209 protein-coding genes and 2 tRNA genes (1 of these 211 cut by a window edge) are annotated in these 230,686 nt (G+C 52.6%); 125 read left to right on the top strand and 86 right to left on the bottom strand.

Annotation, left to right across the window (positions count from 1 at the left end):
- A protein-coding gene (locus J2I46_RS18410) for a helix-turn-helix domain-containing protein (RefSeq protein ID WP_207330512.1) crosses the window boundary here: on the top strand, positions 1-157 show its 3' portion. Its footprint begins 113 nt before the window's first position; 157 of the gene's 270 nt are visible here — the last part of the coding sequence; its start codon lies beyond the left edge, outside the window; the stop codon is at positions 155-157.
- A gap of 2 nt (positions 158-159) precedes the next feature.
- Entirely contained in the window at positions 160-432 is a 273-nt protein-coding gene (locus tag J2I46_RS18405; protein WP_207330511.1) for a hypothetical protein, read from the top strand.
- A gap of 10 nt (positions 433-442) precedes the next feature.
- On the opposite strand, the gene J2I46_RS18400 is transcribed toward J2I46_RS18405, so the two are convergent.
- Positions 443-1,063: a hypothetical protein gene (locus J2I46_RS18400; protein WP_207330510.1), complete on the bottom strand. Its 621-nt coding sequence runs from the start codon at positions 1,061-1,063 to the stop codon at positions 443-445.
- A gap of 84 nt (positions 1,064-1,147) precedes the next feature.
- On the opposite strand from J2I46_RS18400, the gene J2I46_RS18395 reads away from it, so the two are divergent.
- Entirely contained in the window at positions 1,148-1,777 is a 630-nt protein-coding gene (locus J2I46_RS18395) for a hypothetical protein (RefSeq protein ID WP_207330509.1), read from the top strand.
- 345 nt (positions 1,778-2,122) lie between these two features.
- Here J2I46_RS18395 and J2I46_RS18390 read toward each other — a convergent pair.
- A tRNA-Phe gene (locus tag J2I46_RS18390) sits at positions 2,123-2,195 on the bottom strand.
- Positions 2,196-2,334: 139 nt separating this feature from the next.
- Here J2I46_RS18390 and J2I46_RS18385 point away from each other — a divergent pair.
- The 5 genes from J2I46_RS18385 to J2I46_RS18365 all read left to right on the top strand — a co-directional run bounded on the left by J2I46_RS18385 (position 2,335) and on the right by J2I46_RS18365 (position 6,407).
- The gene (locus tag J2I46_RS18385; RefSeq protein WP_207330508.1) at positions 2,335-3,723 is read left to right on the top strand and encodes a 4Fe-4S dicluster domain-containing protein; all 1,389 of its coding nucleotides are present in this window, start codon (positions 2,335-2,337) and stop codon (positions 3,721-3,723) included.
- A 130-nt stretch (positions 3,724-3,853) separates the two neighbouring features.
- The gene (locus J2I46_RS18380) at positions 3,854-4,621 is read left to right on the top strand and encodes a (Fe-S)-binding protein (RefSeq protein WP_207330580.1); all 768 of its coding nucleotides are present in this window, start codon (positions 3,854-3,856) and stop codon (positions 4,619-4,621) included.
- A gap of 115 nt (positions 4,622-4,736) precedes the next feature.
- Positions 4,737-5,234 (top strand): hypothetical protein, encoded by a 498-nt coding sequence (locus tag J2I46_RS18375; protein WP_207330507.1) that lies wholly within the window; start codon positions 4,737-4,739, stop codon positions 5,232-5,234.
- Positions 5,235-5,241: 7 nt separating this feature from the next.
- Positions 5,242-5,643, top strand: a complete 402-nt coding sequence (locus J2I46_RS18370; RefSeq protein WP_207330506.1) for a hypothetical protein — start codon at positions 5,242-5,244, stop codon at positions 5,641-5,643.
- On the top strand, positions 5,640-6,407 hold the full coding sequence (locus J2I46_RS18365; protein ID WP_207330505.1) for an SDR family oxidoreductase: 768 nt from the start codon (positions 5,640-5,642) through the stop codon (positions 6,405-6,407). The genes J2I46_RS18370 and J2I46_RS18365 overlap by 4 nt, the downstream gene beginning before the upstream one ends.
- A gap of 93 nt (positions 6,408-6,500) precedes the next feature.
- Here J2I46_RS18365 and J2I46_RS18360 read toward each other — a convergent pair whose 3' ends face one another.
- Together J2I46_RS18360 and J2I46_RS18355 are read right to left on the bottom strand one after the other, a co-directional pair.
- Complete coding sequence (locus J2I46_RS18360; RefSeq protein WP_085411265.1) at positions 6,501-6,893, bottom strand: ExbD/TolR family protein; 393 nt, start codon at positions 6,891-6,893, stop codon at positions 6,501-6,503.
- 114 nt (positions 6,894-7,007) lie between these two features.
- Entirely contained in the window at positions 7,008-7,730 is a 723-nt protein-coding gene (locus tag J2I46_RS18355; protein ID WP_207330579.1) for a MotA/TolQ/ExbB proton channel family protein, read from the bottom strand.
- Between the two features lie 179 nt (positions 7,731-7,909).
- On the opposite strand from J2I46_RS18355, the gene J2I46_RS18350 reads away from it, so the two are divergent.
- From J2I46_RS18350 to typA, 4 genes are all read left to right on the top strand, one after another.
- A complete protein-coding gene (locus tag J2I46_RS18350; protein ID WP_207330504.1) occupies positions 7,910-8,554 on the top strand; it encodes a phosphatase PAP2 family protein in 645 nt (214 codons plus the stop codon).
- 140 nt (positions 8,555-8,694) lie between these two features.
- The gene (locus tag J2I46_RS18345) at positions 8,695-9,492 is read left to right on the top strand and encodes a hypothetical protein (RefSeq protein WP_207330503.1); all 798 of its coding nucleotides are present in this window, start codon (positions 8,695-8,697) and stop codon (positions 9,490-9,492) included.
- Between the two features lie 87 nt (positions 9,493-9,579).
- Complete coding sequence (locus tag J2I46_RS18340; protein WP_207330502.1) at positions 9,580-12,078, top strand: TonB-dependent receptor; 2,499 nt, start codon at positions 9,580-9,582, stop codon at positions 12,076-12,078.
- Between the two features lie 328 nt (positions 12,079-12,406).
- A complete protein-coding gene (gene typA / locus J2I46_RS18335; protein ID WP_207330501.1) occupies positions 12,407-14,221 on the top strand; it encodes a translational GTPase TypA in 1,815 nt (604 codons plus the stop codon).
- A 116-nt stretch (positions 14,222-14,337) separates the two neighbouring features.
- On the opposite strand, the gene J2I46_RS18330 is transcribed toward typA, so the two are convergent.
- The 5 genes from J2I46_RS18330 to J2I46_RS18310 form a co-directional block, all read right to left on the bottom strand.
- Positions 14,338-14,952, bottom strand: coding sequence for a hypothetical protein (locus J2I46_RS18330; RefSeq protein WP_207330500.1), 615 nt, complete (start codon positions 14,950-14,952; stop codon positions 14,338-14,340).
- An 81-nt stretch (positions 14,953-15,033) separates the two neighbouring features.
- Complete coding sequence (locus tag J2I46_RS18325) at positions 15,034-16,341, bottom strand: LVIVD repeat-containing protein (protein WP_207330499.1); 1,308 nt, start codon at positions 16,339-16,341, stop codon at positions 15,034-15,036.
- Positions 16,342-16,482: 141 nt separating this feature from the next.
- Complete coding sequence (locus tag J2I46_RS18320; protein WP_207330498.1) at positions 16,483-16,965, bottom strand: META domain-containing protein; 483 nt, start codon at positions 16,963-16,965, stop codon at positions 16,483-16,485.
- A gap of 8 nt (positions 16,966-16,973) precedes the next feature.
- On the bottom strand, positions 16,974-18,869 hold the full coding sequence (locus J2I46_RS18315; protein ID WP_207330588.1) for a hypothetical protein: 1,896 nt from the start codon (positions 18,867-18,869) through the stop codon (positions 16,974-16,976).
- On the bottom strand, positions 18,856-19,407 hold the full coding sequence (locus J2I46_RS18310) for an RNA polymerase sigma factor (RefSeq protein WP_207330497.1): 552 nt from the start codon (positions 19,405-19,407) through the stop codon (positions 18,856-18,858). The genes J2I46_RS18315 and J2I46_RS18310 overlap by 14 nt, the downstream gene beginning before the upstream one ends.
- Before the next feature lie 89 nt (positions 19,408-19,496).
- Here J2I46_RS18310 and J2I46_RS18305 point away from each other — a divergent pair, with 89 nt between their 5' ends.
- The 8 genes from J2I46_RS18305 (at position 19,497) to J2I46_RS18270 (ending at position 25,507) form a co-directional block, all read left to right on the top strand.
- The gene (locus J2I46_RS18305) at positions 19,497-20,309 is read left to right on the top strand and encodes a hypothetical protein (protein ID WP_207330496.1); all 813 of its coding nucleotides are present in this window, start codon (positions 19,497-19,499) and stop codon (positions 20,307-20,309) included.
- A gap of 115 nt (positions 20,310-20,424) precedes the next feature.
- Positions 20,425-21,009: a DUF4230 domain-containing protein gene (locus J2I46_RS18300; RefSeq protein WP_207330495.1), complete on the top strand. Its 585-nt coding sequence runs from the start codon at positions 20,425-20,427 to the stop codon at positions 21,007-21,009.
- Positions 21,010-21,283: 274 nt separating this feature from the next.
- Positions 21,284-21,841: a YqgE/AlgH family protein gene (locus J2I46_RS18295; RefSeq protein WP_207330494.1), complete on the top strand. Its 558-nt coding sequence runs from the start codon at positions 21,284-21,286 to the stop codon at positions 21,839-21,841.
- A 170-nt stretch (positions 21,842-22,011) separates the two neighbouring features.
- A complete protein-coding gene (locus J2I46_RS18290; RefSeq protein WP_207330493.1) occupies positions 22,012-22,737 on the top strand; it encodes a porin family protein in 726 nt (241 codons plus the stop codon).
- 125 nt (positions 22,738-22,862) lie between these two features.
- Positions 22,863-23,342 carry an NADH-quinone oxidoreductase subunit A gene (locus J2I46_RS18285; protein ID WP_207330492.1) on the top strand — a complete coding sequence of 160 codons (480 nt, stop codon included), beginning with the start codon at positions 22,863-22,865 and terminating at the stop codon, positions 23,340-23,342.
- Positions 23,311-23,916 (top strand): hypothetical protein, encoded by a 606-nt coding sequence (locus tag J2I46_RS18280; protein ID WP_207330491.1) that lies wholly within the window; start codon positions 23,311-23,313, stop codon positions 23,914-23,916. The genes J2I46_RS18285 and J2I46_RS18280 overlap by 32 nt, the downstream gene beginning before the upstream one ends.
- Before the next feature lie 51 nt (positions 23,917-23,967).
- Positions 23,968-24,462 carry an NADH-quinone oxidoreductase subunit B gene (locus J2I46_RS18275; protein WP_207330490.1) on the top strand — a complete coding sequence of 165 codons (495 nt, stop codon included), beginning with the start codon at positions 23,968-23,970 and terminating at the stop codon, positions 24,460-24,462.
- Between the two features lie 94 nt (positions 24,463-24,556).
- On the top strand, positions 24,557-25,507 hold the full coding sequence (locus J2I46_RS18270) for a D-2-hydroxyacid dehydrogenase (RefSeq protein ID WP_207330489.1): 951 nt from the start codon (positions 24,557-24,559) through the stop codon (positions 25,505-25,507).
- A gap of 58 nt (positions 25,508-25,565) precedes the next feature.
- Here J2I46_RS18270 and J2I46_RS18265 read toward each other — a convergent pair whose 3' ends face one another.
- From J2I46_RS18265 to J2I46_RS18240, 6 genes are all read right to left on the bottom strand, one after another.
- Positions 25,566-26,114 (bottom strand): YceI family protein, encoded by a 549-nt coding sequence (locus J2I46_RS18265; protein WP_207330488.1) that lies wholly within the window; start codon positions 26,112-26,114, stop codon positions 25,566-25,568.
- Positions 26,115-26,197: 83 nt separating this feature from the next.
- Positions 26,198-26,884: a hypothetical protein gene (locus tag J2I46_RS18260; protein WP_207330487.1), complete on the bottom strand. Its 687-nt coding sequence runs from the start codon at positions 26,882-26,884 to the stop codon at positions 26,198-26,200.
- Positions 26,885-26,957: 73 nt separating this feature from the next.
- On the bottom strand, positions 26,958-27,503 hold the full coding sequence (locus tag J2I46_RS18255) for a Rieske 2Fe-2S domain-containing protein (RefSeq protein ID WP_229379828.1): 546 nt from the start codon (positions 27,501-27,503) through the stop codon (positions 26,958-26,960).
- Between the two features lie 124 nt (positions 27,504-27,627).
- Complete coding sequence (locus J2I46_RS18250) at positions 27,628-29,298, bottom strand: porin family protein (RefSeq protein WP_207330486.1); 1,671 nt, start codon at positions 29,296-29,298, stop codon at positions 27,628-27,630.
- On the bottom strand, positions 29,279-29,854 hold the full coding sequence (locus tag J2I46_RS18245; RefSeq protein ID WP_207330485.1) for an RNA polymerase sigma factor: 576 nt from the start codon (positions 29,852-29,854) through the stop codon (positions 29,279-29,281). The genes J2I46_RS18250 and J2I46_RS18245 overlap by 20 nt, the downstream gene beginning before the upstream one ends.
- Before the next feature lie 151 nt (positions 29,855-30,005).
- Complete coding sequence (locus J2I46_RS18240; RefSeq protein ID WP_207330484.1) at positions 30,006-30,641, bottom strand: deoxyribose-phosphate aldolase; 636 nt, start codon at positions 30,639-30,641, stop codon at positions 30,006-30,008.
- A gap of 114 nt (positions 30,642-30,755) precedes the next feature.
- Between J2I46_RS18240 and J2I46_RS18235 the strand changes: the two genes are divergently transcribed.
- The 3 genes from J2I46_RS18235 to J2I46_RS18225 all read left to right on the top strand — a co-directional run bounded on the left by J2I46_RS18235 (position 30,756) and on the right by J2I46_RS18225 (position 32,814).
- Positions 30,756-31,238 (top strand): DUF8785 domain-containing protein, encoded by a 483-nt coding sequence (locus J2I46_RS18235; protein ID WP_207330483.1) that lies wholly within the window; start codon positions 30,756-30,758, stop codon positions 31,236-31,238.
- A 136-nt stretch (positions 31,239-31,374) separates the two neighbouring features.
- A complete protein-coding gene (locus tag J2I46_RS18230) occupies positions 31,375-31,899 on the top strand; it encodes a GNAT family N-acetyltransferase (protein ID WP_207330482.1) in 525 nt (174 codons plus the stop codon).
- A 36-nt stretch (positions 31,900-31,935) separates the two neighbouring features.
- Positions 31,936-32,814: a bestrophin family protein gene (locus tag J2I46_RS18225; protein WP_207330481.1), complete on the top strand. Its 879-nt coding sequence runs from the start codon at positions 31,936-31,938 to the stop codon at positions 32,812-32,814.
- 9 nt (positions 32,815-32,823) lie between these two features.
- Here the strand turns inward: J2I46_RS18225 and J2I46_RS18220 are convergent, their stop codons facing one another.
- The 3 genes from J2I46_RS18220 to J2I46_RS18210 form a co-directional block, all read right to left on the bottom strand.
- Positions 32,824-34,029, bottom strand: a complete 1,206-nt coding sequence (locus tag J2I46_RS18220) for an MFS transporter (RefSeq protein WP_207330480.1) — start codon at positions 34,027-34,029, stop codon at positions 32,824-32,826.
- A gap of 111 nt (positions 34,030-34,140) precedes the next feature.
- On the bottom strand, positions 34,141-35,352 hold the full coding sequence (locus J2I46_RS18215; RefSeq protein ID WP_207330479.1) for an alpha/beta hydrolase family protein: 1,212 nt from the start codon (positions 35,350-35,352) through the stop codon (positions 34,141-34,143).
- Between the two features lie 100 nt (positions 35,353-35,452).
- Complete coding sequence (locus J2I46_RS18210; protein ID WP_207330478.1) at positions 35,453-42,040, bottom strand: alpha-2-macroglobulin family protein; 6,588 nt, start codon at positions 42,038-42,040, stop codon at positions 35,453-35,455.
- Positions 42,041-42,477: 437 nt separating this feature from the next.
- Between J2I46_RS18210 and J2I46_RS18205 the strand changes: the two genes are divergently transcribed.
- Both J2I46_RS18205 and J2I46_RS18200 read left to right on the top strand, forming a co-directional pair.
- Positions 42,478-42,636 (top strand): hypothetical protein, encoded by a 159-nt coding sequence (locus J2I46_RS18205; RefSeq protein ID WP_207330477.1) that lies wholly within the window; start codon positions 42,478-42,480, stop codon positions 42,634-42,636.
- Positions 42,637-42,800: 164 nt separating this feature from the next.
- Positions 42,801-42,998, top strand: a complete 198-nt coding sequence (locus J2I46_RS18200) for a hypothetical protein (protein WP_207330476.1) — start codon at positions 42,801-42,803, stop codon at positions 42,996-42,998.
- A gap of 170 nt (positions 42,999-43,168) precedes the next feature.
- Here J2I46_RS18200 and J2I46_RS18195 read toward each other — a convergent pair whose 3' ends face one another.
- Positions 43,169-43,642 (bottom strand): DUF4293 domain-containing protein, encoded by a 474-nt coding sequence (locus J2I46_RS18195; RefSeq protein WP_207330475.1) that lies wholly within the window; start codon positions 43,640-43,642, stop codon positions 43,169-43,171.
- Positions 43,643-43,778: 136 nt separating this feature from the next.
- Between J2I46_RS18195 and mnmC2 the strand changes: the two genes are divergently transcribed.
- The gene (gene mnmC2 / locus J2I46_RS18190; protein ID WP_207330474.1) at positions 43,779-44,438 is read left to right on the top strand and encodes a tRNA (5-methylaminomethyl-2-thiouridine)(34)-methyltransferase MnmC2; all 660 of its coding nucleotides are present in this window, start codon (positions 43,779-43,781) and stop codon (positions 44,436-44,438) included.
- A gap of 75 nt (positions 44,439-44,513) precedes the next feature.
- Here mnmC2 and msrC read toward each other — a convergent pair whose 3' ends face one another.
- The gene (gene msrC / locus J2I46_RS18185) at positions 44,514-44,999 is read right to left on the bottom strand and encodes a free L-methionine (R)-S-oxide reductase MsrC (protein ID WP_207330473.1); all 486 of its coding nucleotides are present in this window, start codon (positions 44,997-44,999) and stop codon (positions 44,514-44,516) included.
- Between the two features lie 268 nt (positions 45,000-45,267).
- Between msrC and J2I46_RS18180 the strand changes: the two genes are divergently transcribed.
- The 3 genes from J2I46_RS18180 to J2I46_RS18170 all read left to right on the top strand — a co-directional run bounded on the left by J2I46_RS18180 (position 45,268) and on the right by J2I46_RS18170 (position 51,006).
- Positions 45,268-46,809 carry a S41 family peptidase gene (locus J2I46_RS18180; RefSeq protein WP_229379827.1) on the top strand — a complete coding sequence of 514 codons (1,542 nt, stop codon included), beginning with the start codon at positions 45,268-45,270 and terminating at the stop codon, positions 46,807-46,809.
- Positions 46,810-46,869: 60 nt separating this feature from the next.
- Positions 46,870-48,282, top strand: a complete 1,413-nt coding sequence (locus J2I46_RS18175) for a tetratricopeptide repeat protein (RefSeq protein ID WP_207330472.1) — start codon at positions 46,870-46,872, stop codon at positions 48,280-48,282.
- A 333-nt stretch (positions 48,283-48,615) separates the two neighbouring features.
- Entirely contained in the window at positions 48,616-51,006 is a 2,391-nt protein-coding gene (locus J2I46_RS18170) for a M12 family metallo-peptidase (RefSeq protein ID WP_207330471.1), read from the top strand.
- A gap of 47 nt (positions 51,007-51,053) precedes the next feature.
- Here J2I46_RS18170 and J2I46_RS18165 read toward each other — a convergent pair whose 3' ends face one another.
- Together J2I46_RS18165 and J2I46_RS18160 are read right to left on the bottom strand one after the other, a co-directional pair.
- Positions 51,054-53,201, bottom strand: a complete 2,148-nt coding sequence (locus tag J2I46_RS18165) for a 3-hydroxyacyl-CoA dehydrogenase NAD-binding domain-containing protein (RefSeq protein WP_207330470.1) — start codon at positions 53,199-53,201, stop codon at positions 51,054-51,056.
- Between the two features lie 83 nt (positions 53,202-53,284).
- Positions 53,285-54,493: an acetyl-CoA C-acetyltransferase gene (locus tag J2I46_RS18160; RefSeq protein ID WP_207330469.1), complete on the bottom strand. Its 1,209-nt coding sequence runs from the start codon at positions 54,491-54,493 to the stop codon at positions 53,285-53,287.
- A 319-nt stretch (positions 54,494-54,812) separates the two neighbouring features.
- Between J2I46_RS18160 and J2I46_RS18155 the strand changes: the two genes are divergently transcribed.
- Positions 54,813-56,960 carry a ComEA family DNA-binding protein gene (locus tag J2I46_RS18155; protein WP_310589047.1) on the top strand — a complete coding sequence of 716 codons (2,148 nt, stop codon included), beginning with the start codon at positions 54,813-54,815 and terminating at the stop codon, positions 56,958-56,960.
- 104 nt (positions 56,961-57,064) lie between these two features.
- Here J2I46_RS18155 and J2I46_RS18150 read toward each other — a convergent pair whose 3' ends face one another.
- Positions 57,065-58,390: a Gfo/Idh/MocA family protein gene (locus tag J2I46_RS18150; RefSeq protein ID WP_207330468.1), complete on the bottom strand. Its 1,326-nt coding sequence runs from the start codon at positions 58,388-58,390 to the stop codon at positions 57,065-57,067.
- A gap of 517 nt (positions 58,391-58,907) precedes the next feature.
- Entirely contained in the window at positions 58,908-60,341 is a 1,434-nt protein-coding gene (locus J2I46_RS18145; RefSeq protein WP_229379826.1) for a DUF1593 domain-containing protein, read from the bottom strand.
- Between the two features lie 643 nt (positions 60,342-60,984).
- Here J2I46_RS18145 and J2I46_RS18140 point away from each other — a divergent pair.
- Complete coding sequence (locus J2I46_RS18140) at positions 60,985-62,301, top strand: nucleoside hydrolase-like domain-containing protein (protein WP_207330467.1); 1,317 nt, start codon at positions 60,985-60,987, stop codon at positions 62,299-62,301.
- A 165-nt stretch (positions 62,302-62,466) separates the two neighbouring features.
- On the opposite strand, the gene J2I46_RS18135 is transcribed toward J2I46_RS18140, so the two are convergent.
- The 7 genes from J2I46_RS18135 to J2I46_RS18105 form a co-directional block, all read right to left on the bottom strand.
- On the bottom strand, positions 62,467-64,758 hold the full coding sequence (locus tag J2I46_RS18135; protein WP_207330466.1) for a DUF7133 domain-containing protein: 2,292 nt from the start codon (positions 64,756-64,758) through the stop codon (positions 62,467-62,469).
- Between the two features lie 22 nt (positions 64,759-64,780).
- On the bottom strand, positions 64,781-65,599 hold the full coding sequence (locus J2I46_RS18130) for a ceramidase domain-containing protein (RefSeq protein ID WP_207330465.1): 819 nt from the start codon (positions 65,597-65,599) through the stop codon (positions 64,781-64,783).
- A gap of 200 nt (positions 65,600-65,799) precedes the next feature.
- Entirely contained in the window at positions 65,800-68,049 is a 2,250-nt protein-coding gene (locus tag J2I46_RS18125) for a DUF7133 domain-containing protein (protein ID WP_207330464.1), read from the bottom strand.
- A gap of 110 nt (positions 68,050-68,159) precedes the next feature.
- On the bottom strand, positions 68,160-68,456 hold the full coding sequence (locus J2I46_RS33340) for a hypothetical protein (RefSeq protein ID WP_207330463.1): 297 nt from the start codon (positions 68,454-68,456) through the stop codon (positions 68,160-68,162).
- The gene (locus tag J2I46_RS18115; RefSeq protein WP_229379824.1) at positions 68,402-70,786 is read right to left on the bottom strand and encodes a GH92 family glycosyl hydrolase; all 2,385 of its coding nucleotides are present in this window, start codon (positions 70,784-70,786) and stop codon (positions 68,402-68,404) included. The genes J2I46_RS33340 and J2I46_RS18115 overlap by 55 nt, the downstream gene beginning before the upstream one ends.
- Before the next feature lie 223 nt (positions 70,787-71,009).
- Positions 71,010-71,753 carry an acyl-[acyl-carrier-protein] thioesterase gene (locus tag J2I46_RS18110; protein ID WP_207330462.1) on the bottom strand — a complete coding sequence of 248 codons (744 nt, stop codon included), beginning with the start codon at positions 71,751-71,753 and terminating at the stop codon, positions 71,010-71,012.
- Between the two features lie 41 nt (positions 71,754-71,794).
- On the bottom strand, positions 71,795-72,520 hold the full coding sequence (locus tag J2I46_RS18105) for an MIP/aquaporin family protein (protein ID WP_207330461.1): 726 nt from the start codon (positions 72,518-72,520) through the stop codon (positions 71,795-71,797).
- A 171-nt stretch (positions 72,521-72,691) separates the two neighbouring features.
- Between J2I46_RS18105 and J2I46_RS18100 the strand changes: the two genes are divergently transcribed.
- Positions 72,692-73,663, top strand: a complete 972-nt coding sequence (locus tag J2I46_RS18100; protein ID WP_207330460.1) for a zinc-dependent alcohol dehydrogenase family protein — start codon at positions 72,692-72,694, stop codon at positions 73,661-73,663.
- A 93-nt stretch (positions 73,664-73,756) separates the two neighbouring features.
- Here J2I46_RS18100 and J2I46_RS18095 read toward each other — a convergent pair whose 3' ends face one another.
- The gene (locus tag J2I46_RS18095; protein WP_310589046.1) at positions 73,757-74,473 is read right to left on the bottom strand and encodes a TVP38/TMEM64 family protein; all 717 of its coding nucleotides are present in this window, start codon (positions 74,471-74,473) and stop codon (positions 73,757-73,759) included.
- Positions 74,474-74,540: 67 nt separating this feature from the next.
- On the opposite strand from J2I46_RS18095, the gene J2I46_RS18090 reads away from it, so the two are divergent.
- Positions 74,541-75,425, top strand: coding sequence for a carboxylesterase family protein (locus tag J2I46_RS18090; RefSeq protein ID WP_207330459.1), 885 nt, complete (start codon positions 74,541-74,543; stop codon positions 75,423-75,425).
- 63 nt (positions 75,426-75,488) lie between these two features.
- Positions 75,489-76,655 (top strand): hypothetical protein, encoded by a 1,167-nt coding sequence (locus J2I46_RS18085; RefSeq protein ID WP_207330458.1) that lies wholly within the window; start codon positions 75,489-75,491, stop codon positions 76,653-76,655.
- A gap of 124 nt (positions 76,656-76,779) precedes the next feature.
- Here the strand turns inward: J2I46_RS18085 and J2I46_RS18080 are convergent, their stop codons facing one another.
- From J2I46_RS18080 to hppD, 3 genes are all read right to left on the bottom strand, one after another.
- Positions 76,780-77,217: a MarR family winged helix-turn-helix transcriptional regulator gene (locus J2I46_RS18080; RefSeq protein WP_207330457.1), complete on the bottom strand. Its 438-nt coding sequence runs from the start codon at positions 77,215-77,217 to the stop codon at positions 76,780-76,782.
- Positions 77,218-77,278: 61 nt separating this feature from the next.
- Positions 77,279-78,010, bottom strand: a complete 732-nt coding sequence (phhA, locus tag J2I46_RS18075; protein ID WP_207330456.1) for a phenylalanine 4-monooxygenase — start codon at positions 78,008-78,010, stop codon at positions 77,279-77,281.
- Between the two features lie 114 nt (positions 78,011-78,124).
- The gene (gene hppD, locus J2I46_RS18070) at positions 78,125-79,273 is read right to left on the bottom strand and encodes a 4-hydroxyphenylpyruvate dioxygenase (RefSeq protein WP_207330455.1); all 1,149 of its coding nucleotides are present in this window, start codon (positions 79,271-79,273) and stop codon (positions 78,125-78,127) included.
- 280 nt (positions 79,274-79,553) lie between these two features.
- Here hppD and J2I46_RS18065 point away from each other — a divergent pair, with 280 nt between their 5' ends.
- Positions 79,554-80,453: a nucleotidyltransferase family protein gene (locus tag J2I46_RS18065; protein WP_207330454.1), complete on the top strand. Its 900-nt coding sequence runs from the start codon at positions 79,554-79,556 to the stop codon at positions 80,451-80,453.
- A 216-nt stretch (positions 80,454-80,669) separates the two neighbouring features.
- Complete coding sequence (gene ruvB, locus J2I46_RS18060) at positions 80,670-81,698, top strand: Holliday junction branch migration DNA helicase RuvB (protein WP_207330453.1); 1,029 nt, start codon at positions 80,670-80,672, stop codon at positions 81,696-81,698.
- A 50-nt stretch (positions 81,699-81,748) separates the two neighbouring features.
- Here the strand turns inward: ruvB and J2I46_RS18055 are convergent, their stop codons facing one another.
- Complete coding sequence (locus J2I46_RS18055) at positions 81,749-82,039, bottom strand: ArsR/SmtB family transcription factor (RefSeq protein ID WP_207330452.1); 291 nt, start codon at positions 82,037-82,039, stop codon at positions 81,749-81,751.
- Between the two features lie 996 nt (positions 82,040-83,035).
- The gene (gene der / locus J2I46_RS18050) at positions 83,036-84,343 is read right to left on the bottom strand and encodes a ribosome biogenesis GTPase Der (RefSeq protein ID WP_207330451.1); all 1,308 of its coding nucleotides are present in this window, start codon (positions 84,341-84,343) and stop codon (positions 83,036-83,038) included.
- On the opposite strand from der, the gene J2I46_RS18045 reads away from it, so the two are divergent.
- The gene (locus tag J2I46_RS18045) at positions 84,333-84,524 is read left to right on the top strand and encodes a hypothetical protein (RefSeq protein ID WP_207330450.1); all 192 of its coding nucleotides are present in this window, start codon (positions 84,333-84,335) and stop codon (positions 84,522-84,524) included. The genes der and J2I46_RS18045 overlap by 11 nt on opposite strands.
- Here the strand turns inward: J2I46_RS18045 and J2I46_RS18040 are convergent.
- Positions 84,512-85,612 (bottom strand): GTPase Era, encoded by a 1,101-nt coding sequence (locus J2I46_RS18040; protein ID WP_207330449.1) that lies wholly within the window; start codon positions 85,610-85,612, stop codon positions 84,512-84,514. The genes J2I46_RS18045 and J2I46_RS18040 overlap by 13 nt on opposite strands.
- A gap of 132 nt (positions 85,613-85,744) precedes the next feature.
- Here J2I46_RS18040 and J2I46_RS18035 point away from each other — a divergent pair.
- Positions 85,745-85,817, top strand: a tRNA-Met gene (locus tag J2I46_RS18035).
- Positions 85,818-85,909: 92 nt separating this feature from the next.
- Here J2I46_RS18035 and J2I46_RS18030 read toward each other — a convergent pair.
- Together J2I46_RS18030 and J2I46_RS18025 are read right to left on the bottom strand one after the other, a co-directional pair.
- A complete protein-coding gene (locus J2I46_RS18030; RefSeq protein WP_207330448.1) occupies positions 85,910-86,935 on the bottom strand; it encodes an LLM class flavin-dependent oxidoreductase in 1,026 nt (341 codons plus the stop codon).
- A 141-nt stretch (positions 86,936-87,076) separates the two neighbouring features.
- The gene (locus tag J2I46_RS18025; RefSeq protein WP_207330447.1) at positions 87,077-88,021 is read right to left on the bottom strand and encodes a polysaccharide deacetylase family protein; all 945 of its coding nucleotides are present in this window, start codon (positions 88,019-88,021) and stop codon (positions 87,077-87,079) included.
- 257 nt (positions 88,022-88,278) lie between these two features.
- On the opposite strand from J2I46_RS18025, the gene rpmG reads away from it, so the two are divergent.
- The 5 genes from rpmG to J2I46_RS18000 all read left to right on the top strand — a co-directional run bounded on the left by rpmG (position 88,279) and on the right by J2I46_RS18000 (position 91,093).
- Positions 88,279-88,461, top strand: a complete 183-nt coding sequence (gene rpmG, locus J2I46_RS18020; protein WP_085411320.1) for a 50S ribosomal protein L33 — start codon at positions 88,279-88,281, stop codon at positions 88,459-88,461.
- A gap of 65 nt (positions 88,462-88,526) precedes the next feature.
- On the top strand, positions 88,527-88,682 hold the full coding sequence (locus J2I46_RS18015) for a DUF4295 domain-containing protein (RefSeq protein ID WP_207330446.1): 156 nt from the start codon (positions 88,527-88,529) through the stop codon (positions 88,680-88,682).
- A 182-nt stretch (positions 88,683-88,864) separates the two neighbouring features.
- Positions 88,865-89,833 carry a signal recognition particle-docking protein FtsY gene (ftsY, locus tag J2I46_RS18010; RefSeq protein ID WP_207330445.1) on the top strand — a complete coding sequence of 323 codons (969 nt, stop codon included), beginning with the start codon at positions 88,865-88,867 and terminating at the stop codon, positions 89,831-89,833.
- A gap of 97 nt (positions 89,834-89,930) precedes the next feature.
- Positions 89,931-90,398: a carboxypeptidase regulatory-like domain-containing protein gene (locus tag J2I46_RS18005; RefSeq protein WP_207330444.1), complete on the top strand. Its 468-nt coding sequence runs from the start codon at positions 89,931-89,933 to the stop codon at positions 90,396-90,398.
- A gap of 2 nt (positions 90,399-90,400) precedes the next feature.
- A complete protein-coding gene (locus J2I46_RS18000; RefSeq protein WP_207330443.1) occupies positions 90,401-91,093 on the top strand; it encodes a hypothetical protein in 693 nt (230 codons plus the stop codon).
- Here J2I46_RS18000 and fbp read toward each other — a convergent pair.
- Complete coding sequence (gene fbp, locus J2I46_RS17995) at positions 91,067-92,107, bottom strand: class 1 fructose-bisphosphatase (protein WP_229379823.1); 1,041 nt, start codon at positions 92,105-92,107, stop codon at positions 91,067-91,069. The two genes, J2I46_RS18000 and fbp, sit on opposite strands and share 27 nt — an antisense overlap.
- Before the next feature lie 63 nt (positions 92,108-92,170).
- A complete protein-coding gene (gene pckA, locus J2I46_RS17990; RefSeq protein ID WP_207330442.1) occupies positions 92,171-93,769 on the bottom strand; it encodes a phosphoenolpyruvate carboxykinase (ATP) in 1,599 nt (532 codons plus the stop codon).
- 150 nt (positions 93,770-93,919) lie between these two features.
- Here pckA and J2I46_RS17985 point away from each other — a divergent pair, with 150 nt between their 5' ends.
- Both J2I46_RS17985 and rimO read left to right on the top strand, forming a co-directional pair.
- Positions 93,920-95,410 carry a helix-turn-helix domain-containing protein gene (locus tag J2I46_RS17985; protein ID WP_207330441.1) on the top strand — a complete coding sequence of 497 codons (1,491 nt, stop codon included), beginning with the start codon at positions 93,920-93,922 and terminating at the stop codon, positions 95,408-95,410.
- A gap of 193 nt (positions 95,411-95,603) precedes the next feature.
- The gene (gene rimO, locus J2I46_RS17980) at positions 95,604-96,944 is read left to right on the top strand and encodes a 30S ribosomal protein S12 methylthiotransferase RimO (RefSeq protein WP_207330440.1); all 1,341 of its coding nucleotides are present in this window, start codon (positions 95,604-95,606) and stop codon (positions 96,942-96,944) included.
- 85 nt (positions 96,945-97,029) lie between these two features.
- Here rimO and J2I46_RS17975 read toward each other — a convergent pair whose 3' ends face one another.
- Both J2I46_RS17975 and J2I46_RS17970 read right to left on the bottom strand, forming a co-directional pair.
- On the bottom strand, positions 97,030-97,710 hold the full coding sequence (locus J2I46_RS17975; protein ID WP_207330439.1) for an FMN-binding negative transcriptional regulator: 681 nt from the start codon (positions 97,708-97,710) through the stop codon (positions 97,030-97,032).
- A gap of 72 nt (positions 97,711-97,782) precedes the next feature.
- The gene (locus J2I46_RS17970; protein ID WP_207330438.1) at positions 97,783-98,403 is read right to left on the bottom strand and encodes a pyridoxamine 5'-phosphate oxidase family protein; all 621 of its coding nucleotides are present in this window, start codon (positions 98,401-98,403) and stop codon (positions 97,783-97,785) included.
- A 116-nt stretch (positions 98,404-98,519) separates the two neighbouring features.
- On the opposite strand from J2I46_RS17970, the gene J2I46_RS17965 reads away from it, so the two are divergent.
- From J2I46_RS17965 to J2I46_RS17840, 26 genes are all read left to right on the top strand, one after another.
- Positions 98,520-99,998 (top strand): aminotransferase-like domain-containing protein, encoded by a 1,479-nt coding sequence (locus J2I46_RS17965; RefSeq protein ID WP_207330437.1) that lies wholly within the window; start codon positions 98,520-98,522, stop codon positions 99,996-99,998.
- A gap of 171 nt (positions 99,999-100,169) precedes the next feature.
- Positions 100,170-103,670: a DUF1553 domain-containing protein gene (locus tag J2I46_RS17960; RefSeq protein ID WP_207330436.1), complete on the top strand. Its 3,501-nt coding sequence runs from the start codon at positions 100,170-100,172 to the stop codon at positions 103,668-103,670.
- Positions 103,671-103,782: 112 nt separating this feature from the next.
- The gene (locus tag J2I46_RS17955) at positions 103,783-105,240 is read left to right on the top strand and encodes a DUF1501 domain-containing protein (protein ID WP_207330435.1); all 1,458 of its coding nucleotides are present in this window, start codon (positions 103,783-103,785) and stop codon (positions 105,238-105,240) included.
- 55 nt (positions 105,241-105,295) lie between these two features.
- The gene (locus J2I46_RS17950) at positions 105,296-105,886 is read left to right on the top strand and encodes a TetR/AcrR family transcriptional regulator (protein WP_207330434.1); all 591 of its coding nucleotides are present in this window, start codon (positions 105,296-105,298) and stop codon (positions 105,884-105,886) included.
- A 141-nt stretch (positions 105,887-106,027) separates the two neighbouring features.
- The gene (locus J2I46_RS17945; protein WP_207330433.1) at positions 106,028-106,771 is read left to right on the top strand and encodes an SDR family oxidoreductase; all 744 of its coding nucleotides are present in this window, start codon (positions 106,028-106,030) and stop codon (positions 106,769-106,771) included.
- 5 nt (positions 106,772-106,776) lie between these two features.
- On the top strand, positions 106,777-107,778 hold the full coding sequence (locus J2I46_RS17940) for an NADP-dependent oxidoreductase (RefSeq protein ID WP_207330432.1): 1,002 nt from the start codon (positions 106,777-106,779) through the stop codon (positions 107,776-107,778).
- Between the two features lie 47 nt (positions 107,779-107,825).
- Entirely contained in the window at positions 107,826-108,452 is a 627-nt protein-coding gene (locus J2I46_RS17935) for a Uma2 family endonuclease (RefSeq protein WP_207330431.1), read from the top strand.
- 200 nt (positions 108,453-108,652) lie between these two features.
- Positions 108,653-109,096, top strand: a complete 444-nt coding sequence (rplM, locus tag J2I46_RS17930; protein WP_207330430.1) for a 50S ribosomal protein L13 — start codon at positions 108,653-108,655, stop codon at positions 109,094-109,096.
- Positions 109,097-109,099: 3 nt separating this feature from the next.
- A complete protein-coding gene (gene rpsI, locus J2I46_RS17925) occupies positions 109,100-109,486 on the top strand; it encodes a 30S ribosomal protein S9 (protein ID WP_207330429.1) in 387 nt (128 codons plus the stop codon).
- Positions 109,487-109,662: 176 nt separating this feature from the next.
- Positions 109,663-110,541, top strand: a complete 879-nt coding sequence (gene rpsB / locus J2I46_RS17920; RefSeq protein WP_207330428.1) for a 30S ribosomal protein S2 — start codon at positions 109,663-109,665, stop codon at positions 110,539-110,541.
- Positions 110,542-110,709: 168 nt separating this feature from the next.
- A complete protein-coding gene (tsf, locus tag J2I46_RS17915; RefSeq protein WP_207330427.1) occupies positions 110,710-111,543 on the top strand; it encodes a translation elongation factor Ts in 834 nt (277 codons plus the stop codon).
- Positions 111,544-111,650: 107 nt separating this feature from the next.
- Positions 111,651-112,241, top strand: coding sequence for an RNA polymerase sigma factor (locus J2I46_RS17910; protein WP_207330426.1), 591 nt, complete (start codon positions 111,651-111,653; stop codon positions 112,239-112,241).
- Between the two features lie 24 nt (positions 112,242-112,265).
- Positions 112,266-112,454, top strand: coding sequence for a hypothetical protein (locus J2I46_RS17905; RefSeq protein WP_207330425.1), 189 nt, complete (start codon positions 112,266-112,268; stop codon positions 112,452-112,454).
- A 49-nt stretch (positions 112,455-112,503) separates the two neighbouring features.
- The gene (locus tag J2I46_RS17900) at positions 112,504-113,337 is read left to right on the top strand and encodes a mechanosensitive ion channel family protein (protein WP_207330424.1); all 834 of its coding nucleotides are present in this window, start codon (positions 112,504-112,506) and stop codon (positions 113,335-113,337) included.
- 51 nt (positions 113,338-113,388) lie between these two features.
- A complete protein-coding gene (locus J2I46_RS17895) occupies positions 113,389-114,354 on the top strand; it encodes a DUF3078 domain-containing protein (protein ID WP_207330423.1) in 966 nt (321 codons plus the stop codon).
- 68 nt (positions 114,355-114,422) lie between these two features.
- Positions 114,423-114,743 (top strand): large conductance mechanosensitive channel protein MscL, encoded by a 321-nt coding sequence (gene mscL, locus J2I46_RS17890; RefSeq protein ID WP_207330422.1) that lies wholly within the window; start codon positions 114,423-114,425, stop codon positions 114,741-114,743.
- Between the two features lie 200 nt (positions 114,744-114,943).
- On the top strand, positions 114,944-116,287 hold the full coding sequence (murD, locus tag J2I46_RS17885) for a UDP-N-acetylmuramoyl-L-alanine--D-glutamate ligase (RefSeq protein WP_207330421.1): 1,344 nt from the start codon (positions 114,944-114,946) through the stop codon (positions 116,285-116,287).
- A 72-nt stretch (positions 116,288-116,359) separates the two neighbouring features.
- Entirely contained in the window at positions 116,360-117,496 is a 1,137-nt protein-coding gene (locus tag J2I46_RS17880; RefSeq protein ID WP_207330420.1) for an FtsW/RodA/SpoVE family cell cycle protein, read from the top strand.
- Positions 117,497-117,527: 31 nt separating this feature from the next.
- Complete coding sequence (gene murG / locus J2I46_RS17875; RefSeq protein WP_207330419.1) at positions 117,528-118,634, top strand: undecaprenyldiphospho-muramoylpentapeptide beta-N-acetylglucosaminyltransferase; 1,107 nt, start codon at positions 117,528-117,530, stop codon at positions 118,632-118,634.
- A gap of 55 nt (positions 118,635-118,689) precedes the next feature.
- Complete coding sequence (murC, locus tag J2I46_RS17870) at positions 118,690-120,093, top strand: UDP-N-acetylmuramate--L-alanine ligase (protein ID WP_207330418.1); 1,404 nt, start codon at positions 118,690-118,692, stop codon at positions 120,091-120,093.
- Between the two features lie 33 nt (positions 120,094-120,126).
- Positions 120,127-120,900 (top strand): cell division protein FtsQ/DivIB, encoded by a 774-nt coding sequence (locus tag J2I46_RS17865; protein ID WP_207330417.1) that lies wholly within the window; start codon positions 120,127-120,129, stop codon positions 120,898-120,900.
- Entirely contained in the window at positions 120,900-122,312 is a 1,413-nt protein-coding gene (gene ftsA, locus J2I46_RS17860) for a cell division protein FtsA (RefSeq protein WP_207330416.1), read from the top strand. The genes J2I46_RS17865 and ftsA overlap by 1 nt, the downstream gene beginning before the upstream one ends.
- Positions 122,313-122,455: 143 nt before the next feature.
- Positions 122,456-123,853 carry a cell division protein FtsZ gene (gene ftsZ, locus J2I46_RS17855; protein WP_207330571.1) on the top strand — a complete coding sequence of 466 codons (1,398 nt, stop codon included), beginning with the start codon at positions 122,456-122,458 and terminating at the stop codon, positions 123,851-123,853.
- A 3-nt stretch (positions 123,854-123,856) separates the two neighbouring features.
- A complete protein-coding gene (locus J2I46_RS17850) occupies positions 123,857-124,555 on the top strand; it encodes a DNA alkylation repair protein (RefSeq protein WP_207330415.1) in 699 nt (232 codons plus the stop codon).
- Between the two features lie 193 nt (positions 124,556-124,748).
- Positions 124,749-125,591 carry an acetyl-CoA carboxylase, carboxyltransferase subunit beta gene (gene accD / locus J2I46_RS17845; RefSeq protein WP_207330414.1) on the top strand — a complete coding sequence of 281 codons (843 nt, stop codon included), beginning with the start codon at positions 124,749-124,751 and terminating at the stop codon, positions 125,589-125,591.
- Between the two features lie 118 nt (positions 125,592-125,709).
- Entirely contained in the window at positions 125,710-126,687 is a 978-nt protein-coding gene (locus J2I46_RS17840) for a radical SAM protein (RefSeq protein ID WP_207330413.1), read from the top strand.
- 1 nt (position 126,688) lies between these two features.
- On the opposite strand, the gene J2I46_RS17835 is transcribed toward J2I46_RS17840, so the two are convergent.
- Positions 126,689-127,822 carry a T9SS type A sorting domain-containing protein gene (locus tag J2I46_RS17835; protein ID WP_207330412.1) on the bottom strand — a complete coding sequence of 378 codons (1,134 nt, stop codon included), beginning with the start codon at positions 127,820-127,822 and terminating at the stop codon, positions 126,689-126,691.
- Between the two features lie 229 nt (positions 127,823-128,051).
- Here J2I46_RS17835 and J2I46_RS17830 point away from each other — a divergent pair, with 229 nt between their 5' ends.
- The 26 genes from J2I46_RS17830 (at position 128,052) to J2I46_RS17705 (ending at position 157,388) form a co-directional block, all read left to right on the top strand.
- Positions 128,052-129,002 (top strand): DUF2279 domain-containing protein, encoded by a 951-nt coding sequence (locus J2I46_RS17830; RefSeq protein ID WP_207330411.1) that lies wholly within the window; start codon positions 128,052-128,054, stop codon positions 129,000-129,002.
- A 696-nt stretch (positions 129,003-129,698) separates the two neighbouring features.
- Entirely contained in the window at positions 129,699-132,239 is a 2,541-nt protein-coding gene (locus tag J2I46_RS17825) for an ATP-dependent Clp protease ATP-binding subunit (protein ID WP_207330410.1), read from the top strand.
- Complete coding sequence (locus J2I46_RS17820; RefSeq protein WP_207330409.1) at positions 132,236-132,706, top strand: M23 family metallopeptidase; 471 nt, start codon at positions 132,236-132,238, stop codon at positions 132,704-132,706. Before J2I46_RS17825 ends, J2I46_RS17820 begins: the two co-directional genes overlap by 4 nt.
- 19 nt (positions 132,707-132,725) lie before the next feature.
- Positions 132,726-133,211, top strand: coding sequence for a hypothetical protein (locus tag J2I46_RS17815; RefSeq protein ID WP_207330408.1), 486 nt, complete (start codon positions 132,726-132,728; stop codon positions 133,209-133,211).
- 33 nt (positions 133,212-133,244) lie between these two features.
- Positions 133,245-134,057, top strand: a complete 813-nt coding sequence (locus J2I46_RS17810) for an N-acetylmuramoyl-L-alanine amidase (RefSeq protein ID WP_207330407.1) — start codon at positions 133,245-133,247, stop codon at positions 134,055-134,057.
- Between the two features lie 20 nt (positions 134,058-134,077).
- Positions 134,078-134,653: a hypothetical protein gene (locus J2I46_RS17805; RefSeq protein WP_207330406.1), complete on the top strand. Its 576-nt coding sequence runs from the start codon at positions 134,078-134,080 to the stop codon at positions 134,651-134,653.
- Positions 134,654-134,702: 49 nt separating this feature from the next.
- Positions 134,703-135,146, top strand: coding sequence for a hypothetical protein (locus J2I46_RS17800; RefSeq protein ID WP_207330405.1), 444 nt, complete (start codon positions 134,703-134,705; stop codon positions 135,144-135,146).
- Between the two features lie 105 nt (positions 135,147-135,251).
- A complete protein-coding gene (locus J2I46_RS17795) occupies positions 135,252-136,616 on the top strand; it encodes a type VI secretion system contractile sheath protein TssC (protein WP_207330404.1) in 1,365 nt (454 codons plus the stop codon).
- Positions 136,617-136,677: 61 nt separating this feature from the next.
- Positions 136,678-137,070, top strand: a complete 393-nt coding sequence (gene tssD, locus J2I46_RS17790; protein WP_207330403.1) for a type VI secretion system tube protein TssD — start codon at positions 136,678-136,680, stop codon at positions 137,068-137,070.
- A 61-nt stretch (positions 137,071-137,131) separates the two neighbouring features.
- A complete protein-coding gene (locus J2I46_RS17785; protein ID WP_207330402.1) occupies positions 137,132-137,635 on the top strand; it encodes a hypothetical protein in 504 nt (167 codons plus the stop codon).
- 40 nt (positions 137,636-137,675) lie between these two features.
- Positions 137,676-139,487 (top strand): type VI secretion system Vgr family protein, encoded by a 1,812-nt coding sequence (locus J2I46_RS17780; RefSeq protein ID WP_207330401.1) that lies wholly within the window; start codon positions 137,676-137,678, stop codon positions 139,485-139,487.
- Positions 139,488-139,497: 10 nt separating this feature from the next.
- Positions 139,498-139,932 (top strand): GPW/gp25 family protein, encoded by a 435-nt coding sequence (locus tag J2I46_RS17775; RefSeq protein WP_207330400.1) that lies wholly within the window; start codon positions 139,498-139,500, stop codon positions 139,930-139,932.
- Between the two features lie 2 nt (positions 139,933-139,934).
- Complete coding sequence (locus tag J2I46_RS17770) at positions 139,935-141,746, top strand: type VI secretion system baseplate subunit TssF (protein ID WP_207330399.1); 1,812 nt, start codon at positions 139,935-139,937, stop codon at positions 141,744-141,746.
- Entirely contained in the window at positions 141,746-142,690 is a 945-nt protein-coding gene (locus tag J2I46_RS17765; RefSeq protein WP_207330398.1) for a type VI secretion system baseplate subunit TssG, read from the top strand. Before J2I46_RS17770 ends, J2I46_RS17765 begins: the two co-directional genes overlap by 1 nt.
- Positions 142,687-143,538 carry a TssN family type VI secretion system protein gene (locus tag J2I46_RS17760; protein ID WP_207330397.1) on the top strand — a complete coding sequence of 284 codons (852 nt, stop codon included), beginning with the start codon at positions 142,687-142,689 and terminating at the stop codon, positions 143,536-143,538. The genes J2I46_RS17765 and J2I46_RS17760 overlap by 4 nt, the downstream gene beginning before the upstream one ends.
- A 97-nt stretch (positions 143,539-143,635) precedes the next feature.
- The gene (locus tag J2I46_RS17755) at positions 143,636-144,784 is read left to right on the top strand and encodes a hypothetical protein (protein ID WP_207330396.1); all 1,149 of its coding nucleotides are present in this window, start codon (positions 143,636-143,638) and stop codon (positions 144,782-144,784) included.
- A gap of 24 nt (positions 144,785-144,808) precedes the next feature.
- Positions 144,809-145,111, top strand: a complete 303-nt coding sequence (locus J2I46_RS17750) for a PAAR domain-containing contractile injection system baseplate protein (protein WP_207330395.1) — start codon at positions 144,809-144,811, stop codon at positions 145,109-145,111.
- Between the two features lie 37 nt (positions 145,112-145,148).
- Entirely contained in the window at positions 145,149-145,652 is a 504-nt protein-coding gene (locus tag J2I46_RS17745; RefSeq protein ID WP_207330394.1) for a hypothetical protein, read from the top strand.
- Positions 145,649-146,611, top strand: a complete 963-nt coding sequence (locus J2I46_RS17740) for a hypothetical protein (protein ID WP_207330393.1) — start codon at positions 145,649-145,651, stop codon at positions 146,609-146,611. Before J2I46_RS17745 ends, J2I46_RS17740 begins: the two co-directional genes overlap by 4 nt.
- Before the next feature lie 123 nt (positions 146,612-146,734).
- Positions 146,735-147,598: a hypothetical protein gene (locus tag J2I46_RS17735; protein WP_207330392.1), complete on the top strand. Its 864-nt coding sequence runs from the start codon at positions 146,735-146,737 to the stop codon at positions 147,596-147,598.
- A gap of 13 nt (positions 147,599-147,611) precedes the next feature.
- Positions 147,612-148,865, top strand: coding sequence for a hypothetical protein (locus J2I46_RS17730; protein ID WP_207330391.1), 1,254 nt, complete (start codon positions 147,612-147,614; stop codon positions 148,863-148,865).
- A gap of 76 nt (positions 148,866-148,941) precedes the next feature.
- Positions 148,942-150,354: an OmpA family protein gene (locus J2I46_RS17725; protein WP_207330390.1), complete on the top strand. Its 1,413-nt coding sequence runs from the start codon at positions 148,942-148,944 to the stop codon at positions 150,352-150,354.
- Positions 150,355-150,360: 6 nt separating this feature from the next.
- Complete coding sequence (locus tag J2I46_RS17720; protein WP_207330389.1) at positions 150,361-151,263, top strand: TolB-like translocation protein; 903 nt, start codon at positions 150,361-150,363, stop codon at positions 151,261-151,263.
- Positions 151,264-151,268: 5 nt separating this feature from the next.
- Positions 151,269-153,023, top strand: coding sequence for a hypothetical protein (locus J2I46_RS17715; protein WP_207330388.1), 1,755 nt, complete (start codon positions 151,269-151,271; stop codon positions 153,021-153,023).
- A gap of 27 nt (positions 153,024-153,050) precedes the next feature.
- The gene (locus J2I46_RS17710) at positions 153,051-156,713 is read left to right on the top strand and encodes an Ig-like domain-containing protein (RefSeq protein ID WP_207330387.1); all 3,663 of its coding nucleotides are present in this window, start codon (positions 153,051-153,053) and stop codon (positions 156,711-156,713) included.
- 27 nt (positions 156,714-156,740) lie between these two features.
- Positions 156,741-157,388 carry a response regulator gene (locus tag J2I46_RS17705; protein WP_207330386.1) on the top strand — a complete coding sequence of 216 codons (648 nt, stop codon included), beginning with the start codon at positions 156,741-156,743 and terminating at the stop codon, positions 157,386-157,388.
- Positions 157,389-157,441: 53 nt separating this feature from the next.
- Here J2I46_RS17705 and J2I46_RS17700 read toward each other — a convergent pair whose 3' ends face one another.
- A complete protein-coding gene (locus J2I46_RS17700; protein ID WP_207330385.1) occupies positions 157,442-159,409 on the bottom strand; it encodes a sensor histidine kinase in 1,968 nt (655 codons plus the stop codon).
- A 216-nt stretch (positions 159,410-159,625) separates the two neighbouring features.
- On the opposite strand from J2I46_RS17700, the gene J2I46_RS17695 reads away from it, so the two are divergent.
- Positions 159,626-160,213, top strand: a complete 588-nt coding sequence (locus tag J2I46_RS17695; RefSeq protein WP_207330384.1) for a thioredoxin family protein — start codon at positions 159,626-159,628, stop codon at positions 160,211-160,213.
- Between the two features lie 292 nt (positions 160,214-160,505).
- Here the strand turns inward: J2I46_RS17695 and J2I46_RS17690 are convergent, their stop codons facing one another.
- Positions 160,506-160,706, bottom strand: coding sequence for a hypothetical protein (locus tag J2I46_RS17690; protein WP_207330383.1), 201 nt, complete (start codon positions 160,704-160,706; stop codon positions 160,506-160,508).
- Between the two features lie 150 nt (positions 160,707-160,856).
- On the opposite strand from J2I46_RS17690, the gene J2I46_RS17685 reads away from it, so the two are divergent.
- The 10 genes from J2I46_RS17685 (at position 160,857) to nadD (ending at position 169,855) form a co-directional block, all read left to right on the top strand.
- Positions 160,857-162,524, top strand: coding sequence for an amidase (locus tag J2I46_RS17685; RefSeq protein ID WP_207330382.1), 1,668 nt, complete (start codon positions 160,857-160,859; stop codon positions 162,522-162,524).
- Between the two features lie 182 nt (positions 162,525-162,706).
- Positions 162,707-164,011, top strand: a complete 1,305-nt coding sequence (locus J2I46_RS17680) for an aminotransferase class I/II-fold pyridoxal phosphate-dependent enzyme (protein WP_207330381.1) — start codon at positions 162,707-162,709, stop codon at positions 164,009-164,011.
- Positions 164,012-164,147: 136 nt separating this feature from the next.
- The gene (locus J2I46_RS17675; RefSeq protein WP_085411376.1) at positions 164,148-164,330 is read left to right on the top strand and encodes a BF3379 family histone-like protein; all 183 of its coding nucleotides are present in this window, start codon (positions 164,148-164,150) and stop codon (positions 164,328-164,330) included.
- A 193-nt stretch (positions 164,331-164,523) separates the two neighbouring features.
- A complete protein-coding gene (locus J2I46_RS17670; protein WP_085411377.1) occupies positions 164,524-165,549 on the top strand; it encodes a rod shape-determining protein in 1,026 nt (341 codons plus the stop codon).
- 100 nt (positions 165,550-165,649) lie between these two features.
- Positions 165,650-166,489, top strand: a complete 840-nt coding sequence (gene mreC / locus J2I46_RS17665; RefSeq protein ID WP_207330380.1) for a rod shape-determining protein MreC — start codon at positions 165,650-165,652, stop codon at positions 166,487-166,489.
- Between the two features lie 39 nt (positions 166,490-166,528).
- Positions 166,529-167,035 (top strand): hypothetical protein, encoded by a 507-nt coding sequence (locus J2I46_RS17660; protein ID WP_207330379.1) that lies wholly within the window; start codon positions 166,529-166,531, stop codon positions 167,033-167,035.
- Between the two features lie 291 nt (positions 167,036-167,326).
- A complete protein-coding gene (locus J2I46_RS17655; protein WP_085411381.1) occupies positions 167,327-167,944 on the top strand; it encodes a sigma-70 family RNA polymerase sigma factor in 618 nt (205 codons plus the stop codon).
- Between the two features lie 124 nt (positions 167,945-168,068).
- Complete coding sequence (locus tag J2I46_RS17650) at positions 168,069-168,311, top strand: hypothetical protein (protein ID WP_207330378.1); 243 nt, start codon at positions 168,069-168,071, stop codon at positions 168,309-168,311.
- Positions 168,312-168,531: 220 nt separating this feature from the next.
- Complete coding sequence (gene gmk / locus J2I46_RS17645; protein WP_207330377.1) at positions 168,532-169,131, top strand: guanylate kinase; 600 nt, start codon at positions 168,532-168,534, stop codon at positions 169,129-169,131.
- A gap of 136 nt (positions 169,132-169,267) precedes the next feature.
- Entirely contained in the window at positions 169,268-169,855 is a 588-nt protein-coding gene (gene nadD / locus J2I46_RS17640; RefSeq protein ID WP_207330376.1) for a nicotinate (nicotinamide) nucleotide adenylyltransferase, read from the top strand.
- A 2-nt stretch (positions 169,856-169,857) separates the two neighbouring features.
- On the opposite strand, the gene J2I46_RS17635 is transcribed toward nadD, so the two are convergent.
- The 5 genes from J2I46_RS17635 to cysS form a co-directional block, all read right to left on the bottom strand.
- Positions 169,858-170,247 (bottom strand): hypothetical protein, encoded by a 390-nt coding sequence (locus J2I46_RS17635; protein ID WP_207330375.1) that lies wholly within the window; start codon positions 170,245-170,247, stop codon positions 169,858-169,860.
- 41 nt (positions 170,248-170,288) lie between these two features.
- Positions 170,289-170,876 carry a hypothetical protein gene (locus J2I46_RS17630; protein ID WP_207330374.1) on the bottom strand — a complete coding sequence of 196 codons (588 nt, stop codon included), beginning with the start codon at positions 170,874-170,876 and terminating at the stop codon, positions 170,289-170,291.
- Complete coding sequence (locus J2I46_RS17625) at positions 170,863-171,882, bottom strand: M28 family peptidase (protein ID WP_207330373.1); 1,020 nt, start codon at positions 171,880-171,882, stop codon at positions 170,863-170,865. The genes J2I46_RS17630 and J2I46_RS17625 overlap by 14 nt, the downstream gene beginning before the upstream one ends.
- A 124-nt stretch (positions 171,883-172,006) precedes the next feature.
- On the bottom strand, positions 172,007-173,197 hold the full coding sequence (locus J2I46_RS17620; RefSeq protein ID WP_207330372.1) for an MFS transporter: 1,191 nt from the start codon (positions 173,195-173,197) through the stop codon (positions 172,007-172,009).
- A 225-nt stretch (positions 173,198-173,422) separates the two neighbouring features.
- Positions 173,423-174,913 carry a cysteine--tRNA ligase gene (gene cysS / locus J2I46_RS17615; protein WP_207330371.1) on the bottom strand — a complete coding sequence of 497 codons (1,491 nt, stop codon included), beginning with the start codon at positions 174,911-174,913 and terminating at the stop codon, positions 173,423-173,425.
- A 191-nt stretch (positions 174,914-175,104) separates the two neighbouring features.
- Here cysS and J2I46_RS17610 point away from each other — a divergent pair, with 191 nt between their 5' ends.
- The 4 genes from J2I46_RS17610 (at position 175,105) to ybeY (ending at position 180,788) form a co-directional block, all read left to right on the top strand.
- A complete protein-coding gene (locus tag J2I46_RS17610) occupies positions 175,105-176,310 on the top strand; it encodes a hypothetical protein (RefSeq protein WP_207330370.1) in 1,206 nt (401 codons plus the stop codon).
- A 279-nt stretch (positions 176,311-176,589) separates the two neighbouring features.
- Positions 176,590-177,510, top strand: coding sequence for a PfkB family carbohydrate kinase (locus J2I46_RS17605; protein ID WP_207330369.1), 921 nt, complete (start codon positions 176,590-176,592; stop codon positions 177,508-177,510).
- 362 nt (positions 177,511-177,872) lie between these two features.
- Positions 177,873-180,248, top strand: coding sequence for a TonB-dependent receptor (locus J2I46_RS17600; RefSeq protein ID WP_207330368.1), 2,376 nt, complete (start codon positions 177,873-177,875; stop codon positions 180,246-180,248).
- A 120-nt stretch (positions 180,249-180,368) separates the two neighbouring features.
- Entirely contained in the window at positions 180,369-180,788 is a 420-nt protein-coding gene (ybeY, locus tag J2I46_RS17595) for an rRNA maturation RNase YbeY (RefSeq protein WP_207330367.1), read from the top strand.
- An 18-nt stretch (positions 180,789-180,806) separates the two neighbouring features.
- On the opposite strand, the gene J2I46_RS17590 is transcribed toward ybeY, so the two are convergent.
- A complete protein-coding gene (locus J2I46_RS17590) occupies positions 180,807-181,100 on the bottom strand; it encodes a winged helix-turn-helix transcriptional regulator (RefSeq protein WP_207330366.1) in 294 nt (97 codons plus the stop codon).
- A 169-nt stretch (positions 181,101-181,269) separates the two neighbouring features.
- Here J2I46_RS17590 and J2I46_RS17585 point away from each other — a divergent pair, with 169 nt between their 5' ends.
- A complete protein-coding gene (locus J2I46_RS17585; RefSeq protein ID WP_229379820.1) occupies positions 181,270-182,172 on the top strand; it encodes a ClpXP adapter SpxH family protein in 903 nt (300 codons plus the stop codon).
- A 1-nt stretch (position 182,173) separates the two neighbouring features.
- Here the strand turns inward: J2I46_RS17585 and J2I46_RS17580 are convergent, their stop codons facing one another.
- Positions 182,174-183,457, bottom strand: coding sequence for a sensor histidine kinase (locus tag J2I46_RS17580; RefSeq protein WP_207330364.1), 1,284 nt, complete (start codon positions 183,455-183,457; stop codon positions 182,174-182,176).
- A 196-nt stretch (positions 183,458-183,653) separates the two neighbouring features.
- Here J2I46_RS17580 and J2I46_RS17575 point away from each other — a divergent pair, with 196 nt between their 5' ends.
- Positions 183,654-184,751 (top strand): Gfo/Idh/MocA family protein, encoded by a 1,098-nt coding sequence (locus tag J2I46_RS17575; protein ID WP_207330363.1) that lies wholly within the window; start codon positions 183,654-183,656, stop codon positions 184,749-184,751.
- Between the two features lie 86 nt (positions 184,752-184,837).
- On the opposite strand, the gene J2I46_RS17570 is transcribed toward J2I46_RS17575, so the two are convergent.
- On the bottom strand, positions 184,838-186,226 hold the full coding sequence (locus tag J2I46_RS17570) for a sigma-54-dependent transcriptional regulator (protein WP_207330362.1): 1,389 nt from the start codon (positions 186,224-186,226) through the stop codon (positions 184,838-184,840).
- Positions 186,227-186,361: 135 nt separating this feature from the next.
- Between J2I46_RS17570 and J2I46_RS17565 the strand changes: the two genes are divergently transcribed.
- Positions 186,362-186,733, top strand: coding sequence for a four helix bundle protein (locus J2I46_RS17565; protein WP_207330361.1), 372 nt, complete (start codon positions 186,362-186,364; stop codon positions 186,731-186,733).
- A gap of 40 nt (positions 186,734-186,773) precedes the next feature.
- On the opposite strand, the gene J2I46_RS17560 is transcribed toward J2I46_RS17565, so the two are convergent.
- The 5 genes from J2I46_RS17560 to J2I46_RS17540 all read right to left on the bottom strand — a co-directional run bounded on the left by J2I46_RS17560 (position 186,774) and on the right by J2I46_RS17540 (position 193,020).
- Positions 186,774-187,955: an ABC transporter permease gene (locus J2I46_RS17560; protein WP_207330360.1), complete on the bottom strand. Its 1,182-nt coding sequence runs from the start codon at positions 187,953-187,955 to the stop codon at positions 186,774-186,776.
- Between the two features lie 79 nt (positions 187,956-188,034).
- Entirely contained in the window at positions 188,035-189,282 is a 1,248-nt protein-coding gene (locus J2I46_RS17555; protein WP_207330359.1) for an ABC transporter permease, read from the bottom strand.
- 19 nt (positions 189,283-189,301) lie between these two features.
- Positions 189,302-190,072 (bottom strand): ABC transporter ATP-binding protein, encoded by a 771-nt coding sequence (locus J2I46_RS17550; protein WP_207330358.1) that lies wholly within the window; start codon positions 190,070-190,072, stop codon positions 189,302-189,304.
- 81 nt (positions 190,073-190,153) lie between these two features.
- Positions 190,154-191,764, bottom strand: coding sequence for a TolC family protein (locus J2I46_RS17545; protein WP_229379819.1), 1,611 nt, complete (start codon positions 191,762-191,764; stop codon positions 190,154-190,156).
- Positions 191,761-193,020, bottom strand: a complete 1,260-nt coding sequence (locus tag J2I46_RS17540) for an efflux RND transporter periplasmic adaptor subunit (protein ID WP_207330357.1) — start codon at positions 193,018-193,020, stop codon at positions 191,761-191,763. The genes J2I46_RS17545 and J2I46_RS17540 overlap by 4 nt, the downstream gene beginning before the upstream one ends.
- Before the next feature lie 286 nt (positions 193,021-193,306).
- Between J2I46_RS17540 and J2I46_RS17535 the strand changes: the two genes are divergently transcribed.
- Positions 193,307-194,278: a Gfo/Idh/MocA family protein gene (locus J2I46_RS17535; RefSeq protein ID WP_207330356.1), complete on the top strand. Its 972-nt coding sequence runs from the start codon at positions 193,307-193,309 to the stop codon at positions 194,276-194,278.
- A gap of 18 nt (positions 194,279-194,296) precedes the next feature.
- Here J2I46_RS17535 and J2I46_RS17530 read toward each other — a convergent pair whose 3' ends face one another.
- Positions 194,297-195,685, bottom strand: coding sequence for a S8 family peptidase (locus tag J2I46_RS17530; protein ID WP_207330355.1), 1,389 nt, complete (start codon positions 195,683-195,685; stop codon positions 194,297-194,299).
- Positions 195,686-195,831: 146 nt separating this feature from the next.
- Positions 195,832-196,737: an EamA/RhaT family transporter gene (locus tag J2I46_RS17525; protein ID WP_207330354.1), complete on the bottom strand. Its 906-nt coding sequence runs from the start codon at positions 196,735-196,737 to the stop codon at positions 195,832-195,834.
- 110 nt (positions 196,738-196,847) lie between these two features.
- Here J2I46_RS17525 and J2I46_RS17520 point away from each other — a divergent pair, with 110 nt between their 5' ends.
- On the top strand, positions 196,848-197,555 hold the full coding sequence (locus tag J2I46_RS17520; protein WP_207330353.1) for an SDR family oxidoreductase: 708 nt from the start codon (positions 196,848-196,850) through the stop codon (positions 197,553-197,555).
- A gap of 105 nt (positions 197,556-197,660) precedes the next feature.
- Here J2I46_RS17520 and J2I46_RS17515 read toward each other — a convergent pair whose 3' ends face one another.
- Complete coding sequence (locus tag J2I46_RS17515; RefSeq protein WP_207330352.1) at positions 197,661-198,632, bottom strand: aldo/keto reductase; 972 nt, start codon at positions 198,630-198,632, stop codon at positions 197,661-197,663.
- 104 nt (positions 198,633-198,736) lie between these two features.
- Here J2I46_RS17515 and J2I46_RS17510 point away from each other — a divergent pair, with 104 nt between their 5' ends.
- Genes J2I46_RS17510 through J2I46_RS17500 form a run of 3 tightly spaced genes read left to right on the top strand, consistent with a single transcriptional unit; the run spans position 198,737 to position 200,858 of the window.
- A complete protein-coding gene (locus J2I46_RS17510; protein ID WP_207330351.1) occupies positions 198,737-199,042 on the top strand; it encodes a putative quinol monooxygenase in 306 nt (101 codons plus the stop codon).
- Between the two features lie 12 nt (positions 199,043-199,054).
- Positions 199,055-200,314 carry an aminotransferase class V-fold PLP-dependent enzyme gene (locus J2I46_RS17505; RefSeq protein ID WP_207330350.1) on the top strand — a complete coding sequence of 420 codons (1,260 nt, stop codon included), beginning with the start codon at positions 199,055-199,057 and terminating at the stop codon, positions 200,312-200,314.
- Positions 200,315-200,324: 10 nt separating this feature from the next.
- Positions 200,325-200,858, top strand: a complete 534-nt coding sequence (locus J2I46_RS17500) for a GNAT family N-acetyltransferase (protein ID WP_207330349.1) — start codon at positions 200,325-200,327, stop codon at positions 200,856-200,858.
- 37 nt (positions 200,859-200,895) lie between these two features.
- Here J2I46_RS17500 and J2I46_RS17495 read toward each other — a convergent pair whose 3' ends face one another.
- The 3 genes from J2I46_RS17495 to J2I46_RS17485 form a co-directional block, all read right to left on the bottom strand.
- Entirely contained in the window at positions 200,896-202,323 is a 1,428-nt protein-coding gene (locus J2I46_RS17495; protein ID WP_207330348.1) for a vanadium-dependent haloperoxidase, read from the bottom strand.
- Between the two features lie 135 nt (positions 202,324-202,458).
- Positions 202,459-203,853, bottom strand: coding sequence for a vanadium-dependent haloperoxidase (locus J2I46_RS17490; RefSeq protein WP_207330347.1), 1,395 nt, complete (start codon positions 203,851-203,853; stop codon positions 202,459-202,461).
- 334 nt (positions 203,854-204,187) lie between these two features.
- The gene (locus tag J2I46_RS17485) at positions 204,188-204,727 is read right to left on the bottom strand and encodes a hypothetical protein (protein ID WP_207330346.1); all 540 of its coding nucleotides are present in this window, start codon (positions 204,725-204,727) and stop codon (positions 204,188-204,190) included.
- Between J2I46_RS17485 and J2I46_RS17480 the strand changes: the two genes are divergently transcribed.
- Complete coding sequence (locus J2I46_RS17480; RefSeq protein ID WP_207330345.1) at positions 204,708-204,869, top strand: hypothetical protein; 162 nt, start codon at positions 204,708-204,710, stop codon at positions 204,867-204,869. The genes J2I46_RS17485 and J2I46_RS17480 overlap by 20 nt on opposite strands.
- A 49-nt stretch (positions 204,870-204,918) precedes the next feature.
- Here J2I46_RS17480 and J2I46_RS17475 read toward each other — a convergent pair whose 3' ends face one another.
- The 5 genes from J2I46_RS17475 to leuC form a co-directional block, all read right to left on the bottom strand.
- Positions 204,919-206,058, bottom strand: a complete 1,140-nt coding sequence (locus J2I46_RS17475; RefSeq protein WP_207330344.1) for a 2-isopropylmalate synthase — start codon at positions 206,056-206,058, stop codon at positions 204,919-204,921.
- Between the two features lie 358 nt (positions 206,059-206,416).
- Positions 206,417-207,490 (bottom strand): 3-isopropylmalate dehydrogenase, encoded by a 1,074-nt coding sequence (leuB, locus tag J2I46_RS17470; protein WP_207330343.1) that lies wholly within the window; start codon positions 207,488-207,490, stop codon positions 206,417-206,419.
- A gap of 106 nt (positions 207,491-207,596) precedes the next feature.
- Positions 207,597-209,117 (bottom strand): hydroxymethylglutaryl-CoA lyase-like TIM-barrel protein, encoded by a 1,521-nt coding sequence (locus J2I46_RS17465; protein WP_207330342.1) that lies wholly within the window; start codon positions 209,115-209,117, stop codon positions 207,597-207,599.
- A 103-nt stretch (positions 209,118-209,220) separates the two neighbouring features.
- A complete protein-coding gene (leuD, locus tag J2I46_RS17460; RefSeq protein ID WP_207330341.1) occupies positions 209,221-209,817 on the bottom strand; it encodes a 3-isopropylmalate dehydratase small subunit in 597 nt (198 codons plus the stop codon).
- Positions 209,818-209,921: 104 nt separating this feature from the next.
- A complete protein-coding gene (gene leuC, locus J2I46_RS17455; protein WP_207330340.1) occupies positions 209,922-211,322 on the bottom strand; it encodes a 3-isopropylmalate dehydratase large subunit in 1,401 nt (466 codons plus the stop codon).
- A gap of 347 nt (positions 211,323-211,669) precedes the next feature.
- Between leuC and J2I46_RS17450 the strand changes: the two genes are divergently transcribed.
- Positions 211,670-212,029: a hypothetical protein gene (locus J2I46_RS17450; RefSeq protein ID WP_207330339.1), complete on the top strand. Its 360-nt coding sequence runs from the start codon at positions 211,670-211,672 to the stop codon at positions 212,027-212,029.
- A gap of 28 nt (positions 212,030-212,057) precedes the next feature.
- On the opposite strand, the gene J2I46_RS17445 is transcribed toward J2I46_RS17450, so the two are convergent.
- The 11 genes from J2I46_RS17445 to ilvD form a co-directional block, all read right to left on the bottom strand.
- Positions 212,058-212,597 carry a DUF2059 domain-containing protein gene (locus J2I46_RS17445; protein WP_207330338.1) on the bottom strand — a complete coding sequence of 180 codons (540 nt, stop codon included), beginning with the start codon at positions 212,595-212,597 and terminating at the stop codon, positions 212,058-212,060.
- Positions 212,598-212,678: 81 nt separating this feature from the next.
- Positions 212,679-213,704 (bottom strand): helix-turn-helix domain-containing protein, encoded by a 1,026-nt coding sequence (locus tag J2I46_RS17440; RefSeq protein ID WP_207330337.1) that lies wholly within the window; start codon positions 213,702-213,704, stop codon positions 212,679-212,681.
- 19 nt (positions 213,705-213,723) lie between these two features.
- The gene (locus J2I46_RS17435; protein ID WP_207330336.1) at positions 213,724-214,953 is read right to left on the bottom strand and encodes a hypothetical protein; all 1,230 of its coding nucleotides are present in this window, start codon (positions 214,951-214,953) and stop codon (positions 213,724-213,726) included.
- Positions 214,950-216,218 (bottom strand): threonine ammonia-lyase, encoded by a 1,269-nt coding sequence (gene ilvA, locus J2I46_RS17430; RefSeq protein WP_207330335.1) that lies wholly within the window; start codon positions 216,216-216,218, stop codon positions 214,950-214,952. The genes J2I46_RS17435 and ilvA overlap by 4 nt, the downstream gene beginning before the upstream one ends.
- 123 nt (positions 216,219-216,341) lie before the next feature.
- Positions 216,342-217,385 (bottom strand): ketol-acid reductoisomerase, encoded by a 1,044-nt coding sequence (gene ilvC / locus J2I46_RS17425; protein ID WP_207330334.1) that lies wholly within the window; start codon positions 217,383-217,385, stop codon positions 216,342-216,344.
- Between the two features lie 46 nt (positions 217,386-217,431).
- Positions 217,432-218,610 carry a hypothetical protein gene (locus J2I46_RS17420; protein ID WP_207330333.1) on the bottom strand — a complete coding sequence of 393 codons (1,179 nt, stop codon included), beginning with the start codon at positions 218,608-218,610 and terminating at the stop codon, positions 217,432-217,434.
- A gap of 9 nt (positions 218,611-218,619) precedes the next feature.
- The gene (gene ilvN, locus J2I46_RS17415) at positions 218,620-219,153 is read right to left on the bottom strand and encodes an acetolactate synthase small subunit (RefSeq protein ID WP_207330332.1); all 534 of its coding nucleotides are present in this window, start codon (positions 219,151-219,153) and stop codon (positions 218,620-218,622) included.
- A gap of 3 nt (positions 219,154-219,156) precedes the next feature.
- Positions 219,157-219,615 (bottom strand): four helix bundle protein, encoded by a 459-nt coding sequence (locus tag J2I46_RS17410; RefSeq protein ID WP_207330331.1) that lies wholly within the window; start codon positions 219,613-219,615, stop codon positions 219,157-219,159.
- A 101-nt stretch (positions 219,616-219,716) separates the two neighbouring features.
- A complete protein-coding gene (gene ilvB / locus J2I46_RS17405) occupies positions 219,717-221,459 on the bottom strand; it encodes a biosynthetic-type acetolactate synthase large subunit (protein ID WP_207330330.1) in 1,743 nt (580 codons plus the stop codon).
- Between the two features lie 48 nt (positions 221,460-221,507).
- Positions 221,508-222,089 (bottom strand): O-methyltransferase, encoded by a 582-nt coding sequence (locus tag J2I46_RS17400; RefSeq protein WP_207330329.1) that lies wholly within the window; start codon positions 222,087-222,089, stop codon positions 221,508-221,510.
- Positions 222,090-222,106: 17 nt separating this feature from the next.
- On the bottom strand, positions 222,107-223,807 hold the full coding sequence (gene ilvD, locus J2I46_RS17395) for a dihydroxy-acid dehydratase (protein WP_207330328.1): 1,701 nt from the start codon (positions 223,805-223,807) through the stop codon (positions 222,107-222,109).
- Positions 223,808-224,020: 213 nt separating this feature from the next.
- Between ilvD and udk the strand changes: the two genes are divergently transcribed.
- Both udk and J2I46_RS17385 read left to right on the top strand, forming a co-directional pair.
- Entirely contained in the window at positions 224,021-224,677 is a 657-nt protein-coding gene (udk, locus tag J2I46_RS17390; protein ID WP_229379818.1) for a uridine kinase, read from the top strand.
- Positions 224,678-224,746: 69 nt separating this feature from the next.
- Positions 224,747-224,893 (top strand): hypothetical protein, encoded by a 147-nt coding sequence (locus J2I46_RS17385; RefSeq protein ID WP_207330327.1) that lies wholly within the window; start codon positions 224,747-224,749, stop codon positions 224,891-224,893.
- On the opposite strand, the gene J2I46_RS17380 is transcribed toward J2I46_RS17385, so the two are convergent.
- Together J2I46_RS17380 and J2I46_RS17375 are read right to left on the bottom strand one after the other, a co-directional pair.
- Positions 224,876-225,787, bottom strand: coding sequence for a DUF4249 domain-containing protein (locus J2I46_RS17380; RefSeq protein ID WP_207330326.1), 912 nt, complete (start codon positions 225,785-225,787; stop codon positions 224,876-224,878). The two genes, J2I46_RS17385 and J2I46_RS17380, sit on opposite strands and share 18 nt — an antisense overlap.
- A gap of 44 nt (positions 225,788-225,831) precedes the next feature.
- Positions 225,832-228,195 carry a TonB-dependent receptor gene (locus J2I46_RS17375; RefSeq protein WP_374758096.1) on the bottom strand — a complete coding sequence of 788 codons (2,364 nt, stop codon included), beginning with the start codon at positions 228,193-228,195 and terminating at the stop codon, positions 225,832-225,834.
- Between the two features lie 200 nt (positions 228,196-228,395).
- Here J2I46_RS17375 and J2I46_RS17370 point away from each other — a divergent pair, with 200 nt between their 5' ends.
- Complete coding sequence (locus J2I46_RS17370) at positions 228,396-229,262, top strand: TraB/GumN family protein (RefSeq protein WP_207330324.1); 867 nt, start codon at positions 228,396-228,398, stop codon at positions 229,260-229,262.
- A gap of 66 nt (positions 229,263-229,328) precedes the next feature.
- On the opposite strand, the gene J2I46_RS17365 is transcribed toward J2I46_RS17370, so the two are convergent.
- Positions 229,329-229,592 carry a hypothetical protein gene (locus tag J2I46_RS17365; RefSeq protein WP_207330323.1) on the bottom strand — a complete coding sequence of 88 codons (264 nt, stop codon included), beginning with the start codon at positions 229,590-229,592 and terminating at the stop codon, positions 229,329-229,331.
- 54 nt (positions 229,593-229,646) lie between these two features.
- Positions 229,647-230,522 (bottom strand): PPK2 family polyphosphate kinase, encoded by an 876-nt coding sequence (locus tag J2I46_RS17360; RefSeq protein WP_207330322.1) that lies wholly within the window; start codon positions 230,520-230,522, stop codon positions 229,647-229,649.
- Between the last annotated feature and the right edge of the window lie 164 nt (positions 230,523-230,686).

The raw sequence follows: 230,686 nt of genomic DNA, 5'->3' as shown, positions 1-230,686 counted from the left end.
TGCCATGCAACTCCTCAATATCAAATCGAAGACAACGCTGCAAAAACTACGTGATGAGGGGAAAATACGGTTCTCCCAGCCACAGAAGAAAATCATTCTCTACGACCGCGATTCAATCAACGCCTATCTGGCCCGGAACGCCCGTAACACCTTTTAACGATGGACGATCAAAACAAGATTGAACCCGACTATGTGAAGGGTTTCAATGAAGGCTATCTCATCGCCCAGCACAGGCCCGACTTGGCGGAACAATTGGCCAGCATAGACAGCGACTTTATTCGCCTGGTTGGTTTTAAAGCTGGCCGGGAGCAGTATGAAGCGGAGCGGGTAAGGGAAGAGCGTTTACCCAATTGGTTAACGGGTAATCGTTCGCAGAAGGATAATATAGCCCCTACCAGATCAAAAGACCGGGACATCGAACCCGATAAATGAACTAGTTTATTCACTCTCGATCAAAACCGCGCTGTGGATCGTTTGGTGGAGTATGCGTTACATCGGCTTGCTCCATCGCTTTTGTGTAGCTCAGTGATTGGTTAAACCGTACTGACATCGACAGACCCGTATCCTCCTTCTTTTCAGGTGATGGGACGACCTCTTTAGGCTGAGCCTTTCGGTCTGCCGCTGCCTGAACCAGTTTGGCATCCATGTAATCCTGCGCCTGTTCCATGTCTCTCAAAGACGTTTGTTCCTGGCCCATCTCTGCTTTGCCCAGATGGCGATAGGGATTGGGAAAGAGCTCCTCCCGAACGCGATCACGCACAACCCGGCCGGCCTTGTTATCGCCACCACGCGTATCCTGTTCCGTTTGTTCTAGGGTATCCCTCTTAAGTTCGTTTTTTCGCTCTTCTAGGAACGTGATCACTTGATCTCGGCTCCCGGGCTGGCGTGATCTCATAAAGCCCGAACCCGGTGGCCTAAAGGTCAGAGTTGGCCCCTGCTCATTAAGGGTGTTTTTAATCTGCTCATCTATCGCCTGTAAATGGCCTTGGGTATTGTCTAAACGCGCTTCCGTGTGCTCGTAGCCCTTTGGGAAGCTTTCCGGTTTGTCGTCAGTCTGGCTCATCTCCTTAGTCATTTTTGGTTGATGCTCAGTACACTTACGCTAATATAGACATAAGCTTGATGTATTTTGTGCGGGGAGTGTAAAATGAAGGGACAGCAGAAAGTGATTGCGGGAAGAAACAGGGGTGACCAAAAACGCGTTTCGGCTGACGCTGACGAAGCGATAGCTGAAGGACGTATCGGCAGCGTAAAATGGAATGATCTGCTTGTTCATGCGACCGCATTCCCTGAGCTTAAAGAGACAGCCCACGGCCTAATCAAAATCTATCTTGGCTACCTGCCAATGGACAGTGTCCTAATGCCATTTGAAGCCTATTTGCGAGCCTTGGTTCATCAGCATTGGCAAGGGGAAATCGAGCAGGAAGATTTCCTAGACCAGATTGAAGATCATATCAAACTGATCCGCAATTATGATATGAAATACAACACGTGTCTGACCTACGACGAGGCCATTTACCGCAACTATGAGAATAACTATCTACCCTATGGATACATGGTAAGAGATCGCCTCAGTCAGTTTTTGGGGTATGTGCCTCAGCTTGCACATTCGCTGATCGCCGAATTGTGGCTGCGTGATATCGTGGCTGATGACACGTTTCAACTACCTAGCACGATTGATCCGGTCGATATCAGAGCGATGACGTTGATCAAATACCGCGAGGTGTTGCTGGTACACGGTAAAGTTGCCGCTGACAACTCGCCGCTTTGGGCGTGAGTGTTCGGGCTGGTCTACCCTTTAACCTTGTCCATGCCGCTCTAATAAGCAGTCAGCAAGATAGTATGCATGCATACTATCGGAAAAGGTGTTATTTTCGCAGACGATTGCGATGACCATCAAGCGTAAAATCGACTTGATCAATCCACTCTAAGTGTGTGATCTCATGACAAGTGAGAGCCCATCTTATCAAGCGTTTAGCCGTAACAAGCTGTAAATCAACCGATATTAATCAATATGAATGCATTCACAATGCCGGAAACCTTACTCACGAAATAATGTACCATTGTTGTACCAACAAAAAAGGGAGTTACGATTTTTAATCGTAACTCCCTGATAATAAGGTGGTGATGGACGGAATCGAACCGCCGACACAAGGATTTTCAGTCCTTTGCTCTACCAACTGAGCTACATCACCGCGACGTCTGTGTTAAACGTGGGTGCAAAAGTAGGTGCAGAAACCATGCGTTGCAATACCCAGCCAGAAAAAAGTTTCCAAATCGAACAACCTAACCGCCTTTGAGTTGACCCTTAGCCGATTAACCTGCTAAAAAAATATGAACGTGATTCAACAAGTTTTATTCGCGGTGGCCCTTATTGCCGCCGCAGTCATCATTACCCGCCGGGTAAAATACATTGCCGGGGCCATCAATCTGGGTCGGCCAGAAGACCGTAGCGATAATTCGGGCGAGCGGTTCAAGCTCATGATGCTCATCGCATTCGGGCAAAAAAAGATGTTTACCAACCTCACGGTGGCCCTGATGCACCTGGTCATCTACGTCGGCTTCGTTATAATTAATCTTGAGATCCTGGAGATCATCATCGACGGCCTGCTGGGCACGCACCGCGTATTCGCCCCCTACATAGCGCCGGTGTATCCATTCCTGATTGGCGTATTTGAGGTACTGGCATTTGGCGTACTGGCCGTTTGTGTGGTGTTCCTGTGCCGACGTTACCTCACGAAAGTGAGCCGATTGCAGCCGGAGAATCATGAAGAGATGCGCCCCCGCTGGCCCCGCCTCGATGCCACGCTCATCCTGATCTTCGAAATAGTGTTGATGATCGCCTTCCTGACCTGGAACGCATCCGACAGCGTACTGCGCGACCGAGGCATCGGCCATTACGGCGAGTTGAAAGGGATTGTACCCGATTTTCTGATCAGCCAGTACCTGAAGCCATTCTTCTCAGGCATGAGCGACGGCGGTCTGGTGGCCTACGAACGGTTCTCGTGGTGGTTCCACATCCTCGGCATTCTGTTCTTCGCCGCCTACGTGACTTACTCGAAGCATCTGCACATTGGCCTGGCTTTCCCGAATGTTTATTTCTCTGATTTGCAGCCTAAAGGCGAAATGAAGAATATGCCGACTATCACCAAGGAAGTGCAGTTGGCCCTCGGCATTGAACCAAACATTACGGCCGATGCGACCGGCAATGCAGCACAAGCCAACGAAAACGGCGAACAGCCATCTGACCTCGGCAAATTTGGCGCGAAAGACGTACCTGACCTCTCGTGGGTCGATGTGATGGGCGCGTTCTCCTGCACCCAATGCGGCCGTTGTACGGCAGCCTGCCCGGCCAACATTACGGGTAAGAAGCTATCGCCGCGCAAAATCATGATGGACACCCGCTGGCGGGCCGAGGAAATCATGACGGGTAAGCAGAAAAACGGTGCCGACTACACCGACGAGAAATCGCTCCTCGGCGACTACACAACGGTGGAAGAGATCAACGCCTGTACTACCTGCCAGGCCTGCGTCAACGCCTGCCCCATCAATATCAACCCGCTCAACATCATCCTACAAATGCGCCGTTACAAAGTGATGGAAGACGCGCAGGCACCAGCTTCCTGGAACGCCATGTTCAGCAATGTAGAAAACAACCAGGCCCCCTGGAAATTCTCGCCAAGCGACCGCTTCAACTGGGCCGACGAAATCAACAATAAATAAAAAACAGTCCTCTGCCTTATGTCCTCTGTTGCGCTGTTAATGAACTACATGGTTGATTAGCAGCGCAACAGAGGACATAAGGCAGAGGACTTCTCTAAACATGACTGAAAAGACATTCACCGTACCTACTATGGCCGATATGACGGCCGCTGGCGACGAACCCGAAATCCTGTTCTGGGTAGGTTGCGCCGGGTCATTCGATGACCGGTATAAACGCGTCACCCTGGCGTTCGTCCGCATTCTGAACCACGTTGGAATCAAATTTGCCGTGTTGGGCCCCGAAGAATCCTGCACTGGCGATCCGGCGCGGCGGGCAGGCAACGAATTCCTGTTTCAAATGCAAGCCATCAGTAATATTCAGGTGCTGAACGGCTATAACGTAAAAAAGATCGTAACGGCTTGCCCGCACTGCTTCAACACGCTTAAAAATGAATACCCCGACCTCGGCGGCAACTACGAGGTGATCCACCACTCGCAATTTCTGCAGCAGCTCATCAGTGAAGGCCGCGTAAAAGTAGCTGATGGTCAGCCATTTAAAGGCCGAAAGATTACCTTTCATGATTCGTGCTACCTGGGCCGGGCCAACAAGGTGTACGAAGCGCCCCGCGAGGTGCTGGCTTCGCTCGACGCCGATCTGGTAGAGATGAAACGGGTAAAAGCCAACGGCCTTTGCTGCGGAGCCGGTGGCGCTCAGTACTTTAAAGAACCCGAACCCGGCAGGAAAGACGTGAACGTTGAACGTACCCAGGAAGCCCTTGCTACCGGTGCCGACACCATCGCCGTTGCCTGCCCATTCTGCATGACCATGATGAGCGACGGCGTGAAAAACCAGAACCGCGAAGACTCCGTTAAGGTCTACGACATTTCGGAACTGATCGCGCAGGGGCAGGGGTTATAAGATTTGGGATGTACAATGCCGGATTTGGGATTTGCTCCGCCAATCTCATTCCGTAGCGAAGCAAATCCCAAATCCGACCGCATCGGCGGACCGATCGTAAATCCCAAATCCATTTATGGTTATCTCTTTCGACCAAATAACGCCGAACGCCCGCCTGTGGGTGTATCAGGCAAACCGGGCGCTAACGGCCGACGAAACAACGGCCGTTGAAATGACGCTGCAACCAGCACTGGCCAATTGGGCCGCTCACGGACATCCACTGCTGGCCGCGGCCAAGGTTGTCGATGGCCGTTTCTTGCTTGTCGCGGTTGATGAAGGCGCGGGCCTTCCGAGCGGATGCTCTATCGACTCGTCGGTACATTCGGTACAAGCTGCCGGACAGGTACTGGGAATCGATTTTATGGATCGCTCGGTGACGTACCTAGATGCTGACGATACGGTGCAGAGTTTGCCGTTGGGTAGTCTGAAGGCCGCTTTTGCGGAAGGTACCTTAACACCCGACACTACGGTTTTCAACACCCTGGTAAAAACAAAAGCCGAGTATCTTGCCGCCTGGCACGTACCTGCTGCTCAAACCTGGCTGAAACGCTATATCAAGCCGGTGACCGCGTAACGACCGCATGAAAAACCCATTCTTTTACGTACTGCTGGCTGTATTGGTTCTGCTCGACGGCTGGCTAATGTCGCACCCCAACCTGATTGGTCGGGCGGGCGTGTTCTTCTACGATTACAATTACCTGAAAACCTTTCCCCGAGCACTAGGTACTGTAGCAGTTGTGGTTGGAATATCGATCCTGCTGACAGCATTAATTAGCCGGACTGGCAAAACGGTGGCAGTATTACTCCTGGCATTACTGTTATCGGCAAGTGGCTACTGGCTGTTTACCAGCGCTATTCAGTTCAATCAGGGCGTTTATAAATTAACGGGTGCAGGCTTTCGGGCCGGTGCCATTTTACTGCCGGGATTGATCATGCTTGTCACTGGCAAGACTCTGTTCGACCGAATTTCTCAACGATCATGAACAATCTGTTTTCCTTGCAAGGGCAACGCGCCCTCGTAACGGGTGCCACAAAAGGTATTGGCGAAGCCATTGTGAAGCAATTTCTGCAACTCGGTGCCGCCGTCTTCGTCGTGGCCCGCGATAACGACCTCCTCCAGCAACAGCTTACCGATTACCGACAGCAAGGCTTCGTAGTTGAAGGACTAGCCGTTGATCTAAGCCAGCCCGACGCCGCCAGAACCCTGGCCGACGCCGTGAAAGAAACCTGGGGCAGCGTGGGTATCCTGGTCAATAATGTAGGGACGAACATCCGTAAACCCACCGCCGATTACGCCGCTGACGAGTATGATTACGTGTTGAATACCAATATTCGCTCTGCTTATGAACTCACTCAGGCGGTATATCCCCTACTGAAAGCAACTGGCCAAAGCAGCATTGTCTTTGTCTCGTCGGTGTCGGGCCTGACCCACACCAGCAGCGGATCGCTCTATGGCATGACAAAGGCGGCCATGAATCAGCTGACACGAAACCTGTCGGTTGAATGGGCGCAGGATGGGATTCGGGTCAATGCGGTAGCGCCCTGGTATATCCGTACGCCGCTGGCCGCGCCCGTGCTCGAAAATCCTGCAAAATTACAGGCCATTCTGGCCCGAACGCCCATGAAACGCATCGGTGAACCCGAGGAAGTAGCCTCAGCCGTTTCATTTCTGAGTATGCCCGCCTCCAGCTACATCACCGGCCAGGTTGTCGCCATCGACGGCGGTATGCTGGCAAATGGGTATTGAGACGAGTCGTAAGTCGATAGTCGTTAGTGCGCTGCTGAGGTACGTTCATTGTACAGAGCAGCGCACTAACGACTATCGACTCACGACTCGTTTTTATTTCGACGTGGCCATCACCATTTTGATGTTCAGCTTGGCCCCGGTTTGTAGCACGTCAACCAGATCCTGAACGCTGAGTGTTTTATCGAAACGGACCACAATCGTGGGCTCGTCGATACCGGCCATCACCGTTTTTAGTTCTTCTTCCAGCGATTCGGTAGCTACGGGCTGCTTATCAATGAAATACTGCTTGTTGGCATCGACCGACAGCGTCACCTGTTTCTTGCTCAGTTGCTGCGAAGCGGCCGCTTTAGGTAGTAACAGCTTGATAACGTTCGGGTTCGCAACTGTTGAGATGATCAGGAAGAACAGCAGCAGGAAGAACATAATGTCGTTCAACGACGACGTAGCCACCTCTGCGGCAAATTTTCGTTTTCGACGAAGCTTCATGGGGGAAGGAGTTTACTGTTTACCGTCTACCGTTTACTGTTGCGCTGCTATACCAACCTATCGGCTACTAAGCGAAGCAACAGTAAACAGCAAACTGTAAAATGAAGACTTTTTTTATCGAACACGCGCTGTTTCGGTTGGTTTCTGGAGGACTTCCATGAAGTCGAAAGCGTTCATCTCCAGTTTGAGCGTAAAACGTTCGATCATCATGTTCAGCAGGTGATAGCCTGTGTAGGCAATTACCCCAACGATCAGACCCGAACCGGACGTGATCATCTTCTCGTACAGACCACCGGCGATAATACCTACACTGATGTTGTCTGACAGCGAAATGTCGTAGAAAATCCGGATGATACCCGAAATTGTACCGATGAAGCCGAGCATGGGGGCAATACCGGCAATGACGCCCAGATAGCCCAGGTTACGCTCCATCCGCGACAGTTCGATCTGCCCAACGGTTTCAATAGTCCCTTCAATTTCTTTATTAGAGGCAACGCCCACACGGCCCACGGCCTTCTCAAATACGCGCCCGATGGCAGTGCGCTGGTTTTTGCAGAACGACTCGGCCGACTTCACGTTGCCTTGAAGCAGCATATCCTTCACGTTATCCACAAAGCCGGGATCAACCTTACCCTGTCTGGCGATCAGCACCCACCGTTCAACAATCAGGTATATAGAGGCAAAAAGCAGAAAAGCGATGGGTACCATCACCCAACCCCCTTTGGCCACCAGATCGAACAGGCCAAGTGATTGTGTAGTGGCAGCCGCCCCGTTGAGCGCATTGGCGGTAGAATCGGACACGGCCGATGCAGAAGGAACCTGAAGCAGAATGGTCATAGACAGGAAGTAGCGGAAAAAGTTGATCGTCGCAACGTTCAGCAAACACAACGCGCAACGCACTGAGAATCGTATGCCAAAGATAACAAAGCCCGCAACGGAATGCCGATTCCGGTAGATAATAGAACGGCCAGGTACGTTGGTATGACGATCCAACCTGGTCGTTTACCTTTGCAGCCATGACGTTCTCCGCACTGTTTCGGGCCAATCGAGTCTTTTTTATAACGTACCTGCTCGTGATACTGTCAGTAGGTACGTTGATGCTGCTCTACACAAAAGAGCAACTTATTCGATTCATCAACGACCATAATAGCCCGATTGGCGACCTATTGTTCCCCTACCTGACCTACCTGGGCGATGGCGGATTTGTGATCGTCATCGGGGTGTTTATGCTGGTCCTGAACCGACGGGCTGGCTGGCTAATACTGGCCAGTTTTGCCATTTCCGGCCTGATCAGCCTCTTTCTGAAAATGATCGTCTTCCCCGAGCGGCTACGGCCGGTTCGCTATTTCGAGCACTCGAACTGGGAATATCATCTGATTAAAGACCTGCACATCAATGAGTACAATAGTTTTCCGTCAGGGCATACTACGTCGGCCTTCGCGTTGTTTAGCATGCTGGCGTTTCTGTGGCAGCGAAAGGCATGGGGGTGGCTGGGTACGTTGCTGGCAGCCATAGCGGGCTACTCACGCGTGTATCTTTTCCAACACTTCGTAGAAGATGCCTTTGTTGGGGCGATTCTGGGTACAATTACATCGGTAATTACCGTGCTTTATTACCGAAAACGTTTCGGCGACCTCCCTGCCCTGGGGAAGGATAGCTGACCAATAAGTCGGTAAACTGAGTTGATGATCAGGCAAATAAATACAAAATGATTGTCAATTATGGGTTATTATTCGTTTACGCAATAACATTTTTGGTTAATATGACCATCAATGCCGCGTACGCTTAACTAACCTATCACATGCGCTATAATTACTTATTAATTAGTTCCCTTCTTTTCGGGAATTGCTTATTTACCAACGCACAAACAAGCCCTCTCCCGGCTAAGTATGATCTTGCCGAGGCATACGAAAAGAAGATACGATCACTTACTCAGCAGACGAATCTGTTGAAAGTACAGACTCGCCAACTGGCTGCCGACAATCAGCGGCAACAGGCACAGCTTACAGGGTTGCAAAAAACGCTGACCCTCCGCAACGACAGCCTCGCCAGACAGCAGGCCCAGATCAGCACCTTAACGGTACAGGTGTCTGAACTGACAGCCGGGAACCAGAATTTACAGGCCAGCCTCACGCAGCGCACTACCCAGTTGCAGGCAGCTACCACGCAGGTAGCTCAGCTTGAGTATGACAAACAGAACCTTGTAGATAAACGTATCCTCAGGATCTACCATTTTCCGGCCGACGATGTACGCAAGCAGTTTATTCAAAGCCTGTCGATGCCGGAATCGGGATTCCAGTACGACGACGGCCTGGTCAACGACGAGATCAAGATTACGCGGAATTTCAATGACCAGACCGAAGCCTGGTGGGTATTCGACAAAACGCTCGATACTGTGCTCGAACTGGTGATTCGGATTAAACCGCACCTCTACGACGCCCAGAAGGCCATTGTTTTTGGCGAAGCGAGGGTGCTTCAGAAAACGCGCTTCAGCAACAAACCTTTTGAAGAGCAGCGCGACCGGGAAAAAACTGCCCTCTACAGCGAAAAAACGCTCCGCATGCTCGAAGGCAAATTAGCCGGCACATCGGATAAATAGTCACTATGCTACGCTGCCATTTATTGTTCCTGCGACAAATGACTACTTAGTGACAGCGTAGTCTGCAAACACACCCTCCCACAACCCATGAAAAAACAGCCTCACTACCCAGCCATCGCTGGTACTATCTTCCTGTGTCTACGCCACACAGGATTTCTATCCCTTTTTCTTCTTAGCGTAACGGTTTGCGCCCAACAGACAACCCTTGTTACCGGACGTATTCTCAGAGCGTCGAACGGCGAGCCCCTGGTTGGGGCCTCGGTGATTATAAAGGGCTCAACCCGCGGCACGATCACTGACCAGTTTGGGCGTTACCAGATCACCATTAACCGGCCGGTTGAGCTGATTGGTCGGTTCATTGGCTTTCAGGACATGGTGCAACCGGCGCTTCCGAAGGGCAATCGATCACTGACAATCGATTTTCGGTTGGTTAGCAACGACATGCAACTGCGCGACGCCATTGTGAGCGCCAATCGGGTCGATGAGTACCTGCAGAAAGTACCGGTGGCAGCCTCGGTCATTTCGCAGCGCGACCTTGAGCGGCGCAGCACCTATAACACGCTCGAAGCCTTGAACAACGTACCCAACCTGATTACCGATTCATGGCTCAGCTCACAGGCCTCCTTTTCAATCCGCGGATTGTCTACCGTGTTCGATAACGTGGGCTTCGAATCAACGGTAGCGCTGTACATCGACGATGCCTACTTCTCGCGGAGCTTCGCCTTCAACTCAACACTCATGGATATTGAACGCGTTGAGGTATTACGGGGGCCGCAGGGTACATTGTTCGGAAAAAATACGGTTGGTGGTGTAGTGCATGTCATTTCAGAGAAGCCGGAATTTGCCAACAATGGCCAGATCGAGCTTAACTATGGCAACTACAATTTCTTTCAGGCTCGGGCCAAGGTCAACCGCGAACTGATCCGGAATAAGCTGGCCGTTCGGCTAACTGGTGCCTATACTCGCCGCGACGGTTACATCAATGACAAGATCCCGACAATTGAGGCGGTCAACAAAACCGATTTTTACGGATTCCGGGGATCAGCACTATACACGCCAACCCCCAAAACAACCATTACCCTGCGAGGCTACTACGGGAAAGACGGCGACTCCGAAAACACATTCGTCTACAGCAGCAAACCCGACAATGACCCCGTTGGCGTAGCCGCTGATAAGGGTCTGAATACCAGCCAGAACGTACCCAACACCTTTACCCGTCAGCAATACGGCACCGTGGCCAAAGGCGAATTCAAACTAGGCCGAAACACGCTCACATCGATCACTGCTTTCAACAACTCGGTCGACACCTATTTTGGCGATAACGATGTGTCGTCGGCCAACGTGTCGCTCTGGGGACGTACCCAGCAACTACAGAACATCAGTCAGGAGCTCCGCATCCACTCACCACGCGATGAGAAGTTCTCATACATCGGCGGACTGTATTTCCTCAATGAGCAGGTTGGCGCCATAGACACCTTCTCGCTTCAAAAAGATTTCCTGCCCGTAGGCGAAGCCATTCTGGAGAAACACGTTCCTAATGGTGAGCTGTTTACCAGCGAAGGCTACACCACCAACAGCACTATCCAGTCGCGTAGTATGGCGGCCTTTGTATCAGGGAGTTATGAACTAACCAAACGGCTTCGGCTCACTGCGGGCCTGCGCTTCACAACTGAGCAACGCCGCCTATCGTACTGGCAGCAGATTAGCAACCAATTCGTAAACGGACAACCGCTGGGCCTGATCGATATTTATGCCGTGAACGTCGGTGAAAAATCGACGCCCGTTGAACGTAACGCCGATAACAACGTACTCACCTACGACTTGGGTCTCGACTATCGGTTTACGCCATTCATGATGGGCTACGCCAAATACGTTCGGGGGTTCAAGGGAGCGGGCTTCAATACGTCTGTAACAACCGACCCCGACGGTACCGGGCTGGTGTTCAAACCCGAATTTGTCAATAACTACGAGCTTGGCTTTAAACTCAAACCCAGCGAACGCACCCGGTTCAACACGGCGCTGTTTTATACCGACTACATCAACAAGCAGGAGTTGCTCGATCAGGGCACGCGGGTACGGGTTGCCAACGCCGCCAAAACGCAGGGATGGGGCATTGAAACTGAATTTTCGGGTATCCTGAAGAACTTCCGGGTTGATGTGGCGACGGGTTACCTCCACCTGCGCTATATCGACTTTCCGTTTGGCACCGACGAACTGGGCAGTCCCGTCAATTACGCTGGCAATCAGTTACTTAAAGCACCCAACATCACGGTGTCGGTAGCCCCTGAATACACCATTCCGATTACCGATCAGTTCCGTGTCTTTGTAGGCATGAACATCAACCACACCGGTAAGGCGTTCAATGATATTTCAAACTCAGCACTTGTTGCCCGGCAGGCAGCTACCATCGTGAACGGGCGGCTGTCGCTGGCGCCTCGCAACGGAAAGTGGAGTGTGGCGCTGTGGGGCAAAAACCTAACCAACACGCTGTTTATTCAGCACGGCTGGGAGTATGACTGGGGCAATCAGATTGCCTGGAGCCGGCCACGCTATATGGGAGTTGAGGTCTATCTGAATTTTTTATAGCCGCTGTAATCTGGTCTGAAATCGAACGCATTGACTCGGGTTGCTGCGCTCAGGACGTTTTTACAGATATACTCTAGTTAACTAGCGGAATTGTACAATAAAAGGAGTCGAGGCCTCTGATTGCCCGCATGCGCATTAATATGTTGTAAATATCTGTTTTACAGCATAAATTTTCGTACCTTTGCGGGAAAATTGCCTGTGTCATTTTCGACAGGATACACAGTAGTCCGGCGTTCGGATTAACAAGATGTTGGCTTAGAAACCAATAGAATCAAAAATCCTGTTCATCCTGTGAATCCTGTCGAGGGAAACACTTTTCAAACATTGTATGCAATCCATCCGCAATATTGCGATTATCGCCCACGTTGACCACGGCAAAACTACACTGGTCGACAAGATTATTCATGCGTCGAAACTCTTCCGCGAGAACCAGGAATTCCAGGACCTGATTCTAGACAGCAACGACCTGGAACGTGAGCGTGGCATTACCATTGTTTCGAAAAACGTATCGGTTCGCTACAAAGACGTTAAAATCAATATCATTGATACCCCGGGCCACAGTGACTTCGGCGGTGAAGTAGAGCGTGTACTGAAAATGGCCGACGGCGTTTGCCTGCTCGTCGATGCTTTTGAAGGTGCCATGCCCCAAACGCGTTTTGTACTTGGCAAAGCCCTTCAGCTGGGCCTGAAGCCGATCGTGATCGTTAACAAGGTAGACAAAGAAAACTGCCGCCCCGACGAAGTACACGAACAGGTGTTCGATTTGATGTTTAACCTCGGTGCTACCGAAGATCAGCTTGATTTCCCAACCGTATACGGTTCGTCGAAACAGGGTTGGATGGGTCCGGACTGGAAAACACCAACCGACAATATCACGTACCTGCTCGATACCATCATTGCCACGATTCCGCCGGTACCCGTTAACGAAGGAGCACCGCAAATGCAGATCACGTCGCTCGATTATTCGGCTTTCGTTGGCCGGATCGCCATTGGCCGGGTACATCGTGGTGTACTGAAAGAAGGTGCCAACATGGCGCTGGTGAAATCAGACGGTACTGTGAAGCGGGTGAAGATCAAAGAACTGCAAACGTTCGAAGGTCTTGGCAAACAGAAAGTAGCCGAAGTACAGTGCGGCGACATTTGCGCTATCACGGGCCTGGAAGATTTCGAAATTGGTGATACCATCTCGGATATCGAAAACCCGGAGGCACTGGAGCGTATCTCGGTTGATGAGCCAACGATGAATATGCTGTTCACGATCAACAACTCACCGTTCTTCGGTAAAGAGGGTAAGTTCGTGACCTCACGCCATCTGCGCGAGCGTCTGTACAAAGAGATCGAGAAAAACCTTGCCCTGCGTGTAGAAGCCACCGACAGCGAAGACCGCTTCCTGGTGTATGGTCGTGGTATTCTTCACCTTTCGGTCCTGATCGAAACCATGCGTCGTGAAGGGTATGAGCTACAGGTTGGTCAGCCTCAGGTGTTGTATAAAGAAGATGAGAACGGCCAGAAACTGGAGCCGATCGAAACCCTCGTTGTCGACGTACCTGAAGAGACGGCCGGTAAAGTAATCGAACTGGCTACGCAACGGAAAGGCGAACTGCTGATCATGGAACCGAAAGGCGACCTGCAGCACCTTGAGTTCGACATTCCATCACGTGGTCTGATCGGTCTTCGTTCGAACGTACTGACGGCTACCTTCGGTGAAGCCGTTATGTCGCACCGCTTCAAAGAGTACCAACCGTTTAAAGGCGCCATTCAGGAGCGGATCAACGGTTCATTGATCTCAATGACCAGCGGTTCAGCCACGGCCTACTCGATTGACAAACTACAGGATCGCGGCGTATTCTTCGTTGATCCGGGTGAGGAAATCTACGCTGGGCAGGTAATCGGCGAGCACAACCGTCAGAACGACATCGTGGTGAACGTACAGACGGCCAAGCAGTTGACCAACATGCGGGCTTCTGGTTCAGACAACAACGTGCGGATTGTTCCGAAGATCACGTTCTCGCTGGAAGAGTCGATGGAGTACATCCAGAAAGATGAGTATCTGGAAGTAACGCCGAAGTCGATGCGTATCCGTAAGATCTACCTCGACGAGAACGAGCGGAAACGGAACGCCAACAAGTTCGCGATGGCATAAACGAATAAGGGAGTAAAGGAGGAAGGGGAGAAAGGAGGAAAGGAAGCTTCGCAAGCGTAACTGCTGGTGCGAAAGCAATCCTTTCCTCCTTTCTCCCCTTCCTCCTTTACTCCACCTTAAAAGCTCATTCCCAACCGCACCGCCAGCCGGTTATACACCCGGCTTTCGTCGCGGCGGATATCATTCCCTTGCAGGGGTTTTGCCGCTTCGGCGTTCTGACGCTTGTAACTGACCGACATAACGAAAGCGCCTTTGTTCGGTTTACCAAAACGAAGGCCAATTCCGGGATTGAGCATCAAGCCACCACGAGTCAGATCGTTACCCGTTGATGATTTATTGAGCCAGGTGAGACCGTAGCCGACATCGGCCGAGGCAAAGACATTCACGTTTTTCTGGTTAGGCCGGGCCAGATCGTAGCGTACCCCCGCTCCTACCGGCATCAACAGCGCACCAGCGTACCAGTCGATACCTACTACACCACCAACCGCCAGCCGGGGACGTACCTGAACGCCATTGAACGTTTGCAGCGTCAGGCTCAGTTTATTCTCGACAACTTCATTCGGCGATCCGGCAAAGGTTGGGTACACCACCCGCCCAAATAAACCGCCTAACTCGGTATAGTTGACGAAGGGATAGGTACGTTCCGTTAATGGCGACTCGGCAGCAGGCAACTGCGCTTTAGCAAGGCTGCTCAGCAGTAATAGCCAGCAGAGTATATAGTGTGGTTTCATAAAGAAGGGGGTTTTTGGGTTGGGAGTTACTCCATTGTCGCTTCCCTGTGGCGAGTAACAACGGAGTAACCCCCAACGTACCTACGTCAGATCCGGGCGGCTAACGGGAATCTTGCTCAACAAACGCAACCGGCTCGGGTTGCTGTAATCGAACTGGTAAAATCCATCTTTCCCGATCATCAGCAAGAGTTTTTGCCCCGAGACACCACCCATCGGAATCACGTCATAGGCCTGCAAATCGTCTAGGTATTGCTGTAGATTCTTATCGACCTGCATCGGATCGCTCACGTTGAACGACTTCAGGCCGTATGCTCCTTCGCAGATGAACAGATTCGGAAAATCGACGCCCAGGCCGTAGGGGTTACGCATCGGGTAGCTTTTCAACAGCGTTGGGTTGGTCAGGTTCGTGATATCGATCACGTCCAGCTGATTCGTGAAACCGCCGCAGGCATTACCCGAGCGCAGCGTTACATAGGCCGTATTGTCGTTCACAACAACCGGATCACAGACACGAGCGTGCTGGAAAACCGATAGCCGCTTGGGGTTGGCCGGATCAACGTTATCATAGATCAGCATACCCGTTTGTGAACCGATAAAGAGCTTGTCTTTGTAAGGGAAAATGGTTTCGATCCCCCATCCCATGTTGACCGTGCTGCTGAAAGCTGGTTTCGACGGTTGTTGCACGTTGAACAGCTTCATCTCCGACATAGAAACCGCATACAGGTATTTATCGTACAGCGTAAACCGGGCCATCGATCCGCCGGTGCCGTTGGTAGTGCCACCCGGCGATGTTTTAGAGTCGAACGCAGCATTGGCAAACTGCACGCCACCCCACCAGCTAACTGGTGTAGCCGGCGTTGCTTCGCAATTGGTCTGCACCGTCTGCTTGATGTAATCAACGCGCTGATCCTGAATCAAATCGTTAGTACTTGTCTGTGAATAATACCACCATCCCCCATCGAACTGTCCCTGTGTAAACACATTTTGTGACCGGGCTACTTCATGAATGTCCGCCAGATTACTGATGTCGAGCGTAACCAGATCCATATAGCTGTCGGCATACAGGAAGTTGCCCCGAACGGCCATATCGCCATTGCCCGGAATATTGATGAACGCCACGGGCTTGGGGTTGGCCGGGTCGCGGTTGTCGATGACGTGTATCCCCATTTTCAGCTCGTTGATAAACAGGTAGCCGTCTTTGGTGTAAATTTTACCGGGGTTAACCAGTCCACGGGCATTCGCTACGTTCAGGCCCATACGTACCTGATTGGTCGTGAGCGATACGGGCGTGTATTGCCGGAACACCCGTGTTTCGGTGCATGTATCGGTACAGGCAGTGTCAATCCAGACAAGTGGTCCGAGCAACAGGAGGTAGAGTAATCGTTTCATAAGTCGATCTATTAAGGAATGTTAATTGCATGACCCAACTTGCTGATTTACCGTTGTAAGGGCGTAAAAAAATCGCCCGGCAGCAATACCACCGGGCGATCGAGTCCTACACAAAATATCTGAAAAGCTTTCTCTGAAATGTTATTGCCGTTTATACACCAGCTTACCCGGTGCAGTGCCGCCGTAGCTAAGCTCTAACCGACTGGTGCCCACTACCTCGGCTTTATTGACGGCACCCAGATGAGCCAGGTAATCGGCCTCGAATTGCATCGCCGCAGGCGGGCCAGCCATCTGCGTTGAGCCCAGGCCGCTCACCGATCCAGTTCCGGTTGGCCCCGATTCGATGGATGGACGCTGGCTAAACGCGGCCTTACCGAAGTAGTTATTCACGGGTGCTTTTCCTGCCAGTTCAACGGCATAATGCTCAATGAATGAAGGACCGGCGCCGGTGATACGCAACGTAATGGTATAGGCCGAAGCAGGTTCAACCAATACCCAGTCGCCCGAAATGGCATCAGCGCTGCCTGCCGGAACCGGAGTAGCTGTTTCTTTCGGTGAGCAACCCGTTACTCCCAACAGCAACAGGGCAAAACAGGCGCGCCAAAAACGAAAACTGGTGTTCATACGCTTCCTTAGAAATGACGATCTACGCTAAAACTCAACCCTACTTGCTGAATGTTGGCCTGCAGACTCACATCCGTATGCGTGAGCGACTGTAGACTCTGCTGGAACGTACCTGCTACCGATGCCGACCAGTGATGATCGGGGCGATAACGCAGACGCATTCCCGCCGTACCGGCCAGCGTAACGGGCCGGTACACACCGTCGCCCGCTTTAATCGTAACCGCTTCGGCCACCGTATTCCGCACAAACCAGTTCGACACCATACCCGTTAGCAGGGCCAGTCCGAACTTTCGACGCGGGCGGAGTTCGTACCCCACCTGCACCGGCACCTGAACAAACTGATAACTATTGCCAACCGACTGCTGCGCACTGGACGCATAGGAACTTGCCTGGTTGGCTAAGTTATAATCGTAAGCTACACCCGACGTGATGGGTGCCGCCGTGGCATAGGCAGGTTGAGAAGCCAGACGACCAACTAGATCTACATACAGATTATTGGTAGCAGCCGATTTGGCAGACGATGTCAGCGAGGAAATACGGCCAGGGCTTTGCACCTGGTTTTGGCCGTTCAAATAGCCCAGCCCCGTCTCCACCGACCAGTGTTCACCCAGTGGAATACCCAGCCCTGCCTGGAAAGCAACCGCCCGCCCCAACTGACTCTGAAGCATGGGCGCCGACGTTCCCAAGTCATTCAGATAGTTCTGCGACGCGTTTACCGCCGGGCTAAAGGCCGACCGAACCGCTACCGCCGGGTTGAACGACGAAGCCGCCATTCCCGCCGATACCCAGGGGCGTTCACGTCGTTTTTTCGACGTTGCCGCCGTTGGCTCGGCGGTAGCCTCGTTACTACGATACCAGACGATCCGGTCATTACCCAGCGGGCGAATTACCAGTTGTTTTGGTGCCAGCGGGTTGACAGCCAGCGTTAACCGATCTGCCGAAGCATCCATTGCTGGTGCCATCGGCTGCTCTGATGCCGGTGGTACCAGGGCCACTCCTCTAAGACGCATATTGTCGGAGAGCCCCTGTCCAAATCCCGACTGAACCGTGATCGATTGTGTGCTGAATGATTGCATCCTGAATGAACTGTGCGAACCTGACGGTTGAACCCCTACCAGCGTTGCTGGCTGAGGGGCTGCTTGCTGCACCTGGATAGTGGTCGTTGTCTCAGTAAACACGATTGTGTGTGGCGTATCGTTGTTCTCGCCCGATTGCCGGTCTGGCAGTTCGTTCACTGAACCCGTGCGTGCCTGGTTCCCTGCTTTCTCAGCAACAGCCAGTCGATCACCCGTAGCTGGTAACGCACCCGGTGTGGAGGCACCCGGTGTGGAGGCACCCGGTGTGGAGGCACCCGGTGTGGAGGCACCCGGTGTGGAGGCACCCGGTGTGGAGGCACCCGGTGTGGACGCACCAATTGCGGCCTCGTGGCCAGCGGCTTGGGCCTCGCCGGAACGTACCTGACGACGGGCGATATTATGGGTTGATGCCAGTTGCGGTAAATGGAGCGGCCGGGTTTGCGTCGCTTCAGCGCTGGCCACAACAGGACCAACCGGAGCCAGCAACGTACCTGACTCAGCTGTCGCGCTGTGTACGGGTGCAGTCGTAACGGCCAGACGGGCGTCGGGGCGTATAGCGTCTTCACGGTGCCATGCCCACCAGCCCAGGGCCGTTAGCAGCAGCGAGGCAGCAATACCGGCCGCCCAACGGCCAAACAGCATCGACTGCCGCCCTTCGCGGTGTTGCCAAAGGGGCAGAATGCCATCAGACTCATCAAGGTCCAGCTGGCGTTCAACACCTTCCCAAACACGGGGTGGCGGTGTGTCGAAGGCGTCATCAAAGGCCCGCTGCCAGTACGGGTCGGGCGTGCCGCCGGGTTGCGGAAAAAGATCGTCAGAACGATTCATTGCGAATGGACTGGTCGTCCGTTAATTTTTGTTGTAACAGGCCTCGGGCCCGGAAAAACTGTGATTTCGATGTTCCTTCCGAGATCCCCAGCAACGCGGCGATTTCGGGATGGGTATACCCTTCTATGGCGTACAGGTTGAATACCGTTCTGCAGCCGGTAGGCAATTCCTGCACCAGATTCAGAAGATACTGATAGTTTAGGCTGGGCAGGCTTTCGTCGGCTTGTGGCAGCATATTGGCCAGTTCGTCAACGTCGGTCATATGCTCGAAGGGTTTATTCTTGCGCAGATGTTTCAGAGCCGTATTAATAGCCACCCGTTTCAGCCAGGCTTCCAGCGGGCACTCGAACCGAAACTGGTCGATATGCCGGAATACTTTCACAAACGAATCCTGCAATACATCGGCGGCTTCGTCGGGGTCTTTTATGTAGCGTTTACAGACAGCAAACAACTTTCCGGCAAACCGCTCGTAGAGCAGCCGCTGCGAAAGTCGGTCCTGTTGCCGACAGCCATCAACTAGGGTTCGTTCGTCCAGCATAACACGTTGGTTAGTCAAAGACTCACCTCAGCGGCGAAGGGTTGTAAGGCACATAAAAAAAGTTGTTGTTCGTTAGAAACAGACACGAATTGTCTAATCACGTATATTTCCGGCTCTTCGTTATAGAAACAGTGGTTAGTCTGAACTACCTATTCAAGACACAAATGGACATCCTCAACACACCAAAAACACTTTCTGCCGCCATAATTGCTCTGCTCAGCCTCATGGATGTTGCTGAGTTGCAGGCGCAGACCAGTTCAGCGCAGGAGATACAGGTCACCAACAATGCCAGTAACCCAACAAACAATACGCTTCGTGCTTTCAACCTAAGCACCATTGGATTGAAAGGTACGCCGCTTGCGTTGCCAAACTGGGCGCCCGGCGAGCTTACGCTTGATGGCAGCCAGCCGGTCACGGCAGGGCTCTTTAATTACGATATATACAGTAAGCTGGTAACAGTAAAACGCTCCCCACGCGATTCGGTCGTTTACGCCATTGCTTCGGTAAAGCAACTAATCCTGAAACCGAATGGAGTGGCTCCGTTACGCTACGAACACGTACCTGGCCTGATTACCGACGAAGCAGCCCTGAAAACAGACCTGCTCAGAATCATTCACCAGGGCACCTACAGCCTCGTGGAATTTCCCGTTAAACAATACATTAAGGCACCCGCCAAACAGACTTACGGAGGCATGGGCGAAGTAAGCAATGAATTTCGCGATGAATCGGTTTATTACCTAATTCGCCCCGACCATACGACCGAGCGGGTAAAACTGTCGAAAAAATCACTGACCAAAGCACTGAAAGACAAAGGAGCCGCGTTTGAGAGTTTCGTAAAGGCCAACTCCATCGATTTCGACAAAGAGGCCGATGTTGCCAAAGCACTTGCCGCACTAAACTAGATTTTGGATTTGGGATTGCGGAATGAGGATTTTTGCTGACGTGTGGGTTTGCTCCTGCGTAAGCAACAAATCTGAAATCCCAAATCTCCAGTCCGAAACTCCAAATCCTCATTCGATGAATCGACTTATTCGCCTTGGGTTATTGGGGCTACTGGTGGTTGGGCTGCTGACTGTCTGGGAACAGGTACGTACTGCGCCCTGGCTATCCCGCTTTACCCGCCAACCCGACCAAACCAGCCATAGCGTTGTGCTGGAACGGATAACGGCCCTTGGCAAGCTGGAGCTAGTGCGCTACACGTTTAAAGACATCGTAGAACATGAGCAGGTCAATATGCTGCTACCCAACTCGCGTGCTGTATTGATCGTGGAAGGCGAAGCCGTAGGGTGCATAGACCTGACCAGACTAAAGGCGACAGATATTGATACCAACGGCGATTCGCTGATTGTGCAACTACCCGCGCCCGAGCTTTGCACCTGGAAAATAAACCACGACCGGTCGCGGGTGTACGACACCAATTATACGTTCCTGAACGAAGCCCAACTGGTCAGCGATGCGTACCGGCAGGCCGAACGACAGGTACGGGCTTCGGCTACGCAGAGCGGCATTATGGACCAAACCCGCCGCAATGCCGTTTCGCTTCTCCAACCCATGCTGACGCAACTGGTTGGCAAACCCGTTGGCATTCGGGTGAAACCGTAAATGCCGTTAGTATGGCAGGCACCAATCTATACTTTCAACGCATAGACTGGCGCATTTTTACGTTCTCAACAGCCATACAAACACCGGTAGCAAACGACCTGGCAAAGCCTGTAACATTTTAGTAAGCAGCCTGTTTGGTTTATTTATATGCCCCGTTCTCGGCGGGGCTAAATCAAGTATTGAGAAAGGCCTAACCTGTTGCTAAATATTTCTACGACACGTACCTGCGTACCATTCTTTGCCGTATTCTTGTGATTATCAGAACACAACGCTCATGAAGACAAAGACCATTACCCGCAATAGCCTGTTGATTGCCGAACCTTTCCTGGGCGATGCCAATTTCGAACGGAGTGTGGTGGTGGTTTGTGAACACACCGAAGATGATGGCACCTTCGGCCTTATTCTGAACCAGAGCACAACCCTACACGTCAGCGATGTGATCGATGATGTGTATGTTGATATACCGTTGTTTGTGGGTGGTCCCGTTCAACCCGATACCCTGCATTATATTCACCGCCGCCCTGATCTTATCGACGGGTCTATTCCGCTGGGTGAAGGCATTTACTGGAGCGGTAATTTTGAGCAGGTGAAACAGGCGTTGAACATTGGTACGCTTACCGAAGCCGATGCGCGCTTCTTCATTGGTTATTCAGGCTGGGAATCGGGTCAACTGACCAAGGAGTTGAACGAGAAAACCTGGATTATCTCGCAAACCGTTGCCGACGTCATCTTCGATACCCCGGCAGATAAGCTCTGGCGCGATATACTGAAACGGATGGGCGGCCAGTACAAGGTCTTGTCTAATTACCCGGTCGATCCACGTCTGAACTGACGCAGGCGGTCTGGAGGGTCGGGTACGCACAGTCGCTACCGTAGACGTTCGTCATGGAGCTTCGTCGTGATTATTAACCTTTTTTACGCCAACTTTGTGGTACCGAATGCCAACGTCCGGCGTTATGGATGGGTCTGCTTAGTGTTGACCCAATCATTTTTCTCTTTCTAATGCGTCTCCATCAGCTTTTTGCCTGCGTCGTGGTTGTCCTGTTGCCTCTTGGCGGCATGGCACAGACCGTTTCCGATTCTCTAGCAGCGCCTCGTCCGGCCACATCGGGTAGTGCACTACCCGATACACTATCAGACGAGCCAACTTCAGGCTCTACTAAAAAGTCGCTTTACGCGCCTGGCGGCTACGGCCCAAGCTCGCTAATCAATACAGGTCATTTCGGCATCAAAGTTGGCCCCTCGCTTACACGTGCGCCCATCCAGGGGGTATCGCCCACGATTGAAAAGCAGAAGCTCGACTTTCACCTTGGCGTGATGTACCGCTACCGGTTCACAAAATTCGTGATCCAGCCCGAACTATTGTATCAGGTAAAGGGAGGCACGTACCAACAGTTTCAGATTGGTTCAACCAACCGTACAACCACCGAGAACAACTTCAACTACGTCAGCCTGCCCATTATGCTGGGCTACATACCGGTGGAAGGGCTTACCCTTCAGGCAGGGCCCGAGTTCAGCTGGGCTATAAGCACGCCAAATGGCCCCCAATCGAATCGGGATCTGGGCATTGCCATTGGCGTTCACTACGATTTCCTGGATATGGCCGATAAGCTAAGCCTGAACCTGCGCTACATCTACGGTACTACCAAGATTCCGGAAACAGTAAACAGCACCTTGCAGAACCGGGTATTTCAGCTGTCGATCGTCTATAACTTCTACAAAAAATGAGTGGTCAACTGGTTGACTGGTTAGTTAGTAGTGATTACAGCTGGCTTTGCTCAGGTACGTTACTTTACGGAGCTAATCAGATTAACCAGTCAACCACTTGATCAGTCAACCGATCAACCAATTCTATGCTCTCTGATTTTGGCATCATGCTGCTCTTTATCGTGACCGCGTTTGCGTTCATCGGGGGCATTTTGCTGTTTGGAAAGCTACTTCGGCCCGACCACCCCGGCGAGGAGAAACTAACCACCTACGAGTCGGGCGAGGAGCCGGTAGGCAACGCCAACATTCAGTTCAATCCACGGTTCTATGTCATCGCGCTGATTTTCGTATTGTTCGATGTTGAGCTCGTCTTTCTGTTTCCGTGGGCAACCGTTTTTGGGCAGGCTACACTCATTGCCGAAACCAACGGTTTATGGGGCTGGTTTACCCTGGCCGAAGCGTTTGTGTTCGTCCTTATATTAGCGCTTGGTTTGGCCTACGCCTGGGCCAAAGGGTATCTTGACTGGGAAAAGCCACAGCCGCGAATTCCTAAGGTCGACTCGCCCGTACCTATGACGCTCTACCAGCAGGTTAATGATAAGTACGAACGCGCTACTCCTCCGTAAGTATACACTGTACCTACTGATACCGGCCTGGCTAACGAGCAATGCGCGGGCACAATCAACGCCCGACAAACCAGCTACGGTTACAGTATATGCCATTAAAGTTGTGCTTCAGAACGGGGAACGGTGCCGTGGGACCCTGGGAAGGCTAACAGACCAGATTCTGGACGTAGAGAATGACCCAGAACTGTTTTTTTTTCCTTATGCAGGCCAGCTTGTCAAACTCAGTGATATAAAACGGGCCGTGATCAGACCAAGCCGCAGACGATCAGCCCGAATTAAGGGGGCTATCGTTGGTGGGTTAGCGGGGCTATACGTTGGCATAGTCCATGCGCCTTTAGGCACCTTTCGCAGTTCGGCGTTATTTAGCGTTAACCTGGCTCTGGTTACCGGAGCCGGAGCCGCCGCGGGTGGGCTGGCCGGCCATTTGATCGGCAATACGAAACGGGTAGTGATCCATGCTGCTGGTAGTGATCCGGTTACCAGAGAACGTCAGATGTATCTTCAATTGGAACCCTATTCGTACGAGAATCAACAAGATATGCTTGATCGGGCTGGCCAGCCAGCTAACAAGTAATATGTTGCCTTCACATCGGCACTAGCCCACCTCGCTGATTGTTGTTTTACTATGCAGACCTCTCCATCTACCCAAAAATCAGCAGATCCCGGTGTGATGTTTCTCACAGCCGAAGAGCTCCTTAACTGGTCACGATCATCATCGTTATGGCCGCTGACGTTTGGGCTGGCGTGTTGCGCCATCGAAATGATGGGCGCCATGACATCGAGCTATGATCTGGAGCGGTTTGGCATCTTTCCGCGCCCTTCGCCCCGGCAAGCCGATATTATGATCATTTCCGGCACGGTTACCTATAAAATGGCCGACCGAATTCGCCGCCTGTACGAACAGATGGCCGAGCCCCGCTACGTGATCTCGATGGGTTCCTGCGCCAACTGTGGCGGCCCCTACTGGCAACATGGTTACCACGTAGTGAAAGGCGTTGACCGCATCATTCCCGTCGATGTATACGTACCTGGCTGCCCCCCCCGCCCAGAAGCGCTCATTGATGGCTTCCTGAAGTTGCAGGAAAAGATCCGAACTGAACATCCGCTCTTTAACAAATAAGTTGACTGTTTACCGTTTTCTGTTGCGCTGCTGAAACAGACTCAGGTATGTTAGCAGCGCAACAGAAAACGGTAAACAGTCAACTCCCTTCCCCATGAACATTGTTTTTCTGGATGCCCGCACCGTTGGCACCGAACCTGATCTGACTCCGTTTGAGCAACTGGCCACCGAACGCGGGGGCACGTTTGTCACGTACCCGGATACCGCGCCCGACCAGACCGCTGATCGGCTACAGGGGGCCGACGTGGTGATTACCAATAAGGTGAAGATCACTCGCGACGTACTGGCGGCTTGCCCTGATCTGAAACTGATCTGCGTATCGGCCACCGGTACCAACAACGTTGATATGGCGGCAGCGGCTGAGCGGAAAATTCCGGTAAAAAATGTGAGTGGATATTCTACACACAGTGTAGCACAGGTGACGTTTACCCTGCTTCTGTCGCTGATGAATTCGCCGGCCTACTATGATCAGTATGTAAAATCGGGGGCGTATAGCCGCGAAACCATTTTCACGCACCTGGGCCGTCCGTTTCAGGAGCTTAACGGTATGCAGTTTGGCATTATCGGACTGGGGGCCATTGGCCGGCAAGTGGCGCAGATCGCTACGGCGTTTGGCGCTACGGTAGTGTATTTCTCTGCTTCGGGACGTACCTACGATGTTCCGTACCGGGCTGTGTCCTTAGACGAACTGCTGGGTACGTCGGACGTTGTTTCTGTTCATGCACCATTGACTGAGAAGACCAACAACTTATTGACCTACAACGAATTGTCGCAAATGAAACCAACAGCTCTTCTGCTATTACTGAGCCGGGGAGGTATGGTCAATGAGGCTGATCTGGCCCGCGCGCTCGACGAGGGGAAACTGGCTGGCGCTGGCGTCGATGTGTTCGGTCAGGAACCGCCTGCTGCCGATCATCCATACCTGACCATGACCCATCCGGAACGGATCATTCTGGCTCCGCACATCGCCTGGAGCAGCGTTGAAGCCCGCAAAACCCTGATGAACCGGGTAGCGGATAACATCCGGGAGTTTACTGGCAAATAAGTAGGATGCTGTCGCGCATGAACGCGCGACAGCATCCTGACTCGCGAAGCCTCACGCATCACTTCGTAAATGCCAGCGCAAACGCCAGGGTAAATTGATCTTCAGTGGCAATACCCAGCAGTGAAGGCCGCTCGATGCCATAATCGGTCATCTTCAGATCGAATTTACCATTCATCAGTAGTTGATTACCCACCTCGCGCCGCGTCACCTGCACCGTGATCGGTTTGGTTACGTTGTGGAATGTCAGCTTCCCGTTCACGGTCAGCGTGCCATCGGCGTTGGGCTTCACATCCTGGCTGGTGAAGGTCACGTTTGGGTATTTAATCCCGTCGAGCACCTCGATCATGTGCGAATCGCGGTTCTGGTTCTGGCTATCGAACGAGGCGACACGGATGGCCACGGCCACATTCTGAATCTGCTTCGCCGCTTCATCATACACCATGGCCGCATTAACATCGTGGCTGACACCGTCCCATTTGTGCATGGGGTGTACCATTGAATACGTCACCGTCGATTTGCTCTTATCGACCATCAATTTTTTGGGCGCAAGGGAACGCGGTACAAAGCTCGACAGGGCGAGCAGGATAAGAATTGACAGACGGTTCATAGTTAAATAGCCCCGAAGCTCCAGCTTCGGGCGTTGAATTCCTGCTTCTCACTACCGAAACTGGAGCTTCGGCACTGCGTATGTCAGAATTTAAGCACAACAATTGCCGTAGCGAACGCACCGAATGTAGTATAGGCGGCGGCCCGGTGATAAGGCTTCAGTTCGGGATTCTTTCCAATCTGACTAGCCAGAATATTCGTGGCAACCATACCCGCCATATGCACAATGGCCAGGTATTTATGCAATTTGATAGTGCTCAAGCCCCGCCTTGCTCCTATGGCAGGTGGTGGGGCCGTTAGTGAAAGCAGCGCTGTTGTTGCGTACGAGATATTGATCGCTGTAGCCATACTTTCGTGCAACTCTTTTAGGCTACGGTAGTTGCTGGCATCTGCTTTATATAGCTGAGAGCCAATAATGCCCTGCGCAATGAAGCCGGCCAGCGTGACGAAGCCGCCAATCTGGTGCAGTTTCAGCATAGTCCGACGCACTTTTAGCTCATTACTCCGTCCTTCTGTTGTCAGTGGTGAGGCGTTGGTGATGCGCATCAGCCCTTTTTTACCCCAGAACAACCGTTGCGTAATGATCATGTGATCGGGCAGCAATTGAGTGGTGGGTAAGGAGTCGGTCAGGCTACCGAGCAGGTCGTCGGCCGATTGTGTAGCTGGTTTAGTTGTATCGGCAGCTACAGGCGCAACCCGCGTAGTGTCCTGTGCTTGGGCGAAGTTGATAGTCAGCCAACAAAGGAGGCCGATGATAGAGGAACGAATCATAAATACCAGTACGTCAAAAGTCAGAAAGTCGTTGACGCTGGCTTTCGATTAATTCGAAAGCCAGCCGTGCAGACTACGCCTTCACTGTCAGCGAATTACCCGAAAGCGAAGTTGTATAGGCTTTTACAGCCGTTATAGTGCCACCGCCAATTGGCTGACTTTTGGTTGACCCGTCGATGTTATAATGGCTTGAGTGCAAATCGCAGATCAGATCGTTGGTCGATGCCGAATAAATCAGGTTTCCGCCCTGGTGTGTACAGATACGACTCAGCGCTTTGTATGAACCAGCTGCGTTGAAGACAATGATGTCGCCTACGCTCACATATCCCCCCGCCGTTTTTAGCCCGGTAAAATTCGCGTTGGTCAGATCAATAGTGAAATTGATGGCCCCGCTGCCAGTGCTGGCATTACCTGTTACGCCGTTACTGCCGCCCCCCGGCGTGATTACCCCCGGCGAAGGATCGGTCGTGCTGCTTTTGCAGGATGATAGTGTACCCATACAATAAAAGGCCATCAGCGCAGCGCTGCTCATGCCCAGACTACGAATGAATTCGCCGCGAGAGAGCGTTGTTTCTGGTTCCTGCTGAGGTGTTGAGTTGTTGTTCGGCATTGTATTCATGGCGTTGTGTTGGTTAAACGTACAGAAAAAATATATTAACAAATAAATGATTATTCATAATTTAAGTATAACTACGCCAGCCCTTGCACCTGAGGCACAAAGCCCAACGATGAATCTGCTGAGATCAAAAGCGGTATCGAAGCCCAACAAATGCACCCGTACTGAGTAGGCGGATCTTGAAATACCCTACCTGCTTCAACGGAACTTTCAAAAACGGCTCTACCTGCCATGATAACCGGTTGGTGATTGGCCGTTCGTAACCCACCGATATATTGAGGTTACTAAACCCAAACGATCCGCCGGCGCGACCGGCTTTCTGGTTATCCCACCCCCAGGCTTTGATCTTGGGATCGGCCGGGTTAGCGTATTCGTATCTGTACACTTCATGCTGGATGAAATAGCTGGTTAGGCCAGCGCTGGCAAACCAGCGGGCAGGCGCCCGACCGTCGCCGCGTGGCCGTAACAACCAATCGTAACGCACATTCAGAGGTATATCAATCATTTTACATACTCCGGAAATTTCCTCCGGCCAAACATCCATATTCATGTAGCTGGGCCAGACGTAATTATTGGCATACGTTTGATAACGTTTCGTGCTATACATGGCTCCCGCATTGACACTCAGACGATCGGTGAGCTGGTACTGAACAGACACGCCGGCGTTACTGCCGGGCCGGTCAAAATTCGTTAGCCCAATGCCACTCAGGTCGGGTGAGGCGAACACGAATACACTTAGGCCTGTCAGCTTAGGCATTGCCCGGCTGGCAGGTGCGGCAACTGTAACCTGTGGCAGCGGCGGGGCGGGCGTTTCCTGTGCCTGCTCCACCACACGGCTCAAACTCGCAGCAGGCGTTAATGCAGGTAACCACTGGCTACTGGTAACCAGATCAGCCCCGGCTACCTGGCTTGCTACAGGCGTTTGTGCAGGGTGGCCATCAGGCTGGTTGTCATTCATGGTTGCAGGTACGTTGCCATCCGGATTCTGGTGCAACGCTGCTGCCCGAACCAGCACATCTGTGCCTCGCCGCGCACTTGTGTTCAATGACACGGGCCGTTCGGTGGCGGCAGATTGGTTTTCCCTCAGCCGAGACGATTTTGTCACCAACTGCCGGTCAACCTGATCGCTGGCAACAGACCGGCCAGTGCCTGCGTCGTCACCTGCAGACGTAGTTTCTCCCCCAACAACCTGTTCAACTCCCGGTTTCGCACGTCGGCTTCTGCCAGTCTGTACGTATCTACGACTGGCAGGTTGTGTGGCAAACCGGTTTGCGAGGGATTCGCTGGCTGGCCTTACCGCACTATGGTTTGTTGATTCATCAGGCTGATTATCTGTCTGTTTTGTTGTTAGCTGCCCGGCAGGGTTAGTTTCACCGGCGGAATTTGGGATTTTAGTCAACGAATTAGCCACGCCGATAGCCTGATTTTCTGATCTGCCATCGATCTGTGACGTTCCACGTGGGTGCCTATCCGTCGACGGTTCTGTTTGCCTGCTCTGGCTAGCTACGGTCGACTGCGCTGTTGCTTTTCTGGCGGGGGTTAATACCGTAATCCGTACTTGCTGACGGGCAGCCGTCGGTTTTTTATCATACATAACCCAGCCAAGACCGCCCAGCAGAAGAAGTACCAGTGCAGAGATACCACCCCAGCGGCTGATCCGATCGAACATCGTGTGCCGGTCGTGTTCGTCTAACCGACGACTCATATCGGTCCAGTCGTCGGCATTAAAGTGGATATCGAACTCTTCAGCCGATTTTCTGAAGAGTTCGTCCAGATGGTCATCGGGCCACTCTTCCATACTCATCGTTCGTTTTTTTTTGTAACATCTGGCGAAGATTTTCCCGCGCCCGTGCCAGGTTTGATTTTGACGTACCTACCGAGATGCCCAGTTGCGTGGCAATTTCGTCGTGGCTGTAGCCATCAATGGCATACAGGTTAAACACGATTCGGTAGGCGGGCGTAAGCTGCTTCACCAGTGTTAACAGGTACTCATAGTCCATGTTGCTTAGTACATCAGCCTCCTGACTTTTCTCGTGTTCGGCGGCCAACAGGTCTTTTTGGTAATAGTGCGGTACCGCCTGCCGGTAATAATCGGTGGCCGTATTGATCAGAATCCGCCGCAGCCAGGGCTTGAATGGCTGCATCGGATCGTATTGATTCAACTTCGTGAAAACCTTAAGGAATCCATCGTTCAATACTTCGACGGCCTCCTCACGGGTTTGCGTATAGCGTAAACAAATACCCATAGCATAGCCATAGAATTGCCGGTACAGCACTTCCTGACTGCGCCGATGCTGGCGCAGGCAGCCTGCCAATAGGTCGGAAAGGGGCAATATCTGAGGCGTTTGGGCCATACGGGACGTTTATCTGTTTGCCAACATCAGCTGCTTCCAGCTACGACGCCACTCCTTAATCAAGTTGTTGAGCAAGCGAACCGGTTCGTTCTATAGTACGGAACAGGCAGCCCCCTGGGTTGCGTGTTCAGCAGAAAAGTTTACACGTTCATTAGTAAACGTTCATTGACAGACGATTTACGCCAGCGGCCACCAGGGCCTCCAGTTCTGTCTCGGTTGCTCCGTCGGCCGCGATGCTGACACAGAGCGAACTAGGTACGTTCTTCCGGAATGCCAGCGCATTTTTCAGTGAAAATGGGCCTGGCAGCGCACCAGTTGCGTTTTTGAGTCCATCGGCCCCGGCATCGGCGGCTATTTTTATCATCTTCAGCAGTTGGGCTTCATCCAGCAGAGACGACTCCAGCACTACCGTTATCGGAATCTCGCGGGTATGTGCGGCAGCAATCAGCTTAACCAATTCGATCTTGAGCCATACGGATGTGGGTGAAAAGAGCGCCGATGTGTTCAGCAATACGTCTACGGCGTTGGCGCCATCAGCCAGAGCCAGTTCCAGCTCCAGTTGTTTTACTTCAGTTCGCTGATAGCCGTATGGGTAGCCAATTGCCGCCGTAAGGGTCGCCGGATGCGAATCACCCAGTTCACGGCGGTGTTTTTTTACCCAGAATGGGGCTACCACCAGCCCCGCCAGCCCAAGCTGATTAACCTCGTCGAGGGCGTCGTACTGTTCCGTAATGGTCACGTTCGGGTGTAGTAACGTGCGGTCAATGTACGGGAAGAGGTGGTTCACAGGCTAATCAGTTTAGGTAGATTTCAAACCCTCAAGTTAGGGTTCTTGTTAGTGTTGTACCACTATGTCTGAAATTGTTGTTGTTTTGTGGGCAACATCTAACCACTACCTCATATGCGCTTTTTCACGTACCTGCTTGTAATTGTACTGCTGATTTTCGGTGTCTTATACCTCCTGACGGGCTGGAGCTTCTCAGATGGCGAACGGGCCGGAACAGTTTCAAAGTTTAGCCGCCGGGGCTATCTGTTCAAAACCTACGAAGGTGTACTCAATGTAGGCGGTTTCTCGGGCGAGACAGGTTCACTAACGCCGCAATTTTTCGATTTCTCGGTGAAAGATGAGACCATTGCCAAGCAAATTACCGACGCAGTAAAATCGGGTCAGCGGGTAACGTTGCATTACGAAGAGAAAATCCTGCGCCTTCCCTGGAATGGTGATACCAAATACTATATTACTGCCGTAGAGACCGTTGGGCCGGCACCGGGCCAGTACGGATATCCGGGTCAACAGTATCAGGCTCCACAGGGGCAGCCTCAGCAGCAAATGCAGCAGGCCCCGCCACCACCGGTTGCTGCGCCATCGACCGATACGTTGTGATTTGTGCTTGATGGCTGGCTGGTTGATTCATTGGTTAACAAATGGGCAAGACTAGCCAATCAACCAGCAACCACTTAACCAGCTATATCAGGCGGCCCGTAACGCTACAGAGCGGTGCGGGCCTGATTTCTTTCTTATGACAAGTCCGTTTATCAGCCCCGCCACCACTGATGACATTCCGGCACTGAACCAGTTGGTAAACAGCGCATACCGGGGCGACAGCTCGCGCAAGGGCTGGACCACCGAAGCCGATTTGCTGGGCGGTATCCGCACGACCGAAGAAACCCTGGCCGAGCAGTTTGCCAACCCCAACGCTACCATTCTCAGGTACGTTAAGGACGAGCAGTTACTCGGCTGCGTATATCTGGAGCAAAAAGGCGATGACCTATACCTTGGCATGCTCACGGTTACCCCTGCTTTACAGGCCGGTGGACTTGGCCGGCAGTTGCTCGAAGCCGCAGAAGAGTATGCCCGCGACAGGCAGTGCCGGGCCGTAACGATGACCGTGATTTCGCAGCGCCATGAACTGATTGCCTGGTACGAACGGCGCGGTTTCAAACCAACCGGGGCCGTGCATCCTTTTCCCGATGACCCCGACCGGTTTGGCCAGCCCAAAACGCAGCTGTCATTCATTGAATTAGAAAAAGCCATACGCCCGTAAGTTGTACGACTCACTGATTTACGACTTCCCTATTTTATGGTCGACTACGATTCTAAAGAGTGGCTTCGGTACATCTTCTCGCTACACAAAGGCGATACGGCCCGGAAACTGGGGCCGGTGTTGCTGGCCATGGTTGTGTATTGCGGCGTGGTGGCCTATGTGGTGATCGAATACGTTCACCCCGGCCCCGACTCAGACCTGAAAAACATCGCCATCATGCATTCGCTGCTGGGCTTCGTCATTTCAACACTGCTTGTCTTCAGAACCAATACGGCCTACGACCGCTGGTGGGAAGGGCGAAAAGCCTGGGGTAGTCTGACAAATAACTCACGTAATCTGGCCTTGAAACTTGTCCACATCTTGAGTGCAGATGATGTGGATAGTCGTGCGTTTTTCCGGGCCATGATTCCGAACTACGCGTTTGCCCTGAAAAATCACCTGCGCGCCGATTTTCAGGCCGGCGACCTGGAAGCTTGTCCCGGTTTTAACCCCGCCAGCCTCAACCCCGACAAGCATGTACCCAATCAGGTAGCCATGCATCTATTCAGTAAGATGGACGAACTGTACCAGTCGGGTACGTTGCGGCCCGAGCATCTGCTGGTGCTAAACGGCGAGTTCAGCTCGTTTACCGAAATATGCGGCATCTGCGAGCGTATTCACACAACGCCTATTCCGTACTCGTACTCGTCGTTTCTGAAGAAGTTCGTGGCGGTCTATTGCCTCACCCTGCCGCTTGGGTACGTTCTCTCACTGCACTATTGGGTTATTCCGGTAGTAGCCATCGTTTTCTATGTACTGGCCAGCCTGGAACTGATCGCCGAGGAGATTGAAGATCCTTTTGGCACCGATGCCAACGACCTGCCAACCGAGCGCATGGCCGGGAACATTCGAAAAGCAGTGGGCGATTTGCTGTGACATGACATTTTATTCCTTCGGCAACCGCCAGCAGAGCGTGCCAAGCGCGGCCAAACTAGCCGCGAACCAGTAGAAGGGCAGACTAAGCTGAATGGTTGCCAGCCCACCGTAAACAAGTGTCGTCAGGAGGCTGGCAATACCGGTTAGCGCCTGGTTCAGGCCAAACAATTCGCCCCGGTCTTCGTCAGAGGTGAGTTTAGCCAGAAAGCCGTTGAGCAACCCATTGATAAGTGATACCAGCAGTGCATCAACCGCCACCGTCGCGTAGAGCAGCGGTAACGACGTACCCAGACGGGCATAAACAAGCTGTATGCCAACCCCGACAAAGGCAATGACAATCAGCACAATACGCTTATTGATCTTGTTTACCAGGTATTTGAAATACAGCAGGTTACTCAACGCGCTCAGGCCGCCGAAATAGACGAAGAAGAACGATATCTTCTGGGCATCGAACTTCAGCGGACTCAGCGCCAGGTACGTGATGAAATACGTTTGATACCCCAGTTGCAGCGTTGCCAGCAACATCAGGATGGTCAGGAACCGGAAGCCGGGATGTTCCTGGTCTTTGTCAGACAGTCGTTTCCAGAGCTTCGCCACGTTCAGGTTGGCCCCTACCTCCTGCCAAACGGCCTGCCAGTCGAGTTTACTGCGCTGCTTGGTGGTTTCGCTCATCAGCAGCACTACGCCAACGTTCACTACGCTGAGGGCAATAAGCACCCACACCACCAGCTTCGCCTGACTCGATTTGTCATTAACGAAAAAGAGCGCCAGCCCCGCCACCATAGGCCCGAAAACGTGCCCCAGCGACACCAGCGTGCTGATATAGCCACTGTTTTTAGCCAGCTCTTCATCGGGCGACAGGTCCGTTACCGACGAGCGCATGAGGGCGTACATGCCGTTGGTGAGGCCATCGCTGATTCGGTTGGCGAAGAAGAAGCCCGCTTTGATGGGAATCAGCAGGAGATTGGCCGCCAACGTACCTGCCGCCGACACCAGCACCAGTGGCTTGCGGCCCAGCGAATCGGAGAGCTTACCGAGCAAAGGTGCCGACACCAGTTGAACGCCTAAAAACAGGGCCGTACCGACCGACAGCCACCATTCCGGATTGGATAAGTCTTTAACGAATTCGGGTCGAACGGGACCGGTAGCCGAACCCACTACCACATCAAGCAAGACAATCAGGAAGATAATGGCCAGCCGCCGGTCTTTAAACATGTAGTTACAACTCCGTTCAGCAATCTTTTGCGGTAAAAAGCATTAAATGGCTTTTTACCGCAAGACAAGGCAATATGACCGGGAGCTAACTTATTGCCTGAGCACCAACAATCATCGCTTCGAGGCGAAGAAGGTATACGTACCGGTCAGGAAATCCTGGATGGCAGGGCCGTGGTCTTTTCCTTGTATGGTGATCAGTTCTACGTTGGTTGCGCCGCGGGCTTTCATAGCCATTAGGGCATCGGTTGAGTTACGGTAGAAAACCTGCTGATCGGCGGTGCCGTGGTAGAGTTGCAGTGGTGTTTTGGGTTTCCAGTCATAGACGTTATTGTCGCGAACGGCGGCCAGAAAAGCGGCATCGGTTCCATTTATAATCCCCGTCTTGAAACCATCGCTAAAGGCCGTGTTGATGCTTACGTTGATGGTCGATTTGGTACCGTTGGCCTGCACATCGGTGGCATAGGGCTCCTTGAAATAATAGCTCATGGGCCGGTTGATGCCATAAACACGATTATAGGTCTGTAAAACCCACACATACAGGTTGTTGTAGGCCGGAATGCCGTGGGTCGTTTTGGTACCCAGATCCTGCATAAAACCTTCCACATTGTAGGGGCCCGCTCCGCAGGATGCCGCCGTGATGGTAAACTCGTTCGGAAACTGTTCTTCCATCATTTTCAGTAACGACATCGTTGCATGTCCTCCCTGCGAGTAGCCCGCCAGAAACACGCGGTTGTCCCATTTGGCGGTACTGGTTGCCAGAAACTCTTTCGACGCCCGCAGCATATCCAGGCTGGCCTGCGCCTCTGTTTGCCGGTGCAGATATGGGTGCGGCACGTTCTTCGACTCGCCATACCCTACATAATCGGGGCAGGAAATGATGTAGCCGTTCGAGGCGAAAAACGCACCAATCGTACCGGCTTCACTGGCGGTGGTAAAATACGACGGCGCATCGCCCTCATTGAACAACGTACCGTGCTGTTCGCTCACGATCGGAAACGTTTCCGTTCCGATTGGTACCGGCACAACCAGAGCTCCCGACGCCATAACGGCCGTTCCATCAGGATTCTTGGTTTTATACACGAGCCGATAGGCCTGAACATCGCGTTGCAACAGGATGTTCAAGAACCCGTTCGTTTGCGCATCGACCAGACCGGATGCTGCAATCCGTTGTATCAACTGCGTTCTGGTCAGGGTAGTAATCGGTGTACTACTCACCAGCACCGACTGTTGATTCTCAATCGGGTCAATCGGCTTACAATTTGTCAGGTACAGCCCAACAACTAGCAGCATAAACCAGCTTGTAGTAGTGCGTAGAAATTTCATAGGGAGAACCGAGATAACAGGGGTATGCTTTGTAAACGCGAAAATGCCCTGTTCGTGCGCACGAACAGGGCATTCAGGGCAAGAATTGTGTAGACGGTAACTACCTCACCTGTACCCGGCCACCACTGGAATGGGCGGCAAACTCGGGCGCGTAGAAGCATTGCACGGTGGCCACACCGGAGCCAAAATCGCCGGTATGCACTACGCGCAGGGCGTATTCGAACACATGGGTACCCGTGGGCAGATACTCGATGAAGAAATCGGTGCTGGCATCGCGGGGCGCTTCATAGTAGTAGAGGCCATTTTGGTATTTCGTACCCGACAGCGCCGCTACCGGCTCAAAACCCGACGCACGACCGTCTTTCAAGTGCACATATTCCATACTCCGGTCGGCCGTCAGCACCACGCGCACTTTCAGCAGGTCACCGGGTTTCAGAACAGTTTTGGGCGTTATGGCGTCCAGCACCGGACCAGCATCGGTATTGCGCTGGCGGTAGAGGGTTTTCTTCAGCGTCAGGTTGTTGCCGTTACCCGCCACGGCGTCGAGTGGTTCAAAATGCTGCCAGTAGGTTGCGCCCCATCCCGGACCGGTTTTGGCTGGTTTGCTGACCGTGACCACGCCCATCGAGGCCGTTACTTCGGCGGGGGTAAATGTCACTTTCTGGTAGCCGGTCAGGGCTTCGGTTTTAGTAACGCGGCTGGCGATGTCTTTTCCGCCCACCACTACTTTCATAGTCGCTTTGGTATCGAGCCAGTCAGAACCGCGCAGTAACAGGGCATAAATCGCTTCGGTTGTGGCCTTAGTTGATGGCCACGCCTGGGTACGTTTCTGCTGCACCAGCCACTGCCGCATTTTGTCGATAAAAGGCTCGTTACCAACCAGTTTACTGTACTGGGGCATAGTTCGCAACCAGGCAAAGCAGTCGAGCATCGGCTTGGCTGCTTTGCCTGGTTCATCGCGGCAGGCCTCATCGTAGGCTTCGATGATATACGCATGCGTTTCAACAGGTGCCTGATACCAGTAGGTCCCGCCTGCATTTTCCGGCCAGTACATACCCAGCTCGTCCGACACCTTACTGCGCTCGGTCAGCGATTGCAGAATGGCGCGGGCCGCATCGATTTGTTTGAACCGGTACAGCGTAGTGGCCGCCAGCGCCTGACTTTGCAACGGGCTCTGTTGCCAGCCGCTCGTCAGCACCGGAAGCAGGTACGTTTGTATGGCTTTCTCGACGGGGTTACTATCCAGGAAGAAACTACGGGCGTACAGGTATTGCGCCGCCCAGTACGGCGTACCCGGCGCCCTTTTTTGCGCCGCAGCCCGCGCTTTTTCTTCGGCAATCTGCCGGGTAGCCTCCGCATCGGCATACCGTAATAAACCAGCCTGCAATGTGGCGGCTTCGGCCTGCGCACTCGGGTCAAACGTTACGCCAAGCTTACGGAGGTGACCCAGCCCTGCCAGCACGTGCAGGGTCATGTTCAGGCTGGGGCGCATCCCCGAGAACCAGGTAAGCGCGCCGCTACCATCCTGCAACTGCCGAAGTTTGCCAATGGCCGTCCGTTGCTCACTGGCCAGTCGGTTCTGATCGAAAAACTGGCCGAGTCTGGCGGTCCGTTCCGTTTCCGATTTGGCGTCGTTAAGCCAGGGTGTGTTCTCCAGCGTAACGGCTTTCAGCTCCTCATTGCTCGCCAGCGGGCTTCGGGGCGGCGACTGTTTCCACAAGTCGACCACCTGCCTGAACTGCGGACGGCTGTTCAGAATATGCGCGCCGAGGCTATTGGCGTACATCTTGCTGAACAGTTGCTCGGCGCAGTCGTAGTTGTATTCCATCAGGTAGGGCAGGCTCTGCAGCGCATACCAGGCTGGGTTGCTCGTCACCTCTACCGTAAGGCGCTCGGTGTTCAGGGGTAGCTCCGGGTTATGACCGGCCAGCGGCTCCAGCCGGAATGTCCGGTCGTTATCACCGCCATTGATCCAGAACGGCTGCACGTCTGTCACGAGCGTGCGATTGGGCAACACCGGTACCACGCGCTCTTCGCCGTCGGTGAACGTACCTGCGGTGGCTGTTACGCGGATAGCCACCGGCGGAAGATCCTGCGGAACAACCAGCGTCCAGGCAATGACAGTGCTCGTTTTCTCAATTGTGAATGAGCGACTGAGCGAATTAGTGGATGTTTTGGACAGCATCTTTCCGTTCAGCAGTTCGCCGGTGAGCGCGTCGGTTAGTTGCAGCGTGGCGGTGCCGGTGAGGGGTTTTCCGCTCAGATTATCAATGCGGGCGGTAAGGCGGAGCGTATCATTTTCGCGGAGGAACCTGGGTACGTTGGTGGTCACCATCAGCTCTTTCTGTGTCACGATCTCGCGCTCCAATGTACCTGTCTGCATGGTTTTCGTGTGGGCGAAGGTCACCAGCCGCCAGCGCGTGAGGGCCTCGGGCATGGTAAAGTTCAACACTACGCGCCCTTGCTTGTCGGTTTGCAACTGCGGGAAGAAAAACGCCGTTTCGTTGAAATTCTTCCGAATCACCGGCGGGTCGGCCACGGGAGCTTTGGCAGGCACATTCGGGTTGCCTGCCTGTTCAGGTGCAGCATCGGCCATAGCTTCTTCAGCTTTTGTTCCCCGGATAGCCATCTTTGCCATCGAAGCGGGGGCAGCCATTGTTGCCACTGCTCCGGTCATGCTTCGTTTTGCCTCATTGCCATATCCCACCACAACCACTTCGTTCAGCGCGCTAATGTCCTCGGCCATCGTAGCATCAACAACTTTCTTCGTACCCAGCGCCACCTCAACTCGCTTGAAACCAATGACACTGAAGACCAGGGTCGGTTTTTTGGTGGTGGCAGGAATAGTTAGTCGAAACGCACCGGTATCGTCTGTACCGGTTTCGACTTTTGTTCCTTTCACAACCACACTAACGGCTGGCAACCCAACATCGCCATCGGCCAACGAAACGCGGCCTGTGACCACGTTTCCTGCGCGTTCGATATGAATGGCAACTGATCCCAAATAAGTCGGCTGCTGATTGAAGAACCGGCCTCGATAGGAATCATATCGGTATGGTCCCCATCCCAGCTCAGGCACCTTTCGTATCGATGACGGATAAGGCGGAGAAGGCGCATTCCAGTACTGCTGCGTTGTTTTCGTACCAAACGCCGGGCTTTGCCAGTAGCTTGAACTGGTTCCGTTTATACCGTAAAACGACGTGGGCCATTCCAGCCGTGCGAAGGCATCGAGGGAGGCGTCGTAGAGGGTAGCAGCCAGTTCGGCCAGCACTTTGTCCTGCTTCGGACCGCTGATCCGTAACGTCCACTGTTCGGGCTGGCCGGGTTTCAGTTTATCCCGGAAGGTTTCGGTCTCAATAGTCAGTTCCTTGTTTGTAAACGGCACCGTTACGGTCTCAGACTGACTCAACAGGCGACCGTTTTGCACCATCGCAAAATGTACGGCGAAGTTGCCCCGGTGTTTCTCCTGAACAGGCAGCACCACACGCAGCGGCTGGCCCGTTACCGTCAGCCATTCTTCCCGCACAACCTTACCTTTCTCTTCCACCGCCATCAGAATTTTGTTGGGATGCTCGGTAGAAGCGGTCGACGTACCTACCCAGAAAACGGCTTCTTCGCTGGGTTGGGCCGTTGCTTTCTGCACCTGAACGAACGTACCTGACCGGATCGGCGCCGTAGGCTGCTGCGGGTCAATAACCTGGAAAAACACCGTTTGCTGCGCCGTTTGGCCCGCTGAATCCGTCGCGTTGATATCTGCCGCATACATACCGGAAGGCAGTCCGGCCAGGCTGATCGATTTGGGCGAAGCCGACCGTATGGGGGTTCTGGCCCAGGTGGCGGGGTCGTCTTCGTTGGCGTACAGGTCGAGCGGGAACTGAGCCACATACTCATCGCGGGTCATAACGGTGCGGTCGGCACGCGGCCACAGGCGACTACGCAGGCCCATCCGCGAAGGCGTAAGCCGGGCAATGGCTACCGTACCGGATTTGATGCCCACCTCGTTGCCACTGGCGTTCGTTAGCCTCACTACATAGGGCTTCTGCTCGGTGGTCAGTACGGGGCTGGGCAGAGCAAGCTCCGCCGTCAGGGCCGTGTAGCCAATGCGCAGCGTCTGCGTGGCCGACCGTGTTTCGCCCGACTGATCAGTCACATCGATGGTAACCGTGAAGGTAAACTGCGGTTTGTCGGAGGCCGGGCTACTTAGATCGGGCTGCGCCAGAAAGGCGAAATCAACCACTCCATCGGCATTGGTCGTGGTGGTGCCGTTGGCAATTTCCTGCTCGTTGGATGGGCGTGCAGGCCGCCACCAATTCCAGCCCCAATAAGGTTGGTAATAGGTACGGGTAACCCGGTAGCTGACTTTCGCGTTATCGACAACGGCTCCGGCCAGCGTCTTGGCGGTCGCTTTCACGGGCACGTTCTGTCCCAGCACCACGGCCTGTTTCAGCGGGTCGGCCACTACGGTGAAAGTTGGCCGTTTGTATTCTTCAACCCGAATACTGGCCTGTCCATAGTCGGTCATGAGGGTCATCTGTCCCGTCAAGCGCCCCACGGGTGCCGTAAACGTACCTGAAGCAGAGCCAAACTCGTTGGTTTTCACCTCTGCCTTAGCCACTTCTTCGCCATTCACATCCATCAGCCGAACGGTGGCTGACTTGTTTGGCACCACTACAAACTGGTTGTCTTTCCCGCTATAGACCAGCACTTTCCAGTACACTGTTTGGCCCGGTCGGTAGATAGCCCGATCGGTGAAAATAGCTGCCCGTTGGCTTTCCGGTTCAACTACATTGCTGCGACCGTAGCGGTAGCTATAGAATATGTCGGTGTCCAGCACATCGTCATTACGGATCAGGCGGAGGAAATAGGATTCTCGTCCCGGCATCTGCGACGCGTTAAGTACCAGTTTCCCCTGTGCGTTCGTTTGAACAGACCCTGATACGCTCGCTTTCTTACCCTGATCGTTCAGCGTTAAGAGTTGAACCGTTGCATTGGCTATGGGTTGGCCCGTTGTGCGGTCGGTCACATATATGGTTTTAACGTCGTTGTCGTACTGGTAGTTACCATCAACCAGCACGTAGCTCAGGTTCGACACGGCAAACGTGCCAATGCTGACCACTTCGGCCGTTTCAGCGCTGGGTTTGGCCCATTTACCTTCGTTGGAAACCAGCAGCACGTAATAACCCAGCGGCAGTGCTTTCACCGGAATTTCAACGCTGTGGCGGCGCAAATCACCGTCGTCGGGCAGGGCAAGTTGCGCTTCGCCCACTACCGGGTGGTTCTGAACGGCGGCAAACCATTTGTCGCGTTTCGGGTCGGTCTGGTAGTCGTTGAATATGGTCAGCGCGCGGGCTTCGTCGGCGGTGAGGCGCAGAATTTTGTAGAACAGCGTTTTCGTGTTCTGAAACGTCACCCGCGCCCGGAACGGCTTACCGGGTACATTGGCCCCTTCTACCTCTACGCCCAATACCGGACGAACCAGGTTATCGAGCAACGGGCGGGCTGTTTGGGCCGGAATGCTGTTCGGGAAGCGGGCAATCAGGTCACGGGCCAGTTCGGCAGCGCGTTTACGGTCCCAACGGTGAGTCGTATCAACGTCGGGTTCGCTGGTATCCTGATCGGTGCTTCCGTAGCGACCTCTGGGCAACGGACGTACCTGCCCTTCGCTGGCAAGGTCCTGCACCAGCGCCAGCATATATTCAGCTTCAGCGGCTTTGTTTTTGAACGTGGCGATCTGCTGCGTCACTGTTTGCCGGTATAGGGCCTCCTCGTTGGGCAACGTACCCAGCCGTTTCACCAACGCCAGCCGCTCCACGTCATTCACGGCAAAGGCAATCGGGTTGGCATCGTTCCGGTGGAAAGCCAACAGTTGCTGGTACAGCTTCAGCGCCTGATACGGCCCCGACAGCGGATCGGTGGCTGGCAGCACCGTAGCGACGAACGTTTCCGGACCGGCCAGATACGCCGGATTGTTAACGGTAAACGCCTGAACAGGCTTGATCACGTCGGTCTGCACATCATCAAAGAAATCGATAGCCCGGTGTGCCAGCACATCGAACAGCGTAGGTCGCAAGGCCCGGCCTTCTTCATTACCTCTATTGATCACCGCATCATACGTAGCTACGGGCGACTGCTGTAATCGGGCGGCATCCTGCACCGAAGCCGTGTAGAGTTCTGTCACGGTCGTTTGCAGGCGGCGCGCATCCCAGGTACGTGGATCGATGTCGCTGGTGGCACTTTGCGAGGTTGGATCGTCGGGGGCGGTGGCAGTACGGTTAATGAATTTGTAGCGATTCTGCTGAAAATACTGCCAGTACACCTCGGCCAGTACCGATTGCAGCACCGCCCGCGTCGGTCCCTTCGTTGTATTAATGTCGGCCTTCAATGACCCAATCATGGTCAGGTACGTTTCCTCATCTTTTGCCCCGTTGGTCCGGTACACCACCCGGCGCATGGCCGCCTTCAACAATTGCGGATCATTGCCCGCCTGTTTGGCTTCGGCATAGATGCGGTCGGCAATAACCAGGGCCGACTGAGGCAGCCCACGAGCCATCAGCGAATCGGCCGATTTCCAGCTGGCGGCATAATCAGGTGGCGGTAGCATAGGGCTGGGTTTATCCGTATGGAGCAGCGTCAGGAATGGCAACAGCAACAATGGAAATGTATAGATGAGTGAGGCGGGGATACGCATACAAATTCTGTTTAGACAACTAAGACAACAAATAACGCTAACCGTTTAGCCAGACACGTGTCTTCGTTGATGAACAAGAGTACGGATTTTACCAAAGGGTTGTGATTTGGTTCATTGGCTGAATGGTTAGCTGGTCGACTGGGGGGCACCGCTCGCTTTTTGTAAAAATCAGCGCGGAGCCTACCAGTCAACCAGCTAACCATTCAACCAATGAACCAACCAACAAAATCATTTTTGATCCACACGTGTTATAGAGTTATGCCAGCTACGTGTTGCTCACCAATCCGGTAGTGTGGCCATTGCTATGAAAAACAACACATTGCGTTACGCGTTAATGGGCTTGTTCCTCGTCGTTACTCTGGCTAGTTGTGGCCCTTCGTACGTAGGTGTCCGCACCGGCCCAGGTTATAGCTACGGCCCTCCATATGGCGGCTATTATGCGCCACGACCCTACTACGCTTATCCCCGGCCCAGGTACGTTGCTCCACCCCGGGTTTACTACAACCGCCCCCGTTATTACCGAAGCCCGAACTACAGCAACCGCTACAGCGCACCCCGTTACTACAATGGCGGCCGGCGGCGGTGATAAGCAATAAACAGTCAACGAAAAGTCCCGACCAGTAGCCTGATCGGGACTTTTTTATTTAGTGGAGAAATTGTTGGCGCATTGTTTGTTCCATTCTTTTACACGCTGAACCAGTACAACGATCGCGACACTTTCTGCGTTAGGTATACTGAAGCGTAGTCAACTGAATGAGTTATGAAAACAATGGCTTTTTTGCTCGTCTTTTCGGCGTCGCTGCTGACTGGCGAAGCCCCGGCGGCAACGCTGTCGGCTACCCGCACCACGGTGAAGGAAGAATCGCTTTTTAAGCGCAAAAAGAAAGGCTACCGACGGAAAAAGGGCTTTATGTGGGGCCTCTTCAAGAAAAAAGGCTGCGGCTGCCCGAAATTCTAGCACAGATTAATGTGGGAACGCGGATTGGGCGGATGAAATAGATTTACGCGGATCTTTATTTAAAACTGATTCGGTCTGCTCAACTACAAAACTGTTTTAGCCAAAAAGCTGCGTGAATCGTTTTAAATGCCTTTAATCCGCGTTCTAATCATTATCCGCGTACCCATCATTTAGCGAATACGATTCGATTCGCGGACTAATTTTTCGTCGCGGCGGATAAATCGGTTGGCGAGTGCGTTAAGTACCAGCGCGACCACGATTGCCCAGAAACCCGTTAGAAACGACCCCTGATCGGCGGGGTTGCCATACGTTTTACCATTTATCAATACGTTATACAGTATGACGCCCATCGACGCGGTTAACAGAATGGCATTAGCGGCGCAAAGGCCCATCTGCAGCAACCGTTTTTTGTACTGAAAAATGGCGAACAGCGCAATAATGGCCACAATCAGAAGTAAACCGCCCAAATACCAAAGTGGGGTAGTAAAGGTGGTTACTCCCTGTTCGTACGTATATTGAAGGGGCGTTAGCTCGGCCTCTTCGCCGGGGTTCATGCCAGGCTTCTCCCAGATCGGGTTAGCCAGCGCCACGCCCATTGCCCCTGAAATCAGGAATAGAAAAACACTTTGAATGCGTTGAATCATTTTTTTATAAGAAATTGTAGTCTGTTTAACGATTAACAAACAGGCTGTGGAAAACACCGCCGCCCTTTAACTGCTTATACAGGTTAGTCATGTCGGTAGCCAATGGCGAAATTAGCCGAAAAGCCTGAATGTTTTGATGAATACGCAAGTGGTGGTAACGGCCGATGGTTCACATTCGGTATTCAACGCGGAGGTAGGGCAACACTACCATTCTATCTATGGCGCCGTCCAGGAGTCAGATCGCGTGTTTATTGAACTGGGATTACTCTACACCTTCGACCGGGTGGAAGGACCTGTTCGTGTGTTTGAAATGGGGTTTGGCACTGGCCTAAACACCCTGATGACGATCCGTGAGGCAAAGCGCCACCAGCGGGTGATCGATTATGTAACGGTCGAAGCGTTCCCGATTCCGGTTGAGGAAGCACGTCAACTGAATTATGATCACGAACTAACCACCTTCTGGCTGCCCGATCTGCACGAAGCGCCGTGGGGGTTACCCACACCAATTGTTCCCGAACTAACACTGACCAAATACAACACCCGCGTTCAGGACCTGCCGCCAGTAGGTACGTTCGACCTGGTGTATTACGACGCGTTTGCCCCCGAAGGCCAACCCGAACTCTGGACACTGGAAATTTTCCAGAAAATGGCTTCGCTGCTTCGTCCCGGTGGTGCATTAACCACTTATTGTTCAAAATCGGCCGTACAGCGCAATCTGCGCGATGCAGGGTTCGACGTTGAAAAGCACGTAGGTCCGGCCCGTAAACGCGAGGTTATCAGGGCAATAAAAATGTAGTGAGTATCAGGTTTCAGGTGTGCTGTTTAGCATTTGGATGGTAACGAAGCAGCGCACCTGAAACCCGATACGATACTACAACTCCTTTCCTATCAGCCGGCCTACAGCTTCAAGGCCCTGCACGTCTACTTCGCTGAAGTCATTAAGGCGATCACTGTCTACATCGAGCACCAGTATAACGTTGCCCGCCGGGTTGAAGACCGGAACAACCACCTCTGATTTAGACGCCGAGCTACAGGCAATATGCCCCGGAAATGCCTCAACATCGGGCACCAGTATGGTTTCCCGACGCGTGTAAGCCGCTCCGCAAACGCCCTTGTTGAAAGCAATGCGTGTGCAGGCAATTGGCCCCTGGAACGGACCCAGTACTAACTGATTCTCTTTGGCCAGGTAAAAGCCAACCCAGAAAAATCCGAATGCTTCCCGAAGGGCGGCCGCTACGTTGGCCAGATTGGCCACCAGATCCGATTCGCCCGAAATAAGCGCTTCAATCTGCGGAATCAGACTATCGTATATAGCCTGCCGGTTGTCTGTTTGCGGAATATGAAGTGTTTCTGCCATGTGGACAAAGGTAGGAATAGCGTAGGGCTTGGGGCAAGGGGTATGGAGCTTGTGGTGTTGCTTTCTCAAGCGTATTGCTGACGCGAAAGCAACACCACAAGCCTCATACCCCTTGCCCAAGCCCTACGCTTTTATTTCCCCAAAACCGCCGGTAACCAAATAAGCTACGGATTGTTTGTCAATGAGTTGCTTTTTCTATGCAAAGTTGATAGATTAACAGCTCGTAACACAATTAAGCCTATCGGCAAACTCTTGTACTAACCTTCTTATGTCTGTACTTTTCCGTATGGCCGGGCTGGCCTTTGCCTGGCTGGTATTGCTGACGGGTCCGCTGGCAGCACAATCACTTACTCTTTCTCCCGACGAAGCGCACGACGACCTACTCTACCTACGTCGGCAACTTCGGGCTTATCACCCCGGCCTGGGTCATTATACGCCGAATGCCGACATGGAGCAGCTGTTCGATTCGCTGTATAATCGGGTTAATAGCCCAATAGACTACCTGTCTTTTTTTCATCACCTGAGCCCCTACCTCAACGGCTTGAAAGACGGACACACCAACCTGAATCACCGCCGGGGCTTTATTGATCGCGACACGCGCTTTGTGCCGTTCTACGTGAGGCAGGTAGCTCACGATTATTTTATCAGCCACAACGCTTCGGCCGATACATCGCTCCGGCGGGGAACACGCCTGCTATCAGTACAGGGACAGCCTATCATCGACGTACACCGCGAATTGATGGATGGCGACCGGTCAGGGTCCGACGGCGATAACAGTACGGGGCGCCATAACTGGAGCATGATGCAGTTTGCCGATTATTATGCCGCCTGGTATGGCTCCGTCGACTCGGTCACGATTCAATACCAGCTTGCCCGGCCAGATGGGTCACTCGACTCTACCATTCGGCAAACGCGGGTGGCGGGCATTGTATCGGCCGCGTTCCGGCAAACGCTCCTTGAGCGATACAAGGCTGATTTTGGTCGTAATTCCGAATTTCGCCAGCCTAACTTGAGCCTTCGCCTTGTCGATTCCCTGTCGAACACGTCGGTGTTACGGGTATCGTCGTTCCTGAATCCGAAAACGTTCGATCCGTTTCAGTGGGCCTTCAAAAAGCGGTTGAAGCGGGCATTCCGGCAGATAAAAGCCACGGGCGTAGAGAACCTGGTGGTCGATTTACAGGATAACGGCGGCGGCGCGGTGCTCAACTCGGCGCGGCTATTGCAGTTCTGGATGCGCAAGCCCTTTACTATCATGCAAAGCGAGCACATTAAACCAGCCGCCCGCGCCGAACTCGTTAACCGCTGGAACCCGCTGTCGGTACTGGATTTCAAACTACGCTACCGGCGCGACGGACAGGGCGGATTTGCCAGCCGGGCGGCCGTGAGCAGGCATTACCGCCCCTACCGGCGACTGGCCTTCCGGGGCAATCTGTACCTACTAATGAACGGGTCGTCGTTTTCGGCGGCTACATCGGTATTGGCGAAAACCCTCGACGCCGGGCAGGGAACGTTTGTTGGAGAAGCCAGCGGCGGGGCCTACTGGGGCGATTTTGCCGGTCAGTTCAAGTACGTTACGCTGCCGCATTCGCGCATTCAGGTACGTATTCCGCTGAAAAAACTGACGCACGCCGTAGCCGAAGCCCACGCCAACGGCTTCACAATCGAGCCTGACTTTACGGCGCAACGTACCCACGACGACCTGATGACAAACCGCAACGTGGCCCTGCGCGAAACACTGACACTTATCCGTCAGCAGGTTACGGCCATTCGTACGGTTGACCGGGACGGTAAGCTGGAAGCGCTGAAATAAAGAGAAGCATCTATAGAATTAGGCTACTATAGTATATTGCGCTTCGTTTTAGTCAACGTTATGAAAAAACAGGTTCTTCTTCTCCTGCTCTTTGGCAGTCTGTCTTTGTGGGGTTGGGCCCAACCCGCACCGAACACAGCGGCGGCCATTCAATTTATCAAACTCGGCAATACGCTTCGGGAAGTTGATAAACCCCAGCAGGCAATTGACTTGCTGCTGAGGGCACTGCCGGTTGTTCAGGGAAAAGACCTCTACTGGGAAGCCGTTACCTACGAAAATATGGGTCTGGCCTATGCCGACCAGGAAAAAAGCGTGGAGGCGATCCGGTACTACCAGAAAGCGCAGCTGATCTATAAACTGCTGAAATATACCGCCAGTGAGATGGCAATGAATGAGCTGATTGATGGGGTTACCGGCAAGAAAGAATACGCGGGTATCGACATTGGCTCGTCGGGTATCAAGCTGGCTATTTTCAGCACAAAACTCGAAGATGGCTTCTATACCAAATCGATCCGGTCGAAGCCCGATTCGCCCAACGTGACCCTGATCTCTGGCACCCCGCAATCGTTTGAAGCAGGTCAGGCCATTCTGCGCGCCTATGTTGACTCAATCCGGCGGCACAATATTCCGGGCGAGCGCGTATACGTGGCGTTTAGCAGTGGCATCAACGACGGGCTTGGCAAGCAGCCGGGCCTCCGCCGGAAACTGTATGATCTACTGTCGGCCGAACTGCCCAAGGGAGTGTTCTGCGACACCCTGCTAACAGCAGCGCGCGAGGCCGAACTCTACACGGTTGGGGCTATTCCACGCAAGATGTGGACATCTACTTCGTGCATGGACATTGGCAGCGGTAATACGAAAGGCGGTTATTACGACGATAACCGGACGTTCCACGCGGTGAGCTTCCCGTTTGGCACCAAATCACTGCCAACCCTGATCGATAAGGATCGGTCGATGCCCATTGACCAGTACCGGCAGGAAGCGCAGCGGGTTATAAAAGCCATTGCCGACACCACGCTCAGAGCCGTAGCCAATGCCGAATTGACCGGGTTGCAACAGCGCCGGACAGTAGGCTTCGGCGGGGGTATTGCCTGGGCTATGGTAACGTACCTGCACCCCGAAAAAGCCGGCCTGACTGCCATTCCGCTGACAACATCTGACGTAGAAAGATTCAAGCGCCTGGCGCTGACCAACTATCAGGCGTTGCTCCATCCTGATATGACTGACCTGACCGATGCAGCCATTCGGCAAAAAGCGGAGAAAGATATCGCTAATGTTCAGAGCCAGTTCAACGAGAAACAGATCATTGCCGGTGCCTTGTGGCTCGAAGCCGTTGTACGGGCGTATGACAGCACGGCAACGCCCAAGCGACTGGTATTTATCCGCGACTCGGATATCGGCTGGGTAACGGGTAAGTTTCTCGAAGACGTAAACCGAACCTACGAGCGCCCCATAGCCAGCGAAGCCAAATAGCCAAGCCACTGACTTACCTGTCAGTATGCCGTCTGCACCGATAGTACACTGTTAATCAGACCATTTCAGGAAAATGACACGTACCTGCTACCAGACCGGAAGCGGGATGGAGCCAGTATGCTTATGTTCACCTATAGACAATCTATGTAAATACAAATTTCACTTTCTTGTTAGTTAGTTCTACTAAGTATTGCCCTCTAATGCGTAACATTACATTATGTTGATTCATAAGGTTATTATAGCAGAGAATACATGAGGAAACGGTACATACTTAGCCTGGCTTTATTACTAGTTACTACCCTTCTGCCTGGTCAAACGCTCCCGCCAAACCAGTTGCAGCAACTTATCGGTCAGGCAAGACGCGAAGCAACTGTAAAGGAATTTCCACTTTTTCGCCTGACCGATTCGTCAGCTTATCAGGGGGCGGCTTTTGTACCTACCAAACCGCCAACATCCCTGCTGATTGATGCGGAGCAATTGACCCATATTGCCAATGAACGCCCGGATGCGCTCGCTTTCTCAGTACCAACGGCAACGGGCCCTGTTGATCTTGAGCTGGTGTCAGTAGACTTATTTTCGCCGGGGAGCAAACTACTGCTGGGTACGTCTGCCGGCACAGTGGACGCACCGCTTTACCGGGGGGTATTCTATCAGGGCTTTATTAAAGGCGACGAAAAATCCCTGGTGGCAATCAGCATTACCGATGGTGAACTGTCGGGTATTGTTTCTGACAAAACCGGCAACCGTGTTATCAGTCGCCTGACCCGCACGCCCAACAGCTATATATTCTACAGCGATAATACGCTTTCGGCACCTCAAAAGGCATTTACCTGCGACGCCATTCCGGTCAATACAGGCGGACGAGCGCAGGCGGCGCAGGCACCCCAGTCGATCGGTTGCAAAGTGGTGAACGTCTATCTGGAGGTCGACTTTGACCTGTATACGAAGAACGGCTCAAGTGTACTCCAGACCACCAATTATGTGACTGCATTGTTTAATCAGGTGGCGATGGTCTACAACAGGGAAAACATTGCCATCCGGATTGCGGGCATCAAAATCTGGACAGAAGCGGATCCGTACGTGAGCTTAACATCGACCGGTGATATACTGGGTGCCTTTCGGGTCAATCAAAATACCAGTCCACCGCCGGGTATCAGCCATCAACTTGCTCACTTTCTGTCGGGCCGATCACTGGGGGGGGGCGTTGCCTATCTGGATGTTCTTTGCTCCTCTACCTACAAATACGGTGTAAGTGGCAGCCTGTCGACAACCTATACCGATTTTCCGAACTATTCCTGGGAGGTGATGGTCATTTCGCACGAGATGGGGCACAATTTTGGTTCTCCTCACACGCAAAGCTGCTCATGGCCGGGTGGTGCGCTCGATAACTGTTATACAACAGAAGGTGGGTGCGCCCCTGGCCCGGCACCGGTCAACGGAGGAACCGTTATGAGCTACTGCCACCTCACCAGTACCGGCATCAACCTGTCGAACGGGTTCGGCACACTGCCAGGTAATCTGATCCGGAGCCGGGTAACCAGCAATATCTGTATTCCAACCGCATCTGATGCGCCGGTAAGCCTGGGAACCAAGAGCGCCCTGGCTACCAGCACGGTACTTTACTGGATATCCAATTCAGGCAGCACTCAGTTCACTGTCCAGTATCGCACTACGGGCGCTGCCAGCTGGAGCACGGTTGGCCCCATCACCGGGCCGCAATACAAGCTGACGGGTTTGCAGCCAAACACCAGCTATGACTGGCGCGTAACGGGCGAATGCTCGGGCAGCTACTCGGCGGCAGCAAGCTTCACAACCGGTGCACCTGTTTATTGCACCCCGCTCTATTCAGATAACGGATGTACGTATGCTATTGGTCTTAAGCGAGTTGTCATGAACGGAACAGTACTGAGTACCAATTCAGGCTGTTCGCCTTCGCATTATGTGTACTATTCTACGCCGGTAGCCACGCTGTCTAAGACCGTTTCAAACTCATTTACCGTTGAGTTTCTGGGTTACAACAATGCGCAACAGATCGCAATCTGGATCGACTTTGATCAGAACTACGAGTTCGATGATTCTGAACGGATATTCGGCACAACAGCGGGCCTTAAAGTACCCGTTTCCGGTTCGCTGACCATTCCGGCAACGGTAGAGGCAGGCGTCACTTACCGGATGCGTATTCGGAACCAGTTTAGCTCATCGGTCAACGTAGCCTGCGAGGTCCTGACCTATGGCGAAGCAGAAGATTATCTGGTCTACATCGACTCGGGCTGCCCGCCTGTTCCGGCCATAACGATGTCGGCCACGGCCATTACCTGCCAGCAAAGCGCCACCCTGACTGTACCAAACTGTACGGGTACGGTGGCCTGGTTACCAGGCAATGGCTCAGGTACGTCGATTATCGTTAATCCAACACAAACAACGAGTTATACCGCTACCTGTAACCTGCCCGGCTGCAGTGTGAGTCAGCAGGCAACCGTTGCCGTTGCACCCAACATGGTTTCATTACACAGCGGTAGCTGGGACGACCCCGGCGTTTGGTCGTGCCAGCGGGTGCCTACGGCCGTTACGCCGCTCCTTATTGCTGCCGGGCACACGGTGACCATACCAGCCAATTATACAGGCAACGCAGGATCATTAATTCTTACAGGGCAGCTCAACTATCAGACAAACAGCCGCTTAAAATTTGGCACTTCGGTAGCAAACGTTGTGCTGATCAAGTAAGTACTTTTTGTCATCCTGCCAGGCAGGATGACAAAAAAATCGAACGGTTATGCCGTTACTGTTGCTTCGGCGCGTTTCCGTAGCGCTTCCGTTGGGCGGAAGCGCTCGCCATACTGATCGGCCAGCCGGTCGCAGGTGGCAACGAACGTACCTACGCCAACGAAATCAACGAAAGAGAGCGCACCACCGGTGTATGCCGGAAAGCCCCAGGCCAGAATAGAGCCAAGGTCAGCGTCGAGTTTTGTGCGAACGACGTTCTCTTCGACACATCGAACGGCTTCGATAGCCTGCCGGTATAGCAGGCGCGTTTTCACTTCATCGAGGTTTGGTTGCTGATCAGCCAGAGGGAACAACTCGGTCAGGCCAGCCCAGAGATGCTTGGGGGCTCCCTCTGGATAATCGTAGAAACCGGCTTTGGCCTTTTTGCCAGTCCGGCCCAGTTCATTCAGTCGCTGAACCATCAGGTACGTTGGTTCGTTGGCGTTCATAACCCCGGCCTTTATAGATTCGGTCATCACTTTCAGGCTCAGGTCCAGCGCCACTTCGTCGTGCACGGCCAGCGGCCCAACGGGCATACCGGCATCTTTACCCGCGTTTTCGATCAAAATCGGGTTTACGCCATCGCGCAGGAGTTCCATGCCTTCAGATGTGTAGGTACCGAAGCAGCGCGACGTATAAAAGCCCCGGCTGTCATTAACCACGATGGGCGTTTTCCGAATCTTCCGGGTGTAATCCATCGCCACGGCCAGTGCGTGGTCGGAAGTCTGTTTGCCCATGATGAGCTCTACCAGCATCATCTTATCCACGGGTGAGAAGAAATGAATACCAATGAAATTTGCCGGACTCGCTGAGGCTTCGGCCAGGCCCGTGATGGGTAACGTTGATGTATTCGAGCCGAAAACCCCACCCGAAGCCAGCATCGGTTCGGCCTCTTTTGTAACGACCGCTTTCAACTCCTGCTTCTCGAATACGGCTTCGATGATCAGGTCGCAACCCTGCAAGTCAGCTATGTCGGCTGTTGCCTTTATCCGGTTCAGCGTCGTATCGACCGTCGTTGGATCAACCTTGCCGCGGTCAACGCCTTTTTTGAGCAGGCTCCGCGTGTAGTCTTTTCCTTTCTCAGCCCCTTCAGCCGATACGTCTTTCAGCACGACCTCAATCCCCGCCAGGGCCGATACGTAGGCGATACCTGCCCCCATCATACCCGCGCCCAGAATACCAACTTTCTTCACGTCCGTTTTGGGCTGGTCTTTCGGGCGGCTGGCTCCTTTGTTGGCTTCGTTCATACCCAGGAACATGGTCCCGATCAGGTTCTTGGCCACTTTTGAGGTTGCTACTTTTACGAAGTACCGGCCTTCGATCATCAATGCCCGGTCTATATTGACCTGCAGCCCTTCGTAAACGCACGACATAATGGCCAGTGGGGCAGGGTAATTACCTTTGGTTTTCTCCATCAGCATGGCCGTTCCCGCCGCAAAGGTTTGCGCGCCAATGGAGCTCTGTACATTCCCGCCCGGCACCTTGAAGGCGTCACGCGCCACGATTTTACCAGTCTTTTTATCGATCTGGTCCCACGGTTTAATCGGCTGCGGATTGGCCAGAATCCAGGCACGTGCCTTATCTATCAGCGTAGTTGGTGTTTCGGCTACGTCGTCGATCAGGCCGTTCTTCAGCGCATCAGGTACGTTCATCTTCCGGCCTTCAACCAGCAATGGCAGGGCGGCCTGCATACCGATCATGCGGGGCAGGCGCTGCGTACCGCCTCCACCCGGCAACAGACCGATCGTCACCTCAACCAGGCCAATCAGTGTTTTCGGATTACTGAGCGCAACGCGGTGATGGCAGGCAAGACAGACTTCATAGCCGCCGCCCAACGCCGTACCGTTGATAGCCGCCACAATTGGTTTGCCATTGGTTTCCATCCGCCTGAATATCCGGTTCAGGTCGGCCGATATCTTCAGCATCTCAGCGGGCGGCTGATCGTTATTGCGAAGAATCATTTTCAGATCGGCACCAGCTATAAATTCCGGCTTATCGGAGGTGATGATAATGCCCTTTATTCCTTCGTCGGCATAGGCTTTACGGAGCGCTTCCTCGAATTGAGGGATAGACTCGTCGTTGAGCACATTCATCGGGCTACTGGTCATATTCCAGCGGATGATGGCAATGTTCTGCTCTACGGTGTAGTTAATCATGATTAGATAGGGGATATCAGACGCTGGTTAGTCAGGCTGCCTCCAGGAGCCATCATCCGGCGTCCACAGTCTGATGTCCTGAATTAGTTGATTCGTTCGAAAATGGTAGCGATGCCCATGCCGCCGCCGATACAGAGCGTTGACAGGCCGAATTGCTTACCGGTACGCTCCAGTTCATCGAGCAGCGTAGCCGAAATAATGGCTCCGGTAGCGCCCAGCGGATGGCCCAGCGCAATAGCGCCACCGCTGATATTAATCTGACTGTGATCGACGCCAAATTCGTCCATAAACAACATCGGCACAGCGGCGAAAGCTTCGTTGACTTCGAACAGGTCGATATCCCTGATACTCATTCCGGCCTTCTTCAGCACCTTATGCGTGGCCGGAACCGGGCCAGTCAGCATAATTGTGGGTTCAGAGCCTACAATAGCGAAAGCCACAATCCGGGCGCGGGGTTTCAGGCCAGCCGCCTGTCCGAATGCGTCACTACCCACCAGCACGCCCGCGGCTCCGTCGACAATCTGCGACGAATTACCGGCGTGGTGCACGTGGTTAATCTGGTTCAGGTCAGCGTATTTCAGCAAGGCTAATGCATCAAGGCCCATTTGCCCCATCATCTCGAAAGCGGGTTTCAGTTTACCCAGACTCTCAACGGTTGTTCCGGGCCGTACCCCTTCATCACGGTCGAGCACCGTTATTCCGATCTCATCTTTATACGGTACCAGCGTTTTCCGGAACCGGTTCTCCCGTTGCGCCACCTCAGCTCGGCGGTATGATTCGGCCGCATATACATCGACATCAGCCCGTGAATAGCCCTGGCGCGTAGCAATCAGGTCGGCCGAGATACCCTGCGGTACGATGTTATGCTGCGCCACGATCTGCGGATTCATGAAAATAGCGCCTCCATCTGACCCCATCGGTACACGCGACATCGACTCAACGCCACCCGCAATGACCGCATCAACCTGCCCCGACATCACGTAAGCCGCCGCCTGATTGATCGCCTCCAGCCCCGACGAGCAGAATCGGTTCAATTGAACACCCGCAACCGACTCGGCATAACCGGCTTCCAGTACGGCCGTACGGGCAATATCAGCCCCTTGCTCGCCCATCGGCGTAACGCAGCCCATGATCACATCATCGATGAGCCGGGTATCGAGGTTGTTTCGATCACGAATGTTCCGCAACACACTCGTCAGCAGAGAGATGGGTTGAATGTCGTGAAGCGATCCGTCGCTTTTGCCGCGGCCACGTGGGGTTCTGACGGCGTCGTAGATGAAAGCGTTAGCCATAAAAAGTTACAGGTTTCATGTTCCAGGCTCCAAGTTGTTCTGCTAAAGTCAGAGCGACGTTCCAGGTACCCTGAAACGGTGCCCTGCCACTTGAAACCAAAATTAGTATGCATGCATACGGTTATGCAAATGTAGTTCAACCAATTATAAGTTGTTCGATGCCCTGAAAAAAGGCGAAATAACCAGGCCACTTTGCCTTTTTCCTTATTCGGGCTGTCTCCATTAGCTTACAAATAGGGAGATATAGAATTGTATTCATCCGTTTGTCTCTTGTCAGTCAAGGAATTAGCTTTCGCCCATCCACCGAACGCTACGTAGTTTGACTTTTCGTATCTATCTGTCTGTTCTGCTGTACTGGCTGGCAACGTCGGCAACCTTCTCGCAAGTCGTTCAGCCGCCACCCGTACGCAAGCGCCCTGCTGCCGCTTCACTGGCTGTTCGATCCGATGAGGCGCTGAATCGGCTGTTTCAGGATCTGTTTCCGGTTCAAAGCGAGGGTACCGATTATCAGGCCGTGTTTGACAATCTGGCGCAATTGTACAGCCACCCACTTGATCTGAACCGGGCCAGTCGCGACGAATTATCGGCCACGTTACTTCTCACCGACCGGCAAATCACCAGCCTTCTGACTTATCGTGAAACAAACGGCGACTTGCTTGCCGTGGCCGAATTACAGGCCATTCCCGATTTTGACGTACCCAGCATTCAACGGCTGCGGCCTTTCGTGACCATCCGATCAGGTACGTTCACCGCCGATTTGCCCAGCCCATCTGACAAATACCTGATCGCGCGGTATGGGCGAACGATAGAAACGCAGAAGGGCTTTACGGAGGCGATTCCAGGCAGGTCAGGTACCACACCGGCCGACCAGTTACCGCTTCGGTATCAGGGTAGCCCAGGCCAGTGGTATGTACGGTACCGTAACAGTAGGCCGGGGGTGTACAGCATAGGCATTACGCTGGAACAGGACCCCGGCGAAGCGTTTCGCTGGAACCCGGCCACGCGCCAGTATGGCATCGATTTCATCTCGTTTCATGCCCAGATTCAGAACCGGGGCCGGTGGCGTAATGTGGTTATCGGTGATTTCCAGCAACAAATCGGGCAGGGACTGATCTTCTCGGCTGGCTTTTCGCTGGGTAAAAATGCCGAAACGATCCTGACCGTCCGGCGACCTACACTGGGAGGGCGACCCTATACATCCTTGACTGAATATGGCTACTTGCGGGGGATATCGGCAACTTATAGTCTGGCCTCAAAGCTGGATTTAACGCTACTGGCCGCCAGAAATCGCCGCGACGCCAACATAGCCGCCGGAAAAACGCCGCTCGACGAAAGCGTGGTGACTTCGTTTCTTACATCGGGTTTGCACCAGACCAGCAGCGATTTACTGGATCTGCGTTCAGTTGTTGAAACGAATCTTGGCGGTCATCTGCACTACCACACGCAGCAATTCCAACTGGGCCTGACAATCCTACAAACCGACTTCGACACGAAACTGCAGAAGCGCGACCTGACTTACAACAACTACGAATTTGCGGGCAGGCAGAACCTGGTGATAGGCTTTCACGCCGGGTATGCCTGGCGAAATATGAACCTGTTTGGCGAAGTGGCCCGGAGCAGTGGATCGCTTACACACAGCGGTGGCATTGGAGGTGTGGCGGGCGTACTGACCAGCATAAGCCGTAAACTGGATGTGGCTATTCTGGCGCGGCATTACAACCCAAACTTTCACAGTTTCTATGCCAACGCTTTCGGCGAAGGGAGCCGAACAATCAACGAAACGGGCGTATACGGCGGCGTCAAATACAGCGTTTACCGAAAACTAATCCTCAGCGGCTTCGTTGACTGGTTTCGGTTTCCGTGGTGGAAATACCTGGTCGACGCGCCATCGGGCGGGTTCGATTATTTACTGACGTCAACCTACTTACCCGACCGGCAAACGCGATTTTCGCTCATTTTCCATGACGAACACAAAGAGAAGAACCAGCCAGGGAGCAAGACCACACCCAAAGAAGTGGTTGGCACGACCCACCGCAGCCTTGCCTTAACAGCCGACTATACCGTTGCTCCCGGCCTTACCATGCGCTCCCGACTGCAGGCAGGTACGTTCGGATACACCTCATCTACAACCAGTTCGGCTGGATTCGCCCTCATGCAAGACGCTACCTATGAACGAGGGCGACTAAGCCTTAGCGGCCGGGTAGCGCTGTTTGGCACCGACGATTACGACAGCCGTCAGTATGCCTATGAACGCGATGTGCTGTATGCCTTCTCGTTTCCCGCCTATTTCGACCGGGGTGTTCGGCATTACCTGCTAGTCCGCTATCAGGCCGATAAACACCTCGATATCTGGTTCCGCTACGCCCGCACCGACCTCACCAACCAGCCCGACATCGGCTCTGACCTGGACCTAATAGCCGCGCCACACAAAACGGAACTAAAACTCCAGGTACGTTGGCGGTTTTGAAAAGTGGCGAGTCAGAGCAGAAGTAGTATATGCTTCGCAATTAGCAAGTTATTTTTGCTATAGGCCCTTCGACCAGGCCGGTGCGCCTCATTAGTCACGCATGTTCATATCTTGATACCCCATTCGTTCGTCATGGAGCGGCCAAGGAGGGCGTTGGCTTCGGGGTCGTTTTTAAACTGCTCTTTTTTCGGGTTCCATTGCAGTGGCCGTTTCAATTGGTAAGCGATGTTACCAATGTTACAGACCGAGGCTGTGCGGTGACCCACTTCTACGTCGCAAATGGGTTTGTTGCGGGTCCGCATGGCGTCCAGAAAATCCTTGTAGTGATTATCACTCTTGTACACATGCTTTTCCGTTTCGCCGATCACCTTTGTGGCGAGCGACGCCGGCGTGGTTTCCAGTTTCCTGCGCTGCACCCGTATTTCGCCCTCCGTACCGATGAACTGAATGGCGTTGTTCCAGTCCCATTTTTCGTGGGTCATGGTGATGCCGTTATCATACCGATAGGTTAGAAACGGATGCTCCTTCCCGTCGGGTGCAATCACGTCGACGGGGCCGCTTGCGTCCATGTCCAGCGCCCACTGCACGATGTCGAACATGTGCGCGCCCCAGTCGGTCACCATACCGCCGCCAAACTCCCGGTAGTTGCGCCAGTTTGGGAATACATCTTTCGAGAGCGGTGGAGCCAATTCGGAATTGAACACAACGGGCACATTGGGACCAAGCCATTTATCCCAGTCCAGCCCTTCGGGAACAATCTCGGCGGGCAGATTGTACGCTACCGGTGGCGGCCCCACGTTCACCTTGATCTGCTTGATCTGACCGATATAGCCATTCCGGACCAGTTCGGCCGTTTGCCGGAACTCAGGCCACGACCGCTGCATACTACCCGTCTGGAATACACGGTTGTGCTTACGAGTGGCATCAACCATCGCCCGACCTTCTTTTACGGTCAGCGACAGCAGCTTTTCGCAGTAAATATCTTTCCCCGCCTGCGCCGCCCGAACTGCCATGGCCGCGTGCCAATGGTCGGGGGCGGCAATCACCACGGCGTCAACGTCTTTGCGGGCCAGCAACTGCCGGAAATCATTATATACCGGAATGTCGCTGTACGTGCCAAGCTGCGTGTTTTTCTCGTAATGCGTTTTTACGCGATCCAGAAAAGCTTCCGCTTTGGCTTTATAGACCTCACTGATGGCCACGATGCGCGCTTCATTGGTGCTCAGGAAAGACGTACCCAGCCCTTTCGCCTGCTTTCCCGTACCGATGAAACCCAGTGAAATCACATCGCTGGGTGCCAGGTATTTCGTACCGTCGGGACGTTTGCCGCCCAGTACAAAACGCGGAACGATCATAAAGCCAGCTACGGCTTTCGCGCTGTTTTCTAGAAATAATCGGCGGGAGGTTGCCGTTTCATTATCATTTTTCATGTGTACCAAGGATGACGTTTAGAAGCTAATGAATCGCCTGCTGGTCAGGCTACTCTGCAATAGAAAAAGGCGCATCATCGGGTTTAATACCCTTTTCATGGTGGCTGCAGCACGCATCCAATTGAACAGACTGATTCAGCACTACCCAGCTCTGTTTCATTATTGTTCAGACCTGGCAGCCGTTATTCAGGCTGTGTTATTCGTTCTAAGTCAGGAGAGAAATTGACAGGGTATCCCGGCCTGCGCTAGGCAGTGGGTTTGAGGCCCGATTAGCAATTCGTTCTAGTAATTGAATTGCCCTCCTACCTCCCGGGGATTGAAAAGGGGCACGGGCGGGCTCCGACGGCGTTCAGCCAATCGGCCCAGGTATCGTGAACCGCACGGTGACGGTCCGGCCTGTAGAACCCATCCGTAGTAAACCGGTTTCCGGTAAACTCATCAACAGGATGGGCTCACCATGCTCAATCGATAGCACTGGCCCAACTGGTTTACCAGCGTAAATACGTTACACCCGAGCTCAGGGAATCACGTTGACGATAACCCGCAGGTAACGGGTCAGTGCGGGTTTTCCGGTATCGGTTACAGCCAGAATGAGGTGCATGGTGCCGGTTCGCGCACTGTTGGGTACTGTAAACCAGGCCTTGGCCCTGTTCGCGTTTTCTATCTTCACCGGGTTTCCCGTTCTGGCCGTCGAAACGATGAACTGGCCTGGTTCTCCGTAATAAAACCACTGATAGGTGAGCTCATTACCGTCAGGATCTGCCGAGCCTTCAGCGTTAAGTTCCACCCGGTCGCCAATGTTAGCGGTAAGCTGCTGACTATGGGCCAGCTTCGGAATCGGCGGATGGTTGGCTTCGTTGACAGGCTTAATGGTCCAGTCCATTCGAGCCGCAAAATCATTCTGATACGCTTCCCGCCAACGCCAGATAGTTTCCTTGTTTCCGGTATGCCAGCTACTGTCGCGCCCAAACACTTCATCCTGCGCATTAGTCCACAAGGGGCGCGTTTCGGCCTGTAAAAACCATTTCTCTGTTCGGGGGGTATATAGCTCATAACGGCCGCCCCAGCTACCCCAATCTGGATGCTCCGGACTACCCAACCCGTTGTTGATGAGATACATAAAGCTGGGCGAGTCGCCCTCCATCAGGAATTTAGCCTGCGGATACTGACCACCCAATACACTTTTACTTCGAACGTGTGTATCGAGCCAGGAATTATCAACCAGTGAGAAATCACCTCCCGCAAATCGGCCGTGAAATTTGTCACCACTGATGCCGGTCCAGGTAGCGTGGTGGTAGCCGCCATACTGGTGAAAACCAGGGCTGACAATGTAGAAGAGATCCGGAAAGGTAGCCCTTATCCAGGGACCGCTGTCGTCCTGATCTGAGATAGCATATACCCGCAACCTGGACACAAACGTTTTCACCGCTGCCGGCGAGCGCGTTTCCCGGATTTTCCAAAGGGCCTGTGCCAGGCAATTAGGTCCACCCCAAACGGTTAGCCAAACGGGTCGGGTATCCGTTCGGTCAACGGCTTGTATAATCAGGTCGGCTCCCGGCGAATCCATGCCTTTCCCCACGGCCTTCATTCCATAAGCTTTGCGACCTTCTTTAATAATTGACAGCAAATATGCTTTTGTAGGGTAGCCCGGCTCGTGCTTAACTAAATTATCACGTACCTCACCGTAGGCCTCCACAATTTCCCGGATTCGCCAGGCGGCCACCTGCTCTTTCTGGTGAACAGAGGTCGTTGCTACCAATCCTTCCACCTCCCATTGGTTGCTGTAGGTCAGGAAGCGCACCAGCGACATAGCATCATCCGGCTCGTTTTCAATGTCGGTCAACACGATAACTCTTGGCTTCAAGCTGTTGGACTGGGCTACGGAAGGCGTTGACCACCACACAACCATAAATGCGGCCAGGGTGACCAGAGAAACGAGTTGGTTGTTCATACGCCGGACGTTTAGCGGTTAATCAAGTTAACTGTATAGTTCATACGATTCGCTCGGGTTGCCCCTTTGTTCACGCTAAAACTCCGGGTCAGATCAATCACTGTAACCGTGACGTCTTCCCGGGGCAGCACCAATTAATTATTCGTTGACGGCCAAACAGGAGCATGATGCCATCCTTCCTTTACCCATTTATAAGCTGCCAATTGAATAGATAGAGAAATGGCATTCTGAGAACCCATGCGGAGGTTAGACACTATATTGAACCAATCAATAAAAAAGTAATAGAAAGTAAAAGAAACAGTAAGCAACTACGCTTACGTTTAAAATAGTAGCTTCCAGGCCCTAATTAACGGTAAACTTCCTGGAGATAACCGCGACTATAATGCTAATTACGCGAAATAACCCTGTTTTTATGCCAGCAAACTTCTTTTCGGCCCTTTTAACGGATAAAAGTTGAAAACTTTTTAGTGGTAATTGTTTGTCAAGGTATCGCTTCTAAATTTTACTATTACTTTCTTTTTTTGCAGATACTCAGTTGACAGTTCTTCAACAATATGACTTCCCGTTTTCGGCTCAAATGTGAGTTTCTCTAAACAGAAAAGCAGTATGGTTTAGTGGTTTGCGTGTACTCTCCGAATTAATTATGAAACACCTTCGAAAGGTTACTTGTATCAGACTTACGGTCCTGCTAGCCCTTGCTTTTCTGGTTCAGTGCGGTATTGCCGCCTGGGCAAAACCTAAGCCCCGCCTCCTGATCAGCACAGATATCGGAGGGACCGATCCCGACGATTTTCAATCGATGATTCATTTATTAATGTACGCCGATCGGTTCCAAATCGAAGGGCTGGTGGCATCGCCATACGGAAAGGGTCGTAAGAAAGATATTCTGGATATGATTGATCTGTACGAGAAAGATCTGATCCAGCTAAAAAAGCATTCGCCAGCATTTATTGACCCCAACTCGTTACGAAAAGTTTGTAAACAGGGAGCTATTCCCGAGGCACCCTACACCGGGTTCAGGACGGCAACTGAAGGCTCGGACTGGATTATCACCTGTGCAAAAAAAAAGAGCAGTCAACCGCTTTGGGTACTGGTTTGGGGTGGGCTTGAAGATGTAGCGCAGGCATTGCATGATGCTCCTGAAATTAAAGAAAAAATAAAAGTTTACTGGATAGGTGGCCCCAATAAGAAGTGGAGTGTCAACGCCTATGCGTATATCGCTCAGAATCACCCCGATCTATGGATGATTGAGGCCAATGCCACCTACCGGGGATTAATTATTGATACCGAATCACCAGCCAAACTGAAAGCCGATTCATTCTACAGTAATTACATCCAGGGACGTGGCGCGATGGGGAAAAGTTTTATAAACTATTATAAGGGTGACATTAAAATGGGTGATACCCCCTCAGTTGCCTATCTACTGAATGGTAACCCTGCCAATCCAACCGGCGAAAGCTGGGGAGGAAGTTTCACCCCGATAAAACGAAGTTCACACACGATTTTCAATCGCAATTCCACGGAAACCGATACAGTGGCCACGTATGCCGTGTTAGAATGGGTATTCAAAGGACCAACGCTCGCCATTCCAGGCGATTCTGTATGTTTCACGCTGAATACAGGTGGACAGATATGGCCTGGTTATTACTTGGGCGGCGGAAAATACAGTGTGCGGTATTCGCCCAAACAGGCCGAAACTGGCGTGTATACCACAGTCAGTACGATTCAGGCACTTAATGGACAAACGGGAAAATACGTAAGTGTGGCCCCCTGGCCAGGTAAACCGGGCCCCGACGATTACCTGCCTGGTTCCCATTGGTATGGCGACCGCCAGGAACCTGCTTTTTTTCTTGGTGTACAACAGGGGGCAAAAACGGTATCGACGTATCGGGATGCGTTTTTACTCGACTGGGCCAAGCGCTGGAAATGGCTTTATCACGATGGGCCGATGAACGATTGACTACTAACCGGTTGCGCCAAACATAGAAGAACAAACAGCAAAACGATTCTAATCCGGTTTGGCTGGTGAAGGTGATAGGGGTGGTAGGCGGCGTGTTGCTTTCGCCTGGTCAAAGGGCACGACTCGCGAAGCCATGCGAAAGCAACACAAACACGTTGGCAGGCGCTATTTCGGTGTAGACGCTGGCAGCAACTGCTTTTCCAGTTCATCAATCGTCCAGGGATCACGCGATGAGGCATAGGCTTCCCGCACTTTTTTGATCTCATCGGGCTGTACCACGGCAGATTGTCGGCCTTTAATAGCGCGTGACGACGTACCTACGAATTCATAACGGATGTAGCTGACCACCGAAGCAATCCATTCGTCGGTATTATCTTTCATCGACGCCATTTCGCTTGGGTACGATTTGCCTTCAATAGGGCCTTTTAAGCCGTGCAGCAGAATTCGAATAGCAAAGTCCTTATCATGATTCAGGTGCTTAGCTCCCCGTAAAGCCGGGGCCGCATTGGTAGGCAATCCATTGCCATCGCCTCCGTGACAGGGCGAACACATGCCTTTATAAATCTCTCCGCCACTAACGATCAGCTTCCGTTCGGCTGGCGTGAAACCACCCAGCTTCATGCCGTATACCTTCGCATCCTCATTTTTAGCGATACTCGTTTTCACACGGGCCAGCATCTGATTGTCCGGGTTCCGGACCAACAGATCCTGCGTAATCTGCTGGGCGCGTTCATTTTTGTTGGCCCCCAACGACAGCAGGAGTTGCGTTTTTACGTCGTAATTTTCGTCATTCACCAGGTTGCCTACCCGGGCCATCATGTCGGTATCGTTCTGTGTCAGGTACCGTTCGCTGATCCAGATCGAAGCTCGTCTTACCTGCGCATCGCTGTCTTTCAGAGCAGCCGTCAGCAGGTCTTTATCCACCGCATCAAGCCCTTCGAGCGTCCATAACGCGTGCAGCCGACCCAGCGCCGAGGCGCCTTTCTGACCGGTTGCCATTTGCTTCAGGGCTGGCACAACCGATTTGTCGCCCAGAATAACGAGTTGCTTCTGCGCATTATCGCGCCACCAGCCGTTCGGATGATCCAGGTAGCCGACCAACGTACCTGCGGGTACGTCGAGCATGTTGGGCTTGGGACCGGGTTTGTAGCTATCGTGTACCAGTCGCCAGATCCGGCCGCGCTGGTTAATTTTATCGAGACCATACTGGTCGATTTTCCCCCGTAGGAACGTTCCTTTCTTCGTCCAGTTCGACTCCTGAATGACACCCCGGTTCATGTCGATGACATACAGCAAGCCATCAGGGCCGGTATAGGTATTGACGGGCCGGAAGAAGAAATCAGTGCTGGCAATGAATTCCTTGTGCTCGTACACCTTTTCCAGGTACGTCTTCCCCTCCCGATTGATTACCTTGGCCCGGCGGATAATCCGCGCGACGGGTTCGTTGATCAGGTAATCGCCAACCAGATCGGCAGGCAGGCGATCGCCCCGGAAGATAGACTGGCCATTGCCCGACGTGAAGTGGTTCAGCGTGCTGTCGGGACGGAGCCGGGGTGCACCACCCTGCACTTCGGGATTGGAAATCCGCGACCAGACAGGGCTAAATTTCTCTTCGCTATAGGCATCGGCAAATTCCAGAGCCCCGTATTTCGGGTTGATCTGAAAGCCAGAACCCGCATTTTCGCCACCACCCCGGCTGAAGTATAACCGACCGTAGTTGTCGTGCGTCAGGCCCCACTGCCCGTTCGATCCGCTATGCAGCGAATCGGGTTTGAGCACGCCACCAACGTACCTGAACCGGATGGGGTCAACCGTCTGGTAGATGTAGTTATCGAGGTTCCAGTCCAGGCCACTACGCTGGTGTTCGAGGTTGCCCGGCGCTACTTTCCCCAGTACATAAACCGGCTTCCTTTCGTCGGCCACGCCATCGCCATTGGTGTCTTTATAGCTGAAAATGTCGTACGTATCGGTCTCGTTGACAAGTAGTTCGTGGTTAACGCACAAGATCATACGCGGCAGCATCAGGTCTTTGATGAACACCGTGCTCTTGTCCATTTTGCCGTCGTTGTTGGTATCTTCCAGCAGCATCACCCGGCTCTTTTTGTCTTTGGTGCCGGTGCCGTCGGCGTCCTGCGTGTAGGTTTCCATCTGGGCCACATACATGCGGGCGTTACCATCCCAGGCAATGGCTACCGGCTCGGTAATCATCGGTTCGCTGGCCACCAGCTCCATATGATAGCCGGGCGGCAGCACAAACGCCTGCTGACTTTGCTCGGGGGTCAAGGGCGTGATGGAAAACGGAGCCAGGGGCAGTGCGGTATCCTTATCGACAACAGCTACAGCCGCCACCGTCGTCGGGCTGGTGTTGACAGGTGTGTTTGTTGCCATCTGCACCTTACAGGCATAGATAAATGCCGACAGGGCTAATGAGAAGCCAATCAATCGTAAACGGTTCATGGTAACAGGATTTAGGCTACTGTTATTTAGTAAATCGAAAAAACGAATAACTACAAACACTACTCAATGCGGTCAATAAATGCCAGATCGAATGGCCCTGAATGAGCGAATGCGGATCGCAGCCAACTTTCTGCACGTCCAGCGTGCGGAACCGAACGGCCACGACCATCAGCACCAAACTGGCAATGGCCAGTAGACCAGACCGTTTCTTTCTGAACTGGATGTAATTGATAGCGATGAACGCCAGTAACGCCAGAATCAGGCCGGGGAGCAAGCGCGAACTTGGAATCAGCAGGGCGATTTCCAGAAACAGGACGATCAGCACCACCAGCAACCCGGCCCAGATGCTTTTGGCGAGTGGCGTAAACCGGATCTTATGCAGCACGTGATAAAAACCGATGCTGACCAGCACCAGCGTAATCCCGTATGTGCCGTTCATGTCGACGCGCTGGCCTATCCACGTCAGCGACGCGTGGAAAAAAGCGCTGCCAAAGCCTAAATAGATAAAGCAGATACCCATCAGAGCCGAGAGCATCGGAAACGATTCGAGTCGGTTCTGTCGCCTGATGCCTTCGTTCTTGTAATCGTCGTAGGCAATTTGCAGGATCAGCACGCCGAAGAAGAAATACGCCAGGTTAGAATACGTATTCATGCGCTGGTGAAAAAACCGGGCTACGTTGTTGAATTCGCAGTATTCAACTACCAGCGCCGATTTGCTGATTACCATGCCCTCCCAAACTGACCCGTTAAAAAACGAATCGAGCCCCCACCAAACAGCCAGCATTCCCAGCGTCAGGAGGAATGAACGAATTGCAAGCCTGACTAGTAGTTGATAGGTCATAAATGATTAGGCCGGCTCTGTTTTGATATAATGCGCGAAGGATAGACGGGATTACTTATGCATAGCTCTACGCTGTAGGTTGCTGACGCCTAGTCGAAGGGACACGCGTCAGCAACCTACAGCGTAGAGCTATGCACACTAACCCACGTTGATTCGCAAGATTTTATAAATCCGAAATCCCAAATCCGTATTCGCTTTACTCATTTTTCAAAATCATCTTCGAGCAATTGCTTTTCGGTTAACACACCATTGCCGACCGGTTTCCGCTCTCTCATCTTTTTGACGTCAGCGGCCGAAATCCGTTTACCTTCTTTGGCCAGGGCATTCTGGGTGTATTGAATAATGTCGACAATATCCTGATCGCTGATGTCCTTGTTGTTGAGCAGGGCGGGCATTTCGTTGTTCAGCTGGTATAGTTTACCATTCACGTGAATGGGCCCGCTGACGCCGTGCAGAATGATCGACGCCAGCCGCTTCATCGAGCCGTCGATATACTCAGAGCCTTTGAGGGGCGGGGCCAGATCCTGAATACCTTTACCGTCGGCACCGTGGCAGGTGGCACAAATGCTGCGGAACAGTTTCAGGCCTTTCGTGCGGTTATCGACTTCATTTACCTCGGCCACGTAAATGGAGTTGAGTTGCTTTTTCTGCCGGTTATTGAGTGTCAGCGTCAAATTGCCCTTCAGCAAATCGCTTGGATTCATCGATGCCAGGTAGATCTCTTCTTTCCCATCAAGGCCACTGGTAAGCGCCTCCTGAACGACTTTCTGCGTCGCATATTTTTTCTCTATTTCCGACAAAGTGGGCAGGAACGTGGCGTCTGATAGCTTAAGCCACGGGTTCAACGCCATCGACAGGTAGAGGTCGATCGTTTCGTTGTTGCGGGCCAGCAATTCCGTGCTCATCGTCTTCATGGCAGCTACCCGTTGTGGCGTAGCAAAGCGCTCTAAAAGACCCAGGGCATGCGCAATGGTTTCGGGCTGTTTCGACTGCTTCACCACAGCGCTCAGGGTTTCAAACGTCAGGGCGTTCAGTCCATCCAGTACATACAGCGCATGAATCGCCGTTGACAGCGCGTTTTCAGCTTTAGCCAGCGTAACCAACTGGTTGACAACCATACGATCTTTCTTTTGAATCAGCACTTGCTGCGCCCGATCTCTCAGCCAACCGTTTGGGCTACTGAGCAACGCAACCAGCTGGCTGGCGGTCGCTTTCGTGAAATCGGGAATCGGATTGAGCTTATTGGCTTTACTTGTAATCTTCAGAATACGACCGGCGTTTTGCAACGTATCCAGTTTTTTACTGGCCAGTTGCTCAGTCAGGTATTGCGAGATATACGCCTTGTGCTGAATGATACCCCGGTGCATATCAACCACGTATATGGCTCCATCTGGCCCGTTGAACAGGTTTACTGGCCGGAACCCTTCGTCCGTCGACGCAATGAATTCATTGCCTTCCGTTGCCTGACTAGCCGTCGTTTGAATATCCTTGACGTTCAGAATAGTACGTTTGATCAGGTTAGCTTCGGGCACACAAACAAACACGTTCTGGTCGTAGCCTTCCGGAAAAGCACCACCACGGTACACCAGCGGTCCGCAGGCTGCCGTCACTTCTTTCAACAATCCTTTCTCATCCAGCACACCTGCCTGATACCCGCGATTGACCGATGTTTGATGAAGGGGATATACCCGGTTGCTGGTCAGCCGTTTCTGTTCTGCGTTAACGGGTTTAAAGTATTTGTTTCGGATCACTTTGTTGGGCAGCACAAAGTCGCCTTGCAACGTGGTGGAGTTGTTGTTGTAATAAAGTCGCCCGAAATTATCCTTCGTGATGCCCCACTGGCCCCGATCGGAGGTCACTTCCTTCAACCATTTGCCATTTCTTAATTGATACCTGAAATTATAATTGGCGTTGTAAATCCAGTTATCAATGTTCATCATCAACCCGTTCGACGAGTGTTCCACATTACCCCCCTCGGCATAGACCGGATCGACCAGGGTTTTTTTACCGGGCTTGTCGTTGATGATCTCAACAAACCAGAGCTTGGGGCCGTCGACATACAGCAGGCCACCGTACACGTGCGCCAGCGCCCTCGGCAGCACAAGTTTGTCCAGAAACACCTTCGCATGGTCGGCTACGCCATCTTTATTCCGGTCTTCGAGAATGGATATTCGCCCGGTGGGTTCTTCCTCGCCGATCCCTTCCAGGTTAGGCATGTAGCCGATCATTTCGACCACCCACATCCGGCCTTTGTTGTCGAAATCCAGGCTGACGGGGGCTTTCAGGAGCGATTCTGACGCAATGAGTTTTAGCTCAAAGCCATCTTCCACTCTATAATCGTCGAGCGAAAAAATGAGCCTGGTACCGGCGATTTGTTGAAAGCCTACCAGCACCATCGAGAGCACTAACAAGGAGGCAATTGCTAACGTAAAGCGTTTTGTCTTAGCCATGTTTGTTGAGGATTCTGTTAATGAATGATGGATAGTGTAAAATGAACAGTGATGAGTATGCTCATAATAAAAGCGTTACGCACTAACCATTACACACTATTCATTATCCATTATTCATTTATTTTTTTAGGAAATGCCCGGAGCCTCACAACCCCGTGATGCCGAATATCAGAGTTGAATGAACCTGGAAAGATGCCCAAATCTTGCTGACGCCATACATCGCGCAGGTGGTACGTTCCGGTCAAACCAACCTTCGTACAGTCAAACGTGAATGAGCTCGGTTTCTCATCACCCCAGCGAAAATAAGATGCCGGTGTTTTATCAAAATCGCATCCATAGCCTGATTTCTCTCTTATCGTTGAAGCGACGACATTGACAGGGGTGCCTGTTCGGGTTTGCCCCCCCACGACTTGTTCGGTGTATCGCCCAGTTGCAGCGTTAACGTGCCACCGTTGACAACCGTTTCGTGCAGCATCCAGGGGCGGTCGAGGGCTTTGCCATTCAGTTGCGCCGACTGGATGTAGAGGTTCCGGGCCGAGTTGTTCTTAGCGTCGATCACAAACTGTTTGCCTTTGTAGTATTTTGAATTGAGCTTGATCGTGATCTTGTCGAAAATTGGGCTGCTGATTTCGTAAAATGGCTCGGGTGTGGTGCCACCATTAGTCGAGAACAGGCCCGTTTTCAGCAGCACCGACAGGCTGCCCATCAGCCCCTGATCTTCGTCGCCACTGTAGCCGTAATCGGGCGAGAGGCCGCTGTACACCTTTTCGATCACCTGCCGCGTCCAGTATTGCGTCAGCCAGGGTGCGCCCGCGTAGTTGAAGAGGTGCGCCGTTTGAATACTGGGCTGATTACCGTAGTTGAGAAATACCCGGCGTAGTTCTTCCAGCGTCTCTTTGTCGTGCGATTTGCCCGACACAAAATCGTGCTGCTGCGCCTTCTCAAAGGAGCTGTTCAGCTTGGCGGTGAATGCCTCCCGCCCCCCCATGAGGGTAATCAGTCCCTGTACGTCATGCGGTACGAACCAGGTGTACTGGGCCGCGTTGCCCTCTTCCCAGCCGTTGTCGTAGCGCAGAATATCCACCGGTTCGCCCCATTTTCCGTCGAGGGTGCGGTTCCACATCCAGCCTAAATCAGGGTTCCAGACGTTTTTGTAGTTCTGCGCCCGCTTCATAAATAGGCTGTAATCGTCGGTTTTGCCAAGCGATTTGGCCAGTTGTGCCAGCGTGTAATCCTGGTAAGCGTACTCCAGCGTTTGGGTCGACCCGTCCTGGTGGAAGCCGTACTTAATAGTGCTCAGCGGGTGGGGAACGTACCCACGATCCATGTAATAGTCGATGCCACCGCCTTTGAATGTGTTATGTTCGTACCCGGCCTTGCTCATCATGCCGCCGGGGAAATGGTTCTTGCGCAGGCCCTCGTAGGCTTTTTCGATGTCGAAGCCCCGGATGCCTTTCAGGTACGCACTCACGATGAACGGCGTGGTAGCGGCTCCGGTCATCACATAGGTGTAGTTACCGCCCGCCGGTCCGCGTGGAATCAGCCCGCCATCCTGATACATCATCACCATCGAGTTGACGAATGATTCGGTGACTTCCGGATACACCAGATGCCAAAGCGTGTTGATCGTCCATTGCGCTCCCCAGAACGAGTCGGAGTTGTGGTGATTGAATTTAGGCTTGCCATTGGCATCGAGCGGAATCTGCTTGATGCGCCGTTCGGGGCCGGTCATGTCGCTGTACTTGCCGTTCACGTCGGAGATGATGCGTCGGCCTTGCAGCGCGTGCCAGAGGTCGGTGTAAAACCGGCTTCGTGTGGTATCGCTGCCGCCCTGCACCTCAATTCGACTCAGCCAGTTGTTCCAGTCAGTGCGGCTTTCCTGCACGGTCTTCTCGAAATCCCAGTGCGGCAGTTCGGTTTTCAGGTTGATGCGCGCCTGCGCTTCGCTGACGTACGAAACAGCCACTTTCATCTTCCGAACCTCGCCCGCTTTTGTTTTAAAGCTCAGGTACGTTCCCACGCGTTCACCTTCGATGACGCCGTTGGTTGCTTCCAGTTTTCCATTTCGCCAGCCCCTGAACGAGTCGAATGGTTTGTCGAAAACAGCCACGAAAAAGACCGTCAGCGTTTTGGGCCTGCGAATGGTTGGGGCCATAATCGCGTAGCCCTCGATCTCCTGATTACTGACCTTTTTTACGTAGCCTTTCTGCGTGTCGGAAGGGCCAAGAAAGGTGGAAAAATCGAACAGAATATGGCTTTGGGCCGAGGATGGGTACGTGTATTTGTGAAAGCCAACGCGCGTGGTCGACGTCAGTTCGGCGGTGATGTTGTAGGCATCCAACACCACTTTATGATAACCCGCCCTGATCACCTCGTTCTGATGCGAAAACCGCGACCCGTATTGATCCGACCCCATATGGCCTTTGAACTCGCCCGTCGTGGGCATCACTGGCACACCCGACAACTGCCAGCAATGCACGTGGCTAAAGCATTTAATGCTGTCGGAATGATACCGGTATCCCGCCCCCCAGTCAGCATTAACGCCATTGTCGGGGCTAAGGTTGACCATGCCGAACGGGCGAGTGGCCGAGTTAAAAAAGAACCAGCGCGAATTGGCCGCATCTACGAGGGGGTTAACCAGATCAACGGGTTGTTTTTGGGCTAAAAGATCTTGACAAAAGGCCAGCCCAAGCAGGGCGGGGAGCCATTTATAATAATGCCTTGTACGCTTCTTCATCGTGTTGGCTTCAGTCAGATAAATCACCCTATCGATAGCCTACGCGTAAAAGGCGTATAACCCACTAGATATATTGTCTTTTTCTGAAGAAAGACGCTGCTACCCGCGTCTTCTGAAAAAACAGCGTTTCCCGTACAAAAAGCGCGTTCTCCTTTACGACATTTCCGGTAGCGTAGAAAGAGGCAGGGCCAATCAGTCGCAGCCGTTTTAGTGCCCTTTTAATTTACCGCCACACCGTTTGGGCCAGCAACACTTCTTTGCCCGTTTCGGCGTGGGCGAGGCGGTGAACGAACGTACCTGGCTCGGTCGACTGGTGTTGAACGTCGATCTGTTCGCGCCAGTGGGTTTCGGTTTTGTAAACCACGTCCAGTTCGGCGATTTCCTGCGTTTGCAGAATCGTGTCGGTAAGTTGTTCCAGCAGCCAGCGAATGTACACGACATTGTTCACGTGTTGGTTCGCGTCGATATCGAACCAGCCTACCGTAACCTTGTCTGATGGCACTTCCGTGAAATCAAGCGTTTGGTACTCCGGTTTCAGCGGAAGCTTGGGCGACACATTGGCCATGTCGGGTGGCGACAGGGAACGAATAAAGCCGGGAACGGGAATAATGCCCCGTTTAGCGGTGTCGAATACCAACCACGTGCTACTGGCTTCGGCCAGGAGCGTATCATCTTCCGCCAGCACCCGAAAATCACGGTAGACGAAGAATTTCTCAACGAAGGTCGGGTACGTTATCACTTTGATTACCTGACCGCTACGTGGATAAACATGCATGGTTAGAACGAAGCGCATGAGCATCCAGCCGAGGCCCTGCGCCTGCAGCGTGCCACTACCAATGCCATAATCGTCGGCATTCCGGTTGGCAGATTCCTGCATGAGGTTCATCAATGCAGGTATGCTTATCCGACCGGTGGCATCGCATTCGTAACTGTGGAGGGTGTAGGTGTCAGTCTGGATAAAAGCCATATGCGTAAAGGTACGGGTTTGACTTTGCCCTTGCACGCTTCCTAGAGCGCAAACAACCGAATGAGAAAGCCGCCCAACGCAGCGCCAAGCAACGGACCCACCACCGGAACCCAGGCATAGCCCCAGTCAGACGATCCTTTGCCGGGAATTGGCAAGAGAGCATGCGCAATACGCGGACTCAGATCACGGGCGGGGCTCATGGCGTACCCCGTTGTCCCACCGAGCGACAGGCCGATGCTCCACACCAGTACGCCAACCAGATAAGGCCCAACGCCAATAGCGAGCACACCGAGGGCTTTTGATGAAATGCCAGCCAGCCCAAGAATAAGCACCAGCGTGCAAATCAGTTCGCTTAGCAGGTTAGAAACGGGCTTCCGAATAGCGGGACCGGTGCTGAACACAGCGAGCTTATCGAACGGATCAGCCGTTACGCTCCAGTGAGGCAGGTAGAACAGCCAGACCAGCACGGCCCCCAAAAAAGCACCGAGCATCTGTGCCGAAATAAACGGGACAATATGGCTATACTCATTGGTGGCTACAGCAAAGGCCACCGTAACAGCGGGGTTGAGGTGCGCGTCAAGGCTACCGAATGCTTTGGCCACGAAAACGCCCATTGTCACGGCAAAAGCCCAACCCGTTGTGATGACAATCCAGCCCCCGTTGGTCCCTTTGGTTTGTTTTAATACCACGTTGGCCACTACCCCATTGCCCAATAGAATGAGTACCATGGTGCCAATGAGTTCGCCGAGGAAGGGAGATGTTTGCATAGGAAAGGTGAGTTCAGGATCAGGAATAGCCTCTATTTGAGATAAATTAGGGCAATTTTGGGCCAATATACACGCCAATGCCTTTCCAGCACAAAGGAAAACTGTACGGCCAGACTACTAGTTTTCGCTGCATACTGCGCGTTTTCACCCCCTAACACAATCCGTTATCGAATGAAGGCCATTCAATTTGAGCAAACCGGCAAACCGTCCGACATATTAAAGGCTATTGAGAAAGACGTACCTGAACCGGGTCCGGGCGAGGTACGTGTCCGTGTCGGGGCTAGCCCGATCAACCCGTCGGATATCATGTTTGTGCAGAACCTGTACGGTATTCGACCTCAACTGCCATCGGGTGCCGGGTTTGAAGGCATGGGCGTGATCGATGCGGTTGGCGAGGGCGTTCAGCTGCAGCCGGGCCAGCGGGTGAGTTTTACAGGCGTGGGGTCCTGGGCTGAGTTCGTCATTGCGCACCACAAAGCCCTGATCCCCATTCCCGACGAAATGACCGACGACGTAGCCGCCCAGCTATTCGTCAACCCGTTTACGGCCTTTGCCATGGTGGAGGAATCAGGCGTGCCGGCAGGTGGCTGGCTGATGCTCACGGCCTGCGCCTCAGCATTCGGCAAAATGGCCATTCAGCTTTGTCAGCAACGGGGTATCAAGACTATCGGCACTGTTCGCCGCAATGACCTGAACGACGAGCTGACCGTCCTTGGCCTAACCGAGATTATCAATACGGAAACCGATAATATGGCCGCGCGGGTAAAGCAGATCACCAACGGCCAGGGAGTTGCCTGCGTGCTCGACGCGGTAGGCGGCCACACGGCATCCGAAGCCTTTAAATGCCTGGCTAAAGGCGGTACCATGCTGATCTATGGCCTGTTAAGCTTACAGGACCCGACCTTCAATGCCGGTCTGATGATCTTCCGCGAACTAACAGTGAAAGGATTCTGGCTTACCGATTGGATGCGCCGCGTAGATGCCAAAACCCGGCAGCGGGTAGCCGGTGAGGTGATCGGTATGCTGGCATCGGGCCAGATAAAAATGCCCGTCGAAGCGACATACTCCCTCGATGAAATCACCAAAGCCGTTGACCACGCCGATGCGCCTGGGCGGTGGGGAAAAATTTTAGTGAAGCCATAAAAGAGTTTGCTGTTTACAGTTGCGCTGCCACTTATCGACAACGCTCCTAAGCAGCGCAACTGTAAACAGCAAACAGCAAACAGTAAACTCTTTTCATTTCGCCATTGCCTTGCTAAGCACAGAGATCAGCCCCGCCATGGATACGACGAGCAGAACAATGACGATGATCTGGGTGTGGCTCCCTTCATTCGGATTGTCGAGCAAGGTACGGATGTGATGCGCTTCGGCCCCCGTCCAGATAGCTAGCAGGGTGCGCGGGACCATGCCCAGAAAACCGCCCAGCAGGATATTCCGCAGACTGGCACCCGACAGAGAGAATACCATATTGGTGAGCGAAAAAGGAAGCGCGGGCGATAATTTGGCAAAAAAGATAAACTGCAATTCCCGTTCGCGGATGCGTTCCAGCACACGGGCAGCCTTGGGGTTCTGCTCAATCATCCGCCGAACGCGGTCATGATCGAGTCGGCGCACCACGAGATTGACGAGCAATATGGCAGCCATATTGATGATAAACAGGGGTAGTACGGCATTCCAGCTCAGGAAATACCCGAAGATGAGCGCGAGTGGCGTGGGTAGCATCAGCGCGAAGGCGCAACCCAGGCTACAGACAACCGTTGCCAGTGCCCATTGAGACGCAGTGAACGCGGCAATCTGCGATTCGTGCATTACGGCATAATATGTGATGTACGAACTCATCAGCACGGGCAGGGCCGATAGCAGGATTCCCAGCAAGGCCGGGCCGGTCAGAATTTGGCGTAGTTTGGTGGTCATGAACATACGGGCAACCGTTGCGTTTGTATAACTGTTCATTGATACAACAAAATCAGAGCCTGTAGAACCATAACCGTTTAAGATCCCCCGTCGTTGAGTTTACCTTATGATCCGATTCTGTACCTACCTGTTCTGTCTGCTTGGCGGACTTTCTCTACCTGCATCCGCGCAATCGGCTACGGCATTTTCTGTTTCAGACAGTACCCTGTATCTGAAAAAGACATTTACCTTCCGGCGCGATTATACCCTACCTTATCGAATGCTGGAGCCACTCGAAAAAGACACCAAGATGAAATATCCGCTGGTGGTTGTGCTGCATGGCGCGGGTGAAAAAGGAACAGACAACGAACGTCAGCTACTCAACGGCGGTGACGTATTTGCCAGCCTCGACAATCGGCTGCGATTTCAGTCGTACGTAGTTTTCCCGCAATGCCCTAAGCCCGACAACTGGACAACATTCGGCTTTCTGAAAAATCCCGGCGAAGAAATTCAGCTTGGCAAGTACGACAAACAGGCCAGCGAACCGTTGCGCGCTACCCTCGCCCTGATCGACCGCCTGATTGCTGATAAACACATAGACAGAAACCGGGTGTATATCGTAGGGCTATCGATGGGTGGCTTTGGTGCGCTCGAAGCCCTGTCGATGCGTCCTGGCCTGTTTGCTGCGGCGGTGCCAGTTTGTGGCGGTGGCGATACCACTGCCGTAGATAAATACGCCCGCAAGGTGCCTCTTTGGCTTTTCCACAGCCAGGATGATCCGATTATACCTGTAGGTCTGTCGCGGGCCATCGCCAACCGGTTGCGGACATTGAAGGCGGAGCCCCAATATACCGAATATGAAAATGCCGGCCGGTCATCGTGGCGGGATGCGTTCGCCGATTCAACGCTGCTTCCCTGGCTGTTCAGCCAGAACCGAAAACAATCGGGCACCAAAGCACAGCAGGAGGTTCCTGAAGCACCAGCCCCGCTTACCTTGCGCCCCCTTAAATAAGGCAGATAAACCTTTCGGTACGGGGGTGGTTTTGTAGGGTATAAACTCAACAAAACCTACGCTATGGCTGCCTCTTCAGCATCTTCCGATGGCTCACAACAAGCCAACCTGGTCTCTAATGAAAACGCCGAAACCATGTTCGGCGCCGATCAGGCCGAAACAAATATGGTAAAACTCGTTGACGGTAAGCTGACGCCCATGGGCGACACCGACGACGACGTAATGGACGAACAACTCCGCAACCGCTACAGCAGCGACGAAGAGCGGAGCCTTCAGGGATATACCGAAAAAACGTACGAAAACTCCGATGCATCGCTGCGCGGTGCTGAAGACGTAAAACCCGACGCCAGCAACGACGCACAGGAAACCACAGGTACGTATGTGGTGGAAGATAATGGTCCCGCCACAGAGGACGACGATAAGACGTTCACGCTCGAAGCGGATCAGGGCGGTGCAGAAGATGAACCCGCTACTACGGCCGCAGCCAACGACGGTACGCCTACCAGCCGCATTCAGTCGAACGGTGCTGATCAGACCAATACCTATTCGATGAGCATTACCGGCGATATGATTCCGCCAATGCCCGGCACGCCCGACCCCAATACCCCCATGCCAGGTGGCCCTGAAACGCCGCCGACGCCCCCTTCACCAGGCCCCGAAATTCCAGACCTGCCGGGCTCACCCTCGCCCGACAAACCAGAGATCACGGAGCCATCTGAAGATCCGGGCCGTTCGCACGAGATCAACGCCGGTTTTTTCCTCAGCAATCAGGTGGGTACGTCCATGTACCCGTCGGCCACACCGCCCGGTCTTGGCTATTACGGATATGGCGGTTTCGCTACACGCACCTCAACGGTATCAGTAGACCAAAATCACGTTGAACCAACACCCGACCAGGTAGAACCCGGTGAAGCAGTGCCCGGCACTCAGTACGTGAATATGTCGGCGGGTATTGACGATGCAGAAGGTATGGAAAGCACCCCAGATACCGGTGAAGCGAACTTCCCCTACAAAGAAGACGGCAACCAGCCCTCGTCGTATAAACCAGGCGAGCGCCCTGAAGAAGTAGAAGAAATGATGACGAACCCTCGTCAGGCTGCCGACGAATCGTTAACCAAAGCACAGGAAATGATTGGTGATGACGCTGACCGTAGCGACGCCAAGTCGACCGAAGGCCTGGATCTTCCGTATAACGATCCGCAGTCGGTTCGTGAGCACACAAAATATTGATTGATCCGCTACCTTATTGTTAATTCGAGTGATTTCATATCGGCGATACGGTAGCACACCTGCTTACAAAAAAAGGCTTTTCCTGCGCAGGAAAAGCCTTTTTTAATCAACGTACCTGAAGTTGTCACGCGCTGAAGTTCTGATAAATTGAGTCCATGATCCGGGTGAAGTGCTGATAATCTTCATCGCTTAACTGGCCCCAGCCCTGTCGACGAATCTCGACCACGAGCGGCAGCAATTCATCGTATAGCTGTTCGCCGGCGGGCGTTAGTGAGATCAGGAATTTTCGGCGGTCAGCATCGGCGAGACGGCGTTCGGCCAGGTTTTTCTTCGTCAGCAGATCAATAATACGCGTAACGGTTGGCGCATCTTTGGTGGTTAGTTCACCCAGCTGATTCTGACTAATTCCGGGATTCCGATGGAGGTGATCAATCAGCACCCACTGATCAACGGTGAGGTCATAGCCAGCGTCGGTAAAGCGTTTCTGAAGCGCATACCGGATTCGTTTAATGGTGGTATCTATTTTAAAAAAGTAAGCCCGCTGATCGGATGGATGAGTCATAGGTATGTATCGACGAAATAGTATTCCGTCTATCTACAAAAAAACGAACCATTATTCTGTTCTACAAGTCATCTACTAACAACATATCTAATTTCGATTTAATCTCTTCTATAGATTCATATAATTGTTCATAGGAGTCAATTATGAAATATTGCTCCTGAAACCGGTCAATTACGTAAGGAGTCTGTAGCAACGTCGACACGTCGTAGTCCATTCGTTTGGGCACGTTACTTTCCAGCGCGTAGATCGTCTCGCCAGGCGACGACAGAATGCCGCCTCCGTAAATTCGTAGCTCACCTTTTTCGCGGATCAGCCCAAATTCGACGGTGTACCAGTATAGCCGGGCAACCATCTCAATGGCCTCGTCGTGGTCAACATGATCCAGGGCAATCCGACTGAGCGCTGCCAGAAAGTCGCAGAAAGGCTGGTTTGTCAGCACAGGCACATGCCCGAAGGTATCATGAAACATATCGGGCTCGGGCAGGTAGTCGAGTTGGTCGCGGGTCCGTAGCCAGGTCGTAGCCGGAAACTGACGGTCGGCCATGAGTTCAAAGAATTCGCGGTTACCAATCAAACCGGGCACCGCCACCACGCGCCAGCCAGTCAGCGGCAGCAACCGCGGATTCAGGTCTTTCTCGAAATCAGGAATGGCCTCGTTCGGGAAGCCCGTTGCCACAATACCATCCATATAGGCCTGCGAGGCACGCCCCGGCAACCGGTGCATCTGCCGCCGGAACAGGAGCCCCCAAACGTCCTGGTCGGCGGCGGTATAGGCAGAATAGTTTTGAATCATGGTGAAAGGGGGAATGGAGGAAAGGGAGGAAGGAAGAAAGGGAAACATAATGCCAGACCTGCTGGCTGTTAACCCTTTCCTCCTTCTTCCCTTTCGCCCCTTTTCTCCTTTATGTTATAACGTTCCTCTAACTTCCTGCTCGCGCTCAATAGCTTCGAACAGTGCTTTGAAATTGCCTTTCCCGAACGAACGGGCGCCTTTCCGCTGAATGATCTCGAAGAAAAGAGTGGGCCGTGGGCAGATCGGCTTCGTGAAAATCTGGAGCAAATAGCCTTCTTCATCCCGATCGACCAGAATCCCCAACGAACGTAGCGTATCGATCTCTTCGTCGATCTGGCCAACGCGCTCTTTCAGGTCGTCGTAATAGACCTCCGGTACGCGCAGGAACTCAACGCCCCGGTCGCGCAGGGCGGTTACCGTTTCCACGATGTTATCCGTTGCTACGGCCATGTGCTGAATGCCTGCGCCGCCGTAAAAGTCGATATACTCTTCAATCTGCGACTTCTTCTTGCCCTCGGCCGGTTCGTTGATCGGAAACTTCACACGACCATTTCCGTTGCTCATCACTTTACTCATCAGCGCCGTATAATCGGTCGAAATATCCTTGTCATCGAACGAAACCAACTGACTGAATCCGAGCACGTTTGCGTAAAACGATACCCATTGGTTCATTTCATTCCAGCCTACGTTGCCAACCATGTGATCAACGTAGTTCAGACCAACTGACGCAGGCTTATAGGCCGGTTGCCAAGGCTCGTAGCCCGGCAGGAACGTACCTGCATACTGGGTACGTTCGATAAACAAATGTACTGTATCGCCATAGGTGTGAATACCCGAGCGAACAACGTACCCAGCCGAATCTTCATCCTGAACGGGCTCCAGAAACGGTACGGCACCGCGTTTGGTTGTTTCCAGAAAAGCCTGCCGGGCATTGTCGACCCAGAAAGCTACAACCCGAACACCATCGCCATGCTCATCGATATGACGGCCAATTTCCGTATCGCCGTGAAGTGGCGACGTGAGTACGATCCGAATTTTCCCCTGCTCCAGCACGTAAGACTCCCGGTCACGCAGCCCTGTTGAGAGGCCAGCGTGAGCGAGTGGCTGGAAGCCAAAAGCCGTCTGGAAATAATGAGCCGCCTGGCGTGAGTTACCAACGTACAGTTCAACGTAATCGGTACCGTTTAGCGGCAAAAAATCAGTAACAGGCTGGGCGTTGGCAACCGCTTCCGTAGCTGGTTCTAGCACAAGCAGATTTTCCATAGTGATGGGTTATGTTGGCCCCGCTTGGCCTGGAGCAAGCCAGACGGGGTAGGAACAGGTTTGCCGATGAATATAATTAGCTTAACAATTATTGCTTAGCACAAAGTTATAACACCAAACAAAGCTTTTTGTACCTAACCCAGATAAAATGTTTTTAAACGATTGAACATAGCGCCCCGGGTAAATCTTTTGTGCCAACAAGACCCAATACGGGCTTGTCAGTACATTTGCCAATGGAAAGCATGTCTCACGCTTTCGCGCTTTCACTTTTTCACTCTTTATGAGACCTACTCTTCTGATCCTTGCTGCGGGCATGGGAAGCCGCTACGGAGGCATCAAACAACTTGATCAGTTCGGCCCTACTGGCGAAACGATCATCGATTATTCACTGTACGATGCCATCCGGGCGGGTTTCGGCAAGGTCGTGTTCATTATCCGTCAGGAGCTTCGTGCCGATTTTGAAGCCCTATTCCTGCCCAAGCTAGCGGGCAAAATCGAGGTCGACTTTGCCATTCAGGCCCTGTTCTCCTACGTACCTGAAGATCTTGGGCCGGTTCAGCGCACAAAGCCCTGGGGTACCGGTCATGCCATGCTTTGCGCAGCCGAGCATACCCAAACGCCTTTTGCCGTTATCAATGCCGATGATTTTTACGGCCAGGAGGCGTTTCAGGTGATGGGCGATTTTTTGCGAACCGATACCAACGACAGCCTGCACGCCATGGTTGGCTATGAAGTAAAAAACACACTGTCTGATTTCGGTTCGGTTTCTCGTGGCGTATGCGCCACTGACGATCACGACAACCTGACATCGGTGATCGAGCGCACGAAGATTTACCGAAAAGATGACGTGATCGTCTACGAAGAAACAGACGGGCTCACCCCGCTTGATCCGCAAACGCCGGTGTCGATGAACTTCTGGGGCTTCAAACCCAGCGTATTTGCTCACGTGAAAAGCCAGTTCGAAACCTACGCGCGCGCCAATTTCGACGTTCCTAAAGCAGAGTTCTACATACCAACCGTTATGACGCAGCTCATCCAGACTAATGAGGGTGCCTGCCGCGTATTCCGCAGCCAGTCAGAGTGGTTTGGCGTAACGTATCCGGAAGATAAGCCCACGGTGAAGAAGTCGTTCAAACGCCTGCACGACGCCGGTGCCTACCCCGACAACCTCTGGGCGTAATGCCAGTACGCGGATGCTGATCGTATGCTGATTGGGCAGATTACAGGGATCGACGCGGATTTTAGGGTGATGCGGAGCAAATCTGTTTTAAATCTAAAAATCCGCGTCAATCCCTGTAATCTGCCCAATCAGCGCACCATCAACCCTTGCTCTTTTCGGCCGTTTTTAGTAAATTTGATAGAATCACAACAGCAGCAAACAACCTGCTAATGAACTATGCGTAAGGATATTATAAGCGGCACTAACGATGGCATGTCGGCTACCGAGAAGGAAATCGAGCGTGCCCTTCGTCCGTTGTCGTTCGAGGATTTTACGGGTCAGGCCAAGGTGCTCGAAAACCTCGAAGTGTTTGTAAAAGCGGCCATGATGCGCGGCGATGCCCTGGACCATGTGCTGCTCCACGGCCCGCCGGGTTTGGGTAAGACAACCCTCTCCCACATCATCGCCAATGAGTTGGGAGCCAATATTAAAATGACCTCCGGCCCCGTGCTCGACAAGCCCAGCGATCTGGCCGGTTTGCTGACCAACCTGCAGCAAAACGACGTACTCTTCATTGATGAGATACACCGGCTCAACCCCATTGTGGAAGAGTACCTGTATTCGGCCATGGAAGATTACAAGATCGACATCATGCTCGATTCGGGACCCAATGCCCGATCGGTACAGATCAAGTTGAACCCGTTTACGTTGATCGGCGCTACAACCCGGGCCGGCATGCTAACCGCCCCATTACGGGCTCGTTTTGGCATCAGCAGCCGACTGGAATATTACGACGCCAAGCTGCTGACCAGTATTGTGCAGCGGTCGTCGCAGATTCTGGCTACGCCGATTGACGAGAAAGGGGCATACGAGATCGCTCGCCGAAGCCGGGGTACGCCGCGTATTGCCAACAACCTGCTTCGCCGTACCCGCGATTTCGCTCAGGTACGTGGTAATGGCATTATCAACGTCGACATTGCCGAAATTGCGCTAAACGCTCTGGAAGTAGATCAGCACGGCCTTGATGAAATGGACAACCGGATTCTGTCGACGATTATTGAAAAGTTCAAAGGCGGCCCGGTTGGCCTGTCAACAATTGCGACGGCCTGTGGTGAAGAATCGGAAACGATTGAGGAAGTATACGAACCCTTCCTGATTCAGGAAGGATTTCTAAAGCGAACCTCGCGGGGGCGGGAAGCCACAGAGAAAGCTTACTTCCACCTTGGTGTGGTTCCGCAAACCCGCAACGGCGAATTATTCGGTTAACAACTTGCTAATCACTAACTAAAAAGCCCGCTGTACAGCGGGCTTTTTAGTTACGCAAGAATCTTGCTTTGGTATATACAATCAATAACTTCAGCGACCGAATTATCGACAAGAAAGTAATATATATTTTTTCCACTGCGCCTAATTTCAAGAATTCCTTTATCTCTCATGTTAATCAGATGATGAGAAATAAGTGACTGCTCAGCATTCAGATTTTTATAAATAGCCGAAACATTTAGCTCTTTATTTTCGTGAAGCATAAGAATAATCTTAATGCGAAGCGGATGGGCTACAGCTTTGAGCACATAGGCAGCCTTCTCAATTTTTTTTTCTTCTTCCATGATTGGTTCGGTGGTCTTTGGGACGGGGAACTTTAAATATGAATGAAAGTACAAATTCATCATCTACTCACCTAGAAGTAAACATGAAAAAATATTCGTACGGCATACTTTTGTGGACAAATGACTTTACGGGCTTATTTACATGTACAGTTCAATACTAAATAGTGTAATATATACCTATAAACATATACTAAGTGTTTCCCGGCCAATTTCGTTTTCTTGGTCAACCAGTCAGCAAAACGCTTTCCACCAAAAATACCGCTCAGTTTATTTGTTATAACGAAATATGCTCATTTATTATATCTGATGCCAGTAAAATAGTGCAATCGGTCTGATAGGATCAATTTATACGACCCTAATAGCTTTATAATTTACTTAATCAAAACTACAGGAACTACTGTGTTTATAAGAGTCAACAGTAAAAGTTTGATGAGCTAAATTACTTAGCTCGAGTAGAGTTGTGCCAGCCTGGTGTATCACAGTTGGTAGCTACAATACCAGGACTTTCTCACAAAATACCACTCCGGTTTTTGTGAGAAAGTCCTGGTATTGTAGCTACCAACATGGTATGACAGGAAGTATCGCCGGATGGCTAACGGTACATTTGTTTAGCCGCTGTTGATCAGATACATAGCGTACCATATCTTATCACCAGGCACGTACCTAGCCATGTCGACGTTACGGGTCCATTGCTGCCCGGATGAGCAGAGTCCGCATGCTGCCGCCATATATCAGGACGCGGACCAGCCACTTCCATTTCGTTACACAGCGGTGCAATCAAGATCAGAATGAAGGTGGGGTATAGTGAACGTAAATACATTCCAGATCAGCTTTACCATTACCCATTGCCACGCAAAACAACCCCAATGAGCCGTCCTGACTGACGAGCACGTTTGGATGGCCGCCGGGATCTATCGGTTCAGTGTAACTAAAAAAGGGGGCTCCGCGCTAATAATTGCAGCACCCCCTTTTTTACTATCCGTACCTGATGGCCAGTTACTTCTGCCGGAAAAAGAGCGTCAATGGCACCCCTTCAAAATCAAAATGTTCACGGAGTTTATTTTCCAGGAATCGCTCATACGATTCTTTGATGTACTGAGGCAAATTACAGAAGAAAATAAACGTTGGCGACGGCGTAGGCACCTGAAGCATATACTTGATTCGAACATACTTACCTTTCAAAGCAGGCGGTGGGAACGCCTCAACTTCAGGCTGCATCAGCTCGTTGATTTTGGAGGTAGCAATACGCTTGCTCTTATTCTCGTACACCTGCATCGCTTTTTCCATTACCTGGAAAATACGCTGTTTCTCGTGTACTGATGTGAAAATGATGGGCAGGTAATCGATCGGGGCCATCCGCTGGTTGATTTCCTTTTTCCAGACGTCAGCCGTTTTGTGATCTTTCTCAATCGCATCCCATTTATTTACCATGATCACTACGCCTTTTTTCGCCTTTACAGCCTGACCGATAATGGTCATATCCTGGCTTTCGAGGCCCCGCGTAGCGTCGAGCATAACGATACAGACATCCGACGCTTCCATGGCCTTGATGGTACGGAGCGTAGAGTAGAATTCGATGTTATCGCTAACCCGGGCCTTTCTACGCAGACCAGCCGTATCGGTCAGAATGAAATCTTTACCAAACGCCTTGTACCGGGTGTTGGTGGCGTCGCGGGTGGTACCGGCAATATCGGTTACGATATTTCGCTCCTTACCCAGCAACGTGTTCACAAATGACGACTTACCCACGTTTGGCCGGCCAATAATGGCGATGCGCGGAATACCGGCATCAGGATCCTCTTCTTCACCCTGCGGGAAATGTTTGATGACTTCATCAAGCAGATCGCCCGTTCCAGTGCCCGTTTGAGCTGAAATCGGGTAAGGATCACCCATACCCAGCGAATAGAATTCAGATGCAGCCTGGCGACGCTCGTTCGTTTCGGCCTTGTTGGCGACCAGAAATACGGGTTTCTTCGACCGGCGAAGCACATCCGCGAAATCATCATCAAGGGGACTCAGGCCGCTCATCGTATCCACAACGAACAGCACTACCGTGGCCTCGTCGAGGGCGATCTGGACCTGCTCGCGGATTGCCTCCTCGAATACATCTTCAGACCCCACAACGTACCCACCCGTATCGATTACAGTAAAGAAGTGGTCGGTCCATTCGGCCCGCCCATAGTGCCGGTCACGCGTTACGCCCGACTGGTTATCCATAATGGCCACCCGTTGCTCAATCAGTCGATTGAACAGCGTCGATTTACCCACGTTGGGGCGACCTACAATTGCTACAATGTTTGCCATTTTATTAAAGGAGGAAAGGGAGGAAGGAATAAAGGAGGAGAGGGAGGAAGGAATAAAGGGAAGAAGGATTGAAGGGGGAAAGAAGCTGTTCACCAGCGTCCCTCTCCTCCTTTATTCCCTTTCCTCCGTTCTTCCTTTATTCCCTCTACTCCTTTCCTCCTCTCTTATTTATTCATCATAACCCAACCGGCGAAGCATACGCTCTTTCTGACGCCAATCGGGTTCTACTTTAACATGTGTTTCTAAAAAGACTTTCTTACCGAAGAAGCGTTCCAATTCTTCGCGGGCCATTATGCCCGTTTTCTTGATCATGTTGCCTTTTTCTCCCAACAGAATGGCCCGTTGCGTGGGGCGCTCTACCAGGATCTCGGCCGAAATCACGATCATATCTTCCCGGTCTTTAAAACCAGTAATGATCACTTCAGAGCTGTAGGGAACCTCTTTTTTATAATTCAGGAAGATCTTTTCCCGAACAATCTCTGAGGCAAAAAACCGCTCTGGCTTGTCAGTAAGTTCATCGTCAGGAAAATAAGGCGGATGAACTGGCAGGTAGCGTACGATATCGTCGAACAAACGATCCAGGTTGAAACCGTTCAGAGCCGAGATCGGAATAATCTCGGTGGCTTTTCGTGGAGCGCCAGGCGCTTGTCCCGCTTCGGTCACGTCGGTTGCTTCATCGGGCGTTGGTTCTTCATCGAGCTCATGATCTTCGGCCAGTTCGGCGATATCCGGGTCGGCCACGGCAGCAGCTTCATCAATGACGGCATACCCGCCTACTTCAAAGTGCTCTTCCCAGTACCGAATCTTGGCTTCAACCTCTTCAGGCGTAGCCTGATCGATCTTGTTGATCAGCAGAATGATCGGTACGTTGGCGTACTTCAGCCGTTTGATCACGTCATCTTCATCATGCCGTTCAAAAATATCGGTCACAAATAGAATAACGTCTGCATCGTCAAGTGAGCCTCGAACGAAGCTCATCATTGATTCGTGTAGCTTATACTTCGGCTGAATGATTCCCGGTGTATCCGAATAAACGAGCTGGAATGGTTGCCCGTTATGGTTGCCGTTCAGGATGCCCATAATCCGGTGGCGGGTAGTCTGGGCTTTAGAGGTGATGATTGAGAGGCGTTCGCCAATCAATTGGTTCATGAGAGTCGATTTGCCGACGTTCGGCTTACCAACAATGCTCACAAAGCCCGATTTGAAGCCATCGACGGCTTGGGGCACCGGGATTTGGTCTCCGGGTGGTTGTATGTCAGGTGATCCCATATTGGTTCTGTAACCAATGGCTTTGAGGTGAAGGCCAGCCCTTTTGTTTCCCAACAGAAGGTGGCCAGAAAAATATTTTTACAAAGGTAGTTGAATTTCTTGAAATGCGTCTTACATTTGCACTCCCAACACCGCGGGATGGAGCAGTTGGTAGCTCGTTGGGCTCATAACCCAAAGGTCGCTGGTTCGAGTCCAGCTCCCGCTACTAAGAAAACCCCTACTAGTCTGTCGAACAGATTCGTAGGGGTTTCTTCGCTTATAGCGTATCCTGTTTCGGAGACGGAAACGAACCGGAGGCTATACAGACATCGATTCGCTGGTTCGTGCCTGCAGTAATACATGACGTACCTGCGCAGCCAATTCAAATGAGCGCAAGCGCGCCGCGTGATCAAATATCTGGGCAGTTACCATTAGTTCATCTGCCTGAGTCTGCTCAATAAAACGGGTCAGGCCACGCTGTACGGTTTCGGGCGCGCCTACCATGGCGTAGCGAAGTGCGTGGCTGGCACCTGCCTGATCGGCCGCATAGGTGAGCAGGTCGGGACGGTCGACGGGTGGTGGTAACTGGCCGGGTGTACCACGGCGCAGGTTAATAAATTGCTGCTGCACCGATGTAAATAAACGGCGCGCTTCCTCGTCGGTATCAGCCGCCACAATGTTGACGCCCAGCATCACATAGGGCTTATCCAGTGTTTCGGAGGGCTTAAACTGCGTTCGATACACCTGTAATGCCTGCATGAGTGCATCGGGCGCAAAATGCGATGCGAAGGCAAACGGCAGACCCAGCATGGCAGCCAGTTGAGCCCCAAACAGGCTGGAGCCCAGAATCCAGACAGGTACGTTCAGACCTGCGCCTGGCATCGCCTGAACAGCTTGCCCCGGCTCTGCGGGTTGGAAATACTGACGCAACTCAACCACATCCTGCGGAAACGTATCGGGGCCAGTCAGACTACGGCGCAATGCGCGAGCGGCTACCTGATCGGAGCCGGGTGCGCGGCCAACGCCCAGATCAACCCGGCCGGGATACAGGGAGGCCAACGTGCCGAACTGCTCGGCAATGACTAACGGGGAATGGTTTGGGAGCATAATACCGCCCGACCCCACGCGGATCGTCTGCGTGCCGCCCGCTATATAGCCAATAACAACGGAGGTAGCCGCACTGGCCACGCCGGTCATGTTGTGGTGTTCGGCCAGCCAGTAACGGTTGTAGCCCCACTTTTCGGCATGCTGCGCCAGATCGAGGGCATTGTGTAGCGCCTGGTTAACCGTGCTACCCTGGGTAACAGGCACCAGATCGAGTATGGAAAAAGGAATGCTGTTCATTGTGTTGCTGAAAACTACCTGTTGTGTCGGATACCGTCCGCACAACTCTACCAGTAACAGATGCCGCCCTCAAATAATTACCCTAACCCGCTATTTGGCCGCCCCAACTGGCTTGTGCCTTGCATTCTGTCGGAGAGATGACTACCTGCCCTCTGCCAGTCGGGTAACAGCATCGGGCACGTCAGGCTCGCCTTTGAAAAAAGCGCCCCGTTTCCCCTGCGTTAAGGCCCACCGGTGTAGCCAGGAAATGCCACCATTATTCACGTAATCGTCCTGCGACTGGTAGGCGGGATCCCGGAGGGCCTGTTCCAGCGTAATGAATGAATAGCCTTCTGCCTGCAAACGAACGAATACGCTTCCCATATAATCTGAGTTGATCGTGTTGGCGTGGGTCAGCAGAATATGAGCAATAGGGCGTTTGAACAATGAGTCAGCCTGAGCTTCGTAGTAATGAACACAGTTTGCCATATAGTCAACGTATTGTTTACCAACAGCCGACGCCAGTGCAGTATCTTTACGAAGCAGGGCTACGTCGTAGGCGGCCGAGAAGATGTAATCTGCATTATCTATCGAAACAGGCGCTTCCAGATAAGCATGAGTGGCCAGATAATGAACCAGTGAATCACGCTTTCCCACTGTATTTCCACGCTGCAGGTAAGGATGCCGAAAGTAACGAGGCCGTTGATTCACTGATTTCAGCAACGTATGAAGGAGTGTATCAACGCCCATGACGTCTTGCTGGTAAGTAGCTGCTGAGATTGTATTGTACCCCAGATGCGCATAGGTATGGTTGCCCAACTCCATGCCCGCCGCCAGCCACTGCGCTACTAACTCAAGTTGATTTTTATCAGGCTTCGACTGGCTCATCAATTTTTCGCCAACAACGAACCCAATGGCAGGTACGTTGTACTGTTTCAAGTGAGCCAGTAGTTTGCTGGTCAGCAACGCCTTACCCGCTGGTGTCCGGTACAGGCTGGACACCGTAGGCAGATCGTCAATTGTGATGCAGATCTGTTTCTGCGCCTGCACTGCTTCACCCCAGTATAGCAGCAAACAGGTCAAGATGAGTAGGGCGGGGAGTTTCATAGAAAATAGAGGTGAGGTTTTGTCATGTCATTAGCCATGTGAGAATCATGTACTTACCCATACTTATAGGCAACGCAGGTACGTTCTGCTCACGGTAATGATGCCAAACATAACAATGGCTGATCATAGCAACCCTATGGCAACGGACACATGCCCGCTTTAGCCCGTAAGAAACTGACAGCCATACTGGAAAGACCATTGCGCATAACAATTCCATTTCCTATCTTTGCGCTCCCGTTGAGAAAAATCACATAGCCATGGCTAAGAAAGGTAATAGAGTTCAGGTAATTTTGGAGTGCACAGAACAGAAGGAAACCAATGTTCCCGGCACATCGCGGTACATTACGACTAAGAACCGTAAGAACACGCCAGCTCGTATCGAGCGCAAAAAGTACAATCCGAATTTGAAGCGTGTGACGCTCCATAAAGAGATTAAGTAATTGTCATCCCGGCGGAACCCGGTGCAGTAGCGCATTGAGGCATACGTCTAAACGAACACAAACCAATGGCAAAGAAGGTAGTTGCAACCCTGAAAACGAAGGATAACGGTAAGGCATACGCGAAAGTGATCCGGGCCGTGAAGTCACCCAAAACGGGGGCTTACACCTTTAAAGAAGAAATGGTACTGATCGACGACGTGCAGAATGCACTCAAAGCATAATTGCTGTCATCACGAACCGCGTACAAGGAAGTCCCGATGAGGGACTTTTTTTGTTGTTAGATTTGTAAGAAATGAGTCGATAGTGGGCAGTCAATAGTCGCGCTGCCACTTAATATGATTCTGACTTGGCAGCGCAACTATCGACTGCCTACTATTGACTAGTTCAGACTACACACATACTTATGGCTTTCTTCGGTTTATTCGGAAAAGAGAAAAAAGAATCGCTCGACAAAGGCTTGGAGAAAAGCAAAGACAGCTTCTTCTCTAAACTCGGTCGGGCTGTTGTCGGCAAGGCGACCGTCGATGAAGAGGTGCTTGACGAACTGGAAAACGTGCTGATCTCTTCTGATGTGGGCGTTGAAACAACCGTCAAGATCATTGACCGGATTGAGGCTCGCGTGGCCCGCGACAAATACATGGGAACCAGTGAACTGGATTCTATTCTGCGCGAAGAAATTGCCGCTCTGCTATCTGACAACAAAACCCCGGGTGCTACCGGTAGCGATGACTTCGACCTACCCGCTGGCAAAAAGCCTTACGTGATTATGGTCGTTGGCGTAAATGGCGTGGGCAAAACCACAACCATTGGCAAGCTGGCATCGCAGTTTCATAAACGTGGCAAAGTGGTGGTACTGGGTGCCGGTGACACCTTTCGGGCGGCCGCCGTTGACCAGCTTAAACTCTGGGGCGACCGCGTGGGCGTGCCCGTTATTTCACACGGCATGAACACCGACCCTTCAGCCGTTGCCTACGACGCCGTAAAAAAAGGGCAGGAAATGGGCGCCGACGTAGTCATTATCGATACCGCCGGCCGACTGCATACGAAGGTAAACCTGATGAACGAGCTCTCGAAGATCAAGCGGGTGATGCAGAAGTTTATTCCCGACGCGCCCCACGAAGTGCTGCTCGTGCTCGACGGATCGACGGGGCAGAACGCGTTCATTCAGGCCACCGAGTTTACCCGAGTAACCGAGGTAACGGCACTGGCCATTACCAAGCTGGATGGTACGGCCAAAGGCGGTGTCGTAATCGGCATTTCCGATCAATTCCAGATTCCGGTCAAATACATCGGCGTCGGTGAGAAAATCGACGATTTGCAGACCTTCGATAAGATGGAGTTCGTCGATTCGTTCTTCCGGAAGGTTAGTTAAACGATTGGCTAGTTTGCTGGTCTATGTAGTGTTGCTGACGCGTGTCTATTACTTCGTGCCAGTAAGATACCAACCAACTATAAACCACTCCAGCACCATGCGTAGCCTCTTCATTGTATTCACGATTGTATGCCTGACCACCACCGTTTTCGCCCAGAAGAAGGCAAGGAAAGTAACTCCTAAAAAGCAGGGCATTTGTGGTCTGGTGGTCGAGCAGACTGGCAATCAGATGCCTGGTCCCGGTAAGGTGCAATCGAAAGGAACGCCCGTCAGTCGGGAGGTGCTGGTTTATCCGGCCCTGACGATGGAAGGAGTTGAGGGTATGGAAGATGGCTTTATCACGTCGACCAAAGGCGTGAAGCCGATCAAGACGGTGATGTCGGGCAAAGACGGTACGTTCTGCCTCTACGATATTCCCGCAGGTACGTACTCTGTGCTTGTCCGCGAACCTAAAGGATTATACGCCAGCATGTTCGATGTAGAAGGTCGCCTGAACGCGGTGACGATCAGGAAGAATGCCATAACCCAGCATACCGTTCAGATCACCTATCAGGCTGCTTTCTGAGCATGATTGTTTTCCTGACCTTTGCGGGTATCTTTCTGGTCTTCGGCTGGTTAAACTACCGGATGATCCGGTACACGAAGGATTCTGTCGGCGCTGATTCTCCATTAGAGCGAGTCGTGGTTTATCAGTACAACGAATGGGATTTTCTCAAGTGGACCAACACGCCTGCACTTTTGCTGGTCAGCATTGTGTGCGTCTGGATTTGCTGGTTGCTTTTAACGAATTTAGATACAGCCACCAAACCCTGGCACTACCTACTTACCGGCTTTGTGCTCCTTATATCGGCCGGTGCTTTTTACCTGTTATACAGAACAAGCCGGCTGGAAGAGCAGTTCTGGACAATTATCAACGACACATCGCTGACCCTTGATCCAGTAACAAAGTCAATCACCGTCCATCGGGCAGGTACATCTACCGTCTTGACTGCAGCAACAGTTGCTCATTTTGAGATACACAGGACCGGTTCGAGTAAATCATCTTACTGCCACTATCGCTTTTTCGATCATAGCGGTCAGACTACCTTGTTCTTCGACTACAGCAAAGGGTTACAGTTCGCCATTGACACCTATTTTAAAGGCGTTCCCATAGAGTGGATTGAACACAAATTCCCGTTTAAGACAATAGACGTGCTTTTGCAGCACACTGCTGAGAGGGTAAATAACATTCCGTTAAACACTGGCAAAACCAGCAATTAAGGTTGTTTCAGCACTACCCAACGCCTGAATCATGTCAGTTGAACCAATGAAAAGCGGGGAACGCTGATGGAGATTCGTTGGCTCGACATCGAGCAGACGTTTCCGGCCGTTAGTTGCCACGCCCCCCGCCTGTTCGGCGATGTAAGCCATTGGGAAGCATTCGTAGAGCAGCCGCAACTTTCCGTTGGGCGTTTTTACCGTTGGCGGATACAAGTAAATGCCACCTTTGATTAGGTTCCGGTGAAAGTCAGCCACCAGCGAACCAATATAGCGGCCTGTCAGACGTTGTTGCTTGCAAATTTTCAGGTACGTCTGCACATAGGCCGGGTAGTCGAGTTCATTGCCGTCATTGCACGAAAAGATCTGACCTGCTGCGGGTTGGCGAAGGTCGGGGTGCGATAGAATGTATTCGCCCAACGAGGTATCATATGTGAAGCCACTGACTCCATCGCCGGTTGTCAGCACCATGATTGTTGATGAGCCATACAGCACGTACCCAGCCGCTACCTGCTTATCACCGCCCTGCAAAAAATCATCCATCGTTGCCTCGGTTCCAACCGGCGTAACGCGTCGATAAATGGAGAAAATAGTCCCGATTGATACATTCACGTCGATGTTCGACGAGCCGTCGAGCGGGTCGATGGCGACTACGTATTTGGCGTTGCGATTGCCGGTACAGATAATATCATCGTCTTCTTCCGAGATGATCGCGCAGACTTCCCCCCCGTTTTTCAAGGCACGGAGAAACCGGATATTGGCCACTACATCCAGTTTCTGCTGCGTTTCACCCTGAATATTGCCCGACCCCGCCGAGCCGGTAATGTCCATCAATCCCGCCCGGTTTATTTCGCGGTTGATGATTTTGCTGGCCAGCGCAATGTCGCGCAGCAACTGCGACAGCTCACCCGTAGCATAGGGGAACGCCGTCTGCCGACGCATAATATAGCGATCAAGCGTGGTACCGACGGGCAACGCCAGATGGCTCATTTCGGAGGTATTGTCAGTGAACATCATCAATAAAAGGGGGGAAGTGATGAGCGGTGGTAGGCGACTAAGAGGTTTGTTTCGGCGTAGCCGCTATAGCAGTTGCCGTTTATCGTCGAATAACCGTTGCAGGTACGTTGCTTTTTCGTCGTAAGCAGTGGGATCGGCCCAGGTTTGGCGGGGATCGAGTAAAGCGTCAGGTACGTCGGGGCAGGCGATTGGCATGGCAAGGCCGAAAACAGGATGTACCTGGTAACGTACCTGATCGGGCTCAAGCCTGCCAGCCAGCGCCGCACGAATCAGGGCGCGTGTGTATGAGAGGCTGATGCGTTGACCAACGCCGTAGCCGCCGCCAGTCCAGCCAGTGTTAATGAGCCAGACATCCGTATCGTGTTCGCGAATCTTTTCACCGAGCATTTGAGCGTACCTACCTGGCGCAAGGGGCATGAAGGCAGCGCCAAAACAGGCCGAAAACGTAGCCTGCGGTTCCGTGACGCCCATTTCAGTGCCTGCTACTTTCGCCGTGTATCCCAGCAAAAAATAGTGCATAGCCTGTTCGGGCGTAAGGCGGGCAATGGGCGGCAGTACACCGAACGCATCGCAGGTCAGGAAGAAAATCGTGTCAGGATGCCCCGCTACTGAAGGGATTCGGGCGTTGTTGATAAAGTCGATCGGGTACGACGTGCGTGTATTTTCGGTCAGACTAGTATCGCTGTAATGAACGGTGCTTGTTCCGGGAAAGAAACGGGTATTCTCAACAATAGCCCCATAGCGAATAGCATCGAAGATCTGCGGTTCGCGCTCGCGGGTCAGGTCAATAGCTTTGGCGTAACAACCGCCCTCGAAATTGAAGACGCCGGTTTCGCTCCAGCCGTGTTCATCATCGCCAATCAACGCACGGTCCGGGTCGGCCGAAAGCGTGGTTTTGCCCGTTCCCGATAGGCCGAAGAATAACGCTACATCGGATTTTCCATCGCGCTCACCAACATTTGCCGCGCAGTGCATCGGTAGCACATCCTGTTGTGGTAACAGGTAATTCAAGGCCGAGAAAATACCTTTTTTGATCTCGCCGGCATAACCCGTCCCGCCAATGAGCAACGTTCGTTTCGACAGGTCCAGAATGGCGAAGTTTTCACTGCGCGTACCATCTTCAGCCGGAATGGCCTTGAAATCGGGTACGGCCAATACCGTGAAGTCTGGTTTGAAGTTGTTCAACTCCTCGTCGGGCACACGCAGGAACATGTTGTGGCAAAACAGGTTCTGCCAGGCCGATGTAGTCAGAATACACAAATTCAGCTGGTGGTCAGGATCAGCGCCGGCGCGGGCGTAACGCACGTAAACAGTCCGGTATTCCAGAAAACTGCGCATCCGCCGGTGAAGCTGATCGAACTTATCGGGCGCAAATGGGATGTTGACGTTCCCCCAATCGACTGTATCGGTAGTTGACGCATCGCGGACGATGTACCGGTCTTTTGGCGAACGCCCCGTAAAGCGCCCCGTTGTACACATCAATGCACCCGTATCAGTTAGCTGACCTTCACCCCGTCGTAGCGCCTGTTCGATCAGCGACGCTGGCGACAGTTGAAAAAATAGCTCGGCCGGTTCGGCCAATTGCAGAAAATCAATGGCATTGTCAGCCGGGAAGTTCAGGCTGATCAGTTGGGCAAACGATTGCGATTGTTCGATAACCATATCCGTAGTTGTTACCTGTGTGAGTAGGTCTGGCAAAGATATAAGCGATTAACACACAAATAGCGAACGTTCGCTAAATTTTATTCCAACGCTTATTTAACGGAAATCCCTAATTTTGCGCGGGGCTTTATAGCCTCTCTACACCTCTTTATGAATACGGATCGGGAAAAAGTACGGCTCATTTTTGGCCTCAAGTTGAAACAGTTACGTGCCGATCAGGGCCTATCGACCTACGATCTGGCCGACCTGACCGGACTGTCGCCATCGTATCTGAACGAGATCGAAAAGGGGAAGAAGTACCCGAAGTCAGAGAAGATCTTTGCCATTGCCAAAGCGTTGGGCACCGATTACGATTCGCTGGTTTCGCTAAAGGTCAGCAAGCAACTGGAGCCAGTTGTTGAACTACTCAATTCAAACGTACTCAACGAGTTACCATTCGACCTGTTTGGCATTGAACCGGGTTACTTTTTGGAAGTAATGGCAAATGCACCGGCTAAACTGAGCGCGTTCATCAGCACGATCATTGAAATTGGCCGGAATTATGACCTGCGCGTCGAGCAGTTTTATTTCTCGGTGTTGCGCACCTATCAGGCCATGCACGACACCTATTTCGATGAGCTGGAACAGCAGGCCGATGCATTCCTGACAGCGCATCCACTCCCTAACTCGCCAGTAACTCTTCCGGCGCTGTTGACGGGCGTACTGACAGACATCTACGGTTGTACCGTTACCCCCTATGATGATTCGAGCCAACCCGCCTTGGCATCGCTACGGTCGGTGTACATTCCCGAATCGAACACCCTGTTGATCAATAGTCGGTTATCGGCAGAACAAACCGCCTTTACGCTGGCTCGTGAAGTAGGCTACCGGCATCTGCACCTGGATAACCGCCCGCTGGAATCGTCGATGCTGGCCGCCCGTTCGTTTGATGAGGTATTGAACAATTTTCGGGCGTCGTACTTTGCGCGGGCGGTGCTGATGCCACGAGCCGAACTGATGCCGATTTTAACCAAATTCGTAGCGCAACGTACCTGGCAACCCGACCGCCTGCTGAGCGCGATCAGGCGGTTTGGGGTGACGCCAGAGATGTTTCTGCTTCGAACAATGAGCCTGCTGGCCAGTGGTTTTGGGCTGAATGATCTGTTCTTCCTCCGTTTTGACCAGCCCACTGAAGGCCAGCGCTTTGTCTTGTCTAAAGAACTGCACCTTAGTCGGTTACACACGCCTCACGGTGTTGCCCGCGATGAGCATTACTGCCGCCGACAAGTGGCCCTGACCCTCCTGAACGACCTGCGAACGCAACAGGCAACGGGTAGTTGGAATGGGCAACCTGCTTGTCAGGCGCAAATCACGACCTACTCCAGCGACGGAAATGCCTATTTAGTGCTGTCGATTGCCAAATCGTCGCCACCGTCTACCACAAATAGCAGTATTAACATCGGACTGCCCATCACCGATCAGCTCCGTTCCGTCTTCGCTTTCCTCGACGATCCGGCCATTCCACGCACCGACGTAGGTGAAACCTGCGAGCGCTGCCCTATTCCCGATTGTGCCGTACGCGCCGCCGCGCCGGTGGTATTGGCTCGGAATGAACAGATCGACCAGATACAACAGGCAATTGAGGGGTTAAGGAAAAATTAGCTGGTGTAGCCCCCGCCGCCGGAATGCCAGACCACCTAAAAGGAGCCGCTAGCGCAGAAGTAACTTCCGCTATACGGAACGGCGTCAGCAGGCACCTTTTAGAGAGGTGGCTACGCCAAAGCCAACCCTCTCTGAAACTTGAAACTGTATTCAGGCGTTACCCAATCCACGATAGGGTCAATCCAATTTTGTTTTGAAAACCAAAGGCTTACTTACCAATAAAATCAACATCGTCACGCTGGGTTGCTCGAAAAACCTGGTCGATTCAGAGACGTTGTACACGCAGTTGAAAGGCAACGGCATGGCCGTGACGCATGAATCAAAAAAGGACGACGCCAACATTGTGGTGATCAATACCTGCGGCTTCATCGATAATGCCAAAGAAGAAAGCATCAATACCATTCTCAGGTACGTCGACGCCAAAGAGGCCGGGGTTGTAGATAAAGTATACGTAACGGGCTGTTTGTCACACCGCTACAAAGACGAGCTGGAAGTTGAAATGCCGACCGTCGATGCGTGGTTTGGCACCAATGAACTCCCCCGGCTCCTCAAAACGCTTCGTGCTGATTATAAGCATGAACTCGTGGGCGAACGGCTGCTGACAACCCCCGCACACTACGCCTACCTGAAAATTGCCGAAGGCTGCGACCGGCCCTGTTCGTTCTGCGCCATTCCGATCATGCGCGGTCACCACGTGTCGCGTCCGATGGATGAGCTGATCATGGAGGCTAAATCGCTGGCCCGTCGCGGTACCAAAGAACTGATTCTGATTGCCCAGGACCTGACCTACTACGGCCTCGACCTGGCCAAAAAGCGTAACCTCGCCGAGCTCGTCGACCGCCTGGCCGATGTAGAAGGCATCGACTGGATTCGCTTGCAATACGCCTACCCATCCGGCTTCCCGCTCGATGTGCTCGACGTGATGCGTGAGCGGCCCAACGTATGTAATTACCTCGACATGCCGCTGCAAACCGGCTCTACGGAGTTGCTGAAGCTGATGCGCCGGGGCATTACACGCGAAAAAACCGAAGAGCTGGTGCATACGATTCGCGAACGGGTGCCGGGAATTCACCTGCGCACGACCCTGATTGTGGGTCACCCCGGCGAAACCAACGCGCTATTCGAGGAAACCCTCGACTTCGTGAACCGGATGCGCTTCGACCGGCTGGGTACGTTCACTTACTCGCACGAAGACCAGACGCACTCGTATTCCATGGCCGACGACGTACCTGACGACGTAAAGCAGGAACGCGCCGACGCCATCATGGAGATTCAGGAAGGCATTTCGCACGAGAACAACCTGAAAAAGGTGGGGCAAACCTACAAAGTGCTGTTCGACCGGAAAGAAGGTGGCTATTTCATTGGCCGCACCGAATTCGACTCGCCTGAAGTCGACAACGAAGTGCTGGTACCGGCCACCAAAAACACCTACGTCCGCCTCGGCGACTTCGCCCAGGTACGTATCACCGACGCCCAACCGTTCGACCTCTACGGCGAAGTGGTTAGTGCAGTTAACGTACCTACGCTGGTGTAAAAGGCTTATGTGTATTGCTGACGCCAGGCCCTTCGACTAGGCGTCAGCAATACACATAAGCCCGAAGCCAATCAGCGCGAAGCCGTCACTTACTATTTCCCTCCCGCCGCTTTTCCATCTCATCGGCCACGCGGTGCGACTCAACATCGTCGCGTTGGCGGAGTTGCTTAACGATCGCGGCGTGGTTGACATCATCCCGGTTCTGGCTCAGCTTGGCGGCACCCTGCATCGTTTCGATGGTCAGTTCAAACGCTATCAGCCCCTTCATTTGCTGACGAACATACGCCTCGGTCATACTCTCGATAGAAACCGGACAGGCCGAGGCGGTTTCGTATTTATCAACCTGGGTACGTAGCAACGCTAGCGTTTCTTCATCGGTCAACACGCGGGTACGTCCATACACTTGCACCGACAGGTAATTCCAAGTGGGTACATTCACATGGTCGTACCATGACGAGGAAATGTAGGCGTGCGGCCCTGAAAAGACAGCAAGTGCTGGCGTTTGTTTTCCAAAAAGCGTTGCTAACTGATTCGCCTTCGAGATATGACCGATCAACAGCGCAGTGCCATCAGCATCTACCTGAAGTTTGATGGGAAGGTGGGTAGCAATAGGCACACCAGCTTCGTTCGTCAGTACGAGTAGCGCAAACGAGTGCTCGCGCATGAACTGGAGAAGTTCCTTACGGTCGTTTTCCTGGAAGTGTTTGGGTACGTACATGGTGGGGGTATAAACTACAGGTAGCTGGTCGTCAGTAATTGTTGTCATCCCGACGACAGGATCGGTCCGCCGTTGCGGGATGACAAAAAAACACTGGTATAGCTTACCAATTAGAATAAATCACATCAAATAATGCGGCAACTCCACTGTGTTATATTCGGCAGGAATGGGCGTTGCGCGAATAGTCTGTAGCGGAATCACACCGGCCCAGGTGGGCAAATCAACGTCTTCCGGATCATCACCAGGCCCTCCCGCGCGGAGTTTAGCCGAAGCTTCGGTTAGTGAAAAGGCCAGCACAGTTGTCTTATGTAGCTCACTTGCCGTTGTCGGGCGCAGATCGGCCCAGCGATTGGGAATCAGGTGGTCGGTGATGAGGGCTAGCGCATGCATTTTTTCGGCCTCATCAACGACTTTTTCCGCCGTAGCGAAAACGACTACCGACCGGTAATTAACCGAATGATGAAACGCCGACTTCGCCAGTACAAGTCCGTCGGCCAGCATGACCGTGATGCAAACAGGTACGTTATTTTCGATGCTGCGAATGAAATGACTGCCCACCGATCCATGAATGTAAATCCGATCGCCGTTTCGGGCAAACGCCGTTGGAATAGCCATTGGCTGTCCATTCATCACATAGCTGACGGTACAGAACAGGGCCTCGTCAAGAATGGGATGAATCGTTTTATCGTCGTAACGCGCTCGTTTTGCTAGTCGGCTAGGTGTAGTTCGCGGTGTTTTCATACCACAAACGTCGTATTTTGCCGGACTATCTCTTTGTGCCAGTTTTTGAAAAACGGCTAGTCCAGTTTCTTTATCATCCCTCCTTCCGTCGGGATGACAGAAAACCGTTTCAATTTATGCTGCCCTACGCTACGTTACTTCATCTTGATAAAAAAGGGGCCACACCACTGTATGTGCAGTTGAGCGAGCAGCTTGGTCAGCTCATTCGCGCAGGTACGTTGTCGGCCGGGCAACGGCTTCCCGGCACGCGGTTATTGGCTAACCAACTGGCAATCAATCGACAAACGGTTGTGGCGGCTTATGATGACTTGCTGGCGCAGGGCTGGCTCGACAGTCGGACGGGGAGCGGTACGTTTGTGGCAGATCATATGCCGACCGTTACGCCCCTATCCTTCAACGAGTTGGAACGTACCCGGCCCAAGGCTACGCCGGTACAAGTTGAACAACCGGGCTACGCGTTCGAGACACGAACGTACCTGACACGCCCGGCGCTGGGTAGTCCTGCGGGACTCCGCTTCGATGATGGTTTGCCCGATGCCCGACTGGCGCCGCTCGATGAACTGAGCCGAGCCTACCGGTCTTATTTTCGCTGGGGAAATCCGCAAGCCCATTTCGGATACAACGACACAAAGGGCAATTCGCTGCTTCGCGAACAGCTGTCGGCGCACCTCAACGAAACGCGGGGGCTGCGTACTACATCTGCCAACATCCTCATCACACGCGGGAGTATCATGGGTATTCACCTGACTAGTCAGGTGCTGTTGCGGCCCGGCGACGTGGTAGTAACCGGCGAAACTACCTGGACCGGGGCGACGATGAATGCCCGGCAAGCAGGCGCACAGCTACTGACGGTGCCCGTCGATGTCCACGGCCTGAACGTCGACGCCCTGGCCGATCTCTGCGCCCGGCAACCCATCCGGATGGTATACGTTACGCCACACCATCACTACCCAACCACCGTTACCATGCGCGCCGACCGACGTATCCGGCTGCTGCAACTAGCTGAGCATTATCGGTTTGCGATTCTGGAAGATGATTATGATTACGATTTCCATTACCTCGGCCGACCCATTCTCCCCCTGGCCAGTGCCGACCCGCAGGGTATGGTTGTCTACGTTGGTTCGCTTACCAAATCGGTAGCCCCGGCATTTCGGGTTGGGTACGTTGTTGGCCCCACCGCCCTAATCGACGAGATGGCCCGACTACGGCGCATCATTGACCGGCAGGGCGACCCGGCGCTGGAATTTGCGATTGGGCAACTGTTTCAGTCGGGCGAGATGAAACGGCATTTCCGAAAGGCGATACGTACCTACGAAGCGCGGCGCGATCATCTTTGTCGACTGTTAACCAGTGAGTTGTACGATCAGATTCAGTTCACCAAACCCGACGGCGGTCTGGCTATCTGGGCCACGTTCAACCAGGACATTGATCTAGAAGCCATCGCCGAACGTACCGGGAGAGCAGGCCTGTACCTGTCGTCGGGGCTGGTTCATAACTTGCCGGGCCAGCTACTCAATAGTACCCGCATGGGCTTTGCGTCGTCTACTGAAGCAGAACTGGAACAAGCCGTGGTGTTGTTGAAAAGTCTGATGTAAGAACGCGTTGGCTTCGTGCGTTTCGGTTTGTGTAACCGAAACTCAATTTTCGTCAATAAAACGGGAAAAACCAGTCCGTTATCCCTTTAACTAATCAGTAAACTGACAAAAGGAATTTGCATTATTCTAACGTAAATTTGAGTTTCTACAACGCCAGTTTACCTAATCAGTATGGCACATAGGGCATCTAAGTCAATTTATTATGGAGTATTCACGCTGACAATAGGCTTGTTTGGCGGTGTGATTTGGTCATCGTGTAGCCAGTTTGGCAGCGTGACTAAGCCTGCCGACGTGGTGGCGGCTGAGGTGAACGTCCCTGAAAAAGTCGATTATAACCTGCACATCAAGCCTATTCTATCCGATCGCTGTTTTGCCTGCCACGGGCCGGATCAAAACAAGCAACAGGCTGGTCTCCGGCTCGACACGCCCGAAGGAGCCTATACTGCGCTGGAAAAAAGCGGCAAAAAAGCCATCGTCCCCGGCGATCTGGCCAACAGCGAGCTATTTCACCGCATCACCAGCACCGACCCCGACGAGATGATGCCCACGCCCAAGTCGAACCTGACGTTGAGCGCGGAAGAGAAAGCCATGCTGATTCGGTGGGTTGAACAGGGAGCTGAATACAAAGAACACTGGTCGCTGGTGGCTCCGACCATGCCCGACGTACCTGAGATCAAAAATGATTCCTGGGTACGTAATGACATTGACCGGTTCGTGCTGGCGAAACTGAACGAGAAGAAGATCCGGCACGCCCCCGAAGCCGATAAAACGACGCTACTTCGCCGGGTAACGCTCGACCTGACGGGCCTCCCCCCAACCCCCGCTGAGATCGACGCGTTTCTGGCCGATAAGTCGGCCAATGCCTACGAAAAAGTGGTGGATCGGCTGCTGGCTAGTCCGCATTATGGCGAACGGCAGGCAGTGGAATGGCTCGACGTGGCCCGTTACGCCGATACGCACGGCTATCAGGACGATGGCCTCCGCACGATGTGGCCCTACCGCGACTGGATTATCCGGTCGTTCAACAAAAATCAACCATTCAACCGGTTCGTCACCTGGCAACTGGCGGGCGATCTACTCCCCAAACCGGCCAACACGAACGACCGCCGCGATCAGTTGCTGGCAACAGCCTTCAATCGAAACCACCAGCAATCGCAGGAAGGCGGTATTGTGGATGAGGAATACCGTGTGGAATATGTGGCCGACCGGGTAGCCACGTTTGGCAAAGCGTTCCTGGGCCTGACCACCGAATGTGCCCGCTGCCACGACCATAAATACGACCCTATTTCGCAGAAAGATTACTTCTCGCTGTACGCCTTTTTCAACTCGAATAACGAACGCGGCCAGATTCCCTACAATGGCGAAGCGGCCCCAACCATTACGCTGACCTCGGCCGAAGAACAGGCTCAACTGGCGTTTATTCACAAAAAACTAACGCCCTTAAGCCAGCAGCTAAACCCAAATCGAACCGCTTACCAACACCGGTTTGGCCAATGGCTGACGCAGGCCGAACGCCGGTCCACTACGCCAAATGAAACAGGTTTGGTGGCTCGCTATACTTTCGATGAAAGCGACCGGGGTGATGTAAAGGCGTATGAAACAAAGAAGTCGGACGAGCGGAAACGTAAGGACGAACAGCGGAAATTGGCCGAAGCTAAAGCATTGGCCAAGGGCAAGCCAGCGCCTGAAGAGAAGAAGGAACCACACAAGCCCAAAACCCGCTTATCGGTAGAAGAAAATCCGCGTAACATTTTCCTGAACACCGCCAACGATACCCTGCACGCCTACCTGGGTGGCGACGTCGATAACCTACCTAAGCAAGTGCCAGGCCGTTTCGGCAACGCCCGTTTTCTTCCCGGCGATAGTTTTATTGTGCTGCCGTCTGAACTGGCCGCCTTTGATCAGAACCAGCCGTTTACAGTCAGCAGTTGGTTCAGACTGAACAAACTCGGCACCGCCATGACGCTGGTTGGCCGTACCACCGGACCAATGGACGGGCAGCGTGGCTACCAGCTCGACTTGCTGGCCGACGGCCGTTTGAAAGTGATGATGAGCCACGTTTGGCCCGCCAACGCTATCGATATCGAATCGATCAGGAAAGTACCTGCCAACCAGTGGTTTCAGGTCGCGTTTACCTACGATGGAATGGGCAAGGCCAAGGGCGTTTCGTTATACCTGAATGGTCAGCCGATGGCTACGCGGGTGGTCAACGATCACCTGATTCATAGTATCGTTTGGGGCATGAAGAAGTCGCACTGGGCGCAGCACCCGTTCTACGTGGGGCGCATGCACGACAATTTCTACAAAGATTTTGCCGTGGATGAACTGCGCATCTACAACCGCTGCCTCACGCCCTTAGAACTACCCCGACTGGCCGGGAAGTCCGACGCGCTTGCGACCGCCCTGCGCACACCCGCCAATAGCCGTACGCCTGAGCAACGCGCCGGGCTGTACACCTACTACATACGTACTCAGGATGCTGGTTACCACGCCGCCTTCGATAGTGCCATGGTGTACCGGGGTAAACAATTCATGACCCTCACCGACGCCAAGCAGGTGATGGTCATGCGCGAAATGAGTCAGCCCCGACCAACGTACCTGCTGAAACGCGGTGCCTACGATGCCCCCGGTGAAGCTGTAACGCCCGAAACACCCCACTTCCTGCCCGCCCTCGACAACGACCAACCCCGCAACCGCCTCGGTCTGGCCAACTGGCTGACGGGCGACAAAAATCCGCTCTTCAGCCGGGTGATGGTGAACCGGATCTGGCAGCAATATTTCGGGCAGGGCCTCGCCAAAAACCCCGATGACTTCGGCAACCAGGGGGCGCTCCCCTCCCACCCCGAACTGCTCGATTACCTGGCCGTTCGCTTTCGGGAAGGTGGCGACAAAGAGTCTGGTGCGGAGGCTAGGCCGTGGGATGTAAAAGCCATGCACCGGCTCATTGTTACATCGGCAACCTACCGGCAATCGTCGTCGGTAAGCCCGGCCGCGCGGGAGGTCGACTTCGACAATACGTACCTGAGCCGCGGACCAAGTTACCGGCTCTCTGCCGAACAGGTACGTGACAACGCACTCGCCGCCAGCGGGTTATTAACGCAGAAACTTGGTGGCCCAAGCGTGCTGCCCTATCAGCCAGCGGGTATCTGGGAAGCGCTGGCTACTCGAAACGCCGTTGTCTACAATCAGAACCACGGCGACACCCTGTACCGACGCAGTATGTACACGGTCTGGAAGCGCTCGTCGCCACCACCTATGATGCTCAACTTCGACGCTGCTGAACGCCATGTGTGCACCGTAAAACGTCAGAAAACAGCCACGCCACTCCAGGCACTCGTGACGCTTAATGACCCGCAGTTCATCGAAGCCGCCCGCGTTATGGCACAACGGGTTGCCAGCCGATCGGCTAGTGCGGATAGGAATAAAGCGATCGTTGATGCCTTTTTCCGCCGCGTCATCAGCCGCCCGGCACGTACCCAGGAAGTCGCGTTGATGCAGCAGCTATACGATGAAGAGTTAACCGATTTCAAGCGAAACCCTAAGCGGGCACAGGAGTTACTTGCGGTTGGCGAATACCCAGTTGACAAGCAACAAAACCCCGCCGAACTCGCCGCCTGGACAGTTGTAGCCAGCACGATCATGAATTTCGACGAAGCAATTGTGAAACGATAAATTGATGTCGGATTTGAGATATCGGATGTCGGATTAGGCTGACGCATGTGTACTCGCGCGGCAGCCCAATCCGACATCCGATATCCCAAATCCGACATCCGAAATCCCACTTATGGACATTCAGGACGAAATACATGACACCCTTAGCCGCCGGAATTTTCTGGGGCAGACCGGCGCTGGGCTGGGTACGTTGGCATTGGCTTCCCTGCTGAATCCGGGCCAGCTTTTTGCTGGTAATGGGCCAAAGGCGGGTGACGTCCCTGCGCTAGGGAAACCGCATTTTCCACCCAAAGTGAAGCGGGTGATCTACCTGTTTCAGAGCGGTGCTCCGTCGCAGTTAGATTTGTTTGATTATAAGCCAAAACTGGAGACCATGTGGGGGCAAGACCTGCCCGCCTCAGTGCGGAACGGACAACGGCTTACGGGTATGAGCGCGGGCCAAAGCAAATTTCCGCTGGCAGCCTCCAAGTTTAAATTTGCGCAACACGGACCGGGGCAAATGTGGGTCAGCGAGCTGTTACCAAACATTGCGAAGATTGCCGGTGACGCGACATTCATCCGAACGCTTAATACCGATGCCATCAACCACGACCCGGCTATTACGTTTATTCAGACGGGCAGTCAGCAGGGCGGGCGGCCAAGTTTCGGTTCGTGGGTAAGCTACGGCCTGGGCTCCGACAATCAGAACATGCCTTCGTTTGTGGTCTTGCTCTCGAAAGGCCGGGGCGGCGACCAACCACTGTATGCCAAGCTGTGGAGCAACGGGTTCCTGCCTTCGGTGCATCAGGGCGTGGTGTTCCGGTCTGGTCCCGACCCCGTATTCTACCTCAACAACCCGCCGGGTATCGACCGCACCAGCCGCCGCCGCATGCTCGACTACCTGACCAAGCTGCACGCCGAGCAAAGCAAGTACGTGCTCGACCCCGAGATTAACAACCGGATGCAGCAGTATGAAATGGCCTACCGTATGCAGGCATCTGTCCCCGAAACGCTGAACATCGATAAAGAGCCCAACTACATTTTCGACATGTACGGTCCCGAGAGCCGTAAGCCAGGTACGTTCGCCGCCAACTGCCTGCTGGCCCGCAAGCTGATCGAAAAAGACGTGAAGTTCGTACAGCTCTACCATCAAGGCTGGGACCAGCACGGCAACCTGCCGAACGACATTCAGATTCAAACCAAGAGTGTTGATCAGGCCTCGGCGGCGCTGGTCAATGACCTTCGTCAGCGGGGACTGCTCGATGATACGCTCGTAATCTGGGGCGGCGAATTTGGCCGGGGTCCCTACTCGCAGGGCAAACTTACCCGCGACAACTACGGACGCGATCACCACCCGCGCGCCTACACCATCTGGATGGCGGGCGCTGGTGTGAAAAAGGGGTTAGTCTACGGTGAAACGGATGATTTTGGTTATAACGTGGCGAAAGATCCCGTTCACATCCACGATTTTCAGGCCACGATCATGCACCTGATGGGCGTCGACCACGAGAAGCTAACCTTTAAACACCAGGGTCGACGCTACCGATTGACTGACGTGCATGGCAAAGTGATTAAGCCGTTACTGGCGTAAAAAATAATTTTGACGTGCTTTCGATAAAATAGACTTTTTAGTCTATTTTTGTCCCATGCTTACGAAGGCACAACGAACCAAACAGTTTATACTGGAAACGGCTGCTCCCCTTTTCAACGAGAGAGGTATAGCGGGCGTGAACATAGACGATGTCTTGGCCGCCACTAAACTGACTAAGGGCTGTCTCTACGGTCATTTCGAAAGCAAGGACGATCTATCGGGGCAGGTCGTTGAGTTATTATTGACCAAGATCAGCGAGAAACTGCTTACTACCGTTAGTCAGGGCCATACCGCTAAAGCCAAAGTGTTTGCCTTTCTCGATTTCTACAAAGACCCACTCAATACCTACATCCGGGGCGGTTGCCCTATTTTTAATACAGCGGTAGAGGCCGATGATCACTATCCGGCTATTCGGGAAAAAGTAGCTGGTGTGCTTCGTAAGGGACAGGAATTGTTTGTGTCCATTCTGCAGCAAGGCATTGATGCTGGTGAACTCTCTTCTAAACTTGATCCGGCTATGTATGCCTTCAAGGTGGTGGCTGCTGTAGAGGGTGGCGTTGTCATGTGCCGAGCCATGAACACCGCGAAACCAATGCAGGGACTTATCAAAAGCCTGAAAGCAGAACTGGAGAGCTACTCAACTTAATTTTTTTTACCAAAAATAGACTTTTTAGTCTATTTTTGGTAAAATCAATCAGCGGTCTATTATCTGGGTTCAATATACCCATAAATATACCTTTTAGTCTATTTCACGAGTTTCATCTTTCATTTTCAACCAGATATCATCATGATTTTAAACGGCAAACGAGTCTTAATCACCGGGGGTGGTTCAGGCATTGGTCTGGAAGCGGTAAAGCAGTTTTACCAGGCAGGCGCGATTCTCTACGTATGCGGCAGGAATGCATCCAAGCTAGCTGAGGTACAGCAGCAGTACCCGTCGATCCACACTATAGTCTGCGATGTCTCTGATCAGGCCGACGTAGACAGGCTTGTGGCACAAGTCGTTGCTGAAGGTGGAATTGATATCCTCTTCAATAATGCGGGCGTAAGTGTAAACACCAGTGTGATCGGAAACGGAGCCAGCAACATCTATGAGGCGGCTATGCAAGAGATCATGATCAATTACCTGTCTGTGGTTCGGCTGAACGAACGCTTCATTCCTCATTTGGAAAAAAGCGCTTCGCCCATCATCATCAATACCAGCTCTGTGTTGGCTTACGTACCGGCGCCCGTGTCGCCCACCTATTCGGCGTCTAAGTCAGCGTTGCACGCCTATACGATTGCGCTACGGCTTGAACTGAAAAAGGTGGGTAGCAAGATCAATGTATTTGAACTGATGCCGCCGGTTGTCGACACACCTATGGCCGACGCCTTTGATATCAGCGGCAAGCTGCCGCCGAGCGTCGTTATCCAGGATCTGATCAAGGCACTTGAAAAAGGGCAGTTTGAGGTACGTCCCGGACAGGCAAATGTGCTTTATTATCTCCATCGCTTCATGCCTAAAAAGGCGCAGTCATTATTAACAGCCTGACCCTGATGAACGCATTCATTGTTGATCGATATAAAAGCAAGGAAGGTCTACACTACGGCGATATGCCCGAGCCAACGCTTCAGGAGAACGACGTACTGGTTCAGGTTCATGCGACTAGCGTCAACCTGCTCGACTCGAAAATCAGGGACGGCGAGTTTAAACTTATTTTGCCCTATAAACTGCCGCTCATCCTCGGCAACGATGTAGCAGGCGTAGTCGTCAGGGTTGGTGCTCAGGTGAAGCATTTCAAACCCGGCGACGAGGTCTATGCCCGACCCGACAAAAACCGGATAGGTACGTTCGCCGAATTCATTTCGATGAACGAGCGCGACGTAGCCACCAAGCCAACAACGATCACGATGGTCGAAGCGGCCTCTATTCCGCTGGTTGGGCTAACTGCCTGGCAAGCCCTTGTTGAGCGCGCCAATCTACAAAAAGGGCAAAAAGTGCTGATCCATGCGGGTTCCGGCGGCGTCGGAACCATCGCCATTCAACTGGCAAAACACCTTGGCGCCTTTGTTGCTACCACAACGAGCACGGCTAATGTGGACCTGGTAAAAAGCCTGGGAGCCGACGTGGTGATTGACTACAAGAAAGACACATTTGACACAATCTTGCGCGATTATGATGTGGTACTGAACAGTCTGGACGGAGAAACACTCGAAAAATCGTTGCGCGTTCTGAAACCAGGCGGAAAGCTTATCTCGATCTCTGGTCCGCCCGACCCGGCATTTGCCCGAGAGCTGGGCGCACCGTGGTTCGTTCGGCTGGTCATGTATGCGTTAAGCTATACGATTCGCCAAAAAGCGAAACGCCGGGGAGTAGCGTATTCGTTTCTGTTTATGAAAGCGAGCGGAAGTCAACTGGCCAAAATCACCTCGTTAATCAGTTCGGGGGCCATCCGGCCGGTTATCGATCAGGTTTTCCCATTCGAAGCAACGAAGGAGGCACTGGCATACGTGGAGAGTGGCCGGGCCAAAGGTAAAGTCGTTGTGCAGGTACGTTGACTACCCTGGTTCTTCTCAGTATATTGTGTGACCATACTGACCTGCCGATGCAAGCTACTACCCTGAAAATCCCGGATTCGCTGGAAGACGATGAGTTGCTGCGTTTGCCAGCTACCTGGGGAGAGTATCTCGACGTAATTGATAACGTACCCTACACCGTTCAATTCTTAAACGACGAGATTATTATGAGTCAGGCATCGGCCGATCATGAAAAGCTTATTATTCGCATCGGTGCCTTACTAATGACTTATTTTGATCAGTTGGAAACGTCTTATAGTGTGCTGAGCAGTAATGTGAAGATCGTCATTTCGAATCATCAGGGCGATTTCAACGCAGACATTTCTGTTGTGAAAGAGCCTATACAGTACGGCAATACTCCCGGCGGCAAACCGTCAACGATGCGCATCGAGAATCCGTTAATCGTAGTTGAAGTACTCTCGAAAAGCACGCGCAAGTTCGATCAGGGCGAAAAAATGAATTATTACAAGCTGATTCCGTCCCTGCAACACATCGTGTTCATCGACCAGCTACAATCCTTCGTGTCCGTTTATTCCCGCACTAACGTACCCGACGAGTGGCTCAATCACGATTACCGAACGCTTGAATCGACCGTTCGGCTGGGTACGTTAGCGTTACCCATGTCGGATATCTACCGGAAAACGGTTTTTGCGTAAACCATCGGCCCACTGCTTGTTGAGCCACTATTCCTTCAATTTATCGATCTACTGACGAATCGGCTTATTTGCTGAGTAACAGACGGCTTAACCCTTGCTATTCAGCTAAATACACCGTACATTTGCACTCCCGTTTTAGGGCGGGAATCTTTTTGCTCTGTGCAATCGTCTGTTAATCAATAAATACCGCTCACAATCCAGTGGATACGTTAAGCTACAAAACTGTTTCGGCCAATAAAGGGACCGCAAACAAGGAGTGGATCGTCGTTGACGCGAAGGATGCCGTTGTAGGTCGTCTGGCAAGCCAGATCGCGGCCCGCATTCGTGGCAAACACAAGCCCAACTTCACTCCCCACGTTGATACCGGTGACAATGTCATCATCATCAACGCCGAAAAAATCCGTTTCACCGGCCGTAAAATGTCCGACAAAGTATACGTTCGTCACACGGGTTATCCCGGTGGTCAGCGTTTTGCTTCGCCGCGTCTATGGCTGGAGAAACACCCTGAGCGTGTGCTCGAGCATGCCATTCGTGGTATGTTGCCCAAAAACCGTCTGGGCCGTCGTTTATTCACCAATCTGTACGTGTACACGGGTGACAGCCACCCCCACGCGGCGCAGCAACCGAAAGAAATTAAATTCTAACCAATGGAGCGTATTAACACCATCGGTCGCCGGAAAACCGCTGTTGCCCGCATTTACATGCAGCCAGGCAACGGAACCATCACGGTTAACGGAAAAGAACTGAACACGTACTTCCCGACCGAAGTACTGCAAATCATTACCCGCCAGCCTCTGGCCACTGTTAAAGCCGACACGACGTATGACGTGAAAGTGAACGTACGTGGTGGTGGTGTAACGGGTCAGGCAGAAGCTACACGCATGGCCATCAGCCGTGCACTAGTTGAAGCCAACGCCGAAAACCGTCCAGCCCTTAAGAAAGAAGGCTTCCTGACACGGGATTCACGTATGGTAGAACGGAAAAAGCCGGGCCGGAAAAAAGCCCGTCGCCGGTTCCAGTTCTCGAAACGCTAAAAACAGTCTACTGTTTACAGGTTACAGTCTTCTGTTGCTTCGCTGGTTTGCAGCGCAACTGAAAACAGCAAACTGAAAACGGTAAACTTCCTTTCAGTCCAGACTGCGCTTAGAAGATGCCGACGCGCGGTGCTGCGTATTTCTCACTTTTTAGTAGTATTTGTTCCTTAAAGAAAATGGCACAAGTCGAATATAAAGACCTCCTTGACGCTGGTGTGCACTTTGGCCACCTTACGCGCAAGTGGGACCCCCGGATGGCTCCGTATATCTTCATGGAGAAGAACGGCATCCACATTATTGACCTGAATAAAACACTTGCTTCGCTCGACGAAGCGTGCAACGCTATCAAAGGCATTGTTCGCTCGGGCCGCAAGGTAATGTTCGTGGCAACAAAGAAGCAGGCTCAGGAAATCGTTTCGGAAGAAGCACGCCGGTTGAAAATGCCGTACGTGACTGACCGCTGGCTCGGTGGTATGATGACTAACTTCGCCACGATCCGCAAGTCGCTGAAGAAGCTGCAAACGCTGGAGAAGATGCTCAAAGATGAAACAACCATCAAGAACATCGCTAAGCGGGAACGGCTGACACTGACGCGCGAAAAAGAAAAACTGGAGCGTGTATTGGGTGGTATCGTTGACCTGACCCGTTTGCCTGCGGCTTTGTTCGTGGTGGACGTGAAGCGGGAAAACATTGCTGTTCTGGAAGCTATCCGTTTGGGCATTCCCGTGTTCGCCATGTGCGACACGAACTCAAACCCTAACCTCGTTGATTTCGCTATTCCAGCAAACGACGATGCCTACAAATCGATCTCGCTGATTACGCTGGCGATTGGTAAGGCCATTGAAGAGGGTCTGATGGAGCGCAAGCAGGATAAAGACAGCCAGGCTGCACAGGAAGAGGAAGATGCTAAGCGCCAGGAAGAAACCCGCGCTGCTGCTGCTGAAGGAGCCGATGCCCCCGTAGCTGCTGCAGAGGTGGCTCCTGTAGCCGTAGAAGAAGCTCCCGAAGCTGAAGCTGCGCCTCTCGACGCAACGCCAGAAGGCAACACCAATTAGTATCAATTAACAGACACAGACGATTGACCGGATAGCCCGTAGCCCCAACACGGCTATGGGCTATTTTTTATGTTAAAATCGTTTACTGTTTACTGTCTTCAGTTGCGCTGCCATTAAGCGAAGCAACTGAAGACAGTAAACAGTAGACAGTAAACTTTCTCTACAAAAATGGCAATTACCGCAGCAGACGTAAATAAACTCCGGCAGGAAACAGGTGCCGGTATGATGGATTGCAAAAAAGCCCTTGTTGAAGCCGATGGCAATTTTGAAGAAGCAAAAGCTATTCTGCGTAAGCAGGGCCAGAAAATCGCCGATAAGCGGGCCGATAACGCTACTGCTGAAGGTGTAGTACTGGCGCACGTAAGCGAAGATGGCAAATCAGGTAAAGTGGTAGCAGTAGCCTGCGAAACGGAACCCGTATCAAAAGTAGCTGACTTCCAGAACCTGGCAATGAGCATCCTGAGCAACGCCGTTGCTGATCATGTAACCAGCAAAGAAGCGCTGCTGGCAGAAGTACAGGCCGATGGCCGTTCTCTTCAGGATCACATCACTGATCTGATGGGCAAAATTGGTGAGAAAATCGACGTGGTTTCGTTTGAGACCGTTACTGCCGACAAAGTCGTCTCATACATCCACTCAAACGGCAAACTAGGCGTTCTGGTAGGGCTGAGCAACACTAGCGGTACCGATGTGACGGAGGTGGGTAAAGACGTGGCTATGCAAATTGCGGCGATGAAACCACTTGCTCTCGACAAAGACGGAATTGATGCCAGCGTTATCGAGCGTGAGATCGAGATTGGTAAAGATCAGGCTCGTCAGGAAGGTAAACCTGAAGCCATGCTGGAAAAAATTGCCATGGGTAAGCTGAATAAGTTCTACAAAGACAACACCTTACTGAACCAGGAGTTTGTGAAGGATAGCTCATTAACTATTGCTCAGTTGCTTGACAAGACAAGCAAAGGGTTGACAGTGTCTTCATTTAAGCGTGTGTCTATTGGTTAATCTATAGATAAACAGCACTTTTTTTGACAAAGCCCGGCCGAATGGTCGGGCTTTTTTTATGTTTTGCGTTACTTTCCGGCACACTACTTGTCTCAGTTTAACTTAGCATGAAACACTTAACCGACGAAGAGTTAGTACAACTCTATCTTTCGACGCAGCGCAACACGTACTTTGAAGCCCTGTACGCCAGGTATTGTGATAAAGTCTTTCGTAAGTGTCTGTCTTTTACCAAGAACAGAGAACGTGCCGAAGATTTTACCCATGATATTTTTATTCGGGTAGTCACCAAGCTAGGCAGCTTCCGGGAGCAAGCCAAGTTTTCTACCTGGTTATATTCAGTAACATACAATTACTGTATGGATCAGCTTCGTAGTCCGAGACAGAAAGAAGTGTATTCAGATGATCCATACGAAACGCTGGCTAATTATGCTGATGATGAAGATGCTGACATTGCTGAGATGGAAGCCCAGCGTCTTAATCAGGCACTGGACTACCTGACGCCCGATGAGCGCGGTTTACTGATGATGAAATACCAGGATGATATTAGCATCCGTGAAATTGCAGATGGGCAAAATCTGACTGAGAGCGCTGTAAAAATGCGCCTGATGCGCGCCAAGGAGAAATTACGCCGCCGATACATTGAAGCCCTTATCTTCTGGGTATTGGTAGGCCTTAAAGCACTGACATTTTGGAAGTAAAAACTTATCTATCTCGTAATCACTATGGAAAATCCATTCAAACTTATTGAGCCGGAGGTGAATTGTCCACCTCATCTGAAAGAGCAAATCGTATCGGAAATTGACCTGATCCGCAACGCGCTAAAAGTCGTCGAGCTATACTCCGGGGATCTGTTCGGATCTATCTCTGCCATGCTCACCCCCAAGGCAGGCAGCAATTTCCCGAAGGTTTAATTCAGAGTACCACCCACCGTTCACTTCACTCGTTACTGTCTACTCACCAATGGCTCCTGAACTTCCCAATATCACTGAGATATTAATCAATACATTCCAGACACTGATTACACAGTTTATCAATTTCGTTCCCAAGTTCATCGGAGCAGGCGTTGTCTTGGCCATCGGTGTGCTGGTTGCTAAAATGCTGGCGGCCGTTGTGCAGCGTGTATTGAAGAGCGCCGGCTTCGACCGGTTTGGGGATAAACTAAATGAAATTGACCTTATCCGGCAGCTTCAGACCGAGATAAAGCTCAGCGAGATCGTGGCGAAGGTTCTGTACTATTTCGTCTTGCTTGTCTTTATTACGGCAGCTACTGAAACACTGGGCATTGCGGCTATCACGGGCATGGTTACTTCGCTGGTCAATTTCATTCCGAAACTGATTGCGGCGGCCATTATGCTTCAGGTGGGCGTACTAGTTGCTGATGTATTGAAGCGAGGCGTAGTAAGCTTATGTGCATCATTCGGCATTTCATCGGGGCGGCTGTTGGGCATGGTCGTTTTTTTCTTTTTTCTCATCATCACCATCATTTCGGCGCTCGGCCAGGCAGGCATCAATACCGAGTTGCTCGAGTCGAGCTTTAATCTGCTCATCGGAGGCGTTTTTCTGGCTTTCGCCGTTGGGTACGGGCTGGCATCACGCGATGTCATGGCCAATATTCTGTCGTCATTTTATTCGAAGAACAAGTTTAAAGAGGGCCAGACGATCCGTCTGGAAGGAATTACCGGCCAGATTATTTTGGTCGATAGTACGTCGCTGACATTGCAAACCGGTGAATCGACAACCACGATTCCGATGCAAATGCTTCAGACGAAGACCGTTGAGTTTCTGGACAAATGAGGTCTGTCCAGCTTTTACCACCGTAACTACACGCCTTCGGGCAATTTATACATGAACAATAAAGCACTCTGCACAGCCATAGCTGCGTGCTTCGCTACTTCAGTTTCTGCGCAAGACCCTGCAACGCAGCAGGTCACTACCAATTTCAAAGACACCGTATCGGTGAAGCAGGACACGACCTATTGGCAAAAGTCAATTACGGGAGGTATTAACTTCAACCAGGCTAGCTTTAGCAACTGGGTTGGCGGAGGCGTCAACTCCATTGCTATCAGTGGCGTTGTGGCCGCTCGCGCTTTATACGAAAAAGGCAAAACCTCATGGGACAACACAGCCGATTTTCAGTTGGGTTACATTACACAGCGGGGTATTACGCGAAAAGCATCCGATCAATTGATCATCATATCCGTACTTGGCCATAAGATTAAACCGAAGTGGGACTTGTTTGCGTCAGGTACGTTCAATACCTATTTCGCTCCCGGCTTTCAGTACGACAACCTTCAGGCTGGAACCACATCGCTCCAAACATCAGGTTTTTTTGCGCCAGCTCAGTTTGCCCTGGCTTGGGGACTAGCCTATAAACCCAATGATGAGTTCTCGATGCGAATCAGCCCCTTCGCCCCCCGGTTCACGTTCCTGTTCGACGATGCCGTCCGGTTCAGAACAGGTGCCGACAAAACGATCATCCCTGATCGGAACGCTACCGCTTATGGTGTAGAAGCCGGAAAAACCGTACGGGCAGAATGGCTGGCCCTGCAAATCCAGGCCGTTTGGAATAAGAAACTGAGCGAAAACGTGAGTCTTAACGCCCGGTATCAGTTATACGCTAATTACCAGACGCTGAACGCCATTGACCACCGGATAGACCTACTGATTGCGGCAAAACTTAACCGTTACCTGAGTACCACCTTCGGCATTATTGGCTTGTATGACAAGGACTTCTACGACGGCTTCCAGATTCAGCAAACGCTTGGTATTGGGTTGATCTACAACGCCAGCACATTCAGAAAGAAGAAGTAAATCCCTAAAATTCAATAAGTTCATTCATTTGCTTTCATTAGTACTTAGTCCCCTAAACCAACACAACTATGTTAAAAGAATTCCGAACATTCATTGCGCAGGGAAATGTACTTGACCTGGCCGTCGGCGTGATAATCGGTGCTGCCTTTGGCAAGATTACGACCTCATTAGTCGAGGATATTCTCAATCCCATCATTGGTTTGATCTTGCCATCCGGCGACCTGGCTCAGGCAAAGATCGTGTTGAAGGATGCCGTTGGTACCGATCCGGAAGTTGCCATTCGCTACGGAAACTTTCTCAATATAGTTATTCAGTTTCTGATCGTGGCGTGGGTTATTTTCCTGATCGTCAAAGCGGCAAATCGCATTCATAAATCCGATCCAGCCTAATCTGGATCGTACCTAAAATACGAAAAAGCCCCGGCTCATCGGCCGGGGCTTTTTCGTATTCGCTACTTTTGAGAAAAAAAGAGTTTCGGGTCACTATCCTCGGTCTTCGGGCTTCGGTCTTGTGTTGCGCTGCCAATCAGTGAGTCAATAGAAGACCGAAGCCCGAAGACCGAGGACAGCGGCTGGTAAACAGCACACTTATGCGGTTAGTAATTCTGGGTGGCGGTGAATCGGGCGTTGGAGCAGCCCTGCTGGGGCAGGCCAAAGGGTACGATGTGTTTCTGTCGGATCGAAGTCCAATCAAGGCAACGTACCTGGAAACACTTCGGGAAGCTGGTATTCCTTTTGAAGAAGGGCAGCATACCGAGCGTCTGATTCTGAACGCCACGGAGGTTGTGAAAAGCCCTGGCATTCCTGATACAGTACCACTGGTAGTACAGTTGAAAGCGATGGGTATACCCGTTATTTCGGAGATCGAATTTGCGGCGCGTTATACGCAGGCTAAACTTATTGGCATTACAGGCAGTAACGGTAAAACCACCACCACGCTGCTGACGTACCATTTACTAAAAACCGCCGGGTTGAACGTGGGGCTGGCCGGCAACATCGGCGACAGCTTTGCCAAACAGGTGATCAACGACACGTTTGATTACTTTGTGCTGGAGTTGAGCAGTTTTCAGCTCGACAGCATGTACGCCACACGGCTTGATACGGCTATCCTGCTCAATATCACACCCGACCACCTCGATCGATACGCCTACAAGTTTCAGAACTACGTAGACAGCAAGTTTCGCGTACTACAAAATTTGACACCTGCTGACACCTTTATTTATTTCCAGGAAAACGCACCGACGGTACAGGAAATAGCCGCCCGGAAGCCCGACGTATATACCGTGCCGATTTCGCTCGAAACAGCCACGTCGCCCGGTGGATACGCTCATAATGGCCAGTTGACAACCCGGTATCGTGATCGTAGTTTCACGATCGACACAGCCAGCCTACCCCTGCAAGGCCCCCACAACGCGTTGAATATGCTGGCGGCGATACTGGCAGCGCAGTCGGTGAACGTACCTGACGAGGCAATTTCCGAGGGGCTACGTACATTCCGGAATGCGGCGCACCGGATGGAACCAGCCGGTGTGATCAACGGCATCAAGTTTATTAACGATTCCAAGGCAACCAACGTCGATTCGGTATTTTATGCCCTCTCCAGTATGCATGCGCCCACAATCTGGATAGCGGGTGGTCAGGATAAAGGCAACGATTATAGTCAACTGGATGAGGTTGTTGGTCAGCGTGTGAAGGCGTTGATTTGCCTCGGTAAAGACAATAAAAAGCTGGTCGATTACTTCAATGATAAAGTAGATACGATTCGCGAAACGCAGGACGTTACCGAGGCAATTCAGCTTGCGCTTGAGCTAGGCCAGCCCGGCGATATGGCGATACTGTCTCCTGCCTGCGCCAGTTTCGACCTGTTTAAAAACTACGAAGACCGGGGAAATCAGTTCAAAGCAGCCGTACAGGCACTACTGACAAACAAGTGACAAACACCGCCCCCCTCATTCGTAAGCCATTGTTAGCCAATAAGTACCAGCCCATTTTTAACTTAACGAATCATGACCTACTCTATCCGCGACTGGACTCGTGACAACCTGAAAGGCGACCGTCAGATCTGGTGGATCGTGCTGTTTCTGTCGATTTTGAGCGTACTGGTCGTTTACAGCGCAACCGGAACTATTGCCTACCAGAAAATGGGTGGCAATACAGAGGCTTATCTGTTTAAACACGGCGCGCTGGTTGTGCTGGGCCTTGGTTGTATGTTTCTGGCACACCGGATCAATTACATTCACTACGCCCGTCTGTCTAAATTTGGCCTTTGGCTATCGGTGCCGCTGTTAGTCTGGGCTTATTTCAAAGGTACCAATCTCAACGATGCCTCCCGTTGGATCACCATTCCGATCATTAATCAGACCTTTCAGCCGTCTGATCTGGCCAAGCTCGCCCTTATCTCCAATCTGGCAGCCATGCTGGCTAAACGTCAGCGCGTTGCCTACGAACCACAGGTACTCGTTAACATGATTGGGTGGATCGGGGTCATCTGCGCCCTTATTGTCATCTCGAATACATCTACTGCCCTGTTGTTGGGTCTTACCTGCTTTCTGTTGATGTACATCGGGCGGGTTCCGAGTAGCTATCTGGCAGGCATGGTCGTTTTCTGCATCGTTGTAGGTGGGTTTGCCCTGGTATTGGGGCAACGGTACGAAACAGTGCTTGGGCGCCTTAACCGCTTCCAGGACACCGAAAAGATTGACTATCAGGTCGAACAGTCGTACATCGCCCTGGCCAATGGTGGTATTACCGGTCAAGGGCCCGGCAACAGCCATCAGCGGAATTTCCTGCCGCATCCCTACTCCGATTTCATTTTCGCGATTATTGTTGAGGAATACGGTCTCCTGGGCGGACTCGCCGTACTGGTGGCTTACCTGTGGTTGCTCATGCGCGGTATGCGGGCCATTCGAAGTAGCAATCGACCGTTTGGGGGCCTACTGTCTGCCGGTCTGACCTTCAGTATTGTTATCCAGGCCATGATCAATATGGCTGTGGCCGTTGGGCTAGTGCCCGTTACGGGCCTTCCACTGCCATTGTTGAGTATGGGCGGAACGTCGCTTCTTTTCACCGGCGCAGCTATAGGCATTGTCATTGGTGTCAGCCGGGACGAAGCCGACGAGAGTAAACTGTTAAAATCGTCGTAAGTCGCGAGGCGAACGGCTTTCTGGACTATTCATGAAAGTAATCATATCAGGCGGCGGCACAGGCGGACATATTTATCCGGCCATTGCCATAGCCAACGAATTGAAACGGCTCGACCCGAACACAGACATTCTGTTTGTAGGCGCGGAAGGCAAGATGGAGATGGAAAAGGTGCCTCGTGCCGGCTACCGCATCGAAGGCCTACCGGTTGTGGGCATCAAACGTGAGTTAACGCTGGCCAATCTGGCCTTTCCGCTCAAACTAGGCCGTAGTTTGCTTCGGGCGCGGCAGATTGTCCGCGATTTCAAGCCCGACGTAGCGGTGGGCGTGGGTGGCTATGCCAGCGGGCCAACGCTGCTGGCCGCGGCCCTGGCCAACGTACCTATCCTGATTCAGGAACAAAACTCCTTCGCTGGGCTGACCAACAAAGTATTGGCCCGCTGGGCAAAGCGTATTTGTGTAGCTTACCCGGGAATGGACGCGTTCTTTCCGGCAGCGAAAATCAAACTGACCGGCAACCCGGTTCGCAGCGACATTCAACTTGCCGATCAGCAGCTTGACGCCGGCAGGGCACAGTTTGGCCTTCAGCCTAACGTACCTACGCTCCTGGTCATTGGTGGTAGTCAGGGAGCCAGAACGCTGAACGAAAGTATGGAAGCGGGTTTGTCGCAACTAAAGCAGGCAGGCATCCAGGTGATCTGGCAAACCGGCACAGCATTTATCGACCGGGCCCGCAAAGCGGTGGCTCAGGCCGGAGCAAGCCAGATACAGCCCCATGAGTTTATCTACGAGATGGACAAGGCCTACGCCGTAGCCGACGCCGTTGTGTCGCGAGCTGGCGCCCTATCGGTATCAGAGTTATGCATTGTTGGACGACCAGCCATTCTTGTTCCATTGCCTACAGCAGCCGAAGACCACCAGACACATAATGCCATGGCGCTGGTAAATCGGGATGCTGCGTTGCTGGTTAACGACCGAGATGCCCGGCAAACATTGATAGCTGAAGCGCGGCGTTTGTTATCAGATTTGCAGCAACGAAAAACATTGAGTGAACATATTAAGCAGTTAGCATTCCCGAGTGCCGCCGTTGACATCGCTCAGGAAGTCATTCTGCTTACCTCAAGAAATAAAGTAGTATGAACCCCTTGCGGATTTGTAAATCACCAAGTTACTTTTGTAGAACTACACCTGACCCATGCCTTTGACTCCTTCCTCACTATCCAACATACGCAACGTTTACTTCCTGGGCATAGGTGGTATAGGCATGAGCGCATTAGCTCGCTGGTTTCTGGTTAATGGTTATACCGTTGCTGGATATGACCGTACAGCCACTCCACTGACCAACGCGTTAGCTTCAGAGGGTGTATCTATCCACTTTGAGGAAGACGTAGAGCAAATTCCCGCAGAATTTAGAAACAACCCGGAGCAAACCCTGGTCGTTTACACACCGGCGGTTCCTAAAACCCATGCCGAGTATATTTACCTGACCGAAAACGGGTTCACGCTGCAAAAGCGGTCGCAGGTGCTTGGCTGGCTGGCCGGGCGCATGACCACCATCGGAGTAGCTGGCACGCACGGTAAAACCACAACCTCGTCTATGGTAGCGCATTTGCTTCGGCAGGCGGGCGTTAACTGTGCGGCATTCCTGGGTGGCATCACGCAGAATTACGGAACCAACTTCCTGCTCAACGAACCGGCCGACGATCTGTCGAAGGTTATCTGCGTGGTAGAAGCAGACGAGTTCGACCGGTCTTTCCTGACGCTTTTCCCGCAATATGCCATTGTAACATCGACAGACGCTGATCACCTGGATATTTACGGCGATCACAACTCGGTGCTCGACTCATTTGCCGCCTACGTAAGTCAGATCAAGCCATCGGGCATTCTGTTTCAGCGGGAGGGACTGGATTTGGCCGATAAAACGGCGGCTCAGGTACGTACCTATTCGCTACACAAAGGCATGTACCATGCAGCTAACCTTCGTATCGAAAAAGCACGTTTCGTGTTTGATCTGATCTATCCCGGCGGCACCATCAACGATGTCAGGATGATGATTCCGGGCTTTCACAATGTTGAGAATGCCGTAGCAGCCGGAGCGGTAGCGCTTGAAACAGGCGTATCGCCCGAGGCCGTACGCGAAGGGCTCAATACATACCGGGGTGTAAAACGGCGGTTCGAATACATTCTGGACACCGACGAGATTGTCTTCATTGATGATTACGCTCACCACCCTGCAGAGGTTCAGGCGTTCCTATCATCGGTAAAGGCACTTTACCCAGACCGTGAACTGACCGTTATTTTTCAGCCACACCTCTTCAGCCGCACTCGTGATTTTGCCGAAGGGTTTGCCGAGAGCCTATCACTTGCCGACAATCTGATTCTGTTAGACATTTATCCGGCTCGCGAATTACCCATCGAGGGCGTTACTTCTGACCTGATTTTACGCAACGTTACCTCACAATCAAAACAGATCAGTACCAAAGAAGCCTTACCCGGCGTTCTGCGGGAAATAAAGCCCTCGCTGCTCGTCACTGTTGGGGCAGGAGACATCGATCAGCAACTTTCAGTCCTTAAAATTTTATTTGACACCAATAGATAAAATAATTAATCGGCTGAATTAGCTTATCTACAGATGTTTTCTACTTTTAGTAACCGAAAAAAATGGATCTGGCGGTCAATGGGGGTCTTAACTCTTTTTGGTCTGCTTGCGTTTACAGAAGAACGCCTGCACCAACGCCATTGCGAGGCCATTGTTGTCAACATTGACAAGGTGGACGGACAGCGGTTTCTGACTCGTAGAGATGTCACCGGTTTTTTGACCAACAACGGTAATGATCCGCTAGTTGGGCAATCTTTCGATGAGATCAACCTGAGTAAGCTTGAGCAACGGCTTGGGCAGTATAGTTTGATAAAGCAAGCGCATGTTTCGCGTGACTTAGCAGGCAATCTGCTCGTCCAGATTGAGCAACCCAGCCCCCTGGCACGGCTGGTAGCTGACGGCGACGGATTGCGAGCCATCAGCGGACAGTATATCAGCGATGAAGGGCGGTTTTTTCCTTTATCAATGAATTATACAGCACGAGTACCTATTGTGTCGGGAAGTTGGTTTCAAACTCATCACACCCTGGCTGATGAGGCTGGCAAACCGCTGTTGACGTTGCTTCAGTACATACGGGAGTCAGACTTATGGCGGGCTCAGATTGCTGAAGTCAGCGTTGACCAGTCGGGGAACGTAACCTTATGGCCGCAGGTCGGAAATTACCAGATTGATTTCGGTACCGCTGATGCCATTGAAACGAAGTTTAAAAAAGTGAAACTGTTTTATACCCAGATAGCCCCCCAAAAAGGGTGGGACCGCTATCACCGGGTAAGCGTACAGTATCGTAACCAGTTAGTTTGCGAATGATGACCCATCATCAAATGGATGACAAGATTGTAGTAGGACTCGATATTGGTAGCACGAAAGTGTGTGCTGTGGCGGGTCGGTTATCTCGAAGCGGTAACAACCAGCCTATGCTGGAAGTACTGGGCGTAAGCCGGGCCAACTCGGAGGGCGTGACGAAAGGCAAAGTCATGAATATTACCCGAACGGTCGACGCCATTAACCGGGCTATCGAAGAGGTATCGAACCAATCTAACGTTGATATTGGCTTGGTCAATGTCAGCTTTAGTAATCATAATATCAATTCGCAAAAACAACCTGGCAGCATCACCCGCTTGTCGCCTGGCGACGAAGTGACGCCCGCTGATATTGATCACCTCCTGCGCGATATGTACCGAACTCCCCTGCTTGCGGGTAAAGAGATCGTACACGTGTTGCCGATGGACTTCACCGTCGACAGCGAGTCAGGTGTTGAAGATCCCGTTGGCCGGAATGGCGTAAAGCTCGGTGCCGATTTTCAGATTATCACCACGCAGTCTGATGCAGCAGTGAACGTACGCCGGTGTATAGAGCGCACAGCCAGCCACCTTCAGCGCGATCAGGTTCTTCTTTCTCCGCTGGCTTCTGCAATGGCTGTGCTAACGCCCGAAGAGCGGGAAGCAGGTGTTGCCCTGGTCGATATCGGCGGCGGTACAACTGATCTGGCTATCTATCACCGTAACGTATTACGGCATGTGGCGGTGTTCCCATGGGCTGGCAATTGCCTGACCAACGACATTCAGGATGGCTGCAAGGTGTTGCCCCAACAAGCTGAGGTGTTGAAAACGAAGTTTGGCAATGCCAATCCATCAACCTACCGCCTCAATGAAGTAGTATCCGTACCAGGTCTGCCAGGTCGCCAGCCTAAAGACGTGCTGCTCCGTAACGTCTCAATCATTATAGCCGAGCGTTTGAAAGAAATTGCCGCACTGGTACAGGCCGAGATTATCCGGTCGGGTTATAAAGACAAGCTGCTGGGTGGCATTGTTCTGACTGGTGGCTCAGCACTTATTGACGGCATCGACGAGATATTCAGGACGGTTGCCGATATGGATGTACGGGTTGGGTACCCTGAGCAGTTGGAATACAATTTGCGGGCTGATCTGGTTAGCGATCCGGCCTACGCTACAGCAGTAGGTCTGGTGTGGGCAGGCTTCAGAAATGTGGATGATCGTATCTCATTTATTAGTGATCCTGGCCAGCCAGCTACGCAGCAAAATGGCCAGGTACGTTCAGCAGACTCGACCCGTGCTCCCCAAAAAGGCAATGCAGGTCAGTCTACAGCCAGACCAGTGGCTGAACCTGTTGTTGAAAAATCAGAGCCGGGGCTTTTCGACTGGTTAAAAAAACTGTTCAATCCCAAGTTAGGAGACGTAAATGACTCTTACCGGGATTGACACCTAATTGCGTAAGTACCATTACCAGACTGATTAGTAGCTACTAATCAGCCAAATAGCAAAGCCAAATTACACATTCCAAGTGCCCCAGTGCTTTTTCCACTGTTATCATGACAACTCGAACCCCACTCCGAAATCAGGCTATGCTAGACCACGGATTTACCTACGAATTGCCCGACGGTAATGCCCCCATCATTAAAGTAATTGGCGTGGGTGGTGGCGGCAGCAATGCCGTTCAGCACATGGTGGCAATGGGGGTGAAAGATGTTGAGTTTGCCATATGTAACACAGACCGTCAGGCGCTGATTAGCAGTAATGTGCAAACAAAACTGAAACTTGGCACCGGATTGGAAGGCGCTGGCATGGACGTTGAAGTGGGGCGTAAAGCTGCACTCGAAAGCATCGATGAGCTGCGTAACCTCCTTGGCGGTTCAATTAAAATGGTATTTATTACCGCTGGCATGGGCGGTGGCACGGGTACTGGCGCGGCTCCTGTGGTAGCCGAGGTTGCCCGCGAAATGGGTCTTCTGACCGTTGCCGTTGTAACAGCTCCATACAAGTATGAAGGTATCGATAAGCGCCAACAGGCAGCTGAAGGTATTGAGCTACTGAAGAAAAGCTGCGATACCGTTCTGGTGGTGATGAACGATAAGCTCGCCGATCTGTATGGCAAGCTTAGCATTCGAAAAGCCTTTGCGCATGCCGATAACGTGCTGGCCACCGCCGTTAAGAGTATTGCCGAGGTAATAACCACCCGAGGCGATGTGAACACCGACTTCATGGACGTGAAAAAGGTGTTGCAGGAAGCGGGCCCGTCAGTGATGGGATCGGCCGATGCTGAGGGCGAAGACCGCGCGTTAAAAGCCATTCAGGAAGCCCTGAATTCACCCCTGCTGAACGATAGCGATATCGTGGGAGCAAAACGGATTCTGTTAACGATCTCGTCGAGTTCAGAATATGAGGCCACGCTGGAAGAACAGACCGTTATCTCGAACTACATCGTCGAGAAAATCGGCGAAGAAGCCCGGTTATTTAAAATCGGTGCCATTTTCGACGATACCCTGGGCGGTCGTATGCGCGTAACCATCATTGCCGCTGGTTTCGAGACCGCTAATTTTGTTGAAACGCTGCCACCCGTCGCTGTTGCACCCGTTGAGGAGCCAGGTACGTCTGCCGAGCTGGTCGTTGATAAACCTGAGCAGAAACTGGTTGAAAAAGTACAGACGGCTGAACTGATTGCAGATGATGTTGATGCGCGTACACCTACGTTCACACATGTAGGCCCAACTACGCTTCCGCTGGCAGGTGGCTACGCGAACGGGCTCTCGGGAGTTGGCTATGGTAGTGACAACCGAATCAGTCTGAACCCAACACGCCAGGAAGACCCGGAGGAGATCAAGCAGTTAATCAATGATTTTCTGAACAATCGCTTTAGCGAACGCGAACTGGAAGCACCTGCTTTTAGCCGCCATCGGGTTATGCTCCATGAAATGCCGCTCTTACCCGATCACGAGATCATCCGTACTCGCCTGTTCGATTAGGATATGACCTACGCCGATTTTCGGACGGCCATTATTGCCCTTGAGCAGCCCGAACGGGCTCAATTTGTTTCCGCCTATTTTAAAACGCACCCTGGTCAATACGGCGAGGGTGATGTTTTTTTAGGGCTTACCATGCCGCAACAACGCGAATTGGCTCGCTCCTTTGTGAGCCTTCCCCTGGCTGAAACGGAGAAACTGCTTCATGACGCTTACCACGAATGCCGGATGACGGGGTTATTGATCTGGACATTACAGGCTAAAAAAAACGGAAGCATGGCGAGACAGACCATTGCCGACAGGTACGTTGCCAATCGCAGGTACGTCAATAACTGGGATTTGGTCGATTGTTCATGCCCTACATTGCTTGGCTTACCGCTCCTAACCGGCGATCGCTCACTACTCTATGACCTGGCCGATGAGGATCACCTCTGGAGCCAGCGCATTGCCATCGTCACAACCTGGCAGTTCATTCGTCAGAATCAGTTTGGCGATACTTTTGCGCTGGCCGAAAAACTGTTCAGCCATAAACATGACCTGATTCATAAGGCAATTGGCTGGATGCTCCGCGAAATAGGAAAACGGGATCGGATGGCACTAGACGAATTTTTGCATGACCATATTCGTGAGTTACCCCGAACAGCCCTGCGTTATGCGATTGAACGTCATGAACCCGCTGAACGTCAGCATTTCATGACCTTGTAGCGCCATTCCTGCCTGGCCAGCTAAAGACGCAAACATCCCTCTGCCGGAACCGAAGACGTACCTACCTTCATGTTACAGCAGCAATGCACTTTATTTCCTTTGTATCTTTACTCTCCCGTTTATCAGAAATAACCCAAATAACTCGTTTAGTAAACAGGTTAGCTGAAAAAGGGACATTGCAAAGACAAACAATATGTCCTGGTTTATACGTAAAGATAAGGGTATCCAGACCCCAACCGAGATGAAGCGGGAGGCTCCCGATGGGTTGTGGTATCAGTGCCCAAGTTGTAAGCAGGTGATGCACACCCGCGAACACAAGATGAACGCCTACACTTGTGTGCATTGCAACTTCCACGAGAAAATTGGCTCCGATGCTTATTTCTCGATTCTGTTTGACGATAATGCATTCACTGAGCTGGATGCAAACATGACATCAGCAGATCCGCTTTCGTTTACTGACACTAAAAAGTACCCGGATCGGATTAAGGCCACGATGAATAAAACAGGGCTGAAAGACGCTGTCAGGACGGCTCATGGTTCAATGGATGGCCTTGAGATCACCATCGCCTGTATGGATTTCAATTTCATCGGCGGCTCGATGGGCTCCGTTGTTGGCGAAAAAATTGCCCGTGCCATAGATTACGCTCTGGCCAACAGAACGCCCTTTCTGATGATCTCGCGTACGGGCGGTGCCAGAATGATGGAGGCGGGATTCTCGCTAATGCAAATGGCTAAAACCTCGGCCAAACTAGCCCGGTTGTCAGAAGCCAGGATTCCTTACATCTCACTCTTGACAGACCCCACAACGGGCGGTGTAACAGCCTCTTACGCCATGCTGGGCGACTTTAATATCGCCGAGCCCAACGCCCTGATTGGTTTTGCCGGCCCGCGCGTTATTCGCGAAACCATTGGCAAAGACCTGCCCAAAGGCTTTCAAAGCGCTGAATTCGTGTTGGAACACGGCTTCCTCGACTTTATCGTTGACCGTAAAGATCTGAAAGACAAACTGGCCAGTTTGTTGAAAATGATCGGCTAACGCCGGTTAAAATGTCTTCTGTCTTCAGTCCTCCGTTGCGCTGCTAATCGAGGATGCCCCTAAACTGGTGAAATAACAGAGGACTGAAGACAGAAGACATTTTCAACAGTTTTGTTTCATGCGCCTTGTTCGACACCCGGTTCTTTGCAATTACTACGTTACGTATCGGTGCAACGCTACATGTAGTTTCTGCGATATCTGGGAGCGACCTTCGCCCTATGTAACGGTTGAGAATGCGCGGGAGAATTTCCGGGACCTGAAACGCCTCGGCGTGCGGGTCATTGATTTTACGGGTGGCGAACCCCTGCTCCACCGCCAACTCCCCAATCTGCTGGCAGAAGCCAAACAACAGGGTTTTATTACCACCGTAACGACCAATGGTTTGCTATATCCCAAACAGGCCGAGAGCCTGCGTGGTCTGGTCGATATGCTCCATTTTTCGCTGGATTCGCCCGATGCCGCCGAACATGATGCCGGGCGCGGGGTACGTTGCTTCGATAAAGTGATGGAATCCATCGCTATTGCCAAAGCCCACGGCGAACGGCCCGACATTCTGTTTACGGTCTTCGAGCATAACATCAACCAGATTGAGGCGATGTACACCAACATTTGCCAGCCCAACGGCCTGGTCCTTATTCTAAACCCGGTGTTCTCGTATAACACCGTCGATACAGGCGGTGCGCTATCGGAAGCGGCTTTACACCAACTGACCAGCTGGGGAAAACGGTCAGGTGTGTATCTGAACGACGGGTTTGTGCAGCTTCGTCGGGATGGTGGTAATCATATCGAAAAACCAGTTTGCCGGGCGGCCAGTACCACGCTGGTTATTTCACCGCAAAACGAACTGGTGCTTCCTTGCTATCACCTGGGTCTTAAGAACGTACCTATAGGTAACCAACTTTATGACGTTTATCGGTCAGCGGAGGTACAGAAGCTGGTGGCGCTTGAAGGGCGGTTACCCGCCTGTGAAGGTTGTGCTATTAATTGCTACATGCAGCCTTCTTTTGCCGTTGAAGTCTCCAGATACTGGTGGAAAGCCTTACCAAGTACGCTGAAATACAATTACATGAAAGGTACCTGGAAGCAATTATTTTAACTCACTGCTTCAGCAATTTCCGAATGGTTTGTTTCCCACCGCTTTCTGCTCGGATCAGATAGAGACCGGCAGGTTTCCCTACCATATCGAACATATATTGATGGCGAAGAGCTGGCTGTTCCATTCGAACTGTTTTATAAACACGCCCCTGGCTATCAGTCAGTTCCAATAAAACAGACTGAGAACGCTCCAGCAACAGATCAACCCGTACGGATTCGCCAACAGCCGGATTAGGGGAGACGCGTAGCAACATATCATCAACGTCTACTGCTGAAACGGCAGTAATCAGCGCCAATTGAGCTGGTTCATAAGCAGGGGGCGTTATGGGTATGCCTCCCCGATCAAATACATTCATTGTCAGTTCAAGGTGAGTCTGACTCAATAAACCGCCAGAGCGCCATTCCGACACGATAATGGCTACCGAGTATTGCCCTACTGCCACGGGTACGTCCCAGGTGAGCAGACCCGTTTTTGCATTGAGCCGATATGTACCTGCTTGCCGAACATCGTTGGGAAACTGGTATGAGCGAACGGGCACAGCTACCTGTGAACATAATGCCGTATTGACCAACTGAGACTCAGTACCCATTAGCGGAAAAGCCAACGAGTATGATAAGCTATCGCCCTCAGGGTCAGTAGCCGCGAGTGACAAGGAGGCTCGTTGGTTTAAAGTCAAGTTCAGGCTCGCAGGCGGGAACGGCACTGTAGGCGTATGGTTTGCACTGCCCCCGATCAGAAGCGTAGTTCGTAAAGAGAACGGTTGCTGCGAGGCCCCCGCATTAATTGTTGACGACCGATTAATCCCTGTTAGTTGCACCGTATAAACTCCGGCCCCGGCGTAAGTATATACGGTCGTGTATTCGTTCATGGATATACCCTCACCGACTCCCTGACTTACGGATAAAGACTGAACAGCAGTTCTGGTAACGGGCCGACTATTATTGTTATCGCCAAAACAGATATATAACTCGCTGGCAGCCGCAGCCCCTTCAGTTGTGTTATAATATAGGGTAGCGGTAATCTGGTAAGTCAGGCCGCTTAAGGGCGTAGCCCGTATATAGCCACCTATAAAGTGGTTTGCAAAAGCTGATGGTACGATCAGCACGAGGGCCAGAAGACAGGAAATGAGCCGCATAAAGGTTTCGGAATAGGCGTTGTTATCGTGTAACTGCTTAACTCTTAACCACTCGGATTACGTGTATACTCCAGGATTATTTTATTTACCTGTATCCTTATCAGCCGCTTCTGTAGCCCTATGCGTGGCAGCAGTTGAGCCTGGCCTGGCGTAATCATGCGTGCGCCCCATTTCACCACTTCCTATTTCCTGCTTCGCACCTCTCGTGTCTATTCGTTAGGTTTAGGCCATGATTAGACTGATTCGCTTTCTGCTGCTTGTTGACTTACTGTTTGCACTCAGCCAGCCCCTGCAGGCTCAGCCGTTACCAATGGCGGTGACGCCGGGCGAAGCTGGTATAAACCAGGGTCGGTTTATTGGTGTGGTGGTTGGTACAGCAGCCTTTTACACCGTTACGCTATTGCTGCTCCGGAAACAGTGGTACAAAAAGAAGATGCCTTTTCACATGTTCAATGATAACCGCGAATGGCTTCAGATGGACAAGGTGGGGCATACCGCCACGGCCTATTGCATGAGCCGGGGTGGATATGAGCTGATGCGCTGGAGTGGTGTTAATGAGCGGGCCAGCATTTTAACCGGTGGCCTACTGGCGTTACTTTTTCAAACCACTCTGGAAGTATACGATGGGCATGCCGAAGGCTGGGGGTTTTCGAAAGGCGATATGGTGGCCAATGTGGCAGGAACGGCCTTATTCATGGGCCAGCAGTTTAGCGCGGGCCAGCAAATTGTTAGCATGAAATACGGTTTTCGGAAAACGATTTATCCACCCTTTCGCCCTAATCTGCTGGGTAAAACTACGGGTCAGCAGATGTTGAAAGATTACAATGGGCAACAATACTGGCTGTCAGTCAATCTGGCATCTGCAGTACCGGTTGGCCCTGATTTTCCACGGTGGCTCAACCTGGACGTGGGCTATAGCGGCAGCGGTATGACGGGCGGCCACGAGAATCCGCCCATGACCGATGGCGATGGTAAAGCTATTGCGTTCAAACGCTTTCGGCAGTTCTTCGTATCGCCCGACGTAGATTTGTCTCGCATTAACCAGCCCAATCCGTTGCAGCCGTTGCCCTGGCAGCGATTTGTCGGCACGGTTCAGTTCTTCAAGATTGCGGCTCCTTCGCTGGAATATAACTCGGTGAAGGGCCTTCGTTTTCATCCACTGCTCTTACCAAGAGAGTAGAAAGTGTCCCGCGTAGGTACGTTGTAATTCACGGTGAATACCGAACTAGAAACTAGTTATATAAAAAAGTAGCAAAGAGGATAAATAACAGTTACTTATTATCAGTACGCGAGACTATTTTATTTAGGTACGTCGAAAAATACCCTTTTAGGGGGATGCGCAGGCGTAGACAGTTGCTCAACTTTGAAGCAATTAGTTCTATCCACACATTTTTGCCTGATCACTTCTATGTATGCCCCCCCTGTTGACCGGCTCATTGGGAGCCGCCTGCATCCACCCGGCTTTAATTTTACCCCGTGGCGCTTAACCCTGCCTTGTAGCGACAATCTCAACGGGGTAATCGAAACTGTTGAGCTGGAACTCAGACACGACCTGTACTGACGTTCTGCCAGAGTCAGTTCTCCTGCCTCGTCGAAATAGCCGCCTATCAGAACACACGTACCGATTAGTCGGTCATCCTGAAAAGTCGGCCACTCACCTAGCCTTCCGGTTTGTTCACCTTACCAGACTTTCCCCGCATTAGGGTAAGACTGCATCTTGAACACCAGAAAACTACACAAGTATTATTGCCTGACAGACCGGCGAATGCATCCCCTTTTCATGGGATACGTTGACGGTCAAAGGCTTAGTACGTTTGTTCACTCAGTTGACCGGTACTCTATTCTCGACTCCTGCACACTCTCTCTACCCACACCCATGCTTTCTACCGCCTATACCGATGAACTGCGTCAGGCTATTCAGATAGCTCAGGCCGTTGCCCGCGAAAATCAGCATGCGGAGCTACTGCCGGGGCATTTGCTGACAGGTGTGCTCCACAACGATGTAGGGCTGGCTTCGCAATTAGTGCTTTGGGAAATAGATGTTGCGTATCTCCGCGATTGGGCCGACATCCGGGTTGAGGCAAGCCCTAAGTCGGCCAGAGTGACCGACGACCCACGCGCGGCTGAAGTCACCCGCGCTTTGCTGGAAGTAGCCGACGTTGTACGCATGAAACTAGGAGAGGCCGCCGTTAGTCCGCTGGCCGTGCTAACGGCGATGGCCAAGCCGAATCTGGCTTTTTCAGCCGATCAGCTTAAGTCGTTTCCCCTTACTGAAAATCAGCTCCTCGAATTGGCCCTCCGCGATGCTGTACTGCAGCAAACCCTTGGTGGCCTGCCAACTACCCAACCTGCCGGAAGCGTAACGAAAACAGAAACAACGGCCGGTAAGGCCATAAAAGTGCTGTTCAAGTACTGCACCGACTGCACCGCCGCCGCCCGAGAAGGCCGTTTCGATGCCATCATCGGGCGCGAACGCGAAACAGGCCAACTTCTTGAAATTCTGGGACGAAGGCTCAAACCAAACGTGTTGATCGTTGGCGAACCGGGCGTGGGTAAAACGGCTCTTGTTGAGGGGCTGGCCCAACAGATTGTGGCAGGTCAGGTAACGCCCAGGCTTCAGGGAGCAACCCTACTGCAATTAGACGTTGGCGCGCTGGTGGCCGGTGCCTCATACAAAGGCGAAGTAGAGGAACGGCTCAAGAATATACTAGCCGAGCTAAAATTATTCGACAAAGCTCTGTTGTTCATCGACGAGATACATACCCTTCTAGACCCCAATGGCGGGGCTATGGGCACGGTAAACTTGCTGAAACCTGAATTGGCTCGTGGCGAGCTGACTTTGATTGGGGCCACTACCAACGATGAATACCGGAAGTATATTGAAAAAGACGAAGCCTTTGCCCGCCGGTTCGAAGTACTCTCGGTAGACGAACCCGACGATCAGACCGCCACCCGGATGGTGAGCACGGTGGTACCGGCGTTTGAAACCTACCACGGGGTGAACCTGGTGCCCGGCACGGTGGCCGAATCGGTGCGGCTGGCGCGGCGCTACCTGAAAGATCGCCGCCTGCCCGATGCCGCCATTGACCTGATCGACCGGACCATGTCGGCGCTGAAACTGGCCGGCTCGACCACAACACCCGAACTTGGCCGCCTCCGCGCTGAGCTGCAAACCCTGACCGAACAGCACAGCCAGAGCCTGCCCGAACTGGCCCTGCCTGACCTGCGGTGGTTTGAACGCCAGCTTAACCACCGGATAAGCCCGGTGTTGCTGGGGCAGATTGAAGACGAAACCGATACAACCGCGTTTGAACTGCCCGACGCCCTGACCAGCCACCTGGCCAGCCTGCTCGACCGGCTCGATGCGTTGAGCCAAACGTTAAGCCAACACGTTGGACCGGCTGAGATTGCCGCCGTAGTGGCCCGGCGAACGGGCATTCCGCTCGGAAAGATACAGTCGAAAGAGCGGGAAAAACTGCTGATTCTGGCTGATCACCTGCAACAGCGGGTGGTAGGGCAAAACCACGCCACCCAGATTATTGCCGACGCCATTCTCGAAAATCGCTCGGGCCTGAGCCGGGCGGGGCAACCCATTGGCTCGTTCTTTTTCAGCGGCCCTACCGGCACCGGCAAAACCGAACTGGCCAAGTCGATCGCCGATTTTCTGTTCAACGACGAACGGGCGCTTATCCGGTTCGATATGTCGGAGTTTAAAGAAGAGCATTCGGCCGCGCTGCTCTACGGTGCCCCTCCCGGGTACGTTGGTTATGAGAACGGCGGCCTGCTGGTCACCAAAATCAGACAGCAGCCCTTCGCGGTGGTGTTATTCGATGAGATTGAAAAGGCGCATCCGTCGGTGTTCGACATCTTCCTGCAAATTCTGGACGAAGGCCTGTTACATGACCGGCTCGGCCGTGAGGGTGATTTCTCGAACGCCATTATCCTCTTCACCTCTAATATCGGCAGTGACTGGGTAGTGGAAAAAGCCGCCAAGAATGAACTGGCCACCTCGGGCGAACTGCTCGACATCATGGGTCGCTTTTTCCGGCCCGAATTCCTCGGTCGCCTCACGGAGATCATCCCATTCCTGCCTATTTCGGAAGCGGCGGTGGTCAGCATTTTCAACATTCAACTCAAACCCCTGCTCGTTACTTTGGCCAAGCAGGGCATTACGCTCACGATCGACGAAGCGGCCCGGCGGCAACTGGCGCTGGAAGGCTACACACCCAGATACGGTGCCCGCCCCCTGCGCGGTGTGATCCGTAACCGCCTCCGCCGCCCGCTCTCGCGCATGATCGTCTCCGGCGAAATAAGCAAAGGTAGTATGCTGACTCTGAGTATCAGCGAGGGTGGTGAACTGGTTTGGGAGAACAGAAAACCAATACAGGTTGACAACAATAACCTCTCGTCAATATGAACGCTCCGCTAGACAACATGCAGATTCGCACGAATCAGTTTCGCCGGTACGATCCTATCTCGAACACACATGGTATGGTACGGCAACAGGGACACAGGCCTCATCAGGGCTGGGATCTACAGGCGGGGGTAGGTACGCCGGTTCGGGCAGTGGCAAACGGCCTGGTATGGGCTAAGCAGAGCAAAGACTACGGCTTATCGCTTATTCTCCAGTTCGATGCCAATGGCAGAACGCTATACGCCTTCTACGCCCATTTGAGCGAGATCACCGTTAATGTGCCTTGCAGCGTGCAGGAAGGGACGGTTATCGCCAGATCGGGTATGAGTGGCAACGCCAAAAGCATCCCTGTAGCTGAAGCCCACTTGCATTTCGAGATACGCACAACTCCCTCGCCTGGCAAAGGCCTGGGCGGCCGGATTGATCCCGGAGAAGTACTTGGTTACCAGTATTATGTATGCCCACTGTAGTAGTAAGTATCCACACCATATGAACGCGATTAACGACAATCTCACTTTCGATAAGCTACCAGAAGGGGTACGGGCTGCCTTTACCGGCCGTGTTGTTCGTCAACAGTTCGAACAGGATCACCTGTTTTACAAGATGTCGGTTGAGCCAGATCATGGCCGTAGCTTCAATATCTCGCCCTGGTGGTCTTCCTACAACTCGCTTACACCCAGTGATGGTGGCTTCGCGGGGGCCTGGAACAACCCGTTGGGCATACGGAACTACACCAAAATTAATGCTGCGGTACCAGATCGGTGGAACACCCTTAATAACCTGCTGATGATGCGCCTGCGAGTGCCCGTTGTCGGGTTTGTGGGCAAATGTGAACGTCAGCTGGCTCACTTGGGCAGCAACCCACTCACAACCGACAAGTTCGGCGCACCCTACCTCGGTGGTGGACATGTACAGGTATATCTACCGAACCTGACCATCCGGGAAATAGAATGGATGATGTCGAGTCCCGTATAAGCGGTCATTGCACTACCTAAATGTCACTGTAAAATGAGCCGCCGAGCCCGCCGCCGCCCCACATTCGATGAGACCGTTATGGCCTCTGGTACTGCACCTATCGCTACTGGTTTTCCAGACACGCGGCGATTCATTCAGGCCGAATTTTTTGACCGGCAAACCGGCCGCACTATTAATCGTGTAGTCATTCATATTACGAGCGGTAACCAGTTTAGTAGCACATTTTATTGGTTCAGAAGCCCCAGAAGGCCTATTCGCAGAATAAGCCAAAATGGAGCGGTAATCGGAAAAATATTTGCCCCACACTGGCTGCGGCGGGCCAATTCGCTGGAGGCGGGGCATGAAGCAGGCATAGTGATCCGGTTTGCCCCCAAAGGTAGCCGACTCCATAATGCCATTTTTGACCCGGCGATCCACACATTGGGGGCGGAAGAAAGGGAGCAGGTACCAGTCAGTGCTCACTATGTTGTTGACCGCGACGGAATGGTGTATCAGTTTGTGGAAGAGAACAATGTGGCCTACCATGCCGGGCTGGCAAATAGGGACAGCATTGGAATAGAACATGTATGTAGCCCTGATGATGATCCAACGGAGGTTCAATACCAGGCGTCGGCCCGGTTGGTCAATTATCTGTGCACGAAATATAATATACCAAAGGAGCGCTCGCACATTGTGGGGCATCAGGAAGCCGATATGGGTACCGATCATAACTGTCCCGGCCCCCGATGGAACTGGCCAAACTATATGGCTCTGGTGAATCGAACAGCCCCTTCGTTTCTATCAGAATCCTTTGATAACGCTCTTGATGGTCTACCTGCCTTCATGAGATGGGTACCTAGACGATAACCTACATCCTCTCTACTACAATGGACAAGTCCTGGTTAATTCTGACTGATGCCGAGTTCGCGGGTTATTTCGATGGCCTGGCAGCGGCAAAAATTGGGTTCAACAGCAACTCTGATACGAAGGCACTGCTCAATTGGGTGGCCACTCAGTTAAGTGCCGGTAAAGTGAACAAGCTATACCTGATGGCTCATGGCTTCTCTGCCGATAATGCGGGTAGTGCCCAGGGAATGAGCATGGAAGGCAACTACAGCCTACCCCAGAAAATCAGTGGTTACGGTATCAGGCTGGGCGATACACCCATTGCCATCGACAACGATCATCTGTTTAAGGCACTGCGTGGCAGAGGTCTTAAATACATCGTGATGCCGTCCTGCGGTATAGCCAACGGCAATAACCAGGGCAACTGGGGCGATGGCCGCAGTTTCTGCCAGCACATCGCTACCCATACCGGAGCCACCGTCTTCGCTAGTGACACCACCCAACATGCCGGTATGGATTGGGAAGGCAACCTGTACCAGTTCAAGCCTAACCAAAGTACGGGCGGTCAACTCCTCAGCCGTCCCTACCCACAGGTAACGACCCGGATTGATTACTAGCAACATACTCTGACACAGACTTTTACCATATAACACACCTTCTACAATCATGATGGACTACGGACTCGGCGGGCAGGAACGCAAAGGGAATGACGCCAACGAGGCAATCTCCGATATTCAGAAAAACCGTACACTGCTGGTGCAGAAACTCACGGCCAATGCACCCTTTAAGCCGGTGATCGAAGAAAAACTCGAAACAGTCGACGCGGTTTTTGCGCGCTACAAACCCACGATCGACGTCAGCTTCGATGATGCCGAGGGGCAGGGCGTAGACGAAACCCTTCGGTTTCAGAACCTCGGCGATTTTGGCCGGAAAGGTATTACTGCCCAGAGCCCCTTTTTGCAGGGCTTGAATAGCCAACAGGAAGATTATCAGAAGTTTATCAAACAACTGAAGTCAAACAAGGTGTTGCAGAAAATCCTGACCGATCCGGCGTCAAAAGCCATTTACCTCACCGCCCTGCAGGCTATGATTCAGGAACTGGAAGGATAGTCTGCAAGGCTCATCACCCACTGGCATGAACGTACCCAGGCCGTTATAGAACGGCTTTCTATCTCCCTAACAACCGGCTTACAGTCATCAGAAATTCTAGTAACAATGGAACAGATCAGTAGCGGCAAGGCCGCCGAGAAAGAACGGGTACGGGTGGCCAATCCGGCCCAACAGGTAGCCGACAGTGTTCAGCAATTGGAACGCTTTGGCGGGTTCGAGTTCGTGGAAACCACCGTTGAGGGTGCCCAGAATCTCAACCCCGCCAAGAAAGCCCGGAAAGGGATTTTCCTGACCGAGAAAGGCAGCGAAAAAGAGCGAAAGCTGCTCAAAAAACGCCTCGAAGCCTGGACCGACCTATTGGCCAATCACGAAAACGTGGCCGATATGGTGGGCGAAGCCGAGCAAAAGACCGACCTCGCCGCCAGCACCCTGCGCCACAATCTGAAAAAAGCGCTCGACGATACCAAAGACCTCGAAACGGCCTACCGCTCGGTGGCGCTCTTCTACAAAAACGCCGATACCGAGAAGATCAAAAACATCTCGATCGTCAATGCCGATGCCGAGCAGATTCAGGACCTGGATAACACCTTGTTTTTCGACGCTATTGCCAACGAACTGCGCCAGAATTACGACAAGCTCGACCTGCGCCAGAATTATTCGCTGATGGTACTGCCGGGTTACCTTGGAGCCAAAAAAGTGGTCGACAAATGGGCGCGGCTGGCCCACGAGAATAAGGTCATGATGCTCACTGACTACCGCCACGTTGATACGCCCGACGACGTGATGGAGCTGTTTGGCGAAGAAGATATGCCATCAGCCGACGCCTACAAGGCCAACGTCATGATGACCTGCAACTACCTGGTCGGTCGCGAAGCCTATACCGATCTTGGCGAAGAAGAGCCCCTCTATGTGCCGCCATCGACCGCGCTGGCGGGTAAAATCTACAAAACGCAGCTGCAACAGCCGGTAGCGGGCAGCAAGCATGGCACGCTCAACGAAGTAGACGGCGTACGGTTCGACCTGAAAAAGAGCGAGATCGCCTCGCTCGAAAAAATGGGGTTAGTGCCAATGGTCAATGAGTTCAACAAGGTAATGGCCTATTCAGCCAAAACGCTATTTAACGGTGATAATCAGGGGCTTCAGACCTATTCGGTGGTGCGCGTGTTCGACTGGATCATGAAAGTGCTGATCGACTTCCTGAATCGTCGGGCATTTGAAAACTGGACCTACGACGCCGAAAAAGACCTGAAAGCGCAGATCGTGAAGTTCCTCAACAGCATAACCGGAGCCGACAAGATCATTGAAGACTTCAAAATATTGCGGTTCGAGCGCGACAAAGACGTGAAAGACCGGGTGTTTCTCGACATCCACATCAAGCCCTATTTCCCCGCCAAAAGCTTCCTGGTTCGCCTCGACGGTACCCGCGGCGATGACGCCAACGACTGGAAAGGCGACGTTGAACAGGAATAGAACGTACCCAGGCAATCTCCATTCTTAATCAATTCACACTTAACAAAACCCAATTACCGCCATGGCTTTCAAGGCATTTTTAAAACTCGACGGGCAGGAGTTCCGTCTGCTGCACTGCAGCTACTCGCTCGGCCAGAACACCGACTACACCACCGGCAAACCTACTTCCGACGTGATGGGCGGCCAGGTAAACGCCGAATTCGAATCGACGAAAGAATCGAAGGCGTTTGAGCTGATGATCGACCCGCACAAGAAGTTCAGTGGGGGCATCACCTTCTTCAAGCAGGACGAAGATTCGCCGATGAAGGAGATCAAGTTTGAAGACGCTTTCCTGACCGGCTACTCAGAGAGCATGGACGCCCGCACCAACACACCGATGAGCACAAGCGTGGTGATTTCGGCCCGCAAACTCAGCGTTGGCGGCGCTTCTCACGAGAACAAGTGGGCGAAGTAACTACTTGGCTAACAAACCTATAAGGCCTTTACAAAGCCTTATAGGTTTTCCTGATCAACATATGGCACGTACGACTCGTTGGGAAATGCGCAGCATCGCAGGCGCAGCAGCAGGTGGCCAACTGGTAGGGTCACAGATATTGCCGAACCTGTTCTCTCGTATGGCGCAGGCTTCCAGGCTTGTTCGCTTTGGGATGATCAGCCCGGCGGTGGATATATCCATGTATGAATTTCGGCAGGCCGACACGGGGCGCGTTCGCCAGTTTGCCTACGTAGGCGCGGGGGTGGGTGCTGGCCTTGGTGTAGGGGTAGATGCCGGCTGGAATGATATCTCAGCGGATGTAGTCCGCCCATTCGATTTCGACGATCTCAACCGGTCATCGGGCATTATAGGGCAGGGCTCGGTTGGGTACGTTGGAGGTGGGTCAATGTCGACAATTACCGTTTTCAATACCGGCGGCAGGTTGTTCACTTTCAATAATGCGGGTGCTGTTGACCCAAGGCGCGGCGGCGTTTATGTAGGGGCTCAGGCACAGGGCACCCTTGGTTTATGGTGGGGTTTCTGAGTATGCACTTTCAGTTTCTAGTCTAATTCTTTTCCACACTATGAACAATTTAACCACTGTACGAATTGACATCGGCGGCAAGCAAGTGCCGATATTCTCGCGGGTCAGTATCCGGCAGTGGATCGACCAGCACCATACGTTCGACCTGACGGTGCCCATTGAGGAAGTCGAGGGCGAGGGGGCCATGACGATCAATAAATCGAAAGAATTTATCGGGCAGTCAGTACGGGTAACGATCAAGTATCAGCAGGGTGCCGGCGACTCGTTCGTGTTCAAGGGGTTCGTGACCCAGCTAAGCCTGTCAAAACAGGCGTCCTCGGGCAACGCGGTAGTGATCAGAGGGTTCAGCGCGTCGATTTTACTGGAACAGGGCACCAAATACGGAGCTTATTACCAGCTCGATCACAGTGCCATTGTGGATAAGGTGTTGAAAGAATATGACCGCGACCTGCTTTCGCCCAGCGTGAAACCGCGCAACAACCGGAAGGAAGACTACGTGGTCAAATTCAACGAGAGCAGCTACAATTTCCTGCACCGCCTGGCCGCCGCTACCGGAAACTGGTTCTACTTCGACGGCGAGAAAACGGTCTTTGGCGACGTACCCAGCGACCCGGCCATCAAGCTCCTTTTCGGTGAAGACATCAGCGGTTTCGATATGCGGATGGACCTGCCCGACGGCGAATTTTTCATCGACGATTATGACCCTACCCGCAGTGAGCAGGCCCGAAGCCACTCGAAAGAGGTGAAAGTGTCGGGGCTCGGCGAATACGGGCAGTTACTGATCGACAAAGCCGAGCAGCTTTTTCCGGAACGTACCTACGGCCCCCCACCACTACCCGCCCAAACCGACGCCGACGCCAAGCTGTTTGCGGGCTACGAAAAGAAAGCGTCGGTAGCCAACGCCGTCATTTTCAGCGGTTCCAGTAATCGTGTTGGCTTGAAAGTAGGCAGCGTGATCAGTGTAGGGGAAGAACGGGGACTGGCGCGGCAGTCGGCGAGTTTCGGGCAGTACCGCGTTGTCAGCATCAGTCACGATGCCGATCTGGGCGGGGGGTACAGCAACCGGTTCGAGGCCATTCCGGCGGGGGTCGAGTTCCGGACCAACCCATCGTTTTACCTACCTCATGCTACGCCGCAACTGGCCAAAGTTGTCAACAATGATGACCCGGAGCATCTGGGTCGGATACGGGTAACTTTTCTGTGGCAATCAGCGCAGGGCGACACGGTTGGCTCGACCTGGGCACGGGTGCTGTCATCCTATAACGACGACGTCAATCAGGGGACGTATTTCGTGCCGGAGATAGGCACAACGGTCATAGTTATTTTTGAAAACGACGACCCGGCGCGGCCCATTGTAGCGGGCGTTACGTACCACAAAAACGTACGGCAGGACACCTTCTATTCCGCCGAAAACAATTACAAGACGATTATCACGAAAGGAGGTAACCACATCATTATCAACGACGAAGCGGGCAAGGAAGAGATCAGTCTGTATAATAAAGACAAAAAAAACTTCGTCAGTCTCTCGCTCGACGATACGCACATTACGGTGAAAACCGAAGGTAAGCTAAACCTGGAAGCCGATACCATCAACCTGAAGGCCAAAACCTTCAACGTAGAGGCCACCAGCGAGTGGAACGTGAAAGCGGGCAATACCGACATCCAGATCAACGGCAACCTAAGCATGGATGCTCAGGGCACAGCCTCGCTGTCGGGCAACAACACGGAGATTGGCGGCCTTACAACCAGCATCAACGGCAAAACCAGCACCAAAATTACGAGCAGCGCCATGCTGGAACTCGACGGCGGGCCAATGACCACGCTGAAAGGGACGATGGTAATGATAAACTAATCCGACGACCATGAACGCCTACACCCTTGCCTCGCCACTCGCCGCCCTGATGCAGCCACAACCGCTGCCGCGCCTCCCGCTGGCAGAGGCGATTCGGCAACACATTGATCTGTTGCTGGCTACCCGGCTTGGCGAGTGCCGCTACGACCCCCAAATGGGCAGCGCGGTTTGGCAGGGCGACTATGCGGCCATCACAAACCCGACGCTCTGGAAAGGTGAAACGGAACAAACCCTGGCGGCACTGATTCAGCAATACGAAAAACGGATTCGGAATGCCCGCGTAGCCGTAGATGTAGATGAGCTGGAAGAAATCGACCGCGACGGGGTACGTCGGCGTGCTCGCAAACGACTGACGATTCGCGTCAACGGAACCCTAATCGACGTTGACGAGCCACTACCCGAACTGCACTTTATTCTGTATATCAACCCTGTAGCCAGCCAGTAATCATGCATAGCCTCGACACCCGCGACCAGATTAAGGCCCGGATGCTGCGCGATGCAGCCCGCCTCTGGGGATTAACCGACCATCAACTTGGTGCCACCGATATCGCCACGGCCTTCGACCCGCTGGTGGATTTGCTGTTTGGGGTGCTCGCTACCGAATCGGAGCGGGTATATGGCGAAATTCTGGCCTCGCGCGGGCGCATTCTGGAACGGCTGGTACAGGTTCTGCTGCCCGAAACCGTTACTGGCCCTAAACCGGCCCACGGCCTGCTTGTTGCCCAATCGACCGAGAGTCTGGCCAGTATTGGCTCGGAGGTTGTATTTACCACGCGCCACCCCCAAACGGCTGATGAACTTGGGTTGTTACCCGCCGGGAAGTTCTCGCTGCTCAACGGGCGGGTTGTTTGCGGAGCGGCCGGAACCCAGCTATGGCGCACCGACGAGCAACAGAACCGCACGGTAGTCGCTACGGCACCACCACACCGCCGCCTGCCCGACTACACGCTCTGGCTGGGCCTGGACCTGCCCGCCGCCCAAACACTGACCGATGCGCAGGCGCGATTCTATATCAACTGGAAAAACCAACCCGACGTTTTTCAGCGCTGTGCGCAACTGGGGCAAACCCGGTGGGCGCTAGAAACGGGCAATACGGACCTACCGCTTACTGCCATCCATACCCTACAAACAGACGACACGCAGGTACCAGACAATTCACTCCTGCATGATCTGGAACAACACGCTCAGCGTTACTACCGGCCCCATTTCATAACGGTGGCATTGCCAGGTACGTTGCCTGCTAATCCGGCACCCGCTCTGTTCGCCGATTCGTTCGATGCGGCCATTCTACAAACCTTACCGCCGTTAACGTGGCTACGCGTATCGTTTCCAGCCACCTTCAGTGCCGACATCCTGCAACAGACCGATTGCTGGCTCAACGCTTTCCCGGTGCTGAATATCCAGGCCAGTACCCCCACTTATCGGCTCAATGATGTGCTGAATGTGTTTCCGCTCCAGACAGACAAACCGCTGCTGGCTATCATCGACGTGACCGATAGTGAGGGCAACACGTATGTTCCGCACGCCGTAGGCGACGATCCTACGCAGCGTAGTTATGCCCTTCGCCATCGGGGAGTGGGTCGCTTCGATAGCCGGCAGGCTGCTGATCTGGTGCAGCATACACTCGATCAGCTGCGCGACGACAGCGCCGCTTTTCTACCCCTGGGTTACGATACGCTTCGTGGCCAGGTTGAAGATATTCAGCGCAGTATGCAGCGCATTCGTCAGCAACTTCCGGCTACGTTGCCCGGCGAGCCTACCCCGTTCCTGGTCATCAATAATGCACCAGTGTCAGGTACGTTGTTCGTTCGCTGCTGGACTACCGCCGCCGAACGGGCGAATCGGCTTCCACTCTCGGCCAAACTAGATACAACGTCGCCCAGTGTCCGGCGCGATCGGCTGGCGCTGCTTCAGCCCCTGCAGGGCGGTATGGCCCGGCTTAACGATGCGGCTAGCCTACCCGCTTTCCGCCGCACGCTGCTCACCCGTGGCCGCGCATTAACGGCCGAAGACCTGCGGGCTATTGCGCTGGCTACGGCTCCCGACCTGATCGCGGGTGTAGCTGTTCAGAAAAGCGTATTGGTAGGTACCGAAGCGCGCCAGGGCCTCACCCGGGTGCTGGATGTCCGGCTGACTTTTCGGCCCGGCCGGGTGCTGCCAGCCGATGAGCAGCAACACTGGTGCCGCGAAGTTGCGGCCCAGATAGAGGGGCTTTGGGCCGGCATTCTACCGATACGCGTTATTCCGGAAGCTGCCTGATGAAGAAGCCACTCACATCCGACATTCGGGCCGAGGTATGGCTGGCCCAGCAACAGCATCCCAACGTAGTAGTGCGGGCGCTGGGTACGTTTGCCCGTTCGTATAGCCCCGACCTACTCACCGTTGATGAGGTGACCGAGCAGCTCGGGCAAGCCGATACGCGCTACGTGGATATTACCCGCGAAGGCTTTTACGATATGCTGCCCGAGGCGCTTTTTCATCCGCCAGGAGCAACCGGGGCACATCCCGAAAAACCCACCGAGCTCTCGAAACGACTTCGGCAGGAAGAGAAACAGGGCCGCCAGTTCTGGCTCCCCGCCGAACAGGAAATAATGCGACTTCGGGTTCGGATCGAACAGCAGGAACAGCAAACGCTGGCGAAAGCGACCGGTCCTGTCTGGCAGGAAGTGTTTGACTGGCTCTTGTCGGTGCGGGGTTTCAACCTGACGGATCAGCAACAGATTTGCCTGTTGGCGATCTGGATGAATGCGCACCGGATTGTGGGCAACTGGCCTGAAACGGCGGTTTATTTCAGCCGTTTTTTACAGGTTCCAGTCCATATCACCCACGGCCCGCGGCGGGTTTCGACGGTTAAACCGGCATCAACCAGTACCGCCAATGAGCAGCAACCCCGCCTGGGTGCAACCCGCGTGGGCATTGACTGGGTGTTGCCGCCTGTTCAGGAAACCGGCGACGACGGTGGCGTGGTACAACTAGCTATCGGGCCACTCTCGCCAGTGCAGTTAAGTGATTATTTGCCTACTAAAATTGGCTGGCGATACATAGCTCTGCTGGCTGGCTACCTGCTTCCTGCCGATGCCGACTATGTGGTTGTTCCTATTCCGGAAGCGGATGGTGCCTGTTTTACCCTGATGGGTAGCGCTACGGCAGGGCGACTAGGTATGACAACAGAATTACCTCAATCCACTCCCGTTTTGCTATGACTACCGACCTCATCTTAACCCTTGTTTGCCTGTTCAGCTTTGGCTTAGCCGCCCTGGTGTTGCTGATCGCCCGGCGAAAACCAGATGTGCTGAACAAAAAAATGGGCCTTTATCTGCTGGCAGGGCTGGTTATTGCCAGTGGCCTGGGCGCGGCCCTGACAAAGACAGAGTCGGCCACTACCGCATTTTACTGGCTCGAAGGCATGGTACTGGTCCTCGGCGTGGCGCACCTGGTCATGGCCCGTAGCCAATTTACCTGGGTTCATACCGCCCCCATCAGCGATGAGCTGACGCTTCTGCTGCTGACGGCGGCCCTCTTGGCTATGGCCCAGACGCTGGTTTACGGGTTGATTCTGCCGGCAGGTACGTTTCTGTCGGCGATGGCACTGGGCTGGTTGTCTTTTTTTCTGCCCACGCTGTTTATGCTAGCCTACGAAGCCTTCGTGAAGATTCCGGCGCGGGTATATCGCAAATGGTTCTACCCTGTTGATCGGGAAGTGCCACTGATCGAACTGGTCGATACGATCCGGCTGCATGTACAGGTAAGCAAGGCCCCCGACCATCCGCAGTTGACAACCTACACCGTGAAAGCTCCCATAGACCGGAGCCTGCACGACCTGTTCCATTATATGATCTACTCGAACAACAACGAGGAAGATCCGGAGAACCCGATCCAGTATCACGAAGTCGACACGGAGGGAAGTTTGCTGGGATGGGTTTTTTACCGGCCCAAACTGGGTGGTTTCCTGAAACAGTACCTCGACCCAAGCCTGTCGCTAAGTCGCAGTAAGCTTACATCAGACGCCATTATTGTAGCGCGAAGCTACGTAAGCAGCATTCAACGATAGCTCTCTTTTAAGTCTTGTTGTCTGTTGCTCCGCCAAACCAACGTTGGGTGCGTCAGCGAAGCACCAGACGACAGAAGACAGTAACCACATGCATACTATGCTTCCTCAACTGACCCACTGGCCCGTGAACTGGGCCGACGGTATGAAAATAACTCGGGGCCACCTGTTGGCTACCGACGACGCCACCCGCGATTTGGCCCGCGACGCCGCCGGTTCGCTGCTGTCGGCGCTCAATTATGGGGTGCTGCCCCCGGCGGCCGGGCAGGAGGTTCCCCTTCGGCTCACCTGCGATGGGCAGTCGGTGGTGGTATCGGTGTGCCGGGCCATCACGCCCGGTGGTGCCCGCATTGAACTGAGTACCGACCCGGCCGATGCACTCCAGCTGCCACTCACGGCCGTGCGCGAAGCCTGGGTACGTATGGGGCAATCGGTTGGGTACGTAGTTGTTGAAGCCAACCCCTTCGACCCGCAGCCACATGGTCAGCCTAACCCCGACGAAGAACCCCTTCGGTATCCGTTTGTTCGGCCTGGCCTGCGCCTAAGTGCCGTGCCCGTGGCCAATCTGCACACCACGCTGGCGGCGGCCTACCACTTGCCGGTGGGTAAACTACTGCTGGCCAATGGCGTGTTCAGTCTGGCCGAAGGCTACCTGCCTCCCTGCCGGGCGGTTGGGTCATTACCCGATTACCGCGATCTGTATCATAGTCTGCGCAAACAGCTCAGCGAGTTGCTCAATTATGCCGTTGCCATTCTGGTGCGGGTTCGAACCAATGCGCGTTCGGGCCAGCCAAATGCGCTGGCTACCAGCATTGGGTACGTGGCCGAAGCCTGTCTGAACAGCCTGGGCGATCAGATCGACGCCTTTCAGCTCCGTGGGCTATACGACCCACCCGTGGGGCTGGCGGGCGTAGGGAAACGATTGGCCCGCACCCTCCAAATCGCGATTCAGAGTACGCCCGACCGCGAACGCGAAGCCATGTTCAACTACATTAAAAACTGGACGCCCGTAACGCCGGTGCAGTGGGAAACAGCCCTGCAGGAAATGCTCGACACTCCTTACGAACACGCTGACTGTCAACCCTCTATGGCGGCATTCATTCGACTCAACGAATGCCTGACCAAGCTCTTCTCAAAGCTGAGCGACCTGAATTACCTGGAACGCTCAAAAGACGAATTCTTTGTGGAAAAGCAGGACGTACCTGCGCCTAAACCAGCTGGCATACGAAGCGGATTCTGGAGTAAATGAGCTACCTAAAAACACGCTACTCACATGGGACAACCTGCTGCCCGCATGGGCGATAACCACCTCTGCCCGATGGTAACGCCGGGCCTGCCACCCATTCCGCACGTGGGTGGGCCGATTCTCCCGCCCGGCACGCCAACCGTGCTGATTGGCGGGCAACCTGCCGCCTGCATGGGTGATATGTGTATGTGTGTTGGGCCACCCGACTCCATCCTGCTGGGTTCAACATCGGTGATGATTGGCGGCAAACCGGCGGCCCGCATGGGCGACCAGACCGCCCACGGCGGCACTATTGTAATGGGCCTGCCAACCGTACTGATTGGCGGGTGAGTACCGATTGGCGAATGACAATTAAACCACACCAAACATGGACGCATCATTTATCAAATTCTCGCTGGTTACGCTGCTGATTGGCCTCGGCGTAGTGGGCGGAATATACTGGATAGCCGGGCAGGGCGGGTCGGGGCGGCAGTCGATCACAACCGAGCAGGAAAGTCACTATATCGCTGATGCTCAACTGGCCGATAGCCTGGTTCGGCAGTTAAAGAAGACCGACCCGATCGAAAAAGCCAGTGACTTTTCAACACTCCGATTTCAGCTTCAGGAAACAATTGGCCGATTGGGAAAGGGGTATGGTCCGGATAGTCTCTTTACCCAGATCACGGGTACAACCGGCCAGAACTACCAGAAACTGCTTGACCTGATTGCCCTGCAAACTACTAATCGGCAGAACCGCATAACAGCAAAAACACAGATAAAGCTGCAACTCGATGGCCTTACTACCGCCGTGCAGGCCCTGCAAACACAGGTTATGCTGAAACAGGCCAACCTCGATAACCTCCGCGCCATGAAGGCCAGCCAACGCCCATGAAACCCGAAAACCACGCCGAACGCAACCGTCGTCAGCTCCAATTTGGCCTGACCTACCTGGCCCTGCTGGTCTTACTGGCCCTCAGCAGCTGGGTATCTTTCCGGATCATTCCGGCCCTGGCAGATGCCCAGCTTAACCAGTCGGCGGGGCGGCTGGCAACGTACCGTAAGCAACTGACCCGCACCGATTTGCACCTGGCGGCGCTTGGTCAGGGTGCCCCTATCGACGAGCCCTGGCTAAGCACTTTCTTCGGGCAGGCCGACGCCCTCGACCAGCAGTTTAGCGAAGGCGTGTTCCAGAACACTACCCGCAGTTACCGGCGTTTGGTAGCCGAGTATGAAGACGGTCGGCAAAACGGCGACCCTGAATTACAACAGCTTGCCGCCCAACGTACAGACCTTCAGACCAAGCAGGCCGGGCTACAGACCGCCGTGGCCGACCTGAACCGGGCTATTGCCGTGGTGGCCAGCAGCGGCGGCGGGGGCGGGGCCCCACCCCCACCGCCCGCTGGCAAAGCCCCCAATATGCACCCGGCCATCTTCACGGGGCACTTCGGCCCCTTCAAACCATTGCTGGTGCGCGGTTCGGGGGAGTTTGGCAGCAACAATCCGCAGGTAAACGTATCGGCCCAAGTGGTGCTGCTTGGCGAACGGCAGGTGATTCTAAGCATCTACTTCGACATTGGCGACAACAGCACGTTTGCCAAAACCACAGAACGGTATGAGCTATACACCGCTCCGCCGGGTACGCATATCACGGCCATTTCGGTACCGCTGAACACCCCCTGGCGGGTAAATTACACAGATACTAATCAACGCGAAGACCAGTTTGCTGTAGCTGATGGCCTGTTCACGTTTCAGCTACAGGCCAGCACTCCATCACTCGACGTGGGTGGGGCGGGTGGTAGCTCGCTCACGGTTAAACTGAACCGACCCATCCGCATCGATCTGGCCCGGTGACTCTGCCAGCTACCCTTTTTATGGGATTTTCGGCTACCCATTCCGGATGAATATTTGACCTGCCATACCACTTCACAACCGTTTGTTTATCAGCTATTTATTCACACCATAACCACGTTTATCATGACCAGTACCCGCACCCTTCTGCTGGTGAGTCTGCTACTCAGCCAGTTGCTTCATCTCTGTTGTTTCGGCCAGGCAGCCCGCCGCAATGATGAGATTGTTCGAAACGACAATACTGTTATTCAAGGGCTGATTAGTGAAATTAACGAGACCGCTATTTTTTACCGCAAATCGACCGCGCCCCAGGGGCAGCAGTATCAGGTTAAGAAATCAGACGTACGGTATATCCGCTACAGCAATGGCGAAGTAGAACGATTCGACGCGAAATCAGCGAAACCAGTGCCTGCCAATCGGCCAACCACTGCCCGGAACGTACCCATCACCAGCCAGCCAGCCGCATCGAACTCTGCCCCACGTACCCGTTTCGGGCTGACAGCGGGCGCCGGTGGTGGCTTCTGGATGGCCCAAAGCACTACCTCAGACATGGGCCTGGCCATTCGGGGAGGCATTACGGCCGAGGTGCCGCTGGGCAAAGTAGCGCTGGCCCCCTCTGTTGAGTTCCTGCAACTAACGCAGGGGAAAAGCCCGGCCACCATTGGACTCAGTTATGCCGTAGGTACGTTGGCGATTGCCTCGCTGTACAACAAGGAAAAACCGGTCAACCTCTTTTATTCTGTAGGGGTCTTCGGCGCTTATGGGCTGAACGTCAGTGGCGGCGGCGAAAGTGCCTCGTTTAAAGACGCCGGTTTCAGTGCGTTTCATGCTGGCGGTGACGTAAAACTGGGGGCGCGCTTCAGCCAGGAACTTACCGTTTATGCGCAGGGCGATTACGGATTTACCTCGATGGCACCGGCAACAGCTGGTATACCCACCGTTTCGCAGGTAACAGTTGGACTGGGCATTCGCTATTTGTTCGGGAAATAAGCCAGATAGAGCCATGCTACATCGTCTGATTCTCTGCTTCGCTACCCTGTGTCTGCTACACAAAGCCAGCGCCCAGAGCAACACCGGCCCGGCTGGTGATGCTATCTATCTTGCCAACGGAACCCGGTATAAAAACGCGCAACTGGTAGAGATAACCGCCGAACGGGTGAAGTTCACGGTGAAACACGGTGATGCGCTGACCAATCATAACTACGGCCGCGACGTGGTGTTAATGGCCTTTACGCAGGAAGGCAATTTCCTGATCGTTGACGAGGTAAGTACCAATGCCGTTCAGGCCGACCAGCAACTCAAGGATTTTCTGATGGCCCCCGCCCGCACATCGCCCACCGACATGATGATCAGGCGCGTGCCGCTGGAAGTGTTGCGCGGCACTATTTCGTATGAAAGCGAAGAAGTCATCAATTACCAGCCTGTTAATGGCGGGGCAGCCTCGATCAACAAGAACGAGTTGCTGATGATCTTTTACAGTGACGGAAAACACCAGATACTCACTGATTTCGTTGAAATAGCCCCTATCCTGGCTGATCTTCGACCGCAACTCACCGCCTCGGCCCCGGCAACCGCCGTAACCACTGCTCCCGCTGTTCCGGTAACGCCTTCACCAGCAACCACCGAACCAGCCCCTGCGCCGACACGCCAAACGAAAACAGCCCCCACCCGCCCGACAAGACCCTCACCGACACCGGCAGCCGAGGCCCAGGCATCTAAACCCGCGCCCGCATCGCCGACGGGGAAGCTCTCATTAAACGAAGCTGACTACGTTACCTACCGGGCCAAAGCCATGCAGCGGGTCGACGAGTTTGTGTCGTACATCAACATCATCACCGACAAAAGCCTATCGGGCGACGATAAAGACAGGGCTATCGAGCAGGCCATCAAGCTGTTCATTCCTGATGCCACTATCGAAGTCACATCGGCCAGTAAGCCAGGCACCGCCCGCAAGATGGGCGTACGAACGTACCTAACCCGCCTGAAGCTGCTGCCCTATAGCTACACAAAAGTGAGCTGGTCTGAGGTACAGTATGTGAAAGAACTGACCCAGGAAGCCGACGGCAATTATTACGGCACCATCACGGGCCAGCAGACTTTCACGGGTTATGGCAAAAGCGATGCCGTCACCTACAGCGATGTGACCCAGAAAAACGTGCGCGTTAAACTACAACCCGCCCAGAAGCTCATCAACGAGCAGGTGGAAACCAACTGGCAGGTGCTGCTCGGAAACGTCGGCGTAGGATCAAGTCAGTAGGTACGTTGCTGCGGGTGGTCTTCAACTGCTCGCAGCAACGTACCTGCACCCGTTGAATAAACAGCCCCTTCATACCATGTCCGCACTTATACTATTTCTCAACTTACTGCTAGTGAGCAAACTACCGGCCCAAATCCCCGCCCCGCCAGCCACTCCGGTTTGCGTACGGCTGGTTGGTGTCGTCCGGGATTATAGTACGCATCGGCCACTATCGGCAACGCTGTCAGTCAAAATAGGTAATAAGCAGACAGTGATCGGGACCAGCGCCGACGCTACGGGCCAGTTCGACATCGGCATTGCCTGCACAGCCTCGGCCCTGCTTATCGAACGAACCGGTTACCGCCCGCAGCGACTGCCTCTGAACCTGACTACCGCTACCGACGACGTGTACGTGATCATTCCGCTGGTAGCCACTGATCAGCAAGGCGTTAACCGGCCTTACCTGCAAACCGAGCAGACACACTACGTACAGCCGAAAAGCAACGAAACTACCGGCAGCGGGCAGGTTCAACACAATACGTTTACTGTCACCGATGCGCTGGCAGGCCAACCGGTGCGGGCGCAAGTCTGCTTCATTTTCACTAAAACCGGCAAGCGAACCTGCCTCGATACCGACGCATCGGGCAACTGCTCAACGGATTTTACCGACAAGGATATCGTGGCTATGGAGGTTCGGGCGCCAGGGTATCAGCCTTACCAGGGTAATATCAGCGTAGAACAACTGGGTGGCCCGGCGTTGCATCAGCACGTGCACCTGCTGCGGGAACTGGTACTGCTGTCAGTACAGAGTGTACCCGCTCAATCGGCGGTGGGTTTTCAGGGAATGTTACAGCCTGAGGGCAGCAAAAAACCGGTGATGCTGGTATCTGCTGCCAACAGACCCGGTTTTTTCACGGCGTCAGACCTGTTTCCTAACCGGTATGAATTATTACTGGTGAACCGGCAAAAAACGGTCGTCCATCGCCAGACGATTACGGTCTCGGTGGGGCTGAACGTAGCAAAAATCACGTGGCCAGCTACTAATACAACTTCCGCAGTTACCCGCGCCAATACCCCGGAACAACTATCCCCGGCAATATCGACCACAGTAACGCCTGCCACTACGAAACTGGCCGATAACCTGCCGATGCTCCTTTTTGAGGAGGGTAGCTGTGTGCTTTCCAACGAGGCCCGAACAGCGCTGGGGCAGGTAGGAAGCTACTTACAGCAACACCCCGACGTACACCTGCGCCTGGTTGGCCATACCGACCGGCTTGGCGACGAACGGCTCAATCAATACCTCGGCGAGTACAGAGCTAAGGTTGCGGCGGGCTATTTACACTGGCAGTGGGGCATAGCCGACAATCGGCTTGAGATTGTCGGGTTTGGCAGCCGGTTCCTGGTTGGCGCCAACAACAACGAAGAGAGCCGCCGCCAGAACCGCCGCGTTTCGCTGAAGTTCATACCCGCCCAATCGGTAAACCGAGTGGTCAACTCTGCTACGAACTAACACGTTATGAACGCAACACTACTTTTTAGCGCAGGTTTTCTGCTGGTGCTGACCGGCTGCCAGAAAGAGCCCGACCTCTCGGGCGCACAGCTTCCCGCCGCCTGCCGAATCGATCTGGTCGAGATCATTCGGGAGGGTGGTAACGTCCGTCGGCAGGGATATTTGTACAATGATTTTGGCAGTCTGACCCAGTATTACGAAGAGAACCAGAACCGCCAGCGGAGCCTTACGCAAACCTACGTGTATGACACCACCCGGTATGTAAAAACGCGCGAAGACAAAACCGCCGCCGGTACAGTGGTGTATGCCTACACCTACGACAGTCAGTCGAAGCTCATTAGCAGCATTGCGCCCGTGCAGGGAAGCGGCAACCGCTGGGAGTATGCCTGGGAGGGCAACACCCTCAAGAGCCTGACCATCAAGAGCACCAGCGGTAGTATCAGCGAAGTTTTCACCTTTCAGCCCGATGGCAGGCTGGCCACACGCACCCGGCCCGGCACCAGCGAACGGTTTGCCGTTGATGCTGCTACCGGCTACGTAACCTCCTACACGCACACCGATGGCGTATATGAAACCTTTACCGTAAACAGCAACGGAAACCACCTGGTAAAGACCTACAACGAACCCGCCATCAGCAAACTTACCAGTTCAACCTATACCTACGCCGCCACTGGCTACTACGCCAACACGCAACTCCGGTTCCGGGGTATTCCTGACATACAGGATGGCGGCGGTAAGCCCGGATTACTCAACGAATACGTCCTGAACCAGTTCGTTAACGGAAAACTCACACTGACCGAGCGCGTCACGTATCGCTACACCTACAACGGTGAAGGCTATGCCCTGGGCTATGCCGCCAGCAGCGGCGAGCGCGGCAAGTTTTATTACACCAACTGCTCATCCAGATAGCTACCATGACCAGCGCCCGCCCCCTACTGTTTTGGCTGCTGATCAGTCAGTGCCTACTGATAACGGCTTCCGTATGGGCGCAGGGTCAGCAGGCTCCGACCCTGCGCGATCTGAACGAGATCAAACGGCTGGCCCGGCTCCGAGTTCAGGATGAACTACCCAAACGCATCAGTACGCTACTGATGGACATCAATACCGAAGCCGAGAACAGAGATCTGATACTTAATAGCTACACGCTGAACGACCAGAATCAACAGCTATTCGTCAGCGACAATATCATCGTCGAAGACGACACCAACCCAGACTATATCAGCTTCGACTCGGCACCAGACCTGGGCAAAACGCTTTCGCAATACCTGAACAATCTGCTCAGTTTCGTCAGCAAAAACGCCGATTTTAACACATTTAGCTTTGTGGTCACCAATGTTCGGCTTACCGACCCGATTATCGACAGCCCGACATCGGCCCACATCAGCATTCATTATGAGTCGATCCTCAAAGGGAAAAGCCTGGCCCAGAAAACTGCCGGGCGTAGTTATCAGCGGGTAAAGCGCGTGGCCACACTACAGGCAACCCGGGTTAACCGGAAATGGGAGGTGCTCATCAGCCAGATTCTGTTCGAGCGGCCCGGTGCGAATACACCCCAGACGGCGGCTGTTGTTATCGCTCCTGCACCGCCTGCTGTGGCCGAAACGCCGCCACAAGCCGTTGACATTCGCGAGCCGCTGAAAATTTACAGACAGCCAGATTACGAGTTTAACGTCACGGTTCGATCCAACAAAAAAGCGCTGGATGTGGTCAAGTCAGAGTCGCCGCGTGTGCCACTGGGGCAATACCACAATACTGGTGATGGCACCTATGTGCTGGCGGGTAACTCTATCCGGTTTGATGAGCGCGACCGCGACAAATTCACCTACAAAAATCGCGATCGCGACATCATGGGCTTCGCGTTGCTCCAGCCACCTAAGCCCAAAGCAGATACCACCCGCGCCATAGCCACCCACCAACGCCCACCGGTGGTAACGCCCGGCAACTTACCACCCAACGACGATCAGCACACCCGCAAAGCCAACGATGTACCTGGCAGCACCATAATAAGTAAAAAAGGTGCCCCCGAAACGCCAAAAACGATCACGCCTGTGGCCGAGAAACCGACCGCCAAACCAGTGGTTGAAGTTCCCAAACCCGTCGTTGAGCCAGACAAGCCTGTTGTTGAACCGCCCAAAACGGTTGCAGTAATTCCCAAACCGGTTGACCTGCCAGCGCTTCCAGTACCAGACAAACAAGCAGCTAAGCCATCAGCCCCTACACCGGTTCTGGCCAACGTACCCAAGCCCGTAGAAAAAGAGAAGCTACCGAAACCAATCGTTCAGAAGCCGGCCGCCATGTCTGTATCGCCCGACCTGAAAAAAACTCTTACCAACGAACAGCGACGCATTGCGGCCGGTATGCGACTACGAGGCTGGATGCAGGTAGTTGGGGGACTGGCGGCATTGGGTGGTAGCTACGTGATGTATTCGGGCATTAAAAAAGACTACGACGTTTACTCGCAAAAGGTGAACGCGCTCAACGCCGACTACAACCTTTACCGTGACCTGTCGAGGCGCGACGTTCCGCCCCCGCCCGAACCCATGTCGCTGACCGCCTACGGTGCCCCGGTCATTTACGGTGTCTACGGTGGCGGTGTCGTTGGTTTAGGCCTGACGGTCAATGGTATACGTACCCTATTAAGGATCAGGCAAGTAACGAAGAAAAAGTAGCATCAATACGTGTTTCATCGCCATACCATGAAAACTGTTCAATGTATTATCCTCACTTGGTTGTTGCTTACTCCCTGGTGGAGTAAGGCCCAGACTGACCTTCCGCATACCACACCCGACCCGCTTCCGTTTACGACCCTCTGTCAGGGAGCAACGGTAGACTTTACGGCTACCGTAATCGACGATGGGCGGCGCAATGGCAGATATCTGGTTGGTCTATACCCCGTTGGAGCAGATGGGCTACGCATTGCCGAAAACGTGGGTACGTATGTTGGCACGGTTACTACCCGGACAGCAGGGACCCATTCGGCTACGAACAAGATCCGGGTGCAGTTTACCATGCCTCGTCCCCTTACAGCCAACAGCGGCTATTATTTCAGGCTGTTCAGTATGGATTACAGCCAGTCATACCCGACAAACAGCACCTTGTTCACCATTAAGCCGCAGACTTTATTGACCATTTCGGGCAACCCAACAATCGTAGCCGGTTCACCCGCCACAATCTTTCTCACTTTCACCGGCACACCGCCCTTTACGATTGATTATAACGACTATTCCAGCGAATATGCCAGCGTTGGTTATCTGCGTACCCAGACATTTACAACGGCCTCAGGCACCATTTTTCCCCGGATGCCGACCTTCGATGTACAGCGAATCTATGACAATGTTTTTGTCAGAAATCTGCGCGATGCCACGGGCTGCCCAGGCCCAAACATCGTGAGTGGTAGTGCTACGGTTACCGCTACACCACTGGAACTGGCTACATTCCTGGACAGGTCGTCTATCTGCGCCGGAGCATCGCTGAATGCGCAGTACGCCACAGCAAATAGTAGCATCCGCCTTCAGGGCGACTTTATTCCGCTCATCCAGTTATCTGATGCCAGCGGCAATTTTGGTAACCCAACCAACCTCGGAACGGGTACTCAAGGAAACGCCACAACCTCAGTAACCATTCCAAACAGCGTGGCCGCCGGAACGGGCTACCGCATCCGGATTATCTCGCCCCGCGCCGATTACAATACCCTCATTGCCCCTCGGTCGGCCGCTATCACGATTACTAAAGCCGACAAACCCAGCGTGACAACGCCCACGTCGCCCTGTCAGGGCGATGCCAACGTAACCCTGCAGGCAGCAGCCAGTGGTGGAGGGACCCTCAACTGGTACAATGCATCGGGCAGTCGGCAGTCGAGTGCTCCTACCGTATCAACGGGGGGGGCAGGTACGTTCAGCTATAAGGTTTCGCAAACGGTTGGCAGTTGCGAGAGCGACCGGGTCGATGTGTCGGTAACGGTCAAGCCTAAAAGCAGTGCCCCATCAACCAATCAGAACCTGAACTACTGTCAGAATCAGGGGGTCGACGTGCTATCGGCTAATGGCCCTAACCTGATCTGGTACGATGCCAGCCGGAATAGCCTCGGGGGTAATGCCCCGCGCCCCGGTACCGGGTCTGGTGGGCAGCAAACATTTTTTGTATCTCGCGATGAAAATGGCTGCCGCTCTGACCTAACCGAAATCAAGGTGAACGTGACCGCGTTACCCACCGCCCCGGGCGTCAGTAATCCGGGTGCGGTTTGCCAGTATGTAGACGTACCCAGCCTGACGGCCAACGGCCAGAACCTGAAATGGTACACCGCCGAAACAGGAGGTAGTGGTCAGAACACGGCTAAACCCAGCTCAGACCAGCCCGGCACCACCGCGTTTTGGGTAAGTCAGGCCGTAAATAATTGTGAGGGTCCCCGCGCCAAAATCGAGCAAACGATCAACCCCGCCTCGCCCGACCCCACCACGGCGCCTGTACTCCTCTGCAAAGACCAGCAAGCCACCCCTCTTACGGCCAATGGCACAAATCTGAAGTGGTATAATAGCGGCAACGGCCTCATTGGCGCCACCGCCCCTACACCACCAACCAACCAGCTTGGCGATTTTACGTACCGCGTTACCCAGACAACCAACGGCTGCGAAAGCAAGAAGACAGATCTGGTGGTTTCGGTAAAAAACACCCCCGGTGCCCCAGGCGTGGCCGATTTAGCCATTTGTAACAACACGACTGCACCGGCCCTGAACGCCTCAGGCTCGGGCCTGCGCTGGTACACAGTCGAAACCGGAGGTACTGGGGCGTCCAATGCACCGGCTTTGAGCACAGCGCAGGTGGGCGAGCAGTTTTACTGGGTCTCGCAGTCAATAGGAACCTGCGAAGGTCCCCGTGCCAAGCTACGGGTAACCGTCAACGCATTGCCGCCCGCACCCACCGCCGCCAACCCTGCCGCTATTTGTCAGTATGTAAATGTGCCGGTATTGGCGGCCACGGGTCAGAACCTGAAATGGTACCGCGTCGAAACCGGCGGCACCGCCGAAGGTCCCATCACGCCTACATCGACCACGGCAGGCACCACCTCGTTCTGGGTAAGTCAGGTTGTCAACAACTGCGAAGGCCCCCGCGCCAAACTGGATCAGGTTATCAACCCCGCCTCGCCCGACCCCACCACCAGTACGGTACTACTCTGCCGGGATCAGCAAACCACGCCCCTCACGGCCACCGGGCAAAACCTGAAGTGGTACGACGCCAACAATAGCTTGCTGACCAGCGCTCCCACGCCCCCCACCGACCATGTTCGGGATATCACCTATAAAGTGAGCCAGACCAGTAATGGCTGCGAAAGCAGACTGGTTGCCCTGCTGGTACAGGTACGTAATACACCGGGAGCCCCCGGCGTTAGCCCGCTGTCGCTGTGCCAGAATCAGCTCGCCCAGCCACTGAAGGCAACGGGCGATGGCCTGGGCTGGTATACGCAGGCTACAGGTGGTACGGCCACAACTGCCCTAACTCCACAAACCACTACCCTGGGTGAACAATCGTACTGGGTGACACAGCGATTTGGTACCTGTGAGAGCCCCAGGGCAGTGCTGCTTACGACTGTGTATGCGGTACCAGCTGCTCCCACCACCACCGACCGCACTTTCTGCATCAACGATGCACCAACTTCGCTGACCGCCGTTGGCCAGAATCTGCGCTGGTATGATGGTAGTGGCACGCCGAAGTCAACCGTTACGCCCTCGACCAGCACCGGGCAAACCCTCAGCTACACCGTTACCCAAACCCAGAATGGCTGCGAAAGCGCGGGCAAAACCGTGAGCGTACGAGTTCTAAACAAGGCTAGCGTGCGCCTTACAGGCGATTCGGTCATTGTCTTATACGATAGCACGGCCATCAGGCTACGCTTTGGTGGCGACGCCCCCTGGCGCGTTCGGCTCTGGGATGGCCAGGTCGTGACAACCAGTGTCAGTCCCCTGGTAAAGTGGGTGAGGCCCACGCAACCCGGCACAGCCAGCTATGAGGTTCAGGCACTTGATAATGACTGCGGAGCGGGGCAGATTCTCAATAAATACCAACTTATCGTGCTGGCTCCGCTGGCTATCGATCCGGTTCCAACAGCGGCTATTAGCCTGCTTGTTTATCCGGTACCAGCCAGTCAGTCAATCACCGTTGACTGGACGGCTCCCGCCGGGGCACTAGTCACCATGCAGCTTGTAAATGCTTCCGGGCAGGTAGGATGGCAGAGCGAACGCCGGGGAACAGGCCATCGGGCAACAGAGGTGGTCGACCTAAGCAGTCAAACAGCCGGACCTTTGATAATGAACCTCTTGCAAGAAAATTACCCCGTAAAATCAATCAAATTGCTTAAACTATAGACGTTATTTATTTTAACCGTGAGTACTATGCCACAACGTATTCTGATTGCCGACGATCATCAACTTTTCGTGGACGGGCTACGGATGCTCATCGACCGTATCGACACCTGCGAAGTAATAGGCGAAGCACGAAATGGGCGCGAAGCCCTGGCTTTCCTGCATCATCACCCGGTTGATTGTGTACTGATCGACGTTGAGATGCCCGAACTGAACGGCATAGAGACAACACGCCTCATCAAGCGCAACTGGCCCAACGTGAATGTACTGGCAATCAGCATGATGATCGACTTCGCTACGGTACAATTGATGCTTCAGGCCGGGGCAGACGGTTATCTGTTAAAAAGCACCAATAAAACCGAGCTAAGTAAAGCCCTGGAGAGTGTGGCCCAGGGGCGTATTTACGTAAGCGCGGCTTTATCGCCGATATTGCTACATGGTGTTGCCGACCGCCCCATTCCCGGTTTTGCTTACGTAGAGCCCCTCACCCGGCGCGAACGGGAAATTGTTGGCTACATAGCCGAAGGACTGACTAATGATCTGATTGCCAAAAAGTTATGCATAGCCCGCACAACAGTTGATACCCATCGAAAGAACATTCTCAGCAAAACAGGCTGTAAAAACACCGCTGCGCTGATCAAGTTTGCGATAGAAAAAAAGCTGTTGGCTTCTTCCTAACGGTTAGGTAGTCAGGTACGTTGCCTTCGGCCTTTAGCAACGTACCTGGCTACCTAACCCTTCTCGGCGCCGTGCCGCACTACGTCGACTACGGTGCCGTTATGATCGTATATCCGAAACTGACTACCTAGTTCTTCGGCCCGGCGTTTCATATTATGAATCCCATAATGCCGGTCGTCGATCTCATCGCGGGTCTCGTTTAGCCCCCGGCCGTTATCGTGAATGGTCAGGTGAAAAGCGCCATCCGGACGGGTAATTAACCGGACGTCGGCGTGGGTAGCCTGAGCATGCTTAACCACGTTACTAAGTGCTTCCTGCACAATTCGGAAGAAATTCAGAACCTGCACCGACGACAGCGGCTCGTTGGGTTCACCGTCTATCTGTACAGTTACCTCCAGGCCATTAATTTGCTGCACGTACCTGTTTACATACTGGTTTAGCCGCTCCCCAAACTCTTCAATTGTAAAACTTTCCTGGTTAATGGCCCAGATCGTTTCGCGAAGTGTGCGTATCGCTTCCCGCGCATACCCAACTACGGCACGTAACTCATCGGCAAGGCGGGGCATTCGCTCATCGCTGTGCGACTCACCCATTCGCCCACCAGTTACGGGTACCTGTTCTGCCTGCCTACTAATGTGCAACAGGCTGGTAATCATCAGCGCCAGTTGGGCGCCTACATTATCGTGAAGGTCGCGGGCAATTCGCTCTTTCTCTTCCAGCATATTGTTGCGCAATGCCAGCGACTGCACTTCGCTTACGTAGGTAGTGCGTTCTTTTTCTCGCTGGCTACTCAACAGTTCGTCGTTGCGGTCGCGCATCAATTTGTAGCGATAAGCCAGGCCGAACGTCAATGCCAACACTTCAAACAACGCCGCAACGGCATACCACCGAAAATCAACCAGTGGCCTATACGTAGGAATCAAACCGAAGTTGGCCATTACCTGCCCGAAATTGAGCAGGTAAAAGGGCGATACCGATACCAGATACAACCAGCCCGCCGCCACGTAGTATCGCCGCCCGATACTCACCACCACAAATGCCCCGATCAACGGCATGGGCAGCCAGTATAGCAGCGTAAATACACGCATAAATGTTACCTCCAGGCCTGGTGGGTACGTTACCAGAAGTTCGGCAGTAAGCATTAGTATGCAAGCCAGCCCTGCCAGCAGGCCCACCGTGCTAAACCGGTGTAACCAGCGGGCCGGGGTTCGCTGCAGCGGCAGAAACGTACGGATGAAAACCAGCTGAGAGTAAAAAAGCAGCAACGGGAACAGGAAATAGATATTCTGACGGGGCAACCAGAACTGCGCATCGAACGCAAACTGATTCATGAAGCCGTCATTGATGAAGAAAAACCCGATGAGGCAGAGCACGCAGAGTGTGTAGCTCCAGTAGATATGGTCGCGGGTGGTAATGAAGAAGAACAGGCTCATTACGGCCACAAACAGGAGTGACAGTAGAACACCACCCCAAAACAGGTACTCGCCCGGCATATTGGCCAGGTAGCCAGCCCGGTGCCACAGGGTCAGGGGAATGACCTGCGTGCCCCTCAGCTTATATACCCGCAGGTAAGCAACCCGTTCAACACCAGCGGGTATGCTGAGCGGAAAACTAAAGTTTCGGTCGGCCAGCGGGCGGGCCTCAACGGGAGTTCGCCAGCCCAGCACCGACGAAGCGGTTAATAGCGAATCGCGGGCGGGATCGACAACAAAAAACTGGAGCGAATCAAAACACCAGAAGTTGATGCGGGCATAGAGTTGGGCGTTCTGGTGTGTGGCGTTATGAATACGGAAGCGAAGCCAGATTGGGTTGGGATGGGCCGTTGCACCGGTATAGCCAACATTAGGGATCGTTCGGCCTACTGATCGGAAAGGCTGGAGCTCAATGCCGGACAAAGGCTGTTGCCGCGACGAATCGACATACAACTCCAGCGCACTCTCAATGGAAAGTTTCTCCCGCAAATCATCCGTTTCGGTCAGCACAACCACGTCGGCGGTTTGCGCACAGGCCCACCCCGGCATACAGAGCCATACTAAAAGAAAAAGACTGGGAGGCCACCAGATCCGCATGACTCACATCAAGGTTATTATCAAAAATAAACGCCGGCACCAGTTTGGCAAGAAACTACTGATGGAAAGGTAATTGTATACTACCCACGTTACTAAAGTGTGACAATTCCGGCCCGTTTTTTGCCGTTATAGGTACGTTAGTCGTTACTCCATTAACAACCTGAACTCATGCGTCTGTCTGCGCTCTTTTTCACTCTACTGCTTGTTGGTCTGCTTGCTTCATTTCGCCCTTCTACGAATCTTCCTGTGCGCGTAGTGCACGCCCACGAAGGCAAGAAAATAAACTGGATCAGCTTCAGGGAAGCCTTTGAACTGAACCAGAAAGCGCCACGCAAGGTCATCATCGACGTGTATACAGGCTGGTGCGGCTGGTGTAAGGTAATGGACCAGAAAACCTTTACCCAACCCGCCATCATTGATTATGTGAATGAACACTATTACGCCGTAAAACTCGACGCCGAACAGGCTGCCGACATCACTGTTGGCGGGCAAACCTTCCGCAAGCAAGGGAGCGCCCACGAACTGGCTATCAACCTATTACAGGGGAAAATGAGTTACCCCTCAACGGTCTTCCTCGACGAGAAAATGGCAATGATCCAGCCAATTGCCGGTTATCTGGAGCCGCGCATGTTCCACCAGATCGTTACTTATTTCGGCGGTAACTATCAGGCCAAAGAACCTTTCGATGCGTTCAAAGCAGGTACGTATGTAAAAGAATTCCAGCCCGCCATGCCCACCACAACAAGCGGAAAATAGCAGCTTTAAGACTATAAATCGACGAAATTCGTGAAGCCTCGGGCAGGTAACCCCTCCCTGATAGGCTGACCATGAATCCATACGGCACTGCCCAGCTCGATAGACATAGCGGTGAATGGCAACTTATCACCATCGATACCATCACAAAGTCGATATGCTTCCGCGCAATTCCCTATGCCACGCGTTCTCCGTTGCCGAATGTGATCCTGTGGAGCACTATTCAGAAAAGGCATTATCTGTATCAATGACAACTGGCGTTTTAATCATTAATAAATCGGCCTATATTCGTTTCTCACCAGTCGGCTTTACTTTGCTCCCCCGGGTATTCAACCTCCTCGCCTACATCAAGCTGGCCCACCATTTTTTTTATACGAATCTGTACTACAAAACGCACCAGCCATTCACGGTCGGAAGAGGCTTTGTCAAGTGAGATCAAGTCCTTGTCAGGTTGCGCCTCCAATTGACTATGGCTGATAAATAGTAGTGCGTTCATTTATTCCCTACTCAACAAAAACAAATCCAATTACATTGGTAATACCCATACGGGCTAATCTGTTATCTCATCCTTTTATTTCGTCAATAGCCTTTATCCCTTTTGCTGAAGTTGGCTTACTTTTAATGGTTTATACAACCAGTTAACTTCATGCACAAACAGTTACGTCTTCTTCTTATCTGCGCCGTTAGTTTCGCTGCGGGTTCATTCATTACCAGTTACAACGCCCCCGAACAGCCCATTACTGCCGAAATGGCGGATGTGGCGTCGAAACTCTTCGGGCTATCGTTTACCCGTGCCGAGCGCGATTCGATGCTCGATAACCTCGTTGACCAACGCCGCGATTTTGAAACGATCAGAACCGTTAAACTGACCAACGACGTATCGCCGGCCCTGTATTTCAATCCGCTGCCAACGGGCTTTGTAATGCCCGTTGGTGCCAGTTCGTTCAAGGCGTCGGCGCTGGGTCAGGTACGTATGCCTGCCAATCGGGATGATCTGGCCTATTATACCGTAGCCCAGTTGGGTGAGCTGATCCGGACAAAGCAGATTTCGTCGGAAGCACTGACCCAGTTTTTCCTGACACGGTTGAAAACATACGGCCCGGCGCTCTTCAACGTCGTTACGCTCACGGAAGAATTGGCCCTGCAGCAGGCACGCCGGGCCGATGCCGAACTGAAAGCGGGTAAGTACCGGGGACCGCTCCACGGTATTCCATACGGCGCTAAAGATTTGCTGGCTCGCCGGGGTTATAAAACCACCTGGGGCTCTGTGCCGTATAAAGATCAGGTGCTCGATTATGATGCCACGGTCATTAAGCGCCTCGAAGATGCCGGAGCGGTGCTATGCGCCAAGCTGGCTATGGGCGAACTGGCCATGGGCGATGTGTGGTTTGGTGGCAAGAGCCGTAACCCCTGGAAATCAGATATGGGCTCCAGCGGCTCATCAGCAGGTTCAGGCAGTACGGTATCGGCCGGTTTACTTCCCTTCGCCATTGGCACCGAAACACTGGGCTCAATTGTCTCACCATCAACCGTTTGTGGCGTTACAGGCCTGCGCCCCACCTACGGGCGGGTGAGCCGACACGGAGCAATGGCCCTATCGTGGTCGATGGATAAAATTGGTCCCATGACCCGCTCGGTTGAAGACTGCGCGCTGGTGTTCAACGCCATTCAAGGCCCTGATCCCCTCGACCCAACGGTAATGAACGTGCCATTCCGGTACGCGCCACTGGCCTCGCTAAAAGGTGTTCGTATTGGTGTGGTACAGAAAGCCTTCGACAGTACGTATCCGAACAAAGCCAACGACCTGGCCACGCTCGACATGCTTAAGAAGCTCGGCGCCACACTGGTGCCGATCGAACTGCCCCCCTTTCGTTATGGTGCCCTGACCATGATTATTGGTGTTGAAGGAGCCGCCGCCTTTGACGAGTTGACCCGCTCTGACCGCGATAGCCTCATGGTTCGGCAGGGCAAATCGGCCTGGCCCAACGAATTTCGGTCATCCCGGTTTATTCCGGCGGTTGAGTATTTACAGGCCAACCGCATACGTACCCAGCTCATCAATCAGATGCACAACGTGCTGAAAAAAGCGCAAGTCGACGTATATATTTCACCAAGCTATGCAGGTGGTAACCTTCAGCTTACCAACCTGACGGGCCATCCATGCGTGGTGCTACCAAACGGTTTTAACGCCCAACAAACACTCACCAGCATCACCATCAACGGACAGCTCTTTGCCGAAGGAGCTGTTCTGGCCGTTGCAAAAGCCTATCAGGATGCTACCGACTGGCACCGGAAACACCCTGTCTTGAATTGAGAGTTAAGAATTAAGAGTGGAGAGGTGCGCTGCTAAGACTTTGTATGGTAACCTTAGCAGCGCACCTCTCCACTCTTAATTCTTAACTATTAACTCTTAATTCTTCACTCTTAACTCTTTTTCTTATTTTTGCACTAAATAGATCGAAAACAGGGCTTTAGGCCCTTAAACGGCATCATAAAGTGGATTTATTTGAGAAACTACGCAGTAATCTCGGCCCAATCGGCTCGAATTCTAAACTCTTTAACGGGCACCATTACTTCGCTTTTCCTAAGCTGACCGGCGAACTAGGGCCCCACATGACCTTCTTCGGCAAGAAGATGCTCAACTGGAGTTTGAACAACTATTTGGGCCTTGCCAACCACCCTGAGGTGCGCGAAGCCGACGCAAAAGCCGCTGCCGACTGGGGGCTGGCTTACCCAATGGGCGCTCGCCTGATGTCGGGTAACAGCGACATGCACGAGGAGCTTGAGCAGCAGTTGGCGCAGTTTGTTGGTAAACAAGACGCGTTCCTGCTCAACTTTGGGTATCAGGGTGTAATGTCAACGATCGAATCATTGGTTGACCGCCGCGACATTATTGTGTATGATGCCGAGTGTCATGCCTGTATCATCGACGGTATCCGGCTGCATAAGGCTAAAATGGGCGACTATTACAAGTTCAACCACAATGACATGGCCAGCCTGGAAACAAACCTGAAGCGGGCCACTAAAAAAGTGGAAGAAACCGGCGGTGGCATCCTGGTGATCAGCGAGGGCGTGTTCGGCATGTCGGGTAAAGTAGGTAGCCTGGATAAGATCGTTGCCTTAAAAGAGAAATACAATTTCCGTCTGTTCGTCGACGATGCACACGGTTTCGGCACCATGGGCCCAACCGGTGCAGGCGTAGGCGAGCATTTCGGCTGCCAGGATGGTATCGATGTCTACTTCTCGACCTTCGCTAAGTCGATGGCGTCGATTGGTGCGTTCGTAGCCGCCGATGCCGATGTGATCATGTACCTGAAGTATAACATGCGGTCGCAGATTTATGCCAAGGCGCTGCCGATGCCGCTTGTTGTTGGCGCCATGAAACGCTTGGAACTGATTAAGAAACACCCTGAGCTTCGCGAGAAATTATGGGAAAATGTGCGGGCACTGCAAAGCGGTTTACGTGAGCGTGGCTTCGACATTGGCGAAACAACATCGCCCGTTACGCCTGTACTGTTGCAAAACGATGGTGGCATTGTTGCGGCAACGGCGATGGTACGCGAACTGCGTGAGAGTTATGGTATTTTCTGCTCAATCGTAACGTACCCAGTCGTGCCGAAAGAAATCATCATGTTGCGTGTTATACCAACGGCGGCCCACTCGCTTGAGGATGTTAACTATACCCTAACAGTGTTCAGTGAGATTGTAGAAAAACTCAAAAACGGTTACTACACACAGCAAAATCCGGTCGGAGTGGCTGAAATGGCACAAACAGCGGTCACAGAGTCTGCCGCTGAGTAAGGTACTGGGGTTTAAGTTGTATTATTCGGTTATTTTTTTGTCACTGCTCTTGCGGTGTATAACAGAATAGCTATATTTCGCCCAAATACGCGTTTTTAGCGCATTTAAGCACTTTTCACACTTAAACCCCAATCGTATGACACGCTTTGAGGAAGTAAAAAACCTGATTATGTCACTCGAAGGCGACTTCGATAAATTCTACGACAAAAAGAATCAGGCTGCCGGAACTCGTGTACGGAAAGGTATGCAGGACCTGAAAACAATGGCCCAGCAGATCCGTTCAGAAGTTCAGGATCAGAAAAACGCGGCTGCAAAATAGTTTGTTTTTCTTGCCACTATTAGTCAAACCCGCCCGAACACCTCAGTTCGGGCGGGTTTGACGTTTATAGGCTGACAATCACATCTAAAAACAAAAGTCCATTCAAACAGTGGGCTAAAGTTGTCTTTTATTATCCCTACTTTTGTGTATTGTTTAGAAATCCAGCTTAGCATCTATACGTAACCAGCCTGAAATGGGACTTTTTAATTTTTTGACTAGCGACATTGCTATCGATTTGGGTACGGCCAACACCCTTATTATTCATAAAGACCGTATTGTAGTCGACGAGCCGTCGATCATCGCCATGGACAAAGTCAGCGGTAAAGTGCTGGCCATTGGGCATAAGGCGATGCAGATGCACGAAAAGACGAACGAAAACATTAAAACGATCCGCCCGCTGAAAGACGGGGTAATTGCTGACTTTACAGCAGCGGAGTTGATGATTCGGGGGTTGATTAAAATGATTGAGTCGGGCAACCGGCTATTCTCACCCTCACATCGTATGGTCATCTGCATTCCTTCGGGCATTACAGAGGTAGAAAAACGGGCTGTGAAAGACTCAGCCGAACATGCGGGAGCCAAGGAAGTGTACATGGTACACGAGCCAATCGCTGCCGCCATAGGTATTGGTATCGATATCACCCAGCCCAACGGCACCATGATCGTTGACATCGGCGGGGGTACTACCGAAATTGCCGTAATTGCCCTGTCAGGTATTGTCTGCGAACAGTCGATCCGGATTGCCGGTGACGTATTTACCCGCGACATTGTGGATTATATGCGTCGTGAGCACAACCTGCTTATCGGAGAACGCTCGGCCGAACAGATCAAAATGGAAGTTGGCTCGGCCCTGCCCGAACTCGACAACCCACCGGCTGATTACGAAATTCGTGGGCGCGATTTGATGACGGGTATTCCGAAAGAAATTAAGGTTACCTACAGCGAAATAGCCTACGCCCTCGATAAATCGATCTCGAAGATTGAAGAAGCCGTTATGAAGGCCCTGGAAGTATCGCCACCCGAGCTGTCGGCCGATATCTATACCAACGGAATTCACCTGACGGGTGGTGGTGCGCTGCTACACGGCCTCGACAAACGGCTGGCCAGCAAAACAAAACTGCCTATTCACGTGGCCGATGATCCGCTCAAGGCCGTTGTGAAAGGAACAGGCGAAGTGATCAAAAACCTCGACCTGTATAAGTCAGTGCTTATTTCTTAAGACACAAGAAGTTAGACACAAGGAATAAGAGGTTTAGACCGAAGGCTATGTAGCTTTGTCTTCGGTCCGACGTCTTATCCCTTGTGTCTTTTTAGTTAAGGTGGAACAACTCTTTGCCTTTATTGCTCAAAGCCGCAACTTCATTCTGTTTGTGTTGCTGGAAGTGCTGTGCTTCTATTTCATTATCAACACAAACAATTACTGGAGCGCGAGTTTTTTCAACACGTCGAATCGCTATGCCGCTCAGATGCTGGCTTGGTCGAATACAGCGCATGAGTACACCAGCCTTCGGCAGGTCAACGCCGATCTGGCCGCCGAGAATCTACGCCTACGTACCCAACTGACACAACGGCAACAGGAACGTAGCCCATCAAGTCCACCGCTTTATAAAGCAGATTCCGTTTTTGCTACCCGGTTTACATTCACGGTAGGCAAGGTGATCAACAATACAACAACCTACGCCAATAATTACCTGACCATCGATAAAGGCACCGCCGATGGCATTCAGCCGGGCATGGGCGTTATTTCGCCTACAGGCATAGTAGGCCGGGTCCGTTTCTGTAAAGAACATTTCTCTGTCGTTACCTCCATCCTGCATTCTGAATTCAGAGTGTCAGCTAATTTGACCAAGGCAGGCGAAATAGGTACCGCCCGCTGGCTGGGTGCGGATCCGACAAAAATGACACTGCTCGATATATCACGCTACAAGCCCGTGAACAAAGGTGATTCAGTAGTGACCTCCGATCAGAACTCCGTTTTTCCGCCGGGTATCCTTATAGGCCGCGTGCGCACAATTGGCCTTCAGGCAAATCAAACATTCCATGATCTGACCATCGACTTATCGACTAATTTTGGCAATCTGTCGTACGTTTATATAGTCCAGAATAGACTGGCGACAGAACAGGAGCAGATTGAAAAACAGGTCGACAGCGAGAAATAACCAGCTCCGGCAGTACCCAACGCCCCACCTACCGATTACATGACCCTTCGCGAAATACTTGTTCTTATTTCCCTCTTTTTGCTTTACCTGTTTCTCCAGATTCTGATTGTCCGGAACCTGGTGCTGTTCGATTACGGCTTCTGCTTTATCTACGTAGCGTGCATTTTATTGATGCCCAACGAGATCAGCCAAACCTGGCTGTTGCTGCTCGCTTTCGCGACCGGCGTAATCGTAGATACATTTTATAACACCTTGGGGATTCACGCGGCCTCAACGGTCCTGATGACGTACCTGCGCCCTCTGGTTGTACGCGTACAGATGAGCCAGCGCATTCAGGAGTCCCGGGTCGTGTTTACATTACAGGAACTGGGCTTTGCCGAATTTTTCAAGTACGTGTTTGTGTTGGTGCTTATTCACCATGCCACGCTCTTTCTTATCGAGGCTGGCAGTCTGTCATTACTGATCCCGACAGCCCTACGGACCCTGGCCAGTGCATTGTTTACCACGCTGAGCATTATTCTGATCCAGTTTTTTGCCAGACGGTAACGCTGCAGATGTCTGAAAGAGTGCTGCACCAGAGATATTGTTGCACTAATTTGTAGTTACAACATCGTATATCTTGCGTCTCACGTTTATATTCCGCCCCGTTAAAGTCAGTTGCAAACACAGCCCCTACCTTATTGGTTCTGCCATTTTGGCCGGTAAACCGTTTAGTTAAACAAAGGTTTGGTTTTTGCAGTAGACTATGTACACCGGCCTCTGCCAGCGCAGAATCTCTTTCAGACTTGCGTAAAATCTGGCGGCTGTCGAGGCAAACCGACTTTAACGCCTACTTTTATGTCGACAATGCCCGAAACTATGTCAGATACGACGCCCACTCGCGGATACACCGACGACCAGAAATACCGGATTTTCAATAAGGAGTTTATGCCCCATATTGATTCCATGTACAACTTCGCTTTCCGTCTGACTATGGACGAAGACGATGCGAATGATCTTGTGCAGGATACGTACCTAAAGGCGTTCCGGTTTATCTCGTCTTTTGAACAGGGAACCAACGCTAAAGCGTGGCTGTTCAGAATCCTGAAGAATAGCTTCATTAACGATTATCGGAAGAAAAGTAAGGAGCCAGCCAAGGTTGATTACCAGGACGTTGAGACCACTTACAATTCAGAAGATTCGGAAACTGAGCATACCGTTGACCTTCGGGCCGAGACGGTCTCAGATCTGATCGGCGATGAAGTAGCTACAGCCCTAAACTCATTGCCCGTCGATTTTCGGACGGTTATTATTCTTTGTGACATCGAAGGATTCACATATGAAGAAATGGCCAAGATTCTCGATATCCCTATCGGTACAGTTCGGTCGCGACTGCACCGGGCGCGTAACCTTCTGAAGGAAAAACTGCGAGATTATGCGGCATCGATGGGTTATAACGAAAATATTGACGACTAAACCGAACTTTTACAATACAGACTTTGGTTAGACCAATAGCAACAATATAACTAATTTTGGAATAAATAAAATTTTTCCAATGCAAACGTCTTTGCCAACATCGTCGCAAGAGGTACCGGAGAGTATGAAACATTCGTGTGAACACCAAAGCGACTGTCTGAAGTTTATTCAATCGGTACTCGACGGAGCAGCGACTGAACAGGACCTTGAGAAATTGAAGCGCAATCTGGAATCGTGCCAGCCCTGTATTAAAATGTACCATCTGGAAAAAGAAATGAAAGCTCTTCTCCAGAACAAGATGGAAAAAAGGTGCTGTCCAGAACGGATCATCGACGATATCCGTAGCCGCATTGCTACCTTCAATTAAGATTTTTTGACCTAATGCCTTCGGGGTAAGTGAGTAAGCCAAATGGCCCCTCACTTACCCCGATTCGTTTTTTGTACCTTTACAGAAGAAATATCATTAAGGTATCATTACGCTACGCTGTCGTTAAATAATCGTTCGTTGTAAAAAGCAATCAATGACCGTCTAATGACAGCATATCGTAACGACAACTTAATGATGTTTTCATTAAACACCCCCCCACTTGGACGGTAAACTCATCATCTTCTCGGCTCCTTCCGGCTCTGGTAAAACAACCATTGTCCATCATCTGCTTCAATCAAATGAAAACCTCGGCTTCTCTATTTCAGCCTGCACCCGCGACCGTCGGGGCCGCGCTGAACAGAATGGACAGGACTACTACTTCCTGACCCCCGACGAATTCAAACATAAAATCGACGCCGACGAGTTTGTAGAGTGGGAAGAAGTATATGTTGGCGCTTTTTACGGTACGCTGAAGTCAGAAATTCAACGTGTGTGGGACAGCGGTAAACACGTACTCTTTGATGTAGACGTAAAGGGCGGCCTGAAATTGAAGCAATATTATGGCGACCGTGCCCTGGCGGTTTTTGTGAAAGTGCCCGACGAAGAAACGCTGCGTCAACGCCTGATTGGCCGGGGAACCGAAACCGAAGACAGCCTCTCGAAACGATTGTTCAAGGTCCACTTCGAAATGTCGTTCCAAGATCAGTTTGACGTCATTCTCGTTAATGACGACCTGGACGAGTCATACGCCAAGGCACAAAAACTGATTGATGAATTCATCAAAAACGATATCGTTCCAGCGAAAGCAACTGTCATCTAATCTGTCTTTAGTCCTCTGTCTTCGCGGAACGCCGCCCGGTCTTCTGTTGCGCAGCTAAGTAACAACCGGCAATTAGCAGCGCAACAGAAGACCGGGCGGCGTTCCGCGAAGACAGAGGACTAAAGACTGTTTTCACATGAAAATTGGCCTATTCTTTGGTTCATTTAACCCCATCCATGTTGGGCATCTGATCGTAGCGAACACCATGGCTACCAGCGCCGATCTGGAGCAGGTCTGGTTTGTGGTGTCGCCCCAGAATCCGTTCAAGAAGACGAAGAGCCTGTTGCATGAGTTTGATCGACTGGACATGGTGGAACGGGCCATTGCCGACAATAACCGCCTGAAAGCTACTGATGTGGAGTTCTCAATGCCCAAACCCAGCTACACCATCGATACGCTGGATGTGTTGAGCCAGAAATTCCCGCAACATACATTTAAGCTGATTATGGGCGAAGACAACCTGGATCAGTTTGCCAACTGGAAACAGTACGAACGCATTCTGAACAACGTTGGCCTGTACGTTTACCCCCGCCCCGCGCGCTTGGGCGAACTAGCCAGCCCGTCGCCTTTCCGTGAGCATCCGAACGTTCGCCTGATTGCGGCACCTCTGCTCGATATTTCGGCCACATATATCCGCGACGCCATTCGCCTTAACCGCTCTATCCGGTATATGGTACCCGACGTAGTTGAGGAGATGATTGAGCGGAAGAAATTCTACGTGTAAGTCTAAGGCGTTCCGTTCTGGGTGGTTACTTCGGTTACCAGCCCAATTGAACTGACCCGCAACGCCACACTCTTGGCTCCTGATTTGGCCCCGGTGTTTTCGCTGCAGTGCGGGCCTTTCTCAATGTAATAGACATATACTTTCCCATTCCGATCGGTGATTTCGTTCACATCCGGCCGACCCAGCATCTTACCCAGGTCATTCACATGCAGTCCTTTGAACTGATCGCGAACGGCCATAAAGTTGCTTACGAGCGTTTGTCGAACACCATTACATCCGCCGCGATCATTGCGCCAGGCTTTCAGATCTAACGTACCCAGCTTGTCCGGGCCAGCACAGGAAAAAATCAGCGTTACTAAGCCTGAAAGACATAGTGATTTTCTGGAAATCATCGGGTAATGGTGTAGCTTAACTAGTTAGTGAAAGACTAAACTTATAATCCTCGTGGGTTGAAAAGGGTAGGTAGCTTACGCCCGAACAGTTTATTGTGTCTTCTTACGCCCTTCTGGAGATTGATCGTCGAGGCTATATTGAACGTACCTGTAATGGCAATGCCAGCCACAGCCGTTATTCCTGAAGCCTTAATTACGCCCTCAGCCGGCAAACCGTACGACGTTGGACGGCCGGTAACTACAGCTCCCAGCGAAAGCACGATTCGTACCGCCGAATAGGTCAATATTGCTAACGGCACAGCAGTAGCTATGGCCGAGATGCGTGCCCTTCTTTGCTGCCTACGCGCCCGTCCAACAGGTTGTTGTATCAACGAATCGGGTGAGTGAAGTAGTGGAAAAGCAGGATCTGATATTCGATACACGCCTGACCTAAATCGGTAAGGGGGAGGCGATGTGAAGGAAAAAACAGCCTCGGCGGGCCCTTCAGCAGCGACGAAGGTGCGAATAGCCACCGAATCGGCTGATAGCGTCCGCACAGGGTCGGGTGTCTGCGCCCACACCTGACTTATCGATATTCCCAGAAAAAGGCATAGCCAGATACTGACCTGCCCAATGCTATGGTTGCTCATTATACGCTGCCTGAACCAGGGTTTGGCCAACTGCTTTGAGCGTATTCGGGTCAATGTTGTGCATATCATCTTCGGCCGTGTGCCAGTCGTGGAAGAACCCCCCACTCAGGGCATTAAGGTGAATAATATCGATCATCGGGATCTTCGCAATGGTATTGGGGGCCAGATGATCATCGGTGATGGTCCCACCGTTTTTATCCACAAAGTATTGGCTATATCCTAGCTGACTGGCCGTATTCCAGATAGTCTGTACTACGCTGGGGGCGAATTGCATGGAGTAACCTTCTTTGAGAAATGTGGCTCCTTTCGCACCAACCATATCGAGCAGTACACCGTAGTAGGCTGTGTATCCGGGTTTATGCGGGTTTTTGGCCCAATAACGTGAACCAAGGCAGAATCCGACGTAATCAATGTCGGGGTGGCCGGCCTCTTTATCGCCCACCGCTTTTTCACCGTTGCCCCAGTCTTCAGCATCGAAAAAAACGAGGTCGACGCCCACGGTTGGTTTGGTCTTGGCCTGCTGAATGGCACGCGCCATCTCAAGTAACACGGCTACGCCGCTGGCACCGTCGTTGGCGGCAGGTACGGGCTTTTTGTGGTTCACCTCCAAACTGTCCTGGTCTGAAAAGCGACGCGAATCCCAGTGTGACGAGAACAGAATGCGCTTTTCGGCTTGCGGGTTAATGACGCCGATGATGTTACGGCCTTTTACCATGATCCCGTCCCAGCCTTTCACGGTGAATGGCTGCTCAATGACCTCAACGCCGTATGATTTCAGCTTGGCCACGATGTAGTCGCCGCCGCGTATGTGAGCCGGTGTGTTAGGCACGCGCGGGCCGATTGCGATCTGGTCATTGACAAATGCATATGCTGAATCGCCGGAGAAGGTTGGCGCTGGTACCAGTTTCGTCTCGGTTTGTGTCGTTTCTGACGAACTACTTTTTTTATCGTCGCAGGCCGTACTAACCAGCGCACAGGCCAAAATGGCCAGGAAGGTTGTTTTCATGAGTAAAATTGGTCGAACAACAGAATGAGTTTGTTGTCAGAACGCCCAAAAGTACGCCATCTGTGTGGTTCGTCTAGGGTGTGTTGTCAATAGTATGGAAAACCCGACTTGCTCATCTAAACAACTACTGAGTGGCGGGCTTGTTCAACAGCCCCCACAAGCCCAGGATCGGCCCCGGCACCAATAGCCAGAACGCCCAGATGGAGTTGCCCGAGTAGGGCAATAGCCAAGCCAGCGTCTGAATAGAAACGATAGTGATGGAGAAGCCAATACAGGTAGCCAGTGTTAGCAGACTACCCCGAACATGATCAGGTACGTTGGTTGAAATAATGGTCGTTAGCTGCGGCGAATCACCCGCAATTGTGATACCATAGACAATCAGAAAAGCTAGAAAAAAAGCTGGTGGTGCTTCTACCATTAACGGTATCAGTGCGGTACAACAGCCTGAAATCATCAGATTGACAGTTGCTACTCGTTGGCTACCAAAACGAAGGGCGATCAGGCCACCTGCAGCACACCCTATGAAACCCGCCGCAATGCCCAAGAACGCCCAAACAGATTTGTTGAACAGGAAATTCGGGTGCTGTTGACTGTAGATAGTAAGGAGTGCGGGAAGGAAGGCCCATAGCGCATACAACTCCCACATGTGCCCGAAATAGCCCGTAACACCCGCCCGCAACGGCCCCGGTCGAAACAACATAGGGAAAACTGACAGGCTGAACGTACCTGGCCGACGTGGCACGGGCGTCGCTGGCATAACCCAGACCAGCAACAGGCCACCCGCTACTGCCAGCACGCTCACGGTGAGTAACACGCTTTCATATGGTAATGACTGGCCCACACCGCGTATCAGGTGCGGCAGGGAGGTACCCAATACCAGTGCACCAACCAGAAAACCCATTGCCCGACCCAGCACGGGTCGAAACCAGTCCGCCGCGATTTTCATGCCAACGGGGTAAACACCTGCCAGAAAAAATCCCGTTCCGAACCGACTCAACAGCACCCATCCCGACTGCAACGGCAACACTAGAATAAGCAGGTTGAAAATGGCCGCCGCGATGACCGACACCAGAAAAACACGGGTAGCCGGGTACGTATCGGGGATACGGTACAGGGTGTAGACCAACGTACCGGCGATGAACCCCAGTTGCACAGCCGACGTGATCCAGCCGCTCAGCGCCGTAGTACCGAGCAGCGGCTGTAGATTAGGCAGAATGGCATTACCCGCAAACCATAGCGACGTGCCGGCGAACTGCGCCAGCACAATAGCCAATAAATGGGCGTTGCCGAGGGGCTCAGTGCGTACTTGAGTCAAAGCGTATGAGGATCAGGGCGATATAATTTTTCTGAATTCTTCACAATTGACTGCTTTCACTAGGTCCTGCGGAGTCATTTTTTATACGTTGATGGGCCGCGCTTTTGTCATCCCGACGACAAGAGCTCGGCTGCTTCACAATTCTCAAACAATTGAATTGGCAAGGCTCCCTGTAGCAACGAGCCGTTATCTCAAAGCTATTTCAGATAACGCGATATTGGCGTGTTACTCCTCATACGCCCAGTCGATGCGGTGTTTCATGTCGCGGATGACGAGGCCCTGCGATTTGAAATAGGTACGTACCTGATCAACCTTGTCGTAGAGTCGCTGGGTTTTGTATTCGCGGTAGAGATCCAGCATGCCACCGACCATAGCCGACTGGTCGCGCGTGATTTCTTCCTGCAAACCCAGTACCTCTTCGAAGAACTGAATGAACGTCGTTTTCAACTGGTCAAACGCTTCTTCGCCCAGTTTTGCCATCGATACCTGACGCGTATCGAGCTGATTTACTTTCTTCAGCAGGCTGAACAAATGACCAATTGTTACGGCGGTGTTCAGGTCGTCGTTCATGGCGGCGAAGAGAGCCTGTTTATAGTTGGCAATTTCTTCGCCCTGCTTTGGGTCTACCTCCACCCCTTCATCAGACAGGTACGTCATCGACTTAATAAGCCGATAGCCATTTACGAGCCGTTTGTAGCCTTTTTGAGCTGCTTTCAGGGCATCGTTCGAGAAGTCGAGCGTACTACGGTAGTGCGATTGCAGCATGAAGAACCGCACCGTCATGGGTGAATACGCCTGATCGAGCAGCGGGTGATCACCAGCGAAGAGTTGCGACGGCAGGAACGAGTTGCCCAGCGATTTGCTCATCTTCTGGCCGTTAACGGTCAGCATGTTCGAGTGCATCCAGTACCGAACCGGCGCGCGGTCATTAAGGCCATTCCCCTGTGCAATTTCGCATTCGTGATGCGGAAACTTCAGGTCCATACCGCCGCCGTGAATATCGAATTGCGTACCTAAATATTTAGTACTCATGCAGGTACATTCCAGGTGCCAGCCCGGAAAACCAATACCCCAGGGCGACGGCCAGCGCATGAGGTGCTCGGGCGAGGCGTTTTTCCAGAGTGCAAAATCCAGCGGATTCCGCTTTTCACTCTGTCCGTCCAGGTCGCGGGTTTCGTTGAGCAGGTCTTCCAGAATACGACCCGACAGTTTACCGTAATCGCCGCCGTTTTTGTTGTACTGCTCGATATCGAAATAAACCGACCCGTTCGATTCATAAGCCAACCCTTTGTCGATGAGCAGCTTTACGGCTTCGATCTGCTCGATCATGTGTCCCGTTGCCGTTGGTTCGATGCTCGGCGGGCGCATATTGAACTGAAGCAGTACATCGTGAAAATCGTTGGTGTAACGCTGCACGATTTCCATCGGCTCAATCTGTTCCAGCTTGGCCATCCGTCCGATCTTGTCTTCGCCTTCATCGCCATCGCCCACGAGGTGACCCACGTCGGTAATGTTCCGAACGTACCTGACCTTATAGCCAATGAACGTCAGATACCGAAACAGGCTGTCGAAGGTCAGGAAGGTGCGCAGGTTACCGAGGTGAACGTAGTTGTAGACCGTTGGTCCGCAGACGTAGAGACCCACGTTGGGCGCGCTGATGGGTTCGAACGGTTCTTTCTGGCGGGAAAGCGTATTGTAGAGCGAGAGCGGTTGCATGGAACAAAAATAGTTTACTGTTTGCAGTTTACAGTCTTCTGTTGCGCTGCAACACCACTATATGGCTCTTAAGCAGCGCAACAGAGAATAGTACATCCTCACGCCACCACCCAGTTCATGAGCCTACCAGGTTGTCTGTAGGCGGAGCAACAGACAACGGTAAACAGCAAACAGTAAACTAACTTTGTGTCATGCAATTACTCGAAGTAGGCCAGAACGCCGCCCTCCGTACCGAATTTCTTCAACTGCCGGTTCGCCTGTACAAGAACGACCCCTGCTGGATTCGTCCACTCGATGACGATCTGGAAAGCGTGTTCGATCCCAAACGAAACAAGCTGTTCGACGATGGCGAATGCACGCGCTGGGTGCTGAAAAACGAGACGGGCGAGACTATTGGACGGGTGGCGGCTTTCGTGAACCAGAAAACGCTCAAGGCCGAAAAAGACCAGCCCACAGGCGGAATGGGCTTTTTCGAGTGCATCGATGACCAAACAGCGGCCTTTCTCCTGTTCGACACCTGCCGGGAATGGCTGGCGGCGCGGGGTATGGAGGCCATGGACGGCCCCATCAATTTTGGTGACCGCGACCGGTGGTGGGGCTTGCTGGTAGAAGGCTACGACAAAGAGCCGAACTACGGTATGCCCTACACGAAGCCGTATTACGTGCCGTTTTTCGAGGCCTATGGCTTTCAGGATTATTTCCAGCAGCACACGTTCTACCTCCCCATTGCCTACGATGAACTGCTGGCCAACGGGATGCAGCAGAAGGTATTCGACCGAGCCAAAGCCATTCTGGATAATCCTGAGTACACGTTCGAGCATATTCAGAAAAATAAACTGCCTCAGTACGCCGCCGATTTTGCCGAGATCTACACCAAAGCCTGGGCCAAAATTCTGGGCACGCCCGATATGACCACCGAAAAGGCTCTGGTGCTGATGCAGAAGATGAAACCGGTGATGGAAGAAAATCTGGTCTGGTTCGGCTATCATGGCAGCGGTCCCGACCGCAAACCGGTGGCGTTTTTCATTATGCTGCCCGAACTGAACCAGTATTTTAAGCACGTGAACGGCAAAATGGATCTAAAGGGGAAGCTGACGTTTCTATACCACAAGCTGTTCAAGCCAACCAACAAAGCCTTCGGCGTTATTTTTGGCGTAGTGCCTGATTTCCAGGGAAAAGGCATTGAATCGGCTATTGCCATTGCCTATCCAACGCGCGAAGCCTGGGGCGGCAAAAAGCACCAGTTCAGCCAGTTGGAACTGAACTGGATCGGCGACTTCAACGTCCGCATGATCCGCTTCTCGAAAATGCTCGGCGGCAAGGTCGTCAAACGTCACATCACCTACCGTTTCCTATTCGACCGCGAGAAAGAATTCAAACGGCATAAAGTGATTTAGAGAGCAGTTGGTGAAGGAGCCTCCAGGTACGTCGATGTAGCTTCACTACCAATCGTTTTTTTGTCATCCCGAAGAATGAGGGATCTTGGCGTTCCGATCAATGGTGCCTAGCGCCTTCAACAGGAACGCCAAGATCCCTCATTCTTCGGGATGACAAGAAACGACCGGATAGGAAACCAAACTGGCCAAATACTGGAGGCGCATTGATAAGATTGACCCTCACCGTACATAACCCGCTCACGCTTACCTTTGCGGGCATCAATTGACACTACAAACAGCATGAGTTTACTCACCGTGGGTTCGGTCGCGTTCGACGCCCTGGAAACCCCCTTCGGCAAGACCGACAAAATCATTGGCGGTGCCGCCACCTATATTACCCTATCGGCGTCGTACTTCACGAAAGAAAACAATCTGGTTGCCGTGGTGGGCGACGATTTCCCGCAATCCATGATCGATACGCTGGTGAGTCACGGCGTGAACGTGGACGGACTGGAGATTCGGAAAGGAGAGAAAACGTTTTTCTGGTCAGGCAAGTACCATAACGACATGAACTCGCGCGACACGGTCGACGTGCAGCTCAACGTGATGGAAAACTTCGACCCCATCATCCCCGAATCGTATCAGGGTTGCGAATACCTGATGCTGGGCAACACGGCCCCCGCCATTCAGCACCTGGTGATCAAGCGCCTCGCCAGCCGGCCCAAACTGATTGTGCTCGACACAATGAACCTCTGGATCGAGATTGCCAATGCCGACCTGAAAGCCCTGTTGCAGGACGTAGACGTGCTGGTACTGAACGACGAAGAAGCCCGCCAACTGACCGGCGATTATTCGTTGGTGCGCGCAGCCGCTACGATCAAGGGCATGGGACCTAAAACGGTGATTATCAAGAAAGGCGAGCACGGCGCGTTGCTCTTCCACGAAGACCGCATCTTCGCTACGCCAGCCCTGCCGCTGGAAGAGGTATTCGACCCAACCGGCGCAGGTGACACGTTTGCAGGCGGCTTCATTGGCCACCTTGCCAAAACCGACGATATCTCCTTCGACAACATGAAGCGGGCCGTCGTTTACGGATCAGCCATGGCGTCGTTCTGCGTCGAGAAGTTCGGTGCCGAGCGTATCCTGAACCTATCGCCCGACGAAATCCAGGACCGCGTCGATCAGTTCGTGAAACTGTCGGCGTTTAGTGTGGAAATGTAAAAGGGAAGTTTCAAGTGTCAGGTTTCAAGTGTCAAGTGCGGTGCCTATTAACAAAAACATAAGTAAGCACCGCACTTGACACTTGAAACTCTTTTTCGCATTAACTTTGCATCATTAATCTTTCAGGGGTGCCTTATAACAACGGGCTGAGATTATACCCATAGAACCTGTACACGGGTAATGCCGCAGCAGGGAATGTAAATATGAGTTTCAAGTTTCAGGTATCAAGTTTCAGGTGCGTTGCTTATCACCGAGGTGGTTGTTAGCAGCGCACCTGAAACTTGATACCTGAAACTTGAAACTCTCTTTTTTCACTCCGATAGGCTTGGCCCCTACGCCTTTCGTTAACCGTTTGTGTCGCGATGACCAACGCAACGACCTATCGTTTTGCCGCCACAGTATTGCTGTGGTGCGTGTTCCACCTGCCCGTTTGGGCGCAATCACTTACCCTCTCCGGCACCGTCCGGGAGGCCGACGGCAGCCCGCTTCCGGGTGCCGCTATCACCATCGACGGATCGCTCAAGGGCACTAATACCGATGCCTCAGGTACGTTCCGGCTCACCAATCTACGCGCAGGTACGTATCAGGTACGTGTCTCGCTGGTTGGCTACACGGCTATCGACCAATCTGTTACATTACCAACATCCGAACCACTGACCGTTCAGCTGCGGCAAAGCGAAGTGGTAATGGATGAGGTGGTGGTGCTGGCAACGCGCGCCAATGAGAAATCGGCTATTGCCTACACCGACGTTTCAAAGCGCGACCTGACCAAGCTCAATCTAGGGCAGGACTTACCACTGCTGCTTAACTTCACGCCCTCGGTCGTGACCACGTCGGATGCGGGCGCGGGCGTGGGCTACACGGGCATTCGTATTCGCGGATCGGATGCTACGCGGGTGAATGTGACGCTCAACGGCATTCCGTATAACGACGCCGAGTCGCAGGGGACATTCTGGGTGAACATGCCCGACTTTGCGTCGTCGGTGAATAGCGTACAGATTCAGCGGGGCGTGGGTACGTCGACCAACGGAGCGGGGGCTTTCGGGGCCAGCGTCAACGTGCAGACCAACTCGCTCCAGAAAGATCCGTATGCCGAGGTAAACCTGTCGGGCGGATCGTATAACACGCGCCGGGCTACGGTTCAGGCGGGAACGGGCCTGATGTCAGGGCATTTCGTGGTCGATGCGCGGCTGTCGAAGATCGCGTCGGATGGCTACATTGACCGGGCGTCGTCGGATCTGAAATCGTTTTATCTATCGGGCGGCTATTACAGCAAGAAAAGCTTCGTGCGGCTGAATGTCTTCTCGGGGCAGGAAAAAACGTATCAGGCCTGGAATGGCGTACCCGAAGAGCTGCTGGCCACCAACCGGACCTACAACGAGTTCACGTACCCGAACCAGACCGATAATTACCAGCAGGACCAGTATCAGTTGATCACGTCGACGGAACTGAGCCGAAACTGGCGCGCCAACGTGTCGCTCTTTTACACGAAAGGGCGCGGGTATTACGAAGAGTTGAAGGAAGGCGACCGCCTGAGCAAGTATGGCTTACCCAACGTCGTGATCCGCGATTCGATCATCAGCCGATCGACTATCGTGCGCCGCCGGTGGCTCGACAATGACTTTTACGGCACTGTTTTCTCGTTCGATTACGACAACAAGAATCGGCTGACGGCCAACATTGGTGGTGGCCTGAACAAGTACCAGGGGAAACATTTTGGCGAGGTTATTTCGGGGCAGTTTGTGCCTACCACGCCTTACCGCTATTATGAAGACAACGCCACGAAGACGGACGTAAACGTCTATGCCAAAGCCTTTTATCAGTTCACCTCAAAGCTCAACGCCTTCCTGGATTTGCAGGTACGTTCAGTCAACTACTCGTTCCTTGGCTTCAATAGCCAGTTGCAGAATGTGCAGCAGCAGGCTTCGTTGACCTTCTTCAACCCAAAAGCGGGGCTGACTTTCGCGGCCAATGACCGGACTACGGCCTACGCGTCGTTTGGTGTGGGGAACAAAGAGCCTAACCGCGACGACTACACGCAGTCGACACCCGGCAGTCGCCCGCTGGCCGAACGATTGTATGACTGGGAGGCGGGTATCAAAACCCGTACTGACCGCGTAGCCATGAGCCTGAACGGTTATTACATGAACTACCGTAACCAGCTGGTACTCAACGGGGCCATCAATGACGTGGGTGCGTTTAACCGGATCAACGTACCCAGCAGCTACCGCGCGGGCATCGAGGCCGAAGTGACCACGTTGCTGACCAAGGCTTTGCGCTGGAGTGTAAACGGCACATTTAGCCAGAACAAAATTCGCAACTATACCCAGTTTTTCGACTCGGATGCCGGTCAGGAAGCTCGGCAGTTTTCGCAGACCGACATTGCCTTTTCGCCCAACGTCATTGCAGGTTCACAACTGCTGCTGACCGCCGCTAAGGGACTGGAAATCGGTCTTTTATCGAAGTACGTCGGCAAGCAATTCCTGGACAATACGAGCAGCGACGCCCGGAAGATCGACGCTTATTTCGTGAATGACCTACGGTTCATCTATACGCTGAAACCGACGTTTGCGAAAGAGATCGTGTTCACACTGCTCGTGAATAACCTGTTCAGCGAGCGCTACGTATCGAATGGCTATACTTACGGCTACGTCAGCGAAGGCCGCCTCGATTCATATAACTACTACTACCCACAAGCCACCCGCAACGTACTGGCGGGAGTACGGGTGAGGTTTTAGATCAAATAGGAGTAAAGGAGGAACGGACGAAAGGAGAAATGGTAGCTTTGCGCGTTGATTACTCGACTTGCAAAGCCACCATTTCTCCTTTTCTGCGTTCTCCCTTTCCTCCCTCTTCCCATGATCCGCTTTTTCAACGAAGACGTCGACTATAAACTGCCCCAGAAGCTGGCGGCGAAAAAATGGCTCACCGCACAAGCCAAAGCCGAAGGGCACGACATGGGCGACCTGAACTATGTGTTCTGCTCCGACGAATACTTGCTACAAGTCAACCGGGAACACCTCGACCACGATTATTACACCGACATTATCACGTTCGATAACCGTGAATTTGCCGACGACCCCATCGAAGGCGATATCTTCATCAGCGTCGACCGGGTGGCCGACAATGCGGCTCAACTTGGCGTATCGCCCGAACAGGAAATGCGCCGTGTACTGGCCCACGGCCTGCTCCACCTCTGCGGCTACGGCGACAAGGCGCCCGACGACGAGAAACTGATGCGCAGCAAAGAAGATGAGTGGATTGCTGCTTTTCTGTAGTGGCGATCCAAGCTGATTCTACAACCGCTCCAGCTGGTAAAAAACGGGGATAATCGTTTTGCCCCGCTCCGACAGCGTATACTCGATATGCAGCGGCTTAGGCTTTATCACTACTTTATCGAGGTATCCTTCCCCTACCAACTCGTTCAGAGCCGTAGCCAGCGATTGTTTGTTGGCACCGTCAATGTCGCGCAGTAACGAGTTGAACCGTACGGGGCCATTCACGGCTGATCGGAATATTTGCGGCTTCAGCTTCCCGGATAGCAACTTTAATACCTCTTCGGCCGGGCAACCATTCTCTATTTTCTGCATGCTTCTGTAGTCAACTTTTGTTGACTAATTGACTCTGTATCTGCCGCACGCCAACTTTGTGGCGCGTCAACAAGTTACATATGAACAAGAACAGGACGGTGTTGACCTTACCTGCTCTTTATATAAAAATATGCCAATCAACCCATTATTGTGCGATATAGAATCAGGCATGTGTGAATTACCCGATTCAACCGCAACTTCGGGAAAAGAGAGCGATACACCAGCCCGCGAATCGGTCAGCGTGATTTATTATACCGACCCGATTTGTTCTACATGCTGGGGTATTGAACCGCAGCTACGCAAACTCGAACTGGAATACGGGCACCACATTAAAGTAGATTACCGAATGGGCGGTTTACTGCCCGACTGGAGCTATAACAGTGGCGGCATCAGTAAGCCGTCAGACGTGGCCTCGCACTGGGACGAGGTTAGTCGTTACTACGATATGCCTATTGATGGCGATGTCTGGCTGGAAGACCCCCTCGACTCGTCGTATCCAGCGTCTATTGCCTTCAAGGCCGCTCAATTACAGGGTGATACGAACGCTCTGTCGTTTCTGCGGGTGCTTCGTGAAATGGTCTTCCTGCAAAAAAAGAACATTGCCAACTGGGAGAACTTGGTTCTGGCAGCCCGGAACGTCGGGTTGGATGTTGACCAATTCACCACTGACTACCAGGGTCGGGCTCAGGCTCTTTTCAGACAGGATTTAGCCCTGGCCCGTCAGTTGGGCGTCAGGGGGTTTCCTACCTTATTTTTTATGGATCAGCAAGGCAAGCCGGAGAAAGTTTACGGTTACAAACCCTATCCTGTTTTTGAACATGCCCTGCGGAAACAACTGCCTACGGTGACCAAAGCAGCGATCAACACGAGCTGGCAGCATCTGTTTACCCATTACCCGACGCTTACGTCCCGCGAATTTGCGGAGTTGGCTGGAACTGACCGTAAACAGGCCGACGCCTATCTTCAGCAATTAACAGATGACGGACAGCTCAGTAAATTAACGACCAAGAACGGCATCCTGTGGATTCGTGAGCAGACCCTTCCCGGTCAAGAGGCCGTGGCTGCCCGTTGATCTAAATCAGCCCGAATCGGATCCGGAACACCGTCCAGCCATCGGGCTGGGTACGTAGCGAGAAGGCGAAGCCGTGGTTGAGCAGGATTTCGCGGGTGAGGGTCAGGCCGATGCCTTGTCCGGTGGATTTCGTGCTGAAAAAAGGATTAAACAGGTTTGTGGCCACATCGTCGGAGATAGGTTGGCCGTTATCGCGGATATGGAGTTCTGAGCTGGTCAATACAATACCAACCGATTGGCCAGTCTGGCAGGCTTCCAGGGCATTTTTAACCACATTTACCAGCACTTGTTCCATTTGTGCTACGTCTATCAGCTGATGTACCGGGGAGTCTGGTACGGTCAGTGTCAGCGATATGCCGCGCGCGCTGGCCTGTGGCTGCATCAGGCTCAGTACGTCGCGCAACAGGTCAGGTACGTTGGTGAGGACAGGATTGGGCACCGGCAGCCGCACCACATCGGCGAAGCGGCGCATGAACTGATTTAGCCGGTCGTTACGTTCGATGGCAACGCGCACGGCTTTTCGGACGTCGGGGTCAGGTACGTCGGGTTCGGCAATGTGCAGAATGGAGTTGATCGCCCCGATGGAGTTATTCACTTCGTGGGCCATCATCCTGATCACCTTGCCGAAAGCCTTTTTTTCGGTCTCAATAATTTCGGCCGTCAGCTCTTCAATAAACAGGAACTGTCTTCGGAAGCCCCGGTCAATGAACTGCCCGCGCATGGCCCGGTAGGTTTCAACGCCCGTCAGTTTGATCGTCTGCGGCTGGTCGGTGGGCAGGTCGGTCAGGTACGTCAGCAACGGATGGCCAATAGCCGACAGAGGCCTGCCGATCAGCTCATCATTGGGCAGGTTGAGCAGTTGCCGGGCTTTGGGGTTCACGGCCGATACACGTTCGTCGAAATCAAACGTCAGGAGCGCAATGGGGGCCGCCTCAATCAATTTATCCAGAAAAAACTGCTGTTCGGCCTGTCGGGTACGTTCCTGCCGAAGCTGGTCGATCATCAGGTTATACACATTAATTAGCCCATCTACCTCTTCGTTTCCGGTGGCTACAAACTTGATAGTAAAGTCTTTATCCCGAATAGCTTCGATACCCGACGCGATAAATGCCGCTGGTTGCCGAAACGACTGATACAGCCGTACGGCAATGTACATCGACAGCAAGATCAGTACTTCTGCCGCAATGAAATAGGGTTTATCCTCCTTCAATAATTGGAACGTCAGCCCGATCAGTACGGCATGAACGGCCCCGATGTAGAGCAGGTAACGAGTTTGGAACGTCATATAGAACGCCGATAAAGCTGATGTATGCCGGTTAATTTGATACGCGACTTCGGTATCTTGCCCACGGCAAAGGTCTGATTCGTTTTGATCATATTCCTGATGTAATTGTTTGGGCTGGGCCACGCATCAGCAACCTACGGTGCAAAGCAGCTATCTGAAAAAACAATCATCCTTATCTCCTAACCTCTATCACAATATGAACCGCCGCCTTTTTATGACGCAGGCTGCCCTCGGGGCCAGCGCACTGGTAAATGCTGATGCTTCGCCGCTGTTTCGTTCCGCCGACACCCGCAAGCTGGGCATTGCGCTGGTGGGGCTGGGTACGTATAGCACTGTACAGCTGGGTCCGGCGTTGCAACATACAGAGCGCTGTCGGCTGGCGGGTATCGTGACGGGCACACCCGCCAAAGCGCAGGAGTGGATGGCGAAGTATAACATTCCAAAAGAGAATGTCTACAATTACCAGACCTTCGACCGCATTGCCGACAACCCCAACATCGACATTGTGTATGTGGTACTGCCCAATTCGATGCACGCCGAATACGTGATTCGGGCGGCCAAGGCGGGCAAGCACGTGATCTGCGAAAAACCGATGGGCCTCAACGTGGGTGAGTGCGAGCAGATGGTTCAGGCCTGTAAAAAAGCGGGCGTGAAACTGTCGGTGGGGTATCGTCTGTATTTTGAACCACATCATCTGGAGGTACGTCGGTTGGCGCAATCGCAGGAATTGGGCACGGTGAAACTGATGGAAACGGCACTTGGCTTCTCCATGGCGAACCCCAACTCGTGGCGGCTCAACAAACAAATGGGCGGTGGCGGGGCCATCATGGATCTGGGTGTATATGCCATTCAGGGTGCCCGCCGAACCATCGGTGAAGACCCGATTGCGGTGACGGCACAGGGGTTTGTCCGGGATAAAACCATTTTCAAAGACATTTACGAGAGTATGTTTTTCCAGATGGAGTTTCCGGGCGGGGCACTTTCCAACTCAACCACAACCTACACATCGTACGTCGATCGGCTCCACGCGACCACCGGTCACGAGTGGTTTGGGTTGCAACCGTCGTTCAACGCTACGGGGGCTAAAGGCGATTCGTCAAAAGGCAAGATCGACCTGGCAACACCACCTTTCCAGCAGATTCGCCAGATGGACGCCTTCGCCGCTACGATCATCAACAATACAGACCCCGTTGCCTCAGCGGCCGAGGGTATCAAAGACCTCCACATCATCGACGCCATCGTCCGCTCTGCCGACACCGGGCGCCGCATCGAGATAGACTGGAAGAGGGTATAGAACGACGGCCTGTCTACATCCTGGGGTCAGTTCGAGCATGGCGACTACTTACGCAGGCGGCGTATTTACCCCATGCCCCTCGCCCATTACTCCTCCGAACTAAACGCGATGCCATATTTTTCCAGACGGCGGTAGAGCGAAAATCGGGTGATGCCCAGGGCGCGCGCTACGTGGCCGACCCGGTTCTGGTGGTGCGCCATGGCCCGTTCAATCATCTGCCGTTCCATTTCATCGAGCGTCATGCTGCCAACGGGCGGCAATTGGCTGGGGGCGCTGGTTGTGGGTCTGGGCGCCAAGGGAGTCAGGTGCTTTTCGAAGTCGGCGACGGTGAGCGTATCGCCAGGAGCCAGGAGCACGGCGCGTTCGACCACGTTTTTCAACTGACGAATGTTGCCGGGCAACGACAGGTCTTTGAGCCAATGCTGCGCTTCCTTACTGACCAGTAAGTTGGGGCGGCCGTACAGTGTTTTCAGGTTGTCGGTAAAGAACTTGACCAGCCGGGGAATGTCGGCGGGGCGTTCGCGGAGGGCAGGCAGGCGCACCGTGATCAGGTTGATGCGGTAGAACAGGTCTTCGCGGAACGTACCCAGCCGCACCATCTCTTCGAGGTTCCGGTTGGTGGCGCAGATCACCCGCACGTCGACCGTTCGGGTTTTGCTGCTACCCAGCGGCTCGAAGGTGCGATCCTGCAATACGCGGAGCAACTTTACTTGCGATGCCGAATCCAGATCACCGATTTCATCAAGGAAAATGCTGCCTTTATGGGCCAGTTCGAAACGCCCGATGCGGTCGGCTTTCGCATCGGTAAAGGCCCCGCGTACATGGCCGAAGAGTTCGCTTTCAAACAACGTACTGGAAATACCGCCCAGGTTCACCTTAACAAACGGCTGCCGTTTGCGGCGGCTGTTTTGGTGAATGGCTTCAGCAATCAGTTCTTTTCCCGTACCGCTTTCGCCCGTTATCAGCACTGGCGCATCGGTTTGGGCTACGCGGCCGATGGTTGTCAATACGTCGAGTAGCTTCGGGTCTTCACCCACGATGTTGTCGAACTGAAACTGCTCGTCAAGCTGGCGACGGTTAGCGGATACCGCTTCGCCAGACCGCTCACCCGCCAGCTTGATCGCTGTTTTGACCGACTGTACAAGATGATCGTTCTGCCAGGGTTTAGTGATGAAATCATTGGCTCCGGCTTTCATGCCCTGCACGGCCAGATCGATGCTCCCCCAGCCGGTGATAAGCAGCACAGGTACGTTGGGCAGCCGTTCGCGAATGTACCGAAGCAGCCGGATACCATCATCGCCCGATGTTTCGACCGAGAAATTCATATCGAGCACAATCGCTGTCGGGGTTTCCTCTTCCAGTGCTTCCCGCGTTTCGAACGGTCCGTCGGCAACACGAACAGCGAAGCCTTCTTTCCTGAAAAGCAGCGAAAGAGAGGTTTGAACAGCAATATCGTCGTCGATGATGAGGAGCATGGGGAAGGGGCGCGGGGCATGGGGCGCGGGGCTGGGGGCGTGGGGTACTGCTCTCGCGTCAGCTACCTCAAGCCCCTTCTGCCCTAAGCCACATGCCCCTAGCATTTTTATACATTCGTTAAAACAACCCAACTGATGACTAGAGGATTTCGATTTGAAGGGCTAGAAATTTGGCAGCGAGCTATTGATCTTGGCGATAAGCTATTTGACATTTCTGATTTTTTAGAAAATAGAAAACTGTTTCGGTTCGCCGGACAACTGCGAGGAGCAGGGATGAGCATCTCTAATAATACTGCTGAGGGTTCTGGTTCAACGCCCAAGAAGGGGTTTCATCAATTCCTAAATTATGCCCGACGTTCCTGTTACGAGTGCGCTAACATAATAATCGTTCTCCAACGGAGAGATTATGTTAGTGTAGAGACGAAGCAGCAAATCTTCAATGACCTGGATGAGCTAAGTCGCAAAATCAGTAACTTTCAGAAATCGCTCCTACCAACCCTAAGCTAAGCAGAGCCCAAGCCCTCCGCCCCTAGCCCCTGACATTTCACTACTCTTCATGCAGCGCCACTGCCGGTTGGATCGCGGCAGCTTGTCGGCTAGGGAAAAGAGCGCAGATTGTAACGAGCAGATACACGATCAGGGCGGCAACAATGATGGCAATTACATATACACTGGAAGCGAGGTCGAAGACGTTGAGCAACGGAAACTGGCAGGCAAGTACAAGCCCCAGCACCAGTGCAAAAGTAGCCAGCACCCACATCTCGCCCACAAACTGCCATGAAATCGACCGTTCGGTAGCACCCAGTGCGCGGCGAAGACCAATTTCGCCCCGGCGGCGGGTGATGCTCACGTTTAACACACCGAACAGGCCGAGGGCCACGTTGATCAGCAGGAAGCTACACACAATCACGAAGATGATGGCGGGGACCAGCGTAAGGTTATGCCGGTTTTCGCACGACTCGGTCAGGTGATCCACGTCGACGCTCCAGCCCGTTGCCATAGCCGTTACAGCCTTCACGAGCTTGGCTTCGAATACCGCGTCGGTTCCGGGCTTCACCTTAACCAGAATCTTTTTATGGTACGATTCCTTCGCATCGAGCTGCTGAAAAATAGCGGGCATATTCGTCATAAATTCTCCTTTCGCTTTAAAATTATCGATCACACCAACTATTTTTTGTTGACGTGATCCATCATTTCCTTTGGGCTTATCGCCCAGTAATTGCCCAACCGGATCTTCGTCGTCAAACAATTTTTCTTTCGCTTTCTGATTGATAACCACGGCTCTGTATTTGCCAATACTATCGGCGGGTGTGTACCATCGGCCCGAGGCCAACGGTATCTCCAGCACATCGGCAAATTTTTCATCGGTTACGTAAAAATCCATCATCGTTTTTCGGTTACCACGCTCAACATTATTGTTCATGGTATTGGCTGAAAATGGACTATTATCACTCATCCGCGAACTAGACGCCACTTCAGGAAAAGCGTTTATTCGTTGTATGATACGTTGCGTTTTTTCAGCCACGGCCACCGTATCCTGATTGTTGTTCAGGTCAACAACCCAGACATATTCGTAAGAAAAACCCAGCGGTTCGCGGTAATTGCTGAGGTTATGGACCAGCAGCGAAGCCAGCCCGAACAAGACCATAAACGAAGCCCAAATCTCAATGATTAACAGCGAGTGAGCTCGTTTCTTGTTCCAGATTAATTTAAACAGATGACGGATCATGATGAAAGATTTTTTTACCAAAGGCTAGATACCGTGAGCGTGGGCCGAAGGGCGGTGCATCTACCCCAAGACCCGTACTCTACGCTTTCAATGCTTCGGCAATATTGAGTTTCGACATACGAAGGGCGGGCAATACCCCAGATAACAGCCCGAAAATCAGGCATATACCAAGACTTACCAGAAACACCGTTACATTGATTGTCAGATCGGCATGGGCAATCCAGCCGCTGTTATTGATCAGCGAAATGGCGATCAGGGTCAGCACCAGTGCAATTGCCCCACCGATGAACGTGATGAAAATGTTCTCGACAATGAATTGCCATAGCAACGTACGAATGGGCGCGCCAAAGGCTTTTCGTATTCCGATCTCCGAGGCGCGTTCCAAAATCCGGCTTACGTTTACATTGACCAGATTAATTGCCGGCAACCCCATCAGCATGAGCATGATAAACCCAATAACGCCATAGAAAATACTTTTCAGACCACTATCGCCATCAGCAAATGCGCCGACAAAACTTTCCAGGTACGGCATGCTTTTTACAACTAACGCATAATATTTGAATCCGTCCTGATCGCCGGGTACCGGAATGCGCTGGATAAAGCCCTGAAATTCATCGTTAATGGCTTTCATCCCACGCTTATCACCTGCCAGAGCAATGGCAATATAGTTTCCCCGCATGCCCGTATTCTGATAATTACTTTTGGGAGCCGTGTATGGAAAATACACGTCGGCATGTGTCAGAATTCGTGTAATCGGACTGCCTTTCACAACGCCAATCACCTTGTAATGAATGTTTTCTATTTCAACGTCTTTTCCGATTACCGGATCCGACGGATTATCGAAATATTGCCTTTTAAAATCATCGGTGATCACCGCTACATAATCACCATTGGCAATATTCTGTTCGTTGTACGGTTTTCCTTCCAGAAAATCAAAATCTGTCACTTTCCAGAAATCGGCGTCCGTAAATTTTGTATTCAGGTCGATCTTCTGAGAGCCGACATATGCGTTCGATGTGTTGAACATGGAACAGATCGTGACCCGCTCGGCCGACTTCAGCGCTTTGGCGTATTTGGTCAGAAACTTGAAACTCATTGGCCCCTGCGACCGGCCATTACGGACCGAATCAAGCTGGGTCATCATTTGAATGTAGATCGACCGGTCGCGTTTCAGTTCGGGGTAGTGCGTGCCAAACAGATGGTCGAGAAACGAGGTCAGTACCATCAGTACGGTCAGGGTGAGGCTAATGCCAAAAAGCGTGATGAAGGTGTAGAACGGATGCCGAAGCAGCACCTTCCAGGCTATTTTTATGTAGTTCGTGAGCATGAGATTTCGGATTTGGGATTTATGATTTCGGATTGGACGGTTCGGAAATCACGTTCCCCGCAGAAACATCCGAAATCCCAAATCTCAAATCCGAAATCAGTTTGCTGTCTCCCACCATCGCGCCATCGAAGAGGCGGATCAGGCGGTGCGTTTTTTTGGCCATCGTTTCGTCGTGCGTTACCATCACGATGGTACTGCCTTCGGTATTCAGTTGCTGAAGAATAGCCATGATTTCGTTGCCCATCGCGCTATCGAGGTTACCAGTTGGTTCATCGGCCAGGATGATTGACGGGCGGCCAACAATGGCGCGGGCAATGGCTACGCGCTGCTTTTGGCCGCCGGAAAGCTGGCCGGGGAAGTGCTTCATTCGGTTACTCAACCCCACTTTTTCCAACGCCTCCTGCGCCAGTTGCCGCCGCGATGCACCCACCGAACGCGGCCCGGTAGCATCGCCTTTCCGGTACAGTAGTGGAATCTCCACGTTATCCAGCACCGACAGGTCATTGATCAGGTGGAAACTCTGAAAAATGAAGCCAATCTGCTGGTTGCGCAGCAGGGCCAGCTCTTTATCACGATACTGCATTACGATTCTCCCGTCAATTTCTACCTGCCCGGCACTGGGTGCATCCAGCAACCCCATCAGGTTCATCAGCGTCGACTTCCCGCAGCCGCTGGGCCCCATGATAGAAATAAACTCACCGGCGTTGATGGTCAGGTTGATGTTGGTCAGCGCCAGCGTTTCGATGGAGCTGGTGCGGTACACTTTTTCGATGTTTGTGAGCTTGATCATGTGATTGGGCGGGGGCTTAGGGCAAGGGGCTTGGGGCGTAGGGCAGCGGAGCATTTTACCCCAAGCCCCTTGCCCTGAGCCCTACGCCCCCTGCAGTTTCTGGTTTGTGTCGAAATCGTAAAGGGTCAATAAACGGAGTGTATAGTAGGATTGCCAGTAGTCGCGGAGGGCTAGTATGGCATCGCGGCGGGCGCGGTCTTTATCTTGGGTAGCAATGCCAAGATCAGTTACGGTCAGGTCGCTGAGGCGGAACCGTTCCTGGGCAATCTGGTAGCGGACCTGGGCAATCTGGTCGGCCTCAGTGGTTAGTTTCACCTGTTGCCGCAGCATATCTAACAGCGTTACCTGCGTATAAATCTGTTGCTCAAACGTACGCCGGGCCTGTTCCAATGTTTGTACAACCAGTTGCTGGTTGGCACGGGCCGTTTCAGTACGGGCCTGCGCACGCCCCCAGGTCATGATGGGCACGGTAAACTGAAGGATAACCGATTGCCGGTCCTGGGGCTGAATGTAGACGTCGATGGGTCTGCTACCCCGGTTTGTCAGGCCAAAATCGGCGTTGAGGGTGGCGTTGATACCGTTCTCTTTACGCGCCTTCTCTACATCACGATCTGCTTCGAGCCGTCTCCGCTGAAAGCCAATGGCATCTGAGCGGTTGGCAAAGGCTTCCGTCAGGGCTTGCTGCAGGTCAACCTCGAAGGAACGTACCTGATCGGGAATAACCAGCTCAAAGGAACGTACCTGACCAGTTGTTGTTGTCTGCGTGTTGATGTACGACCGTAGTTTCAGCGATGCCACTTCGGCGCTTTGCCGGGCCGAGGCCAGATCTTTCCGGGCATTCAGTACGCTCAATTGCAGTTGGAGCAGGTCATTGCGCGAGATTTTCCCGATCTCCAGTTTGTGCTTTGCAATGGTGTAGAGCGTGTCGTTGTTGGCCCGGTTCGTCTCGGCAATCTGTAAGTTCACCTGCGCCACCAGCAGATCGAAATACAGCCCTGTGGCATCCAGCGCCACTTGTTCCATAGCCTCGATGTATTGCTGATTGCTTTCGGCGTACCGCAGCGGTTCAATACGACGGTCCCACTTCATCTGGTTGAACCGAAACAGGGGTTGACTGATGCCGAACGCAAACGGAATGCCGTTGTATAGTGTAGACCGGTTCAGAAAATTGTCGAACCGCTGAAGCTGTTGCTGCACATAAATCGACCCGCCCGTTTGCGGAATGTTCTGGCTCAGCGACAGGTTCAGCAGCGAATTATTGAGCGATACCGGCTGAAAGGCAATGGTGCCGTCGGGTTGCTGCACCTGAATAAATGAGCGCGTGAAACTAGGCAATGAACCGTCCAGGCTCAATTGCGGCTTGAAATCGGCCAGAAACGAGCGGTACTTCCAGTAATTTGTCTTCTTCAGCGTAGCTGCCTGTTTCCCGGCAATCGACTGCTCCCGTGCCAGATTGACTACCTCTTCCAGCGTCAGTTTCAGCGCAGTCTGTTGGGCAAAACTGGGTACGTTGGTGAGGAAGATAAGCGTGAGAAACAGGGATATTGCTACAAGCGGAGTATTTTCTGAGCAGCGCCCCCGATGGCGCGGCGCGGCATAGTTGCCAATCCGTGTTAGTAAAGGAAGGGTTACGATAGGCCATAAATGCCTCAACGCTGCGCTCCGGGTACGTTCCTGCCGGGTTGTCTTCATGGCTTTGCTGGGTCGATGGTGAGTTGCTCCAAATGCTCGTAATCACTCAGATCGGTCAGAATTACTTTATCGCCGGGTTGCAGGCCGCTTTTGATTTCCACCCAGTCGAAGTTGGTCAGGCCAATCGCTACATCCCGCCGACGGGCCACGTTATCATTCCCCAGCACGTAAACAAACTGACGGCGTTTGCCTTTAAAAGCGGGTCCGTTGGCTACCCGGGTGGCGTTTGCCGTACGATTCGTCACCACAAATACCTCTACTTTCTGATTGGGGCGCAGTGACGCATTATTATTATCATCAAGGCTGACGGTGAACTTGATCGTGCCATTTTGCACGGATGGCTTCACCTGCGTGATCAGCCCCCGCAGATCGGTTTCGTTGATGCGAACAATAACAGGCTGCCCGGCACGAAGCTGATCAGCGTAGGTATCAGAACATGACGCCTCGACCCGGAAACTGCCCAGATCAGCCACTTTTGCCAGCATTTCACCTTCGTTCACCGCCGAGCCGACGTTTTCGTTTACCCAGGTCAGCACGCCGGCGCGGTCGGCCAGAATATCGGCCTGCCGGAGTTTCTGGGCCAGCACCTTCAGGTTGGTTCCTTCGATGCGCGCCTGTAGTTGCGACTCGCGCAGGCTGGCTCCCATCGACTTGCGGTTATAATCCAGATCGTTTTCCAGCTGTTTCTTTTCGAGCTGAGCGATACGCAGGGCATTTTCAGCTCGGGTAACGTCTTCGGGTGTTTGCCCGCCAACCTTCAGCAGTCGGCGGGTATTGTCTACTTCGGCCGTTAGCTTATTGATAGTCAACAACTTGATCTGATCATTCACGTCAGCGTCGTACAGGTTCTTGTCGAGCTTCATTCTGAGTTGCTCAATACTGTTTTGCTTCAACGCCAGTTGATCCTGTAGTTTTTCGTATTCGATCTGCGTCAACGATTTGTCCAGTTCCACCAACGGCTGGCCGGGACGTACCCGCGCTCCGGGCGTCAGCAGCACTCGACGGATGCTGGCCCGGATTGGGCTGGTCATGATCTGTTCATAGGCAGGAATAATCTCGCCGGTAGCGTTCAACGTATTTTCGACGGGGCCGTTCTGCACCACTGCCGTTCGAATCTTAGCCGCATCGACCGACGTTTTCAGGAAAGATCGGGCACCCAATACGACCCCAGTCAGGCCAAGCAGGGCAACAAGCCCAACGACCCACGGTTTTCGGCGAGAGCGGGTAATCAGTTCAGGGGCCAGTTCACGATCCATACAGCATACGCATTTTGCCTATACTGGTTGCCAACAACATGCCAACACATAACCCATTGACTATCATAATATTAACTCTACTTTACACGTAGCATTCTGTTCGAAATAGCACAGATCGTGCGAATTCGCACATGGCTGATGTACCTATCTGCTTCGCCGCTACTGCAGTAGCGCTTCCGCTAAAAAGGCGGTATACATCCATCGGGCCATAACATTGGTAGCTAATTGTCTTTCACGGTAAACCAGGCGTCAATCTGCTTTTCCAGTTAAAACACGCATAATTGATATGGAGAGTGTACAATGGGGTATTATCGGTTGTGGCGACGTGACCGAGGTGAAGAGCGGCCCGGCCTTTGCTAAAGCTCCGCATTCATCGCTGGTGGCTGTGATGCGGCGCGACGCCCGGAAAGCGGCCGATTATGCTCAACGGCACAACGTACCTACCTGGTACACCGATGCCGATGCGCTGATCAATGACCCAACCGTTAACGCTGTCTATATTGCCACCCCACCCGACAGCCACGCCGATTATGCCATTCGGGCCATGCGTGCGGGCAAGCCCGTATATGTTGAGAAACCGATGGCGTTAAATGCGGCCGAATGCGAAGCAATGAATCAGGTGAGTCGGGAAACCGGCGTACCCCTGTTCGTGGCCTTTTATCGGCGGGCGCTTCCGTATTTCCTGAAGGTGAAAGAACTGGTCGACTCAGGTGTGATTGGCCAGGTACGTTCGGTTTCTATTCAGCTGAACTGGCCGCCGAACGAACGGGAATTGGGCCCACAAGCTGGCTGGCGCGTATCGCCGGCTATCTCGGGCGGCGGACTTTTCCACGATTTGGCCGCACACCAGTTCGACTTTCTCGAGTTTTTGCTTGGGCCCATTGAATCGGCGAGTGGCATTACCCGCAATCAGGCTGGCTTATATACGGCCGACGATATCGTAGTCGGTACGTTCGAGTTTGCATCAGGTGTGTTGGGAACGGGTAGCTGGTGCTTCACGGTGAATCCGGAGCAGCGCATCGAGCAAACCCAACTGGTTGGTTCAACAGGAAAAATCACCTTCTCCTTCTTCGAGAATTTCGTTATCACCATCGATACGGCGGCTGGGTCTGAAACGATAACCGTCCCCTTTCCCGAACACGTGCAACAACCCCTGATCGAGCTGATTGTGACTGACTTGAGAGGGCGCGGAAAAAGCCCGAGCACGGGCGAAACCGGCGCCCGAACCAGCCAGATTCTGGACTGGATTGCCGGATAATCACCCAGCCAGTAGTTGTTAAAATGTAGCCACGCTCAAGCGCCCCCCCGACACGCATCGCCCGGCCATTGCGGGTGTGGCTACTGACTTGCCCAGAATAGCTGCCTTGATCTGCGCCACCGTAGCCGACGGATTCAATGATTTGTAGAGGGCTACAGCACCGGTCACATGTGGCACAGCCATGGATGTTCCGCTGTAAGAGGCGTAGCTAAATGTGTTTCCAGCCCCTGGCACAGTTGACCATATACCGGTCCCCGGCGCGGCAATATCAACCGTTTTGGCACCGTAGTTCGAGTAACTCGCAATGCTTCCCGTCGAGGTGATGGCTGCAACCGCAATCACATTCGTGTTAGGGTAACTTGATGGATAGTTGGCAACGGCATCGTTATTATCACCGATGTTATCAGCCCCGCCATTGCCGGCCGACGTGATGAAGAGAATACCGGCTGCGTTGGCCCGTTCGATGGCGTTTTGGAGAGCCTGCGAAAAGCTGCCGCCATCCCAGGAATTGTTACAAGCCACAATATTCAGGCCGTGGCGGGTTTTCAGATCGGTAAGGTAATCAAGGGCTTTGATGGCGTTGGTTGTTGTACCGCCTGAGGCACCCACGAATTTCAAGGCGATCATTTTCACGTTCCAGCAAACGCCCACTACGCCCTGTCCGTTGCCACCCGATGCACCGATCGTTCCGGCTACGTGGGTACCATGATCGTCAGCAACGCCATCATACACCGATGCGTTATTAGCGTCGAAATCCCAGCCGTTTATATCGTCGATATACCCGTTTTTGTCATCGTCTTTCCCGTTGACGGTTTCCTTGGAATTGACCCATTTGTTTGCCGCCAGATCAGGATGAGTGATCATCATCCCCTCGTCGATAACACCGACAATGACACTGCTTGACCCATTTTTGTTTGCTGTCCAGGCCGTGGCTGCCTGACAACCATACGCGTTGGCAGGCGTCGTTGTAGGGCCATACATTCCCCACAATGATTTGTTGGTGAAGTAGGTATCGTTGGATACGACGGTGGCTTTATAAACGAAATTAGGCTCGGCATACTCGATTTCGGGCATGGCTTTGAGTTGTGCTACCGTGGTCATTACATCGCCGGGAACGCTGGCCAGAACCACCCCGTCCTGATCGCCAACATTCTGCATCATGCGGGTCAAAATCTTTTCTGACTTACTCGATCTGATCTTAGCCAGGATGGCCAGCGCCTTATCAGATAGCGTGCCATTCTTGAATTTTATCAGCACTTCACCAGCCTTGTAACTGGCGTCTGTGCGAGCTTGCCCCGATCCTGCCTGATCAAAAAGCAGATCTGGCTGTAACTGGCAACCAGCCAATAAGCTGCTACAAAGCAGCGAGGCTACTACTTGCTGATAATAGTGAAATCGTCTTTTCATTCGGAAGCTGATTAACAAGCATGCGTAATCAGCTGATAAACAGACATTTAACTAATAATCAGATGTTTATCAGTTGATTATGCATGCGTTACGTAAACCGGCTACGCGCTTCCCGGCCAGCCCTTTAAGCAACCTGATCAGGCTGGTCAGATCAACTCCTGCCAGGAGATCAGCGCAATAGCCAGCACGGCTAAAGCCAACCCTGCTTTATTTATTGGCAGTAGTTTTTCACGGAAGAAGAGCGCAGCTACCCCAGCAGCCACAAGAATGACACCAATATTGTATAAGGGATAAACCAGCGCTCCGTTGCCGCCAAAAGCAGATAACGCCAGAACAAGCGTGTAGAAGCTCAGAAAGTTAGGCACGCCCAGCGTAACAGCCCCCGCCAGGTTACATAGTTCGAAGCGGTCTTGGCCTCTTACCAGGCGGTAGAGGAACAGCACCATACCCGCCATAATGGCGCCTACAACCATCGTCAGCGTTACAACAACGGGACTGATTCCCAGCGCGGCAATGTACTCGACGTTCATGTAGTTGATCATGGTATTAGTGAATCCGTACATGAGAAAAACAGCCACGGGCAGCAAAGCAACCAGACCACGCTTACTGGCCTGGTCAGGTACGTTCTCTACTGGCCTTTTGTAGGTGCTCAACGCTACAGCCACTACCGCCAGCGCCAAACCAAAGTAATTCCAGCCGTCGAACGCCCGCCCCGACGTACCCAGAACAAACAGGCTCACACAAACCGGAATCACCAGCGACAGGTTGTTGGCCAGCGACGTAGCCGTAATGCCGTTCCGCTGCGTGGATTCGCCCGACAATAAAAACGTAATGACAAACGCCACCCCAATACCCAGCGCCACCCAGGTCCAGGTCTGGCCAAAATCCAGTGTAAAGGAAACGTCTGATGGCAACAACACATACCCGGTCAGGAAACAGACGATGTAATTGAGGCTGATGGCCTGCACGGTGTTGACGTTGTAGCGCGGAAACAGGCGAAAATTGAGGAGCAACATCACCGAAAGCAGGATGCTGGCGAGGAGGTAGATCATTTTTTAGACGGAATAAACACGGTCGGCAAGATACGCCGCATCTTTGCAGAATAGCGTGTTGACTCAGGTACGTTGCATCGGGACGTACCCAAACATAACCAGCCATACACATGATTCTCGATAAGAAAACAATCATCATCTCCGGTGCTTCGCGCGGAATAGGCCGGGCCACGGCGCTTTTATTGGCGCAAAACGGTGCTAACGTTCTGGCCACCGCTCGCAACGCGGAGGAGCTTAGCGCCCTGGAAACAGAAGGCAGAGGCAAGATCGTGGTCGTTCCCGGCGACGTAGCCAGCGAAACCGACATGGCGTTGGTGGTCAAAACGGCACTCGACCGCTTCGGCACCATCGATATCGTCATCAACAATGCGGGATACGGCGTCTTCAAAAATGTTGACGACATTAGTGTTGACGAGTGGGACTCTGTGATGGCGACTAACGTGAAAGGCACATTCCTGCTCACCAAAGCCGCCCTGCCAACGCTGAAGGCCAAAGGCAGTGGCCATATCGTAGTGGTGGCGTCTGACGTAGCCAAGCGCACGTTTGCAGGCGGGTCGCTCTACACGGCGAGTAAATACGCGCAGGAAGCGTTCATGGGTGCCTTACGCAAAGAGGTACGTCCGTTCGGTATCAAGGTATCGGGCGTGTACTCCGGCCTGGTCGATTCGCATTTCCACGCCAAAGGCCACGGCCACGAAACCTCAAAGAATTACCTGCAAAGCGAAGACATGGCCGAGTCGATGCTGTTCATCCTCACTCGCCCCGCCCACGTCGTCATCGACGAGTTCATGGTTCACCCGCTAACGCAGGAATACTAAGGGATGTCGGATTTAGGATTGCGGATTTCGGATTGGGCTGACGCACGGGCTTGCTTTAGCGTAAGCAACAAATCCAAAATCCGATATCCAAAATCCCAAATCCTTCTACTGGCTCCACTCGGTTGGGGTACGGTCCCAACGGTGGCCTTTCAACTCTTCTAACAGGCTAGCCGGCAGGGCGTTTCCGTCACTGGCGGCGCAGTTGGCTTCTACGTTTCTGATCTGGCGCATACCGGGGATGGTCGTGGCCACGTCGGAATTAGCCAGGATGAACCGTAGGGCCAGTTCGGGCATCGTCATACCCTGAGGCACTAGCGGTTTCAGCGCATCGGCATGGTCGACGCTGCTGTTCAGGTTCTCAGGCACGAAATAGGTCGACCGCCAGTCGTCGGCCGGGAAGGTGGTTTCTTTTGTAAACGTACCTGTCAGCGTGCCTTCGTCGAAGGGCACGCGGGCAATCACGCCGATGTTCAGTTCGCGGCAGAGCGGGAAGAGGTTGTCTTCTGGGTTCTGGTCGAAAATATTATAGATCACCTGCACGCCGTCGATCAAACCGGTACGGAGTGTATTCAGGCAGTTATCTGGCTCCCAACGGTTTACCGACACACCCCAGGCAGCTACTTTACCGGCCTTTGTCAGCTGTTCGATCACTTCTTTCCATTCGTCACGCTCGGCCCAGGCATCTTCCCAAACGTGAAACTGCATGAGGTCGATCTGCTCGACACCCAGGTTCTTCATACTACGCTCGGTATACTCGACAATATAATCGGGCGGAAAAACGTCGTCGATCGAGAAGTCGGCTCGTGATGGCCAAACCCGATTTTTGGGTGGAATCTTCGTAGCAGCATACAGCTTCTTATCGGCGTTGTCTTTCAGCAACTGACCCAGAATCTGCTCGCTGACACCTTCGGCATAGCCCCAGGCCGTATCGAAAAAGTTGCAGCCCAGTTCAACGGAGCGCTGAAGGGCGCGGAGTACCTCGGCCTTGTCGGAACCGGTCCAACCAGCCAGGCCCCACATGCCATAGCCAATTTCACTTACTTGCCAGCCTGTACGGCCAAACGTGCGGTAATTCATAAAAATTAGGTTGATGTTTGGTTAATTGTAGGGCCGAAACTCCAGTTTCGGTAGTGCTATAGCAGGTCATTCAACTACCGAAGCTGGAGCTTCGGCCCTACTCTATGCTCATACGCTTTGTCCGCATGACATTTCAGGAAGATCGTCTGGCTGATTTCCTATCCATCTTCGACGCGTCGAAGGCAAAAATTAGGGTATTCCCCGGTTGTCTTCACCTGGAGCTGCTGCGTGATCTCGACCAACCGAACGTCAGGATGACGCACAGCCATTGGGAATCGTCCGAAGCCCTGGAAGCCTACCGCCAGTCGGATCTCTTTCGAACAACATGGGCCGCTACCAAAGTGTTATTCGCCGATAAACCAGTAGCGTTTTCAACGGAAACGGTCGAGGTAGTACAAAATGCTCATTAACGCATGACCACCATGACCAAACGGGAATTCATTAAAACTATCGCTGCGGCCCCCCTCCTGCCGGGCAGTCTGGACAAGCTACTGATCAGCATGAGCAACGTACCTGCGGTTGAACTGGCGCGCGACGAAGCATTCTGGGCGACGATCAGGCAGGCGTACCAGATCAAGCCCGACTATATCAACCTCGAAAACGGCTACTACTGCATTCAGCCCGAGCCGGTGCTGACCAGCTTCATTCAGCACGTGCGCGATGTAAACCGCGAAGGCTCTTATTACATGCGTACCCGGCAGTTCGATGATAAAGCCGTCGCTCGAAACCGTCTGGCCAAACTAGCCGGTTGCTCACCCGACGAGCTGATCATCACCCGCAACACCACCGAATCCATTGACACGGTCATTGCGGGACTAACCTGGAAAGCAGGCGACGAAGCCATCATGGCCTCGCACGACTATGGAGCCATGCTCGACATGTTTCAATTGCAGGCCCGGCGCTACGGCATCGTGAACAAGGTACTGAACGTACCTGTACATCCCGCTTCTGACGATGAGATCGTTCGTCTTTACGAACAGGCCATCACACCTCGTACGCGGCTGCTGATGGTCTGCCATATGGTGAACATTACGGGTCAGGTTTTGCCGGTGAAAAAGATCACGGACATGGCCCATCGGCACGGCGTAGACGTACTTGTCGACGGAGCGCATGCGTTCGCCCACCTCGATTTCGCCATTCCTGATCTCGGCTGCGATTATTACGCCAGCAGTCTGCACAAGTGGTTAAGCGTACCCATCGGTACAGGTCTGCTTTACGTAAAAAAGGAGAAAATAAAGGGTTTATGGCCGCTTTTCGCCGATCTGGGCTACACCGATAACGACATCCGCAAACTGAACCATACCGGCACTCACCCCGTCCATACCGACCTGGCCATTGCCGATGCCATCGGTTTCCACGAAAAAATAGGCATTAAAACCAAAGAAGCCCGCCTGCGCTATCTCCAGCAATACTGGACCAGCCAGGTACGTTCCCTGCCCAACATTCGGCTGAACACGCCCGCCCAACCCGAACGGTCCTGCGGTATTGCCAACGTCGGTGTGGTGGGGATGACCCCGGCTGTGCTGGCTAAAACGCTGCTGGAAAAGCACAAGGTCTGGACGGTCGCCATCGACAACCCGGCGGCGAATGTGCAGGGTGTTCGCATCACGCCTAACCTCTACACCTCGCTGACTGAACTGGACGCGTTTGTCGCCGCGCTGCAAACGCTGGCAAAAGCATAACGTACCTGCCATGATCGAAACACCACGCCTTTGGCTTGTGTCTGCAAGCGCCTCTATGATCAGTGACCTGATCGCGAAACGCCCACTGCAGGTAGGCAACGTACCTATCCACGTACCGACTGAATGGGCCGATTTATGGATTGATCATCCCGGCGCGCTGGAATACACACTCAACGGCTTACAGCATGATACTTCGCTTCATGAGCAGGGTTGGTGGGCCTATCTGACCATTCATGCTGCCGACCAGACTCTGGTGGGCATGGGCGGCTTCAAGGGCAAGCCCGATGCCACAGGAACAGTCGAGATCGGCTACTCCATCAGTAGCCCGTATCGCCAGCAAGGGTTAGCCACCGAAGTTGCTCGGGGCCTGAGCCAGTTTGCGCTTGATCATGCAGACGTGAAACGCGTAATGGCGCACACGCTTGCAGTCGATAACTACTCGAACAGGCTGCTCAAGTCCATTGGCTTCCAGTATAACGGCCAGAGCCATGACCCCGACGAAGGCAACGTTTGGCAGTGGATTATGGACGAAACAAACAACTAGTCAGGCTATTATTGAGCCTGCAATAGCTATTTAACCCTCAGTGCCATCGGAATGAATTGATGTTACGGCCAATCTTTGTTCCTTCGGCTAATCCTACTTCGTTGTCATGGCGCGTATGAATACCACCCATCAGCCTCGACTCAGCGCATTCCCGAGCGGCCTCCCAAAAGGATTGATAGTGCCGGGCTTTATACTTTATCTGAGGCTTTACCAGATCAGGATACGAATACGTGAACTTGCCAGGGGCCGGGCTTTGATAGGTATAGAAATAATCGGGCAATTGCTCGGGGCGGTTTACATGGGTGTTATCGGTGAAGGCAAACGGATGACCATATAAGTGGGTCAGGACCGTAGCTGTGGCCGCTGACTGAACGGCATGGCCTGAATAAAATGAAGGAAAAGGTGGCTCCAGGAAAAATGGCAGCCATGAAGGACCCCACGATTTAGTAGTTCGGAAGTTGTGCTGAATAAAGGAAGAAGGCCGTTGGACCATAAACGTAAATTTGACTTTCCAACAGCAAACGAAGGCATCGGCAACGGCCATGCCCACACGGGCGTACGTTTCGGCCGCTTTGACCAGATCGGCCTGGCTCGTCCGAATGGCAATGGTCGCCAGATTATACGAGTGACCCGGAGGCGAACAGGTTTCGGTTGGGTCATCGCCCCACCACAATACGGTGGCCTGGTCGGCTGTTGTCAGCGTTTTTTTTCGCTCAAATACTTCTTTGTATTGGCTATAATACTGACTGGTTGTATCGGTGGAATACACCAGCGGTTTAGGTAGTGGAAGTTTGCTGTTGCGACTAGAAAAGGTTCGATTCTGACCCCAAGTTGGATGCATCGGGGTCTTGGTGTTTGATTGCCCAATCAGAGGAGGCACCCACAGACCATCGCCAACAGGCCGTACATAGTCCGGCGGGAAGTTCCGATTATACCCTTCGTGGCCGCCATCGGTCTTTGACCATTCGTAAATGGCTGTGGCAACTGCTTTGCCGAATTGCTCAGAACGTTCTACGACCTCCGGACTCACGCGGCTAACATAGCGTTGCCGTAGGGTACTTTCCAGGGAATCAATAAGTTGCTCTCTATTTGTGTACGAATAAAGTGCCTTGAGCATATACGCCTGTCCGGCGTTCAGGGCCAGTTCCCAGCAGTACTCCTGTTGTTTATCGGGTTTTGGCAACGGATAGGCAGCCGATAACTTGCTGAATACAGACCGGTGCTTTGGCGATGCGTGCACAACGGTTTCATACATGGTTAGGCCAAGATAGCCAATTGCCCGGGAGCCATACGTTGGCGTATTTTTAGGCGCTTTCGTCATCACGCGCACCGTCATATCGGCCCAAATTGTTGCAATTGGATCAGTTGATGAACTGGCCGCTGGTGATTGTGCATGAGCCGAAAAACTGTAGCTCCAGAGTAAACAGAGTGTAAGTGCACTACGTATAAAGAGATGCTTTGCCATAGTGGGCGCTGAGGTTGATGCGTAGAAGTTATAGTTGAAAACCAGGCAGTTCGTGGCAGAAAATCGCTCACCAGCGAAAGCAGACACCCGCTCAACGAGTCCATTTTTCACTGGTGAGAGACCTTGCCGTTGTGGTTATTTCGTCCAGGCTAGCTGATTTACTTTTCGACCGATTGCGTAGCCCATTCGTAGCCCCTCTTCGCAGTCCATCCGGTAATGAACGCCTAAGAGAACCCGGGAATACGCATTTTCCTGTGCCATTTCATAGAAGTTGTTGAAGCTTCTGGGGGCGCCGTTGAACTCCGTACGTCCTGCATGGCAACTATCGGTCATGGCATAACTGGAGCCATAGATGTTGGTCAGGATTTCGGCCGAGACTGCTCCAAAGCAGGAATGTCCTGATGGATAGGCCGGAAACGGTGGCGTCACGCCTTCCTGAATAATGATTGGGTTATTCAGCCGCGTCCGCCAGGTTGGATCGATTGCTCGTCGAATGTAGGTGATAGGGCGCTCGATGTTGTATACGTACTTCGAGTTCCAGCAGGCTACACCGATGTCGCTCAGGCCAATACCGAGTTTTGCGTATGTGTAAACGGCCTTGTCGAGCGGTGCCTTTTGCTGACGCACAACCTGCTGGGCAACCGCTAGCCAGCGGGCGGCAGGTTCAAACGTTAGTTTATAAATGTCGTCGCTCCAGAAATCGCCGACCCATTGCTGATCCCTCGTTATCGGCGTCGTAGCGGTGTAAATCTCAAGCCCCTGCGCAAACAGCGTTGATTTAATATTCGTACTGTAATCGAGCGGCGGCTTAGCCAGTTTATCGGCTTCAGTAGCGACAAACGTCCTGACTTTTCCCCAATAAGGCAACAGGGCCCGGCTAAAATCAGGCGCCGTAGGTTGCCATTTACCAACACCCGTTGGGGGCACATAATCGGCCGGTTGGTTGCGCAAGTACGCGACATCACCGGCAACATCGGTTTGCGAATAGGCAAACACCGCATTGGCCATCGCCTGACCAAACTTTTTCGATCGGTCCAGCTCATCGGCCGATCCGGTCGCTGTCGTTAGCTTCACATACAATACCTCAATCTTCTCTTTATCGGCATCAACAATATGCGGAAAAAACTTTTTCATCATCAGGTAGTACGTTTCGTTGACGGCTACGTCCCAGCGATACGATTTTCCGGCATCAATTTTGGGCACCGTCAGACCGGCGAATTTAGAGGCTACCGATTGGTACGTTTTCGAGCCAGGTACAACGGTTTCATAGGCTGCCAAACCAATGTAGCCTAATGTCCGGGCGGCTACCGGTGGTCGATACCCCGGCGCATAGCGGTCGAGCGTTAAAAACAAATCCATCCACTGCATGGCCACCGAAGCATCTGTAACGGCCGGGATCGGATTTGGATCGGCATCTTTATTGGGCTGACATGCCGTTATTACCCACAGAGAGGCAATAATAGGGATATAGCGAAGGTGAAAGACGTATTGACTGACTGTCCAAATGGACGTATATATAGAAAATTTCATGATTGTGCGTTTAACCCGTGAATGAAATGGAATGCGTACTGAGCGATGCCTACAAGGCATCACTAGAGTACAGACTCGGTTGGGCAGGGCTGCTTTATTCGCAGCGTTCGGGCGGCTTAGCTACCTTACATGGCCTGCCTCGGTCGTTATAAGGGCAATACGGTATCTTTACCTGGCAGGCGTCGTGTGAAGGCAACAGAGTAACTTCTGCCTCTCCGCTAACTCGTTGTATGGCGTAGCCAACAAACGAGCATAGTTGTCACGGCTATCTCTTTTGAAGAAAGCAGAAACTAGAGCCAGTAAACGAGACGCAGGATGTTGAAAACCGCCCTTCTTAGCAACGGGGAGGGGGCAAATGGACAGGCAGGGCTCGTGAGGTCACCATGAACAACCAGCCGGGAATACGGATCACTTCCCGCCAGTAGGGAAAAACGAACGTAAATTCGGTTCGTGGCGACGCCGAATATTCCTTGAGGAGAAACTTAAGAAATTGAGTTGCTTTCTGATTATGGTCACTGCTACCAGACACATGTTCTGTTAAAAACATGAGCAGATCATCCTGCCATAACGATTGATTTTGGACCTCCATGCTGGCGATATGCAGCGTATCGTCCAACACCTCAAGACTAATCACGGTGTAATAATGGTCCCGGTATCGAAAGCCATCCTCGGTGGTGCGGGCCATGGTGGCTCCGTCGGTTTTGCCGTGCAGCGGGATCTGGAACTCGACAACACTATCAACGGAGCGGTATACCTGTAGGCGTTGTGATAGGTCATGCTCTGCCTGCCACCACGAGGCAATGCACACCAGTACATAGGCTAACGTGTGGTAAACAAGTAAACTGAACAGACCGATGGAAACCGCTTTTTTCACAGGAGCTGAAAAAACACGTGATACAACAGATGTTCAGTACAACATTCATGCCAATGAGGCTACTGGCTACGGCGGCAAAAGCTGGTATCAAACCTGCTGTTTTCGAGGCAAAATGCAGCGATTGGTTTCAATTACAGGTTAGCAATCCAGCATAAAAAATGCCCCGCTGTTATGGCAGGGCATTTTTTATGTTAGCGTACCAGTTCCATCAAATCTTTGTCGTTGACCTCCTTACGAACGTCAGCCATGTCGAGGAAGCGAGTGTAGATGGTATCCAGAGTGGGTTTGTCGTAGCGGTAACCCAGTAGTTCGAGACGGTGGCGGAGCGCATGGCGACCAGAGCGCGCTGTTAGGATGATCAGCGACTTATCGACGCCCACGTCCAGCGGGTTCATGATCTCATAGTTCTCGGTATGCTTCAGGTGACCGTCCTGGTGAATGCCTGATGAGTGGGCGAAGGCGTTGCGGCCCACAATAGCTTTGTTGGCCTGCACCGGCATCCGCATCAGACCCGATACCAGCTGGCTTACCGGATACAGACGCGTGGTGTCGATGCCCGTTTCAAAGCCCAGCTCTTTATGCACTTTCATGGCCATCACCACCTCTTCGAGGGAGGTGTTCCCCGCCCGCTCGCCGATGCCGTTTATCGTACACTCAATCTGCCGTGCACCACCCATGATACCCGCCAGCGAATTGGCCGTGGCCAGACCCAGGTCGTTGTGGCAGTGAATAGAGATGGTGGCTTTATCGACGTTGGGTACGTTGTTGTAGATGTACTTGATCTTGTCGCCGTACTGGCTAGGCAGGCAATAGCCCGTAGTATCGGGAATATTGACAACCGTAGCGCCTGCGCTGATCACCGCTTCGGTGAGGCGGCACAGGAAATCCAGATCGGCCCGGCCGGCATCTTCGGCGTAGAACTCTACGTCATCAACGTACCCACGAGCGTGCTTCACGGCTCTTACCGCCTGCTCCAGAATGGCTTCGCGGGTGCTGCCGAATTTGTTGCGAATGTGAATATCCGACGCGCCAATGCCGGTATGGATACGACCGCGTTTGGCATGCTTAAGCGCCTCACCAGCTGCATCGATATCGCCCACAACCGCCCGCGACAACGCACAAACAGTTGGGTTAGTTACGGCTTTCGAAATCTCGACCACCGACCGAAAATCGCCTGGGCTCGACACAGGAAATCCAGCCTCAATTACGTCTACACCAAGTAGCTCCAGTTGAATAGCCACCTGTACTTTTTCGTCGGTAGTTAGCTGACAGCCAGGCACTTGTTCGCCGTCGCGAAGGGTAGTATCAAAGATGTAAATCCGGTTGCTCATGGTCAAAATCAGACGGAAGGTTTTGCAGCGAAATTTCGCTATATGCGTTATTTCACTACAAAAATAACCAGATTTTGATTCTTACGATGCTTAGGAAAAAGAATTTTTGGAGCGCTGTGGTAACATGAATTCCCAAAAGCCCCATGATATAGATTGCCTGATATATGATGGCTGTTTCGTAATGTGCTACGCGAGTAGGGCCCTTCGACAGGCTCAGGGTGACAGCTCACATCCAGATGTTCATGACGAACTTGAGTCGGAATGTCACCCTGAGCCTGTCGAAGGGCCCTACTCGCGTAGCACATTACATTAAAGCAACACGCTATCTATCAACTAAATACTAACCTAAGCACTTACCCTATGCCAAATGCGACAGCACCTGCTCGCCCATTGCGAACGTACCCAGCAGCTTATCAGCGGCTGTGTCGGCATCGGCAATGTCGCGGGTGCGATAACCATCTTTCAGGACGGCATCAACGGCAGCGATAACGGCTTCTGATTCAGCTTTCATCCCAAACGAGATATCCAACAACAGCGCCACTGACAATACCGACGCCAGTGGGTTGGCCACACCTTTTCCGGTGATATCGTGCGCTGAACCGTGAATAGGCTCGTATACGCCCGTGCTATCGCCTACCGACGCTGACGCCAGCATGCCCATTGACCCGGCAATTTGTGAGGCTTCATCGGTCAGGATATCACCAAACAGGTTTCCCGTCACGACCACATCGAACCGCTTGGGGTCTTTGATCAGCAGCATCGCAGCCGCGTCGATGAATTGGTGTTCGACTTCTACGTCGGGGTACTCGGGCGTCAGCGCCTGCACTACTTCGCGCCATAAGCGACTGCTTTCCAGTACATTGGCCTTGTCCACGCTCATCAGCTTGTTCCGCCGGGTACGGGCCGCCTCGAACGCCTTCCGTACAATACGCTCCACTTCGTACTTGTGGTAGATCATCAGGTCGGAAGCGGTGCTACGATCCTCTGAACGCGTTTTTTCGCCGAAATACACATCGCCGGTCAGTTCACGGAAAAACAGAATATCAGCTCCGCGCAGAATTTCGGGTTTGATGCTCGATGAGCTCAACAGTTCATCAAACAGCTTGATCGGACGCAGGTTGGCGTACAGCCCCAGCTCTTTCCGCATTTGCAACAGCCCTTGCTCGGGACGTACCTTGGCCGACGGGTCGTTGTCGTATTTGGGATGCCCTACGGCGCCGAACAATACGGCGTCGGCAGTCCGCATTTTTTCGAGCGTCTCGGCTGGGAGCGCGTCCCCGGTGGCTTCAATGGCTACGTGGCCAATGAGGGCTTCGTCGTAGGTGAATTCATGGTTGAACTTTCGGGCAATCGCCTCTAATACCTGTTTGCCGACAGTCGTCACTTCGGCCCCAATGCCATCACCGGGCACAACGAGAATGTGTTTGTTCATAAATAAGGAGGAACGGAGGAAAGGGAGTAGAGGGAAGAGGGAGAGGAAGGGAGCTAACGCATAAGCCCCCTTCCTCCCTCTATTCCCTTTCTTCCCTCTTCTCCCTTTATTCTAAAGTATTCAACATTTTTTGGGTTGCCTTGATGGCCGACACTGTTTGGTCAGAATCGAGGCCCCGGGTTTTAAATTCGTTCGTTGTCGATTTCCAGGTGATGATCGTCTCACACAGGGCATCGGTCCGGCCGCCGGTCGGAATCCGTACGGCGTAGTCGGTCAGCATCGGCAACGTCATTTTCTTGCGGCTGTAAATGCTCTTCAGCGCGTTCATAAAGGCATCGTATTGCCCATCGCCCTGGGCGTTTTCTTCGAATTGCTCTTCGTCGATACGTACCCGGAGGGTGGCCGACGGTTTTAGGTCTTTTGAGTGTGTCAGCACATAATTCAACACCTCCACCCGCGCCGCCACTGAACTCGTGTGCAGCACGTCAGAAATGACATACGGCAGATCTTCGCGCGTAACCACTTCTTTCAGATCACCCAACTCGATCACGCGCTGCGTCACTTTCTTCAGGTCGTCTTCCGACAATTGAATACCCAGTTCGCGTAGATTATTTTCGATGTTGGCTTTACCAGACATCTTACCCAGCGCATAGCTCCGTTTCCGGCCGAAGCGTTCGGGCAGCAAGGCGTTGAAATACAGATTGTTCTTCTTATCGCCGTCGGCATGAATACCGGCTGTTTGGGTAAATACGTTGTCGCCAACGACGGGTTTATTATCTGGAATACGAAGCCCCGAAAACGTCTCGACAATCTTACTGACCTGATACAGCGACTTTTCGACAACGCCCATACGTACCTCGGGCATGAAGTCGCGCAGCACGGCAATGACGCTGGCCATTGGCGCATTACCTGCCCGTTCGCCCAGCCCGTTCACGGTCAGGTGAATGCCGTGTGCCCCTGCCCGAATGGCTTCCATGACATTGGCAACGCCCAGATCATAGTCATTATGAGCATGGAAATCGAAATGTAATTTTGGGTAACGGGTCACCAGCTGATGGACGAACGTGTAGCTTTCGGTCGGCGTCAATACACCCAGCGTGTCGGGCAACAACACGCGGCGAATGGGTTGGGTCTGAATGAAATCCAGATACTGCAACACGTACTCGGGCGAGTTTCGCATGCCGTTGCTCCAGTCTTCCAGATACACATTCGTCTGAATACCAAGCTGATGCGCGTCAGCAATTACTTGCTGAATCTCGGCAAAATGGCAGTCTGGTGTTTTCTTTAGCTGGTGGGTCAGGTGATTCAGCGAACCTTTGGTCAGCAGGTTCATCACCTTCGCGCCCGACGCCTTCATCCAGTCGAGAGAAGCCTGTCCGTCCACAAACGTGAGCACCTCGACCTTATCCAGCAGTCCGGCATTGGCAGCCCAGCAGGTAATCTGCTTTACGGCCTCCAACTCGCCCGCCGACACCCGCGCCGAAGCCACCTCTACCCGATCGACCTTGACTTCGGTGAGTAGCAACTGCGCCAGCGCCAGTTTTTCGGACGCGGAAAACGACACGCCGCTGGTCTGTTCACCATCGCGGAGTGTCGTATCCATCATTTCAATGTAGCGACGTTTCATAGTCAAAGAGTGAACGAATGAATGAGTGAATGAGCGAAAGATTATTGTCGCATGACTAATCGACCACATTAGTCATTCTTTCGCTCATTCACTCTTTCACTCTTTAAAATGGCCTCGTTTCAGCGAAGGCTTCGATTTCGGGTTTCATCGACAGCAGGTAGTCGATGTCGTCGTAGCCGTTGGTAAGGTTGTCTTTCTTGTAGCTGTTGATAGCAAACGACTCGCTCTCGCCCGTGGCCAGAATGGTGATCGTCTGCGCAGGCAAGTTTACTTCCAGTTCCGTGTTCGCATCAGCGTCAATAGCGGCGAAGATCTTCTCAAGGAACTCGGGACTCACCTGCACCGGTAAGATGCCGATGTTCAGCGCGTTTCCTTTGAAAATGTCGGCGAAAAAGCTCGACACTACGCAACGGAAACCGTAATCGTAAATGGCCCAGGCAGCATGCTCGCGGCTCGATCCGCTACCAAAGTTCTTGCCGCCAACCAGGATTTTGCCCGAATAGGTTGGGTTGTTCAGCACGAAATCGGCTTTAGGCGTATTGTCGTTATTGTACCGCCAGTCGCGGAACAGGTTGTCGCCGAATCCTGTGCGCTCGGTGGCTTTCAGGAAACGGGCGGGAATAATCTGATCCGTATCCACGTTCTCGATCGGCATCGGAACGGCACTACTACGGAGTATGGTAAATTTATCGTAAGCCATGGGGAAATGAGTTTGCTGTTTGCTGTTTGCCGTTTACTGTTGCGCTGCTAAACTGTGATTAGGTATGGTAGCAGCGCAACAGTAAACGGCAAACAGCAAACTTTTTACAACAGTATTCTTGGGTCTGTCACTACGCCCGTTACGGCGGCGGCGGCGGCTACCAGCGGGCTGGCCAGGAGGGTACGCGCACCGGGCCCCTGACGGCCTTCGAAGTTGCGGTTCGACGTTGATACGGCGTATTTACCGGCTGGTACTTTGTCGTCGTTCATGGCCAGACAGGCCGAGCAACCAGGCTGGCGCAGCGCAAAACCGGCTTCGGTCAGAATATCCAGAATACCCTCTTCCTTGATCTGCGCCTCCACGATGTGCGAACCCGGTACCAACCAGGCCGTTACGTTGTCGGCTTTTTTGCGGCCTTTCACGATGGAGGCAAACGCCCGGAAGTCTTCGATACGACCGTTGGTGCAACTTCCCAGGAACACGAAATCGATGGGTTTACCGATCATGGATTCGTTTTCGGCGAAACCCATGTAGTTCAGCGATTTCTTATAACTGGCATCGCCATCCTGCTGATCGGCCGCTAAGGGAATTTGCTTGGTTACGCCCGTACCCATGCCGGGGTTGGTGCCATACGTAATCTGTGGCTCAATGTCGGCGGCGTTGAATGTCAGGTCGTTATCGAACGTAGCCCCTTCGTCGGTCGTCAGCGATTCCCAATACGGAACCAGCTTATCCCAGGCCTCACCCTTAGGAGCCAGATCACGGCCGTTCAGGTACGTTAGCGTAGTGGCGTCGGGAGCAATCATACCGCCGCGCGCGCCCATCTCGATGCTCATGTTGCAGACCGTCATACGGCCTTCCATGCTCATGTTACGGAATACGTCGCCGGCATATTCAACGAAGTAGCCTGTAGCACCACTCGCCGAAATCTGCGCAATGATGTATAGCGCCACGTCTTTCGGCAGCACACCTTTACCCAGCTCACCATTCACCGAAATTCGCATTTTCTTCGGCTTGGGCTGCATGATACACTGGGTGGCCAGTACCATCTCCACTTCCGACGTGCCGATACCGAACGCAATAGCGCCAAAGGCACCGTGAGTTGAGGTATGTGAGTCGCCGCAAACGATGGTCATGCCGGGCAGAGTAATGCCATTTTCGGGCCCAACCACGTGTACGATGCCATTTTTCGGGTTGCCCAGGCCCCAGTGTGAGATATGGTATTTTGCACTATTCCGCTCCAGCGCATCCAGCTGATTAGCCGACAATGGGTCAGCTACCGGCAGGTGCTGGTTGATTGTGGGCGTGTTGTGGTCAGCCGTTGCGAAGGTACGTCCCGAGAACAGGACAGGCGCATTACGGCCCTCAAGACCCAGAAACGCCACCGGGCTGGTTACCTCGTGAATGAAATGGCGATCAATAAAGAACACGTCGGGACCATCTTCGATGTGCCGGATGACATGCGCATCCCATACTTTATCAAATAGTGTTTTTGGGGTACTCATAACTGTAGCGGAGAACGTAATACGTACCTACAAAAGTGGCAGGTCGCAAAGAACTACGCATCACGCCATCCGTCCAGTAAATAGCGATTTTAGTTCAGAGGGAAGCTATGGGTGTAAAACTGCATAATGTGTTTTAGCGTTAGGCTTGGTCAAAGTGTATGGTAGACGATCACGATTTGACAACGATTGATGATAGGATAACGAGCTGTATCTGTACTGCCTACTAGGCGCTGTATGTAGGCACATCGCAAATAATATACCTAATCTGTATTATAAAACCCGTCATTATATTTTACTTGTATTAAATTCTTATCTATCTTGTTTCCACAATAAACAACAAGCAACACATGGACAATAATGCACGCATACTCAAGCCAGAGGTGCTTCTGCGCTTTGTATGCTACACTAGCCTCGACCCTAAAGAAGCTATTCATATAAAGCCCGATATCTGGGCTAACAGGGAATCTGCCCTTGGTGGCGACTACCGGTATGGCGCAGAATTTAGGGTAACTTCGCTCTATGACCCCGCCTACTCAGGCCACTATGTAGTAGTATCCCCACCTGCAGTACGGCAAATTCCGCACCCTAAAGATGACACTCGCACAGTACCGTTGGTAACGGTCTATGTAGCCCGTAAAGAAATCTGGCCCCAGTTAGAACCACTGGCCATCAATGGTTTAGGTAAATCTATTTTGTCGTTGAACTGAACGTCTATAATGGTTGCCTATCGTGTTCTCATTTATATTTCTGCTCGATCTCTCGCTTCGACTCGTCCATATATTCTTTAAACAACTTCATAATCTCGGGTTGGTACTTAGTCATTGAACGCATCATAATATCTTTTGAAATGGCAGGCGTCGTATCGATCAGTTTGCGGCCAGCCGGCGTTTGATAAAACGCGCAAAACGCCTCAATTTCCTGAACTGTGAAGTACTGGTCATAAATATCGACCATATCTTCATTAATAAGCTTTAGGGTATTTTCTTTCGCCACCTTGATCATCTTTTGCATAAACACATCATGCCTTTTCAGCATAGCAGAATCGACTGGTATGCGAACACTATCTGCGGCGACCATCTGCTTTGCCATCCCTGTTCCCATTTTCGTGACACTTCTGGCCATGTTTATCGTAGCATCCATTTGCTTCAACACCAAGGAGTCCTGCTTCATAAGTACAAAAAGGTATTTAATCCGGTCTCGTTTCGGGGCGCTTTGCGCCTGAACGTGAAACGACACTCCAAGAAGGCAGATGGCAGCAAACAGAATTGACTTCATAACAGTCTATATAGTTTTTCCTGAAAGTAACCAATATTTCCGTTAACAGATCTTTACGGGCATTCCATTCTCCGGAATTCGTTAATCAGCTTCTCCCGCTCCTTCGAGCGTTTGCTCCGGCACCGTATTTGAAAGACCGTTGAAATCTCTCCCTACACAAACAGTAAAGGCCCGCTTTGGTGTAAAGCCATACTGCAGCTTATAGGCTTTGATAAAGTGGGATACGCTTTCGTAGCCGATTTCCATGCTCACTTCCGAGACGTTCTTGTCGGTGTTGCGCAACAGAAAATGGGCATGCTCAAGGCGTTTGCGGCGAATCCAGTGGCCGGGCGAGGTGTGGAAGTGTTCTTCAAAATCACGTTTAAACGCAGAAAGGCTACGGCCTGAGATCCGGGCCAGTTCAGCCATCGACAGGGGTTTCAACAGGTACGTGCTCATCAGGTAATCGAGATCGGTTTTCTGACCTTGGTACAGGTGCCAGAGAATGATACGAAGCTGACCCGTTGTGTCGAGCTCAAACAGGTGCAGGAGCAACTCCTGGAATTTCAGCCGGAGCAGTTCATTCAGGTAGGGCGTGTGTGACCCGAAATAGGGTAACAGCGACTGAATGAAGTTAGTGAACGTACCTGGCACAGACGTACCTGAAGAAGCAAATGACAGAATCGCCGCTTCAGGCAGAAGCTCAACACCAGTTTGGGCGAGTCCACCGCCCCGGCGGACCGCCGGGGTACGTTGAAACAAAGTAATATGCTGGCTGACAAACTCTTTAAGCAGCCGCTCATTCACGAAAAATACCAGGCTCCGGTAATTCACATCGATGGATTCGTTCATGGAGTAGCACCCCCGTTGAAAGAACAGGATATCACCTTTCCTGACGTGTAGCTCCTGCGTGGGCGAGCTGAATTTCTTCTCGCCTTCCAGCACCACTACCACCGCATGTTCCTCGAAGAAAATCTCGTTTCGTTCAGGATATACGTCGCTCCTGTAGGCCACAAATGTCATCTCCGACCCATCGGAACGCGACTCGTTCCCCCCAACCGGATCTGGCCGCTGAATGGTCAGCGACTGAAATTGATGGGGCTGTATGGACGATGGAACGCGAAGCATACCTAATTTTTCTGGTAACTCACATCAACGGTATACCCATTACAATGCGCAAACGGTTGGGTAATGGGCAGATTAGCAGACTTGCCAGAACAACACCCAGCACACGACGCAACTCTGTGGTAGTGGTTAGTTTGACCAACGTAGCCAACGCACAGAACAGGACTAAATAATTATACGAAATGGCCCTGTTTACGTCAACAACGATAAAGCTCAGGTTAACAGTCAGCAGCAAAAAACCGAACAAAAGCGCACAATCAATGTAACGGCGGCCATGCAATAACAGCGAAAATGAAAGGATGATCAGCAGCCAGGCACCCTGAAAACCGCTCCATATTTTAAAGCCAATGATCTTACTGTTTTCGATATACGTTGTCTTAAACTCGCCGATATAGCGCATCTCCGTTGACGGGATATTGAAATGCATTCTGAGCCAGTATTTTACCGAAATATAGCAAACGCAGCTGGCCGTAATAATTATCTGGGCGGTGGTGATCCGGTAGGTTTTTTGTGCTGCCAGCGTTGCCATCACGTGCCAGAGAAAAACAAAGCAGCTACCCATAACGGCCCGTTCGTCGGCCCAGAAAGCGGCCTGTAGTGACAGAAAAAGCACCAATGGCCGGCGTGTGTACAGGGCAATCAATAAGAGAAAATAAGCAAAAAAATCGCCGTAGGCCGTGATATCCAGCCAGGCCGATCTGAGCGGATATAATAGCGACAGAACGAGCACGAACAGAAAGCTGCTCACCCGATCGCCGGTCATCCGGAACGCGAGCCGGGTAGCAATAATGACAAAAACCCCACTCAACAGCAACTGTAGTGACCAGAATGTGAGGCTGACCCTGGAAATGCCAAGCAGCGCTGTCAGGGCAGGCAACAGCAGCCGAAACTGCATTTTGGCATTATGACTTTCTGAGGCGTAGGCCGCATTGGTGAAATGCGAAAGTCCCAGATCCGTAAAGAACGTTGATGCCTGCATCTTCACGACGTTGTACGTATCGAATTCCTGACCGGCCAGCACCACGGCAAAGAAATGCTGATAAAACCAGAGGCAACTCGGGTTAGTCAGTACCATATGTACCACAGAAGACAGCAGGCTGATCCACACCACCCGCCACTGCCAATGGTCTACGGAGAGCAGTTTATCGACCTTTCCGTCCAGGCGTGTTACCAGCGCTGCGAATGGACTTTGAGGCAACAATTCATTGAGCGGCGGCGATTCTTTATGGGGTGGTGGATGGACTATTTTCATATCAGGAACTCGAACAAGGTAGGCTTGTCGTTGATGTACTCAAACTGAATTTTTGCGGCTTTCATCCGTTCGAGTAATGGATCAAAATCAGCTTTACTTTTAAGTTCAATACCAACCAGAGCAGAGCCCCGCTCACGATTGGTTTTCTTGGCGTAATCGAACAGCGTAATATCGTCTGTAGGGCCAAGAGCCAGTTCCAGAAAATCACGGAAGGCTCCGGCACGTTGTGGAAAACGGATGATGAAGTAATGTTTCAATCCTTCATACAACAACGACCGCTCTTTGATTTCTTCAGTGCGTGTGATGTCGTTGTTGCCGCCACCAACCAGGCACACCACATTCTTGCCCCTGATCTCGTCTTTAATCAGGTCCAGCGCGGCAATACTCAGAGCACCGGCGGGTTCAGCCACGATGGCTTCTTCGTTATAGAGTTCCAGTATAGTCGTACACACCTTCCCTTCCGGCACCAGAATGACCCGGTCGAGATTACGGCGGCAGATCTCGAATGTGGTATCGCCCACCCGTTTCACAGCGGCACCATCCACAAACTTATCGATTTTATCGAGTGTAACAACGTGTCCTTCTTCAATGGCTACTTTCATTGATGGTGACCCAAGTGGCTCAACCCCAATAAGTTTTGTCTTCGGACTAAGCTGCTTAAACACCGTCGATACGCCCGAAGCCAGCCCACCTCCGCCAATGGCCATGAGCAGATAGTCGATCTTAAAGTTTGAGTCTTTGAAGATTTCAAGGCCAACGGTGCCCTGCCCTTCCATCACCAGCACATCGTCGAAGGGGTGAACGAACGTGCTGTCGTGGGTTTGTACATACTCGGTAGCAGCGTGGAAAGCGTCGTCGTAGGTATCACCGATGAGTACTACGTTGACGAACTCTTTGCCAAACAGTTTCACCTGCTTTACCTTCTGATTCGGCGTTGTTGTGGGCATGAAAATGGTGCCTTTCACCGCCATTTTCCGGCAGGCATAGGCCAGGCCCTGCGCGTGGTTGCCCGCGCTGGCACAGACAACGCCCTTTGCCAGTTCATCGGCCGACAAACTGGCCATTTTGTTATACGCCCCCCGAATCTTGTATGACCGCACCACCTGTAAATCCTCCCGCTTCAGGAAAATTGTAGCGCCGTAGCGTTCTGACAAATTCAGGTTCTCTTGTAGCGGCGTATGAGAGGCAACACCCCGCAACCGTTCGGCAGCTAAATAGATATTGTCAAGATCAGGCAGTTGAACTGTTTTTTCAGAGTCGATCATAGTTGATGAAAGTAGCCCGCAGGAGCAACATGGATACGTAGTGTAAAATAAACAATGCCCTTACCTAAAACAATTCGTTAAAGGTAAGGGCACCCAACTTTACTTAGTCTGTTACTGTACTGATTAGCTCCGTTCCGGGCGCAGGTTACGTACGGCGGCACCGGCCTGCCACATTTCAGAGTCGCGCAGCTCGGCCAGTTCGACTTCGAGTTTCTCGCGGTAGTCGGGCTGTGAGTTACGGGTAATGCTGATTTCGGCCTGCTCCTGGGTTTTCACCGAGTTATACAGTTGCTCAAAAACAGGTTTCGTGGCATCGCGGAAAGGCTTCCACCAGTCGAGGGCGCCGCGTTGGGCGGTTGTCGAGCAGTTGGCGTACATCCAGTCCATGCCGTTTTCGGCTACGAGTGGCATCAGCGACTGCGTCAGTTCTTCCACCGTTTCGTTGAAGGCTTCTGACGGACTATGGCCGTTGGCGCGCAGCACTTCATACTGAGCCGCGAAAATACCCTGAATGGCACCCATCAACGTACCCCGCTCGCCGGTTAAGTCAGATGTTACTTCTTTGTAGAAATCCGTTTCGAATAGGTAACCCGACCCTACGCCGATACCCATGGCGATACATTTGTTACGGGCGTTTCCGCTGGCATCCTGATATACGGCGAAGCTCGAGTTCAGGCCTTTGCCTTCAACGAACAACCGACGCAGCGACGTACCTGAGCCTTTCGGAGCCACCAGGAATACATCAACGTCGGCCGGTGGAACGATGCCGGTTTTCTCTTTGTAGGTCACGCCGAAACCGTGCGAGAAATACAGTGATTTGCCGGGTTTCAGGGCCGCTTTTACCGTAGGCCACAGCTCGATCTGCGCGGCGTCTGATAGCAGGAAGCAGATGATCGTTCCTTTTTCGAGGGCTTCTTCAATTTCGAACAGCGTTTCGCCGGGAACCCAGCCATCGGCTACTGCTTTGTCGTATGTTTTGCCTTTACGCTGACCTACAATCACGTTGAAGCCATTCTCGCGCATATTCAGCGACTGGCCAGGGCCTTGAACACCGTAGCCGATAACGGCGATTGTTTCGTTTTTGAGCGTTTCGAGGGCGGTCTCAAGAGGAAATTCTTCGCGGGTAACAACGTTCTCGACGGTTCCGCCAAAGTTAATTTGTGCCATTGATTTACTTGATTATTGAATTTGATAAGATGGGTGATCGAACAGTTTATTCAAACAGGTACATGATTTCGGGTCTATAAATCAACAGAAATCGCGTTTGAAACAAGATACAGACAAGGGCTGTGACGAGCATCAGGTCTTTTAGACGAGGCAGACGCAACGTACCCAGCGCCGAAGGCAATACGATTAGAAACAAAAGCAACCCGTAGCCAAGGCTACGACTGGTATCGGCCACCATGATGGATATGACCGTTGACAAAGCCAGCGCTGCCAGCGTACCTGTTAGCAATAGTGTCTGGCGTTGCTGCCAGAGCCCCCATAACCCTACGCCTACCAGCACCCACAGCATTTCGTAAGAGCGGCCAATTTTCAGTACACTGATCCATACCGGCACAGTTAACAGGAATGAGACACCCAGGCCGGCGGTGGCATCAGTCACGTTATACAGGCTTTTCAGCCAGAATCGAATGCCCAGATACAAAACCCAGGTAAACACCACTGTTGCGATGGTACGAACGTTCTTCGGGCCGAATAACGGTTGGTCGTGCGCCACCACCAGGCAGCGGTAAACCAGCACATACACCGAGTTGATCAACGCCCGCTCGTCAACCCAGTACACCAGAAACAAACTGATAATGAGCACCAGCCGGTTGCGGGTAACAGCGGCTACCAGTAGCAGAAAATAGGCAAAAGCATCGCCGCAGGTAACAAAATCGAAGGGAAACGCCCCTCCAACATAAATACCCATTATCGACAAGGCCAGGTACAGAGCTACAGACTTACTGTTCGTTAACCGGTACGTTTCGCGAGCCAGCAGATACAAAAAGACGGGCCAGCAAAGCAGTTGCACGGCATACACAGCTTCACGGCTACGCACAAGGGCATACAGGGCAGGCAAAAACAGCCGGAACACCATCTTGTCTTCGTGGCATCCGGGGTTTTCATCGTAGCAGATGATTGGCCGCAACGGATGAATGATCTGATCCTCGATGGTATCCCAGAAGTAGAATTTCGTCTGGAAAGCCGCCCAGTATTCGGTTGGCAGGTTCCACAATCCACTGTGCGTCGGGAAGAAAAAAAGCGGACTGAGCAGGCCTGCCAACACTACTTTCCACAGCCAGTTATCGCCCTGCAACCAACGTTCAATCACCTCATGGACCCGCAATAGGTACCGAGCGACGGTGGAAGTTGCTGATGACGAAACGGCCGGCAGAGGGTCAATCATAATGGTTACTTACAAATAATATGCCCACTCGGCTTCGGGCAGGTACTCGACCAAACCTTTCTCGGTTTTGCCAACAGCCACCCGACCGGAACGGACAAATTCCAGAATTTCATACTGTCGCAGGTATTCGAAAAAGGCAAAAATCTCTGTTTCGTTACCTGTTTTTTCGATCACGACGTAATCGAGGCCCCAATATACGACCCAGGCTTTGTGCAGTTTGTTGATTGTTTCTACATCGAGCGGTTTACTTCCCAACGGGGTGGATATTTTGAAGAGCGCAATTTCGTTGAACACGATCTCGTCGTTGAGATAGCCAAACACGGCCAGCACCTCCACGATCTTCCGGATTTGCCGCACGATCTTCTCTACCTCATCGCGCGATTCGTGCCGAATGACGATGGTGAAGCGTGACACGCCTTTCCGCTCAGTTTCTGACACCGTCAGGCTCTCAATGTTGATCCGCCGCCGGGTAAAGATGATCGTGATCCGGTTCAACAACCCGATGGTGTTGCCCGTGAAAATGCAAATGGTATAGGTTGTCATTTCTCAGTTTACAGTTTGCTGTTTACAGTCTTCAGTTTCGTTGGGCTGAATCCTGTAAACAGCTTTAGGCTCGTGTGCATATCGGCGGCCCTTGACTTCTGTTTTGTTAAGGTATATGATGGAACCATCTATAATTTTCGCAGTTTCATCAGCTAACGTATAGAGAGATTGAAAGCTGTCTTCTGAGAGGTACCCGGAATCAAGCGCCCGACATAGTTGAGATTTCACTTCACAGGCAGATCCTTTAGCTATTCCTAGAAACTGGCTAAACTCAGCTCGTCCACCTCGGCCAAACCCTTCCGCGACGTTATCCCTTACTGAACCGCTTGCCCGTTTTATTTGCCTCACCAAATCATAATCTGCAGAAAAGGACTTTTGCCCCGTCACATCCAAAATCGCTTTGGCCAACTCTCGTGCCTTCTTCCAAGCATTCAATTCTTCAAATCGATGAATAGTGGCCATGAAATCCAGTTAAAAAGTTTTCCGTTTACAGTCTTCTGTTGTATCGCATCAACGTACCTGATTATAAAGAGTGAAGCAACAGAAAACTGAAAACAGTAAACTCACTTTAGTCTAATTTGCGACACGCTGGCACCGGCTGGCACCATTGGGAACACGTTTTCTTCTTTTTCAACGATCACCTCCAGCAGATAGGGACCGTCGAAGGCCAGCATCTGGTCGAGCGAGTCAGAGAGGGTTTCGCGCTCGTTACAGGTATGGCCCGCCATACCGAACCCTTTGGCAATCGTGACGAAATCAGGATTTTGCAGTTCAACGAACGAGTAGCGGCGGCTGTGGAAAAGCTGTTGCCACTGCCGTACCATTCCCAGGAAGTTGTTATTTAGGATGATGGCTTTCACGGGCTGTTCGTTCTGCACAATGGTGCCCAGTTCCTGCAGGGTCATCTGGAAACAACCATCGCCAATGATGGCTACCACCTGCCGATCGGGAGCTGCTACCTGCGCACCGAACGCGGCGGGGAGAGCAAAGCCCATTGTACCCATACCGCCTGAGGTAACAAGACTGTTCTTCTGCCGGAACTGATAATAGCGCGATGCCATCATCTGGTGCTGACCAACGTCGGTAACCAGGACGGCGTTACCGTTGGTCTTTCGCGAAAGCAAATCAATCACTTCGGCCATTTTGATCTTCTCGGTATCTCCGCTCAACTCAGGGGCCGTAATATTCTCATTCTCAATTACATCATACTTCCTGAACTCATTGCGCCAAACCGTATGGTCATTCTCTTTGACCAATGGCAGTAGTGCTTTCAACACCTCTCTGGCATCACCAACGATTGGCGCATGCGCCTTGATGATCTTGTCTATTTCGGCCGGGTCGATCTCGACATGGATTACCTTGGCCTGCCGGATGTATTTGCTGGCATCGCCCGTTACCCGATCGTCGAAACGCATGCCGATGGCAATAATCACGTCGGCCTGATCTGTCAGAACGTTGGGGCCATAGTTGCCGTGCATACCCAGCCAACCCACATAGTTTGGGTGATTGGTTGGAATAGTCGACTGGCCCAGCAGTGTTGTGGCGACAGGAATGCCTGTTTTCTCAGCGAATGCCAGCAGTTCTTCTTCGGCCTTGGCCAGTTGCACGCCATGACCCGCAAAAATGTAGGGACGTTTTGCCTCGTTGATCAACTTGGCAGCGGCTTCAACCTGATCCTGCTTTGGGGTCAGACGTGGCCGGTAGCTGATAATCGTCTGGCAACGTTCGTACACAAATGGCTGCGTCATTAACTCCAGTTGTGCCGACTTGGTCATGTCGATCAGCACTGGCCCCGGCCGGCCTGACTGGGCGATGTAGAACGCTTTAGCCATAATCTCCGGCACCTCGTCGGCACTAGTGATCTGGTAGTTCCACTTTGTAATCGGCATGGTCACGCCCATCACGTCGGCTTCCTGGAAGGCATCGGTACCAAGCAGTTTTTTACCTACCTGTCCCACAATGCACACCAGCGGCGTAGAGTCGATCAAGGCATCGGCGATGGCCGTAACCAGGTTGGTGGCGCCCGGACCAGACGTCACGAGGCATACGCCCGCGCGGCCCTGCATCCGGGCATAGCCCTGCGCAGCGTGGCCGGCGCCCTGCTCATGCCGAACCAGAATATGGTTAATCTGATCCTGAAAGTCGTAGAGGGCATCATACACCGGCATGATCGCCCCGCCAGGATAACCAAAAATGGTATCGACCTTCTCGGCTACCAGCGAGCGCATGAGGGCCTCTGAACCCGACATCAGTTTGATTTCCGTCGGCTCAATTGTTAGTTCAGGTAAGACGCTGACCGTTTCCATAGAGTGGTGCAGGTTGTTGATACTGTTCAGTTTGTTGTGTTCAAGCGGCTATTTCTTCGTGGCAATCAAAATCCCCGTCGACCAGGCCATTTTTACCAGTTGCAAATCGTCACGGCTTTCCAGATCGGCAACGAGTTTGTCTACCTTTTCGGCGTGGCCTTCGGGCCAGTTGGGTTGTGGCAGCATATCGTCGATGATGTACATACCACCCGCCGACAACGTACCCAGCGCCGCGTCGAGGTTCGCATATTTACCGGGCCAGGCGTCGGCAAAAATCAAGTCGAACTGTTGGGTACTATCCGCGTCTTCCAACCACGTACCTGCGTCGGTACACAGCAGTTGCAAACGAGTATCATCACCCAGAATATTGTCGGCAACGGCTTGGTAGGTTGCGTCATTATCGATCGAAATCAGCGACGATTCGGCATCCATACCGGCCAGTAGCCAGGCTGTTGCCAGACCCGTGCCCGTTCCAATCTCCAGTATGCGCGCTCCTGGCTTCGCCCCAACCAGCGTTTTTAGCAACGCCCCCGTTTGCAGGTCAGACGGCATTGAAAAACGAATGGACTTACTGGCAATTTCTATAGCAGAAAAGCCTTTTGGAAGCGCAGTGACGTCGTCGGTATACATGAGATTAGGTTGATCAGTTAAGCTTCGTCTGTTACACAGCCTTCGCTGGCTGATTTTACGTTACGGATGTATTTGCCTAATACGCCTTTGGTAAACGGTGGAACAGGCTGCGTCCAATGGCTACGGCGTTCGGCCATTTCTTCGTCTGAAATGTGTAGCGTCAGTTCACGGCCAACGGCGTCGAGCGTGATCTTGTCGCCATCTTTTACGAAGGCAATCGGACCGCCGTCGAAGGCTTCGGGGGTTACGTGGCCTACTACGAAACCGTGGGTGCCACCCGAGAAACGACCGTCAGTGATGAGGGCTACTTTGTCGCCCAGACCAGCACCCATAATGGCTGAGGTTGGCTTCAGCATTTCGCTCATGCCAGGGCCACCTTTGGGGCCGCTGTTCCTGATAACGATTACCTGACCAGGCAGTATTTCTCCTTTCGACAGCGCCTCGATCACTTCGCCTTCGTGCTCACACACCTTGGCAACGCCTTCAAAACGGAGCCCTTCTTTACCTGTAATCTTGGCTACTGAACCCTTTGGGGCCAGATTACCACGCAGAATCTGAATATGGCCCGTAGCTTTAATCGGATTACTCAATGGACGAACAATGCTTTGATTCTCAAAATCCAGCTCTGGGATGTCGGCAAGGTTCTCGGCTACCGTTTTACCCGTTACGGTCAGGCAATCGCCGTGGATCATGCCGTTCTGGTAGAGGTATTTCATTACCGCCGGCACACCGCCAATGGCCAGCATATCTTCCATATAATACTTACCGCTCGGCTTCAGATCGGCCAGGAACGGCACCCGGTCGCTAATCGCCTGAATATCATCAAGTGATAAGTCGAGGCCGGCCGAGCGGGCAATGGCCAGGTAGTGCAACACCGCGTTGGTTGATCCACCCAGGGCCATTACTACCGTCAGCGCGTTTTCAAGCGATTTTTTGGTGATGATATCAGCGGGGGTGATATTGCGTTCGAGCAGAACGCGCATGGCGGCACCGATCTTCTTACACTCCTCCTGCTTGCCTTCATGCGTGGCCGGATAGCTGCTGCTAAAGGGCAAGCTCAGGCCCATGGCCTCGATGCTGCTGGCCATGGTGTTGGCCGTATACATGCCGCCACAGGCACCTGCGCCGGGAATCGAATTGCGAATAACGCCCTCGTAATCTTCGTCAGAAATGCTGCCTGCGTACTTCTTTCCCAATGCCTCAAACGCCGACACAATATCGAGTTTCTGACCTTTATAGTGGCCCGATCGGATGGTACCGCCGTATACCATAATACCGGGCCGATCGAGACGGGCCATAGCCATAATGGCACCGGGCATGTTTTTATCACAGCCAACTACCGTTACTACGCCATCGTACCACTGCGCCATTACCACCGACTCGATACTATCGGCGATCAGGTCGCGGCTAGGCAACGAGTAACGCATGCCGTCGTTGCCGTTGGTCATGCCGTCTGATACGCCGATGGTGTTAAAGATCAGTCCCACCAGCCCGTTTGCCTGGATACCCTGTTTAACGTAAACCGACAGGCCGTTGAGGTGCATGTTACACGTGTTGCCTTCATAGCCCGTACTGGCAATGCCAATCTGGGGCTTTTGCATGTCGTCGGCGGTCAACCCGATTCCGTAAAGCATGGCTTTAGCGGCGGGGTTATCCATTTTCTGGGTAAGCGTTTGGCTGAACCGGTTCAGTTGCGTGGCAGGAGCGTCTGTAATCATTATTCTTTTAGCGAAATTTCGCTGATTGCGTAATAACGCTGTAAAGGAACAAGTTTGCACTCGATTACGCAAGCATTTTTAGGCTAAAAGTCCAGTCATATTATATGACCGCCATTGGCTAATGCCTGATAACACAACTTATTCCTGCTGTATCGATGCGCATTAACGTTGAACTACTCGTCTGGCGTACCTTTGTATAAGTAGCGGTCAGGTATGCTGGCCGACAATTATTTACCTACTTATTCATCAATACTTGTGCAACCATACATTGTTGGTATCACTGGCGGCAGCGCATCTGGCAAAACGTCATTCCTAAAAGGATTGTTAAACGCGTTTCAACCGCATCAAGTCTGTCTGATTTCGCAGGATAACTACTATCGTAGCCTCCACGAGATTGCCGTCGATGACCAGGGCATTCATAATTTCGACATGCCCGAAACGATCGACCATCACCTGTACGCCGAACATATCGGGCAACTTCGCCGGGGCGAGACGGTCACTCAGAAAGAATACACCTTCAATAATCCTGATGTTGTTCCAACCCTATTGACCTTCACCCCCGCCCCAATTATCGTGGTCGAGGGCATTTTCGTATTTCACTTCCGGGAGTTATCTGACCAGATGGATTTGAAGATCTTCATCGACGCCAAAAACAGCATCAAGCTCGAGCGACGGGTAAAACGAGATGCCGAAGAGCGCGGCTACGACCTCGACGATGTGATGTACCGCTGGAAAAATCACGTCAAACCAACCTACAAGCAGTTCATTAAGCCATATCGCGCCGAGGCCGACATCGTGATTCCCAATAACATACACTACCAGAAGGGCCTGAACGTAGTCATAGAATACTTGAAAGCAAAGATTTCATAAACCGGAAAAGGTTGGCACAAAAATTGAATGGCGATAAGAATAACTAGTGTTATTCTTATCGCCATTTTTATGAAAAGCCTGCTCCTCTTTGTATTGACGTGCCTCGCCTTCCTTGGCGTATTCCTGACTGTTTCGGCCAGCCTGTTCATCATTGCCGGTATGGCCGTGTATGTGGTTGGCCGCAAGATGCTCGGCCTCTCACGCCCCGTTGCGTAGATTCGCCGCCGACACCACGGTGGTACGGGTACGAACCGGTGACACAAGAAAGAAACCTACCGCCGGCGTACCACCCGTTTTCAGGTTTCGAATGTTGCTGGGTACGTTCGACGGCGGTGTGGCAAATAGCCCCGCGTTTTGTAACTGTGCTTTCAGCAATTCCCAAAACGTATAGCCCTCAAACGTAATAGACCGGAGTTCGACCCGGACCGAATCATTTAGGGCGTATAATTTTTCGGGGTTGATCGACCGCCGAATCGGACGGATAAACATTAGCCCGTCGGTGTCGGCACTACCGCGGAAAGCTCCATTATAGGCCAGCACGATATCCTGCGGGCGAACCTGCAATTGCCCATTGCGGTAGAAGCGGATATAATAGTAATCGACAGCCCCGGCCAGATCGTTGGCAAAAAATTCGGCCCTGTACCCTTCTTCGCTCGACAGTGGGGTAATTTTCTCTTTCGTAAACGTTACCGAGTCGATGCGCGGAACGCGGGGCATCTGCGCGGCAGCGGCGTAACTCTCCCCCTGATACTGAATGCTAAGGCCGTAGGTACGTCCAATAACGCCGATTTTGGTTGTATCACGGGTGTTGGCGGGTTTCCAGGTGTACACACCGTCGTTGTCGGGATCGGTAAAGTTGAACACCCGCCCGGTGTTATCGCCCACGGTAACGCTGGCACTCAACGCGGGCGTTGGCGTAGCATTGTTAAAATAATTGGTCGTTTGTGTCAGCTTTATTTGCTGCTCGCCGGGTTGGTCGGTCAGCCACGCATCAACCGCCAGTTCGGTTGGAGCCGAGGCGATGTTAGCGTTGATGACGGTTTCGCAGCTGCTCAACGCAACGGCCATCGTTAGCGCAGCAATAGCGTATATGAATGAGCTTACTTTCATGATTAGTGAATGTATGAGGTACGTTTACCAGGTACGTTGGTGGCTCAGAATTTAAAGTTGTAGGTAACCGACGGAATGATCGTAGCAAAAACCGAGTACCGAATGGCCTGGGTCTGTATAGTATTGTCAGGATTGGCCCGGTAATACTCCGAGAACGGATTCTTACGGGCGTAGGCGTTATAGACCGAGAATACCCAGTTGTCTTCCTTCCGTTTGCCCGGCTTGCGTCGGCCCTGCAGCGTTGCCGCCAGATCGAGGCGGTGATAGGGCTGAATCCGGTAGTTGTTCCGTACATCGTCGGGGTTGGTGCCCACGGCAATATTCTGAAAAGTGTAGCGGTTGTTGAAGAACGTGGCAGGTGTGCCGCTGGCAAACACAAATGTGGCCGAGAAGCTCCACCGTTTCGAGCGGATAGGGTCGTAGAGAGCAACCAAGTTTAGGGTATGGCGCTTATCAAAACGGGTTGGGTACCAGTTATTCTCGTTAACGCCCGTTACCTGCCGCTCAGTTTTAGCCAGCGTGTAGCTGAGCCATCCGTTGAGTTGACCTTTCGTTTTCCGGAGATAGAACTCAGCCCCGTAGGCCCGGCCTTTCCCCGATAGCAGATCGGCTTCCAGGTACTGGTTCAGCACCAGATTGGCCCGGTCAATGTAGTCGATCTGGTTTTGCAGCGACTTGTAATACACTTCCACCGACGCTTCGAACAGGTTACCGTCTGACCCGCCAAAGTTGCGGAAATAACCCGCTGCCACCTGATCAGCCAGTTGGGGAGCTACGTTATTGGTCGAGGGTGTCCAGACGTCGAGGGGTGTTGAAGCGGTGGTGTTCGAGAGCAGGTGTACGTATTGCGCCAGCCGGTTGTAGCTCAATTTCAGCGAACTACCGGGGGTAAGGTCATACTTCAGCGCAAAACGAGGCTCCAGATTACCGTACGTCTGGATGGTTTCGCCGGTTGAGTAGGTCTTTGTGCTAAGGAGCGGCTTACTGCGCAGACCCGGCGTTTCTGACTGGCCGAACGTATACACTTCACCCGGCCCCAGATATTGGTAGAACGAATAACGCAAACCGTATTGCAGCTGAATCCGGGTGGTAGCTTGTTGTTCATTCCCAACATACAACGAGCTCTCCAGCGCGTATTTACTCTTCAACCCAAACGAGCGAACCACGCCCGCACTTGCGGCCGTGGCGGTGCCGGGCTGGAAATCATACAGCAACGCCTGCCCGCCAAACGTGATCGTGTTCTTATTCCAGTAGAGGGTAAAATCGGGTTTGATGCTGTAGTTGACGATCTTGGAATTGGTGCGGAAATAATCGTTGGCATTTTCGGCTTTCTTCCGAAGGTCAGAATCGAGCGAATAATCGTAATTGCTATAGAAAGCCGTGGTGTTCAGGAACAGTTTGTCATTGAATACCTTGTTCCAGCGGAGCGAGGTAGTGGCGTTCCCCCAGTTGAAGCCGAAATCGGCGCCAAACACATCACGCCCAAAATAGCCCGACAGGAACAGCGTGTTTTTCTCATTGAGGTGCACGTTGCCTTTGGCTGTCAGATCGTAGAAATAGAATTGTGAGCCTTTCAGGTTACCCGTCAGAAAAGGTTGAGCCAACACATCTGCATACGACCGGCGACCGGCAATAATGAATGAGCCTTTCCCTTTAAACAGTGGCCGCTCGTATGATAATCGACTAAAAATCAAACCAATACCTCCATTCAATTCGCCTTTTTTCGAGTTACCCTCTTTCAACCGAACATCCAGGATCGAGGCTATCCGGCCACCATACATAGCCGGAATACCGCCCTTGATGAGTTTCACGTCTTTCACGGCGTCGGGGTTAAAGACCGAGAAAAAACCGAACAGGTGGGATGAGTTGTAGACCGGCGCTTCATCGAGCAAGACCAGGTTCTGGTCAATCCCCCCTCCGCGTACGTTGAAACCGGTAGCTCCTTCGCCAACGGTGGATACGCCGGGCAGCAGCTGAATGCTGCGCACTACGTCTACTTCACCGAGCAAGGCCGGAATGCGCTGGATTGTCTTGATGTCGACCTTGTTCACGCTCATTTCAATGTTTGTCACATTGTCGTCTTCGCGCCGGGTCGATACAACAAGCTCTTTCAGGTCACGGCCTTCTTCTTTCAATTCCAGATCGAGGCGAACGTTCTGATCCGTAAGGGTAATAGTGCGGGTCTGTTTCTCATAGCCCACATAGGAGATTACAAACGTGTAGGTCCCCCTAGGCAGGGTGATGGCGTAGAAGCCGTAGTTATTGGTCACGGCACCTGTACCGCTTTCTTTACTATAGACGGATACTCCGATCAGCCCTTCGCCATCTGAGGCGTCTTTAACGTAGCCGTTTACGGTTAGCTTGTCCTGTGCCTGAGCGCTAAATACCAATCCACTGACAATCAGCATTAAGCAAAGTAGACGTATGTATTTCATTCCTGTTGTGGTTGTGTCCGGTGAATCAACTTAGTAACGGTGAGGGCACATTATTTGTTAGTACTAGACCAAAAGTAAAGTGTGCCGACCGTCTAAAAGGTGAAAAATAGATAAAACCACGATTTTTCGGGCCAGACGGCAAGAAGTACGGTATAAAACAAAGAATTTATCTCATGAATCGGCTCCGTCTTCTCGTCGCTTTTCTGCTGTTTTCAGGCCTGTCAACGCACGGTCAGTCTTTACTTTGGCAAATTTCGGGCAACGGGCTGGCCAAACCGTCGTATCTCTTCGGCACCTACCACATTCTGCGCGATAGCTTCCTGAAACAGGACTCGCTGACCCGGCGTCATTTCGAGGCGGCAGACGGCGTAGTGGTTGAAATGGTGTTCGATTCGTCGGAAGCAGGCAAAGTGCGGCAGTACGCGACTATGGCCGACAATAACTTGATCCGGCTGATCGATGCCTCGGATTACAAACTCGTTGCCGACGAGTTCAACGCCGTAACGGGTCAGGAACTGTCGTTTTATAACCAGATAAAACCGGTCATCATTGCTTCTGCCCTTAGCGTAGCTTACGCCCGTCAACGATCGGATACGCTCACCAAATTCTCGGGCCAACCCATTGACCTGTATTTCGTGAAGCAGGCGCAGGCCGCCCAAAAGCCGCTGAAAGGCCTTGAAACGCTCGATGAACAACTGACCCTGCTCTACAATAGGCAGTCTGTAGAGAAACAGGCTGAGAATCTGGTCCGTATGGTGAAGCAGAAGAACGTACCCAGATCCCAGGGAGACAATCTGACAGATCTTTACCTACGCGCCGACCTCGACGGTATGTGGACCTTGTTTCAGCGAGAGAGCGACAGCCCCGCCGATCTTTACGCACTCATCGACGACCGAAACTTGCGCTGGATGAGCCAATTGCGTCCTATTATGGCTGAGCGGTCTACCTTTATTGCCGTGGGCATTGGTCACCTCACAGGCCCCAATGGCCTGTTAAATCTCCTCCGTGAAGCGGGGTACGTTGTCAAAGCCGTGAAGTAGCGCGAAGTCACTGTCCGTAACAGAAGATCAGCTCACCCCAGTGTTTACAATCGACCGAAAGCGGCACTACACAGGGCTGACTAGTTTGCCCGTATGGACGTCAAAAACAAGAAGTAGACTTCGGCTCCTGCGAATGCTGCTACGCCCGCTGACCCCCTTGTGGTATTCGCCGCTGAACACGACTACCCTGCCTATCGTCTTGTATTCGTCGGTCAGGTTACAGGCAAAGCTAATTCGAACGCTGTCGTAGGTATCTAGTAAGCCCACTGTTGGAAATGAGCTTGTTTCGTTAAACCAGACGATCAGGTCGGTTAGTATTTTCTGGTACATACCAACCTGCTAGCTACTCAGAAACAGGTAGCCCTAATGGCCTGCTATCCGTCCCTACGCATCCTGTTTCTCAATTTTCTTGATCAATCGTTTGGCTTCTTTGTCATCTTTTTCGGGAAACGTAACGGGTAGTGATTCCAGAATTTCCGTCATGATGTGGGCGATGATGAGCTGCTGGTTGGCGCGGTCGTCGCTGGGAATCACGTACCAGGGAGCCGTTTTAGTAGCCGTGGCATTGATGGCGTCTTCGTAGGCGGTCATGTAGTCGCCCCACTCTTCGCGCTCAACCAGATCGTTGTCGCTGAGTTTCCACTGTTTTTCATCGTCTTTCAACCGCGCGATCAGCCGCTTACCCTGTTCCTGTTTCGAGACGTGCAGATAGAACTTTACTACCCGGAAGCCGTTGCGGTGCAGGTAATCTTCGAAGTGGGCAATGTCTGTATACCGTTCTTTCCAGAGGCGGGGCAGCTTGTTAATAAACTCGTCAGGTACGTTGCCGTCTGCCAGCCGTTCGGGGTGCACTTTCAGGGCCAGCACTTCCTCGTAATAGGTCCGGTTGAAAATGCCGATGGTGCCTCGTTCGGGTAGCTTCTGCCAGAAACGCCACAGAAAATCATGCGCCATATCCGTCTTGCTGGGCTTCGTGAACGAGGCGATCTTGAACCGCGACGGATTCACACCCTTGAATACGTGCCGGATACTGCTGTCTTTACCGGCCGCATCCATGGCCTGAAACAAAACGACCAACCCGTACTTCTCGTGCGCGTGCATCTGGTTCTGGGCCTGATCCATTCGTTCGCTGAGCTCATCGAGCTGGCGGGCGCGATCGGCTTCGTCAATATATAACGGGGAAACAAACGTTGGCGTTTCGCTGGCTGAATACGGTTTCCGGCCATCGAACCGGAACGTACCTGGCGTGAATTTTTTCATGTGTCGAGTATGTGCACCGGGCAACAGCAAAATGAGCTACGCCAGTGTGCCACAGGGTGTTCAACCAACCACAGGCTGATTTGTTTCCAAGCCAGCTCTCTCACGTAAAGGCACTGCCGTCTGTACAACCAGCCTATATATTCCTGGCAGTCAGCCGCCTGAGC

Origin of the sequence: Fibrella forsythiae, assembly GCF_017353175.1 — a bacterium.
Taxonomy (GTDB): domain Bacteria; phylum Bacteroidota; class Bacteroidia; order Cytophagales; family Spirosomataceae; genus Fibrella; species Fibrella forsythiae.
This window is presented reverse-complemented; position numbering and strand designations above follow the sequence as displayed.

Excerpts from the sequence above, each read along its gene's own strand:
- J2I46_RS18405 (WP_207330511.1), top strand. The coding sequence starts at position 160 with ATGGACGATCAAAACAAGATTGAACCCGACTATGTGAAGGGTTTCAAT.
- J2I46_RS18400 (WP_207330510.1), bottom strand. The coding sequence starts at position 1,063 with ATGAGCCAGACTGACGACAAACCGGAAAGCTTCCCAAAGGGCTACGAG.
- J2I46_RS18395 (WP_207330509.1), top strand. The coding sequence starts at position 1,148 with ATGAAGGGACAGCAGAAAGTGATTGCGGGAAGAAACAGGGGTGACCAA.
- J2I46_RS18385 (WP_207330508.1), top strand. The coding sequence starts at position 2,335 with ATGAACGTGATTCAACAAGTTTTATTCGCGGTGGCCCTTATTGCCGCC.
- J2I46_RS18380 (WP_207330580.1), top strand. The coding sequence starts at position 3,854 with ATGGCCGATATGACGGCCGCTGGCGACGAACCCGAAATCCTGTTCTGG.
- J2I46_RS18375 (WP_207330507.1), top strand. The coding sequence starts at position 4,737 with ATGGTTATCTCTTTCGACCAAATAACGCCGAACGCCCGCCTGTGGGTG.
- J2I46_RS18370 (WP_207330506.1), top strand. The coding sequence starts at position 5,242 with ATGAAAAACCCATTCTTTTACGTACTGCTGGCTGTATTGGTTCTGCTC.
- J2I46_RS18365 (WP_207330505.1), top strand. The coding sequence starts at position 5,640 with ATGAACAATCTGTTTTCCTTGCAAGGGCAACGCGCCCTCGTAACGGGT.
- J2I46_RS18360 (WP_085411265.1), bottom strand. The coding sequence starts at position 6,893 with ATGAAGCTTCGTCGAAAACGAAAATTTGCCGCAGAGGTGGCTACGTCG.
- J2I46_RS18355 (WP_207330579.1), bottom strand. The coding sequence starts at position 7,730 with ATGACCATTCTGCTTCAGGTTCCTTCTGCATCGGCCGTGTCCGATTCT.
- J2I46_RS18350 (WP_207330504.1), top strand. The coding sequence starts at position 7,910 with ATGACGTTCTCCGCACTGTTTCGGGCCAATCGAGTCTTTTTTATAACG.
- J2I46_RS18345 (WP_207330503.1), top strand. The coding sequence starts at position 8,695 with ATGCGCTATAATTACTTATTAATTAGTTCCCTTCTTTTCGGGAATTGC.
- J2I46_RS18340 (WP_207330502.1), top strand. The coding sequence starts at position 9,580 with ATGAAAAAACAGCCTCACTACCCAGCCATCGCTGGTACTATCTTCCTG.
- typA (WP_207330501.1), top strand. The coding sequence starts at position 12,407 with ATGCAATCCATCCGCAATATTGCGATTATCGCCCACGTTGACCACGGC.
- J2I46_RS18330 (WP_207330500.1), bottom strand. The coding sequence starts at position 14,952 with ATGAAACCACACTATATACTCTGCTGGCTATTACTGCTGAGCAGCCTT.
- J2I46_RS18325 (WP_207330499.1), bottom strand. The coding sequence starts at position 16,341 with ATGAAACGATTACTCTACCTCCTGTTGCTCGGACCACTTGTCTGGATT.
- J2I46_RS18320 (WP_207330498.1), bottom strand. The coding sequence starts at position 16,965 with ATGAACACCAGTTTTCGTTTTTGGCGCGCCTGTTTTGCCCTGTTGCTG.
- J2I46_RS18315 (WP_207330588.1), bottom strand. The coding sequence starts at position 18,869 with ATGAATCGTTCTGACGATCTTTTTCCGCAACCCGGCGGCACGCCCGAC.
- J2I46_RS18310 (WP_207330497.1), bottom strand. The coding sequence starts at position 19,407 with ATGCTGGACGAACGAACCCTAGTTGATGGCTGTCGGCAACAGGACCGA.
- J2I46_RS18300 (WP_207330495.1), top strand. The coding sequence starts at position 20,425 with ATGAATCGACTTATTCGCCTTGGGTTATTGGGGCTACTGGTGGTTGGG.
- J2I46_RS18295 (WP_207330494.1), top strand. The coding sequence starts at position 21,284 with ATGAAGACAAAGACCATTACCCGCAATAGCCTGTTGATTGCCGAACCT.
- J2I46_RS18290 (WP_207330493.1), top strand. The coding sequence starts at position 22,012 with ATGCGTCTCCATCAGCTTTTTGCCTGCGTCGTGGTTGTCCTGTTGCCT.
- J2I46_RS18285 (WP_207330492.1), top strand. The coding sequence starts at position 22,863 with ATGCTCTCTGATTTTGGCATCATGCTGCTCTTTATCGTGACCGCGTTT.
- J2I46_RS18280 (WP_207330491.1), top strand. The coding sequence starts at position 23,311 with ATGATAAGTACGAACGCGCTACTCCTCCGTAAGTATACACTGTACCTA.
- J2I46_RS18275 (WP_207330490.1), top strand. The coding sequence starts at position 23,968 with ATGCAGACCTCTCCATCTACCCAAAAATCAGCAGATCCCGGTGTGATG.
- J2I46_RS18270 (WP_207330489.1), top strand. The coding sequence starts at position 24,557 with ATGAACATTGTTTTTCTGGATGCCCGCACCGTTGGCACCGAACCTGAT.
- J2I46_RS18265 (WP_207330488.1), bottom strand. The coding sequence starts at position 26,114 with ATGAACCGTCTGTCAATTCTTATCCTGCTCGCCCTGTCGAGCTTTGTA.
- J2I46_RS18260 (WP_207330487.1), bottom strand. The coding sequence starts at position 26,884 with ATGATTCGTTCCTCTATCATCGGCCTCCTTTGTTGGCTGACTATCAAC.
- J2I46_RS18255 (WP_229379828.1), bottom strand. The coding sequence starts at position 27,503 with ATGAATACAATGCCGAACAACAACTCAACACCTCAGCAGGAACCAGAA.
- J2I46_RS18250 (WP_207330486.1), bottom strand. The coding sequence starts at position 29,298 with ATGGAAGAGTGGCCCGATGACCATCTGGACGAACTCTTCAGAAAATCG.
- J2I46_RS18245 (WP_207330485.1), bottom strand. The coding sequence starts at position 29,854 with ATGGCCCAAACGCCTCAGATATTGCCCCTTTCCGACCTATTGGCAGGC.
- J2I46_RS18235 (WP_207330483.1), top strand. The coding sequence starts at position 30,756 with ATGCGCTTTTTCACGTACCTGCTTGTAATTGTACTGCTGATTTTCGGT.
- J2I46_RS18230 (WP_207330482.1), top strand. The coding sequence starts at position 31,375 with ATGACAAGTCCGTTTATCAGCCCCGCCACCACTGATGACATTCCGGCA.
- J2I46_RS18225 (WP_207330481.1), top strand. The coding sequence starts at position 31,936 with ATGGTCGACTACGATTCTAAAGAGTGGCTTCGGTACATCTTCTCGCTA.
- J2I46_RS18220 (WP_207330480.1), bottom strand. The coding sequence starts at position 34,029 with ATGTTTAAAGACCGGCGGCTGGCCATTATCTTCCTGATTGTCTTGCTT.
- J2I46_RS18215 (WP_207330479.1), bottom strand. The coding sequence starts at position 35,352 with ATGAAATTTCTACGCACTACTACAAGCTGGTTTATGCTGCTAGTTGTT.
- J2I46_RS18210 (WP_207330478.1), bottom strand. The coding sequence starts at position 42,040 with ATGCGTATCCCCGCCTCACTCATCTATACATTTCCATTGTTGCTGTTG.
- J2I46_RS18205 (WP_207330477.1), top strand. The coding sequence starts at position 42,478 with ATGCGCCACGACCCTACTACGCTTATCCCCGGCCCAGGTACGTTGCTC.
- J2I46_RS18200 (WP_207330476.1), top strand. The coding sequence starts at position 42,801 with ATGAAAACAATGGCTTTTTTGCTCGTCTTTTCGGCGTCGCTGCTGACT.
- J2I46_RS18195 (WP_207330475.1), bottom strand. The coding sequence starts at position 43,642 with ATGATTCAACGCATTCAAAGTGTTTTTCTATTCCTGATTTCAGGGGCA.
- mnmC2 (WP_207330474.1), top strand. The coding sequence starts at position 43,779 with ATGAATACGCAAGTGGTGGTAACGGCCGATGGTTCACATTCGGTATTC.
- msrC (WP_207330473.1), bottom strand. The coding sequence starts at position 44,999 with ATGGCAGAAACACTTCATATTCCGCAAACAGACAACCGGCAGGCTATA.
- J2I46_RS18180 (WP_229379827.1), top strand. The coding sequence starts at position 45,268 with ATGTCTGTACTTTTCCGTATGGCCGGGCTGGCCTTTGCCTGGCTGGTA.
- J2I46_RS18175 (WP_207330472.1), top strand. The coding sequence starts at position 46,870 with ATGAAAAAACAGGTTCTTCTTCTCCTGCTCTTTGGCAGTCTGTCTTTG.
- J2I46_RS18165 (WP_207330470.1), bottom strand. The coding sequence starts at position 53,201 with ATGATTAACTACACCGTAGAGCAGAACATTGCCATCATCCGCTGGAAT.
- J2I46_RS18160 (WP_207330469.1), bottom strand. The coding sequence starts at position 54,493 with ATGGCTAACGCTTTCATCTACGACGCCGTCAGAACCCCACGTGGCCGC.
- J2I46_RS18150 (WP_207330468.1), bottom strand. The coding sequence starts at position 58,390 with ATGAAAAATGATAATGAAACGGCAACCTCCCGCCGATTATTTCTAGAA.
- J2I46_RS18145 (WP_229379826.1), bottom strand. The coding sequence starts at position 60,341 with ATGAACAACCAACTCGTTTCTCTGGTCACCCTGGCCGCATTTATGGTT.
- J2I46_RS18140 (WP_207330467.1), top strand. The coding sequence starts at position 60,985 with ATGAAACACCTTCGAAAGGTTACTTGTATCAGACTTACGGTCCTGCTA.
- J2I46_RS18135 (WP_207330466.1), bottom strand. The coding sequence starts at position 64,758 with ATGAACCGTTTACGATTGATTGGCTTCTCATTAGCCCTGTCGGCATTT.
- J2I46_RS18130 (WP_207330465.1), bottom strand. The coding sequence starts at position 65,599 with ATGACCTATCAACTACTAGTCAGGCTTGCAATTCGTTCATTCCTCCTG.
- J2I46_RS18125 (WP_207330464.1), bottom strand. The coding sequence starts at position 68,049 with ATGGCTAAGACAAAACGCTTTACGTTAGCAATTGCCTCCTTGTTAGTG.
- J2I46_RS18115 (WP_229379824.1), bottom strand. The coding sequence starts at position 70,786 with ATGAAGAAGCGTACAAGGCATTATTATAAATGGCTCCCCGCCCTGCTT.
- J2I46_RS18110 (WP_207330462.1), bottom strand. The coding sequence starts at position 71,753 with ATGGCTTTTATCCAGACTGACACCTACACCCTCCACAGTTACGAATGC.
- J2I46_RS18105 (WP_207330461.1), bottom strand. The coding sequence starts at position 72,520 with ATGCAAACATCTCCCTTCCTCGGCGAACTCATTGGCACCATGGTACTC.
- J2I46_RS18100 (WP_207330460.1), top strand. The coding sequence starts at position 72,692 with ATGAAGGCCATTCAATTTGAGCAAACCGGCAAACCGTCCGACATATTA.
- J2I46_RS18095 (WP_310589046.1), bottom strand. The coding sequence starts at position 74,473 with ATGAACAGTTATACAAACGCAACGGTTGCCCGTATGTTCATGACCACC.
- J2I46_RS18090 (WP_207330459.1), top strand. The coding sequence starts at position 74,541 with ATGATCCGATTCTGTACCTACCTGTTCTGTCTGCTTGGCGGACTTTCT.
- J2I46_RS18085 (WP_207330458.1), top strand. The coding sequence starts at position 75,489 with ATGGCTGCCTCTTCAGCATCTTCCGATGGCTCACAACAAGCCAACCTG.
- J2I46_RS18080 (WP_207330457.1), bottom strand. The coding sequence starts at position 77,217 with ATGACTCATCCATCCGATCAGCGGGCTTACTTTTTTAAAATAGATACC.
- phhA (WP_207330456.1), bottom strand. The coding sequence starts at position 78,010 with ATGATTCAAAACTATTCTGCCTATACCGCCGCCGACCAGGACGTTTGG.
- hppD (WP_207330455.1), bottom strand. The coding sequence starts at position 79,273 with ATGGAAAATCTGCTTGTGCTAGAACCAGCTACGGAAGCGGTTGCCAAC.
- J2I46_RS18065 (WP_207330454.1), top strand. The coding sequence starts at position 79,554 with ATGAGACCTACTCTTCTGATCCTTGCTGCGGGCATGGGAAGCCGCTAC.
- ruvB (WP_207330453.1), top strand. The coding sequence starts at position 80,670 with ATGCGTAAGGATATTATAAGCGGCACTAACGATGGCATGTCGGCTACC.
- J2I46_RS18055 (WP_207330452.1), bottom strand. The coding sequence starts at position 82,039 with ATGGAAGAAGAAAAAAAAATTGAGAAGGCTGCCTATGTGCTCAAAGCT.
- J2I46_RS18045 (WP_207330450.1), top strand. The coding sequence starts at position 84,333 with ATGTTTGCCATTTTATTAAAGGAGGAAAGGGAGGAAGGAATAAAGGAG.
- der (WP_207330451.1), bottom strand. The coding sequence starts at position 84,343 with ATGGCAAACATTGTAGCAATTGTAGGTCGCCCCAACGTGGGTAAATCG.
- J2I46_RS18040 (WP_207330449.1), bottom strand. The coding sequence starts at position 85,612 with ATGGGATCACCTGACATACAACCACCCGGAGACCAAATCCCGGTGCCC.
- J2I46_RS18030 (WP_207330448.1), bottom strand. The coding sequence starts at position 86,935 with ATGAACAGCATTCCTTTTTCCATACTCGATCTGGTGCCTGTTACCCAG.
- J2I46_RS18025 (WP_207330447.1), bottom strand. The coding sequence starts at position 88,021 with ATGAAACTCCCCGCCCTACTCATCTTGACCTGTTTGCTGCTATACTGG.
- rpmG (WP_085411320.1), top strand. The coding sequence starts at position 88,279 with ATGGCTAAGAAAGGTAATAGAGTTCAGGTAATTTTGGAGTGCACAGAA.
- J2I46_RS18015 (WP_207330446.1), top strand. The coding sequence starts at position 88,527 with ATGGCAAAGAAGGTAGTTGCAACCCTGAAAACGAAGGATAACGGTAAG.
- ftsY (WP_207330445.1), top strand. The coding sequence starts at position 88,865 with ATGGCTTTCTTCGGTTTATTCGGAAAAGAGAAAAAAGAATCGCTCGAC.
- J2I46_RS18005 (WP_207330444.1), top strand. The coding sequence starts at position 89,931 with ATGCGTAGCCTCTTCATTGTATTCACGATTGTATGCCTGACCACCACC.
- J2I46_RS18000 (WP_207330443.1), top strand. The coding sequence starts at position 90,401 with ATGATTGTTTTCCTGACCTTTGCGGGTATCTTTCTGGTCTTCGGCTGG.
- fbp (WP_229379823.1), bottom strand. The coding sequence starts at position 92,107 with ATGATGTTCACTGACAATACCTCCGAAATGAGCCATCTGGCGTTGCCC.
- pckA (WP_207330442.1), bottom strand. The coding sequence starts at position 93,769 with ATGGTTATCGAACAATCGCAATCGTTTGCCCAACTGATCAGCCTGAAC.
- J2I46_RS17985 (WP_207330441.1), top strand. The coding sequence starts at position 93,920 with ATGAATACGGATCGGGAAAAAGTACGGCTCATTTTTGGCCTCAAGTTG.
- J2I46_RS17975 (WP_207330439.1), bottom strand. The coding sequence starts at position 97,710 with ATGACAACAATTACTGACGACCAGCTACCTGTAGTTTATACCCCCACC.
- J2I46_RS17970 (WP_207330438.1), bottom strand. The coding sequence starts at position 98,403 with ATGAAAACACCGCGAACTACACCTAGCCGACTAGCAAAACGAGCGCGT.
- J2I46_RS17965 (WP_207330437.1), top strand. The coding sequence starts at position 98,520 with ATGCTGCCCTACGCTACGTTACTTCATCTTGATAAAAAAGGGGCCACA.
- J2I46_RS17960 (WP_207330436.1), top strand. The coding sequence starts at position 100,170 with ATGGCACATAGGGCATCTAAGTCAATTTATTATGGAGTATTCACGCTG.
- J2I46_RS17955 (WP_207330435.1), top strand. The coding sequence starts at position 103,783 with ATGGACATTCAGGACGAAATACATGACACCCTTAGCCGCCGGAATTTT.
- J2I46_RS17950 (WP_207330434.1), top strand. The coding sequence starts at position 105,296 with ATGCTTACGAAGGCACAACGAACCAAACAGTTTATACTGGAAACGGCT.
- J2I46_RS17945 (WP_207330433.1), top strand. The coding sequence starts at position 106,028 with ATGATTTTAAACGGCAAACGAGTCTTAATCACCGGGGGTGGTTCAGGC.
- J2I46_RS17940 (WP_207330432.1), top strand. The coding sequence starts at position 106,777 with ATGAACGCATTCATTGTTGATCGATATAAAAGCAAGGAAGGTCTACAC.
- J2I46_RS17935 (WP_207330431.1), top strand. The coding sequence starts at position 107,826 with ATGCAAGCTACTACCCTGAAAATCCCGGATTCGCTGGAAGACGATGAG.
- rpsI (WP_207330429.1), top strand. The coding sequence starts at position 109,100 with ATGGAGCGTATTAACACCATCGGTCGCCGGAAAACCGCTGTTGCCCGC.
- rpsB (WP_207330428.1), top strand. The coding sequence starts at position 109,663 with ATGGCACAAGTCGAATATAAAGACCTCCTTGACGCTGGTGTGCACTTT.
- tsf (WP_207330427.1), top strand. The coding sequence starts at position 110,710 with ATGGCAATTACCGCAGCAGACGTAAATAAACTCCGGCAGGAAACAGGT.
- J2I46_RS17910 (WP_207330426.1), top strand. The coding sequence starts at position 111,651 with ATGAAACACTTAACCGACGAAGAGTTAGTACAACTCTATCTTTCGACG.
- J2I46_RS17905 (WP_207330425.1), top strand. The coding sequence starts at position 112,266 with ATGGAAAATCCATTCAAACTTATTGAGCCGGAGGTGAATTGTCCACCT.
- J2I46_RS17900 (WP_207330424.1), top strand. The coding sequence starts at position 112,504 with ATGGCTCCTGAACTTCCCAATATCACTGAGATATTAATCAATACATTC.
- J2I46_RS17895 (WP_207330423.1), top strand. The coding sequence starts at position 113,389 with ATGAACAATAAAGCACTCTGCACAGCCATAGCTGCGTGCTTCGCTACT.
- mscL (WP_207330422.1), top strand. The coding sequence starts at position 114,423 with ATGTTAAAAGAATTCCGAACATTCATTGCGCAGGGAAATGTACTTGAC.
- murD (WP_207330421.1), top strand. The coding sequence starts at position 114,944 with ATGCGGTTAGTAATTCTGGGTGGCGGTGAATCGGGCGTTGGAGCAGCC.
- J2I46_RS17880 (WP_207330420.1), top strand. The coding sequence starts at position 116,360 with ATGACCTACTCTATCCGCGACTGGACTCGTGACAACCTGAAAGGCGAC.
- murG (WP_207330419.1), top strand. The coding sequence starts at position 117,528 with ATGAAAGTAATCATATCAGGCGGCGGCACAGGCGGACATATTTATCCG.
- murC (WP_207330418.1), top strand. The coding sequence starts at position 118,690 with ATGCCTTTGACTCCTTCCTCACTATCCAACATACGCAACGTTTACTTC.
- J2I46_RS17865 (WP_207330417.1), top strand. The coding sequence starts at position 120,127 with ATGTTTTCTACTTTTAGTAACCGAAAAAAATGGATCTGGCGGTCAATG.
- ftsA (WP_207330416.1), top strand. The coding sequence starts at position 120,900 with ATGACCCATCATCAAATGGATGACAAGATTGTAGTAGGACTCGATATT.
- ftsZ (WP_207330571.1), top strand. The coding sequence starts at position 122,456 with ATGCTAGACCACGGATTTACCTACGAATTGCCCGACGGTAATGCCCCC.
- J2I46_RS17850 (WP_207330415.1), top strand. The coding sequence starts at position 123,857 with ATGACCTACGCCGATTTTCGGACGGCCATTATTGCCCTTGAGCAGCCC.
- accD (WP_207330414.1), top strand. The coding sequence starts at position 124,749 with ATGTCCTGGTTTATACGTAAAGATAAGGGTATCCAGACCCCAACCGAG.
- J2I46_RS17840 (WP_207330413.1), top strand. The coding sequence starts at position 125,710 with ATGCGCCTTGTTCGACACCCGGTTCTTTGCAATTACTACGTTACGTAT.
- J2I46_RS17835 (WP_207330412.1), bottom strand. The coding sequence starts at position 127,822 with ATGCGGCTCATTTCCTGTCTTCTGGCCCTCGTGCTGATCGTACCATCA.
- J2I46_RS17830 (WP_207330411.1), top strand. The coding sequence starts at position 128,052 with ATGATTAGACTGATTCGCTTTCTGCTGCTTGTTGACTTACTGTTTGCA.
- J2I46_RS17825 (WP_207330410.1), top strand. The coding sequence starts at position 129,699 with ATGCTTTCTACCGCCTATACCGATGAACTGCGTCAGGCTATTCAGATA.
- J2I46_RS17820 (WP_207330409.1), top strand. The coding sequence starts at position 132,236 with ATGAACGCTCCGCTAGACAACATGCAGATTCGCACGAATCAGTTTCGC.
- J2I46_RS17815 (WP_207330408.1), top strand. The coding sequence starts at position 132,726 with ATGAACGCGATTAACGACAATCTCACTTTCGATAAGCTACCAGAAGGG.
- J2I46_RS17810 (WP_207330407.1), top strand. The coding sequence starts at position 133,245 with ATGAGCCGCCGAGCCCGCCGCCGCCCCACATTCGATGAGACCGTTATG.
- J2I46_RS17805 (WP_207330406.1), top strand. The coding sequence starts at position 134,078 with ATGGACAAGTCCTGGTTAATTCTGACTGATGCCGAGTTCGCGGGTTAT.
- J2I46_RS17800 (WP_207330405.1), top strand. The coding sequence starts at position 134,703 with ATGATGGACTACGGACTCGGCGGGCAGGAACGCAAAGGGAATGACGCC.
- J2I46_RS17795 (WP_207330404.1), top strand. The coding sequence starts at position 135,252 with ATGGAACAGATCAGTAGCGGCAAGGCCGCCGAGAAAGAACGGGTACGG.
- tssD (WP_207330403.1), top strand. The coding sequence starts at position 136,678 with ATGGCTTTCAAGGCATTTTTAAAACTCGACGGGCAGGAGTTCCGTCTG.
- J2I46_RS17785 (WP_207330402.1), top strand. The coding sequence starts at position 137,132 with ATGGCACGTACGACTCGTTGGGAAATGCGCAGCATCGCAGGCGCAGCA.
- J2I46_RS17780 (WP_207330401.1), top strand. The coding sequence starts at position 137,676 with ATGAACAATTTAACCACTGTACGAATTGACATCGGCGGCAAGCAAGTG.
- J2I46_RS17775 (WP_207330400.1), top strand. The coding sequence starts at position 139,498 with ATGAACGCCTACACCCTTGCCTCGCCACTCGCCGCCCTGATGCAGCCA.
- J2I46_RS17770 (WP_207330399.1), top strand. The coding sequence starts at position 139,935 with ATGCATAGCCTCGACACCCGCGACCAGATTAAGGCCCGGATGCTGCGC.
- J2I46_RS17765 (WP_207330398.1), top strand. The coding sequence starts at position 141,746 with ATGAAGAAGCCACTCACATCCGACATTCGGGCCGAGGTATGGCTGGCC.
- J2I46_RS17760 (WP_207330397.1), top strand. The coding sequence starts at position 142,687 with ATGACTACCGACCTCATCTTAACCCTTGTTTGCCTGTTCAGCTTTGGC.
- J2I46_RS17755 (WP_207330396.1), top strand. The coding sequence starts at position 143,636 with ATGCTTCCTCAACTGACCCACTGGCCCGTGAACTGGGCCGACGGTATG.
- J2I46_RS17750 (WP_207330395.1), top strand. The coding sequence starts at position 144,809 with ATGGGACAACCTGCTGCCCGCATGGGCGATAACCACCTCTGCCCGATG.
- J2I46_RS17745 (WP_207330394.1), top strand. The coding sequence starts at position 145,149 with ATGGACGCATCATTTATCAAATTCTCGCTGGTTACGCTGCTGATTGGC.
- J2I46_RS17740 (WP_207330393.1), top strand. The coding sequence starts at position 145,649 with ATGAAACCCGAAAACCACGCCGAACGCAACCGTCGTCAGCTCCAATTT.
- J2I46_RS17735 (WP_207330392.1), top strand. The coding sequence starts at position 146,735 with ATGACCAGTACCCGCACCCTTCTGCTGGTGAGTCTGCTACTCAGCCAG.
- J2I46_RS17730 (WP_207330391.1), top strand. The coding sequence starts at position 147,612 with ATGCTACATCGTCTGATTCTCTGCTTCGCTACCCTGTGTCTGCTACAC.
- J2I46_RS17725 (WP_207330390.1), top strand. The coding sequence starts at position 148,942 with ATGTCCGCACTTATACTATTTCTCAACTTACTGCTAGTGAGCAAACTA.
- J2I46_RS17720 (WP_207330389.1), top strand. The coding sequence starts at position 150,361 with ATGAACGCAACACTACTTTTTAGCGCAGGTTTTCTGCTGGTGCTGACC.
- J2I46_RS17715 (WP_207330388.1), top strand. The coding sequence starts at position 151,269 with ATGACCAGCGCCCGCCCCCTACTGTTTTGGCTGCTGATCAGTCAGTGC.
- J2I46_RS17710 (WP_207330387.1), top strand. The coding sequence starts at position 153,051 with ATGAAAACTGTTCAATGTATTATCCTCACTTGGTTGTTGCTTACTCCC.
- J2I46_RS17705 (WP_207330386.1), top strand. The coding sequence starts at position 156,741 with ATGCCACAACGTATTCTGATTGCCGACGATCATCAACTTTTCGTGGAC.
- J2I46_RS17700 (WP_207330385.1), bottom strand. The coding sequence starts at position 159,409 with ATGCCGGGGTGGGCCTGTGCGCAAACCGCCGACGTGGTTGTGCTGACC.
- J2I46_RS17695 (WP_207330384.1), top strand. The coding sequence starts at position 159,626 with ATGCGTCTGTCTGCGCTCTTTTTCACTCTACTGCTTGTTGGTCTGCTT.
- J2I46_RS17690 (WP_207330383.1), bottom strand. The coding sequence starts at position 160,706 with ATGAACGCACTACTATTTATCAGCCATAGTCAATTGGAGGCGCAACCT.
- J2I46_RS17685 (WP_207330382.1), top strand. The coding sequence starts at position 160,857 with ATGCACAAACAGTTACGTCTTCTTCTTATCTGCGCCGTTAGTTTCGCT.
- J2I46_RS17675 (WP_085411376.1), top strand. The coding sequence starts at position 164,148 with ATGACACGCTTTGAGGAAGTAAAAAACCTGATTATGTCACTCGAAGGC.
- J2I46_RS17670 (WP_085411377.1), top strand. The coding sequence starts at position 164,524 with ATGGGACTTTTTAATTTTTTGACTAGCGACATTGCTATCGATTTGGGT.
- J2I46_RS17660 (WP_207330379.1), top strand. The coding sequence starts at position 166,529 with ATGACCCTTCGCGAAATACTTGTTCTTATTTCCCTCTTTTTGCTTTAC.
- J2I46_RS17655 (WP_085411381.1), top strand. The coding sequence starts at position 167,327 with ATGTCGACAATGCCCGAAACTATGTCAGATACGACGCCCACTCGCGGA.
- J2I46_RS17650 (WP_207330378.1), top strand. The coding sequence starts at position 168,069 with ATGAAACATTCGTGTGAACACCAAAGCGACTGTCTGAAGTTTATTCAA.
- nadD (WP_207330376.1), top strand. The coding sequence starts at position 169,268 with ATGAAAATTGGCCTATTCTTTGGTTCATTTAACCCCATCCATGTTGGG.
- J2I46_RS17635 (WP_207330375.1), bottom strand. The coding sequence starts at position 170,247 with ATGATTTCCAGAAAATCACTATGTCTTTCAGGCTTAGTAACGCTGATT.
- J2I46_RS17630 (WP_207330374.1), bottom strand. The coding sequence starts at position 170,876 with ATGAGCAACCATAGCATTGGGCAGGTCAGTATCTGGCTATGCCTTTTT.
- J2I46_RS17625 (WP_207330373.1), bottom strand. The coding sequence starts at position 171,882 with ATGAAAACAACCTTCCTGGCCATTTTGGCCTGTGCGCTGGTTAGTACG.
- cysS (WP_207330371.1), bottom strand. The coding sequence starts at position 174,913 with ATGCAACCGCTCTCGCTCTACAATACGCTTTCCCGCCAGAAAGAACCG.
- J2I46_RS17610 (WP_207330370.1), top strand. The coding sequence starts at position 175,105 with ATGCAATTACTCGAAGTAGGCCAGAACGCCGCCCTCCGTACCGAATTT.
- J2I46_RS17605 (WP_207330369.1), top strand. The coding sequence starts at position 176,590 with ATGAGTTTACTCACCGTGGGTTCGGTCGCGTTCGACGCCCTGGAAACC.
- J2I46_RS17600 (WP_207330368.1), top strand. The coding sequence starts at position 177,873 with ATGACCAACGCAACGACCTATCGTTTTGCCGCCACAGTATTGCTGTGG.
- ybeY (WP_207330367.1), top strand. The coding sequence starts at position 180,369 with ATGATCCGCTTTTTCAACGAAGACGTCGACTATAAACTGCCCCAGAAG.
- J2I46_RS17590 (WP_207330366.1), bottom strand. The coding sequence starts at position 181,100 with ATGCAGAAAATAGAGAATGGTTGCCCGGCCGAAGAGGTATTAAAGTTG.
- J2I46_RS17585 (WP_229379820.1), top strand. The coding sequence starts at position 181,270 with ATGTGTGAATTACCCGATTCAACCGCAACTTCGGGAAAAGAGAGCGAT.
- J2I46_RS17580 (WP_207330364.1), bottom strand. The coding sequence starts at position 183,457 with ATGACGTTCCAAACTCGTTACCTGCTCTACATCGGGGCCGTTCATGCC.
- J2I46_RS17575 (WP_207330363.1), top strand. The coding sequence starts at position 183,654 with ATGAACCGCCGCCTTTTTATGACGCAGGCTGCCCTCGGGGCCAGCGCA.
- J2I46_RS17570 (WP_207330362.1), bottom strand. The coding sequence starts at position 186,226 with ATGCTCCTCATCATCGACGACGATATTGCTGTTCAAACCTCTCTTTCG.
- J2I46_RS17565 (WP_207330361.1), top strand. The coding sequence starts at position 186,362 with ATGACTAGAGGATTTCGATTTGAAGGGCTAGAAATTTGGCAGCGAGCT.
- J2I46_RS17560 (WP_207330360.1), bottom strand. The coding sequence starts at position 187,955 with ATGATCCGTCATCTGTTTAAATTAATCTGGAACAAGAAACGAGCTCAC.
- J2I46_RS17555 (WP_207330359.1), bottom strand. The coding sequence starts at position 189,282 with ATGCTCACGAACTACATAAAAATAGCCTGGAAGGTGCTGCTTCGGCAT.
- J2I46_RS17550 (WP_207330358.1), bottom strand. The coding sequence starts at position 190,072 with ATGATCAAGCTCACAAACATCGAAAAAGTGTACCGCACCAGCTCCATC.
- J2I46_RS17545 (WP_229379819.1), bottom strand. The coding sequence starts at position 191,764 with ATGAAGACAACCCGGCAGGAACGTACCCGGAGCGCAGCGTTGAGGCAT.
- J2I46_RS17540 (WP_207330357.1), bottom strand. The coding sequence starts at position 193,020 with ATGGATCGTGAACTGGCCCCTGAACTGATTACCCGCTCTCGCCGAAAA.
- J2I46_RS17535 (WP_207330356.1), top strand. The coding sequence starts at position 193,307 with ATGGAGAGTGTACAATGGGGTATTATCGGTTGTGGCGACGTGACCGAG.
- J2I46_RS17530 (WP_207330355.1), bottom strand. The coding sequence starts at position 195,685 with ATGAAAAGACGATTTCACTATTATCAGCAAGTAGTAGCCTCGCTGCTT.
- J2I46_RS17525 (WP_207330354.1), bottom strand. The coding sequence starts at position 196,737 with ATGATCTACCTCCTCGCCAGCATCCTGCTTTCGGTGATGTTGCTCCTC.
- J2I46_RS17520 (WP_207330353.1), top strand. The coding sequence starts at position 196,848 with ATGATTCTCGATAAGAAAACAATCATCATCTCCGGTGCTTCGCGCGGA.
- J2I46_RS17515 (WP_207330352.1), bottom strand. The coding sequence starts at position 198,632 with ATGAATTACCGCACGTTTGGCCGTACAGGCTGGCAAGTAAGTGAAATT.
- J2I46_RS17510 (WP_207330351.1), top strand. The coding sequence starts at position 198,737 with ATGCTCATACGCTTTGTCCGCATGACATTTCAGGAAGATCGTCTGGCT.
- J2I46_RS17505 (WP_207330350.1), top strand. The coding sequence starts at position 199,055 with ATGACCAAACGGGAATTCATTAAAACTATCGCTGCGGCCCCCCTCCTG.
- J2I46_RS17500 (WP_207330349.1), top strand. The coding sequence starts at position 200,325 with ATGATCGAAACACCACGCCTTTGGCTTGTGTCTGCAAGCGCCTCTATG.
- J2I46_RS17495 (WP_207330348.1), bottom strand. The coding sequence starts at position 202,323 with ATGGCAAAGCATCTCTTTATACGTAGTGCACTTACACTCTGTTTACTC.
- J2I46_RS17490 (WP_207330347.1), bottom strand. The coding sequence starts at position 203,853 with ATGAAATTTTCTATATATACGTCCATTTGGACAGTCAGTCAATACGTC.
- J2I46_RS17480 (WP_207330345.1), top strand. The coding sequence starts at position 204,708 with ATGGAAACCGCTTTTTTCACAGGAGCTGAAAAAACACGTGATACAACA.
- J2I46_RS17475 (WP_207330344.1), bottom strand. The coding sequence starts at position 206,058 with ATGAGCAACCGGATTTACATCTTTGATACTACCCTTCGCGACGGCGAA.
- leuB (WP_207330343.1), bottom strand. The coding sequence starts at position 207,490 with ATGAACAAACACATTCTCGTTGTGCCCGGTGATGGCATTGGGGCCGAA.
- J2I46_RS17465 (WP_207330342.1), bottom strand. The coding sequence starts at position 209,117 with ATGAAACGTCGCTACATTGAAATGATGGATACGACACTCCGCGATGGT.
- leuD (WP_207330341.1), bottom strand. The coding sequence starts at position 209,817 with ATGGCTTACGATAAATTTACCATACTCCGTAGTAGTGCCGTTCCGATG.
- leuC (WP_207330340.1), bottom strand. The coding sequence starts at position 211,322 with ATGAGTACCCCAAAAACACTATTTGATAAAGTATGGGATGCGCATGTC.
- J2I46_RS17450 (WP_207330339.1), top strand. The coding sequence starts at position 211,670 with ATGGACAATAATGCACGCATACTCAAGCCAGAGGTGCTTCTGCGCTTT.
- J2I46_RS17445 (WP_207330338.1), bottom strand. The coding sequence starts at position 212,597 with ATGAAGTCAATTCTGTTTGCTGCCATCTGCCTTCTTGGAGTGTCGTTT.
- J2I46_RS17440 (WP_207330337.1), bottom strand. The coding sequence starts at position 213,704 with ATGCTTCGCGTTCCATCGTCCATACAGCCCCATCAATTTCAGTCGCTG.
- J2I46_RS17435 (WP_207330336.1), bottom strand. The coding sequence starts at position 214,953 with ATGAAAATAGTCCATCCACCACCCCATAAAGAATCGCCGCCGCTCAAT.
- ilvA (WP_207330335.1), bottom strand. The coding sequence starts at position 216,218 with ATGATCGACTCTGAAAAAACAGTTCAACTGCCTGATCTTGACAATATC.
- ilvC (WP_207330334.1), bottom strand. The coding sequence starts at position 217,385 with ATGGCACAAATTAACTTTGGCGGAACCGTCGAGAACGTTGTTACCCGC.
- J2I46_RS17420 (WP_207330333.1), bottom strand. The coding sequence starts at position 218,610 with ATGATTGACCCTCTGCCGGCCGTTTCGTCATCAGCAACTTCCACCGTC.
- ilvN (WP_207330332.1), bottom strand. The coding sequence starts at position 219,153 with ATGACAACCTATACCATTTGCATTTTCACGGGCAACACCATCGGGTTG.
- J2I46_RS17410 (WP_207330331.1), bottom strand. The coding sequence starts at position 219,615 with ATGGCCACTATTCATCGATTTGAAGAATTGAATGCTTGGAAGAAGGCA.
- ilvB (WP_207330330.1), bottom strand. The coding sequence starts at position 221,459 with ATGGAAACGGTCAGCGTCTTACCTGAACTAACAATTGAGCCGACGGAA.
- J2I46_RS17400 (WP_207330329.1), bottom strand. The coding sequence starts at position 222,089 with ATGTATACCGACGACGTCACTGCGCTTCCAAAAGGCTTTTCTGCTATA.
- ilvD (WP_207330328.1), bottom strand. The coding sequence starts at position 223,807 with ATGATTACAGACGCTCCTGCCACGCAACTGAACCGGTTCAGCCAAACG.
- udk (WP_229379818.1), top strand. The coding sequence starts at position 224,021 with ATGCTGGCCGACAATTATTTACCTACTTATTCATCAATACTTGTGCAA.
- J2I46_RS17385 (WP_207330327.1), top strand. The coding sequence starts at position 224,747 with ATGAAAAGCCTGCTCCTCTTTGTATTGACGTGCCTCGCCTTCCTTGGC.
- J2I46_RS17380 (WP_207330326.1), bottom strand. The coding sequence starts at position 225,787 with ATGAAAGTAAGCTCATTCATATACGCTATTGCTGCGCTAACGATGGCC.
- J2I46_RS17375 (WP_374758096.1), bottom strand. The coding sequence starts at position 228,195 with ATGCTGATTGTCAGTGGATTGGTATTTAGCGCTCAGGCACAGGACAAG.
- J2I46_RS17370 (WP_207330324.1), top strand. The coding sequence starts at position 228,396 with ATGAATCGGCTCCGTCTTCTCGTCGCTTTTCTGCTGTTTTCAGGCCTG.
- J2I46_RS17365 (WP_207330323.1), bottom strand. The coding sequence starts at position 229,592 with ATGTACCAGAAAATACTAACCGACCTGATCGTCTGGTTTAACGAAACA.
- J2I46_RS17360 (WP_207330322.1), bottom strand. The coding sequence starts at position 230,522 with ATGAAAAAATTCACGCCAGGTACGTTCCGGTTCGATGGCCGGAAACCG.